At 43.0% G+C, this 230,686-nt stretch carries 193 protein-coding genes, 4 tRNA genes, 1 other RNA gene, 5 pseudogenes and 1 CRISPR repeat array (2 of these 204 cut by a window edge); of the genes and pseudogenes, 103 read left to right on the top strand and 100 right to left on the bottom strand.

Going from position 1 to position 230,686, the window contains the following annotated elements; all coding sequences use genetic code 11:
- The 11 genes from cysD to ATY38_RS14355 all read left to right on the top strand — a co-directional run.
- Window positions 1-809 carry the 3' portion of a sulfate adenylyltransferase subunit CysD gene (gene cysD / locus ATY38_RS14410; protein WP_062559900.1) on the top strand. Its footprint begins 88 nt before the window's first position, so 809 of the gene's 897 nt are visible here — the last part of the coding sequence; its start codon lies off the left edge, out of view; the stop codon is at window positions 807-809.
- On the top strand, window positions 809-2,713 hold the full coding sequence (gene cysN / locus ATY38_RS14405) for a sulfate adenylyltransferase subunit CysN (RefSeq protein ID WP_062559899.1): 1,905 nt from the start codon (window positions 809-811) through the stop codon (window positions 2,711-2,713). The genes cysD and cysN overlap by 1 nt, the downstream gene beginning before the upstream one ends.
- A gap of 81 nt (window positions 2,714-2,794) precedes the next feature.
- Complete coding sequence (locus ATY38_RS14400; RefSeq protein ID WP_062559898.1) at window positions 2,795-3,754, top strand: DHH family phosphoesterase; 960 nt, start codon at window positions 2,795-2,797, stop codon at window positions 3,752-3,754.
- Window positions 3,755-3,833: 79 nt separating this feature from the next.
- Complete coding sequence (gene galE / locus ATY38_RS14395) at window positions 3,834-4,865, top strand: UDP-glucose 4-epimerase GalE (protein WP_062559897.1); 1,032 nt, start codon at window positions 3,834-3,836, stop codon at window positions 4,863-4,865.
- Window positions 4,866-4,922: 57 nt separating this feature from the next.
- The gene (gene galU, locus ATY38_RS14390; protein WP_062559896.1) at window positions 4,923-5,804 is read left to right on the top strand and encodes a UTP--glucose-1-phosphate uridylyltransferase GalU; all 882 of its coding nucleotides are present in this window, start codon (window positions 4,923-4,925) and stop codon (window positions 5,802-5,804) included.
- Between the two features lie 651 nt (window positions 5,805-6,455).
- Complete coding sequence (locus tag ATY38_RS14380; RefSeq protein WP_062559894.1) at window positions 6,456-8,573, top strand: WD40/YVTN/BNR-like repeat-containing protein; 2,118 nt, start codon at window positions 6,456-6,458, stop codon at window positions 8,571-8,573.
- 930 nt (window positions 8,574-9,503) lie between these two features.
- Window positions 9,504-10,388: a hypothetical protein gene (locus ATY38_RS14375; RefSeq protein ID WP_235590320.1), complete on the top strand. Its 885-nt coding sequence runs from the start codon at window positions 9,504-9,506 to the stop codon at window positions 10,386-10,388.
- Window positions 10,389-10,634: 246 nt separating this feature from the next.
- Complete coding sequence (locus ATY38_RS14370) at window positions 10,635-11,657, top strand: ketopantoate reductase family protein (RefSeq protein ID WP_062559892.1); 1,023 nt, start codon at window positions 10,635-10,637, stop codon at window positions 11,655-11,657.
- Entirely contained in the window at window positions 11,654-12,637 is a 984-nt protein-coding gene (locus tag ATY38_RS14365) for an NAD-dependent epimerase/dehydratase family protein (RefSeq protein WP_062559891.1), read from the top strand. Before ATY38_RS14370 ends, ATY38_RS14365 begins: the two co-directional genes overlap by 4 nt.
- Window positions 12,638-12,967: 330 nt before the next feature.
- Window positions 12,968-14,653: an autotransporter assembly complex protein TamA gene (locus ATY38_RS14360; RefSeq protein ID WP_235590319.1), complete on the top strand. Its 1,686-nt coding sequence runs from the start codon at window positions 12,968-12,970 to the stop codon at window positions 14,651-14,653.
- 9 nt (window positions 14,654-14,662) lie between these two features.
- On the top strand, window positions 14,663-18,499 hold the full coding sequence (locus tag ATY38_RS14355) for a translocation/assembly module TamB domain-containing protein (protein ID WP_062559890.1): 3,837 nt from the start codon (window positions 14,663-14,665) through the stop codon (window positions 18,497-18,499).
- A gap of 99 nt (window positions 18,500-18,598) precedes the next feature.
- On the opposite strand, the gene ATY38_RS14350 is transcribed toward ATY38_RS14355, so the two are convergent.
- The 5 genes from ATY38_RS14350 to trbK form a co-directional block, all read right to left on the bottom strand.
- The gene (locus ATY38_RS14350) at window positions 18,599-19,747 is read right to left on the bottom strand and encodes a S1C family serine protease (RefSeq protein ID WP_062559889.1); all 1,149 of its coding nucleotides are present in this window, start codon (window positions 19,745-19,747) and stop codon (window positions 18,599-18,601) included.
- Window positions 19,748-19,779: 32 nt separating this feature from the next.
- Entirely contained in the window at window positions 19,780-20,211 is a 432-nt protein-coding gene (gene trxC / locus ATY38_RS14345; RefSeq protein WP_062559888.1) for a thioredoxin TrxC, read from the bottom strand.
- 44 nt (window positions 20,212-20,255) lie between these two features.
- Window positions 20,256-20,573 (bottom strand): chaperone modulator CbpM, encoded by a 318-nt coding sequence (locus ATY38_RS14340; protein ID WP_062559887.1) that lies wholly within the window; start codon window positions 20,571-20,573, stop codon window positions 20,256-20,258.
- Window positions 20,574-20,576: 3 nt separating this feature from the next.
- On the bottom strand, window positions 20,577-21,518 hold the full coding sequence (locus ATY38_RS14335; RefSeq protein ID WP_062559886.1) for a DnaJ C-terminal domain-containing protein: 942 nt from the start codon (window positions 21,516-21,518) through the stop codon (window positions 20,577-20,579).
- A gap of 638 nt (window positions 21,519-22,156) precedes the next feature.
- The gene (gene trbK, locus ATY38_RS14330) at window positions 22,157-22,348 is read right to left on the bottom strand and encodes an entry exclusion lipoprotein TrbK (protein WP_062559885.1); all 192 of its coding nucleotides are present in this window, start codon (window positions 22,346-22,348) and stop codon (window positions 22,157-22,159) included.
- A gap of 352 nt (window positions 22,349-22,700) precedes the next feature.
- Between trbK and ATY38_RS14325 the strand changes: the two genes are divergently transcribed.
- The 5 genes from ATY38_RS14325 to odhB all read left to right on the top strand — a co-directional run bounded on the left by ATY38_RS14325 (window position 22,701) and on the right by odhB (window position 29,147).
- Window positions 22,701-23,396 (top strand): succinate dehydrogenase iron-sulfur subunit, encoded by a 696-nt coding sequence (locus ATY38_RS14325; protein WP_062559884.1) that lies wholly within the window; start codon window positions 22,701-22,703, stop codon window positions 23,394-23,396.
- Window positions 23,393-23,626: an FAD assembly factor SdhE gene (locus ATY38_RS14320; protein WP_062559883.1), complete on the top strand. Its 234-nt coding sequence runs from the start codon at window positions 23,393-23,395 to the stop codon at window positions 23,624-23,626. Before ATY38_RS14325 ends, ATY38_RS14320 begins: the two co-directional genes overlap by 4 nt.
- A gap of 77 nt (window positions 23,627-23,703) precedes the next feature.
- On the top strand, window positions 23,704-25,005 hold the full coding sequence (gene gltA / locus ATY38_RS14315; RefSeq protein ID WP_062559882.1) for a citrate synthase: 1,302 nt from the start codon (window positions 23,704-23,706) through the stop codon (window positions 25,003-25,005).
- Between the two features lie 26 nt (window positions 25,006-25,031).
- Window positions 25,032-27,863 (top strand): 2-oxoglutarate dehydrogenase E1 component, encoded by a 2,832-nt coding sequence (locus tag ATY38_RS14310; RefSeq protein WP_062559881.1) that lies wholly within the window; start codon window positions 25,032-25,034, stop codon window positions 27,861-27,863.
- A 12-nt stretch (window positions 27,864-27,875) separates the two neighbouring features.
- Window positions 27,876-29,147: a 2-oxoglutarate dehydrogenase complex dihydrolipoyllysine-residue succinyltransferase gene (gene odhB, locus ATY38_RS14305; protein ID WP_062559880.1), complete on the top strand. Its 1,272-nt coding sequence runs from the start codon at window positions 27,876-27,878 to the stop codon at window positions 29,145-29,147.
- Here the strand turns inward: odhB and ATY38_RS14300 are convergent, their stop codons facing one another.
- The gene (locus ATY38_RS14300; RefSeq protein WP_062559879.1) at window positions 29,148-29,669 is read right to left on the bottom strand and encodes a DUF3617 domain-containing protein; all 522 of its coding nucleotides are present in this window, start codon (window positions 29,667-29,669) and stop codon (window positions 29,148-29,150) included. It abuts the gene before it with no gap.
- Window positions 29,670-29,920: 251 nt separating this feature from the next.
- Between ATY38_RS14300 and ATY38_RS14295 the strand changes: the two genes are divergently transcribed.
- The 3 genes and pseudogenes from ATY38_RS14295 to ATY38_RS15645 form a co-directional block, all read left to right on the top strand.
- Window positions 29,921-31,696, top strand: coding sequence for an SLC13 family permease (locus tag ATY38_RS14295; protein ID WP_062559878.1), 1,776 nt, complete (start codon window positions 29,921-29,923; stop codon window positions 31,694-31,696).
- Window positions 31,697-31,816: 120 nt separating this feature from the next.
- Window positions 31,817-32,083 carry a hypothetical protein gene (locus ATY38_RS14290; protein WP_062559877.1) on the top strand — a complete coding sequence of 89 codons (267 nt, stop codon included), beginning with the start codon at window positions 31,817-31,819 and terminating at the stop codon, window positions 32,081-32,083.
- A gap of 136 nt (window positions 32,084-32,219) precedes the next feature.
- Window positions 32,220-33,237: pseudogene (locus ATY38_RS15645) on the top strand (IS3 family transposase); the annotation flags it as partial.
- Between the two features lie 18 nt (window positions 33,238-33,255).
- Here the strand turns inward: ATY38_RS15645 and hslO are convergent.
- Window positions 33,256-34,110: an Hsp33 family molecular chaperone HslO gene (hslO, locus tag ATY38_RS14275; protein WP_082633055.1), complete on the bottom strand. Its 855-nt coding sequence runs from the start codon at window positions 34,108-34,110 to the stop codon at window positions 33,256-33,258.
- Between the two features lie 222 nt (window positions 34,111-34,332).
- On the opposite strand from hslO, the gene ATY38_RS14270 reads away from it, so the two are divergent.
- Entirely contained in the window at window positions 34,333-35,967 is a 1,635-nt protein-coding gene (locus ATY38_RS14270) for an IS5 family transposase (protein WP_235590317.1), read from the top strand.
- A 184-nt stretch (window positions 35,968-36,151) separates the two neighbouring features.
- Here the strand turns inward: ATY38_RS14270 and ATY38_RS16720 are convergent.
- Window positions 36,152-36,628: pseudogene (locus tag ATY38_RS16720) on the bottom strand (transposase); the annotation flags it as partial.
- A gap of 15 nt (window positions 36,629-36,643) precedes the next feature.
- Window positions 36,644-37,228, bottom strand: coding sequence for an IS5/IS1182 family transposase (locus ATY38_RS16715; RefSeq protein ID WP_062559875.1), 585 nt, complete (start codon window positions 37,226-37,228; stop codon window positions 36,644-36,646).
- A gap of 844 nt (window positions 37,229-38,072) precedes the next feature.
- Here ATY38_RS16715 and ATY38_RS14255 point away from each other — a divergent pair.
- From ATY38_RS14255 to ATY38_RS14240, 4 genes are read left to right on the top strand one after another with little or no spacing between them, the layout of a single operon-like run.
- On the top strand, window positions 38,073-39,518 hold the full coding sequence (locus ATY38_RS14255; protein WP_235590316.1) for a sensor histidine kinase: 1,446 nt from the start codon (window positions 38,073-38,075) through the stop codon (window positions 39,516-39,518).
- Window positions 39,519-39,523: 5 nt separating this feature from the next.
- A complete protein-coding gene (locus ATY38_RS14250) occupies window positions 39,524-39,970 on the top strand; it encodes a response regulator (RefSeq protein WP_062559873.1) in 447 nt (148 codons plus the stop codon).
- 6 nt (window positions 39,971-39,976) lie between these two features.
- On the top strand, window positions 39,977-41,431 hold the full coding sequence (locus ATY38_RS14245) for a hybrid sensor histidine kinase/response regulator (protein WP_062559872.1): 1,455 nt from the start codon (window positions 39,977-39,979) through the stop codon (window positions 41,429-41,431).
- On the top strand, window positions 41,424-42,056 hold the full coding sequence (locus ATY38_RS14240) for a response regulator transcription factor (protein WP_074702110.1): 633 nt from the start codon (window positions 41,424-41,426) through the stop codon (window positions 42,054-42,056). The genes ATY38_RS14245 and ATY38_RS14240 overlap by 8 nt, the downstream gene beginning before the upstream one ends.
- 77 nt (window positions 42,057-42,133) lie before the next feature.
- Here ATY38_RS14240 and dinD read toward each other — a convergent pair whose 3' ends face one another.
- Window positions 42,134-43,111 carry a DNA damage-inducible protein D gene (gene dinD / locus ATY38_RS14235; protein ID WP_201011901.1) on the bottom strand — a complete coding sequence of 326 codons (978 nt, stop codon included), beginning with the start codon at window positions 43,109-43,111 and terminating at the stop codon, window positions 42,134-42,136.
- The gene (locus ATY38_RS14230) at window positions 43,108-44,037 is read right to left on the bottom strand and encodes an IS1595 family transposase (protein WP_062559870.1); all 930 of its coding nucleotides are present in this window, start codon (window positions 44,035-44,037) and stop codon (window positions 43,108-43,110) included. The genes dinD and ATY38_RS14230 overlap by 4 nt, the downstream gene beginning before the upstream one ends.
- Window positions 44,038-44,362: 325 nt before the next feature.
- On the opposite strand from ATY38_RS14230, the gene rpmE reads away from it, so the two are divergent.
- Window positions 44,363-44,566, top strand: a complete 204-nt coding sequence (gene rpmE, locus ATY38_RS15635; protein ID WP_074702111.1) for a 50S ribosomal protein L31 — start codon at window positions 44,363-44,365, stop codon at window positions 44,564-44,566.
- Between the two features lie 95 nt (window positions 44,567-44,661).
- Here the strand turns inward: rpmE and ATY38_RS14225 are convergent, their stop codons facing one another.
- Entirely contained in the window at window positions 44,662-44,973 is a 312-nt protein-coding gene (locus ATY38_RS14225; protein WP_062559869.1) for a cupin domain-containing protein, read from the bottom strand.
- 694 nt (window positions 44,974-45,667) lie between these two features.
- On the opposite strand from ATY38_RS14225, the gene ATY38_RS14220 reads away from it, so the two are divergent.
- The 17 genes from ATY38_RS14220 (at window position 45,668) to ATY38_RS14140 (ending at window position 64,520) form a co-directional block, all read left to right on the top strand.
- Window positions 45,668-46,636 (top strand): EpsD family peptidyl-prolyl cis-trans isomerase, encoded by a 969-nt coding sequence (locus tag ATY38_RS14220; RefSeq protein WP_062559868.1) that lies wholly within the window; start codon window positions 45,668-45,670, stop codon window positions 46,634-46,636.
- Window positions 46,637-46,676: 40 nt separating this feature from the next.
- Complete coding sequence (gene epsE, locus ATY38_RS14215; protein ID WP_062559867.1) at window positions 46,677-47,492, top strand: polysaccharide export protein EpsE; 816 nt, start codon at window positions 46,677-46,679, stop codon at window positions 47,490-47,492.
- 78 nt (window positions 47,493-47,570) lie between these two features.
- Window positions 47,571-48,935, top strand: a complete 1,365-nt coding sequence (epsF, locus tag ATY38_RS14210; protein WP_062559866.1) for a chain length determinant protein EpsF — start codon at window positions 47,571-47,573, stop codon at window positions 48,933-48,935.
- A gap of 29 nt (window positions 48,936-48,964) precedes the next feature.
- Window positions 48,965-49,870: a chain length determinant protein tyrosine kinase EpsG gene (gene epsG, locus ATY38_RS14205; RefSeq protein WP_062560231.1), complete on the top strand. Its 906-nt coding sequence runs from the start codon at window positions 48,965-48,967 to the stop codon at window positions 49,868-49,870.
- A 19-nt stretch (window positions 49,871-49,889) separates the two neighbouring features.
- On the top strand, window positions 49,890-50,780 hold the full coding sequence (xrtB, locus tag ATY38_RS14200) for an exosortase B (protein WP_062559865.1): 891 nt from the start codon (window positions 49,890-49,892) through the stop codon (window positions 50,778-50,780).
- A gap of 72 nt (window positions 50,781-50,852) precedes the next feature.
- On the top strand, window positions 50,853-51,539 hold the full coding sequence (gene epsI / locus ATY38_RS14195; RefSeq protein WP_062559864.1) for an exosortase-associated protein EpsI, B-type: 687 nt from the start codon (window positions 50,853-50,855) through the stop codon (window positions 51,537-51,539).
- Between the two features lie 255 nt (window positions 51,540-51,794).
- The gene (locus ATY38_RS14190) at window positions 51,795-53,297 is read left to right on the top strand and encodes a hypothetical protein (RefSeq protein ID WP_062559863.1); all 1,503 of its coding nucleotides are present in this window, start codon (window positions 51,795-51,797) and stop codon (window positions 53,295-53,297) included.
- Window positions 53,298-53,634: 337 nt separating this feature from the next.
- Entirely contained in the window at window positions 53,635-54,354 is a 720-nt protein-coding gene (locus tag ATY38_RS14185) for a sulfotransferase family 2 domain-containing protein (protein ID WP_082633054.1), read from the top strand.
- A 41-nt stretch (window positions 54,355-54,395) separates the two neighbouring features.
- Window positions 54,396-55,283, top strand: a complete 888-nt coding sequence (locus tag ATY38_RS14180) for a sulfotransferase family protein (RefSeq protein WP_062559862.1) — start codon at window positions 54,396-54,398, stop codon at window positions 55,281-55,283.
- A gap of 271 nt (window positions 55,284-55,554) precedes the next feature.
- The gene (locus ATY38_RS14175) at window positions 55,555-56,709 is read left to right on the top strand and encodes a hypothetical protein (RefSeq protein WP_062559861.1); all 1,155 of its coding nucleotides are present in this window, start codon (window positions 55,555-55,557) and stop codon (window positions 56,707-56,709) included.
- Window positions 56,710-56,875: 166 nt separating this feature from the next.
- Window positions 56,876-57,304, top strand: coding sequence for an IS200/IS605 family transposase (tnpA, locus tag ATY38_RS14170; protein WP_062559860.1), 429 nt, complete (start codon window positions 56,876-56,878; stop codon window positions 57,302-57,304).
- Window positions 57,305-57,400: 96 nt separating this feature from the next.
- Entirely contained in the window at window positions 57,401-58,276 is an 876-nt protein-coding gene (locus ATY38_RS14165) for a sulfotransferase domain-containing protein (RefSeq protein ID WP_062559859.1), read from the top strand.
- A 460-nt stretch (window positions 58,277-58,736) separates the two neighbouring features.
- A complete protein-coding gene (locus ATY38_RS14160) occupies window positions 58,737-59,951 on the top strand; it encodes a glycosyltransferase (protein WP_062559858.1) in 1,215 nt (404 codons plus the stop codon).
- Window positions 59,948-61,471, top strand: a complete 1,524-nt coding sequence (locus ATY38_RS14155; protein ID WP_062559857.1) for a lipopolysaccharide biosynthesis protein — start codon at window positions 59,948-59,950, stop codon at window positions 61,469-61,471. Before ATY38_RS14160 ends, ATY38_RS14155 begins: the two co-directional genes overlap by 4 nt.
- Window positions 61,472-61,615: 144 nt before the next feature.
- Window positions 61,616-62,710, top strand: a complete 1,095-nt coding sequence (locus ATY38_RS14150; RefSeq protein ID WP_062559856.1) for a glycosyltransferase — start codon at window positions 61,616-61,618, stop codon at window positions 62,708-62,710.
- 46 nt (window positions 62,711-62,756) lie between these two features.
- A complete protein-coding gene (locus ATY38_RS14145) occupies window positions 62,757-63,533 on the top strand; it encodes a WecB/TagA/CpsF family glycosyltransferase (protein WP_235590314.1) in 777 nt (258 codons plus the stop codon).
- Between the two features lie 39 nt (window positions 63,534-63,572).
- A complete protein-coding gene (locus ATY38_RS14140) occupies window positions 63,573-64,520 on the top strand; it encodes a sulfotransferase domain-containing protein (RefSeq protein ID WP_062559854.1) in 948 nt (315 codons plus the stop codon).
- A gap of 57 nt (window positions 64,521-64,577) precedes the next feature.
- Here the strand turns inward: ATY38_RS14140 and ATY38_RS14135 are convergent, their stop codons facing one another.
- The 6 genes from ATY38_RS14135 to ATY38_RS14110 form a co-directional block, all read right to left on the bottom strand.
- Window positions 64,578-65,168 carry a CBS domain-containing protein gene (locus ATY38_RS14135; RefSeq protein ID WP_062559853.1) on the bottom strand — a complete coding sequence of 197 codons (591 nt, stop codon included), beginning with the start codon at window positions 65,166-65,168 and terminating at the stop codon, window positions 64,578-64,580.
- Between the two features lie 128 nt (window positions 65,169-65,296).
- A complete protein-coding gene (gene dacB, locus ATY38_RS14130; protein WP_062559852.1) occupies window positions 65,297-66,739 on the bottom strand; it encodes a D-alanyl-D-alanine carboxypeptidase/D-alanyl-D-alanine endopeptidase in 1,443 nt (480 codons plus the stop codon).
- A 24-nt stretch (window positions 66,740-66,763) separates the two neighbouring features.
- Window positions 66,764-67,072 carry a hypothetical protein gene (locus ATY38_RS14125; RefSeq protein WP_062559851.1) on the bottom strand — a complete coding sequence of 103 codons (309 nt, stop codon included), beginning with the start codon at window positions 67,070-67,072 and terminating at the stop codon, window positions 66,764-66,766.
- Between the two features lie 34 nt (window positions 67,073-67,106).
- Entirely contained in the window at window positions 67,107-67,982 is an 876-nt protein-coding gene (gene sucD / locus ATY38_RS14120) for a succinate--CoA ligase subunit alpha (protein WP_062559850.1), read from the bottom strand.
- A gap of 46 nt (window positions 67,983-68,028) precedes the next feature.
- On the bottom strand, window positions 68,029-69,189 hold the full coding sequence (gene sucC / locus ATY38_RS14115) for an ADP-forming succinate--CoA ligase subunit beta (RefSeq protein ID WP_062560229.1): 1,161 nt from the start codon (window positions 69,187-69,189) through the stop codon (window positions 68,029-68,031).
- Window positions 69,190-69,372: 183 nt separating this feature from the next.
- Window positions 69,373-70,122: an IS5 family transposase gene (locus ATY38_RS14110; protein ID WP_082632988.1), complete on the bottom strand. Its 750-nt coding sequence runs from the start codon at window positions 70,120-70,122 to the stop codon at window positions 69,373-69,375.
- Window positions 70,123-70,302: 180 nt separating this feature from the next.
- On the opposite strand from ATY38_RS14110, the gene ATY38_RS16145 reads away from it, so the two are divergent.
- The 4 genes from ATY38_RS16145 to ATY38_RS14090 all read left to right on the top strand — a co-directional run bounded on the left by ATY38_RS16145 (window position 70,303) and on the right by ATY38_RS14090 (window position 73,207).
- Entirely contained in the window at window positions 70,303-71,682 is a 1,380-nt protein-coding gene (locus ATY38_RS16145; protein ID WP_062559849.1) for a hypothetical protein, read from the top strand.
- A gap of 207 nt (window positions 71,683-71,889) precedes the next feature.
- Complete coding sequence (locus tag ATY38_RS14100) at window positions 71,890-72,267, top strand: hypothetical protein (RefSeq protein WP_062559848.1); 378 nt, start codon at window positions 71,890-71,892, stop codon at window positions 72,265-72,267.
- A 204-nt stretch (window positions 72,268-72,471) separates the two neighbouring features.
- Complete coding sequence (locus ATY38_RS14095) at window positions 72,472-72,984, top strand: DUF1993 domain-containing protein (RefSeq protein ID WP_062559847.1); 513 nt, start codon at window positions 72,472-72,474, stop codon at window positions 72,982-72,984.
- A 37-nt stretch (window positions 72,985-73,021) separates the two neighbouring features.
- On the top strand, window positions 73,022-73,207 hold the full coding sequence (locus ATY38_RS14090; protein WP_141398077.1) for a hypothetical protein: 186 nt from the start codon (window positions 73,022-73,024) through the stop codon (window positions 73,205-73,207).
- 209 nt (window positions 73,208-73,416) lie between these two features.
- Here ATY38_RS14090 and ATY38_RS14080 read toward each other — a convergent pair whose 3' ends face one another.
- Window positions 73,417-74,106 carry a VIT1/CCC1 transporter family protein gene (locus tag ATY38_RS14080; protein ID WP_062559844.1) on the bottom strand — a complete coding sequence of 230 codons (690 nt, stop codon included), beginning with the start codon at window positions 74,104-74,106 and terminating at the stop codon, window positions 73,417-73,419.
- 230 nt (window positions 74,107-74,336) lie between these two features.
- Here ATY38_RS14080 and ATY38_RS14075 point away from each other — a divergent pair, with 230 nt between their 5' ends.
- Both ATY38_RS14075 and ATY38_RS14070 read left to right on the top strand, forming a co-directional pair.
- On the top strand, window positions 74,337-75,065 hold the full coding sequence (locus tag ATY38_RS14075) for a hypothetical protein (protein WP_235590312.1): 729 nt from the start codon (window positions 74,337-74,339) through the stop codon (window positions 75,063-75,065).
- Window positions 75,066-75,665: 600 nt separating this feature from the next.
- The gene (locus tag ATY38_RS14070; RefSeq protein ID WP_062559843.1) at window positions 75,666-77,330 is read left to right on the top strand and encodes a diguanylate cyclase; all 1,665 of its coding nucleotides are present in this window, start codon (window positions 75,666-75,668) and stop codon (window positions 77,328-77,330) included.
- A gap of 46 nt (window positions 77,331-77,376) precedes the next feature.
- On the opposite strand, the gene ATY38_RS14065 is transcribed toward ATY38_RS14070, so the two are convergent.
- From ATY38_RS14065 to ATY38_RS14040, 6 genes are all read right to left on the bottom strand, one after another.
- Window positions 77,377-78,372 (bottom strand): alpha-L-glutamate ligase-like protein, encoded by a 996-nt coding sequence (locus ATY38_RS14065; protein ID WP_062559842.1) that lies wholly within the window; start codon window positions 78,370-78,372, stop codon window positions 77,377-77,379.
- Window positions 78,353-79,903 carry an inactive transglutaminase family protein gene (locus tag ATY38_RS14060; RefSeq protein ID WP_062559841.1) on the bottom strand — a complete coding sequence of 517 codons (1,551 nt, stop codon included), beginning with the start codon at window positions 79,901-79,903 and terminating at the stop codon, window positions 78,353-78,355. Before ATY38_RS14060 ends, ATY38_RS14065 begins: the two co-directional genes overlap by 20 nt.
- On the bottom strand, window positions 79,903-80,667 hold the full coding sequence (locus ATY38_RS14055) for an ATP-dependent zinc protease family protein (RefSeq protein ID WP_062559840.1): 765 nt from the start codon (window positions 80,665-80,667) through the stop codon (window positions 79,903-79,905). The genes ATY38_RS14060 and ATY38_RS14055 overlap by 1 nt, the downstream gene beginning before the upstream one ends.
- Before the next feature lie 142 nt (window positions 80,668-80,809).
- Window positions 80,810-81,214 carry a hypothetical protein gene (locus ATY38_RS14050; protein WP_062559839.1) on the bottom strand — a complete coding sequence of 135 codons (405 nt, stop codon included), beginning with the start codon at window positions 81,212-81,214 and terminating at the stop codon, window positions 80,810-80,812.
- Between the two features lie 65 nt (window positions 81,215-81,279).
- A complete protein-coding gene (lpdA, locus tag ATY38_RS14045) occupies window positions 81,280-83,037 on the bottom strand; it encodes a dihydrolipoyl dehydrogenase (protein WP_062559838.1) in 1,758 nt (585 codons plus the stop codon).
- Between the two features lie 21 nt (window positions 83,038-83,058).
- Window positions 83,059-84,324, bottom strand: a complete 1,266-nt coding sequence (locus tag ATY38_RS14040) for a glutamate-5-semialdehyde dehydrogenase (protein ID WP_062559837.1) — start codon at window positions 84,322-84,324, stop codon at window positions 83,059-83,061.
- Between the two features lie 254 nt (window positions 84,325-84,578).
- Between ATY38_RS14040 and ATY38_RS14035 the strand changes: the two genes are divergently transcribed.
- Window positions 84,579-85,439, top strand: coding sequence for an HDOD domain-containing protein (locus ATY38_RS14035; protein ID WP_062559836.1), 861 nt, complete (start codon window positions 84,579-84,581; stop codon window positions 85,437-85,439).
- Between the two features lie 597 nt (window positions 85,440-86,036).
- Entirely contained in the window at window positions 86,037-86,567 is a 531-nt protein-coding gene (locus ATY38_RS14030; RefSeq protein ID WP_062559835.1) for an FxDxF family PEP-CTERM protein, read from the top strand.
- A 229-nt stretch (window positions 86,568-86,796) separates the two neighbouring features.
- On the opposite strand, the gene ATY38_RS14025 is transcribed toward ATY38_RS14030, so the two are convergent.
- The 3 genes from ATY38_RS14025 to glk all read right to left on the bottom strand — a co-directional run bounded on the left by ATY38_RS14025 (window position 86,797) and on the right by glk (window position 90,854).
- On the bottom strand, window positions 86,797-87,174 hold the full coding sequence (locus tag ATY38_RS14025; RefSeq protein WP_082633053.1) for a VOC family protein: 378 nt from the start codon (window positions 87,172-87,174) through the stop codon (window positions 86,797-86,799).
- Between the two features lie 46 nt (window positions 87,175-87,220).
- Window positions 87,221-89,773, bottom strand: a complete 2,553-nt coding sequence (gene glgP, locus ATY38_RS14020; RefSeq protein WP_062559833.1) for an alpha-glucan family phosphorylase — start codon at window positions 89,771-89,773, stop codon at window positions 87,221-87,223.
- Between the two features lie 82 nt (window positions 89,774-89,855).
- Window positions 89,856-90,854: a glucokinase gene (gene glk, locus ATY38_RS14015; protein WP_062559832.1), complete on the bottom strand. Its 999-nt coding sequence runs from the start codon at window positions 90,852-90,854 to the stop codon at window positions 89,856-89,858.
- Window positions 90,855-91,039: 185 nt separating this feature from the next.
- On the opposite strand from glk, the gene ATY38_RS14010 reads away from it, so the two are divergent.
- The 7 genes from ATY38_RS14010 to ATY38_RS13980 all read left to right on the top strand — a co-directional run bounded on the left by ATY38_RS14010 (window position 91,040) and on the right by ATY38_RS13980 (window position 98,135).
- Window positions 91,040-92,554: a helicase HerA-like domain-containing protein gene (locus tag ATY38_RS14010; RefSeq protein WP_062559831.1), complete on the top strand. Its 1,515-nt coding sequence runs from the start codon at window positions 91,040-91,042 to the stop codon at window positions 92,552-92,554.
- A gap of 420 nt (window positions 92,555-92,974) precedes the next feature.
- Window positions 92,975-94,060: a D-alanine--D-alanine ligase family protein gene (locus ATY38_RS14005; RefSeq protein ID WP_062559830.1), complete on the top strand. Its 1,086-nt coding sequence runs from the start codon at window positions 92,975-92,977 to the stop codon at window positions 94,058-94,060.
- A 19-nt stretch (window positions 94,061-94,079) separates the two neighbouring features.
- Window positions 94,080-94,550, top strand: coding sequence for a GNAT family N-acetyltransferase (locus ATY38_RS14000; RefSeq protein ID WP_013647291.1), 471 nt, complete (start codon window positions 94,080-94,082; stop codon window positions 94,548-94,550).
- A 28-nt stretch (window positions 94,551-94,578) separates the two neighbouring features.
- Window positions 94,579-95,406: a diaminopimelate epimerase gene (gene dapF, locus ATY38_RS13995; RefSeq protein WP_062559829.1), complete on the top strand. Its 828-nt coding sequence runs from the start codon at window positions 94,579-94,581 to the stop codon at window positions 95,404-95,406.
- 94 nt (window positions 95,407-95,500) lie between these two features.
- A complete protein-coding gene (locus tag ATY38_RS13990; protein WP_062559828.1) occupies window positions 95,501-95,782 on the top strand; it encodes a hypothetical protein in 282 nt (93 codons plus the stop codon).
- A 363-nt stretch (window positions 95,783-96,145) separates the two neighbouring features.
- Window positions 96,146-97,549 carry an AAA family ATPase gene (locus ATY38_RS13985; protein ID WP_062559827.1) on the top strand — a complete coding sequence of 468 codons (1,404 nt, stop codon included), beginning with the start codon at window positions 96,146-96,148 and terminating at the stop codon, window positions 97,547-97,549.
- A complete protein-coding gene (locus tag ATY38_RS13980; protein ID WP_062559826.1) occupies window positions 97,536-98,135 on the top strand; it encodes a hypothetical protein in 600 nt (199 codons plus the stop codon). Before ATY38_RS13985 ends, ATY38_RS13980 begins: the two co-directional genes overlap by 14 nt.
- A 93-nt stretch (window positions 98,136-98,228) precedes the next feature.
- Here ATY38_RS13980 and hflX read toward each other — a convergent pair whose 3' ends face one another.
- On the bottom strand, window positions 98,229-99,578 hold the full coding sequence (gene hflX, locus ATY38_RS13975; protein ID WP_062559825.1) for a GTPase HflX: 1,350 nt from the start codon (window positions 99,576-99,578) through the stop codon (window positions 98,229-98,231).
- 253 nt (window positions 99,579-99,831) lie between these two features.
- Here hflX and ATY38_RS13970 point away from each other — a divergent pair.
- Window positions 99,832-100,929: pseudogene (locus tag ATY38_RS13970) on the top strand (IS4 family transposase); the annotation flags it as partial.
- A 121-nt stretch (window positions 100,930-101,050) separates the two neighbouring features.
- On the opposite strand, the gene ATY38_RS13965 reads toward ATY38_RS13970, so the two are convergent.
- The 11 genes from ATY38_RS13965 to rnr form a co-directional block, all read right to left on the bottom strand.
- Window positions 101,051-102,127, bottom strand: coding sequence for an IS5 family transposase (locus ATY38_RS13965; RefSeq protein WP_062559824.1), 1,077 nt, complete (start codon window positions 102,125-102,127; stop codon window positions 101,051-101,053).
- 369 nt (window positions 102,128-102,496) lie between these two features.
- Window positions 102,497-104,602 carry a RelA/SpoT family protein gene (locus ATY38_RS13960; protein WP_062559823.1) on the bottom strand — a complete coding sequence of 702 codons (2,106 nt, stop codon included), beginning with the start codon at window positions 104,600-104,602 and terminating at the stop codon, window positions 102,497-102,499.
- Window positions 104,603-104,780: 178 nt separating this feature from the next.
- Window positions 104,781-104,987 (bottom strand): DNA-directed RNA polymerase subunit omega, encoded by a 207-nt coding sequence (rpoZ, locus tag ATY38_RS13955; RefSeq protein WP_062559822.1) that lies wholly within the window; start codon window positions 104,985-104,987, stop codon window positions 104,781-104,783.
- Window positions 104,988-105,073: 86 nt separating this feature from the next.
- Window positions 105,074-105,694, bottom strand: coding sequence for a guanylate kinase (gene gmk, locus ATY38_RS13950; protein WP_062559821.1), 621 nt, complete (start codon window positions 105,692-105,694; stop codon window positions 105,074-105,076).
- A gap of 39 nt (window positions 105,695-105,733) precedes the next feature.
- Window positions 105,734-107,356, bottom strand: a complete 1,623-nt coding sequence (locus ATY38_RS13945) for an HDOD domain-containing protein (protein ID WP_062559820.1) — start codon at window positions 107,354-107,356, stop codon at window positions 105,734-105,736.
- A 190-nt stretch (window positions 107,357-107,546) separates the two neighbouring features.
- A complete protein-coding gene (msrA, locus tag ATY38_RS13940) occupies window positions 107,547-108,017 on the bottom strand; it encodes a peptide-methionine (S)-S-oxide reductase MsrA (RefSeq protein WP_062559819.1) in 471 nt (156 codons plus the stop codon).
- Between the two features lie 12 nt (window positions 108,018-108,029).
- Complete coding sequence (locus ATY38_RS13935; RefSeq protein ID WP_062559818.1) at window positions 108,030-108,665, bottom strand: thiol:disulfide interchange protein DsbA/DsbL; 636 nt, start codon at window positions 108,663-108,665, stop codon at window positions 108,030-108,032.
- Between the two features lie 84 nt (window positions 108,666-108,749).
- A complete protein-coding gene (locus ATY38_RS13930; RefSeq protein WP_062559817.1) occupies window positions 108,750-109,559 on the bottom strand; it encodes an SPOR domain-containing protein in 810 nt (269 codons plus the stop codon).
- A 24-nt stretch (window positions 109,560-109,583) separates the two neighbouring features.
- Window positions 109,584-111,344, bottom strand: a complete 1,761-nt coding sequence (argS, locus tag ATY38_RS13925; RefSeq protein WP_062559816.1) for an arginine--tRNA ligase — start codon at window positions 111,342-111,344, stop codon at window positions 109,584-109,586.
- 111 nt (window positions 111,345-111,455) lie between these two features.
- On the bottom strand, window positions 111,456-112,196 hold the full coding sequence (gene rlmB, locus ATY38_RS13920; protein ID WP_062559815.1) for a 23S rRNA (guanosine(2251)-2'-O)-methyltransferase RlmB: 741 nt from the start codon (window positions 112,194-112,196) through the stop codon (window positions 111,456-111,458).
- 122 nt (window positions 112,197-112,318) lie between these two features.
- The gene (gene rnr, locus ATY38_RS13915; RefSeq protein WP_062559814.1) at window positions 112,319-114,544 is read right to left on the bottom strand and encodes a ribonuclease R; all 2,226 of its coding nucleotides are present in this window, start codon (window positions 114,542-114,544) and stop codon (window positions 112,319-112,321) included.
- A 56-nt stretch (window positions 114,545-114,600) separates the two neighbouring features.
- Here rnr and ATY38_RS13910 point away from each other — a divergent pair.
- Window positions 114,601-114,685 (top strand) — tRNA-Leu (locus tag ATY38_RS13910).
- A gap of 358 nt (window positions 114,686-115,043) precedes the next feature.
- The gene (locus tag ATY38_RS13905; protein WP_062559813.1) at window positions 115,044-116,120 is read left to right on the top strand and encodes an IS5 family transposase; all 1,077 of its coding nucleotides are present in this window, start codon (window positions 115,044-115,046) and stop codon (window positions 116,118-116,120) included.
- Here the strand turns inward: ATY38_RS13905 and ATY38_RS13900 are convergent.
- On the bottom strand, window positions 116,113-116,313 hold the full coding sequence (locus tag ATY38_RS13900; protein WP_062559812.1) for a hypothetical protein: 201 nt from the start codon (window positions 116,311-116,313) through the stop codon (window positions 116,113-116,115). The two genes, ATY38_RS13905 and ATY38_RS13900, sit on opposite strands and share 8 nt — an antisense overlap.
- 235 nt (window positions 116,314-116,548) lie before the next feature.
- Here ATY38_RS13900 and dksA point away from each other — a divergent pair, with 235 nt between their 5' ends.
- The gene (gene dksA / locus ATY38_RS13895) at window positions 116,549-116,974 is read left to right on the top strand and encodes an RNA polymerase-binding protein DksA (RefSeq protein ID WP_062559811.1); all 426 of its coding nucleotides are present in this window, start codon (window positions 116,549-116,551) and stop codon (window positions 116,972-116,974) included.
- Between the two features lie 95 nt (window positions 116,975-117,069).
- Here dksA and pnp read toward each other — a convergent pair whose 3' ends face one another.
- The 4 genes from pnp to ygfZ form a co-directional block, all read right to left on the bottom strand.
- A complete protein-coding gene (pnp, locus tag ATY38_RS13890) occupies window positions 117,070-119,202 on the bottom strand; it encodes a polyribonucleotide nucleotidyltransferase (RefSeq protein WP_062559810.1) in 2,133 nt (710 codons plus the stop codon).
- Window positions 119,203-119,334: 132 nt separating this feature from the next.
- Window positions 119,335-119,604, bottom strand: a complete 270-nt coding sequence (gene rpsO, locus ATY38_RS13885) for a 30S ribosomal protein S15 (protein WP_062559809.1) — start codon at window positions 119,602-119,604, stop codon at window positions 119,335-119,337.
- 356 nt (window positions 119,605-119,960) lie between these two features.
- Window positions 119,961-121,172: a P-loop NTPase family protein gene (locus ATY38_RS13880; RefSeq protein WP_235590444.1), complete on the bottom strand. Its 1,212-nt coding sequence runs from the start codon at window positions 121,170-121,172 to the stop codon at window positions 119,961-119,963.
- A 947-nt stretch (window positions 121,173-122,119) separates the two neighbouring features.
- Window positions 122,120-123,100, bottom strand: a complete 981-nt coding sequence (ygfZ, locus tag ATY38_RS13875) for a CAF17-like 4Fe-4S cluster assembly/insertion protein YgfZ (RefSeq protein ID WP_335337899.1) — start codon at window positions 123,098-123,100, stop codon at window positions 122,120-122,122.
- Window positions 123,101-123,268: 168 nt separating this feature from the next.
- On the opposite strand from ygfZ, the gene ATY38_RS13870 reads away from it, so the two are divergent.
- Both ATY38_RS13870 and ATY38_RS13865 read left to right on the top strand, forming a co-directional pair.
- On the top strand, window positions 123,269-123,703 hold the full coding sequence (locus tag ATY38_RS13870) for a protein YgfX (protein WP_062559806.1): 435 nt from the start codon (window positions 123,269-123,271) through the stop codon (window positions 123,701-123,703).
- A gap of 262 nt (window positions 123,704-123,965) precedes the next feature.
- Window positions 123,966-124,415 carry a hypothetical protein gene (locus tag ATY38_RS13865; protein ID WP_062559805.1) on the top strand — a complete coding sequence of 150 codons (450 nt, stop codon included), beginning with the start codon at window positions 123,966-123,968 and terminating at the stop codon, window positions 124,413-124,415.
- Between the two features lie 273 nt (window positions 124,416-124,688).
- On the opposite strand, the gene ATY38_RS13860 is transcribed toward ATY38_RS13865, so the two are convergent.
- Both ATY38_RS13860 and ATY38_RS13855 read right to left on the bottom strand, forming a co-directional pair.
- On the bottom strand, window positions 124,689-125,051 hold the full coding sequence (locus ATY38_RS13860; protein WP_062559804.1) for an exosortase system-associated protein, TIGR04073 family: 363 nt from the start codon (window positions 125,049-125,051) through the stop codon (window positions 124,689-124,691).
- 65 nt (window positions 125,052-125,116) lie between these two features.
- Complete coding sequence (locus ATY38_RS13855; RefSeq protein WP_062559803.1) at window positions 125,117-125,641, bottom strand: hypothetical protein; 525 nt, start codon at window positions 125,639-125,641, stop codon at window positions 125,117-125,119.
- Between the two features lie 794 nt (window positions 125,642-126,435).
- Here ATY38_RS13855 and ATY38_RS13850 point away from each other — a divergent pair.
- Together ATY38_RS13850 and ATY38_RS13845 are read left to right on the top strand one after the other, a co-directional pair.
- A complete protein-coding gene (locus ATY38_RS13850) occupies window positions 126,436-127,305 on the top strand; it encodes a phosphoribulokinase (RefSeq protein ID WP_062559802.1) in 870 nt (289 codons plus the stop codon).
- Window positions 127,306-127,452: 147 nt separating this feature from the next.
- Window positions 127,453-129,645, top strand: a complete 2,193-nt coding sequence (locus ATY38_RS13845; protein ID WP_062559801.1) for a UvrD-helicase domain-containing protein — start codon at window positions 127,453-127,455, stop codon at window positions 129,643-129,645.
- A gap of 101 nt (window positions 129,646-129,746) precedes the next feature.
- Here ATY38_RS13845 and ATY38_RS13840 read toward each other — a convergent pair whose 3' ends face one another.
- The 4 genes from ATY38_RS13840 to ATY38_RS13825 all read right to left on the bottom strand — a co-directional run bounded on the left by ATY38_RS13840 (window position 129,747) and on the right by ATY38_RS13825 (window position 136,620).
- Window positions 129,747-131,888 (bottom strand): WD40/YVTN/BNR-like repeat-containing protein, encoded by a 2,142-nt coding sequence (locus ATY38_RS13840; protein WP_062559800.1) that lies wholly within the window; start codon window positions 131,886-131,888, stop codon window positions 129,747-129,749.
- Between the two features lie 247 nt (window positions 131,889-132,135).
- Entirely contained in the window at window positions 132,136-134,274 is a 2,139-nt protein-coding gene (locus ATY38_RS13835) for a DUF6242 domain-containing protein (protein ID WP_062559799.1), read from the bottom strand.
- 510 nt (window positions 134,275-134,784) lie between these two features.
- The gene (locus tag ATY38_RS13830) at window positions 134,785-135,099 is read right to left on the bottom strand and encodes a BolA family protein (protein ID WP_097106507.1); all 315 of its coding nucleotides are present in this window, start codon (window positions 135,097-135,099) and stop codon (window positions 134,785-134,787) included.
- Between the two features lie 609 nt (window positions 135,100-135,708).
- Entirely contained in the window at window positions 135,709-136,620 is a 912-nt protein-coding gene (locus ATY38_RS13825) for a LysR family transcriptional regulator (protein WP_062559798.1), read from the bottom strand.
- Window positions 136,621-136,943: 323 nt separating this feature from the next.
- Between ATY38_RS13825 and ATY38_RS13820 the strand changes: the two genes are divergently transcribed.
- The gene (locus ATY38_RS13820) at window positions 136,944-137,141 is read left to right on the top strand and encodes a hypothetical protein (protein ID WP_062559797.1); all 198 of its coding nucleotides are present in this window, start codon (window positions 136,944-136,946) and stop codon (window positions 137,139-137,141) included.
- A gap of 442 nt (window positions 137,142-137,583) precedes the next feature.
- Here ATY38_RS13820 and ATY38_RS13815 read toward each other — a convergent pair whose 3' ends face one another.
- Together ATY38_RS13815 and ATY38_RS13810 are read right to left on the bottom strand one after the other, a co-directional pair.
- Complete coding sequence (locus ATY38_RS13815; RefSeq protein ID WP_062559796.1) at window positions 137,584-139,308, bottom strand: dihydroxyacetone kinase family protein; 1,725 nt, start codon at window positions 139,306-139,308, stop codon at window positions 137,584-137,586.
- Window positions 139,309-139,439: 131 nt separating this feature from the next.
- Complete coding sequence (locus ATY38_RS13810) at window positions 139,440-143,150, bottom strand: response regulator (protein WP_062559795.1); 3,711 nt, start codon at window positions 143,148-143,150, stop codon at window positions 139,440-139,442.
- Between the two features lie 432 nt (window positions 143,151-143,582).
- On the opposite strand from ATY38_RS13810, the gene epsL reads away from it, so the two are divergent.
- From epsL to ATY38_RS13765, 9 genes are all read left to right on the top strand, one after another.
- Window positions 143,583-144,935 carry an XrtB/PEP-CTERM-associated polysaccharide biosynthesis outer membrane protein EpsL gene (epsL, locus tag ATY38_RS13805; RefSeq protein ID WP_062559794.1) on the top strand — a complete coding sequence of 451 codons (1,353 nt, stop codon included), beginning with the start codon at window positions 143,583-143,585 and terminating at the stop codon, window positions 144,933-144,935.
- Entirely contained in the window at window positions 144,932-146,377 is a 1,446-nt protein-coding gene (locus tag ATY38_RS13800; RefSeq protein WP_062559793.1) for an undecaprenyl-phosphate glucose phosphotransferase, read from the top strand. The genes epsL and ATY38_RS13800 overlap by 4 nt, the downstream gene beginning before the upstream one ends.
- Before the next feature lie 209 nt (window positions 146,378-146,586).
- Complete coding sequence (fdxA, locus tag ATY38_RS13795) at window positions 146,587-146,910, top strand: ferredoxin FdxA (protein WP_013647328.1); 324 nt, start codon at window positions 146,587-146,589, stop codon at window positions 146,908-146,910.
- A gap of 28 nt (window positions 146,911-146,938) precedes the next feature.
- Window positions 146,939-149,713: a PD-(D/E)XK nuclease family protein gene (locus ATY38_RS13790; RefSeq protein ID WP_062559792.1), complete on the top strand. Its 2,775-nt coding sequence runs from the start codon at window positions 146,939-146,941 to the stop codon at window positions 149,711-149,713.
- Entirely contained in the window at window positions 149,706-153,191 is a 3,486-nt protein-coding gene (locus ATY38_RS13785; RefSeq protein ID WP_062559791.1) for a UvrD-helicase domain-containing protein, read from the top strand. The genes ATY38_RS13790 and ATY38_RS13785 overlap by 8 nt, the downstream gene beginning before the upstream one ends.
- A gap of 334 nt (window positions 153,192-153,525) precedes the next feature.
- Entirely contained in the window at window positions 153,526-154,335 is an 810-nt protein-coding gene (locus ATY38_RS13780; protein WP_062558566.1) for a methane monooxygenase/ammonia monooxygenase subunit C, read from the top strand.
- 174 nt (window positions 154,336-154,509) lie between these two features.
- A complete protein-coding gene (locus tag ATY38_RS13775; protein ID WP_062557705.1) occupies window positions 154,510-155,334 on the top strand; it encodes a methane monooxygenase/ammonia monooxygenase subunit A in 825 nt (274 codons plus the stop codon).
- A complete protein-coding gene (locus tag ATY38_RS13770; protein WP_062557704.1) occupies window positions 155,334-156,596 on the top strand; it encodes a methane monooxygenase/ammonia monooxygenase subunit B in 1,263 nt (420 codons plus the stop codon). The genes ATY38_RS13775 and ATY38_RS13770 overlap by 1 nt, the downstream gene beginning before the upstream one ends.
- Window positions 156,597-156,813: 217 nt before the next feature.
- Window positions 156,814-157,194, top strand: coding sequence for a rhodanese-like domain-containing protein (locus ATY38_RS13765; protein WP_062559790.1), 381 nt, complete (start codon window positions 156,814-156,816; stop codon window positions 157,192-157,194).
- A 75-nt stretch (window positions 157,195-157,269) separates the two neighbouring features.
- Here the strand turns inward: ATY38_RS13765 and ATY38_RS13760 are convergent, their stop codons facing one another.
- The 3 genes from ATY38_RS13760 to ggt all read right to left on the bottom strand — a co-directional run bounded on the left by ATY38_RS13760 (window position 157,270) and on the right by ggt (window position 162,666).
- Window positions 157,270-158,880 carry an APC family permease gene (locus ATY38_RS13760; protein ID WP_062559789.1) on the bottom strand — a complete coding sequence of 537 codons (1,611 nt, stop codon included), beginning with the start codon at window positions 158,878-158,880 and terminating at the stop codon, window positions 157,270-157,272.
- 234 nt (window positions 158,881-159,114) lie between these two features.
- Window positions 159,115-160,530 (bottom strand): dihydrolipoyl dehydrogenase, encoded by a 1,416-nt coding sequence (locus ATY38_RS13755; protein ID WP_062559788.1) that lies wholly within the window; start codon window positions 160,528-160,530, stop codon window positions 159,115-159,117.
- Between the two features lie 387 nt (window positions 160,531-160,917).
- Window positions 160,918-162,666: a gamma-glutamyltransferase gene (ggt, locus tag ATY38_RS13750; RefSeq protein ID WP_062559787.1), complete on the bottom strand. Its 1,749-nt coding sequence runs from the start codon at window positions 162,664-162,666 to the stop codon at window positions 160,918-160,920.
- 240 nt (window positions 162,667-162,906) lie between these two features.
- On the opposite strand from ggt, the gene ATY38_RS13745 reads away from it, so the two are divergent.
- Together ATY38_RS13745 and ATY38_RS13740 are read left to right on the top strand one after the other, a co-directional pair.
- Window positions 162,907-163,380 (top strand): BON domain-containing protein, encoded by a 474-nt coding sequence (locus tag ATY38_RS13745; RefSeq protein ID WP_062559786.1) that lies wholly within the window; start codon window positions 162,907-162,909, stop codon window positions 163,378-163,380.
- 8 nt (window positions 163,381-163,388) lie between these two features.
- The gene (locus ATY38_RS13740; RefSeq protein WP_062559785.1) at window positions 163,389-164,531 is read left to right on the top strand and encodes a DUF1207 domain-containing protein; all 1,143 of its coding nucleotides are present in this window, start codon (window positions 163,389-163,391) and stop codon (window positions 164,529-164,531) included.
- A gap of 257 nt (window positions 164,532-164,788) precedes the next feature.
- On the opposite strand, the gene ATY38_RS13735 is transcribed toward ATY38_RS13740, so the two are convergent.
- Window positions 164,789-165,754, bottom strand: coding sequence for a class I SAM-dependent methyltransferase (locus tag ATY38_RS13735; protein WP_062559784.1), 966 nt, complete (start codon window positions 165,752-165,754; stop codon window positions 164,789-164,791).
- Window positions 165,755-166,368: 614 nt separating this feature from the next.
- Between ATY38_RS13735 and ATY38_RS13730 the strand changes: the two genes are divergently transcribed.
- Window positions 166,369-167,622 (top strand): D-alanyl-D-alanine carboxypeptidase family protein, encoded by a 1,254-nt coding sequence (locus ATY38_RS13730; RefSeq protein WP_062559783.1) that lies wholly within the window; start codon window positions 166,369-166,371, stop codon window positions 167,620-167,622.
- Between the two features lie 101 nt (window positions 167,623-167,723).
- Here ATY38_RS13730 and ATY38_RS13725 read toward each other — a convergent pair whose 3' ends face one another.
- From ATY38_RS13725 to ATY38_RS13675, 12 genes and pseudogenes are all read right to left on the bottom strand, one after another.
- Entirely contained in the window at window positions 167,724-168,401 is a 678-nt protein-coding gene (locus ATY38_RS13725; protein WP_062559782.1) for an ATP-binding cassette domain-containing protein, read from the bottom strand.
- The gene (gene devC, locus ATY38_RS13720; RefSeq protein WP_235590310.1) at window positions 168,401-169,570 is read right to left on the bottom strand and encodes an ABC transporter permease DevC; all 1,170 of its coding nucleotides are present in this window, start codon (window positions 169,568-169,570) and stop codon (window positions 168,401-168,403) included. The genes ATY38_RS13725 and devC overlap by 1 nt, the downstream gene beginning before the upstream one ends.
- On the bottom strand, window positions 169,567-170,466 hold the full coding sequence (locus ATY38_RS13715) for an efflux RND transporter periplasmic adaptor subunit (protein ID WP_062559781.1): 900 nt from the start codon (window positions 170,464-170,466) through the stop codon (window positions 169,567-169,569). The genes devC and ATY38_RS13715 overlap by 4 nt, the downstream gene beginning before the upstream one ends.
- A 228-nt stretch (window positions 170,467-170,694) precedes the next feature.
- Window positions 170,695-171,360, bottom strand: coding sequence for a tRNA (guanosine(46)-N7)-methyltransferase TrmB (trmB, locus tag ATY38_RS13710; RefSeq protein WP_062559780.1), 666 nt, complete (start codon window positions 171,358-171,360; stop codon window positions 170,695-170,697).
- A gap of 32 nt (window positions 171,361-171,392) precedes the next feature.
- Complete coding sequence (locus tag ATY38_RS13705) at window positions 171,393-172,208, bottom strand: thiazole synthase (protein ID WP_062559779.1); 816 nt, start codon at window positions 172,206-172,208, stop codon at window positions 171,393-171,395.
- Window positions 172,209-172,249: 41 nt separating this feature from the next.
- Window positions 172,250-172,453: a sulfur carrier protein ThiS gene (thiS, locus tag ATY38_RS13700; RefSeq protein ID WP_062560225.1), complete on the bottom strand. Its 204-nt coding sequence runs from the start codon at window positions 172,451-172,453 to the stop codon at window positions 172,250-172,252.
- Window positions 172,454-172,675: 222 nt separating this feature from the next.
- Complete coding sequence (locus tag ATY38_RS16885; RefSeq protein WP_062559778.1) at window positions 172,676-174,109, bottom strand: M10 family metallopeptidase; 1,434 nt, start codon at window positions 174,107-174,109, stop codon at window positions 172,676-172,678.
- Between the two features lie 746 nt (window positions 174,110-174,855).
- Window positions 174,856-175,110 carry an integrase core domain-containing protein gene (locus ATY38_RS17120; protein ID WP_418006921.1) on the bottom strand — a complete coding sequence of 85 codons (255 nt, stop codon included), beginning with the start codon at window positions 175,108-175,110 and terminating at the stop codon, window positions 174,856-174,858.
- Between the two features lie 54 nt (window positions 175,111-175,164).
- The gene (locus ATY38_RS17115) at window positions 175,165-175,686 is read right to left on the bottom strand and encodes a DDE-type integrase/transposase/recombinase (protein WP_082633050.1); all 522 of its coding nucleotides are present in this window, start codon (window positions 175,684-175,686) and stop codon (window positions 175,165-175,167) included.
- Between the two features lie 17 nt (window positions 175,687-175,703).
- Window positions 175,704-175,985, bottom strand: a complete 282-nt coding sequence (locus ATY38_RS17110) for an IS3 family transposase (protein ID WP_062559777.1) — start codon at window positions 175,983-175,985, stop codon at window positions 175,704-175,706.
- A gap of 32 nt (window positions 175,986-176,017) precedes the next feature.
- Window positions 176,018-176,539: pseudogene (locus ATY38_RS13680) on the bottom strand (IS30 family transposase); the annotation flags it as partial.
- A 254-nt stretch (window positions 176,540-176,793) separates the two neighbouring features.
- Window positions 176,794-177,267, bottom strand: a complete 474-nt coding sequence (locus tag ATY38_RS13675) for a hypothetical protein (RefSeq protein ID WP_062559775.1) — start codon at window positions 177,265-177,267, stop codon at window positions 176,794-176,796.
- 630 nt (window positions 177,268-177,897) lie between these two features.
- Here ATY38_RS13675 and ATY38_RS13670 point away from each other — a divergent pair.
- Window positions 177,898-179,280, top strand: coding sequence for a mechanosensitive ion channel domain-containing protein (locus ATY38_RS13670; protein ID WP_062559774.1), 1,383 nt, complete (start codon window positions 177,898-177,900; stop codon window positions 179,278-179,280).
- A 518-nt stretch (window positions 179,281-179,798) separates the two neighbouring features.
- Here ATY38_RS13670 and ATY38_RS13665 read toward each other — a convergent pair.
- Entirely contained in the window at window positions 179,799-180,854 is a 1,056-nt protein-coding gene (locus tag ATY38_RS13665; protein WP_062558878.1) for an IS110 family RNA-guided transposase, read from the bottom strand.
- 177 nt (window positions 180,855-181,031) lie between these two features.
- On the opposite strand from ATY38_RS13665, the gene ATY38_RS13660 reads away from it, so the two are divergent.
- From ATY38_RS13660 to ATY38_RS13650, 3 genes are all read left to right on the top strand, one after another.
- Window positions 181,032-182,804 (top strand): hypothetical protein, encoded by a 1,773-nt coding sequence (locus ATY38_RS13660; protein ID WP_062559773.1) that lies wholly within the window; start codon window positions 181,032-181,034, stop codon window positions 182,802-182,804.
- Window positions 182,805-182,933: 129 nt separating this feature from the next.
- The gene (locus tag ATY38_RS13655; RefSeq protein WP_062559772.1) at window positions 182,934-183,224 is read left to right on the top strand and encodes a sll1863 family stress response protein; all 291 of its coding nucleotides are present in this window, start codon (window positions 182,934-182,936) and stop codon (window positions 183,222-183,224) included.
- A gap of 271 nt (window positions 183,225-183,495) precedes the next feature.
- Window positions 183,496-184,098: a DUF4202 domain-containing protein gene (locus ATY38_RS13650; protein ID WP_062559771.1), complete on the top strand. Its 603-nt coding sequence runs from the start codon at window positions 183,496-183,498 to the stop codon at window positions 184,096-184,098.
- A gap of 104 nt (window positions 184,099-184,202) precedes the next feature.
- On the opposite strand, the gene ATY38_RS13645 is transcribed toward ATY38_RS13650, so the two are convergent.
- Together ATY38_RS13645 and ATY38_RS13640 are read right to left on the bottom strand one after the other, a co-directional pair.
- Window positions 184,203-185,891 (bottom strand): multicopper oxidase family protein, encoded by a 1,689-nt coding sequence (locus ATY38_RS13645; protein ID WP_062559770.1) that lies wholly within the window; start codon window positions 185,889-185,891, stop codon window positions 184,203-184,205.
- Between the two features lie 162 nt (window positions 185,892-186,053).
- On the bottom strand, window positions 186,054-187,823 hold the full coding sequence (locus ATY38_RS13640; RefSeq protein ID WP_062559769.1) for a hypothetical protein: 1,770 nt from the start codon (window positions 187,821-187,823) through the stop codon (window positions 186,054-186,056).
- Between the two features lie 484 nt (window positions 187,824-188,307).
- On the opposite strand from ATY38_RS13640, the gene ATY38_RS13635 reads away from it, so the two are divergent.
- The 4 genes from ATY38_RS13635 (at window position 188,308) to ATY38_RS13620 (ending at window position 192,151) form a co-directional block, all read left to right on the top strand.
- Window positions 188,308-189,951, top strand: coding sequence for a P-loop ATPase, Sll1717 family (locus ATY38_RS13635; RefSeq protein WP_062559768.1), 1,644 nt, complete (start codon window positions 188,308-188,310; stop codon window positions 189,949-189,951).
- Between the two features lie 184 nt (window positions 189,952-190,135).
- Complete coding sequence (locus ATY38_RS13630; protein WP_062559767.1) at window positions 190,136-190,654, top strand: hypothetical protein; 519 nt, start codon at window positions 190,136-190,138, stop codon at window positions 190,652-190,654.
- A gap of 170 nt (window positions 190,655-190,824) precedes the next feature.
- The gene (locus ATY38_RS13625; protein WP_062559766.1) at window positions 190,825-191,706 is read left to right on the top strand and encodes a hypothetical protein; all 882 of its coding nucleotides are present in this window, start codon (window positions 190,825-190,827) and stop codon (window positions 191,704-191,706) included.
- A gap of 19 nt (window positions 191,707-191,725) precedes the next feature.
- Window positions 191,726-192,151, top strand: a complete 426-nt coding sequence (locus ATY38_RS13620; RefSeq protein WP_062559765.1) for a hypothetical protein — start codon at window positions 191,726-191,728, stop codon at window positions 192,149-192,151.
- 159 nt (window positions 192,152-192,310) lie between these two features.
- Here ATY38_RS13620 and ATY38_RS13615 read toward each other — a convergent pair whose 3' ends face one another.
- The 10 genes from ATY38_RS13615 to ATY38_RS13570 form a co-directional block, all read right to left on the bottom strand.
- Window positions 192,311-193,393: an Arm DNA-binding domain-containing protein gene (locus tag ATY38_RS13615; protein WP_062559764.1), complete on the bottom strand. Its 1,083-nt coding sequence runs from the start codon at window positions 193,391-193,393 to the stop codon at window positions 192,311-192,313.
- Window positions 193,369-193,563 carry a hypothetical protein gene (locus ATY38_RS13610; protein ID WP_062559763.1) on the bottom strand — a complete coding sequence of 65 codons (195 nt, stop codon included), beginning with the start codon at window positions 193,561-193,563 and terminating at the stop codon, window positions 193,369-193,371. The genes ATY38_RS13615 and ATY38_RS13610 overlap by 25 nt, the downstream gene beginning before the upstream one ends.
- On the bottom strand, window positions 193,560-193,979 hold the full coding sequence (locus ATY38_RS16140) for a hypothetical protein (protein WP_062559762.1): 420 nt from the start codon (window positions 193,977-193,979) through the stop codon (window positions 193,560-193,562). Before ATY38_RS16140 ends, ATY38_RS13610 begins: the two co-directional genes overlap by 4 nt.
- An 80-nt stretch (window positions 193,980-194,059) precedes the next feature.
- Window positions 194,060-194,284, bottom strand: a complete 225-nt coding sequence (locus ATY38_RS13600) for a hypothetical protein (protein ID WP_235590309.1) — start codon at window positions 194,282-194,284, stop codon at window positions 194,060-194,062.
- 22 nt (window positions 194,285-194,306) lie between these two features.
- Window positions 194,307-195,995, bottom strand: a complete 1,689-nt coding sequence (locus tag ATY38_RS13595; RefSeq protein WP_235590308.1) for a replication endonuclease — start codon at window positions 195,993-195,995, stop codon at window positions 194,307-194,309.
- A gap of 137 nt (window positions 195,996-196,132) precedes the next feature.
- Window positions 196,133-196,493: a transfer-messenger RNA gene (ssrA, locus tag ATY38_RS13590) on the bottom strand.
- Window positions 196,494-196,583: 90 nt separating this feature from the next.
- A complete protein-coding gene (locus ATY38_RS13585) occupies window positions 196,584-197,231 on the bottom strand; it encodes an HAD family hydrolase (protein WP_062559760.1) in 648 nt (215 codons plus the stop codon).
- A gap of 29 nt (window positions 197,232-197,260) precedes the next feature.
- Window positions 197,261-197,968, bottom strand: coding sequence for a bifunctional 2-polyprenyl-6-hydroxyphenol methylase/3-demethylubiquinol 3-O-methyltransferase UbiG (ubiG, locus tag ATY38_RS13580; RefSeq protein ID WP_062559759.1), 708 nt, complete (start codon window positions 197,966-197,968; stop codon window positions 197,261-197,263).
- 10 nt (window positions 197,969-197,978) lie between these two features.
- On the bottom strand, window positions 197,979-199,319 hold the full coding sequence (locus ATY38_RS13575) for a TRZ/ATZ family hydrolase (protein ID WP_062559758.1): 1,341 nt from the start codon (window positions 199,317-199,319) through the stop codon (window positions 197,979-197,981).
- A gap of 77 nt (window positions 199,320-199,396) precedes the next feature.
- Window positions 199,397-200,071, bottom strand: a complete 675-nt coding sequence (locus ATY38_RS13570) for an OmpA family protein (RefSeq protein ID WP_062559757.1) — start codon at window positions 200,069-200,071, stop codon at window positions 199,397-199,399.
- Between the two features lie 461 nt (window positions 200,072-200,532).
- On the opposite strand from ATY38_RS13570, the gene ATY38_RS13565 reads away from it, so the two are divergent.
- From ATY38_RS13565 to ATY38_RS13515, 11 genes are all read left to right on the top strand, one after another.
- On the top strand, window positions 200,533-201,264 hold the full coding sequence (locus tag ATY38_RS13565; RefSeq protein ID WP_062559756.1) for an ABC transporter ATP-binding protein: 732 nt from the start codon (window positions 200,533-200,535) through the stop codon (window positions 201,262-201,264).
- Between the two features lie 19 nt (window positions 201,265-201,283).
- Window positions 201,284-202,027, top strand: a complete 744-nt coding sequence (locus ATY38_RS13560; protein ID WP_062559755.1) for an ABC transporter permease — start codon at window positions 201,284-201,286, stop codon at window positions 202,025-202,027.
- A gap of 14 nt (window positions 202,028-202,041) precedes the next feature.
- Window positions 202,042-203,403, top strand: a complete 1,362-nt coding sequence (locus tag ATY38_RS13555; protein ID WP_062559754.1) for a GldG family protein — start codon at window positions 202,042-202,044, stop codon at window positions 203,401-203,403.
- Window positions 203,400-204,257 carry a DUF4340 domain-containing protein gene (locus tag ATY38_RS13550; protein ID WP_062559753.1) on the top strand — a complete coding sequence of 286 codons (858 nt, stop codon included), beginning with the start codon at window positions 203,400-203,402 and terminating at the stop codon, window positions 204,255-204,257. The genes ATY38_RS13555 and ATY38_RS13550 overlap by 4 nt, the downstream gene beginning before the upstream one ends.
- Window positions 204,258-204,271: 14 nt before the next feature.
- Complete coding sequence (gene mutM, locus ATY38_RS13545; RefSeq protein ID WP_062559752.1) at window positions 204,272-205,102, top strand: bifunctional DNA-formamidopyrimidine glycosylase/DNA-(apurinic or apyrimidinic site) lyase; 831 nt, start codon at window positions 204,272-204,274, stop codon at window positions 205,100-205,102.
- A gap of 157 nt (window positions 205,103-205,259) precedes the next feature.
- Window positions 205,260-206,072: a pyrroline-5-carboxylate reductase gene (gene proC / locus ATY38_RS13540; protein ID WP_062560223.1), complete on the top strand. Its 813-nt coding sequence runs from the start codon at window positions 205,260-205,262 to the stop codon at window positions 206,070-206,072.
- A 202-nt stretch (window positions 206,073-206,274) separates the two neighbouring features.
- Window positions 206,275-206,850 (top strand): YggT family protein, encoded by a 576-nt coding sequence (locus ATY38_RS13535; RefSeq protein WP_062559751.1) that lies wholly within the window; start codon window positions 206,275-206,277, stop codon window positions 206,848-206,850.
- An 11-nt stretch (window positions 206,851-206,861) separates the two neighbouring features.
- Window positions 206,862-207,152 (top strand): DUF167 domain-containing protein, encoded by a 291-nt coding sequence (locus ATY38_RS13530; RefSeq protein ID WP_062559750.1) that lies wholly within the window; start codon window positions 206,862-206,864, stop codon window positions 207,150-207,152.
- Window positions 207,153-207,187: 35 nt separating this feature from the next.
- A complete protein-coding gene (locus tag ATY38_RS13525) occupies window positions 207,188-207,640 on the top strand; it encodes a SixA phosphatase family protein (protein WP_062559749.1) in 453 nt (150 codons plus the stop codon).
- Window positions 207,641-207,678: 38 nt separating this feature from the next.
- A complete protein-coding gene (locus tag ATY38_RS13520) occupies window positions 207,679-208,233 on the top strand; it encodes a pseudouridine synthase (RefSeq protein ID WP_062560222.1) in 555 nt (184 codons plus the stop codon).
- Between the two features lie 310 nt (window positions 208,234-208,543).
- Window positions 208,544-209,734, top strand: a complete 1,191-nt coding sequence (locus tag ATY38_RS13515; RefSeq protein ID WP_062559748.1) for a DesA family fatty acid desaturase — start codon at window positions 208,544-208,546, stop codon at window positions 209,732-209,734.
- Window positions 209,735-209,784: 50 nt separating this feature from the next.
- Here ATY38_RS13515 and rpmG read toward each other — a convergent pair whose 3' ends face one another.
- Genes rpmG through radC form a run of 3 tightly spaced genes read right to left on the bottom strand, consistent with a single transcriptional unit; the run spans window position 209,785 to window position 210,948 of the window.
- Window positions 209,785-209,940, bottom strand: coding sequence for a 50S ribosomal protein L33 (gene rpmG / locus ATY38_RS13510; RefSeq protein WP_062559747.1), 156 nt, complete (start codon window positions 209,938-209,940; stop codon window positions 209,785-209,787).
- Window positions 209,941-209,979: 39 nt separating this feature from the next.
- Complete coding sequence (gene rpmB, locus ATY38_RS13505) at window positions 209,980-210,216, bottom strand: 50S ribosomal protein L28 (RefSeq protein ID WP_062559746.1); 237 nt, start codon at window positions 210,214-210,216, stop codon at window positions 209,980-209,982.
- Window positions 210,217-210,273: 57 nt separating this feature from the next.
- Window positions 210,274-210,948, bottom strand: coding sequence for a RadC family protein (gene radC / locus ATY38_RS13500; protein WP_062559745.1), 675 nt, complete (start codon window positions 210,946-210,948; stop codon window positions 210,274-210,276).
- A gap of 199 nt (window positions 210,949-211,147) precedes the next feature.
- On the opposite strand from radC, the gene coaBC reads away from it, so the two are divergent.
- Window positions 211,148-212,374 (top strand): bifunctional phosphopantothenoylcysteine decarboxylase/phosphopantothenate--cysteine ligase CoaBC, encoded by a 1,227-nt coding sequence (gene coaBC / locus ATY38_RS13495; RefSeq protein ID WP_062559744.1) that lies wholly within the window; start codon window positions 211,148-211,150, stop codon window positions 212,372-212,374.
- On the top strand, window positions 212,361-212,810 hold the full coding sequence (dut, locus tag ATY38_RS13490; RefSeq protein ID WP_062559743.1) for a dUTP diphosphatase: 450 nt from the start codon (window positions 212,361-212,363) through the stop codon (window positions 212,808-212,810). Before coaBC ends, dut begins: the two co-directional genes overlap by 14 nt.
- A 184-nt stretch (window positions 212,811-212,994) precedes the next feature.
- On the opposite strand, the pseudogene ATY38_RS13485 reads toward dut, so the two are convergent.
- Both ATY38_RS13485 and ffh read right to left on the bottom strand, forming a co-directional pair.
- Window positions 212,995-213,948: pseudogene (locus ATY38_RS13485) on the bottom strand (transposase family protein).
- 148 nt (window positions 213,949-214,096) lie between these two features.
- A complete protein-coding gene (ffh, locus tag ATY38_RS13480; protein WP_062559742.1) occupies window positions 214,097-215,446 on the bottom strand; it encodes a signal recognition particle protein in 1,350 nt (449 codons plus the stop codon).
- Between the two features lie 251 nt (window positions 215,447-215,697).
- On the opposite strand from ffh, the gene ATY38_RS13475 reads away from it, so the two are divergent.
- Entirely contained in the window at window positions 215,698-216,426 is a 729-nt protein-coding gene (locus ATY38_RS13475; RefSeq protein WP_335337914.1) for a cytochrome C assembly family protein, read from the top strand.
- 414 nt (window positions 216,427-216,840) lie between these two features.
- Window positions 216,841-217,267: direct repeats of the CRISPR family, unit length 32 nt; unit sequence GTTTCAATCCACGCGCCCACGCGGGGCGCGAC.
- Between the two features lie 174 nt (window positions 217,268-217,441).
- Here ATY38_RS13475 and cas2 read toward each other — a convergent pair.
- The 8 genes from cas2 to ATY38_RS13440 form a co-directional block, all read right to left on the bottom strand.
- Window positions 217,442-217,732: a CRISPR-associated endonuclease Cas2 gene (gene cas2, locus ATY38_RS13470; protein ID WP_062559741.1), complete on the bottom strand. Its 291-nt coding sequence runs from the start codon at window positions 217,730-217,732 to the stop codon at window positions 217,442-217,444.
- A gap of 15 nt (window positions 217,733-217,747) precedes the next feature.
- Window positions 217,748-218,782: a type I-C CRISPR-associated endonuclease Cas1c gene (gene cas1c / locus ATY38_RS13465; protein ID WP_062559740.1), complete on the bottom strand. Its 1,035-nt coding sequence runs from the start codon at window positions 218,780-218,782 to the stop codon at window positions 217,748-217,750.
- Window positions 218,783-218,784: 2 nt separating this feature from the next.
- Window positions 218,785-219,420 (bottom strand): CRISPR-associated protein Cas4, encoded by a 636-nt coding sequence (cas4, locus tag ATY38_RS13460; RefSeq protein ID WP_062559739.1) that lies wholly within the window; start codon window positions 219,418-219,420, stop codon window positions 218,785-218,787.
- A 220-nt stretch (window positions 219,421-219,640) separates the two neighbouring features.
- The gene (cas7c, locus tag ATY38_RS13455; RefSeq protein WP_062559738.1) at window positions 219,641-220,627 is read right to left on the bottom strand and encodes a type I-C CRISPR-associated protein Cas7/Csd2; all 987 of its coding nucleotides are present in this window, start codon (window positions 220,625-220,627) and stop codon (window positions 219,641-219,643) included.
- A gap of 11 nt (window positions 220,628-220,638) precedes the next feature.
- Window positions 220,639-222,519 carry a type I-C CRISPR-associated protein Cas8c/Csd1 gene (gene cas8c / locus ATY38_RS13450; protein ID WP_062559737.1) on the bottom strand — a complete coding sequence of 627 codons (1,881 nt, stop codon included), beginning with the start codon at window positions 222,517-222,519 and terminating at the stop codon, window positions 220,639-220,641.
- Window positions 222,516-223,199 (bottom strand): type I-C CRISPR-associated protein Cas5c, encoded by a 684-nt coding sequence (gene cas5c, locus ATY38_RS13445; protein ID WP_062559736.1) that lies wholly within the window; start codon window positions 223,197-223,199, stop codon window positions 222,516-222,518. Before cas5c ends, cas8c begins: the two co-directional genes overlap by 4 nt.
- A 21-nt stretch (window positions 223,200-223,220) precedes the next feature.
- Entirely contained in the window at window positions 223,221-223,982 is a 762-nt protein-coding gene (locus ATY38_RS16700) for a hypothetical protein (protein ID WP_235590307.1), read from the bottom strand.
- Complete coding sequence (locus tag ATY38_RS13440; RefSeq protein ID WP_235590305.1) at window positions 223,982-225,484, bottom strand: CRISPR-associated endonuclease Cas3''; 1,503 nt, start codon at window positions 225,482-225,484, stop codon at window positions 223,982-223,984. The genes ATY38_RS16700 and ATY38_RS13440 overlap by 1 nt, the downstream gene beginning before the upstream one ends.
- Before the next feature lie 585 nt (window positions 225,485-226,069).
- Between ATY38_RS13440 and ATY38_RS13435 the strand changes: the two genes are divergently transcribed.
- From ATY38_RS13435 to tnpA (ATY38_RS13425), 3 genes are all read left to right on the top strand, one after another.
- Window positions 226,070-226,318 carry a type II toxin-antitoxin system ParD family antitoxin gene (locus tag ATY38_RS13435; protein ID WP_062559735.1) on the top strand — a complete coding sequence of 83 codons (249 nt, stop codon included), beginning with the start codon at window positions 226,070-226,072 and terminating at the stop codon, window positions 226,316-226,318.
- Window positions 226,315-226,617 carry a type II toxin-antitoxin system RelE/ParE family toxin gene (locus ATY38_RS13430; RefSeq protein ID WP_062559734.1) on the top strand — a complete coding sequence of 101 codons (303 nt, stop codon included), beginning with the start codon at window positions 226,315-226,317 and terminating at the stop codon, window positions 226,615-226,617. Before ATY38_RS13435 ends, ATY38_RS13430 begins: the two co-directional genes overlap by 4 nt.
- 112 nt (window positions 226,618-226,729) lie before the next feature.
- Window positions 226,730-227,167 (top strand): IS200/IS605 family transposase, encoded by a 438-nt coding sequence (tnpA, locus tag ATY38_RS13425; RefSeq protein WP_062559212.1) that lies wholly within the window; start codon window positions 226,730-226,732, stop codon window positions 227,165-227,167.
- 105 nt (window positions 227,168-227,272) lie between these two features.
- Here the strand turns inward: tnpA (ATY38_RS13425) and ATY38_RS13420 are convergent.
- The 5 genes from ATY38_RS13420 to dnaE form a co-directional block, all read right to left on the bottom strand.
- Window positions 227,273-227,362 (bottom strand) — tRNA-Leu (locus ATY38_RS13420).
- A gap of 26 nt (window positions 227,363-227,388) precedes the next feature.
- Window positions 227,389-227,462, bottom strand: a tRNA-Cys gene (locus ATY38_RS13415).
- 111 nt (window positions 227,463-227,573) lie between these two features.
- Window positions 227,574-227,648: transfer RNA gene (locus tag ATY38_RS13410), tRNA-Gly, on the bottom strand.
- Between the two features lie 114 nt (window positions 227,649-227,762).
- Complete coding sequence (locus ATY38_RS16855) at window positions 227,763-227,894, bottom strand: hypothetical protein (RefSeq protein ID WP_255252001.1); 132 nt, start codon at window positions 227,892-227,894, stop codon at window positions 227,763-227,765.
- A gap of 131 nt (window positions 227,895-228,025) precedes the next feature.
- Window positions 228,026-230,686, bottom strand: partial view of a DNA polymerase III subunit alpha gene (dnaE, locus tag ATY38_RS13405; RefSeq protein WP_062560221.1) — the 3' portion only. The gene runs 843 nt beyond the window's last position; 2,661 of the gene's 3,504 nt are visible here — the last part of the coding sequence; its start codon lies beyond the right edge, outside the window — the gene reads right to left on this strand; it ends in the stop codon at window positions 228,026-228,028.

Genomic DNA, 230,686 nt, shown 5'->3' with positions numbered 1-230,686 from the left:
ATTCTGTCGGCAAGGATAGCGCAGTGATGCTGCATCTGGCAGTAAAGGCATTTTATCCCTCGAAACTGCCTTTTCCATTACTGCATGTCGATACTACCTGGAAATTCAAGGAAATGATTGAATTTCGTGACGTAATGGCAAAAAAATTGGGAGCTGATCTTATTGTTCATATTAATCCTGAGGGTGTTGCAAAAGGAATCAATCCTTTTACACATGGTTCGGCAATTCATACGGATATTTGGAAGACTGAAGGTTTAAAACAGGCGCTGGATAAGCATGGTTTTGATGTCGCTTTCGGTGGGGCACGTCGCGATGAAGAAAAATCACGCGCAAAAGAGCGTATTTTTTCCATTCGATCTGCACAGCATCGTTGGGATCCCAAGTTGCAGCGTCCTGAATTATGGCGGCTATATAATGCGCGCAAAAACCCGGGTGAGAGCATTCGAGTTTTTCCACTTTCCAATTGGACTGAGTTGGATATTTGGCAATACATCCATTTGAATAATATTCCTATTGTCCCACTGTACTATGCTAAGGAACGGCCTGTTGTGGAGCGTGATGGTACTTTAATTATGGTTGATGATGAGCGTTTGCCGTTGAGAGAAGGCGAGTCGCCGATGATGAAGAAAGTCCGTTTTCGTACGTTGGGTTGTTATCCCTTAACCGGTGCAATTGAAAGTGAGGCAAGTTCCCTGGTGGATATTATTCAGGAGATGTTGTTGGCGCGAACATCTGAGCGGCAGGGGCGATTAATCGATCATGATTCCACAGGTTCGATGGAGAAAAAGAAACAGGAGGGTTACTTCTAATGGCACACGTATCTGATTTAATTGCCGAAGATATCGAGTTGTATTTAAAAACGCATGAGAACAAAAGCATGCTTCGGTTCATCACTTGCGGTAGCGTTGATGATGGGAAAAGCACCTTAATTGGACGCATGTTATATGAATCCAAGATGCTATTTGAAGATCAATTGGCTCAATTAGAGGTAGATTCCAAGAAAGTCGGTACCCAGGCCGGTGAGCTGGATTTCGCATTACTGGTCGACGGACTTGCTGCGGAGCGCGAGCAAGGGATAACCATTGATGTCGCTTATCGTTTCTTTTCCACCGACAAGCGCAAGTTTATCGTCGCGGATACGCCGGGTCATGAGCAGTATACCCGCAATATGGTCACAGGAGCCTCAACAGCGGACGTAGCAGTAATTCTTATAGATGCGCGCAAAGGCGTACTGACGCAGACGCGACGCCATAGTTATCTGGTTTCATTAATTGGAATCCAACATGTGGTGCTTGCAATCAACAAGCTGGACATGGTGGGATACTCAGAAGAAATTTTTCATCGAATCAATAGCGAATATCGTGAATTTGCAAAAGAATTGGGGCTGAATAATATTGTAACTATCCCGATGTCAGCCCTCAAAGGCGATAATATTACTGCACTGAGCGAAAACACGCCTTGGTATCACGGTGAAACATTGATGGGATTTCTGGAAAATGTGCAAGTTGATGATACGAATGTGGAATCCGGAGTGTTTCGCATGCCGGTACAATGGGTCAATCGCCCCAATCTGGATTTTCGCGGCTACTCCGGTATGGTTGCACGTGGCAGCGTCAAGCCAGGTGATCTTATTCGTGTTTTACCTTCTGGCAGAGAAAGCCGCGTAACTCGCATTGTGACCAGTGATGGCGATTTAACACAAGCAATTTCGGGGCAATCCATTACATTGACGTTGGCTGATGAAATCGATATTAGCCGGGGGGATATTTTAGCCGCTACCGATTCTTTGCCTGGTGTAGCAGATCAATTTGAAGCTACGATTGTGTGGATGGTTGATGAACCAATGCTTCCCGGTCGACCCTATTTGATGAAAATTGGGACAAAAACTGTTACTGCGAATGTTTCGGTACTGAAATATAAGGTAAATGTCAATACACTCGAACATATCGCTGTTACCAAACTGGAACTTAATGAAATCGGTATTTGCAATCTCAGTACTGATCAGTTGATCGCTTTCGACCCGTATAAAGAAGATCATGATATCGGCGGCTTCATTCTCATTGATCGCCTAACTAATAATACAGTAGGTGCCGGCATGCTGCATTTTGCCTTGCGCCGGTCGCAGAATATTCACTGGCAAGCGATTAATATCAATAAGCAAGCGCATGCTGCCACAAAAAGACAGAAGCCATTTATTCTTTGGTTTACTGGTCTGTCCGGCAGCGGTAAATCAACCATTGCCAATTTGGTCGAGAAAAAACTCTATTCTCTTGGTAAGCATACCTATCTGTTGGATGGAGACAATGTACGCCATGGGCTTAATAAAGACCTTGGTTTTACCGATGCAGACCGGGTTGAAAATATCCGTCGCATCGCTGAGGTTGCTAAATTGATGGTCGATGCAGGGCAGATTGTATTGGTGTCATTCATTTCACCTTTCCATTCTGAACGTAGAATGGCCAGAGAATTGGTAGAGCAAGGTGAATTCTTTGAAGTATTTATTGATACACCCATCCATGTCGCAGAAGAGCGAGATCCCAAAGGATTGTACAAGAAAATGCGCCGGGGTGAATTGAAAAACTTCACCGGAATTGATTCACCTTACGAAGCGCCAGAGAATCCGGAAATTCATATTAATACAACGAAGCTTACTCCTGAACAGGCTGTTGAACACATTGTCAATTATCTGATGCATATAGGTGCATTAAGTTAATACTTTTGTAGTCATTGTCCGTTGAGTAAAAAAATGAGAGTTAATTGTTTTTCATATGTTTTCATATAGGAAGCTATTCAAATGAATCGTTTTTATGTATTTAATGGTGACGCGGATGGCGTATGCGCATTACATCAACTCAGACTTGCGGACCCAGCAGTCGCGAATCTGATAACCGGTGTTAAGCGGGATATCAAGCTGCTGGATCGGGTGGAAGCAAATCGCGGCGATCTTTTAACCGTGCTCGATATTTCTCTGGATAGTAATCGCAAAGGATTGATGCGGTTACTGGACGAGGGGGTTAAGGTTGAATATTTTGATCATCATCATGCGGGAGAAATACCCCAGCACCCTAACTTGACTGCATATATCGATTTGTCCGCTGATGTCTGTACCAGCCTCCTGGTTGATCGGCACCTGAAAGGGAAATTTCATTTGTGGGCGATTACTGCCGCTTTTGGCGATAATCTTGTGCAAAAAGCTCGTCAACTAGGAATTGCCGCACAATTAACAGAAACTGAAATAGATCACCTTGCACACCTGGGTGAATATCTAAACTACAATGGCTACGGGGATAATTTGCCTGATCTGCACTTTCATCCCGCTGCACTTTACGAAGAAATCAAACCTTATATTAGCCCATTTGATTTCATCGCCGAGTCGATTGCTTTTAGGAAGCTTTCTGCAGGATATCAGGATGATACGAGCCGGGCAGATTCATTGCAACCTCTGACAACCGATGAACGATATGCGGCATATTTATTACCCGATGCGCCTTGGGCAAGACGTGTCAGTGGTATTTTTGCCAATAAATTGGCAAACGCGCATCCACAACGTGCACATGCCGTAATAACGCCTAATCATTCAGGTGCTTATACTGTAAGTGTGCGATCCTCCCTCACAAATCCAAATGGTGCCGATGTATTGTGTTTGCAATTTGATACAGGAGGAGGACGAAAAGCCGCAGCAGGTATCAACCACTTACCGACAGGTTCATTGGAAAGTTTTATAGCCAGCTTTAAACAGCACTTTTGCAGTTAATTCCGTGAAGTACGGGGAAATTTAGGCGAATCTCAATCCGACTAAATAAATCTATCATCTCTTGCCGAGGTTTATTGTCATGATTCTTGTCACTGGTGGTGCCGGGTATATCGGAACGCATACATGTGTTGAGCTGCTGAATGCCGGTTTTGATGTAACCGTGTTTGATAATTTTTGTAACAGTAAACCCGAGGCATTGGCGCGTGTAGCACAAATTACCGGTAGAAAACCGGAATTAATTTCTGGCGACTGTCGTGATCGAGTTGCTTTAGTGGCCGCAATCAAGCAAAGCAAAGCTAGTGCAGTTATACATTTTGCTGGTCTTAAAGCTGTTGGGGAATCTGTCGCTCACCCCCTTTCATATTATGATAATAACGTAGTCGGTACATTACGCTTATTGGAAGCAATGCAGGAAAGCAACGTCAAAATCCTGGTCTTTAGTTCTTCTGCGACAGTTTACGGTGATCTGGTTAAGTTACCATTGACGGAAGATCATCCCCTAGCTCCTACCAATCCCTATGGGCGCAGTAAGTTGATGATTGAAGATATATTGCGTGATTATCAGCACAGCGATCACTCATTTCGAATCGGCATATTGCGGTACTTTAATCCAGTGGGTGCGCATCCAAGCGGTTTAATTGGCGAAGACCCGCAGGGAATACCGAATAATTTGATGCCTTTTGTGGCCCAGGTTGCTGTAGGTCGTAGAGATACACTGAGCATATGGGGTAACGATTATCCTACTGTCGATGGTACAGGTGTACGTGATTATATCCATGTCGTTGATTTGGCGCATGGCCATCTCAAAGCATTGGAAGCACTGGGCGTTTCACAAAGTGAACAAAAAAATAATCAATATTCGGACTGTTTAACCGTAAATCTGGGCACCGGTCGAGGATACAGTGTGTTAGAAGTTGTGCGCGCTTATGAACAGGCAAGCGGACGGTCTATTCCTTATCGAATTGCACCGCGACGTTCAGGTGATATTGCTTCTTGTTATGCGAATCCAGATCGTGCTTATGCGTTACTTGGCTGGCAAGCAAAACTTGGATTAGATGAAATGTGCGCTAATAGCTGGCACTGGCAGAACAGTAATCCCCATGGCTATTAAAATTAGACTGAAGCACTTTCCGATTTAATTGACTAAGAAATATTAAGGAGATATTGAATGAAAGCAATCAGAAAACCTGTATTTCCTGTTGCCGGATTAGGAACCCGTTTTTTACCGGCAACCAAAGCGAATCCCAAGGAAATGCTCCCTATCGTTGATAAGCCATTAATTCAGTTTGCCGCAGAAGAAGCGGTTGCTGCAGGTATCGATGTGCTAATTTTCATTATTGGTCGTAACAAGAGTTCAATACCGGATCATTTTGACAAAGCTTTTGAATTAGAAGCTAAGCTGGAAGAAGGCAGAAAGCAGGAAATGCTTAATGTAGTGCGCAACATTCTGCCATCGCGTATTGATTGTGTTTATATCCGCCAAGCAGAAGCATTGGGACTGGGGCACGCTGTTTTATGTGCGCAATCTGTAGTCGGTGATGAACCTTTTGCGGTATTGCTGGCAGATGATTTGATCAATGCGAATGAGCAATGCTGTTTGAGTCAAATGACCGATATCTATAATCAGAATCATTGTTCAATTTTAGGCATTGAACGGGTACCGCACGAAACGGTTAACCGCTACGGCATAATCGATAGCATGCCAATTTCAGATAAATTGTCCAAAGTTAATGCCATTGTTGAGAAACCAGCGGTTGATCAAGCGCCTTCCAATCTTGCAGTTGTCGGACGTTATATTCTGACGCCACGAATTTTTAAACTTCTGGAGCAAACCGAGCGCGGCGCGGGTAATGAAATCCAACTTACGGATGGCATTGCAAAGCTGCTAAAAGAAGAATCTGTACTAGGTTATGAATTTCAAGGCAAGCGCTTTGATTGTGGTAGTAAGTCAGGTTATCTTCAAGCAACGGTAGAGTTCGCATTACAACACCCTGAGCTTAAGGAGGAATTTAAAACATATTTGACTGATTTAACAAAAGAATATTCCTGAGGACTCTTAACTTCATACGATAACTGATATTCCCATACTAAAGTGAGGCAGATCTGCGTAAAACTCTACTGAAGACAGATTTACGCAATCTTTATGCGTTGAGACTTTGCAAAAGGCTTTATTTTTTATGTTTCTATACCACCCTAGTTGAATTTTCTAGGTTCTCAACTAGCAGAAATAATCTATTAGTATAGTAAGATGTTAAGAAACAGTAGATTAAGTGATTCTTATATCAAAAGAATAAACAGCGCCTGCTCCAATCTAGAATCCGACATACCCAGCAGGATCGTCCTGAATATTATCGGCACGTCAAACGACTCCTGTCCTCTATCATTCGATAACTCGCGCTTAAATAAACTCGTAAGCTTCGGATATAACGCTCCTCGGTTCATTAGCGTATCGATTTTCATCAGCACACTGTCTTGTCTTAATCGTTGCAACAGTTCCAGCGCTCTAAATTCATCTGTATTTTTTGCTTTAACTGTCTTTTAACTTGCCCGTTTTAAACTAATAGGGGGAGTCTTTTTATGGCAATAACTTTGGCGAATTAGTAACATTCTAAGGTACTGTAACTCCAAACTTCACTTGTGGCTGGATCAAAAATAAGACGACATGGCTACAACGCGATTAATATGGAAACGAGATGGAGTAATGCAAAATAACATAAGGTGGCAGATTGCCGCAATGATTGCATGTTTCTTAATACTGGGCTTCATGGGTATTGCTACTTATACGCATAGCCCACATGATCAAGTGCGCGGACTCGGTATTTCACCAAATTTTGCGAATGACAAAACACTTTTTATAGCTGCTGAAGGTGAGCAAACTAGCACTAACTACGAGGATATTCTGAGATCAACTGACGGCGGTGCGACTTGGATCAAGCTTCCAAGAGGTATGGATAATCGTTCCGATTTTTCGGCTATTCGCGTCTCACCCAATTTTAGCAACGATAATACCGTATTTGCTACAACCCTTGGCGATGGTGTTTATCAATCACTAAATCGAGGTAATTCCTGGCAGCTTTTTAATACCGGCTTAGCGAATAAGTATATACAGGGTAATTTAGTGATCGCTAAAACGGGGAGCAAAGATTATGAGCTTTTCCTGGTTCCCGGTCACGGTGAGCTTTATCGGCGTTCTAGCAGCGAAACCAGCTGGACTGAATTGCTCAGCTCAGCAGCAGGCGTGAATATCGTCGCAGTATCGCCTGATTTTGCGCTCAACACTACCATAATGACTGCAAGTAGGGATGGAAATCTGCAAATATCCATAGATGGTGGAAATATTTGGATCAACAAAGGAAATCCAGCAGGAGCAACAGCTTACGATATAGCCATTGCCCCAGGGCCTACTAGAGAAATATTTCTGGCTACCAGCAATGGAGTTTTTTACAGTAATAATCTTGGAAGTACATTCATAAACAGATCAACTAATCTACCAGTAGAAACTATCAATAACATAGCTGTTTCACCTAATTATCTTATTGATGGCACAGTATTCTGTACCACTAAAACAAAAGCCGTATATAAATCAACGAACCGTGGAAACAACTGGGTGCTTCATGATTCAGGGGCCGTAATTACCGGTCAAACAAACGCACTAAATGAATTCAGTGAACTGCAGATATCCAACACATTCTCGACTGATCAAACCGTTTTTCTTTCTGCATTTGATGGGTTGTTTATTTCAAAAAATGGAGGCATCACGTGGATTGAAAGGCAAACCCGGGAAAATCTGATCACAAGCTTGGCTTTGTCTCCCCATTTTATGAATGATCAAAGAATTATTGCAGCAGTTTATAACAGTGAAGGTGGTTTTTACACTTCCGGTGATAAGGGTGCCACATGGTCTCTAAGTTCAACAGGTTGGCCAAACTCACTCGGCCTGCCGCTGAGTGGTGTTGATGTCGATTTTGTCCAGAACTATGCAGGCCTCCCACTGGCTGTTGCAACAAATATTGGGAGAAAGATAGGGTTCTCCAGTAATTTCGGAGAAAGCTGGAACGTATTTACTGTGCCAGAATTTCCTCACATAAGCACACTGGTTTATATCAACGTATTCGCGCTATCTCCAGCTTTTGATCAGGATCAGGAAATTTATGCTGGGACAAGACAGCATGGAATTCTCCACACAACTGATGGCGGCATCAACTGGCGTATAGTGCCAGATTTTCCACTTTCACCTCATGTCACAAGCCTGTCTGTCTCACCCAATTATGCCAATGATGAAACAGCTTTTGCAGCTAACCGCTCGGGGCAAGTCTGGCGTACGGACAATGGAGGCGAGAGCTGGTCACGCATCGGATCAGATTCTATTGTAATCAATGGCTCGCAGAGCTACATGTGGATTGCAATTTCTCCTGGTTTTTCCACCGACCGCTTAATACTCGTGGGCACAAACAATGGCATTTATCGCTCAGGTGATGGCGGCAACAGTTGGCAACCATTGCGCCACGCTAAGATCGGGCCATCAAAAGTGATTCACCAAATTGAGTTCTCTCCCTCTTTCAACGAAGACCGAACTGTTTTTGTTACGGTTCGTGGCAAAGGGTTGTATCGTTTGTCGCTGGATAATGTAGGATGGGTAAGATCAGTACAAAACGTTGGAGCTTCGCTTCTTAGCAAAAATATTCAATTTGTTGAATTCCGAATGTCTCCCGATTTTAAACAAGATAGTACACTTATTGGCGCATCAAGAAATAAGCTATATATATCGATAGACGGTGGTTTGATTTGGATGTTAACTGGATCATCACCCGCACCATAATGATAATCTTCCCAAAACCATTAATTCCAATCCTTAAGGAAGCCCTGAACATATGTTATTTCGAGCAGGAGGTATGCTGATTTTCGAGGAATCCTAAATTTCATAAAATGAAGATAAGAAATGAAGGGTGTAGATGAAATTACCGCGAATACGCAGTACAAACCACGCCCTATTACAATAGCGCGCCGCAATTATTGCTATAGGACGATTGTGGATAGACACAGAACTAAAGAGTGTGTTGAAAGCGTTTAACTCAGTGCACACTTAACCTGAAGCACTTCGCTGTGTTAAACGTTATATAGCAAGAGAGGTATATTACACTTTGAGAAAGAGAAATAATTTAATCAATAACGTACAAATTGTCGCTAGATATTTAGAAGGACATCCACGGCAGTTAGTACTGTGTAAATGATTACCAGAAACTATTAAAGAATCGGGTATAGTTGCTTCCATAAGTGGCCAAAACGATTACTACCACAATGCGCCGATAGAAAGTTTCTGGAGAATATTTAAACCGAATTGGTGCACCATCGGAGATCCAAAACACCACAACAAGCAATTCAGGAGATTACCGAATATATCGTCTTCTTTATATAACCAACAGCGCAAGCAAGAAAAACTGGGGTATCTATCGCCAGCACAATTTAGCCAGTAGTTCTATGCAAATCTACTTGCTGCTTAAACCAATGGCTCCATTTTTGACGCCGTATATCAGTTGTGTAGGAGCTTTATAATATAGCCTGACGAAACCAGATCCGTCATAATGTAAGTTATCGCAACATGTTCAAATGCAATAAAACCTTAAAAAAGCTATTTGATGACTATAAGACCGGGAGCAAGATAATTTCTGTCTTGGTCTTGAGTTGCGCTTTTTCCGTGCAGGCCGCAAGCTCTATTCATATCCAAGAATTAATCCAGCAGCTTGGAATTTTGCAGCAAGACCTCGTAAATTTGGAACAAGGGAAAGTTGTTTCCTTTCAGGTTACTGAGAATGACAAGAAGGAATTGGCTGCCGGTGTTGCTATCTATATTTCGTCAGCACCTGTCAAGGTTGTTGAGTTCCTCAGAAATAAAGGCATGATAGCGGTGGATACTGAAATTATTTCTCAATCGCTTATTCCGCCGCAAACGACACTCAGTTCTTTTAAAGAGTTAAATTTTAAATTGGGTGATAAAGATGAAGCGGATCTTCTAACTGCCAAACCTGGCGACACCTTTAATCTGTCCGCTCAAGAATTCAAAACCCTTCAAACCATAAAATCAGAACATGCTGATTCAATAGCAGAAGTTTACAAGAAGATTTTATTCGAACGATGGCAGGGCTATCGCAAAGAGGGTTTGAAGGGAATTGCCACTTATGATCGTGGTGCTGGCAGAGTTTCTGACTCTGGTAAGGAACTACGCACAGCCATATTAAGCAACAAAGTGCTGTTCAATCATTTTCCTGAGCTTTATCAAGCTTGGCTTAATTATCCTGGTGTCATGCCAGCTAATGCTGAAGAACGGTTTTTTTTGATTAATCGTCAGGTTGAGAATCGCTCAACCGCCGTTTTGCTGCATCGCATTATATTGGCTGAGAAAGCGGGCGGGATAATTCTTTCCCGGCAGTTTTATGTGGGACATTCCTATAATTCAAACCAGTTTATTATAGGTTGCTTACCTTATCGCAATGGCTCATTGATTTTCTACACGAATCGGACTTTTACCGATCAAGTGGCAGGTTTTGGCAGTGGTTTGAAACACTCGATCGGACGTGAACAAATGCGCCGTAGAATGGAAAAGCACTTAATTAATATAAAAAATGCCCTAAAATAAAATACGGATAATAGATCGACCCAGAAAATCGTGCGTATTTCTCGGATGCCTTTACAGTGAACGAAATATAAATCGCGGAATTCGAGTTTTTAGATTACTATTTATCGTAATGTTATCTGCATCCGGAGTTATCTGACAGCTGCTCGGATCTCTTCGCGGCAACATGTGAACATCCACTTACAAACGAGCATCTCGAGATTTCCTGCTTGTTATTTTTTAAAAATTATTTTGAGTTCAGGAAGATAAATGCCTAATTTAATCAACAAACCAATTCATATCCTAGGGATTGGCGGTATTGGCGCAGTACTTGGCTGGGTACTGGCACAGCAAGGTTATGTCGTGATTCTGGTGGACAGTGATCGCAGTAAGATAACTGAAGGTGCAAAGCACGGTGTAACGGTGGTTGCATTGGGGACACAAATTGTTCCATTCGTTCTTTTTGATGATTGGGTACCCCCGAAAGAAGGATTTATTTTGCTTTGCACCAAAACCTACGACAATGCCCAAGTACTGGCTCGTTTGTCAAATGATGCTTTTCTGATTCCAGTACAAAATGGTTTTGATCCCGATCTTGATCAACGCAACCATGCGTGTGAAGGTATTGCTTCTTTTGTTTCGGAGTGTCAGCGTGATCGTCCGATAACCAGAATTACCCGGCCGGGTAGCCTGCACATTGGGGCGCGCCGGCCCATTTCTGATGGCGAGCATGTTGAGATCATGTCATTGGCTCTGGTTTTGGGAAAGGCCAAGTTATTTCCTGTGGAACTTGTTAAGGACATACGACCTTATAAGGCAACAAAGCTTATGTACAATGCCGCCATATCACCGCTTGCGGCTGCGGCTGGCGTGGATAATGGAGAATTGTTAAGCGATCAACTGGCTAAACTGCTTTTTTTTACATTACTGCAAGAGAATTATGCGATTCTTCAAAATGCTAAAATACCACTCGCTCGTATTGGTCCTTTTCATCCGGATACCGTGTCTTTAATTTTGCGCACGCCCTGGTTGCCGGCGATGATGGCTGTATTCTTTCGTCCATCACTACGTGGTACCTATTGTTCCATGGCGCCCGATATTCATGTCGATGACGCACGTACTGAAATCGATGCGTATACTGGCCACCTGATCCGGCTTGCCGGAGAGTTTCCTTGTCCCTTGAACCGTTCCGTGTTTGCCCTCATTAATAAGATAACTTCTGAAGGTTTGAAACCAAAGTATCAACATTTGCAGAATTTGGCAGATCATTGGGCCAAAAGGATTGCGTCTTGATTTTAGTCACGGGTGGTGTTGGTTTTCTGGGTACGCATTTAGTCTCTCAATTACTTGATGAGGGTCAATTAGTTCGTGTCCTGGAGCGGCCGGGAGCTGGCGTCGATCATTTGCCGCTGAATCAGATCGAACTGATCAGTGCTGATATTCGTGATGAGCACGCGGTTAAGAAAGCTACGCGTGATTGTGAGTATGTCTATCATTTGGCGGCAGATCCTAATCTCTGGCGCCGTGACCGGCGGGAATTCGATAGTATTAATCGTCTTGGCACGCTTCACGTTATGCGGGCTGCGCTTGAGAATGGCGCCAAACGAATATTGTATACCAGTACCGAAAGCATTTTGACATCCCGTAACCCCAAGGGAGATGCGGTTGAAACACTTCGCCTCAAAGCAGGGGATATGGTTGGTCCGTATTGTCTGAGCAAGTTTCTTGCCGAAGAAGAAGTTTTTAAGATGGTGTCAGAAGGTGCTCCCATTGTTGTGGTCAGCCCCACCTTACCGGTGGGACCCGGAGATCGGCTGAAAACACCACCGACACGATTATCGTTAGCGTTTTGCAGGGGAGAGCTGCCAGCCTTTCTGGATTGCCAATTTAATCTTATTGATGCCAGAGATGTGGCGGCTGGCATGATTGCGGCGATGAAGAAAGGGAGAACGGGAATTCGTTATTTGCTGGGAGCGGAGAATCTCTTGCTTTCAGATTGGTTAAGCATTTTAAGCAAGGAAACGGGTCAACCCTTGCCGCGTTGGCGAGTTCCTTACCTGGTTGCCCTGCTTGCAGCAGGGATCAGTGAAGCATGGGCAGACCATGTCAGCGGAGAAATGCCGCTCGCCACGATAACCGGGGTACGTTTGACTCGCCGCAGTATGTTTTTTGATCCATCTGTCAGCTTGAATGAACTCGGGTTACAACCACGTCCAATAAAAACAGCCGCTCAGGATGCCATAGCCTGGTATCGATTACAGGGCTGGCTCTAGCTGCGATAAAGAATTGTACCGATTAAAGTGTCGAATATGGGTCACGATAGACCCGAGTAATTGGGGCATCATTACAACAATAAACAAGACATTTTCAAACAACTGGCATGGTTTCCTGTCAGATCAACACGATAGTGAAAAAAATTGCAGTATTATTTGCAGTGTTTAATCAATCAAATCAAATTAATAAAATCGAGGATATTTCTAATACTTGATCGAATCGCTAAGCTAAGTTCTCGGTTTTTCGCAGGCCGTTTTTATATCCGAATTTGGATAATTAGCCTGCTGGTATTCGTTCCTCTGAATCCCGGCATTGCTGCAGTGCAGGAGGTGCAGAGCTCGGCCAAAGATTCGGCAGTAATTATCTTATCGGCACCTAGCAGCATTAAAAAATTTCTTGTTAAATACCTTAGGTTTCCATCAGAACCGTTTGCTGATGCTGCTGCTGAAGAAATCTTCTTGTATCGCGCACAAAAAGAAATCCGCGATTTATTGGTCACCGAGGGTTATTTTTCCCCATCGATTTCAGTGTTGCAGCAAGTTCGGGATGATGTTGCCATACCCGAGATCAAAATTGATCCCGGCGTATTGACGCGTGTCGGTAATGTTTTGATTACATTTCAAGGTGAAGTTGCTCGTGAAGATGGCAAATATCAGGGGCGCATCGAACAGCTCCGTGCTACGTGGCCGTTGAAAGCAGGTTTACCCTTTCGCTCTTCCGAATGGGAAAAAGCAAAAGCGGCGTTGTTATCCGATGTAACCCAAGAAGAATTTGCTGCGGCGCATATTGTGAGCAGTAAAGCCACTGTTAATCCTGATAATGCGCGTGCTGATCTTTCTATCATCATTGATTCCGGGCCTGTTTTTTATTTGGGTGAAATACAAATCACCGGATTGGAACGATTTGATTCCGCATTGATCACTAACCTGGCTCCCTTTAAGACGGGTGATGTTTACCGACGGGATGTATTGCATCTTTATCAAATCACGCTGCAGAAAGGTCCGCAATTTAGCTCCGTTTCAGTCAGTGTTACGCCGGATGTCGCGCAGCATCGATCCGTTCCCGTCCAAGTAATGCTGACAGAAGCGCTATCGCAGCGTTTTGCCTTTGGCGCCGGCTACAGTTCAAATAATGGCGCTCGGGGCGAGATCAATTACCGCAATCATGATTTCTTGGATCGCGCCTGGAATTTAACCAGTATGCTGCGCCTGGAACAAAAGCGCCAAACTTTTTTTGCCGGCATTGATACTTTGCCAGATCAGAACAATGTAAATTATTCATTGGGCGCCAGCCTACAAATGACTGATATCGAGAATTTGAAAACGATTGAAGAAAAAGTCGGTATAACACGAAATTACCAAACCCAAAAAATTCAAATGCATTTGGGTCTGAATTGGCATCATGAAAGCAAGAAACCTGCCGGTGCGATTAACCAGATTAATGAGGCACTTGTCCTCGATTGGCGCTGGAGGCGTCAAGTTGTTGATGATCCAATTAATATTCGGCGTGGTGACGTGACAGAGCTGCGTATCGGCGGCGGCAGTCAGATGTTTTTGTCGGATCAGGATTTTCTTCGTACTTATGCGCGACATCAGACTTGGTGGCCCGTCGGCTCTCAGGATGTCTTTTTTTTGCGCGCGGAGATTGGCTATACGTTTGCCGCCTCGCGCTTCGGTATTCCGCAGGAATATCTATTTCGCGCCGGTGGCATTCACTCGCTGCGCGGATATGATTTTAAAGGCATTGGCGTACAAGAGGGCAATGCAGTCGTGGGCGGACTCGTCATGGTAACAGGCACTGCTGAATACACGCATTGGTTAACGCAGCAATGGGGCGTTGCCGCTTTTGCCGATATTGGCGGTGCCGAGGATCGCTGGCAAAGAATTCACCCTTTTTTAGGTTATGGCGCCGGTATCCGCTGGCGCAGTCCGGCGGGACCGATCGCGCTTGACTTGGCCCGGGGGCACGAAACCGGTTCACTACGCGTGCATTTTTCAATGGCTGTGGCATTTTGAGTTGCGTATATGATAAATCCATCCGTTGACAATCAGGTGTCAGAAAATCGCCCACGTTGGTTCAGATGGTTTGCGAGTGTGATATCGATAATGCTGGTTTGCGTTTTACTTGCCGGATATTGGCTTTTGAACAGTCAATCAGGACTGCAATGGACTTTTTCTGTCGTTCATCGATTGAGTTCCGGGGCGATTCATTTTGATGGTGTGCGAGGGGCATTGCACGATCTACGAATTGAGAATATTCATTTCGTCGACGATGAATTTAAGCTTGAGGGACAAAATATCCGTATCGTTTGGAACCCGGGTAAATTGTTTTACAAGCAGATCGCGATTGATCAATTGACAGCGGAAACATTTAAAATTCATCATTGGGCTTCGGAAGAAGATACTCCGCATAGGACATTACCTGAGAGTTTGAATCTTCCCTTGGCGTTGTCGATTCATGCGTTGACTATCGATTCGATGTATATGGCGACGGCAGAAAATAAGAGCGCCGAACTTATCATAACCAACCTTGTGCTGGCACTTGAAAGTGACGGCCATATGCATCACCTGAAATCTCTCAATTTTCATACTCCGTGGGGTTCGGTCAACGCATTGGCGGAATTTAACGGCAGCTCCCCGTTTGATTTATCAGCTCAAATTGACTTATCGGGCGTTGATCCATGGGGTGATGCGCAAATGCTGATCACGGGCAGCCTGGAGCGCATGAAGATTCAAGCCAGCACGGTGCAATCCACGATTACGGGAGATTTGCAGCTGCAATTACATCCTTTTGCAGATAATCCTGTGGTACAACTGGATGCGAATATCGAACAATTGAACCCTGCCAGTTTTATAGCTGCATCACCCCAGGCCAGTCTTTCGCTATCCGCGCATTTTGCGCAAAATGACTCCGGGCAACTGCAAGGCAAGGTGCGAATTGAGAACCATGCGACTGCTCCATACGATGCTGGTGGTCTTCCTTTATCTCTATTCAGCACGCAGGCATGGATTACTTCGGAATCTTTGAAATTGCAGGATATTGACGTGCAAATGGATGGTGATGGATTGCTTCGCGGTGATTTAATTTGGCATTGGGATGAGCAGTTCGGATCAGCCGATATACGGGTCGAACGATTAAATCCATATCATATCGATAGCCGTTTGCAAGCGGCGCAAGTTTCCGGGCAAATCCAATGGTCCGGCAATGTGCAAACACAGTCTGCACGTATTCATCTTCAGGATAAATCGGTCAATTTAGCAGCAGTGATTGCTCGATCCAGAGAGAATGTCACACTTGAACAATTGAATTTGCAGCGTAATCAATCACAATTTACCGGTCGCGGCAAGCTTGCGCTTGGCCATGAGAAATTATTCGAACTGTCAGGCCAGCTGGCAAATTTTAATATTGCGGATTTTGTCCGTACAGTGGATTCAAATCTGAATGCGGTTCTTCATTTATCCGGGCAATTGTCGCCACACGTTTCTGGTGTCTTAAAGTACACGATTCAAAATAGCCGCTTAGCGAAATCTCCAGTAAGCGGTTCTGGTGAAATCGCTTTTAACGGCCTGAATGCGTTTGATGGAAAAGTGGAATTAAAAGCGGGATCCAATCATCTGGTGGCGCAGGGGAGCATGGGTGCGAAAGGGAATGCATTCGATCTGCGTCTTAAAGCGGCGGATTTGGCGCAATTGGGATTCGGATTGGCGGGTGATTTACAAGCGCACGTGAACCTTACCGGTAGCTTTGAAGCACCCGATCTAGATCTGAAACTTACAAGCAAGCGATTGTATCTGCAGGACAATAGAAGTGTGTCAGGAGTTGCTGTCGATGCGAGTCTGCACAATGAGGTCATTTCGCTGGAAGCTTTGATTGAGCATTATGATGCGCATGAGAAAATTGCAATCAAGAAGTTGACAATCGGTACTCAGGGAAAAATTTCGAACCATAACCTATCGATTAAAGCGCAAATCAATGAGAATATTACTTTTCGGTTAGCGGCAGCAGGCGGAGTGGATCCTAAAAAACCTCTGCAATCGTTGCGTTGGACTGGTCAATTTACTGAAATTGCGACCACCGGCAAAATGCCGGTGCGCTTGTTATCACCTGCGGCATTTTCAGTCAGTGCCCAATCGGTTTCTTTGGATCAGGCTAGATTCTCCATATCGGGTGGATTTGCCAGCCTTGATCAATTGCATTGGACATCGAAGGACTGGAAAACTCAGGGCAACTTTTCCGGTATTGCTTTATTTCCTGGTTCGCAGCAAGCATTCAATCAATCCCCCCTGCAATTGGGTGGTCACTGGAATTTTGTTTCTACCCAGCAATTAATGGGCAATTTGAAAATTTTTCAGGAGCAGGGTGATTGGTATCTGCCCGGTGAAGTGCCACAGCCATTGGGTATGGAAAAGTTGCAGTTGATAGTGACCGCCGAGCGCGGAAAATTAATCAGTGAATTCAACTTATTCAGCCAATCTATCGGCTCCATCACAGCTGATTTGACAATGCCGATCAAGCAATCCGCATCCAGTTGGTCCATTTCCCATGAGTCGGCATTGCATGGCAAGGTCAACGTGGATATCAATACCTTTAACTGGTTTAATGCCCTGCTTGACGGCAGCATGAGTGCAGAGGGACAGATTCAGGCTCATGTCGATATTCAAGGTACGTTGCAGCAGCCGGATTTCAGTGGAACAGTTTCCGGTAGTAAATTGAGTGTGGTATTACTGGATCAGGGAATCAATTTACAGCAAGGTACACTGGCGGCAAGATTTCATCAAACGGATTTAAAAATTGATCGGCTTCATTTTATTACACCTCATGAAGTGCCTCCGGATAAGCGCTTGTTTGGTGATTTCGAATCGGAGGATATGCGGGGATCGTTAACTATTACCGGCAATATCGGGCTTGCCGGTAATGAAAGTCGGATGGATTTCACAATTCATCAATTGCCGCTGGTGCATAAAGCTGAATACTGGGTCATTGCGTCCGGTTCCGGAGAAATCCGATTCCAGAATAGTCGATTGAATTTGAAAGGGAATTTATGGGCCGACGCGGGTTTGTTGCTGCAACCGCCAGAAGGCCACCCGGAATTGGCGGAAGACATTGTTTTTGTAAACGCTCCAGAGCAAACCGTGCAAAACTTGTCGCTGCTTTTAAACATGAGCCTCAATTTAGGCGAAAGATTCCATATTCGCGTGGCTGGTCTGGAAGGACGGCTTACCGGTCAATTGCAGGTTCAAAGTGATGAAAACAATAAACTGAAGCTCAACGGCACCATTGCGACGCAGGATACTTCGTTTAAGGCATACGGTCAGAACCTTTCGGTTAAACGTGGAATTGTCAGCTTCCAGGGTCCTTTGGATGATCCGGAATTAAATATTCTGGCGCTTCGGGAAAATCTGGCGGTAGAAGCCGGAGTTGAGATTATGGGCTCGGTGCGTTACCCGCGTGTAAAGCTTATATCGACTCCGGATGTTCCTGATACTGAAAAGCTCTCCTGGATCGTATTGGGAAGAAAACCGGATGCAAGCGGCTTGGATACATCCGTGTTGTTAGCGGCTGCCGGATCGATATTAGGCGGTCAATCAGGAGGGGGTATTACGGAAAAAATCAGTGCTGCCCTGGGGGTTGATGAAATCTCCTTCAGACAGGCCGGTGTCGGCAGTTCATTGACCGGGCAAATTGGTGTGGTTGGAAAGCGTTTATCGTCGCGTGCCTACCTGAGCTATGAACGTGGCCTGACAGCAACGACAATGGGCATCACAAAACTGACCTACAATCTTACGCCAAAAGTGACTATTGTTACTCAAGCAGGTGAAGACAGCGCAGCTGATCTGTTTTATACGATTCAGTTTGATTGAATGGATTATACGAATTATCAATTTTTAACTCATGAATCCTGGTTTTTTGTTACACCCATTAAATATTTGCAGCACAAAAATATTTACATTAATTTTTTGTCATTCACCCGGTTGCAAGGTGACCGATACATCAATAGTCGCGTTTTTTCGCAATACCGTGATCTTGATGGTATCGCCGACTTTATAGTTATCAATGCGGGAAAGTAATTTATCTACTGAATCAATAGGCTTGTCCTCGACAGCCACAATAATATCTTTTGCGATGATGTTACCTTCCGGCGTGATCGTCGCGCCCTGAAGTCCGGCTGTATCTGCAGCGGATCCGGGGCTGATACTCAAAATGACAACTCCGGTAACTTTCAGGTGTTGAGTCAATCGATCATTGAGCTTGGTATCGACCGTGATACCCATTGCCGGGCGAATATATTTGCCGCGGCTGATGATTTGCGGAACAACGCGATTGACGGTATCGACCGGTACAGCAAAACCAATTCCGGCACTGGCGCCGCTGGGACTGTAGATGGCGGTATTAATGCCAATCAGGCGGCCTGCAGAATCCAGCAGAGGTCCACCGGAATTGCCTGGATTGATGGCAGCATCGGTCTGAATTAGATTGTCAATGGTGCGGCCGTCACCGCCCGGGAGCGATCGATCCAATGCCGAAACAATGCCGGTAGTCAATGTCCAATCCAAGCCAAAGGGGTTACCGATGGCGAATACTTTTTGCCCGACTTTGAGGTCATGGCTGGTACCCAAGGGAACCGGGGTCGGTCTTTGGAAGCCGATACCTATTCGTAACACTGCAATATCGTGCGCCGGACTCGCGCCTACTAGCGAAGCCTTATAATCACGCCCATCGGTCAGGCGTACGGTAGCTTCGCTGGCACCCTTGATCACATGGAGATTGGTAATGATGTGGCCGTGGTCATCCCAAATAAAACCTGAACCGGTTCCGCTGGGGACCGAGAAGATATTGCGCGTCCAAGCATCCATAACGCGTTGGCGGGTAGTGATAAATACCACTGAAGCGCGTGAGTTTTCAAATAATTCAATTGTGCTTCTTTCGTCTTCAGCCAGATTGCCGCGTGCTTGGACTACTCGTGGTTCAGCACCTTCAAGTCTATCATCAGAGGAAAAATAGCCCGGCTGAAGCGTATCTGGAAAATAATGGTAAAGAAAGCTATGAAAAAACAGTGCCAGCAATACGACAGCCAATGAAATAGAGATAAAGCGGGGTAGCGTGGGCATGGATAATTGTTCCTGTGGTTTTATTATTTATATCATTGGATTGTGGATTTTGCCCAGCGTATTAAATCCTGTTCACCCATCGCGCCGGATTGGCGGGCAATTTCTCTGCCATTCTTAAATAGCGCCAACGTTGGAATACTGCGAATTTGGTAACGAGCAGCCAGACCTTGTTCTTCTTCGGTATTTACTTTGGCGAGACGCATTCCCGGTTCCAGAGGGGCAGCTGCCTTGGCGAAAGCCGGGGCCATCATACGGCACGGGCCGCACCACGGCGCCCAAAAATCGATTAGCACCGGGATATCATTGTTGGAAATATGCCGGTTAAAGTGATCTTCTGTCAGTTCAACCGGTAATGCGGTAAATAATGCTTGATGACAGGCGCCGCATTTTGGTGCTGCAGTCAGGCGATCTGCCGGTACACGATTGGTCGCATGGCAGTGCGGGCACACGATGTGTAAAGACATGATTGGTTTTCCTTGCTAATTTTTGATAATGGATAAATCAATTGCTAGCTCTGGTTCAGTTCGGATGCCCTCAAACGGGTGCGTAGCGATTCAACTTCTTCGATCAGATCGGCAACCAGGCCGGCCAATTCTGGGTTGCATTCGAAATTCCGTTCAATTGCAACTATCCGCTTAATGCGTAAGAAGCTATGGCTATCAAATATCCATACATTCGGATCCGTATCGATGAGATTTTTATCTGACAACAAACCCCACTGAACATGTTCAACAATCCATTCCCGGCTCACCTGGCAGCTTCGCGCCAAATCATCCAAACTGAGCATAGTGTCTTCGAGTAAGATGGCATCGATTTCTTGCAACATAGTTTAGACTCCAAGATTCTGGCGCGGATTAAACGCGAGTTCATGCGCCATGGTTTGGTAAAATTTTCGTGCTTTTTCTGTCGCAGCGGATGGTAGCACGACCTCCAGCACTAAATATAAATCACCGGGCGTGGCCGCTGGAATACCGCGGCCTTTTAAACGCAGTTTGCGGCCGGATTGGGAATTTTCCGGTACCCGCACGTCGACCAGGCCATCGGGTACCGGTATCTTGACTGTGGCGCCCAGCGCAGCTTCCCACGGAGCAACAGGTAATGCGGCATAAATATCTTTGCTCTCGATCCGATAGCGGGGGTGCGGTTTGAAATGAACTTCCAGAAACAAATCTCCGGAGGCTTCTCCAGCATGACCGAGGCCACCTTGTCCGGCGAGCCGGATCACTTGTCCGGCATGTACTCCCTTGGGAATGCGCACATTTAACGTATGATCCACGAGTATGGTGCGTCCCTGATGGTCCAGTTTGGGCATGCGCAGTGTCAGACTGCGTGTTGTGCCGCCATAGCTGTCTTCCAGATCGAGCATAATTTTTGCGTGATGATCTTCACCACGCATCCGATGAGTGCGCCGGGCATCAGCTCCCATTTGATTTCTAAATAATTGCGAAAAGAAGTCGCTGAAATCCGCTGTCTGTGCATCGCTAAATCCTTGTCCTGTGAATTCAAAACCCGCATCCCAGCCGGGGGGCGGCTGAAAATCACTGCCAGCCTGAAATCCCTGTTGTTCTAATTGATCATAAGCAGCCCGTTTCTCCGGATCGGATAACACCGTATAAGCTTCATTGATTTCTTTCATTTTCTGCTCGGCATTTATCTCTTTGGAAACATCCGGGTGATATTTGCGCGCCAGTCGGCGAAATGCTTTCTTGATTTCATCAGCCGTCGCATCGCGCGCAATGTCAAGCGTTTTATAATAATCCTTAAATTCCAAGTTAATTCTCCTGGCTCAGTGCGTTAGTACATCATGAATATTATGGCCGCTTTGAGCTAAATAAAAAAGTTTTGATTGCGAAAAAATTTATCCCATTGAGTTTACTCGGCAATACGTATGGCACGATTTAAGATCCATCTAATCAATATATTGGTTCTTCTAGCCTAAAGTCTATCTGTTAATTTGCCACAGCAGTAAAGATTGCCGATGGCAGGATGATTAATTACATTACTGTGGTGAAGAAACGGTTGGGTTGATGGTTGTGCTCGCTTCAATAGTCATAATTTTGAAGTGCAGCAACCTGGAGAATTAAGCTGGGACATACTGCCTAAATATAAGACTGGTGAGGATTCATCGATAGCGCACACCATGCTTAACCTCATGCTTGGTTTCGCTACACGCACAAGTGGAAGATCTATTGCGGATTGTCAAACAATCATTCGGTTATGCAAAGCTAGTCATCATGGAACATTCAAAAATGCGCGACAGTTTTGTTGGCTGTTTGTTTTGGTTAATTTCTATTAATCAGATTTTTTAAGATTATGTGCAAAATTTGAATGTCATAAGTTAATAAATAGACAGTAGCTTCAACCTCAGAATCTAGATGCTATTCATGAGGTTGAGCATGGATAGCAATTTTATTTTTTCAGAGCGTCGCATTGATCAAGGAATGCTTGCCGCGCAGCTTCATCGTCCTTCAAATCCGCAAGCGAGGATTCCAACCCCTTCCCGGCGCAATTTACCGCATTCGCTTCGGGTACTCCGCCGCAACCGATCAGAGAAAAACAAAGGACAATCATGCAAGCGACGCTATATTTTTTAAAATTCATCTAAAATCTTCCTCTATAAAATATTTATTAGGGTTTGTGGGTGATACTCGATCTCTCAATCGTTTGACGTCGGTTCGGACACATGAACCTAGCGGCGTATTTTACCTTAATCCATGCTTTTTGTATTTTTACTATATCTGATCCGAGCGGAGTGTACTAAGAATGTGCCGAATTTACTCATAAACTACGGACCCGTTCGTTGCACTCCGTGTATTCGGCTTACGGTTTAATGCGTTCAGCAATCTAAAAAGCCAAACCAAAATATGCTAATCTGGTTTCATATCTGTATACTTCGTAGTATTTTGAAAGATTTCTATCGACTATAAGCAGTATTACTTACTGGAGCCGGCCAATGAAGTTTTCAATTTACCGCTATGATCCCGATAAAGATGAGAAACCATACATGCAGGATTACGACGTTCAGTTGGCTGCGACGGATAAAATGCTATTGGATGCGTTGTTGCGAATCAAGTCGATTGATGATAGCTTGAGTTTACGCCGTTCCTGCCGTGAAGGGGTGTGCGGATCGGACGCGATGAATATCAACGGACGTAATGGATTGGCGTGCATAACGCCGCTTAAAAGTCTGAAAGATCCGGTTGAAATACGTCCGTTACCTGGATTGCCGGTGATTCGTGACTTAATCGTGGATATGACGCAATTTTTCCAGCAATACCATTCGATCAAGCCTTATTTGATCAATAATGATCCGCCGCCTGAAACGGAACGGTTGCAGTCACCGGAAGAAAGAGCTGCTCTGGATGGCGTCTATGAGTGCATTTTATGTGCTTGCTGTACTACAGCTTGTCCTTCCTTCTGGTGGAATCCGGATAAGTTTGTCGGACCGGCGGGATTATTGCAGGCCTATCGTTTTCTCGCTGATAGCCGTGATCAGGCAACCGCCGAGCGCTTAGATAATCTGGAAGATCCTTATCGGTTGTTTCGCTGTCATTCGATCATGAATTGTGTCGATGCGTGCCCTAAAGGCTTGAATCCAACCCAGGCAATCGGCAAAATCAAAGATATGATGGTTAAGAGAATGGTATGAAAGAATTTGAGCGTGCATGCTGGCGTTGTCGGCGTGGTATGCTTGAACTGGATATCGTGCTGCAACGGTTCATGGATCAAAATTACCGGCAGCTTGACGAAGCAGGATTGCTGCAATTTGAACGATTACTGGCATTGCCGGATAATGATTTGTGGGATCTGATCAGCGGAAAGCAAGTCAATTGTGACACGCAGTGGCAACCGGTATTGGAATTGCTGCAAAAGAACTAGATCCGGGTGTTCTCATCAACACCGTTGATCCGTTAACAATGCATACTGTTTAATGTTGCAATTTGTGGAGATGTAATATGGCACAAGAAGGCAAAGCGACTCTGAATTTGAATAATGGTAGCGATCCTATCGAGCTACCGGTTTTATCCGGGACCATGGGTCCGGATGTGATTGATATTCGTAAGTTACATGCACAAAGTGGCTTGTTTACTTATGATCCCGGTTTTTTGTCAACCGCCAGTAATAATTCCGCGATTACTTTTATTGATGGCGACAAAGGAATTTTGTTGTATCGCGGCTATCCGATTGAGCAATTGGCGCTGCATTGTGATTTTATCGATGTGTGTTATTTGCTGCTGCAGGGTGAATTGCCAACGCCCGGGCAAAAGTCGGAATTTGATGGTGAAATCAAAAGCCATTCGATGTTGCATGAGCAGTTGGTACGATTTTATAGCGGGTTTCGTCGCGATGCTCACCCTATGGCGGTGATGGTCGGAGTGGTCGGGGCTCTATCGGCATTTTATCATGACGCTTTGAATATTTCAGATCCGTTGCATCGCGAACAATCCGCATTGCGATTGATTGCAAAATTGCCGACGATTACTGCGATGGCTTATAAGTACAATATTGGACAACCATTTGTTTATCCGCAAAATAAATTGAACTATGCTGAGAATTTCTTGCACATGATGTTTTCTGTTCCGACGGAGAAATACGAAGCAAATCCGGTGATTGTGCGCGCATTGGATCGAATATTGATTTTGCATGCGGATCACGAACAGAACGCTTCCACTTCGACCGTGCGCTTGGCGGGGTCCAGCGGCGCTAACCCATTTGCTTGTGTTTCTGCCGGTATTTCCTGCCTATGGGGACCGGCGCATGGCGGAGCGAACGAAGCTTGCTTGCATATGCTGGAGGAAATCGGTGATGTTTCGCGCATTGACGAATTTATTCAACGCGCAAAAAACAAGGAGGATAACTATCGGCTGATGGGTTTTGGTCATCGCGTCTATAAAAACATGGATCCGCGGGCAAAGCTGATGCGCGAAACTTGCCATGAAGTTTTGAATGAATTGGGTTTACAGAATGATCGTTTGTTCAAACTTGCATTGCAACTCGAAAAAATTGCATTGGAAGACGATTATTTCATTTCTCGCAAGCTCTATCCTAACGTCGATTTTTATTCCGGCATTGTGCAACGCGCATTAGGTATTCCAACCAGTATGTTCACCGCGATTTTTGCGATGGCAAGAACAGTTGGCTGGGTAGCGCAATGGAGCGAGATGGTCTCTGATCCGGATTATAAAATCGGGCGCCCCCGTCAGCTCTATACCGGCGCAGCCATGCGGGATATCGCCAGCTCGTTTTCTCAAAAATAGTCATCCTTGATAAAAGCTGCCATTTTATGAACAAGTCGTTGATGGAAGAAACTCTTTTATCTGGAACTAACGCAAGTTTTATAGAAGCGGTTTATGAGGAATATCTGCATAACCCTAACTCTGTTGCATTGGTTTGGCGTGAATACTTCGATAAACTGGCCAGGCAGCCGGATCCTGTTGCTGCTAAATCTTCAGTGAACAGGGTTGCCATTGTTCCGGTCACAAAATCTTCCGGCTTGGAAATTCAAGCCGCGCTCCCGGAAGTGATGCCGATTGATTCTAATGACAGTAAACAAGTGGCCGTACTGCAACTGATCAACATGTATCGAAGTCTCGGATTGAATCAAGCCAATCTTGATCCTCTCGGACTCAAACAACAATTGACCATCCCCGAATTAAATCCGGCGCATTTCGGATTTGCCGATGCGGATATGGATAAAGTATTTAATACCGGTTCATTAGTCGGGCCTGATCATGCTTCGTTACGTGAAATTTTGCAAATCCTGCGCAAGACCTACTGCGGCTCGATTGGCGCCGAATATATGTATATTTCTTCAGTCGAACAGAAACGCTGGATACAGGCTCGACTGGAAGGACAGCGATCCAATCCGGATTTTTCCATTGAGGCCAAGCATCATATTCTTGAACGACTCACAGCAGCAGAGGGACTGGAGAATTATCTGCATACCCGCTATGTTGGACAGAAACGTTTTTCGGGAGAAGGTAATGAGAGCCTGATTCCACTGTTGGATAGCTTGATTCATCGTGCAGGGAAAGCGGGTATTCAGCAAATTGTAATGGGAATGGCGCATCGTGCACGGCTCAATGTGTTGGTAAATACTCTGGGGAAAATGCCAGCCGATTTGTTTCGCGAATTTGAAGAAAAACAACCGCAGTACTTGCCATCAGGCGATGTGAAATATCACCAGGGTTTTTCATCCGCCATTAAAACATCTGAAGGTATTGTGCGTTTGGCATTGGCTTTTAATCCTTCGCATCTGGAAATTGTTAATCCGGTTGTCGAGGGTTCGGTGCGTGCCCGTCAGCATCTGTTAAACGATAAACTGGGGGATCGCGTATTGCCTGTATTGATTCACGGCGATGCGGCGTTTGCAGGACAGGGCGTAGTGATGGAAACGTTGAATTTGTCTCAGACACGGGGCTATGGTACTGGCGGGACGGTGCACATTATCATTAATAATCAGATCGGATTTACCACTTCAGATCCGCGTGATAGCCGTTCCACGTTGTACTGCACCGATGTCGTCAAAATGATTGAGGCGCCAATTTTTCATGTCAATGGCGATGATCCGGAAGCGGTTGTCATGGTGACTGAGTTGGCGTTTGATTTCCGTATGCGCTTTCATAAGGATGTTGTGATCGATATGGTGTGTTTTCGTCGCCTGGGTCACAATGAGCAGGATGAGCCGATGGTGACGCAACCCAAAATGTACCGGATCATTAACCAGCACACCGGCACTCGCAAGTGCTACGCCGATAAGCTGATTGCCGAGGGCATAATCCAATCGGAAGATGCGGATAATCTTATTAAATCTTATCGTGATGCTATGGATGAAGGTGTCAATCCTAACAAGGCTGTTTGTTATGATTATAAATCTCCATATTCCATCAACTGGGAGCCTTTTTTAAAACCATTTAAATGGAATAAGCGGATTAGGGCTGGCGTTGCAATACAAACGCTGAAACAACTTGCCATAAGGTTGACGGATGTTCCTGAGGGGTTCAAGCTGCATTCGCGCGTGGAAAAGATCATCGCTGATCGGAGTTTGATGGGTAAGGGTGAGTTGCCTCTGGATTGGGGAATGGCGGAGAATCTGGCTTACGCCACCCTGCTGAAGGAAGGTTATCCGGTAAGGTTGTCCGGCCAGGATTCTGGTCGTGGCACATTCTTTCACCGTCATGCTGTATTACATGATCAGGTAGCAGCGGATCAGAACGAACGTATTTATGTGCCATTACGTCATCTTTATCCAGAGCAACCGGATTTTGTCGTGATTGATTCGATGCTATCGGAGGAGGCGGTACTGGGGTTTGAATATGGTTATGCAACGACGCAGCCCAATGAATTGATAATCTGGGAGGCGCAGTTTGGCGATTTCGCCAATGGTGCGCAAGTAGTAATCGATCAGTTTATTGCCTCGGGTGAAGCTAAGTGGGGGCGCGTATGTGGTTTGGTGATGATGTTGCCGCACGGTTATGAAGGACAAGGGCCTGAGCATTCTTCCGCTCGGTTGGAGCGTTTTTTGCAGTTATGCGCGGACTACAATATTCAGGTTTGCATACCTTCAACACCGGCACAAATGTATCATTTGCTTCGCCGGCAAATGATCAGACCGATACGCAAACCGTTGATCATCATGAGTCCCAAGAGCATGTTGCGCCATAAAGGATCGGTGTCGAGTCTGGATGAACTGGCGCATGGATATTTTTACCCGGTTATTTCCGAAACCGACAGCCTGGATCCGAGAACTATCAGGCGGATTATTGTTTGTAGTGGGAAAATATACTATGAATTATTGGCTTACCGTAAGGAACAACGCATCAAGGACATGGCGATTATTCGATTGGAACAATTATATCCATTCCCGCATGAAGAATTTCAAGCTGAGATCGATCGCTTTCGCAAGGCCAAAGAGGTCATTTGGTGCCAGGAAGAGCCAGGCAACCAGGGAGCATGGCATCGCATTCAACATTATCTTCTGCGCCATATGCGGTCCGATCAAGAGTTGGGTTATGCGCTGCGTGCTTCTGCAGCGTCGCCGGCCGTTGGTTATATGGCAAGGCATAAATTTACGCAGAATGAATTAATTGTGGCAGCATTCAGGGATAAAATATAGAAAGAGGGCACCATGTTAGTTGAAGTCAAAGTACCCGTATTATCTGAATCTGTAGCTGATGCTACACTGATTTCCTGGCATAAAAGAACAGGAGACCATGTCAATCGATCGGAAAATTTGATCGATATAGAAACCGACAAGGTCGTGTTGGAATTACCTGCTCCCAGTGCAGGCGTATTGACCAAAGTGCTGAAAAATGATGGTGCTACCGTTACCAGTGGTGAAGTGATTGCCATGATTGAGACCGAAGCTACTGGGGTTACCGACGTTCAACCGCTTCAATCGGATAGTCAACCGGCTGCCGCTACTGAAAAAAAAGCATCAATTGCTACCGAGAAAAATACAGAAAATTCTGATGTTGATGATAGCAATCAAGCAATACCCATGTTGATGCCAGCTGCGCGAAAATTAGCCGAGGAAAACAATTTGAAAGCCACGGAAACTTCTGCAATTAAAGGCAGTGGTTTGGGGGGACGTATAATCAAGGAGGATGTGCAAGCCTATATGGAGCGCAAATCCAACGCCTCCCTGGAAATTGAATCCAAACCTGAGACTATCGTTACTTCCAAGGCAGGGATGCGTACTGAGCGCAGAGTCGCCATGTCACGGCTGCGGCAACGCATTGCAGAGCGTTTAATAGAATCACAATCTACCGCAGCGATTTTGACCACCTTCAATGAAGTTAACATGCAGGCGATCATAGACTTGCGTACACGCTATAGAGCTGAATTTGAGAAGGAATATGGCGTAAAACTGGGTTTTATGTCGTTCTTCATAAAAGCGGTTATTGCTGCGCTTAAGAAATACCCTGTTATCAACGCCTCGGTTGAGGGCAATGAAATTATCTATCACGATTTTTACGATATCGGCATCGCTGTTGGCAGTCCACGGGGGCTGGTGGTGCCGATCATCCGCGATGCAGATCGTTTGACACTGGCGGAAATTGAGTTGCAGATTGCTGATTTTGCCCAGCGTGCCCAGAATGGTAAATTGACCATTGAAGAACTTAGTGGTGGCACTTTTTCAATTACTAATGGTGGTGTGTTTGGCTCCATGCTATCGACGCCTATCATTAATCCGCCGCAAAGCGCCATTCTTGGTATTCATGCCACCAAGGAAAGACCGGTGGTAGAGAATGGACAAATTGTGATCCGTCCAATGAATTACCTTGCGTTGTCCTATGATCATCGAATTATCGACGGTCGGGAAGCGGTATTATCGTTGGTAGCAATGAAAGAGGCGTTGGAATATCCGATGAGCCCATTACTGGAAAAAATAAACTGATTATTGTAATGGATTAATCGCGATACAGCGTTCACCGATCCAGCGGCCTGACGTTTCAGCTGATGCGTGCACCAGATTGCCACCGATAGTGCTGTCGAATTCGGTATTTCCCGTAAAATTTTCCGGACTGGTAAAGCTACCTTGAGCAAAGCCGTTTCCCTGAAAATGCTGATTGAAGCATGCCAGATCGAGCTGATAGCGATTTCCTGTGCGGGTAGCATTTTGCACTGTGCAGCCGGAGCGATCTTCATAAAAATAAGTGGGGATTTCTTGCTTTGCCATTTCCTCGGTAATACAAATTTTTGACTTAGCTGAGCCATTTTCGATTTCAGGTAATTTAAGCCCATAGCGGCGAGCAAGGGTGCTCAGTTGCTGCATTTGTTCTGATGGAATATGCGGCACTAACGCTAAAAGTTCGGAACGAGTGGTAACTTCCCATAGGCCTGGGCGAATGTGCTCATGTGCAAAACTAGGCGCTATGAAGATAAGTGTTAACAAACTTGCAATAAGAGTTATTCGCATGAAATGTCCGCAGTGTGTTTCTTGATATTAAAGTCTAACAAAAGTTTCGTTAAATCGCGCCGATAAATAGCGGGTTTGGCAATGAAAATTGATTTCGGGTTTTTATAACCTCCCAGAGTGAAACAGGAAATCTTAATTTCTTGGCGCGTGGCAGCATATAAGTTGTGATCATATCTTTATAATAATTGATTATTTATATTCACACTATCATCTGCTGTATATTTCAAACTTTCCTTTGAGGTGTAGAACATATGGAATGGCAAGGCTGGTTTACGTTAGGGTTATGTATTGCGGTTCTGGCAACACTCATTTCTACTCGAATTGGTCCTCATTTGATCATGATCGGAGCATTGACGCTATTGAGCGCACTTGGAATTCTAAGCAGCTCCGATGCATTGAGTGGCTTTAGTAATTCTGGTCTGATTACGGTTGCAGGCATGTTTGTGGTAGCGGCCGGCATGCATGCCTCCGGCGCGATTGATCTGCTTGTCAATACGTTATTGGGTAGACCTGCGACTCCGCGTGCAGCGCTAAATCGCATGTTTTGGCCGGTTGCATTTTTGAGCAGCTTTCTTAACAATACGCCAGTGGTAGCTACGATGATTCCGGCAATTTATAGTTGGTCGAGGAAGATCGGAATTTCACCTTCCAAGCTTATGATTCCACTGAGTTATGCGGCAATTTTGGGCGGTACGGTGACGCTGATCGGAACTAGCACCAATCTGATTGTCAATGGACAATATCAGACATTGACCGGTGAGCCTGGATTTTCTTTGTTTTCGATCACTGCAGTTGGAATACCAGTAGCGATAGCTGGTTTTTTATTTATGTGGTTATTTTTCCCTAAGCTGTTGCCGGATCGCACTCAAGGTCAAGCTTTTTCCAATCTGCGGGAATTTACACTGGAAGTTTCTATCGCACCTGATGGCCCTTTGGTTGGAAAAACGATCGAACAAGCCGGACTAAGGCATTTGCAACGCGTGTATTTGATTGAAATTGAGCGCAACGGAATAGTATTGACCGTTGTAACCGCCGATGAAGTGCTTCAAGGTGGGGATCGTCTGGTATTTGCCGGCGATACCGACGCAATTTCTGATTTGTTGCGTATTAAGGGAATTGTGCCATCAGCCGAGGAAGGGCAAGCGCAAACATTTGCCGAACGGCATCCTGAGCGGCGCCTGGTGGAAGCAGTGGTATCACCCCATTGTACTGCGGTGGGATATGCCATCCGCGATGCACGATTCCGTGCTCGCTATGGTGCAGCTGTTCTGGCTGTGGCACGACATGGCGAGCGTATCAAGGGTAATCTCGGCAGCATTATTTTGCAAGCAGGGGATACATTACTGCTGGAAGCCAGACCGGCCTTTGTCACCCGGCAACGCTACAATAAGGATTTTTTGCTGATTAATGACCTGAATACGGAAGCACCGCGTCATGAAAGGGCTTATGTTGCCTGGATGATTTTATTGGGCGTGATTACAGCCGCCAGCTTTGAGGTAATCACTATGCTCAATGCTGCATTGATTGGTGCCGGATTGATGATTATTACCGGCTGTTGTACTGCCAATCAAGCGGAAAGAAGTCTGGATTTAAAGGTCATCATCACGATTGCGGCATCATTTTCGCTGGGCATGGCGCTGGAAAAAACCGGAGTTGCCAAATACCTTGCCGAAAACATCGTTGATCTGAGTGGAGGCACGCCGTGGCTGTTGCTGATTCTGACGTATATAACCATTTCATTGTTAACTGAAGTTATTACTAATAATGCCGCAGCGCTTTTAATGTTGCCGATTGTGTTGGAGATTACAGAAAAAGCCGATTTGAATAATGTTCCTTTTGTATTTGCCATCATGATGGCGGCCTCCGCCAGCTTTGCGACACCTCTAGGATATCAAACCAATATGATGGTGTATGGGCCTGGCGAATATCGTTTCATTGATTTTCTCCAAGCGGGTATTCCAATGAATATCATTGCAGGTGTGGTCACTATCACGGTTTTATTGATTGGATGGCCGTTGACTAAATGATTGGGATGAATCAATTAAAGAATGAAATAAAGCATATATTCTTTTTATTTTCATTGATTCTGATGAATGATTATCTTCTATCATAGTTGCAACTGATTAAGTCACCGGAGAAAACTGTACATGTCATTAAAAAAATCAATTAATGAGTTTGGAGATTATCTAGGTGATAAAGAATCATTGTTGGAAAAGAATTACCCAAGAATTGCAGAAATAATCCAATTACACTGGGGATATAAAGAGATTTATCAATATATCAATAAATTGCTTGTGGTTGATAAGGATAGAAATCGGCAGGGATTCCCAGCGCAGGTATTGCAGGAAATCTATAAATTACAAGAGATACATGAGAAGCTATTTCCTGACTTAAACGTATTACCAAATGGTTGATTGCAATATTGCTCCTTAAGTTGTAAATGAAAATTCAATTTTTTATTTACCTTTCTATTGTGAAGTATGCTGATTTTCAGGGAGTCCAAAGTTTCATAAAATGAAGATATGAAATGGAGGATGGAGATGGAATTACCCCCGCACCCAATATAGTCAGGAATTTAGGGAGCAATCAGTTAAGTTTTTTAAAGAAAGTGGATTGACTCTGGTTGAAGCAGGGAAACGGCTGTTATTACCCACGAAAGGAACATTATAGAATTGGATTTATGCTGATAAACAAGGTGAACTCGCAACGGATAGGTAATCATCAGAAGCTGCTGATCGAACTTGAACAGGGCTATCCAGAGTCAAACGGGAGTTAGTGGAAGTCAAGATGGAGCGTGATTTTATAAAAAATGTGCTGGACGTATTTCGCGAAGCTTAGTTGTTACATTTGGCGGTGAAAGAGGGTTTGATTGAATCGGTGCTACAAATATATTCGGTTACGACTTATGCGTCGAGTACTGGTTGTTTCTGAGATTGGCTTTCATGTCAGGAGAGTACGTTTACCTAGTGAGAAAATGCCAGGTTGGAAATTGAAATACTAGCTGCACACCGACGTAAACGAGAAATCTACAGCGCAAAGCGCTTGCTAGAGGATCACGGTGTACAGACCACGCTATACCATGTTCGGACATTGCGCAAGAAGCTGGGCTTGCGTTGTAAGCAAAGGCTAAAATTCAAGGTAACGCACCGATTCTAGACACAATTTGCCAGTCGCACCTAATATTTTGAACCGGGAATTTGCTGTTGGTGAAGTATGGGTCAGTGCCATCCCGTATATTCCTACGGACGAAGGTGGATTGTATTTGGCTGGAATAAAACAGCTGTTTAATGATGAACTGGTGTGGGCTATGCCATGAATGAGAGAATGATAAAGAGCCTTCCGTGAGTCGTAAAGGAGATTGCTATGAAATGCTTCGATGAAAAGCGTCTGAATGCTTAAAAACGAATTGGTACACCATCGGAGATTCAAAGTACGACAACAAGCCATCCAGGAGATTGGCGAATATATCGAAATCTTTTATAACCGTCAGAGAAAGCAAGAAAGATTGAACTATTTGTCACCGGCAAATTTTACAAAGCGATACTATGCAAATCTACTCGCTGCTTAAACCGTTGAGTCTCATCTTTTAATGAATGGTTGGTCCGCCTTCTCGAAATATTGCATCAACAGCCAGCGCATCTAAGCGATATTCACGATTGCAGATATCGTCGCTAACAATGACTTCGCCAAATTCTTTCAAAATTGAATCAACTTCTTTTCGCCCTAATGATCGAAGCATGGAATAAATCTTGGCCGGATCTTCCTGACAACCGGATTGAACGGATTGAGCATCGAAAATGCGAATGGTTTCTTTATAAAATAAACGTGTCAAGATTTCTTCTGCGGTTAGATCGAATAATTTATGATCCTGGATTGTAGCCGCTAGTGCCTCGCTACGGACCCATCCATCGGGATCTTGTAAGTCAGCATTGGGCAGTTTTTGTAGCAATAAACCAAAAATGGCATTGTGAGCAGTGACCAGAAATAAACGCGATGGCAATTGATCGGATTGCTTGAAGTAATGTTCAAAAATTTCAGTAATCGTTTTGCCATCAAGTGGTACGATGCTTTGATATGATTCCCGCATTGATGGCATATCGAGTGTAAGGATTAAGTGGCCAGGGCCAAGTAAATCGGGAACTGATTGTACTTTGATGGTTTGTTCGCATTTCGCCATGCCACGCAGATGCAGGCTCTCAGTACAATCCATTAGCAGCAAGGAGATAGGGCCGCTGCCAGTTAGTTGAATGATCAGGCGCCCGGTTTGTTTGAGGTTCTCGCCCAGTAGCAAGGTAATTGCGCTCATTTCACCTAACAATTGTGTGACAGGCTGAGGATAGCTGCGTCCGAATAACATTTCCTGCCAGACGGAATCGAGATGTACGATAGCGCCGCGTATATCCAAATCTTCCAGTAGGAAACGTTGTACATAATTGCTCATTATTAAATCTCTAATTGTAATAATTGATTGATACTACGAGCGAGTATTTTGCAATGTCATCCAGGTGTGATCGAATGCAATAGCGCTAGCGCCAGATTATAATTGCCGTGAATAAATAGAGCTTACTCAAAAAGTATAAATATTTGATTATATTGAGTAATGGTATATTTTTGGTAAAATAGTGCACGTAAATATGTGAATTAACACCAAAAGGCGTGCACTATGATTCGTTATGTCAGTCAAAAGCAACTGCCCCTCGAAGGATTTGATACACCGCCAGGCATGATACTTGATCCCACTAATCGCTGGGTAAAACTGAGAGATTGCATACCGTGGGATGAGTTGTCCGAGAGCTACTATAAGACGTTATGTTCAAATCTGGGCCGCCCAGCCAAAGATGCCAGAATTGTGATTGGAGCGGTGATTATTAAACATAAATTATCGGTCTCAGATGAAGAGACTGTTGAACAGATTCGAGAAAATCCGTACCTGCAATATTTTATTGGTCTGAAAGGTTTTCAAGCGCAGGCACCCTTTGCGTCATCATTACTGGTTGAGATACGCAAGCGCATGGGTCAGACAGTATTTGATGAGTTTCATGAGGCGATCATCGAAACGGTTGAACCTCGACGGACAAAGAAGTCATTCAAAGCAAGTGATGATGACAACGACGGCAATGATGTGTCAAATAGCGGTGATACGGGCAGCAATGACGCGGGTACCGCAATGGAGGCAGACCAATCTTTGGCCGATGAGCTTCCGCGCAATCACGGCAAATTAATACTGGATGCGACCGTTGCAGAACAGGCCATACGCTATCCGACAGATCTTGGACTGCTGAACGAAGCGCGTGAATTAAGTGAGCGTATCATTGATGAACTGCATGCCAAAAGTAACCGGGCACAGAAAAAGAAGCCGCGCACTTATCGCGAGATTGCCAGAAAAGCCTACCTCAGCCTGGTCAAGTTAAGACGGCCATCCAGCAGAAAACGCCGTGCCGGTATCAGGCAGCAATTGCAGTTCCTGCAGCGGAATTTAAAGCATATTGAAGAAATGCTGACGGAATATCCACATGGCACGCCCATACCAATACCCAATGGGTTGTTACGCCGCTACTGGGTATTGCCCCATCTATACCAACAACAATATGAGATGTACAAAACCAACACCAGACGTTGTGATGATCGCATCGTCAGTATCAGTCAGCCGTATATTCGACCCATTATCAGGGGAAAGCCCGGCAAGACAGTGGAATTTGGTGCCAAAATAAGCGTGAGCTTGACAGGCAAAGGGTTGGCACATGTCGACAAGCTGCACTGGGACGCACAGCACGAAGGTCATGATCTTGAAGCGCAAGTTGAGGCCTACAAAAAACGTTACGGCTATTATCCCGAAGTCGTCATTGCTGACACGCTATATGGTTCACGTGATAATCGCAGCTATCTGGCACGCAATCATATCCGCTTCGCAGGCAAACCACTGGGACGCCCACCAAAGATCACGCCTGAAAACAAAGATGAATTGCTGCGCCTGAAAGCACAACGTCGACCGGAATATCGCGAGCGCATTCCGATTGAAGGGAAGTTTGGCCAAGGAAAGTATGGATATCGACTCAACAATATCCGAGCCAAGCGGGCTGACACCTCTGTCGCATGGATCAATAGCATCTTCCTGGTCATGAATCTGCTCATCTTGGTGCGGGTTTTTATTTGCCTGAGGAATCTTGCTGCCAAAATAGCATCCTGGGTGACAAAAAAAGCATGCCAAGAGAAATTCCGTTTGCGCGTGCCTGCCAATTCAGCTCAAACCGGAATTCTTACTTGGCAGCGCATATCTGATCGCTATATTTCTGAGTAAGCTCTAAATAGCTGACGGGCTTGGTGAGGTCAATCACTTCACTAAAGTACGCCGTAATAAAGACCTCTGCACAACCGCAAGAATTTTGCTGTAGCGACAGAGAAAATTTTCCAAGTGACACTTGTTGCACGTCACTTTAATAGAAAGTGGAGTTTTTTCCTTTTTTTAGGTGAATTTTTCCCCCTTATGTAATATTTGGACGGATCGCTCCCCTTAATGGTTGGTCTACGAAGATTTTGTTGGCTGCTTTCTTTAGATTCATGCAGATACTTTTCAGTATGACTTGGGCGTTGACTTTCGTCGTACCGAAGTAGCTGGCGCGTTCCATTCTGAATAAGCGTTTGATTGTGCCGAAACACTGTTCGACAATATAGCGTTTTTTACTGATCAATTGATTCGCCAGCTTCTGGCGTGACGAGAGGGGTTTATTCTTGTACGCGCGATGCATGATTGCGCTCTTGATCTTTTGCTTTCTTAGAAATTGCCGATTGGCATTGCTGGCGGATCCCTTGTCGGCATACACCCGATTCGCCTCGATATGCGCACCATCGATAGCGGCTTCGAAATGCATCATTTCGCTCTGGTTGGCAGGGGCGGTGTGAACCCCGCGCACATAGCCGTCTTGTGCGTCCACCACCAGGTAACTGCGGTAGCCAAACTGCGACTTCTTGCCTTGTCAGAGCCAGGTCGCATCCGGATCCGCGCTTTGTTCTTCGATACAGTTGATTCCAGGTTGACTGCCATCTTCAAACTGAACAACCTTACCTTCTTCGGCATCCACCTCCAGTGTGATGGTCTTTTTAGGGCGTGCCGCTGACTCAATCAGCGTGGCATCAATGACCGCTCCTGTCGCACCCTTGATCATCAATCCGTGGGATTGAAGCTGTTCATTAATAGAGGCCAGCAGATCATCTAGCCGATCGTTGGTTATTAGCCGGTTACGGAACCGGCACAAAGTGGTTTCGTCCGGGATCGCATCCGACAAGGACAGTCCGCAAAATTGCATAAAATCAATGCGTACACACAGTGCTTGCTCCAACGCAGCGTCCGATAAACTATGCCACTGACCTAGCAGGATCGCTTTGAACATCAACAACCCATCAAACGGCTCTTGGCCTCCACCATGCGATAACTCGCGCTTGTACAAACCCGTAAGTTTCGGACGTAATTCCTCCCACTCAATTAGGCCTTCAATCTTCACCAGAACATTTTCTCGCTTCAATCGCTCTGCTAATTCCAGTGTTCCAAAACTCATCTGCATCTTTTGCTCCAACTGTCTTTTAACCCCCTCTATTTTAGTTGGTTATTGCACTGCCAGGCGAGGTTGTGCAGGAATCTTTAATATCGTATTGTAAAAACGCCCGATTGAAACTTAATATTTCTTTGCGGCTATTTCAATCTGAATTGTCAATCATTCAATTGATGTTGCGTGAAATAAAGCTGCATAAGGAAAGTTTTATTTCGAATTGCGATTGAATTGCGATTGTTGATTAAAGTTAATAATAATAGAGAAATGGAGAGAAATTCAAATTATTTTTTCTGTAATTCGGTAACCCTTAGCTAGAGGCAAATCTCTCATAGGGAGTTGTGTCAGGTTGACATCGGAAGGCACGTCACGCTATCACGTGGGCAACAGTGCAATGAAACATACGTTATACCCGACCTGTGTGGTAATGAGTGGGACGTCGAACACAGATTCCCGAAACCCAAGCTATCTCGACGAAGAATGGGTCAATTTAGCATATTGAATAAGAAAAAGAACAATCTAAGTCAAATTAATTACTTTTACCATCATTCACATGATCAGTTGAAGGCTAACTTACATGCTATTGCGATGACTTGCAACGTTGCCAGATGGCTGAAACGCTCAAAAATTTTGCCTTGGGAATGCATTTGTAAAATATGGACAAAAGAGCCAGAACGATTTAACGTTGATCTTTTCAGCATATCGGAGGTAATCTAGTAAATTTTGTTGATTCGATATTAATAGATTATGGGGTTCTTACATTAAGTTAATGACTTATAGCTATCAAATTATTTGTCGGAATATTGGATATTGTTTGAGAATTTAAATTTGTAAGGTTATGACTGAAATAGGATCTCAATTGAAATGGATTAAATTGACCTGCTTATATGAAATTTCTCGTGATATGTTAGCAATTCATTGTGTTGATGAATTGTGTCAGAAATTGATAGAGCATATAAAATCGATATGGTATCCATCAGATCAAATTTTTCCCTTCATCAATATTGATGATAAAAGTTATACGGAAGGTAGAATTCCGCACGGGTTAGAGCATAGGTTTTCTATTTCGATAATCACGAATGGCAAAATTCGCGGGCAGATAGGAGTCCATTGTATGGATCAGTCTACGGTATCTTTGATGGAAAAAGAGGATCCAATTTTTCTACAGAACATAGCCGTTGATCTTGGTTCATGGTTGGAACGGAATCAGTATTTGGATAAAAAAGTACTGCTGGATACGGCTAGAGTGATTGAAAGCGTATTTGATAAGCATGCGATCATAGCAATTACGGATAATTTGGGAATAATAAATTATGCCAATGAAAGATTTTGCATTGTCTCAAAATATTCACTTGAAGAATTAATCGGTCAAGATCATCGAATTATTAATTCTGGTCATCATTCCAAAGACTTTTTCCTTAACTTATGGAGCACAATTTCGAAAGGCGAAACATGGAAGGGAGAAATTAAGAATCGCGCTAAGGATGGAACTTATTATTGGGTCGCTACAACAATTGTGCCTTTTCTTGATGATGCCGGATTGCCGTACCAATACGCTTCAATATTGAATGAAGTGACAGAATACAAGCAACTGGAACAAAAAATGGAGAAACAAGTTACGGAATTGGCGCGATCAAATGATGAGTTAGAACAATTTGCATATGTTGTTACTCATGATCTGCAAGAGCCACTTAGGGCTATTAGTAGCTTCGTTCAATTGCTCAAGAAATACTGTTACACACAATTGGATCAGCGTGCGAATAATTTGATTTCGCATGCAGTTGCCGGTACTGAGCGTATGCAGCAGCTTATCGACGATTTGTTGACTTATGCGCAGGCGAATGCAAATCAAGCTTTCGTAGAAATAGATTGTGAACAACTGTTAAATAATGTGGAAGCGGATTTATTTGTTACCATTAGCGAATGTAGCGCAATCATCACGCATGATCATCTTCCCGTTGTTAAAGGAATTCATTTTCAATTTATTCAGCTGTTTACTAATCTAATCAATAATGCGCTTAAATTTCAAAGAGATCAACCACCAAAAATACATGTTGGAGTGGAAGAAAAGCGAGATGAATGGGTTTTTTTGATATCGGATAATGGAATCGGGATTGAGAAACAATACCTAAAGCGGATTTTCCGAGTATTCCAGCGGTTACATAGTCGTAGTGACTATGCGGGTACTGGGATTGGTCTAGCAATATGTAAAAAAGTGGTGGAACATCATGGAGGAAGGATATGGGTTAATTCAGAATTCAATGTGGGCTCATCATTTTATTTCACAATACCAAAAATAGAATAAATACAATGCATCATAAAAATAGTATTGAATCCAATATCATTCTGATGATTGACGATAATCCTACTGATGTTTTGTTGATTAAAGAAGCTTTTGCTTTATGTGATGAGAATTGTGAGGTATATGTGGCTGAGGATGGTGTGTATGCATTAGAGTTTTTAAAACAGCAAGGGCAATATCATCATGTCCCTCGCCCAAATATTATCTTGCTGGATTTGAATATGCCGAGAAAAAGCGGATTAGAAGTGCTGAAAGAACTTAAAGATGATGTTGATTTGAGAAGCATACCTGTCATCATTTATACTTCCTCTACAACTAAAGAAGATGTCAGATCCGCATACCGGAGTTATGCGAATGGTTATATCAAAAAATCGGCTGATTTTGATGGCTGTATAAAAATAGCCAAAGCGATCCAATATTACTGGTTCTCTACCTCTATATTCTATGAGCTTTGATGTGCAATGATCATACCTACGATTCATATCTTACTAATTGAAGATAATGAAGCTGATGCAATACTGGTAGAGAGTGATTTGCAGCAGGCAATGGGTGAACAGATGACGGTCACTCATGTAGAACGATTAAGTTCTGCCATAGAATTAATTCACAAAAAATCTTTTGATTTGATTTTGTCAGATCTCACTTTGCCCGATAGCGACGGAATTACAACGATAAAACAATTACGGGAACATGCGATAAGCACACCTATTGCTGTTTTATCTTTTAGAGATGATGAGAAGCTTGCGATCAAAGCGATAAAAGCCGGTGCCCAAGACTATCTCGTGAAGGGCAGTCTTACTGAAGGTGTGCTTGCACGGGTGATTCGCTATTCAATTGAAAGACAGCGTATCGAGGAAAGTAACAGGAGGGCGCAGAAAAGATTTCAAACCATTTTTGAGAAATCCCCTTTGGGCATTGCGTTGGTTAATTTGCATACCGGAAGATACTATGATGTGAATCCGAAATATGCATCTATTGTAGGTAGGCGCGTTGATGAGCTTATCGATATCAGTCATGCGGATATTATTCATCCAGATGATTTGCAGTCTTATCATGATGATATTGAGAGCTTCTTAAATAGCGGACGGGTTGATTGCAAAATAGAAAAAAGAATTCTGCATCAGGATATTTCAGTTTTCTGGATTAAAATTTCTATTGTGCGGTTTGAAGCAATTGCGAGCAATGAAATATGTTATTTATGTATGATCGAAGACATTACTGAGCGTAAACAGATGATTGAGAATTTACATCAATTGGCTGCCCATTTACAAGACATACGAGAAGAAGAAAGAACCAGGATTGGTCGTGAAATACATGATGTTCTCGGTGGGACTTTAACCGTTCTAAAAATGGATCTGGATTGGCTTTCAAAAAAAATAACCGCAGAGCCCATGCATGAACGAATCAAATTATTATACCAATTAACGGGTGAAGCTATAGAAACCGCACGTCGAGTTTCAGTAAATTTGCGTCCCAATGTACTGGATAATTTAGGACTATTGGGCGCAATTGAGTGGCTCGTGCGCGAATTGGAGCAACGAACAAAAATTGATTGCACACTGGAATCAACAATATCGAATTTATCTTGTCATAACAAAAGCTACGAAACGGCTATTTTTAGAATTATTCAGGAAGTATTTATCAACATTACCCGGCATTCGAATGCAACTGAAGTTGATGTAGAACTTGTTGAGGACGAAGATGATTTTGTTATTACGATTAAGGATAATGGTGTTGGCATTACAAAATTGCAAATATTAAATCCTCAGTCGTTTGGAATTATCAGCATGAATGAAAGAACGCAACAATTTGGTGGTGAGTTTGAAATATCGGGTATAGCGTCACAAGGTAGTGTCGTAATGCTTAGAATACCGCTAGCTTTAGTAACATGTGCTGAGGAAGCAATTGATGGTTAAGGTGCTGATTGCAGATGATCACGCATTGTTTCGTGATGGGCTTAAACGGATTTTCAGTGAAACGGATGATATTGAAGTTATTGCAGAAGCGATTGATGGGAAAGATACTATCAAAAAGGCGAAGGAGTACGATTGGGATATTGCTTTATTGGATATTAACCTTCCTGATATGAATGGATTGGAGGTTTTAAAACGAATTTCATCCGCAAATTTACCGTCATATGTATTGGTTCTAAGCATGTATCCCGAGGAGGAATATGCGATCCGAGCGATTCGTTCCGGAGCATCTGGATATATGACAAAAGATAGCCCGACCGATCAACTTATTAATGTAGTTCGTCGTCTTGCTAATGGTGGTAAATATGTTAATCCCGAGCTGGCAGAAAAACTTTTGTTTACTCCGATCATAAATTCAGAGAAATTGATACATACCACATTCTCAGATCGGGAATTTCATGTTTTTAAACTTATCGTTTCCGGAGAATCTTTAACCTCTATTGCCAATAAACTGTCTCTCAGTGTCAAAACAGTTAGTACTTATCGTTCACGTATTCTGGAAAAGATGCGTATGAAAAATAATGCACAACTGATTCGATACGCAATTCAGCACAGACTAATTGAGTAGAAATAGTATAAATTTAGGTAATTATATACTTATTAGACCCAACGCAGCATTAAAGTACTCTTTTTGAATTACCCTATTTATTTGATCTTTTTCTGGCTGCTCTTAATAGCTTTTTGTATTCTCTTGCCAACCTTTACAATATCCTCTGCTGGCGGTAAATCTTCCGGCATTGTTCCGCCAATATCTTTAATTGCCTGTCTTACTTTTTTACCTACTTCATGGTGCGCATTATTGGCATTCTCTTTGCCTTTGATATTTTCACGTCTCAGCTTCTCTTCGGTCTGAGTAGCCCTGAATAAGTTAGCTGCTAACTCTGTGCTTCCCATGTGATCTAATATTGTATCTTTAGACTTCAATCCTTTTTTACGCGCAATTCCTAATCTATCCAATCCACCATATAACCCTCTGTAGCCGAATGTTTGAAATATGGCGAAATCAATAGGCTCAACAACTCCACCTCCTTTAGCAGCGCTGGCAAGTCGCTTGTTATGCTCCTTGATTTCATCCCTAAGCAAGAATCTTTTCTTATCTTCAGATAGCGGAATGTAATTTGCTTCATCATCATCTCTGATTTCTTGTCGTCTAGTCTGAATAGCAAAGTAAGTTTGAGCAAATGAAATAGGCTTTTTCCTTGGATCTCCATTCTGAGCTATCAAGTAACAGGCATATCTTGTTAACTTAATATCATCTACTTTTTTCTCAGCTCCCGAACCTATTGCTACCATTTTAATGACGTCATTAAAATGGTCTAGCACACTGTTTCCGCTAGATTCGCATGCGCTTTTAGCTTTCTCAATAACATTGGAAAAATTTTGCCAAGAACTTTCATACCCTAATAAAACTTGTAGATCTCTCGCGTACCAGAATTCAACATCATCTTCATCAATATGTGAAGAATCTTCAAATTTCTCAATTAATTGCTCTATTGCGCCATCACTAATGTTCTCTTTATTTATCTCAGATAATTCTTTTGGGTCTGTGTGGGCTAATCTACTCAGCGCATCATCAAAAGCCATACCAGCAAGTTTGTCTGTATCGATTTTCTTTTCACTCATGCTATAAGCTCCTTGTATGTGATGCGTCCATTAGTGCGTGCCAAAAGATTATTAACTCTTTCACCTTCGCCTTGCTTACGAGTGTTGTAGCGGAAACTAAATTCAGTTAAGTATCTGTCTAAGTGCTTTGGGCTAATATGATGTTGTATACCTAGAATGCCGCGCTTAAAGAGTGACCACGCACCTTCTATTGTATTTGTATGAATACTTCCAGACACATACTCACAAAAGCTATGATTAACAGAATTATGAGTATATGCCCTTGGTAACTGTCTATATGCTCTGGCTTCGTCAGTCATTATTTTTGTGTCTGATAATACGTTGGTAACAATGACAGGCATGATTGAAAATGATGCACCGTTCTTAACTTTTACTGCGCGAAGTTCTCCGCCCCTTTCAAGCATCCCTAAAACAGCAGCCTTGGTTTTGGTGGAGCGACCCTGGGTACCTTTAGAACGTTTGTTATTATGCTTATTTCTTTCTTTTCCCCCTATATAAGTCTCATCAATTTCAACAATCTTTCCTTGACCACCTAATGATGGGGTATTGAATGATTTTGTCTGGCTTGCGTGACGCAAGCGATGAAGCATAAACCAAGCTGTTTTCTGTGTAACATCTATGTCTTTAGCTAATTGAATGCTAGAAATACCCTTCTTATGGGATGTGGCAAGATAAACAGCCATAAACCATTTCTGCAAAGGGATTTTTGAATCTTCAAATATGGTGCCAACTCTTATACTAAATTTCTTTCTGCATTGTGCGCACTTGTGAGTTCTGTTATCAGCGAAATGATAAATCTTTTCGCTGCCACAATGAGGGCATTGCTTTTTTTCTGTCCATTTAATAGCTGTAAAATGGTCGATACAGCTTTGCTCGTCTGGAAATGTTTTTAACATTTCGATCAAGCTATTAAATTGTTTAATCATGATAACCCTCCAAATATGAAATTATTATATCATATTATCTGGGTCTAACAAGTATATAATTACCTAAATTTAATCTCTTCCGGGTTTGATTGCTTGCTCCTTCTGATGCAGTTGGCGTGTTTTATTGTAAGAATACATTAAGTTGTGTTTTCGGGGATGTGATCTGCTCAGGATCAGTTTTGTGTTTTGCAATCATGATGGTTATCATATCGAGGTATTTGTTTCTATACGGAGGCAGACTGATAGTTGCACCGATACACACATTAAAGGATAATTACGACTTTTTGGTTTCCCTTTGGGATTGAATAATTTAAGGATATTGGTAATGAAAGCAGATATTCATCCAGACTACCATGAAATAACTGTAACTTGCAGTTGTGGTAATGTTTTTAACACGCGCTCGACTATGAATAAACCTTTAACTATTGAAGTATGTTCACTTTGTCATCCATTTTATACGGGTAAACAGAAAATTGTTGATACTGCTGGTAGAGTTGAGAAATTCCGCCAAAAATACAATAAACAGTGATCTAAATAACTGTTAATGCTTTACGTTAATAAGCTCGCAACTTCAGCTATACTGGCTGAAGAGATTATAATGTTTGGTTTCGGTATAAATTATCATCAATAATGAACGGCGAGCCAGATAGTTTCATTTTCTGGTTCTGACCACGAGACTCTGTGCTTACTATGAGCGGGGATATTGATGAAATCTCCTTCTTTAAGTTGCACAGAAGTCTGATTCTCAAAAGTAAGTATGGCTTCTCCTTTGAGAACTATCACCCATTCATTCTTTTTCTGATCATACCAAGAAGACGATTGTTGACCTTTTGAAATAATTCTTTCTATTGTTACCGTATCATCGTTGATTAAAAGCTCAAAAATTTCACACTTCAAATTTTTAGGAATTTTTGAGAAAATATTTTGTGATTTCATTTTTGTTTGATCAATAAAAAAATGGTTCAAAAAATCGCAATGGTTTGTAGTGCAGTTACCACATAGTAACAGGTGCTGAAATTACGAGCCGATCTAAACATTCCTAGTACTTGTTTTCTTTAAAGGTTTCTTTCAAATTTCCGAAAAAATACTGCTTGCGTTTTCTTTAGCTCATCTGCTGTTCTGGTCATGTATTCTAAATATAAAGAACAAAATAAGGTGTAATAGTTAGAATGTTTATTAATTTAACATTTCTTAAAAGTCTCAGAATAGAGGTATGCACTAACTCATGATGAAATTTGATGTAAGATGCTGTTAGTTAGCCTAGATTAATCTTTGTAGATTCAAATTTACCTTCCTTGCGGTGAAGGATTAAAAGATAAAAAGCACAAATTAATATCCTTGTACTTAGGAGCAGATAGATTAGTTAAATTTTTTGCTTTTCTTTAAATTTATTAATATATATATGATCAATAATAAATATTGATACATTCTGTAAGGGTGTGATTTGGATATTAAAGTTTTAAATTGAATTGTCGTAGGTTGGCTTGAAATAACTTTTTGTCTTTCGAATGTTACAAGTAATTAGTTTAATTCGAATTTTATGTGACCTTGTCACGACATAGTTTGTAATATTTAAGGATATATGGAGCAGTTTGATTGAAATTGTCATCATAATAAAGAGGAAAGCACTATGGTATTAGCACACATAAGAATGATTTCGATAATAGGACTAGTGTTTATTACCGCTCTCACTCTTACTGCTTGCGATAAAGAGCCTAACACAAAAAAATCTGGGCAATCAATAGTGAGCGTTAATGGTTCTGAGATTACTATGCTTCAACTTAACGATGAAATAAGGCGGAGTAATATCCGAGCTGATCAATATGAGAGCGCACGCGAGCAATTATTGGAATCGCTCATTGCTCGTCAATTGATAGTTGACGAGGCTATAAGGAATAAGCTTGATCGTACACCTGAAGTGATGCAGGCGCGCGAGCGTGCGAATGCTCAAGTGATTGCGCAAGCTTATTTACAAGGAATTATCAGTAAGATCGCAAAACCATCTAAAGCTGAGATTGAAGATTATTTTCAGAAAAATCCAGAGTTGTTTGCGCAACGTAAACAATTTGATTTGACTACCGTGCGAATTGCAACTAGAGAAGTCAGCGAGGAGTTAAAGAGAGTAATAGATACAGCAAAATCTATCGAAGAAGTTGTAACTTGGCTTGATAAAAATAACATCCAATATTTTCGTAGCCTAGCAACCCGAAGTAGTGCTGATCTACCTTTGCAATTAGTTTCAACGTTGCGTGAAAAAAGCAAAGATACTATTTTTATCATCAATGAGCAAGAAAAAAGTATTTTGATTTCAGTTAATGCCATTAAAGATAATTCAGTTTCAGAGACTGCTGCGGCCCCACAAATTGAAAGATTTCTGATCAATCAAAAATATAAAGAAGCTACAGATGCTGAAATTGCACGTTTACGTACTTCAGCAAAAATTGAATATCTAAATGCGAAAGCACCAGAACCTAATAATATAGAGAAATCAGAGAGTCAGTTATTCAGAATTTCTCCAGAAAATTTGAGTAATATTGACAATCCATCTGGAACAGTTTCTGAGGGAGTAATTGAGCGGGGTATTTCCGGGCTAAAATAAATTTTAGCTATTGAATATAGAATAAATTAAGGATGAATAAATGGAAAATATTATGAAGAAAGGGCGGCTATTGATTATGTTTTTGGTGCTTCTTTGGATAACTGGGATCGCTAATGCAGCTAACGGAGAGAAGAAAGAAAGTGTATTAGGGCCAGGGGATACATTAAAAATATTTGTATTTGGTCAACCAGATATGACTACTGAGGTGAAAGTAAGTGAGGCTGGGAATATAACTTTTCCCTTATTAGGTGAAATATTTGTTGATGGATTAACACCTTCTGAAATGGAAAGAAAAATAGTCAAGTTGCTAGAGAGTAAAGATATTTTACGTAAGCCACAAGTAAATATCATTACTGCTTCGTTACAAAGTCAAATGGTATCTGTACTTGGTTATGTGCGTAACCAAGGGCGCTATCCAATTGAGGGTAAACGCAGATTGACCGAAATTCTTGCTATGGCAGGAGGGATTATTCCTGATGGGGCAGAACAGATTACTTTAATTCGTTCGAATGGTAGTAAATATGTTAAAGATGTAATCGATGTCTTGGAGATGATTCGCTCTGGCGATTTGAATCGTGATTTGAACATAAGAAGTGATGATCTTGTCTATGTTGAAAGAGCTCCTCGTTTTTATATCTATGGTGAAGTCCAACGTGCTGGAGTATACAAGCTTGAGCGCAATATGACAGTTATGCAAGCGTTGTCGGTGGGCGGTGGATTAACTCAACGAGGTACTGAACGTGGTTTGCGGATTCAGCGTCGCGGTGAAGGAGGGAATCTGCAGATTCTAACTGTTAAATCGAGTGATTTGGTAGAGCCTGACGATGTAATTTATATAAAAGAAAGTCTGTTTTGATATTTGTTTCAGGACTTCTCGATTTGTCCTGTGAAGTAAATAGTGTAGTTTAATGAGGTTTGGAATAGGATTGTACGCATGGATTTTTCTCGATTTTTTCTTATTATCTTAGCCCGCCATAAACTGATACTCTTAACACTTATTGTGACAATGTCGACCACTTTATTGGTTAGCTTGTTAATGTCAAAGAGCTATAAGTCAACGGCGGTAATGGTACTTACCCATAAGGGAGCGGATCCTGTAACGGGATTGATAATGTCACCTCAGCAAATTACAGGTTACATGGCGACGCAATTGGACATTATTAAAAGTTCAAGAACTGCATTAATGGTAGTTGATCAACTACGACTTGATCAGAATGAAGCTGTTGCAAGTCAGCACAAACAAAGCAATTCCTCTTTGGGAATGCGCGAATGGCTGGCCGCTTTACTCCTTAAAAATCTGGAAATTGAAACATCGCGTGATAGTAGTGTGATTCGTATAAGCTTTAAAGGTACCGATCCTGCCTTTACTGCTGTTATTGCTAATGCTTTTGCAAATGCATATCAAGAAATTAGCATACGCCTTACAGTTGAACCTTCACAAAAGGCTGCAACTTACTTTACTGATCAGCTTAATGTATTACGTGATAGATTAGAAACTGCACAAAAGAAACTAACTCAGTACCAACATTCACACGGAATTGTTGATGCAGATTTTCGTCTTGATGTTGAAACTAAGCGATTGAATGATCTTGCTAGCCAATTGGTGGTGGCACAAGCGGATCTGATTGGAGCTGAATCAAAACAAGAAGGCGGCAATCGGATTAGCGAAGCGCATAGTATTGCTAGAAATACGGTAATTAACAATCTTAAAATAAATTTGTCGCAAGCCGAATCCAGGTTCTCTGATATTGCTCAAAAACTAGGTAAAAATCATCCCAGCTATATTGGAGCAAAAGCAGAAGTTGACAAACTGAGATCTGAGCTAAGTAGGCACATAAGCTTTACTGATAGAAGTGCCGTCAATCAGGAAGCTGAGATTCGTAAGGCACTTGAAGAACAAAAAATAAAAGTGCTGGCATTAAACCGTTCAAGAGATGAACTTCAAATTCTTGAAAGGGAAGTGGATGGTGCACAACAGGCGTATAACAGTGCAATGCAACGTTTAAATCAAACTAGTCTTGAAGGGCAATCCAATTTATCGAGTGTTTCTATACTTGACACAGCAAAAACTCCAGATAAGCCAGATAGCCCTAAGATATTGCTTAATTTGACTTTATCAGCATTTTTGGGAACTTTGCTGGGAGTAGGGGCCGGACTGCTTGCAGAAATGATTGATCGACGTGTGCGCTCAGCAGAGGATCTGGTAGATGTTCTACATGCTCCTGTATTGGGTATTATAAAACGCGGAATTCCGAAAGAAAGAGGCTTGCAATTAGTATTGCCTCGTTTGCTACGATGAATGATTTAGAAAGCTTTAAAGGATATAAGATGAGTATTCCAGATTCTTTAGAAACAAAGAGGCTGAACAATTCCGGTTTTATTACTACAAATGCAACTGCTGTACGTAAGTTTAGTATTGGGCACATTTTGCTAGATATGGGGAAAATTACGCCAGTTGAAGCTGAGCGTGTATTACGATTGCAGAAAGAAAGTGGCTTGCGCTTTGGTGATGCAGCAATAAAGTTAGGCTTAATAACCGAGGCGGATATCCAGTTAGTATTAGCACAGCAATTTGATTATCCCTATTTGTTGCCCGGACAAGGGAATCATCCACCGGAATTAGTGGTTGCATATCAGCCATTTGGTACTCAAGTTGAAGTTTTTCGTGCAGTGAGAAGTCAATTAATGCTACGTTGGTTCACTTTTGAACGTAAAGCGCTAGCCATAATTAGTTGTAACCCGAATGAAGGGGCAAGTCTTTTTACTGCAAATCTTGCGGTGGTATTTTCTCAGCTTGGTGAGCGGACATTGTTAATTGATGCTAATTTACGTTGTCCGCAGCAACATGAGATTTTTAATCTGAAAAATAAGCAAGGTTTGTCTGATGTACTCGTTGCTCGTGCTAATGTTTCAGAGGTTATTGCTAAAATAGACTCATTTGTTGATCTTTCGGTGTTGCCTGCAGGTACGTTGCCACCGAATCCTTTGGAGCTTCTTAATCGCTCTTCGTTCGACGAAATAAACAATCAGCTTGCGAGTCAATACGATGTTATTCTCTATGATACTTTAGCATTTTCTAATGGAGTTGATGCGCTTGCTATTGCTGCTCGTACAGATGGCGCACTAATAGTTGCACACAAGAACAATACTCGCTTAACTGATATCAACGCTATGAGTGAACAACTCAAGTATAGTGGCACTGAAGTTATAGGTTCAGTATTAATTGATTTTTAGTAGATAATTTATCTATATCATGCCCTTATATCAATTAAATAGTCCCAAATCTGAGATCTTAGACTGGTGGCCCATCATTCTAGGAGTGCTGGCTTTATATATTCCCACTTTTTATAGTCTGGCAAATGGCATATGGACAAATGAGGAACACGCTCATGGACCGATTATTTTGATACTTTCATTGTGGCTTATATTTCGAAAGTGGAAAATAATGATAAAAAAGAGTGATGGCCAATCAGCCTCAGCTTTCGGATGGGTAATTCTTCTGGTCGCTCTAATTTTTTACATTGTTGGCGGCTCTCAGCAGGTATTAATACTAGAGATTGGCTCTTTTATTCTAGTTTTAGCAGCGATCCTACTTATTAAGCTTGGTTATGTTGCACTCAAAATCATGTGGTTTCCGTTATTTTTCTTATTGTTTATGATTCCGTTGCCAGGTGTAATAGTTAGTTTCTTCACTATGCCAATGAAGATGGCTGTTTCGTATGTGGCAGAGAATATTTTGTTTTGGGCAAATTATCCTATCGCGAGAAACGGCGTGGTTTTGCAAATCGGGCAGTATCAACTTCTTGTGGCTGATGCTTGTGCGGGTCTACAAACATTGCTAACTTTGGAGGCATTAGGTTTATTTTATTTGAATCTAGTACATCATACTTCAATTTTTCGTAATGTAGCATTGGCTATTCTTATAATACCCATTTCTTTTACAGCTAATGTTATTCGCGTTATTGTACTTACTCTAATTACTTATCATTATGGTGACGCAGCAGGACAAGGGTTTCTTCATGGATTTGCGGGTATGGTTTTATTTATTAGTGCATTAATATTGATTCTTGGGGTAGATGGATTGTTACAGTATTTTGCGCGAACACAACATGTCAATGTGATTTTACCAGTAAGAAATATTTAGTTCTTAATATCGTCTTATATTATTTTGTAGCATTGACGGAATTTAAGGTACTAGTAAGTAAGGAGAATATTAATGAAAAAATCTCTGATAGTTAACATTTTAATGGGAGTATTGATGATATCGTCTGGTGCTTTGACACTGGCCTTAACTCCTACCCAGAAGATTGCTGATCAGCAGGAAAGAATTAATCTTGAAACGATGATTCCTGATAGATTTGGAGAGTGGAAAATCGATAAAACAATTGTTCCACTTCAGGTAGATGCCGAAACTCAGGCTAAACTTGACAAAATCTATAACCAAACGTTAGCTAGAACTTATGTTAATTCTCAAGGTGAACGAATTATGCTTTCAGTGGCTTATGGAGGGGATCAGAGTGATAGTTTGTCGATACATAAACCTGAAGTATGTTACTACGCTCAGGGTTTCGAGATAAAAAAGATTTTTCCTGGGGAACTACTTACTCAATATGGAAAATTACCAATTAAGCGTTTACTGGCTATTAAAGGTAATCGGAATGAACCAATTACATATTGGGTTACAGTTGGTAGTAAAGCTGTTCTACCCGGGTTTGATCAAAAGCTGCAACAATTACGTTACGGTTTGACAGGGAGTATTCCAGACGGTATTTTGGTGAGAATTTCTTCAATAGATAACAATAATGACGTAGCCTATCAGCTTCAAGCTATTTTTATTCAAGATTTATTATTAGCTGTTAATGTCAATGAAAGAGCAAGGTTAATAGGTACTTTTCAGACATAATAGCAATTTATCAATGATGTGTGATGCTCTAGAAAAGATATTAAAGCCAAGCAGGTGCCACATTCTATGAATTCATGGTCATTATTAGGGAATACAAGTGCAGAATATAAGAAATTTATTGGCGTTACAGACCTGATGACAGTGAGTGGTTTCTTAATTGAAAAAAATGCACTAAAGCAGGGTGTGCTTATGAAACTGGCCAAGCTCTCATGTTTATAACACAAATTAAGTGAGATCAGGTAAAGTTCTTTTATTATGAAAGCAGAAATATCATCCAGATTATTTAATAATCTAGACTCTAAGGCATTAATTTTTGCCCTGCTGCTACTCAGTGTGCTAGTTTTATCAATTCTTAGTGGCATACTTGCCGCATCTGGTAACTTAATTCTTCTGGTTCCTTTGTTGGTTTTATATGGCGTTTTTTTTATTCTTGCTGCGCCAGTTGCTTGGACAGTTTGGATATTATTTTGGGGAGCATTTCTGGTTACCGGACCCAGTGCTTATTTTATCCGTTTTTCACAGCTTCAATGGTTTACGGTATTGGTAAGTGCAGCACTGTTGTTGCCTTTATTGCTTCATTTGTTACGTGCTAGAACAAGTATAAAGTCGGTCTCATTCTCTGGTGATCTCTTGGGGCCCATTATCTTAGTTTTACTGGTACTTTTTTCTACTGTCATTGACCGACCTTATTTTTCTGAATTTGTAAATGCATCACGGTATTATCTTCTGATGTGGCCATTAATGCTGGTTATTATGTTTGGTTTAATAACAGATAAAATGATAATGCAGTTATGGAAAGCCCTCATGATTGTAGCCGTTCTACAATTCCCAATGGCGATTTATCAATATTTTTTTGTAGTTCCAGGTAGTACGCGAACGTCCCGATGGGATGCTGTAATAGGCACATTTCATGGGGTTATAGAGGGCGGGGGGGATAGTGCCGCAATGGCTATTATGTTGTTGATTGCAATGTTAACTGCAATTGCATTATGGCGTGAAGGAAAACTTAATGGTTTACAAATGGCTTTAGTTGTATTGTTTGGGTTTTTTACACTAGGCTTGGCGGAAGTTAAAGCAGCAGTTATGTTGCTTCCTGTCGTTATAGGTCTGTATTATCGTAGAGAACTATTGAAACGGCCTGTAGAGGCAATTGTCGTCATAATAGGCGCTGTTTTATTGGTCGGAGTTTTATTTACATTTTATGAGAAACTGCACTATGGAGATGTTTCTACGCATACATTTAAGCAGAATCAGGTTACTTCAACATATGATCGAGTGATGCGAGCAATAGATCCCGAGGCTCAGACATATGATGGTCGCGAATTGGGTCGTGTAAATCTTTTACTAAGTTGGTGGAATATTAATATTGGTAGTGGTGATCTACAACACAGCTTATTCGGTTATGGCATGGGTGCAACTTATGAAAGCAGAATTGGGATAGGAGAGTTAGTAGATCGTTTTCCTTACAAGATAAACACATCTTCATCTCTTATATTATTATGGGAGATAGGTATTTTGGGACATTTGGTTTTTCTCTTTATATTGCTATTAGGGGTAAAAGCTTCCGAACGTGCTGCTAATAATGATGTTATCCCAGAAATTCACCGTATTTTTCTAAGGATAGGCACGGTAGGATTGTTATTGTTGGTTTTAACAATGCCTTATAAGAATTTTCATCTGTACTCTAACCCGATCCAGTTTCTTATGATGTTGATGTTAGGCCAGGCTGCTTATTGGTCGAGATTCTTAAATAAATAATTAATCCATATGGGTTATATTAGAAGCTGACAAATATTCGATGGTAAATGCCATTGCCTGATTCTCTAAGCTTAACCTTAAATTAAAAGCATCAAAAGTGAGATTGCTCGATACTGATGCATGTGACATAAGGCATTGTTAACATCACATATCGAAGATATGAAAAAAGGCAAGACTTGGAAAACGATCCATTATCAGTATCTAGGTAAGTGTTTCAAAATTTACGAAACAAGAAGGGTTTTAAATATTGAAAGAACTCTCGATGAGAGTATGAGCGGGCATTAAGTTATGTTTAAAAATAAAATATATTTTTATAATAATTTTTAAGGAAATTTTGATGCAAGGATGGCTCAAAGAAGCGTATGGAAAAATTGTTCCTTTCGGAGTACGCCAAGATATTAAAGGATACACTCGGCGAAGACAATACAAAACACTAAGATCGCAGGTCAGCATCGATGGTTATTCCCTAAAGCCGTACGACGACTTGCATTGTATTTTTATACATATTCCTAAGACTGCCGGGATATCAGTTTGTCAAGCACTCTTCGGTTGTTTAGGCGGAGGGCATCTCACAGCAAGAACTTATCAAGTGATATTTGGGGTTGAATGTTATAAAAATTATTTTAAGTTTGCTTTTGTGCGTAATCCTTGGGATCGATTGGTATCTGCGTATGTTTTTTTAAAGAAAGGAGGCCTAACCGAGCAGGATAAAGCATGGGCACATGAATATCTGGATAAATTTGATAGTTTCCAAGATTTTATTATGCAAGGATTGACATCTGCTGACATTTACCGCATTTTGCATTTTATTCCACAGTGGGAATATGTGGTCGATAAGAACGGCAAAGTCGATGTAGATTTTATTGGCAGGTTCGAAACCTTGGAGAACGATTTTGAGATATTAGGTAACAGATTGGGAGTATCGACTAATTTATTAAAAATAAATCACAGCCGGAAAGGGGATTATCGTAGCTATTACAATGATGCTAGCGCTGAGGTGGTGGCTAAATTGTACTCACGCGATATTGAGTTGTTTGGTTATTCATTTGACCATTAATTAACATATTGATGTCGTCTTATTTCTAGAATAATTAAAATATGAAAATAAATTTTATAGGCGTTGGGGCACAGAAATGTGCATCAACATGGGTACATCGTGTTCTATCAGATCACCCGGAAGTAGGGATATATCAAGGTAAGGAGAGCGATTTTTTTTCAACTTATTACGGTCGTGGTTATCAGTGGTATGAAAAACAAGTGGGGGATACGAGTTCGGTAAGTGCCAAAGGAGAAATTTCACCTTCGTATTTTGCTGATAGCGATACACCTGGTCGCGTTTTTCTATACAATTCGGCAATGCGGATCGTGCTATTGCTGCGAGATCCCATCGAACGTGCCTACTCGAATCATTTACACGTAGTGAGGCAAGGTTATTTTGCGGGCCAGAAATTAAGTTTTGAAGATGGGTTAGCCAATAATCCAATGTATGTAGAACAGTCACGCTACGCCAAGCACCTAGCTCGCTGGTTTGAAGCTTTCCCAGAAAATCAAGTATTAGTAATTTTCCAAGAACATATTCGCGATAACCCTCAGATACAAGCACGTAATTTATACCGTTTCCTAGGAATTAATGAGAATCATCAATCTTGGTTTTTAGAAAAAAAAGTGAATGAAAGCGTGGTTGTTAAAAATGCCAAATTAGATCTATTTATTAAGCAGTTAGGTAAGATTGGTCGATATGTAGGTGGAAAGAGAATTGTCGAAGCGGTTAAGAATAATGATCTAATCCGCAATTTGCGTCGAAATCATAATCAAATTGAATTGCGTCAGGTTGTTCCACCGATGCGTGAAGATACCCGAAGCCATTTACAAGATGTATTGGCAGATGATATGAACGAATTGTTGAGTCAACTTAACCTAGAGAATTTACCTTGGCAGAGTTGGTTGGCGTTGCAAGACAGATCGAGTAAGGATCAATTACAATGACATGAATGAAAGTTTTGTTTAACGGATAAGCGGGTTATTATGTTAAGTAATTTGGTTAAAATCAATAGAATTCAGTTAAATTAGATACTGTTGTGATAGTGTCATTGGACGAAGGCGCTCGAAAAATGTGTAATTATGTCTCGTTGCATATAACTTCTTACAAGGTGCTACCGATATTCTAGAATATGGCATGGCTGTTAACTTATTTTATGTGGCTCTTAATTTGAGGCACCATTGAGATGAAAACTGTATATAAGGTTTTAAATTATCTATGAACATCACGAGTGCCGTAATCAAATTAATTAAATTTAATTCCCCAAGTTCAATTAGACAAAAGCAGCATTCTGTTTGGATGGTATTGTTTTTTACTATAAGTATTTTCTTGTTTAGTCACGACATGATGGCTAACCCAGTAAAATGGCATCCAGGACATTACTGTACAATTTTGGGTCTTGGTAAAAATGACTCCAAATATATGGCGCAAGTATATGAGGAACTCAAAGCAACACCAGCATTACGTGGCATACAAATTCGCTATTTTTGGGCAGAACTGGAAACAGCAAAAGGAGTATATAATTTTTCATCTATTGATCAAAAACTTGCTGAACTTTCCACAATAGGAAAACGTCTTGTAATCCAGGTGCAGACAAAGTCATTTGTTCCCGCAGGAAAACCAACAGGGAAACTTGTTCCAGATTACTTGAAAGCGAGTGAATATGATGGCGGTGAATTTGCTTATAGCAGTCATGGAAGTACGGCACCAAGAGGATACAACATTGCGTTATGGAATTCGCAGGTGCATGATCGATTGGTAGAGCTGTTTAAGGTAATGGGAGAGCGCTACAACTCTCATCCTTATTTTGAGGGTATCGGCATGATAGAAACTGCATATGGAGAGCCGATCATTCCCCAGCCTGCTCATCAGATGTCCAAGTTCTATGATAATTTGCTCAGTGTTCAACAGAAAATGCGGTCATATTTTCCCAACACTATGACGATCCAGGAGGTGAATTATCCGCACTCAATTCTAGAGTCGTTTGTGGGGAAACTAAAAGAAATGGGAACAGCATTGAGTGGTCCCGATGTTTTTAAAGATGAACCGGGGTTGAATCGCAATATGCGAAATGTGCCCAGAGGTATATATCATTTTTATCCAGAGCTTTCAGGGATTATACCTTTGGCTCCTCAAGTGATGCATAAAAATTATATGAATACTCGGAATGATGGTGCTGGCAGTGTGCCAACTGTTTCAGAAATTTTTGCTTTTGCAAGAGATAATCTGAAATCCAATTATATTTTCTGGACGCGTAATCCGAAATATTATTCCAAAGTACTTGAGCTACTAAATGAACCTGATATAGCAAAAGATCCTTTTGGTGGCTTGAGTTCGGTTTGTCCTAGGGTCTATGCTTCTTGTGTTGATTAAAAAAATAGAAAAGTTTTATTGCTTTAGTCGAATGCCCGAATCAGTGGAATTTGGTGATATAACTCAGTGAGGTAAGCCCCCGGCTTTGCAGGAGGATTCACAGTGATTTGACCTATACGACGGTCATTGAGAATTTTCTATCTCGACCAAGAGAAAGAGATTCAAGATGAAAGAGTATCAGAATTTGAACCACACCAGATGGAATTGTAAGTACCATGTGGTATTCATTCCGAAGAAACGTAAGAAGCGGATATTTGGGTTGCTGTGCAAGCATCTGGGTGAGATATTCCACGAACTTGCTGCACACGAGGAAGCGGATATTGTAGAAGGGCACATTATGTCGGATCACGTGCACAGGTGCATCAGCATTCCGCCGAAATATGCGGTATCAAACGTGATGGGGTACATCAAGAGGAAGAGCGCGATTGCAATAGCGTGGCGCTTTCGAAGGGCGTGTAAAGGATTTCACTGGCGAGGTTCTCTGGGCTCGGAGTATTTTTTAGACAGTGGGCTTGATGAGGGGATAATCAGGTCGTATATCCGCAACCAAGAGCATGAGAATGAGCACTCTGCCCAAATGAAATTGGATATTTAGCCGCCTTAGGCGGCTCATGGTTTAGGGCGCGTCCCAATAAGCCTCCGGGTTGGCTGGAGGTAGTTTACTTATAAATTAACTACGTGAGAGCTACTAATGTTACCTGACTTTGTAGTAATTGGCGCATTTAAAGCGGGATCGACTTCATTGCATCATTACTTTGGCCAGCATCCTAGTGTTTTTATGACAAAGGTAAAAGAGCCCAACTTTTTAGCTTTTGATTCAAACAATAAAGCGCATGCTGAAATGAATCGTCAGCAGTTTATGGTAACCAGTCTTGCCGAATATGAATCGCTATTTGATGATGCTAGGGTTGATCAAATTAAGGGAGAAGTTTCTCCTTATTATTTATATAGCTCTGTTGCTTTGCAGAGAATGAAAGAAATAATACCGGCAAGTAAAATGATTGCGTGTTTACGAAATCCGGTGGGAAGAGCTTATTCACATTATCAAATGCGACTTCGCTCAGGGAAAGAAACAAAATCGCCTGAGGAAGCGTTTTCTGAAGACGCATTTTGGGTAAAAGCTAGTTTGTATGCCGATGCAATACAAAGTTATCAGAAAATTTTTGATCACGACCAACTTAAATTTGTATTGTTCGATGATCTTATCAATGACCCACAAACATTGATGTCCGAATTATTTAGCTTTATAGGTGTCGACCCAACTTTTCAAGTGAATACTGATTATAGATTCAATCCCGGTGGTACCCCCAAGTTTCCATGGTTACATCACGGCATGAGTGCATTGAAGCGCATACCCGGCTTACGTCGATATACTCCGCCTTTTATCAGAAACCGCCTTGCGCGAATTAGAGATAAGAATCTTGCGCCTGCAGAAGTATTATCAATGGATGTGCAGCAACAATGGCTGAAATTTTATCAGGATGATATTTTACGTGTACAGGATATTTTGCATCTTGATCTATCAGGATGGTTAAAAATTAAAAATCCTAAGAATCAAGCAATATAGCTGATTGATGAATAAAGGGCGTGATCGATATTCCAATTTTCCAGAAGGGTTATTTGTGCCTGTACATAGATTAATAGTGATTCTATTCAATTGAGCTAGGAAACTGATTTGCTTTTGAAAATAGCGTAGCTTGGCTGCTTGCGTAAAATTAAATCGAAGTAAATTAACAAATACCTAACTTTTTTACCTCAAACTTTCATTTAGAAGAATCATAAGTCGGTGTAATATAATAGCCTGAAGTTGTTATATTAATCATTTGATATAATTGATAATTCTATATTATTGGAATTGTGAATATCAACTCAATCGAAGATGCGGAATTTGCTCGGATTCAAATTGTGCGATCGAAATACCAATTAATAGTGAAATCATTGTAACTCTCTGCTAATAAAATAGAAATAAAGGGTTGGGAACTGAAAGTAAGTATGCTGAATTCTAATCTGTTAATCGATAAAATGTTATGAAAATGCTTTATATCGTAGAGGATCGTTTTCCACCATTCCGTGCAGATGTTGTGGAGTTGTTTGCAAAACAGATGCCGGATCGGGGCCATCAGATTGATTGGTTAATGCAAAGGGGGCCAGATGCGCTCAATTTGCTATCGCCTACAGATTGGTTGGGGAATATTGTGTATCTCACTCCACGGAGCAAGTGGCAGGGATTATTTGGCCGGATACTGAACAACTTGCTTGGCATGCAGGGAGATTTAATGATTTTATTTCTTGCTTTTAAGAACCGCTATGACGTAATTCAAGTACGTGATAAGTTTTTTGCTAGCTTGATTGCTTGGTTGGCAGCCCGTTTGACCGGCGCTCGTTTTACTTACTGGATGTCTTATCCGTTTGCCGAGTCTAAATTATACCAAGCTCATAATAAGCTTGTGCCGCATCACCGACTTGTTTGGCTTAAGGGTCAGCTTATTCGCAATTTGCTTTATAAGATAATTTTGCCAGCAGCAGATCATATTTTTGTGCAAAGTGATCGAATGAAAGAAGATGTTGTACAAGAGGGAATTTCTCCTGACAAGATGACTGCTGTGCCAATGGGTATTCGTGCTGATCAGGTAGGTAAAGCTGAAGATGCTAGGGCTCCAAACATGCATTCACCTCTGTTACTACATCTCGGGATCATCATGCAATTACGTCAATCAGAGATGCTAGTACGTGTACTTCAGCAAGTGCGGTTGCGTTATCCTGACGCTCGTCTGTTATATGTAGGCGATGGCCAACTGCCAAGCGATCGTCAAGCAGTAGAAAAAGAAGCATCTCGAGTGAAACTATCGAAGGCTGTAACAGTAACAGGCTTCATGCCTATGGAAACAGCCTGGGAGCTAGTAGAACAAGCAGATATTTGCTTTTCGCCTTTCTATCCTGTTCCGGTATTACTTTCCACTTCGCCTACAAAACTTGTCGAATATATGGCTATGGCTAAATGTATAGTTGCTAATGAACATCCAGAGCAATGTCAAGTAATGGAAGCGAGTGGAATTGGGCGTTGTGTGCCATGGGGTGAACAATCCTTTGCTGATGAGGTTTGTAAGTTGTTGGATGATCCTGAACGTGCGCGAACGCTGGCATCAAGAGGACCGGATTGGGTACGAAAGTACCGCACTTATGATGTCATTGCCGATCACGTAGAGTCACAATACAAGAAATTACTGGGACTGACAATATGAATAGCTCCGGTCTTTATTCCGGTAACCGTTTTCGTCAAGCGATAGTGCATTATCTATTGGGGAGGACTGCCCAAGCAATTTCTTCTTTCATTTTTATAATTTGGCTAGTGCGCTTATTATCCCCGATTGATTATGGAGCTTACATGGTTTTGTGGGGCATGGTGGAAATGATGGCACCACTGAGCTCCTTAGGTATGCTCGAAGCGGTGCGACGATTTCTGCCGGAATTAGCATTGCGAGGAGCACCCAGTGCTCTTGCATGGTTTGTGCGCTGGATGACTCTAATTCGTTTTGCCATCATGATAATTTGGACAGCACTAATCTCTGCTTTTTGGCTGGATATTTCTGCATGGCTGGGTTTCAGTACGCCGCAGCAAGATGCTACCTTAGTAGCAGTTGGATTGATTATTACCGTCATTGGTTTTCGGTATGCCTCAGAAATGTTGGAATCCCTCCTAGAGCAAAGATGGGCGCAGTTGATTCATTCATTAATGTCAATTGGACGTTTGGCTGGTGTTGCAATATTAGTATTAATTGAGAGTTTGTCGATCGAACAATTGCTGTGGATGGATTTAATCGTTTCACTAGTCTGTTTAATATGGGCGGAATTTCTCTTAATGCGAAAATTACGCAGCATACAAAGTACGGGGGATTTTCATGTAAGTGCATATGAAATATTTAATTTTGCATGGCACATGGCAGGGGTGAATCTTCTTCGGGCCGTTGCTAACCCTGGTGCGCTACGTATGCTGGTAGCCAGAACCTTAGGACTTGAGACCGCGGGAATGTTTGCTTTTTTGCAACAATTATTGTTAATTGCTGGACGTTACCTTCCGGCAAAGTTATTGGCGAATATTATTCGGCCTATGCTGATATCTCGCTATGTGGCGGGAGAGGTTGATGTGGTTAAAGAGGGAATGGCTTTATTGTGGAAGAGTAATTTTTTAATAATTGCGATTTGTATGGCAGCATTAAGTGTTGCAGGCAATGAACTCATTGCTTTGGCAAGTAGCGGGCGTTTCACCGATGCTGGCATGGTTATGGTAATTATGCTGCTTGGTTTGGGTGCAACAAGTCAAGGCCAATTAGTTGTTATGATTATGCAGATTTTTCCGTATACACGCCAATTAAGGTATCTCAGCATATTATCGGCAATAACACCGATAGCGGTAATAGTTGGCTCAAACTGGGGATTGATGGGCGTAGTATGTGGAATCGTGCTGGGTGCATGGCTAATGAATAGTTTAACTTTGCTTTGGTTGAATTATCAAGCTGGTCGTATCCAATTAGATTGGTTGGGAACTATACGTGGTCTTAGCATTGCTATATTTCTGGCCGCTATTGGCTGGGCAATTGAAGACAAATTAGGAGTGTGGTGGACACTGACATTTGTTTTGGTAGCTTATGTGCCTGGTTTAATGCTGGTAAAACCATTAAACCAATTAGATATGGCGTTACTTAACCGAGGATTACGTCACCGTGCCCGGATATTTCTGTATTTTACTTCGAAAAGCTTATAACAGTTAATGGGTATCCTATTTATATTCGTATCATGAGAGGTCAATTGAGCGATTTATATGTGCTATAAAAGCACTTTTTGATTCTTTTCTCTAATCTTCTAAATTGTATCGGATATGTCTAAAAACCACGAGAATATAAGAATTATGCATGTTATCAACGGAGAATTTTTCTCTGGCGCCGAGCGAGTGCAGGATGTATTGGCAATGCGACTACCGGATTATGGTTATGAGATAGGTTTTTGTTGCATAAAGCCAGGAAAATTTTCTGCTTGCCGAAATTCTACTGTGCCAATCTTTGATACCTTTATGAAATCGAAATTTGATCTGGCACCGGCCTTGGAGATTGCAAGAATTGTAAAGCGGGATAATTACTCCTTGTTGCATACACACACTCCTCGCGCTGTATTAGTGGGACGCATAGCGGCGTGGTTATCCGGCGTACCATTAGTGCATCATGTACATAGTCCGACGACACGAGATACAGAAAGTGTGTGGCGTAATCGTTTGAATTCGCTTATAGAACGATTAAGTCTAGTGGGCGTAGCGCAATTAATTCCGGTATCGAAAAGTCTGGAATTTTATTTGAAGAAACAGGGCTGGTCAGAGAAACGAATTACAATGGTTGCCAATGGAGTAGTCACGCCGACTATGCTACCTGTCCGAGATGCACCTGGGCCAGAATGGGTAATTGGGAGTGTGGCATTGTTTCGGCCGCGCAAAGGTACGGAAGTTTTGATACAAGCATTGGCAAGTCTACGTCAGGCGGGCCGTTTAGTAAGATTGCGTGCAGTTGGCCCATTTGAGGCCATGGAATATGAGAAAACTATTAAAGAGATGGCTGATAGACTTGGGATAGGAGATATGATTGATTGGATTGGATTCGCTCAAGATGTCAATGCCGAATTCACTAGAATGGATATTCTTGTTTTGCCGAGTCTCTTTGGAGAAGGTATGCCGATGGTAATTCTGGAAGCAATGGCAACAGGGGTGCCGGTAGTAGCATCTGATGTAGAAGGCATTCCTGAAGTATTAGAGCATGGTAAAACCGGTTTGATAGTGCCAGCGAGTGATATAAAGCAGTTGGCTACTGCCATAGGTGATTTGATCGATAATAAATACGACTGGTATGCCATGCGAGAAGATTCCTACCGATTACAAGTGGCAAGTTTTTCTGATTACAGTATGGCTAAAGGTGTAGCACGTGTTTATGACGCGATTCTGAGTTCTATGCATCGTTAACATCAGGTACAAAATACTCGACCAATCATAAGGAATGAGACAGAGCATGCATCAAATTCCCTTATTCGGACTGAAAATAGAAGATACGACGTTAACTGATGCCAGCGCAAATATTGTCAATGATGCTAAATCAGGTGTGCAGCGTAAAATATATTTCGTCAATGCACACTGCATAAATATTGCTGCGATAAATATTGATTACCTTTCTGTATTACAAGATGAAGCACTGCTATTTGCGGATGGCAGTGGTATGCGCTTAGCTGCGGGATTAGCTGGTTTTTCTCTAAAAGATAATGTCAATGGTACCGATTTATTTCCGCTGATCTGTCATGATGCCGCCGTAGCTGGTGTCAGATTAGCTTTATTGGGTGCTCGCCCAGGAATTGCACAACGCTGTGCTGAGAATATGAAAACTCAATTTCCTGAATTAGATATCGCATGGGTTCATGATGGTTACTTTAAGCAGGATACTGAAGACGATATTATCGATGCTATCAATCGTAGCGGAGCGGAAATCTTGTTTGTAGCGATGGGGGTTCCCATGCAGGAGCTATGGATTGCGCGTCATATGAATAAACTTCGTGTGCCTGTATTATTGGGTGTGGGCGCCTTGTTTGATTTTTATTCAGGGACTATGCCGCGTGCGCCGCATTGGATGCGTCGTTTTGGTCTGGAATGGTTATTCCGGTATGCGATGGAGCCAAGGAGAATGTTTGTGCGATATATCGTAGGTAATCCGGTATTTATTATTCGAATGCTATGGCGGCGTTTAAAAGGTCGGAAGAATCTACAAGAAGCGGTCTTGCTTGATGGCGCGAAGTAAGAAAAAGCGAAACTAAATTCGACTTGATTCAGAATATACTTGAAAAATAATATTGATTTTAAATTTATGAAAGAAATATCTGGCGTTAATCTGGCTAACTTCATCATTGCTGGTACGGAGAAGGCCGGCACAACCTCGATATTTACTTATTTAAGCACCCATCCATCGGTTTGTGGTTCAACTGTTAAGGAAACAGACTTTTTCCGTAATTCATTTACCGGTAATCGCGAGAAAGATATTGTTAGTTACTCAAATTATTTTGAGCGTTGTTCTCCTGAGATCCCCATCGTAATGGAGGCTTCACCGGGATATCTGGGTAGTGGTGCAGAAGTAGCAGCTCGCATTCATACATTGGTGCCGAAAACCAAGCTACTGTTCATATTAAGAAATCCCATCGATCGAATATACTCCTCATTTAATTTTCATGTCGGAAAGCTAAATCTGGATTCTGATTTAAGCTTTGAGAAATATATTGATAAGTGTATTGCGTATGATTCTGGTCAAAGAACGCCCGCTGAGCTGGGTATTAAAGAATGGTATTTAAAGATTATCAGTTTTGGTCGGTATGCCGACTATTTGAAATACTATTATCAACTATTTCCAGAAAATCAAATAAAGATTATGTTTTTTGAGAATATGAGTCAGGATATTGACGGATTCATGTGCGAGCTGTGTCAGTTTCTGGAAATTTCTCCAGACTATTTCAATGGATATGATTTTAGAAGAATTAATGTTACCTACGAAAGCAAGTTGAAATGGTTGCATAAGATCGCGGTCTACTTTAACGCCAAGTCCGAACGCTTTCTGCGGCAACGGCCTGAATTGAAGCAGTTAATGGTGAAATTATACAAGAAAATTAATCAAGCAAGAGAGGGGTATGATGAAATTTCCGATGAAAATCGTGATCGTTTAAAACAGTATTACTTGCCGAGCATTACGGCACTGCAGACGCTTATTGGAACAAAAAATATACCCTGGAATATTTAACCCACCTAGCTAAACAAACCAGCACAAATGAACTACCGACTGGTTTGTTTGTTTTTTCTAGCTTGCAATCAATGTTGATTCGATTTCCGCAAAACTCCTGGCTACATTGTTCTGTGGAATGATTGTACCGAGTTGTTTCTCAATCTGAGTCCAAGAAAAAATGCCACATATTCTGGGCACACCGATGGTGAGATCGTCGATTACTAGCGCATGTAAGCGACCGCTCTCGCGTAAACTTGTGACGATATTTCCTACTCTGGCGTGCATCACTTCCTCCAATGGAATGGCTTCCAGCATATTTAATGGTGTCATCATGTCCATTACTAGGATTTCGCTGTGTTTTATACCTCTTTCTTGGATAAAACGCATAGGCTTCTCACCCAGAATATCGGTCGCAGTGATAATTCCTGCCAAAGAATTGTCATCATTCATAACTAGCAATGTGCGCACACCGCGTTGCATCATGTATGTATTGGCTATTTCCATTGTAATGCTAGGTGATATGACGGCTGCTTGCAATATACGTAAATCGGTCATTACCTCGGAAGCTGGGGAATCATACGTTACTGGATTGGGTAATAGAGGGTTGGAGATGTGTACCGTGCCTGTCAGATACTGCACAGCGAGAGACTTATATTCTTTAATCATTTCGTGCACTCCTCAATCTTGGGTTGAAGGGAATCACCTGATTTCAAGATAGACCATCAATCTTGAATATGGACTTTACGCTCAAAATAATTTTCAATCAATAGTGCTGATTCCATTAAGGGGAATACCTATTTCCGATGATAAGCCCATTGTATCAATCTATCCATGATGGCTTGGGATTGTTCGGCCTGATCATGATTAATAAAAAAAACAATGATAACGCGTCGTCCCATCCCGTCAATCAAATACCCTGCCAATGCGCGTACGTTATTCAATGCCCCGGTTTTCATATGTGCCAATCCCTTCGCCGGAGTATCAGCGAAACGATTTTTCAGTGTTCCATCAACTGCGGCTATCGGCAATGATGCAATGAACTCCGGCATCACCGGACTATTGAAAGCAGCAAGTAGTAGTTTTCCCATATGCCTGGCGCTAATTCGTTCTCTGCGCGATAATCCAGAGCCATTCTCGATTACTAATTCTGTAAAGTTCATTTGTTTGCTGGCTAACCATCGTCTGATGACTGCATCCGATTTAGCCAAAGTAGCTGGTGAGTTATCAATTGACGAATTTCCAGTACCCAATGCAAGATACAATTGACGTGCTGCAATATTATTGCTGAATTTATTAATACCGCGGACGATTTCTGCCAACGGCGGTGATTGATGAATTTTTAATGGAGGCAGGTATTGGGGCGCTTGTCCAAAGATGGCATTACCATTAAAGATACCGCCTTGCTGTGTCCACAATTGCCTGAACAAATCACCGGTATAACTCGTGCTGTCTTGCAGACTTAACATATACGATTGCTTTTCGCAATGCCGGGAAAAGCTTCCATTCAGAACAACTGTAAAGTTATTCTTACTTTCTTTATCCGCAATTGCTTCAATTGTCATGGAATTCTGCCATGCACCGCATTTGTCTTGTGTAAGTTTTAGATTATTTTGTACACGTAAGGATTCTGGAACGGGGTCAATCACGACACGTACAGAATTTTTCTCAGGGTGTGGAAACAAATGGAACGTAGATGCACGATAATTGATTAACAATGCTTCTGGAGGCACGTTATAGGTACGATAGGGTTGTTCGTCAAACCCACCGGGATCTTCACGAGGAATCTGATAATGTGATTGATCCAGAATAAGATTGCCTTTAATTTCACGCAACCCAGTCTGGCGCAGGCGATGGACCAACAGCCAGAAGTTTTCCAGATCCAGCTTGGGGTCACCATAGCCTTTGATAACTAGGTCCCCATATAAAACTTCATCAGTAATTTTTCCATTGGCATAAAGAATGGTCTGCCAAGTATACGCCGGACCCAATAATTCCAGCCCGGCATACGTGGTCAGCAATTTCATCACTGAAGCCGGATTCATGCCGGAGTCGGCGTTGATCGTGAGCACTGGCTGGCTTGAGCCAATTTCATGTACATATAAGCCAATCGCCGTTTCTGGAATGGCAAGTTGAAGTAGTTTTTGTTTAACTACGAAGGGTAATTCATTAGCGAATAGTGGAGTTGCTAATGCAGTCAGTTCAATTAGAAAGCCAAGACATAAACAAACCCTGGTCATTTTAATGGCTGAAGTTCGTAATAGTTACTGTTTATCTTTGCACATGGAAAATCCGTCATCCCATCCCATTCGATATTGCCCATCCTTGTCATAGCGATTCAGATCTTTAAAGGCCCAACTTGTTCTTTTGGCGGTTTCGCAGCCATCGATATAACCCTGCTGAGTACTCACCGGGTAACCGGTCAAGTTGTATTTGGGTTTTACACTCTCAGGTAGAGGGCCTGCCGGTCTCTCGGGTTTTCTGGCAGGAAGCGGTTGCTTGGTGGAGATTCCGCTACAGGCGGAAACAACGAGCATAGTTAGAATAATAAAGAATAATAAACAATAACGCATAGTGGATACCTTCAATAATCATCCAAAAAACAGACTACAAAACCGATTTTAATAACTTACCCATTTCAGCCGGATTGCGCGTGATTTTGATGCCACACGATTCCATCACTTCAAGTTTTTCTTGAGCTGTTCCTTTACCTCCGGAAATAATGGCACCGGCATGTCCCATGCGCTTACCGGGTGGTGCTGTTACACCAGCAATAAATCCGACCACGGGTTTACGCATATGATCTTTTACCCAGCGTGCGCAATCCTCTTCATCCGTACCGCCGATCTCGCCGACCATCAGCACGGCATCGGTTTCATCATCGTCATTGAACAACTGTATTACATCCAAGTGTTTTAAGCCATTTACCGGATCACCACCAATACCGATACAAGTGGATTGTCCCAAGCCAATCTCCATTAGTTGTGCCACTGCTTCATACGTTAATGTGCCCGAGCGCGAAACCACCCCAATCCGGCCTTTTTTATGAATATATCCCGGCATAATTCCGATTTTGATCTCATCCGGCGTAATAATTCCGGGGCAATTTGGACCAATCAGTCGAGTTTTCTTACCTTGCATTTTATAGCGGGTACGGATCATATCGCGTACTGGAATACCTTCAGTGATGCAGATCACCAAATCCAGTTCAGCCTCAACAGCTTCGTCGATTGCTGCAGCAGCAAAAGGAGGGGGGACATAAATTACCGAAACATTGGCGCCGGTTTGTTGTTGGGCTTCTTTGACCGATGCATAAACTGGGATGCCTTCGACATTCTCACCGGGCTTGCGCGGGTTCACGCCTGCAACAAAGCACGCGTGGCCGTTCGCGTAGTCGCGGCACATACGCGTATGAAACTGACCGGTTTTTCCGGTAATGCCTTGCGTTATCACACGACTGTTGCGGTTGATCAAGATAGACATGGCAAAGCGCTCCTTATATTACTGGCATTAAAATTAACATGCTGGCTTATCCGGCTGCACTAACCGCTTTTTGCGCCGCATCAGCCATATTATCCGCAGAAATGATTTTTAACCCGGAATCTGCCAGAATTTTCTTTCCGAGATTGACATTGGTACCTTCCAGCCGCACCACCAATGGCACCATAAGCTGAACATCGCGAGCAGCTGCTACAATACCTTGTGCTATGACATCACATTTCATTATGCCGCCGAAGATATTAACCAGGATTCCCTGCAGTTTCGGGTTGCGAAGCATTAATTTAAATGCTTCCGTGACTTTCTCTGTCGTCGCTCCACCTCCAACATCGAGAAAGTTAGCAGGATTACCGCCGTAAAGTTTGATAATATCCATCGTTGCCATTGCCAAGCCTGCGCCATTTACCAGACAGCCTATATTTCCGTCCAGAGGAATATATGACAATTCATGTTTTGATGCTTCGATCTCGATGGGATCTTCCTCATCCAAATCACGCAACGCGACGATCTCGGGATGGCGAAACAACGCATTATCATCAAAATTCATTTTAGCGTCGAGCGCCATCACCCGATGTCCTGCAGTCAATACCAATGGATTGATTTCCAGTAACGATGCATCGGTTTCATCAAATGCTTGATATAAGCCTTGCAGCAAGGCGACAGCGTCTGACAGGCTGTGTTTAGGAATGCCAATTTTTTGTGCGACTTCTTCAGCCTGTTGTTGACTTAAACCCGTGAGGGGATCAATAAGCACTTTATAAATTTTTTCGGGTGTTTCAGCTGCGACTTTCTCAATTTCCATGCCACCTTCCGAACTTGCCATCAAACAAACACGTTGATGACCGCGGTCTACCACCATGCCTATATAGAATTCTTTTTCTATCTGCACGCCTTGCTCGATAAAAAGTCTATGGACTATCTGTCCTTCCGGGCCGGTCTGATGAGTTATCAAGCGCATGTTCAAAATTTTGCCAGCATATTGGCGTACTTCTTCCAATGACTTAGCCACTTTTACTCCGCCGCCTTTACCACGTCCGCCAGCATAAATCTGAGCTTTTACCGCCCACACCTCGCCACCGAGTTGTTGCGCAGCTTGTACTGCCTCGTTAACACTAAAGCAGGCAATACCCGTTGGCGTGGTCACATTATATTTGCGTAAAATTTCTTTGGCTTGGTACTCGTGGATCTTCATCGGCATGTCCTTATCAGAATGATTTAGAATATCAAGATTCGAAGTATAACTTAATCCGCAATAGTGATTCAGTTTCAGAATCTAACATAAGATAATAGATGCCATTTTATTTCATTTATTATGAGCTTACTGTGTGTGCCGATAATTCCGGGATAGTGAATTACCCTAGGGTCTGTTGACATTTCACATAGGTAGCCACAGATATCCACATGCCATGGCTACCATACTCTCAAAATTTCTCTTCAGTTTGTCGTATCGTGTCGCTACTGCCCGATACTGCTTTAGCCGGGCAAAAGCATTTTCCACCAAATGTCGGTATCCATACAAACCCCAATCCATATCTGCGTTGCCCTTCAACGAGTTGCGCTTTCTCGGTATCACAGCTCGAGCCCCTTTCTTCGTTATCTGTTCTCGTATACATTCGCTGTCATAGCCTTTGTCCGCAACAATCGCTTTCGCGTCAGGCAGTTTGGCAATCAAATCAGGTGCTATAGAACAGTCATTGACTTCTCCACCGGTGATTTCAAAATCGGCTGGTAAACCATAACTATCAACCGCCAGGTGAATCTTTGTGGTATTGCCTGCGCGGCTTTTCCCGATCGCCTGTGGTTCCTTGTCCGCTGCGCCTGCACTATGCTGGTGCGCTTTAACATAGCTGCCATCAATAAATTCCCATTCACAATCCGGATCAATAGACAACGCCTTGAAAATCCTTAACCATTTGCTGCTTAATGACCACGCATTGAATCTTTTGTAGATGGAATTCCAGCTTCCAAATGCCTCAGGCAAGTCTCGCCACGGGCAGCCAACCCGCATTCGATACAGCATACCTTCTACTGTCATGCGCAGATTGCGCTTGTTATATATCGCTTCTTGAAGCAGAATCTTCTCCAGCTTCGACCAGAACTCATCACTGAGCATCAATCGGGGCATCGCAAACTCGTTTTGTTGGTGGTATGGGAACCCCAATATTACGAGTTTGTTTCTATCTATTAAATACTTATCTCAAAACGTCAACAGACCCTAGTAGAAAAACTAATTATTTATTCAGTATCTATTCAGACTCTCACCCTTAATATATCAATAACTGTGAAATCAATGGACGGGGGTTATATGAAAAAATTTAAAATGACATGCATGGCAATTGCGCTATGCAGCGTCTTTGCATTCAATCCCGCAGGAGCCGAAGACGGCGGAGGCTCTGACGGGGGTGGGTTTGATGGGGGTGGATTTGACGGTGGAGGTTATGACGGTGGCGGATTTGACGGTGGCGGATTTGACGGCGGCTATGATGGAGGAGGTTTTGATGGCGGCTACTACGAGGGAGGGGGTTATGACGAAGGTGGTTACGACAGCTACGATAATGGCGGTTATGACAATAATTATGATGGTGGAGGGTTTGATTCCGGGGGTTATTATGACCAGAGTAGCGGGTTCGAAGAGGGTTATGATCAGGGTGATTTCGGACAAGACGATGCATTTTATCCTGATAATGCCTCAGATCAACAGGAAAACATCGATTTTGCCGATGATATAAACTCAGAGAGTAATTTTGATCAGACAGGCGAATTTAATCAACCGGATGATTTTGGAGTTAATAATGACTCTGATTCAAATGCCGGCACCGCCCAAAGTAACGAAATTTCACCTGAATCTTTCCAAGAAAACGTGGCAGCTCCCGCTAATGAATCGAGTGAAACCGGGACATCCGTTCAAAACGATGGTGTTAGTCAAGCCGATTCAGCTGCTCAGAACGTAAATAGTGAAATTAATCCCGAGGCTAAGCAGATTTCATCAGGCCAGGAAGAGTTAGCCGCGCCCGGTACTTCATCCAATGGAGCAGATTCATCGGTTCAAGATAGTGTTACTTCACCAAATGCTGAGGCTCAAGATAATCAAATCACTGAAAATAATGATTCAACCGGAACAGATCAGTCGACCCAAGCCGATGGAACAAATCAAGATGGATCAAATACTCAAAACGTGAATGTTCAAAACAATGTGCAGACGGATCAAAATAATGCAAACAGTGATAATTCTGCCCACCACCATGATCATCATCACGGACATCACCATCATCTGGATGGATTTGGTTTGGGATTTGGCCTGGGGCTGGGGCTGGGCTGGGGATTTGGTCCAAGTTGGGGTTGGGGCTGGGGGCCTGGTTGGGGATTTGGTTATGCTGGTTTTGCACCTTTCAATAGCTTTGGTTTTTACAGCAATTGGAGAGGCGGTGGGTTTTATAATAACTATGCGTTTGGGCCATATCGGCGATTTGAAAGTCATTATCCATTAGGAGGTTATCCTGTTGGCGTTGTTACCACACCTATAATGCAAAGACCAACGTATATTCAACAAAATACTGTACCTCGGCCAGCTGCTGTGCAAAGAAATAATTATTGGTATTATTGTCGTAATCCGGAGGGATATTATCCGTATGTCAAGCAATGCTCTGGAGAATGGATAAAAGTACCTCCTCAACCAGCATCCTGAGAATAAATATGAAATTTAATGAAATCAGGCTATTGGAAAAATCTAGTTGAATCAATTATTTTAACAATAAAGGTCATAGATGAAGATGGACTATGATAGAGAATTGCTCGATGGTAAACCAAATATGGCGGTAAAAGATTTAACCTGGGTCTTAGCCTGAAGTTTAAATTAATGCTGGGGTTAAAAGAATAAAGACGAGATAATGATATGAGTGAAGAACAAAAAGACGCAGGAGTTACAACGGATGAATCACATAGTATACGATTACGGGCTGTTATAAGCTGGGTTGTTGTAATTATCCTGATTTGCTTTGGAGCATTCATGCTGTATAAATTGACCAATTTTCATAATACACCTGGTGACTATTGGAAAATCATGGTTAAAGAGCAATTCCCGGTTTTAGTTGGGTTGCCTATGGCTGGTCTCGGATCACTTTTCGTTACTCTTATTTTGCGCATATCCACAGGGCCCATAGAATTCGAAATCGGTGGCCTTAAATTCAAGGGTGGCGCGGCTCCAATTGTATTTTGGATTATTTGTTTTATGGTCATTGTTTTGTCTATTAATTTGCTTTGGCAAAATTAATCAGGTTCAGAAGATTGACGCAGCTAAATAGGAAGATGATAGACTTTGTAGGTAGTGATCTACGATTGGATGATTAAACTGTGCTAATGAATTTAGTTAACTATATATATCGCGAGAGTGACCGCGCTTATCCGCATTTATCCATTAGGCACCCCATTTCAATATTCAAAAATTGACGTCTCAATTAATTAACCGGGAAAACTTATGACCATTCCTTACATGTACAAAACATCCATACCCATTTTCAAACAACTATTAAACAGTTTGAGTGCTATTCTCACCAAAGCTGAAACTTACGCAGCCGAGAAAAAGTTTGAACCGATAGTGTTGCTGAATGCTCGGTTATATCCTGATATGTTTTCCTTGCTGCGTCAGGTGCAAGTTGCTACCGACTTTGCCAAGAGTGTATCAGCGCGGCTGGCAGGGGTTGAAGTACCGGTATATGAAGATAACGAGCAGACTTTTTCTGATTTACAGGTTCGAATTAATAAGACTCTGAAGTTTATTGAAAGCCTTGTGCCTACTCAGTTTGAAGGCAGTGAGACGCGTGAAATCGTGTTGCGCCCGGGCACACCAAAAGAGAAAAAACTATCCGGACACAACTACTTAAATAATTATGGCTTGCCGCAATTTTTCTTCCATGTGACTACCGCCTATGCGATTTTGAGGCACAATGGGTTGGCAGTGGGCAAAGGTGATTTTATGGGTAATTTTTAGCTGCTGCTGTGATGAATTGTCTTTATTGATCAATAAAATGCCAATAATCTCCATCACCGCGGAACATGCCGCAGAATTGATCTTAGCGCTTCTCAAAGCAAATTCATGGCTTAATACGCCTGGAGTCATGACGCAAGATGATTTCCATGCGAAGGGTGAAGCTATTTTGTTTTTGCAGCAAATGGCAATTCATGGTGCAAGCAACTTTGGTGATACCAATTAACCTGCATAAGCGGATAATCAGCGGATTTTTATTGGGCTTAATAAGCAAATTGATGCTTCCTGAGCATCCTCTAAACCGGAAGAGCTGGCAAGTTGATGACTCAAAGCTGATGCCTGAACAGGCATTGCAGGTTATTGCAGCGGAAATCGTCGGAGACCATCCCCGCTTATAAAGCCTGCACTAATCTTCAATGATGCGTGGTTTATAAATCATACAGTTACACCCAATAATCTACCGACTGTCGCAGTCAGGCCCATTGCAAGCGCCCCCCAGAATGTAACTCTGATCGCACCCACAGACATTGCTGCACCGCCTGCGTGTGCGGCAAGACTGCCCAAGATTGCCAAAAATGCAAGTGATGATACTGCGACGATGGGTATGAGTTGAGTTCCTGGCATATTCCATGCCACCAATAATGGTAATACAGCACCCAGAGTAAATGCGCCCGCGGAGAACAATGCAGCTTGAATGGGGCGAGCTCTCGCATTTTCCGCCAAACCTAATTCATCTCTTGCATGCGCACCTAATGCATCATGTGCCATTAACTGCTTTGCTACCTGTAAGGCTAGATCTGATTCCAACCCTCTTTTTTCATAAATATTGGCCAGTTCATTCAATTCAAATTCAAAGTCATTTTTTAAAGAATCTTTTTCAAGCTCGAGATCCGCTTGTTCTGTATCTGATTGAGAGCTGACCGATACGTATTCACCGGCAGCCATGGACATAGCACCCGCAACCAAGCCGGCAACACCCGCAATGAGAATATCCGCATGCATTGCTTGAGCCGATGCTACACCGATAATAAGACTTGCTGTTGAAACAATACCGTCATTGGCGCCGAGAACAGCGGCACGTAACCATCCCGTGCGGTGTGATCGATGTATCTTATAGCGGCTCATATATTTCCCGACGTGTGTTTTTGGGTGTTTTTGAACAAACTGTTTTAATTTTTATTGTGGATTTCTCAGTCTATTCAGTTTTTATTTATCTTTATTTGTATAGATTAGCATCGATAGGAATAGGCTTGTATCAACTAATTGTATTGAAAAACTCATTGAAAGCTTGTTTAAGGGTATATTGGACTTGTGCAATAAAAACTCGACTTAAACCACGAGAATGCGTAACAATCATGACTAAATTATTTAAGTATTTCAGTATCAATGTAATGTTTCTATTGCTTATGTTGATCTCTGCTCCGAAATGGGTTGCTGCTGGACCGCTACTGCATACCACGGAAGGCTACGCCTCCGGTCAATTAAGTAGAATAAGTCGTGATAATAATGTAACCAGAGCTTATGTTGGGGAAATTTCGCTCGGGCATGAAAGTATGACTTTTATCAGTCTTGGAAATCAACCTCCTAACCTGGTTTCCAATCCATGGCAGTTTTGTTTTGAAAAAGATCGATACGAGGAGCTTGAGAATCTCATTGGTAATGACGTCGTGTTGGAATTTAAAACACCTAAAAATAATTCATTGTTATCTTGCGCTTCTGTAAACGAATTAGTGGAGGTTTATCCGGTTATTCAGGATCAGCCACTGGAACAAAAACATTTTGTTGGTAACATTTATACTATGGATCGGGAGATTTCCCACGGCGTTGAGTTCGGAAGAATAACAAATTTGATTAAAAACAAGGGTACTAATAGAAGCTACTTCATGACGATACAAGTGGGTACCGGCGGGAGCAAATTCCGCCATTTCGTCATAGATGATCATGATTTATATGATTATGCTATTACAGCATTAAAAAATGGTGCCATTGTTAAAGTGCACTATAGCGATCGGCTTGCTTTTTTCACCAATTTTTATGGATTGGGATCCAGATCGGTTGTTTCAGAAATCGAGGCTGTTGATTAGATTTCAAGTAATAAAGTAATTCTTAAGATCGTGCGATCGGAGCGGATGATTCTTAATATGATATTAATATTAAAAGATAATTACGGATTCCATCTGTTGGCAAAGTAAACCGGATCAATCTGAGTGACTCGCGAGGCTATTTTAGATACGACAAAAGCCAGGGTGTTGTTAGCGATTTATCAATTGCAACGCATTCTCCAGCAAGATTTCAGGTAATCACATAACACCTTGTTCTTTATTAGAAGATATATCTGAGCTGCTAAAGTGTGACAGCATGAATGGTATTTACAAAATAACTTGATCAAGGCATCAGCTCTTGGAATGTAGTGATTTTATCTTTTAATAACAGAGATTTCTATGTAACTTTGTTTGTTGAATTTGTAAGCTTGTATATGATGATGAGAAAGTTTGGAATTAATTTAATTTAGTAATTGATTTTTATATGTTAGATTTGAATATTAAATTTTCTTGCTTAAGGTAAATTAAGTAAGTGGGGGAGTGAATCTAGGTAACTTTGTTTTGACAACAACAGGCAGGATTGGGAAATTCCATCCACAGTAATTGATAGCTGAAATCTCATATCATTAGGTAGACAAAACTATGAACACGACAGAACACAGAGAATTCCGGGAGAGAATGCGCTTGTTATTGGCATTATTTGCACACGAGCTTCCGGATAGAATGGATGAAATTGAAGCCCTCTGGGATAAGTTACAAATCGAATGGGATATCAAAGTGCTTCAAGAGCTGCATCGTTCTGTGCACAATCTGGTCAGCAACGGCAAAACATTTGGCTATCCCGAGCTGAGCATAGAGGCAAGGGCATTGGAGCAAGTTCTCAAGAGCCTGATGCAGAAAGATATATCGGCCGATACTTTGCAAGCATCACGAATTTTGCAGCAAATTCTTGAATTGAAAAAAATTGCGACTGAAAAAGAATCCATATTAACCATTGAAGTTATTTCAAAAGCAGCTGATGAACATGTGCTTGTTCCGGATATTCCTGCATCTAATCTGATTTTTGTGGTGGAAGATGATTTCGAGGCAGCGCAAGAACTTGCTTTGCAATTACGTTATTATGGTTATGAAGTGGAGGTTTACAATCATCTCGATAAGTTCCGTGCCGCTGTTGAACAAAACCCTCATGCGATTATCCTGATGGATATTGAATTTCCCGAGAATGAAATGGGCGGGATTCAAATCATGGAACAAATTCAGAAAGGGCGCACTCAACCCATTCGGGTGATATTTATTTCAGCTCATGATGATATGGCGTACCGGCTAGGTGCAGTACGCGCCGGCAGTGTCGCATATTTCACAAAACCCATTAACTCCAATGAATTAATTGATCAACTGGATTTGATCACTGCATCGCAAATTCAGGAACCGTTTCGCGTATTAATTGTGGATGATAGCCCAACGCTGCTTGCTTACCATGCTGCTATATTGGAGCAAGCTGAAATGCATGTAAAAACGGTATCCGAGCCAATGCAGTTATTGGAAAAGCTGAATGATTTTAATCCAGATATTATTCTGATGGATTTGTATATGCCAGGATGCAATGGCTTGGAATTGGCAAGAATTATCCGGCAGATAGATGGTTTTCTGAGTACGCCTATCGTCTACCTTTCTTCTGAGAACGATTTCAACACGCAACCGGAAGCTATGAGTCTGAGTGGGGATGACTTTTTGGTTAAGCCCATCGATCCTGCATATTTAATTTCAGCCGTCACAACTCGCGTAACTCGATCGCGGTTTTTAAGGTCTTTAATGATCCATGACGGATTGACCGGCTTATTGAATCATACCGCTATTAAGGAAGAATTGGCACGTGAAGTAATACGCTCCAGTCGACTGAAATCTTCGTTATCATTTGCGATGGTGGATATTGATTTCTTCAAGAAAATCAATGACAGTTATGGTCATGCAGCGGGAGATCGCGTAATCAAAAGCTTAGCGCGATTGTTGAAGCAACGCTTGCGAGAAACGGATATTGTCGGGCGTTACGGCGGCGAAGAATTTGCAATTATTATGAATGATACTGATGCAACCTCGGCAGCAAAAGTGATTGACGAGATACGGAATGTTTTCTCACGGCTATTGCATTTGAGTCATGATGAAGAATTCTCGGTAAATTTTAGTTGTGGTATAGCGGATCTTGCGCATTTTCCCGATGCTGCAAGCTTGAGCGAAGCAGCTGATGCTGCGCTTTATCAAGCAAAACAAAGAGGGCGGAACAAAGTCATTGTCAATAAAAACGATTAGAATGCGTATTGGCGCTAAGTCTAATTTTACATGAGGTCTCTTGAAGTCAAGGATCATCGCTGCGTGTGCGAAGGTGACGAAGAGGGTGAGCATCTGCATCAACGGCGAAGTGAATTTTGCTGAAGGCAGCGCGTAATTGTGGATCGGGATCAATGATTTTAAGTGCCTCGATTACGGCAACTCGTGGCGCCAAGCCGGCGAAATTGGCTACCTGTATCGCCAGTCCGGGGCGCGCATTGAGTTCAATAATCATGAGGCCTCGATCCCTGTCCAATACCAGATCAGCACCCAAATACCCCAAGCCGGTCATTTCATAACAAGCAGCGGCAAGCTGCAATAGTTTATCCCAATGAGGAACAGTTAATTCTGAAAATGTCTTGCGAGTGTCCGGGTGATGTGAAATGGTATTACCATATTGCACGGCATGCAGCGCTTTGCCTGAACCTACATCGATCCCGACACCTACTGCACCTTGATGCAAATTGGCTTTGCCGTCCGAAACATGTGTTGTCAGCCGTAGCATTGCCATAATGGGATAACCCCGAAATACAATAATACGAATATCCGGAATACCTTCGTAACTATAGTCGGAAAAAACCGGATCCAGCTGTATCAATGATTCAATCATGACGGTATCGGGCTTGCCACCCAGGCTATGTAAGCCACTTAGAATATTTGATACATGTCTTTCTATATCCACTAACTGAATCGAGTCACCGCTGGGTTTAAAATAGAGATTATGATCATGCTCGATAATGACCAAAATGCCTTTGCCGCCACTTCCTTTAACGGGTTTGATAACAAACTGATCATGTGGGCACAGTAATTCTTTCAGTAATTTGACATCATGCTGATATTGAACAGTGCCAAGTAGTTTGGGCACTGTAATGCCGGCTTTTTGCGCTAATAGCTTGGTCTTGAGCTTATCGTCAACGAGTGGATATAAATGGCGGGGATTGTAGCGGGAGATCAAACCGAAGTTTCTTTGATTCATCCCGATAATGCCCAAGCTTCTGAGTTTTCTAGCGCTTGCCAGAAACATTGCGTCTTTCCAATGAATGAAAACGATACAACTCGGATAAACGATAACCGGTATATTGTCCCAGAACCAGAATGAGAGCCAAATTAACCAGCATCAATTCGGGAAAATTAAAAGACAGATATTCAACGGTCCGGTTAGTCATAAATAAATAGGCGATCACCGCTGTCAACAAGCTTCCGCTTCCCTGAATAAATACTTCCCGGGGACCATCTTCCTCCCATAACACCGACATACGCTCAATGGTCCATGACAAAATGATCATCGGGAAGAAAGTGACCGTCATAGCCTGATCAAGTCCGATTTTGTTGCTTATAATGCTGATACTGGCGATGATTGCGATCACTACAATGATTACAGCTGAAATGCGCGCAACAAACAGAAGATTCAGGCGCGATAAATATGATCTTATCAGTAGTCCAATTCCCACAACTGTCAGAAAAATGATGATTCCGGTTAGCAAAGTTGTTTGTATCAAAGCTAATGCGATCAGGATAGGCATAAAGGTACCGGAAGTCCTTATACCTATCAATAAGCGCATGATAACGACGATTAAAGCGCCAATGGGTAATAATAAAATCATTTTGAACGCATTTTGCTGCTCAATGGGCAGGCTGTAGATGGAGAAATCCACCAAGCCGGCTTGCTTGTTCATGCCATCTCTAACCACTAGATTGCGGGTTGAATGAACATTCTTAATAATTGCGAAAGATATTTGTGAATTCTTGCCACCCACTACATCAAGCAAAGATTGATCACCACGTTGCCAGATCAGAAAATTTTCCGGTTTTCCATGTACTCCGGAATTCTGATTAAACAGGAGCCATTGCCCCCCAATATAAACTTCCACGAAGTTGATCAGTGATTGCCTGCGTCGGCCATCTTCCAGGTATAACCCTCGAACGATGCGCGCGCTGATTCCTTCCATCGCCAATAGATTGATAATCAAATACGTCTTATAATCTTCACCGGATTTTTCATTCAGTAGCAGGCTCTGATTCTGACTGGGCGTTTTGGAATTTAATGTGGCAATCAATTCACGAGTGAAAATTTCAGTATTGGCAGATCTGCCATGTACTTGTTCCAACAGGGTGATAGCCGCTGTTTTGATCACTTCATCAAATTCAGGTTTTTCAGGTTCTGGTGGAAGATCGTCCGTTATTTGAGCTGAAACAATTTGCTCAGTTTCATACAGGCTGAGCCTGTAATAAGCTGTTTGCGGGCCGTTTGCGGTTCTTTTGCTCCACTCGGCACGACGTCCAGTAGGTGAAATGACTTCACTGAACCCATAATCTGGGGAGGCGAAATCTTCTTTCATGAAAACAATATCCGGAGTCTGCGGGGGCAATGCAAAAGATACGACCACAGGGTCGCCTCGTGCGACAAAATTTATCCGGGCTTCAATAGTCCAGACTGATTTCTTGTCATCCGGCAATAAGGGAAATCCTAAAGCAAAGTGTTTGTACAAAATCAGACCAATTCCAAATCCCATGATCAGGATAACTAGAATATAGAGTCTTAGTCTTGTATGCATTATTTGATCTCGCTCGCTGTATCCGAATTTTCGATTTTTGGAGTCGCAACGTTTTTCTTGCTGACATCGACAATAGCCAGATCCTGCAGTAAATTGCGTCCGATCAGTACTTGATGTTTGAAGCGGCTACGATCTTCCAGCGTGAAATTGATCTGCTCATCGATATCGGCAAGCATTACACGAATCCTGACCACCGGACGGCGATGTGACTCCCTGCCACCACGCCCTTTAATACGTACGTATCGCCGTAGCCGCCGGGTCAATTCCAGTTTATCTCCAGTTAATGGATGAATTAAACTGAATTTTACAAAAGGTTTCCCATCTCTTTCAAACTCAATAATATCAAGCGCATTCAATGATGATGTTTGGGCTCCGGTGTCGATTCTCGCACTAAATTCCATACCGGGGGGATCAAGAAAAGCATTCTCTATACCGCCCAATAATGTTTTAGTTTTAGTCTCAGCGATATCCGACGGCTCTTTTACGGGTGCTTCATCAAGGTTTGAATCGCAAGAACAAGTTTTTTCCGTTGAGTTCTTCATGGTATCGGGAAGATCTTTGGAATCATTTTTTTCTAACAATTTTTTTTGTTCGGTCATTTCGGCAAACAGGGTAACTAGCTCTGATTCTCTAGCACTAATCATCGCTTCACGCTCTGCCAGCTGATTCTCACGTGTGTTGCAGGCTAATAAAACGAATACTGCAAGCATTAACAGGAAATAACGACAACAAGTTTTTGCGTAAGACCAATGAGCAATTCTCATAACTTTCTTATTCTTAATTATTTATTTAAACAGAGCATTGCTGTTGCACGAATAATATCAGCTAATCTGTCCATTTATCGGGTGCAATTTGAAATATCCCTATGTTGTGATGCTCGATATAGCTTTGCACTATCAAATAGTGTCAGGGATTGCTTAGCTGAATGGATAGTGTTTGATTTTTATAAGTACAAGCGTATCGATGAATTTCCAGACAATGCGATGTAACGGTGAATTGATAAGAACCAGGGAGTTCGTTTTTAGTATCAAATTTGAATTCAAAATGACCTTTCTGATTACTGGGATAGGATTGATTCGCCACTAGAGACCCATCAGAACGGATCAGCTTGAAATTAAGTAAAACATCGGGCGCAGGCTGTGCATTGTATTCCACCCATCCGCTCAGAACCACGGTGTCGCCCACAGTAAAATGGGTTTTAGGGTCGATCAGGACGGGTTGTGAAATATGTGTCGCGAACGAATTTTTTATACTACCGCATATAATGAGCAGGATGACGAATGAAATAAGATAATTTTTTTTAGCGGTCATTATAGAAATTAAAGTAGTGATGAAGATTGCCCAATTGACAATAACCTATTGGTTTATTGATAGAGTTATTTCTTAGGTATAAAAAGATCAGTGATGGTTCCTTCTGCCATTTCAGCAGCAAATAAAACTGTTTCTGAGAGCGTGGGATGCGGATGGATTGTCAAGCTGATATCTTGCATGTCAGCACCCATTTCCAATGCCAGTACGGTTTCAGCAATCAACTCACCGGCATTAACGCCTGTAATGCCGGCGCCAAGGATGCGACGTGTATTTTTATCCAAGAGCAATTGTGTCAATCCTTCTTCACGGGCCATCGAGATTGCTCTGCCGCTGGCGGCCCAAGGGAAACTGGTTTTCTCGTAATCAATACCCAGTTGAATGGCTTCTTTCTCGGTCAGGCCCATCCACGCGATCTCAGGATCAGTATACGCCACTGAAGGAATGGTGCGGGCATCAAAGATAACCTTGTGTCCGGCAATTATCTCGGCTGCCAGTTTGCCTTCATAGGTTGCTTTATGAGCTAGCATTGGTTCACTGGCAATATCCCCGATTGCCAGGATATGCGGAAGATTGGTACGCATGTGTTGATCCACGGAAATGAAACCGCGTTCATTGATTTTGATGCCAATTTTCTCAGCATCGATCTCCTGCCCGTTAGGGCTGCGACCGACCGCCATCAGAATGCGATCATAAGTTTGGGGTTCCGGAGCATTCTTGCCCTCAAAAGTTACCGTCAGTCCGGCTTTCCCAGTTTCAATCCGGGTTACCTTGGTTTCAAGGTAAATCGCTTCGTAGCGTTTCTTGATGCGACGGTACAATGGTTTCACCAGATCGGTATCAGCACCTGGAATCAATTGATTCATCCATTCCACTACACTGATTTTGCTTCCCAATGCGTCATAGACTGTTGCCATCTCCAAGCCGATAATGCCGCCACCTATAATCAGCATTCGTTGAGGTATATCGCTCAGTTGAAGAGCATCGGTGGAATCCATCAGACGTGGGTCATCATAAGGAAAACCGGGAATACGGGTCACGCTGGAACCTACCGCAATAATGCAGTTGTCAAATGATATCGTTTTTACACCTTCACCGGTTTCAACTTGTATCAGATGCGGTGCGGCAAATTTTCCGGTACCGTGAATGATTGTAACTTTGCGTTGCTTTGCCAGTGCTTTCAGGCCTTTGGTTAGCTTGTTGATCACTGATTCCTTCCAGGTGCGCAGCTTGTTAATATCGACTTGAGGCTTACCAAATACGATTCCCTGTGCTTGTGCTTCTTCCGCTTCGGTAATGATTTTGGCGGTATGCAGCAGAGCTTTGGATGGAATGCAGCCAACATTTAAACATACTCCGCCGAGTGCGGCATGGCGCTCGATCAAAACCACTTTTTTCCCTAAATCAGCTGCGCGGAAAGCGGCAGTATACCCTCCAGGACCAGCACCAAGCACCACCACTTCGGCGTGGATATCGCTTTGTGAACTGGATTGGGTTGATGTTGTTACAGGGGCGGGGATCTTGGCCGGTATTTCCTGGTTGATTTCGGTTTCTTTTTTTTGATCCTCTGTGCCTTTGGATGGTTCGTTTACCGCCAAGGTGAGGATAACCGAACCTTCGGATACTTTGTCGCCAACTTTGACTTTGATTTCCTTAATCACCCCGGCGTGGGGTGAAGGTACTTCCATTGAGGCCTTATCAGTTTCCAGCGTAATGAGAGAGGTTTCTTTCTCAACGGATACGCCGGGCGCAACGAACACTTCAATAACCGGAACATCTTTAAAATCACCGATATCAGGAACTTTTACTTCAACAATTCGCGTCATAATACCCTTTTATTGATGAATTTATTGCCTTATCTGACCGTCACCCAGCACGATAAATTTCTGGCTGGTCAATCCTTCCAAGCCGACCGGGCCGCGTGCATGGATTTTGTCGGTAGAAATGCCAATCTCCGCACCCAGGCCGTATTCAAATCCATCCGCGAAACGCGGGGTAGTGTTGACCATCACCGAGCTGGAATCGACTTCGCGCAGAAAGCGGCGTGCACGGGTATAGTTTTCGGTAACAATCGCATCGGTATGCTGCGAGCCATATTTCGTAATGTGATCAATCGCTTGCTCTAATCCCGCTACAATGCGTATGCTCAGTATTGGTGCCAGGTATTCTTCATACCAATCCTGCTCAGTCGCTGCTTTAATTTGTGGAATAATGTCGCATGCTGTTTCATCGCCGCGTAGTTCGACACCTTTATCGATATAAATTTTGTTCAGCACGGGCAATATTCTCGGCGCTATCTCTGCGTGGATCAGTAGCGTTTCCATCGTGTTGCAAGTGCCGTAACGTTGGGTTTTTGCGTTATCCGCTATGCGCACCGCTTTATCAAAGTCTGCTTCATCGTCTATGTACACGTGACAAACACCATCCAGATGCTTAATCACCGGGACGCGTGCTTCTTTTGTAATGCGCTCGATCAGGCCTTTGCCGCCACGAGGTACAATCACGTCAACAAAATTTTCCATGGTGATCAGTTCGCCAACAGCAGCGCGATCGATGGTTTCAATCACTTGTACTGCTGTTTCCGGCAAACCGGCCAGGCGTAACCCTTCTTTTACACACGCAGCAATTGCCTGATTACTATTAATGGCTTCCGACCCGCCACGTAAAATTGCCGCATTACCCGCTTTCAAGCACAAACCTGCAGCGTCAGCCGTCACATTTGGGCGCGCTTCATAAATAATGCCGATCACTCCCAGAGGCACGCGCATTTTCCCCACCTGAATGCCGGATGGACGGTAATTCAATCCACTGATTTCTCCTACCGGATCAGCCAACGCAGCAATCTGCATCAAACCTTCCGTCATTGCGGCCACGCCTTTGGCCGACAAAGCCAAGCGGTCGATCATTGAAGCTTCGAGATCTTTCGCACGCGCATTCTCCAGATCTTTGGCATTGGCCGCTAATAATAATGATTCATCACGACGGATGGCGTTGGCCATAGCAATTAATGCTTGATTTTTAGTTGCAGTATCGGCCTTTGCAATCAAACGAGAGGCTGCACGTGCTTCCTGGCCGACGAAATACATATAACTTTTGATGTCTGTGGTGTCCATAGATTAAGTTTTAATCAAAATCTGAATCTGTAAATAGTTAGGAATTATAGTACAAGATAAGGGTTCTATTATAAGCTGCCACAGGCGCAGTCGGTTGCAAAACTATTTATTATTCAGTCATCACACACCGAATGTACGAGAAATAGCTTCTATTAATTGCTTTTTTTGTTAATTTATTTTCTAACATCGTAGTGTAATTTGAAAGCCGGTCAAAATAACTCATACGTTGCTTGGTACAGTGGACAGAGGTATTTATGGAAAAAAGTGCAATATTAGGTGTATTAGCAGCCGAAGTGGAACAAGGGCGATTGATTTTTCCGACCTCCGCTACTGCGGCGATCAAGATCAAAGAAAAATTAGAAGATCCCGATTGTAGTATGGATTCTGTAGCGCGATTGATTCAAGCTGAGCCGCTGCTATCGGCAAAAGTAGTTGCAATAGCCAATTCTCCTGTGTTTAATCGCTCCAGCAGGAAAATTACCGACGTACGCTCAGCAGTTACATTAATCGGTATGCGAACGGTGCGAAATTTGGCAACAGTAGTGGTGGTACAGCAGCTGGTAGGGTCGCTGGCCAGAAGCGAGCAGGTTGCTCAATTATGGAAACACTCCGCTTATGTGGCTGCGCTGGCACAAGTTATCGCGCGCCGGGTCACCCGGCAAGATCCCGAAACAGCCATGTTCGCCGGAATAATTCACGAAATTAGCTGGTTTTACTTATTGGCTCGGGAGAAGTATTATCCGGGATTAATTGATGAAAGCATGGCGAGTTCATGGAGCAGTGACGAAGAGTTGGAAGAGGATGGTGAACTCAATTGTGAAATTATCATCGGTACTGCCGTCTTAAAAGCACTTTCAGTTCCGGATCCGGTATTGGAAAATATTATTTATCTGTGGCATGGGTATTTAACATTTCCACCCAGCTCGCTCGGCGATACACTGCTAATAGCCAATCAGTTGGCTCCGGTCAAATCCCCTTTCACTTTACCCTCAGATCAGAGATATAGCGATGCCCCTGTTAACGTTAATTTGTTAATCGATGATACAACACTGGGCGAAATATTAAAGGATTCGGAGGAGGAAGTGCGATTATTGACAGAGGCCTTATGTGCATGATCTGGTCTCGATGTACATAAAATCCGTTGCTTAAACTGACCTTGTGATGGATGCACAGGAAATTATCATCACGTATGAAGTCATTGGATATCTTTATTCAATTGATTCGGATGAAATCTGACAACGTATCCGATAGAGAGACAATTTCCCGCTCTACAAAACCATTATTAATTGAAAAAATATTAAAAGCTGCAATGATTGTCCGTTTGCCAGCTCATTGAAACAACGTAGCATCCGAACCATCAATGGTAATCTTTGATTACTGTATAACCTGGCATCAAAATATACTCTATACAAAGTGAAGGTTGTCGAACAGCAGATTTAGTATTTAAAAAGATTATCAGCTGTTTTTCGATATCAACTATCAATTAGAAGGGCGATTATATATATCACTGATTACATTGATATAGTCTTGTAAAGTCGGTACGAATGTACTATGCGGGGTTGTGCAGGCATAGTAAGAAATGAGTAGGAATTTCCTATAGATACAATCAAATAATGAACCTAGAATGCCACCTGTATTGAATTAAAACCCAAGTAAGTCCAAGGCGGTTGGTTTTTTAATATTTTTCTTTATTTACTCTATTGGAGATTCAAATGAGAAACAGTTTTAAACTGAAACTATTAGCAGCTGCAATTCTGATGACCAGTAGTGTTACTCACGCAGCACCGACTGTTATGGGCAATTGGGGTGTTCACGATGATCCTGTTGAGCATGCGAGTGTATTGCTAGGAGTTGGTGCTGGATCGTTTGATCATGTATTTACATTTAACTTAGCTAATTGGAATGGCCTCGTGTCTATCGCGGTTACCAATGATTTCGGAAAATTTAATATTAATGGCTCCTCTTTGCAGTTATGGAAAGAAACCAGTGCTGATGGCAACTACACTAATGACACCTCTTTAGGTTCATTTGCATTTGATTCTTCATCGGTGGGCATGGATTTTGGCAATCTGGGACCCGGTAATTACTATTATGAAATTACAGGCACTGTACTAGGCCTGAAAGGGGGGAGCTATACTGTAGATTCTTACATCTCTCCAGTTCCTGAACCGGAAACCTATGCAATGTTATTGGCTGGATTAGGGATGATTGGTTTTTCTGTGCGTCGCCGTCGACCAATTTAGAAAATTTAGAACAGTATAATAATAATTAGATTCTGAGTAATGATCTTAAGCCACAGGAATATTCTCCTGTGGTTTTTTATTGATTTGGAGAGTATGTAGCATTTGTCGCATGCAACTAGCAATTGCCAAAGCACTAGAACGTAATCATGGAGGCGCTTGTAATAAGTAGCAAACTCTTTTTGACTTCGCTCTCATTCATGAAGCGTAGTTTTTCTTTTTATGAATGAAGCTACTGCATCGAATGTAAGCCGATCATATTGCCTTCAGTGTCACGAACCAGAGCAATAAAGCCGTATTTTCCAATGGACATTTTCTCGCGTACAAGGTATCCACCCATAGCGGTTGCGCGATTGGCTTCAACAGCACAGTCCATGCATGTAAAATAGACGAGCACGCCGTTACCCCCTCCCGGGCCATTTTCCATTTTGACCAATGCGCCGGATGCGCCTGACTGATCACTGTTCATTGGAAAACTCCATAACTCAATTTCCATTTTTGCAAGAGCGTTTAAACGTTCCAGCTTTACTTGAAATACGGATTCATAAAAATATCTGGCCCGATCCATATCCTGCACATAAATTTCAAACCAACCAACAGGATTCTTCATCTTCATTTCTCCTGAAGTAAATTAAAGCTCCGGGATTTAACCCTTCTTACAGCCATACCATCAGACCCATTTCCAAAGGATGAGAGAGTAATGAATGGTAAGGATAAATGCGGATGAAATACTCCTGCTTGCCGCACAATTCCGGAATCAGTTTAAGTTCGAACGAATGCTCGTGCGAATCCTGAGTGCCGGTGAATTCAAATTTGAAGTGCTTGAAATTACATAGCTTGGTGGTTTTAAACTGACGGCATATCAACAGCTCAATGACGACGTCTTCCGGGGATAGGCCGTTCAGATTTGCGGCCACCTTGAAATTCAGTGCTTCATTAAAATGAATTCGTTCACAGGGTGTGTCCAATCGGCGTAATGTAATCCCTTGCCACGCATGCTTTATTTTTGTTTTCCATACGGCTACATTCTTTGCCGCAGCAAAGTCGTTCGCTGCATATAACATTCCTTTCCTGCTGGCCGGGCGATAGAATTTTGTCACATATTCATCGACCATGCGGGTTGCATTGTAACGCGGTAGTAGGGATATCATTGAGTGCTTGGCCATTTTTACCCAATTGGGCGAATAGCCAAGTTTGCCATAGTCGTAATACAATGGAATGACCTGATCCTGCAAGATTTCATACAGTGCACGGCCTTCTTCTTGATCACGCAACGTTCCTTCCATATCCTCTGGACCGGGTTTGATCGCCCAGCCATTTTTACCGTCGTAGCCTTCTCCCCACCAGCCATCCAGTACACTTAGATTGATTGCGCCATTGATACCGGCTTTCATGCCAGAGGTGCCACTTGCTTCCAGAGGGTAGATCGGATTATTAAGCCAGACATCGACACCCGCAACTAAGCGTCGGGCAAGCCGTAAATCATAACCTTCGATTAATAAAAGCCGCCCTTCAAATTCAGGAAGGCTTGCAATTTGACTGATGCGCCGGATCAAATCTTGTCCTGGAACATCAGCAGGGTGAGCTTTGCCGGCGAAAAGAAGCAATACGGGGCGATCCTGATCGAAAATAATATTCCGTAACCAATCGAGATTATCAAATAACAATGCAGCGCGCTTATAAGTAGCGAAACGACGCGCGAAGCCCAATGTAAGAATGTTCGGGTTGATGGGGTCAACAAATTTCAGCAGCCGGTCGAGATGCGCTTCAGAGCCGCGATTCCTGCTATTCTGTTCACTGATGCGAGAACGAATACCATAAAACATTTGCGATTTTAATGATTGCCGCACACTCCAGAACAAATGATCCGGTATCGCATCGATGCTTGACCAATAATCGGTATCGCACATTTTGTTGCGCCATTCATGACCCAAGTATCGATCAAACAAATCGGACCATTCCTGCGCCAGGAAGGTGGGAACATGAACGCCATTGGTGATATAGGAAATCGGGTTTTCTTCCGGTTCGATTTGTGGCCACAAATCCCGGCAAATATTCGCGGAAACATCGCCGTGTATCTTGCTGACGCCGTTATGGGTGCGCGAGCCGTGGATTGCCAGCGCGGTCATGTTAAAATCCGGGCTTCCTGGCGCATGTCCAAGCGCCATGAATTCTTCGCGTGTAATATTCAGGTGACGATAAAAGCTGTCAAAATAGGTTTGAATGAGATTCGCATCGAAATGATCATGTCCTGCGGGAACAGCGGTATGTGTCGTGAAAACCGTATTGACCGCCACACTTTCCAAGGCGCTTGCAAAATCGAGTCCCTGCTGTACTAAAGCGTAAATGCGCTCCAGAATCATAAAGGCCGCGTGACCTTCATTGATATGCCATATGGTGGGCTTGATGCCGAGGGCTTGCAAGACACGTACTCCGCCCATACCCAGAATGATTTCTTGTTCTATGCGCATGACTTTGTCGCCACCATAGAGATTGTGAGTGATGTAACGGTCCTGTGGAGAATTTTCCAGCAAATCGGTATCCAGCAGAAATAATGTGACATGACCGATTTTTGCTTGCCATACTTTTATGGTGATATCCCGCTGCGAGAGGGGAACTGTAATTTGCAAACTTGAGCCGTCCTCGCGTAGCACCGGCGTAACAGGCAAATCATCAAAGTCCGAAATGGTATAAGCAACTTGTTGATTACCTAGGCTATCGATGGTTTGTGAAAAATATCCCTGGCGATAAAGTAAACCAATCGCCACAAAGGGAAGGTGCAAGTCGCTGGCCGCCTTACAATGGTCGCCTGCCAGGATGCCCAGGCCACCCGAATAAATGGGCAAGCTTTCGTGAAAGCCAAATTCAAAACAGAAATAGGCAATCTGGTCTTGCAAATCCAATTCTTCGTTAATCGGGACAGCGGAAGCGTCGTGATAGGAATCGTATGTGGACAGGATGCTGTTATAAGTGGCAAGAAAAACACGATCTTTCGTGGCTTTTATCAGTACCGATTCATCCACACGTTTTAGAAATGCTTTAGGATTATGTCCGACCGCTTCCCATAAGTGGGGGTCAAGGCGGGAAAATAGTGTGCGTGTAGCGCGATCCCAGCTGTACCAAAGATTGTTGGCCAATTCTTCCAGTCTTTTAAGGCGGTGCGGTATTTTAGGATTGACGGTAATGGTAAAAGCTGTACGCGTAAACATTCGTATTCTCCTTAATAAGAATTATCTTGGTATTGATTCGAAGAGTAAGGCAATCAGGATTAAACCTGAAATAGTCAAATTTTCAACTTTGACTATTAAGCAAATGATGTGCCTCCTGTTTTGCACCGAGCAAGCTGACCTCAGGATTAGTAATTATATACACAGGAAATTCGTGCATTAATTCAGAAAATCTTCCTTTGGCATGAAACGCACGCATAAAGCCGCCAAGCTTTAGAATATTGAGAATCCTAGGCGCGATGCCGCCAGCAATATATACACCACCCCGTGTAAGTCCTGTCAAAGCCAGATTGCCCGCATAGGCGCCATAAATATCGGCGAATATATTGATGGATTTTATCGCGATTGGATGTTGGTGAGTAAGCGCAAGTGCCGTAATAGTGGCACCGCTATCTTCTTCCAGATGGATAGGCGCAAGGTTTGAGGCTGTTGCGGAATTCATTTGCAGGAATTTAAAAATATTGGTTAATCCGGATCCTGAAAGTAATCGCTCTACGGACACATGGCCGAATTTATTATGGAGTGCTTCAAGTAACTGAATTTGTAACGTACTGGTTGGAGCAAAATCCATATGACCTGCTTCGGTAGGCACTGCAAAATAGCGACCTTCGTGCCAAGTGAGCCAGGCGACACCCATACCGGTACCCGCACCCAGTACTACGCGCATCGAATGTGCCAGTGATTTCCCAGTCTGCAATATTGCCACATCGTCAGGTGACAAGCTTTCAATGCCCAAAGCAGCTGCTTCAAAATCATTAATCAATTTGACTGCAGGAATTGAAAACTCGGTAGAAATAGTGCTACTGTTGATTTGCCAAGGTAAGTTGGTTAGTTTTGCCTGTTGCGTGACAACGGGGCCTGCGACCGCAAAGCATGCCGCAAGCGGGAGATCGGTCCCTCGGGTTCGGTTCAGAAAATCTTGGAAAATTTCGGAGAAGGTTGCAAAATCATGATTGTCATAACGATGTGTGAGTAACGTTCGCACCTTACCATTACTTATTTCTGCTGATTGCAGAATGGTTTTGGTGCCGCCGATATCTCCACAGACGAATTGCTTGTTCAAGTGTTGTTTATATAGAAATTAATCAGAAATATTATTTTGAGACTGATAAAAGACTTTAACAAAACCAATGAGTAGTATACATCGAACGGGTAGTATACATTGATCTACATGTTTTCATTGCCTTTCCTGTTAATTGACATACAATGGAACATTCAATGATTATTACTGCTATTGCATAATTCAAAATGACTGAGCCATTGATTATTGCCAAAACCGGCAGTACTGAGTTAGAGCTTTTGCCTGAAATGTCCACTCGGCACGGTTGTATCACGGGTGCGACGGGGACGGGCAAGACGGTGACTTTGCAGAGATTGGCAGAAAGTTTTTCGGGTATCGGTGTGCCGGTATTTATGGCTGATGTTAAAGGCGATTTAACAGGCATCAGCAAGCCTGGTTCGCTGACAGATAAAATAAAAAACCGTTTGAGCATGATGCGGGTGGATGTTTCTGAATGGAAAGGTTTCCCGGTTACTTTGTGGGATGTGCTGCAGAAAAACGGACATCCGCTACGTGCAACCATTTCCGACATGGGGCCATTGCTGCTGGCTCGTCTGCTGAACCTGAATGAAACGCAAGAAGGTGTGATAACGCTGGTTTTCAAGGTAGCGGATGATTATGGGTTATTACTGCTCGATCTCAAAGACTTGCGTGCATTGCTCCAATTTGTCGGTGATAACGCTGATCGATTTAAAACTCAATACGGCAGTGTTTCCTCGGCATCGATTGGTGCTATCCAGCGCGGTTTGTTACAGATAGAAGAGCAAGGCGGGGACCATTTTTTCGGTGAACCCATGTTGAATATTGAGGATTTGCTGCAGACTATCGATGGCAAAGGTGTCATTAATATTCTGGCTGCAGATAAGCTATTAAACTTCCCGCGATTGTATAGTACCTTTTTGCTGTGGATGCTATCCGAGTTATACGAGAATTTGCCGGAAATCGGGGATCGTGATAAACCTAAATTGGTATTCTTTTTTGATGAAGCGCATTTGCTGTTCAGCACAGCATCTCCCGCCTTACTGGAAAAAATCGAACAGGTTGTCAGGCTGATACGTTCCAAAGGTGTCGGGGTTTACTTTGTAACACAAAATCCATTTGATATTCCGCAGAAGGTATTGGCTCAGTTGGGCAACCGGATTCAGCATGCATTACGCGCATTTACGCCGCGTGATCAAAAAGCTGTGAATTCTGTTGCTGAAACTATGCGCCCCAATCCGGAACTGAATATCAAGCAGGCTATCCTTGAGCTTTCCGTGGGTGAAGCACTGATTTCTTTTCTTGAGCGCGACGGCTCTCCAGGCATTACCGAACGTGCGTATATTCTTCCTCCGGTCAGCCAGATCGGGCCCATTACACTGGAAGAACGGCAGCGGTTGCTGCAATCTTCTATTGTAACGGGTGTGTATGAGCAGGAAATTGACCGTGAGAGTGCCTTTGAACTATTATTGGCGCGGACGGGTAAAAACAGGTTGGATAGTGCTTCGCAGGCTCCTGGCGATAAGAACCTGAGGAAACCTTCGGAAGAAGGGATTTTGAAAGATCTAGGTGATTTATTCTCAAAGCCTTCGGGAAGACGAGGAGGGCAGCGCGAGGGGGTTATTGATGTTATGGCAAAAAGCGCAGCGCGTTCAATAGGATCGTCAATTGCCCGCGAAATCACTCGTGGTCTGCTCGGATCGTTATTAGGTAGGCGGCGTTAGCAGGCCAGCACTTAAAAAACATACCGGATCATTACCCACCTTCTCCATCGGATTGCTCAACTTCTTGCAATTCTGAATAAATCAATATCAGCAACGCGCACACCATTAAACCCTCTCTACGCAAGTAACTGTTAATAGAATCCTAAAACGTGGCAATGCCGAGATGAACTGTAGGATCATCTGCCGGATTCAAATCCAAAAACCGCATGATTGAAACTTCGCATTAGCCATTGATTCAACCGATTTATTATTGAGACTGCGTAATCAAGTGGTTCTCTGATTCTGCTTGTTCATCCGTAAAAATTACTCAGCACTTGTAAACCGAAGCATTGGATTGGCGTTAATGGGCATGGTTTTGCTTAATTTATATTTCTTAGTGCATCGATTGATTAGATTTTCAGGATTTCTATAAAAACGGCCATGCAAAAATTCAATATTGCTTATACCTGCAATATTCGCCATCCGGGCATGGAGGATGAGCGCTACGGCGAATTTGAAAGCCCGACGACCATTGCGGCAGTAGCAACAGCGCTTGAACGTATAGGCGCGGATGTTGAAGTGATTGATGTGGGTAAAGATATTTACCATCAGCTCGAGAAACGCAAACATCAAATCGATTTGGTGTTCAATAACGCAGAGGGTCTGGAGCAGAAGGAGCTGCGCGAAGCCATTGTTCCCTTCTTTTGTGAGCACTTGGGTATTCCGTATACCGGCAGCAGCCCCAAGACTTTTATCAACAAAATGGATAAGGCAACGGCAAAAAGAATCGTTGCCTATGAAGGAGTGCCAACAGCGAAATTTCAACTCATGGTGCCGGGTGACCAACTCAAGGATCTGGCTTTTCCCTTGATGGTTAAACCCTACAGCGAGGGAACCAGTATCGGTATCAGCCAGAAAAGCAAAGTGCATAATGAAGCAGAGCTTAATGCCGCCATTGCAGCGGTTTATTCTCAGTGTGAGCAAGCTGCGTTGGTGGAAGAATTTCTGCCTGGAACCGAATACACGATCGGTTTGATTGGAAACTATGTGTTACCGATACTGGAAATTAATTTTGCCAACATTCCGGGGCATCCACAACTGCGCGATCCACACGTAAAAAGTATTGAGAACCCGTATATTTCTCATCTGGCCTGGACAGATCAAGCCAGAAACTTTGCGAAGCTGGCGATAACGGCGCATGAAGCACTAGAGGCGCGTGATTATAACCGCATGGATTTTCGCGTGCGTGAGGGTCAGCTGTATTTCCTCGAGGCGAATGTCATACCCGGTATCCACCCGACAGATGCGGATCTCACCAACATGTGCCGACACGTTGGTATCGCGCACCAGGATATGGTCGCACTTATCGTTGATAAAGCGGTGAAGCGGCTGGCATTGCGCTATCCCGAAAGATTCCATGACAAAACCCAATTGCTCGAAGACATAGCGGATTCAACTATCAACAAGGTGGCGAAAGCTGGTTTTCTTACTCATCAGGGGCGGATGTATACCCTGCTCGGAAAATAACTCATCTATAAATGAAATCATGATTGTACCCATTTCTAAAGACTTGTTTCCTGATCTTGTGAAAATTGCATTGCAAGATTTCAGCTCCTTATATCAAACCGAAGTTCATGCTGAACTGGAAGACATTGTGCATGGCCGCTGTTTCGGGCTGTGTGCCGTGAATGACGGTCGCCCGATTGGGTATGTGATCGCAAAAAGAACGGTTGATACTTATCATTTGCTGACGATCGCGGTGGATGAGAACCATCGGGGTAAAGGATATGGTTCGCGCTTATTGGATGGCATTTTTGCCGAAGTCGCGCAGCAAGGGGGAAGAATACTCAATGTCATTACCGATGCTGATGCCAGCGAAAGTCTGCGTTTTTATCTTAAAAACGGATTTTTCCTCACGGGCATCGTGCAGGATGAATTTATCTCAGGTGTGGCCCAAGTGCATCTAACCCGAAGGATGGGCTCAAGCTTGAAACAAATCAATTTTACAACCGCTTAACGTTGGAAAGGGCAAAGCAATGAGAATTATGGCAACAAAAATGGACGGTTGCGGCAACTCATTCCTGTTGGTTGATGAGATGAAGAACCCTGTGCCCGGATTCGATCGCGCGCGAATCTCACATGCCTTGGCAACACAACATGATACTGATGGGATTCTTTATGTGGATCAACAGCAGGGGATGCCCACGATGAAAATTTTTGATCGCGATGGAACCGAAGAAACCATGTGCGGCAATGGGCTGCGTTGTGCAACGCGTTATTTCCGCGATACTTATGTGCGCAGTAATGTGTTCAACATCATTACCGGCGATGGTCTGAAGGAAGTGTTCGTCGATAACGACTGCGTTGAGGTCAATTTGGGTGCCGCGCGGGATTACCGGCAAATCGATCAGAATTGCCATTATGTGTATACCGGCGTGCCGCATGTCGTGGTTATCGGTTCCGAGATCAGCCTGAAAACCGCAAGGGCACAGGGGCAATCGTTGCGCAACGATAAATCCCTGTGCGAGTTGCTCGGTCACCCGGAAGGCGTGAATGTCAATTTCATTTGGCGCACTACAGATAGCATTACTCTGCGTACCTTTGAGGTTGGCGTGGAAGATGTCACGCAAAGCTGCGGGACCGGCAGTGCGGCAAGTGCTTATGTTGCAGCCAAGGTGTTTGGAATCGATTTGCCCATCCTGACGCATTCTCTAGGTGGTAGCCTACGCATCAGAAACGATGATGGTGGGTTGTCGATCAGCGGTCCGACGCGCTATCAAGGAAAAGTGATCGGGTTTGCCCATGCAAACTTTGCCAGATCCGTCGAACCGGTCGATTTCTGGCAGCGCAATTATGCCTGGCAGGGGATGTAGATCGTTTGCTCATTCGTTTGGTGTTGAAAGATCGGCACGGCTTTTATTACTGCGGCATTGTTAAAGCCGGAAAATTTTTTCATAAGGCAGGAATATGGAATTCTCATTCGTTACTTTCTTTCTCATCATGGTTGCAATGGCGGTGGCGGATGTTTGCTGGACGCTGTATTTTATCGATGTGGATGAAAGAAGAGCCCATGCTGCCGCGTTCTGGTCGGCAATGATCATACTGGTTACCGCATTTACCGTCACCAATTATGTCGAGAACAAGATTTATATCGCAGCCGCTTTCCTCGGGGCGTATTTGGGCACCTATGGCACGATTGAATGGAAGAAAAAAATGGAAGCTAAATCAAAGCCTGAATTGATCGATTGAATTTTCCCAACACTTGCTTCGCATCAGCTGCGGTATCTGATGCTGTTCCATCTTTGGATGGGCGAGTCTTAAACGCGTCATAATCATTGCTGCAAATTTCCAGAGTTTGCCTTGCGGATGCAGCAGACGCTATGCTGAATTCTTTTCTTTCTCCCTTCTCTTCAGTGTTTCGTGAAAATCGTCGTGTTCCTTTTCTAGCCTCGAGTGTAGCTGGATAATATCTAAGCTCTAAGGGGAAAGTGCGCTAATATGTTAAAGATGTTGTTGCCTATAGATTAGAATCTTGCATTTAAAAATTACGATGTAAGTCAAGCTTATCTTGTAATTAATTTAGTGTAATAAGATTAAGGAGTTCTAAAAGAAATGAAATTAATATTCGAAAATCTCGGTCCACTAGAATATGGCAAAATAGAGCTTGCTGATCTTACAATAATTTGTGGCGAGAATAATACCGGTAAGACTTATGTAACTTATTTAATTTATTGCCTCCTGACAAGTTGGAAACACTTGATCGATATAAATCTCAAGAAGGAGTTCCATGAACTGAAAGTTAATGGTGTAACCAAAATTGATCTTCAAAAAAAGATTGCTGATTCATGGGATAAAATCTGTGAAGAAACGGTTGCGAAATTTATAAAACATTTTCCCGAAATGCTTGCATCTAAAAGTGAGCTTCTTGCCAAATTATCGATAAAAGTCGATATACCGCTTGGTGTATTATGGAAACATCGAGAATACAAAAACGAGTTGCGTAGTGCAAAAGGCAATTTACTGGTTACTATGACAAAGCTCGCTCATTCTTCTGAATTGGAGCTTGCTGCACCTCAATCCAGTGAGTTGCAATCAATTATTTCGTTAGAAAATTTTATAGAAGAGCGTTTATTTGGATTACTGCTTGAGGAAACCATTCCTACCGTTTTCATAGCAAGTACTGAACGAACAGGAGCAACTACATTCAAGAAGCAACTTAACCTTGCAATTAGTAACTTAGTCGATCTACTCGGTCAAGCACACAAGGATGGTGCTGATAGTATTACACCTCAGAAACTATTTGACACAATTTATGGGCGCCCCGAATATGCTCTGCCTGTTAGACATAATGTTCAGTTCATTAATCAATTACCAAATAGTAGCGCTGAAGATGGTGAGATATATAGATCATTTCCAGATTTACTGAGAAGATTTGAGACAATTGTTGGTGGTACCTATGTTACGAATAAAGAAGGAATAACTTATTTCCAACCTAAAGGATCAAATTTAAAACTTGGCTTGGGTGAAGTTTCGAGCTCTGTTCGATCTTTATTGATTGTTTGGTACTGGCTAAAGCATTTTGCCAAAAAAGGCGACATGCTGATGTTGGATGAGCCGGAATTAAATCTCCATCCAGCTAATCAGCGAAGGTTGGCGCGCTTTATTGTTGCTCTTGTGAATCACGGAATAAAAATATTCATAACAACACACAGCGATTATATAGTCAAAGAATTCAATACATTGATTATGCTGAATCAAGAATCACCAAAACTTCAATCTATTCGTGAAAAACTTGCGGACTATCTTTTAGAGGATAAATTAGATCCCAAACGTGTATCACTTTATATGGCACGCGATGACAGTATATTACGTCCTGGATATAAAAGAAAAAGTAAAGCAAAAACATTAATCAAAGCAGAAATAAATACAACTTTAGGTATTGAAGCAATGAGCTTTGATGAAACAATAGATGATATGAATGCTATTCAGGAAGCAATTTATTATGGCCTTAATTGATGATGGCATAGAAGCTTTGAAAGCTCTATTGAGTTGTGTGCATTCCGATGGCTATTTTGAAGCACATGCTTACATTGAAGAAAAAAATGAAGCAAAGTTAAAAAAATTATGTTTATCCGAACTGACTCCAGGAATGTTATTGCTAGCAACTGATAAAGGTCGTAACTTTGATAATGAGGGTCGTAAACTTGGTAGATACGCTTGTATGTCCCCCTTATTCAAGCAAGATGGTAAATTTGATCAAAATCGTGCTTGTGATGCAGTATTAATTAGAAAAGTTTCAGCTGGTTGTGAGTTATTCTATATTGAGCTTAAATCAGATAATCCATCAGGATTTGCAGGGCAATTTAAGAGCACTCAAGCTTTTATGGGCTATGTTTTATATTTAGTAGATTTATTCTGTAATATAAAACTAGAGATTAAAAGAGAACGGTATATTGTATTTCATACTGATTCAAAAAATGCAACACACAGAGGAAAGAAACAAAAAACACGATTTTCTCCTAAAGATGCAAATACTGCGGAGTCCCCCATGAAATTTTGTGTACGCAATAATGACACAATTCGGTGTACAGAATTTTTCTGATTATAGGCAATAAAATAAAGCAAGAAACCATCAAAAATTAGAAGGCTCTAGAACAAGAAATTCGTTATTTTGATTGCTACATCACCTGACGTGTCATCGCACTTGTTCGAATCGTTCGCGCAAACTTTTCACAATGTCGGATTCGCCGAGAATCCGGAAGAAAGCGCCTTCACCATCTGCACGTTCTTCCAGCACTTTACAGTTGGCGTAGATTTGGCTACGCAATTGCTGCGCTGTCCAAGGCAAGAAAAGCTCGTCTTCCACGAGATCTTGTTGGAAGAATGCGACGATTTGCTGGTGTAAGTTAGCGACATCGTCAGGGCGGCGTGCGCTCATCACGATGCAAGCCGGGTACAGGGTTTTGAGCACGGCTTCACATTCAGCTTGTGCTGCGGCATCGCCGACATGATCGATCTTGTTAAAAATACGGATGCGCGGGATATCCTGTGCAGCAATTTCTTCAAGCACTTTGTTGGTGACTTCAAGTTGACGTTCATAGCCGGGGTCGCTTGCATCAATGACGTGAAGCAACAGTGATGCATCCAGCGCCTCGTCGAGCGTTGATTTGAACGATGCGACGAGGCCGTGCGGCAGATTCTTGATGAATCCGACCGTATCGCTGACGAGCACGCGCGGCACGCTCTCGGGGTGAAGGGTGCGCACGGTGGTATCGAGCGTGGCGAAAAGTTTATTGGCCACCAGTACTTCGCTGCCGGTGAGTGCGCGCATCAAGGTGGATTTTCCAGCATTGGTGTAGCCGACGAGCGCTATGCTGGCGTTTCCCCGTCGTTCCAGCCGACGTGCGCGCTGGATCTGGCGTTCAGCATCCATCGCGACGATTTCCAATTGCAATTCTGCAATGCGATCGCGAATCTTGCGTCGATCCAATTCAGTGTGCGATTCTCCGGCACCTCGTCCGCCGGTGCCGCTGCGTTGCCGACCTTGTGGTCCCGCGAGCTTGGCCATTTCGCGCAGACGCGGCGCCATGTAGCTGAGGCGGGCGATTTCCACCTGGGCACGTGCAGCGGGGGAACGTGCATTGCGATGAAAAATCTCCAGGATGACCATCGTACGATCCATCACCTCGCAACCGGTTTCTTTTTCCAGATTGCGTGCTTGTGACGGCGAAATCTCGTGGTCGACCAGAATAACGTCAATAGCCTTCGCATCAGGTTTGGCATTTTGCGGTGCTTCCTGCCCATCGCCATCAAGCTCGTTGTTTACAAACTCGCGAATTTCCTGACGTTTCCCGGCTCCTAAATATGCTGCTGCGTCAAAACCGGAGCGTTTCTGCATAAATCTATGCACGACTTTAAACCCCAGTGTTTTTGCCAGTTCGCATAATTCGGTCAGCGAGGCTTCGAACTCCGCGTCGGTCACGCTGGAGAGCTGTACAGCCGCTACAACCGCGCACCTGGATTTTTCTTGGGATTCGTTTTGCATGTGCTGATAGCCTTTGATGGGAAAATTAAGCCGGGGTGACCATTATCGTTGATAAAGATCACACGCAGAAAAAATATGCATTTTGAAAATATTCTGCATTAACAATTAGAGCGCATCAGTAGTGTCCGGCAATTTACCCAAGATGATTGTATAACAGATTGATCTGTAGAATGAAATGGTATGTTTGGGGGTGTCACCGATTTGAAAGTGAATTTTTTGCGAAACTGGAGGTTTCCCTACGTGGCTTCTTATCATGCATTCAGGCAAATTGGTATTCGCACAACTCATGGATTACTTGCCCCTTCACACATTCCGCCGCTGTGTACAGCGTTACCCTTCCAAATATCCCACCAAGACTCTTTCGCATCTCGATCAATTTCTTTGCATGGCTTTCGCGCAGCTGACTTACCGCGAGAGTCTGCGCGACATCGAAACCTGTCTGCGCGCTCACCAAGCTAAGCTTTATCACTTGGGCATACGAGGCAACATCGCCAAGAGTACGTTGGCCGATGCCAACGAGCAGCGCGATTGTCGCATCTACATGGATTTCGCGATGAGCTTGATCCAGATCGCCAGAAAGCTTTACTCCAGCGATAGCTTAGCGGTGGAGTTGGAACAGACAGTCTATGCACTCGATACCACGACCATCGATCTGTGTTTGAGCGTCTTTCCATGGGCGCGCTTTCGTCAGACCAAAGCTGCCGTCAAGATGCATACACTGCTTGATCTACGCGGCAACATTCCAACGTTCATCCATATCAGCGACGGCAAGATGCACGAAGTCAATGTGCTCGATTTCCTGATCCCCGAAGCTGGCAGCTTTTACATCATGGATCGGGGCTTTACCGACTTTGCTCGCTGGTTCACTATGCATCAAGCACAAGCATTTTTTGTAACGCGCGCTAAATCCAGTCTCCTTTTTCGCCGTGTCTACTCTCACTCAGTGGACAAATCCACGGGACTGCGATGCGATCAGACCATTGCATTGACCGCTACGAAGGCCAGCAAGGATTACCCGCAGCACCTACGACGTATTAAGTTCTATGATGCCGAACACGACAAGCATCTGGTATTTCTAACCAACAACTTCGATTTACCTGCACTGACCATCGCTCAGCTTTATCGTTGTCGCTGGCAGATCGAACTATTCTTCAAGTGGATCAAACAACATCTTCGTATCAAGCAATTCTACGGAACCACTGAAAACGCAGTCAAGACACAGATATGGATTGCCATCTCGGTTTATGTCTTGGTTGCCATCGTAAAAAAGCGACTCAATACCGAGACTTCACTTTACACAATCCTACAAATCCTGAGCCTAACTCTTTTCGAGAAAACTAACCTAGAAAGACCTCTGCACAACCGCAAGAATTTTGCTGTAGCGACAGAGAAAATTTTCCAAGTGACACTTGTTGCACGTCATTTTAATAGAAAGTGGAGTTTTTTCCTTTTTTTAGGTGAATTTTTCCCCCTTATGTAATATTTGGACGGATCGCTCCCCTTAATGGTTGGTCTACGAAGATTTTGTTGGCTGCTTTCTTTAGATTCATGCAGATACTTTTCAGTATGACTTGGGCGTTGACTTTTGTCGTACCGAAGTAGCTGGCGCGTCCCATTCTGAATAAGCGTTTGATTGTGCCGAAACACTGTTCGACAATATAGCGTTTTTTACTGATCAATTGATTCGCCAGCTTCTGGCGTGACGAGAGGGGTTTATTCTTGTACGCACGATGCATGATTGCGCTCTTGATCTTTTGCTTTCTTAGAAATTGCCGATTGGCATTGCTGGCGGATCCCTTGTCGGCATACACCCGATTCGCCTCGATATGCGCACCATCGATAGCGGCTTCGAAATGCATCATTTCGCTCTGGTTGGCAGGGGCGGTGTGAACCCCGCGCACATAGCCGTCTTGTGCGTCCACCACCAGGTAACTGCGGTAGCCAAACTGTGACTTCTTGCCTTTCTTTAGCCAGGTCGCATCCGGATCCGCGCTTTGTTCTTCGATACAGTTGATTCCAGGTTGACTGCCATCTTCAAACTGAACAACCTTACCTTCTTCGGCATCCACTTCCAGTGTGATGGTCTTTTTAGGGCGTGCCGCTGACTCAATCAGCGTGGCATCAATGACCGCTCCTGTCGCACCCTTGATCATCAATCCGTGGGATTGAAGCTGTTCATTAATAGTGGCCAGCAGATCATCTAGCCGGTCGTTGGTTATTAGCCGGTTACGAAACCGGCACAAAGTGGTTTCATCCGGTATCGCATCCGACAAGGACAGTCCGCAAAATTGCAGAAAATCAATGCGTACACACAGTGCTTGCTCCAACGCAGCGTCCGATAAACTATGCCACTGACCTAGCAGGATCGCTTTGAACATCAACAACCCATCAAACGGCTCTTGGCCTCCACCATGCGATAACTCGCGCTTGTATAAACCCGTAAGTTTCGGACGTAATTCCTCCCACTCAATTAGGCCTTCAATCTTCAACAGAACATTATCTCGATTCAATCGCTCTGCTAATTCCAGTGTTCCAAAACTCATCTGCATCTTTTGCTCCAGCTGTCTTTTAACTCCCTCTATTTTAGTTGGTTATTGCACTGCCAGGCGAGGTTGTGCAGGAATCTTCTAGATCAATTACTTAAAAATACTGAGATGCAAATGATCACTCACCATAACAACAACCAACTGAATCTATTCAACTAAATTGCCGGACACTACTGAGAGCGCATAAATTGAAAATTATCGTTTGCGGTCTGGGACTCATTTTTTCATTCGGATTTGATTAATTTTGTGCGGGTGAAGTTGAGAAGATTGATGCGTTGTATCAATCCGGAAAAAAGGCGGATGTGTAAACCCGCTTCATTTATGTGCTGATTCAGTAGGATGCGACTGGGTATCAAGGGTTAAGAAGCGATCTTAATCTTCTATGCGGCTAATGGTGGAAATTTCGCGAAGGTGTCTGAGGCCGCGAATAACTTGTGAGAGATGAAGTCTATTGTTAACTTGCAGAACGAAGCGCATGTGCATGTAATTACTTTCACTTTCCATGACAATATCGTCAATATTTGAATCGGCTTTGGCTATTTCAGCGGCAACCCGCGCTAATACGCCTTGTTTATTGACCGCGACGATTTTAATCGCGGCTTCAAAAGTGCGAGTGATATCTTTTCCCCAGGTGACGTTCAGACAATTTTCCTGACTTTTGGCGCTGTGTGAGATATTACCGCAATTCAGCATGTGAATAATCAGGCCGGAATCTTTTTTGATGAGGCCGACGATGGCGTCTCCCGGTATCGGGCGGCAACATTTGGCAAATTGGACCGCCAGACCTTCAGTTCCCATGATGGTAATAGGAGTAGCCGCTTTTTCATGGGAAACGGATTCTGCCGGCGTTGTCAGCCGCTTCGCTACAATAGCCGGAAGCTGTTTGCCCAGAGCCATTTCCGTAAATAATTCTTCCCTGGATTTGACACCGCTATCGCGCACTAACTTATCCCACTGTATCGCGGTAATAGAATCCGGATCGATATTAAATGAAGTTAGCGCCTGATTTAACATGCGCTCACCTAATTTAATCGATTCATCGTATTGAATTGTCTTGAGAAAATGGCGAATATGGGAACGTGCTCTACCGGTTGCGACATAGCCGAGCCAGGATGGGTTGGGCTTGGCATACGGCGCTGTAACGATTTCTATGCGATCTCCACTTTTTAGTTTTGTGCGTAATGGCGCATTTTCACCATTAATTTTGGCGGCAACGCAGCAATTTCCGACATCGGAATGAACCGCATAGGCAAAGTCGACGGCGGTTGATCCCCGTGGTAGCGTCAATATCTTACCTTGTGGAGTGAAAACAAAGACATCGCTAGGGAATAAATCGATTTTAAGATGTTCCAGAAACTCGGATGAATCCGTTGAGCTGCTCAATGTTTCCATTAAATTTTGCAGCCACTGGCTGGTTTTTAAATGTAGTTCATCAAAATTTCCATCCAGATTTTTATAGAGCCAATGGGAAGCTACCCCATTTTCAGCAATTCGATGCATTTCAGCCGTGCGAATTTGTATTTCGATGGGGATGCCGAATGGACCCAGTAATGTGCTATGCAAGGATTGGTAATCGTTATTTTTGGGAATCGCTATATAGTCTTTGAATTTTCCTGGAATTGGCTTGTACAGGCTGTGCAGCATTCCTAACGCAATATAACATGAGGGAATGTCTTTGACGATTACACGGAAACCGTAGATATCAAGTACTTCAGAGAATGATAAATGTTTCTCTACCATCTTGTTATAAATGCTGTACAGATGTTTCTCGCGTCCGGTCACTTCGGTTTCCAAATGCGCTTCTTTTAGTTTTAGCGAAATGGTTTCCAGAATTTTTCCAACAACTTCACGGCGATTGCCACGCGCTGCTTTGGTCGCTTTTACCAGTACTTTATAGCGCATGGGGTAGGAATATTTAAAACCCAGTTCCTGTAGTTCCTGGTAGATATTGTTAAGCCCTAACCGGTGGGCGATAGGCGCATAAATTTCCAGTGTTTCACGGGCGATGCTGCGTTGCTTTGCCGGGAGCATGACTTCCAGCGTCTGCATATTGTGCAAGCGGTCTGCCAGCTTTATCAGAATGACACGGACATCCCGCGCCATAGCCAGCAGCATTTTGCGAAAATTTTCAGCCTGAGCTTCTTCTTGTGTTTGGAATTGAATTTTTGCAAGTTTGGAAACACCGTCAACCAGTTCCGCAACTGGTTCACCGAATCTTTCGCTGATTTCCGCTTTGGAGATATCGGTATCTTCTACAACATCATGCAATAGGGCCGCTGTCAGCGTAGGGGCGTCGAGATGTAACTTGCTTAAAATTCTCGCGACGGCTACAGGATGAGAAATGTAAGGTTCCCCGGACTTGCGGAATTGTCCTGAGTGAGCACCTAAACCGAATGAATAAGCATTTTTGAGTTGAATAATATCTTCTGGTTTAAGATACTTCGATGTTTCTGAGAAAAGAAAATCCGCTTCTGGCATTGAATTTAACTCATTGAGTATGCGTCATCAAATTACATAATATTTAAGTACTGGATTCTAAGTTTAAATCAAAAATTGATACTTTTTGGCTTTGGGCCTGGTATCCGACAGATTGATGAGAAGTAGCCAGGCCTAAAAAATTACCAGGGTTTATGGGACTTGTATTATTGAAGTTGATTTACATATTTCTTGGGTTAAGAATCTCCAGCCCCACTTTGCCATGCGCAACTTCACGCAGCGCTACGACCGTAGGTTTGTCGCGCCCTGCTTCAACCAAAGGAGCAGAGCCAATTGCCAATTGTCTTGCGCGCGCTGTTGCAACAAGAGTCATATCAAATCGATTGGGTATTCTTTTTAAACAATCATCAACAGTAATTCGCGCCATTTCATTCACCTAAATTATGATAATAAGATGTAAATTTTACAGTAAAAAAAATGAAATGATGGTGTTTATTCATTTATCAATAACACCTATGACGATAGTTGGGCAACCAAAGTTCGGTGTTTCATTATTTGCCGTTCCGTCTTCAAGCGTTCAGCTTTGACAATGCAAATCAGATCTTTGAGCGCTTCATCTAGGTTGTTGTTAACAATGATGTAATTAAACTCTGCGATATGATTGATTTCTTCACGAGCCGCCATAAGTCGTTTTTTGATGACCTCGGAATTATCCTGTGCGCGAGTTTTTAGCCGGGTTGCCAGTACTTCGACTGAGGGTGGGAGAATAAAAATGCCGATAGAATGAGGAAAAATTTGCTGTATTTGCTTTGCTCCCTGGCAATCTATTTCAAGCAAAATATCCTGCCCGGATGTCATGGCGTCATTGAGCCAGTGTTGCGAGGTACCGTAAAGATTGCCATAAACTTCTGCGCTTTCTACAAATTCGCCATTGAATAGCATTTGTTTGAATTTTTCTTCATTCACAAAGTGATAGTCGCGGCCATTGATTTCTCCAGTGCGGGGGGGGCGAGTGGTGTGTGAGATGGATAAACTTAGATTCAAACCCGATTGCAGTAATTCCCGGACCAGACTGGTTTTTCCGGCCCCTGATGGTGCACTGATAATAAATAAACAACCTGGCGTTTTAATCATGGTACTTGTACCCAATCAACTTTATACGTCAATAATTTCTTATTTTGAGTTAAGAGCGATCAGTATCTGCCCTTTCAGAATTCTAACAAGCTTCGCTTCATCGTGGGTTATTCCTTCAAGCGATTCTGTTTCACGATCTGCATAAATTAAACCAATTGGTTTTTTATTAACTATTAGGGGAAGTACAAGGATGCTGCACGCATCAGGTAATAAAGTTGTATGCCACAGGGGCATAAGTTTACGTATTCTGGGTATAAAAGCATTTGCAATGACGATATCTATATTTCTTTGCATTGCAAGATGAAATAAATCATTGGTCGGTATAGTAGAAAAATTGAAACCTTTCTGATATTCCAAATTCTTTTTTCCTAATGAGCTGCGTGCACGAAATGAATTCATTTTAGAATCTTTTAAGCATAAGGTAATAAAACGAAATCCAAGTGCGGAGTAAAGAGAATCCAAACCCAGGTTGATAAGATTTTCCAGTCTATAATCACCCGATGCCATCATCTCCGTTGTTTTTTGAATACCATTTAATAGTAATGGGGATGCATTATAGGGTTTGTTGCATGCATAGCGCTCGGTAATTTGCAAATTATGAGGTTCATCGTTATTGATTGTCAGTTCATTGATTAAATTTTCTTCCGCAGCAATATCGAATTCGCAATGCGTTGAATCCTGACTGATTTTATTATTCTTATCCAAAGATTCCAAATCTGCGCTGACGAGAAGTTCACGCGTTTCCAAAGTAGCTTTACTGATTAATTCATTCAGTATGGGTATAGTCAGACTAAACACTTTGCCAAAACGATTAAGCAATTTTTCTTTTAGTTCGATTTCCTCGGCAATTAAGTTAGTACCTAAAACAAGTGGTGCGGCTTTTTCACAAAATTCTGCAGCTATCTGCATCCATTCTTGTTTATTCTTAGGTGTGATCAAGGCACCGGATGGTTTTGCGCTGAGGGCCTGAATCACGTTGACAGGCACATTCCATTCTTCTAACAAAGCTTCCGTCAAAGTATCAAGGCTGAAGCCAAGTACCAGCATGGATGCCTGTGGGGGCGTGTGCTGACCTTGAGTGACAAGAGCCATCATTGAGTGATAAAGATCGGGCTCATAAGTAGCTAGCAAAATACGCCCAAGATTTTTGAATAAAGCAGCAATAGAAACTTCTTCGATATCTTTGGTAAATGGAGTTAGCGCAGCCAATTTACGACTAATTACGCTTGCTGCCAGCGCATGAATTAATTCGATACGTACATGTGAGGCATGTTTTGCTGGCATTCCATCGACTAACAATATAGCCAATGCACTGGTTTTGACAGAATCAAATCCTAGTAGGAATATTGCTTTATTAATGCTGGAAATTTCCTTATTCGTAATCGCTTTAAACGCGGCCGAATTAGATAAACGCAGGATTTTTTGGGTTAATGAAACATCGGATAAAACATAATAAGATAACTGTTGTATCGACTGATCATCCGATGAGGACAGCTTTACAATGCGCGCGATGGAACTGCCAAGCGCCGGAAGATTGGGATCATCGGTGACGGCATCGATCAGACGGTCTTTTAAGGTTTTGGTGCCGCTTTTTATTTTTGTCGTAAAAACTAAGGAATTTGATGAGTCTTGAGAGAAATAAGGTTTTTGTATAGAGCCCATTGTAATGTTATTTTCTATAAGATATTGATGTATATAATATAATGGGTTGTTTGGCTATTCATATCAGATACTTTATTTGAATGCTAAAGGAATGAAGTTTTTCTGTTTTTAAGTTATCGACACGAATAGGAATTGATTGATATTAAAGTTAATCTCTAGCAGGTTTAATTGCCCCCAGGGGGTGAGCTGTTCACTTAAACACCCCGCCACGCTTGGCGAAATAATTCTGATGATATTCTTCTGCGTCATAAAATTGGCTGGCAGGTAAAATTTGCGTTACGATCGGATCTCGCCAGCGTCTGCTTATCTCGAGTTTATCCTTGGATTCCCTTGCGGATCTTTCTTGCTCTGGTGTGAAATAAAAGATGACAGAACGGTACTGTTCTCCAATATCAAAACCTTGTCGATCTTGCGTCGTCGGGTCATGGCAGTTCCAGAATTCGTTTAGCAGGGCTTCAAAAGAGATTTCATCGTCATCGTATTCCACTAATACTACTTCAATATGGCCGGTAGTGCCGGAGCAGACCTCAGCATAAGTCGGATGGACGGTGTGTCCGCCGGAATAACCGCAGGTGACGTTTGTAACCCCTTTATTGCGCCGGAAAGCTGCTTCGACTCCCCAGAAACACCCCGCTCCAAAAATGATTTTGTTGGTACTCATTAATATTTCTCATTATTCCGTGCGTGCTTTTTCTATCAGTCTTTCAAGGGTTTTAATGGTATCCTGTGGTGTTGCACCCATACTCCCACTGGTGAGAAATTTTCCATTAATAACCAAAGCGGGAACACCATTAAGCTGATATTGACGGGTCATTTGTGTCGACTTTGCTACCTGATTTTGTACGGTAAATGAATTGTAAGCACTTTCAAATTTTTCTCTGTCGATACCCTGTTTTTCGATCCAGTCAAATAAAACAGATTCATTATGCAAATCAATTTTGTCGCGATGAATGGCATCATATATCTTATCGTTCAGCGTATCGGCTTGTGCCATGGCTTCTATAGCATAATAGATTTTGGCGGCGGTCGCCCAGTTCGCGCGAAGAATAGCGGGTACGTAACGGAAGCTAACATCACCCGGGATATTCATCAGCCAGGTTTTAAGATGTGGATGCAAACTATAACAATGCGGGCATCCGTACCAGAAGAACTCCAGAACTTCGATGTTGGCGCTATCCTCAGTAGGTTGGGATTTGGCCAGAACAATATAATCCTTACCTTCAACAATATCGGTTTGCGCACTGGCTATATTGATAAAACCAAAAGTCGACACTAAGAACAAAACTGCAAGGAACTGATAGCGATTCATTTTAATCCCCTCATAAAAAAAGTGCTTCATTGATACCGGATTCTGTGTGCAGGTAAGCTCGATTAAGCGAAGCTTAAACCTATTTTATTGTATTCTGATAAGGTGAGTGTCTATGCCGTTTTCTTTCAGAGAATTACTGGTTTCATCGCTATCTGATTTGTTTGTAAAAGGACCGATCCGTACTCTATACCAGATTCCTTTCTCGGCTAAATCGATCGATTGTACGGATGCAAACACACCGATCAGGGCGAGCCGTGCTTTAAGGTTCTCTGCCTCATCATTTTTTCTGAATGCACCAGCCTGTAAAAAGATTTTTTCTTTCACAGCTGGAAGAGAGTTAACTTGAGGCGAAATAAGCTGTTGCGCTTGTGGAATGGGTTGTTTGAGTTCAGCGGGAAGCATGCGTGATGGAATAGTGGCGATCTGTTGAGGGGATGTTTCGGACGTGCTGCCAGAGCCCGGTAAAGTTGGTTGCGATGAGAATTCCGTTGGCCTGTTGCGGATATCCGGTGTTCGGGCAGGCACTTGCGGTTGCGCGGGCAGCTCAGCGATTTTTCGATACTCATGATCGATCTCGGGTTCATCAATACCTGGCAATATCTTGTAAAAATCAAACCGGGGTTTTTCTTCCACCAATTTTGTCGGTTCTTCCTGTAAAGGTATTGCAGGTGTTTTAAGTGTTGCGGTAGTTAGCTGAGTTGGATTCTTTTCAGATGTGCTGACTGTTTTTTCAGTAGGTAAGAACGGGCTGGGCGCATAGGTAAGATATAACCATATGCCAATTGCGCTTGCAAGACCTAAAGCATAACCGACAAATCCACCCAAGAATGCTGAGCCTCCCTTTTCATTTGCGGATTTGGTTGAAGATTTGCGAGTTTTATAATCTCGACTCATGAGTGTCCTTAATTAATGATTAGGTTACATTTTATCAGGTGCACTCACACCCAGTAACGTTAAACCGTTATGCAATACCTGACGAACCGATGCGATCAGCGCCAACCTGGCATGTTGCAGTGGAATTTCAGGCACCAGAAAACGCGTTGAATTATAGTAACTATGGAATTCGCTGGCTAGTTCTCTGAGATAAAATGCGATGAGATGTGGCGAAGATTCTTTGGCAGCTATTTCGATAGTATCGGGAAAGTCGATTAGTTTCTGCAGCAGAGCCAACTCAGCCGGAGTGGACAATGCGTCTACGTTAACTTCTTGCAGATCGTCGATATTACCCTCCCATTGCGTTAATACGCTGCATATACGAGCGTGAGCATATTGGACGTAATAAACCGGATTTTCGTTGCTTTGCGATTTGGCCAGATCCATGTCAAAGTCTAAATGCTGATCGCTTTTCCGCATCACGTAAAAAAATCGCGCGGCATCCTTGCCGACTTCCTGGCGTAATTCACGTAATGTGACGAATTCACCGGAGCGGGTAGACATTGGGGCTTTTTTGCCATCGCGGTAAAGTACGGCAAATTGTACCAAAGCGATTTGTAATCTTTCGGCATCCAATTCCAGTGCCTGCAGCGCGCCTTTTACTCGCGGGATATAACCATGGTGATCTGCGCCCCAGATATTGATCACCTGCTCAAAGCCGCGCTCGAATTTATTCAGATGATAAGCAATATCGGAGGCGAAATAGGTAAATTGACCGTTTTCCCGCTGCACAACGCGATCTTTCTCATCGCCAAAATCTGTAGAGCGAAACCAGGTTGCGCCGTCTTGTTGATATAAATGATGTTTCTTTGCCAATAAATCAATTGTGTGTGATACCAAGCCATTGTCATATAGTGATTGTTCTGAAAACCAAGTATCAAATTCAACACCAAACTCCATCAAATCATTGCGACAATCGCCTAATTGCTCAGTGAGCACAAAATTATGTATATACGTATAATCCTGACCCAGTATTTTCTTTGTATTGACAATCAGTTTGTCCAGTTGCTCATCGGTATTTACTGCGGTTGCTCGTACAGCCTCCGGCAAACTATCCAGCAAGAGCTCGGGTTGGTGGACATAACGTTGTGCATGCGCTTGAAAAATTAGTTGCGCCATGGTTCTAACGTATTCCCCTTGATATGCATTTTGCGGAAAAGGAACATGGATGTGATTGAGTTCGAGATAACGCAGCCACGTTGATAGTGTCAAGATATCCATTTGTCGCCCCGCGTCATTAACGTAGAATTCCCGGGATACATCAAATCCTGCTGCAGCCAGGATGTTGGATAAGCTCGCTCCAATCGCTGCGCCACGGCCATGACCAACATGCAGCGGTCCTGTCGGGTTGGCTGAGACAAATTCCACCTGGATTTTTTTTCCTTGGCCAAAGGTACTATTCCCAAATGCATTTTTGCTACGTAATATTAGATGTAGAAATTGTTTTTTGGCGGAATCTTTCAGATACAGATTGATAAATCCCGCACCCGCCACTTCCACTTTCTCCAGATAGGGTGACGATGGCAGTGCATTAATCAATAATTGCGCAATTTCCCGCGGGTTTTTATGTAACGGCTTGGCTAAATGCATGGCCAAATTGCAGGAATAATCGCCATGACTGGCTTGTTTGGTGCGTGTCAGTTCAACACTTATAGCTATGGTTTCAAGAGATGTAATTGCGCTGGATGCTTTCTCGATAAGCGTAATAAAGTGCGTTTTGAAGTTGGGGAAATCAAATGATGTCATAGTTGAGGGCAAACAGTAATATTAGTTTATGGCGCTGAATAAAAACGTATTGCATACAGATTTATATTTGGATCGTTTGAATGTCAGATAAATTTTATCAGCTGGGCGGCTTCAACCCAAAGATTGCTGACGATGTGTCTCAAAGAGGCAGATTCCTGCGCTAACGGCAACATTCAAGCTTTCGATATTACCCTGCATCGGGATTCGAACCAACTGATCGCAATTTTCCCGCGTCAATCGCCGCAACCCTTTTTCTTCAGAACCGAATACCCAGGCAACTGAACCGCTAATTCGGAAATGAGTTAAATCGTGCTCGGCGTCTTCGGCGGTACCAATAATCCAAATTCCTTGTTCTTTTAATTGTTTTAAAGTGCGTGCCAGATTGGTGACAGATATATATGGCACGGTATCAGCCGCCCCGCTGGAAACCTTGTACACAGTGGGCGTTAATCCAACAGCCCGGTCTTTAGGGGCAATTATTGCATGTACGCCAAAAGCATCGGCGACGCGTAGACACGCACCCAGATTGTGTGGATCTTGGATTCCATCCAACACCAGCAATCGTGCAGGCTCGGTTAATTCATCGAGGATGTCATCAATACCGACATAATTGCTTATACTGTCGATATTGGCCACAATGCCCTGGTGGCGATCGTTGCCCGACATGCTGTTGAGTTTTGATCCAGTGCAGGAAATTACATGGATCTTTTTGTTCTCTGCCAGTTTGATTAATTCCTGCGCGCGTAGATCTGTGCGCGTGGCATCGATAAAAATCTCTTTGATACTATTCGGGTTTTGTCGTAATCGACTGGTAACCGCATGAAAACCAAATATAAAGCGGGTGCTGGGCACGTTTTAATTAAACCTGAAATAATAATAGGACATCACTTACCGCAAAGCGTGTAAGAATAGAAATAGGGCAGGGTGCACAATAGCGCTTTGTGTATATAGGTATTGTAAAGCAATTTCAAATACTAAAGAGGTTTCTTGTTTTTGACTGAACCCTTTATGTTGGACTGCCTTGTTTTCTTTTCCGATTCAGCTATAACAAAATCTATTTTACTGGTTTCCAAATCAACTCGAACCAGCTTGACGTGTATCCGGTCGCCAAGACGATATTGTTTACCGCTGCGTTCTCCAAGTAAAACATGCTTGGTTGCATCAAAATGAAAATAATCACTCGGCAACTCGGAAATATGCACTAGTCCCTCTACGTAAATGTTGTTTAGTGCGACAAACAAGCCAAATCCGGTTACGCTGCTGATCACTCCGTCGAAACATTCTCCGATTTTATCCTGCATATAAAAACATTTTAGCCAGGATTCAACATCACGCGTGGCATCGTCAGCACGCCGCTCGGTCATTGAACAGTGTTGCCCAAACTCCCGCCAATCGCCAGGCTGATAAATTTCTTCTTTTAATACCGCTTTAATCGCACGGTGTACCAAAAGATCGGGGTAGCGTCGGATTGGCGAGGTAAAGTGCGTATAAGCATCGTATGCAAGCCCGAAATGACCGGTTAGGTCAGGACTGTAGATAGCTTGTTGCAGCGATCTCAGCATTACGGTTTGAAGCAACTGGGCGTCCGGTCTGTCTTTTATTTTGAGTAAGGTCTGCGCGTAATCCTGCGCACTGGGTTTATTTTTTCCTCCTAGTTGAATGCCGAATTCTTTCAGGAAGTTGCGTAACGTATCAATCTTTTCCGGGGTAGGGCTTTCATGAATGCGATAGAGTGTGATCTGGCCGTGTTTCTGCAGAAAATCCGCCGCACAGACATTGGCAGCCAGCATGCATTCCTCAATCAAGCGATGTGCTTCGGTGCGTTGCACTGGCAAAATCTTTTCGATTTTCCCTTGATCGTTGAAGAACATTTGCGTTTCGGTAGTTTCAAAGTCGATTGCGCCGCGCTTCTTGCGTGCTTTTAGTAAGGATTTAAAAAGTTTATAGATTAATTGCAAATGAGGTAATAATTCTGCATATTCCTGTGCTTCGGAGCTTTTTGCGTCATCCAGCATTGCGGCAACTTGGGTATAGGTTAAGCGCGCATGTGAAAGCATTACAGCTGGATAAAAAGAATAATTCAATATATCGCCATTGGCTTGAAATTGTATTTCGCACACCATGCACAGACGTTTTTTGTCGGGGTTGAGTGAGCATAATCCGTTAGATAAAACTTCTGGCAGCATTGGAATGACACGGCGTGGGAAATAAACCGAATTTCCTCGATTGAAGGCTTCTCGGTCAATCAGGTCGTGCGGTTTGACATAATGACTGACATCTGCGATAGCAACATATAATCGATATCCTTTGCCGTCATTTGTGCAGAAAACGGCGTCGTCAAAATCCTTTGCAGTCTCGCCGTCAATGGTTATCAGCGGTAAATGGCATAGATCCTTGCGTCCTGATAGTTCTTTTTTTAATACATTTTTGGGAAATTTGATTGAGAGCTTCTGAATATCAGGCGAAAACTCGTAGGGTAAATCGTGTTTGCGCAACGCGATTTCAATTTCCATTCCAGGGGCAGTATAGTTACCGAGAATTTCAATAATTTTACCGATGGGCTGTGTGTGCTTGCCGGGTTGCTGAATGATTTCCACCATGACAACTTGACCAGCTTGAGCCTTTAGCGAGTGTTCCTGGGCGATTAGTATATCCTGACTGATGCGCTTATTCTCCGCCACCACCGATAGAATTCCGTGATCAATGTATAACCGGCCTACTAATTGCTTATTGCAAGATTCTAATACCTCCACAATCGCGGCTTCTCTGCGTCCTCGTCGATCCATGCCAATTTCGCGTACTATAACATGGTCGCCGTGCAATGCTTTTTGCATTTCCTTTGCGCTTAGATACAAGTCTGCACTACCATCATCCGGGATCAGAAAACCGAATCTATCGGCATGACCCTGAATTCTTCCTTTGATCAAATCCAGTTTCTCCAGTACGCAAATATCGCTCTTGCGATTACGGAAAATCTGGCCTTCGCGCATCATCGCCGACAAGCGGCGATTAAACAGATCTTCTTCTTTTTTTGTAATGGATAGCAATTTTTGTAATAGGCGCTCAGCCACCGGAATACCTTGCTGCTTTAGAATCTGCAAAATATATTCCCGGCTAGGTAACGGGTGTCCGTAGCGTTTCTTTTCGCGTTCATAATGCGGATCCAAGCTCCGCAGATTTTGTTTCTTCTTATTTGACAAAGTAGTGATTTCCTATAGAATTACGCGTTCTTTGGCAGCCTATTCGGCTGTTCTTTGCCCAGATGGCGGAATTGGTAGACGCGCATGGTTCAGGTCCATGTGCCTTCGGGTGTGGAGGTTCGAGTCCTCTTCTGGGCACCATCAATCCCAACTAGCTTGTTGAATAAAAAAATTATTGCTTGGTATAAATTGAGTGTCTAAATAGTTTTTCTGGTTATTTTTTAGGCAGCAAATTATGCCAATCGTACTTATTTTGATTTTATATCATATCTCTCATGTAATATCCCAAAATAAGGTAAATTCAACACCGCTACTCAAAAATTCCTGCGCAAAAAAATCTGATGAACTAAACGATCTATAAACTGTAACCTGTAAACCTTAGGGGGTAAATTATTTTTTGTTCTATTTCTTCTTCATTGATAAGATTCCTGCACAACCTTGCCTGGCAGTGCAATAACCAACTAAAATAGAGGGGGTTAAAAGACAGCTGGAGCAAAAGATGCAGATGAGTTTTGGAACACTGGAATTAGCAGAGCGATTGAATCGAGATAATGTTCTGTTGAAGATTGAAGCCCTAATTGAGTGGGAGGACTTACGTCCGAAACTTACGGGTTTATACAAGCGCGAGTTATCGCATGGTGGAGGCCAAGAGCCGTTTGATGGGTTGTTGATGTTCAAAGCGATCCTGCTAGGTCAGTGGCATAGTTTATCGGACGCTGCGTTGGAGCAAGCACTGTGTGTACGCATTGATTTTCTGCAATTTTGCGGACTGTCCTTGTCGGATGCGATACCGGACGAAACCACTTTGTGCCGGTTCCGTAACCGGCTAATAACCAACGACCGGCTAGATGATCTGCTGGCCTCTATTAATGAACAGCTTCAATGCCACGGATTGATGATCAAGGGTGCGACAGGAGCGGTCATTGATGCCACGCTGATTGAGTCAGCGGCACGCCCTAAAAAGACCATCACACTGGAGGTGGATGTCGAAGAAGGTAAGGTTGTTCAGTTTGAAGATGGCAGTCAACCTGGAATCAACTGTATCGAAGAACAAAGCGCGGATCCGGATGCGACCTGGCTAAAGAAAGGCAGGAAGTCGCAGTTTGGCTACCGCAGTTACCTGGTGGTGGACGCACAAGACGGCTATGTGCGCGGGGTTTACACCGCCCCTGCCAACCAGAGCGAAATGATGCATTTCGAAGCCGCTATCGATGGTGCGCATATCGAGGCGAATCGGGTGTATGCCGACAAGGGATCCGCCAGCAATGCCAATCGGCAATTTCTAAGAAAGCAAAAGATCAAGAGCGCAATCATGCATCGCGCGTACAAGAATAAACCCCTCTCGTCACGCCAGAAGCTGGCGAATCAATTGATCAGTAAAAAACGCTATATTGTCGAACAGTGTTTCGGCACAATCAAACGCTTATTCAGAATGGAACGCGCCAGCTACTTCGGTACGACGAAAGTCAACGCCCAAGTCATACTGAAAAGTATCTGCATGAATCTAAAGAAAGCAGCCAACAAAATCTTCGTAGACCAACCATTAAGGGGAGCGATCCGTCCAAATATTACATAAGGGGGAAAAATTCACCTAAAAAAAGGAAAAAACTCCACTTTCTATTAAAGTGACGTGCAACAAGTGTCACTTGGAAAATTTTCTCTGTCGCTACAGCAAAATTCTTGCGGTTGTGCAGAGGTCTTTTGATTTTTATCTTCCCCAACTTTTCCAGACAAACCAACTCTTGACTGCCGTTTGATCCTTGTATCATCTCTCATCTATTCGCGATAAATTAACCAATAAATGTGAAACAATTTTATAATCAATGCCCTTGTGAGCATATATGATGGTGTTGATTTTCTGTCATGTGTGTCCGGGGTTTTTCACAGATGAAATGTGATTTGTAAAGAACAGAGATAAATGACTTGTTATATAATGTGTTTTCTGATATTAGTACAAAATTTTTATACACTACCAACTACTGGAAGCGATAGGAGCCTTAAAAGATGTCAAAAGAGCTACAAGGTAAACAAGTGACTCCCTATGAACCAAAATCGGGTGAGGAATATATGAGTCCTGACCAGCTGTTGCATTTTCGCAAGATACTGGAAGGTATGAAAATTGAGCTTAGTCAAGAAATTGATCGTGCTGTTCATACGATGCAGGATGAAGCAACGGTTTTTGCTGATCCTAATGATCGTGCAAGTCAAGAATCTGATATGACGCTTGAGTTACGTAATCGTGATCGTGAACGCAAGCTCATTAGAAAGATTGATGAAATTATTGGTAAGATTGATTCTGAGGAGTATGGCTATTGCGAGAGCTGCGGGGTGGAGATTGGATTAAAAAGGCTTGAAGCGAGGCCGACCGCAACGCTTTGTATTGATTGCAAGACATTAGATGAAATGCGCGAGAAACAGATAGCGAAATAGTGGTGAAAATATAAAATAAACCATTATAACACAATGAAAAACCCTGTGAAAATACAGGGTTATCAGGTATATTATTTTAAGTGACAGATTTTATCTCACGATTCTTCCGTAGCCATAGAATCAGAATCAGGTGGATTATTTTCGTCAGAAGATACAGCTTTCATACTTAACCTTAGCCTTCCTTTATCGTCAGCTTCAAGAACTTTGACACGTACCTGTTGACCTTCATTAAGGTGATCAGAAACATTATTGACTCGCTCATTGGCAATTTGAGAAATATGAAGCAATCCATCTTTACCAGGAAGGACACTTACTATCGCTCCGAAGTCAAGCAGTTTCAGAACTACACCATCATAGATTTTTCCAACTTCAACTTCTGCAGTAATATCTTCAATACGTTTTTTGGCAAGCTCGCCACCTTCGGCATTGACACATGCGATTGTTACCTGACCGTCATCGGTGATATCAATCGTAGTGCCTGTTTCTTCCGTAAGCGCACGAATGACAGCACCGCCTTTACCGATTACGTCACGAATCTTTTCTGGATTAATTTTGAGTTTAATAATACGCGGTGCATGCACCGAGATATCTTCGCGAGTTGATGGCAGGGCCTGTTTCATAATTTGCAGAATATGCATCCGTCCTTCATGAGCTTGTATCAATGCTGCGTGCATGATTTCTTTGGTTATGCCTTGTATCTTGATATCCATTTGTAGTGCGGTAATACCTTTTTCCGTGCCGGCGACTTTAAAATCCATATCACCTAGATGATCTTCGTCGCCGAGGATATCCGTAAGGACTGCAAAGCGGTTTCCATCCTTGATTAATCCCATGGCGATACCCGCAACATGAGCTTTTAATGGCACTCCGGCATCCATTAGCGCAAGACAGCCGCTGCAAACCGATGCCATTGAGCTAGAGCCGTTGGATTCAGTAATTTCAGATACAACTCGCAAAGAATAGCCAAACTCTTCAGGCGGAGGAAGAACAGCAACAAGAGCACGCTTTGCCAAACGTCCATGCCCGATTTCACGGCGTTTGGGGGTGCCAACACGGCCTATTTCTCCTGTGGCATAAGGGGGCATATTATAGTGCAGTATAAATCGCTCATTATAATCGCCTTGTAGTGAATCAATTTTCTGCTCGTCACGAGCGGTGCCTAAAGTAGCAACTGCAAGTGCTTGTGTTTCGCCGCGAGTAAAGAGTGCTGAGCCATGAGTGCGAGGTAATACCCCATTACGGACCGTTATAGCTCTAACTGTGCGAGTGCCTCTACCATCGATCCGAGGTTCTCCATCCAATATTTGGTTGCGGACGATTTTTGATTCCAGTGAAAAGAATGCCTCCATAAAAGCTTGTAATTCCGGTCCGTTCTCTGTGCCGACCCCAAGTTCATTCGATATACGTTCTCTAGTTGTTTTTATTGCTTCAGAACGCGTTTGTTTTTGTTTTATCTTGTATGCTTGTCGTAAATCAGCTTCTGCCATACTGGCAATTTTTTCTTCAAATGCGCTATCTTTTGCGGGCGGTATCCAATCCCATGCAGTTACCCCTGCTTCATCAGCAAACTCATTGATTGCATTAATGACAATCTGCATTTGCTCATGGCCATATGTTACGGCGCCAAGCATAACTTCCTCTGATAACTCTATTGCCTCGGATTCGACCATCAAAACTGCATGTTGTGTTCCTGCGACGACCAGATTTAATTGTGTACTCTTAAGTTCTGAGGTGGTTGGGTTTAAGACATACTCATTGTTGATGTAGCCAACGCGAGCTGCACCGAGGGGACCATCAAAAGGAATTCCAGAGAGAGTCAATGCTGCGGATGTGCCAATAATCGATGGAATGTCAGGATCTACTTCATTGTCAGCTGACATGACAGTAGCGACTATTTGAACCTCGTTATAGAAACCTTCGGGGAAAAGTGGGCGAATCGGGCGATCGATTAATCGCGAAGTTAATGTTTCTTTCTCGGATGGACGGCCTTCGCGCTTAAAGAAACTGCCTGGTATTCTACCAGCCGCGTAAGATCTTTCCTGGTAGTCGACAGTAAGTGGGAAAAAATCCTGACCAGGCTTTATGTTTTTTGCACCCACTACAGTAACAAGTACCACCGTATCATCCATTGTAACCACTACGGCACCATGTGCCTGCCTTGCTATTTCACCTGTTTCCAGTGTAAGTTGATGTCGTCCGTAGGTAATGCTTTTCTTTATAGATTTCAATTAATAACCCTTTTTCTTCTGAATAAATTTTTCCAAATTTTGGATTACCTGCAAGCCAACGTATTGATTGCATGACAACTTGAATGGAGTATGATTTATGTGATAGCTGCCAATTCAGTAAAAGAGACACATTTATTTACGCAAGCCAAGACGTTCGATCAATGTCTGATAAGTGTCTATGTTACGTTGTTTTAAATAATCAAGTAGCTTGCGGCGGCGACCAACCATACGTAGCAAACCGCGACGGGAATGATGATCTTTAACGTGAATCTTGAAATGTCCTATCAAGTCATTGATTCTAGCTGTTAAAAGTGCAACTTGAACTTCTGGAGAACCAGTATCTCCTTCTGCTCTTTGATAGTCGCGTACTACCTGTGCTTTTTGGTCGATTGTGACTGACATAAGTTTCTCCGATTAAATTACCCTATTATTATAAAAGCCCGAAATTTTACTCTTTAATATTGCGCTTGTCCAAACTGGATCAAGGTATGTCGTCGTCTAAGTTCCGAGGCGATAATTGACGGTGGCGATTGTAAGAGTGAATACAGACATGATAAGCGACAAATCGTGATAATTCTTAACTAACTTTAATTAACATGCGGTGTGCCTTAAAAAAATTCTAATTCTGAATAATTAATGGTATTTAACACTTGTATACGTGAATAACATTTTTTGTTTGTTAGCCGAATAAATTAAGCAAGAACATTAGCATGCCGATAAGCTGCCTTTGGTTTTTCCGTGCGCCTGAATCTGAATCTTCATACTTGTGAGTTTTTGCCCCCATTACCTGAGGGATTGGTGAATTGATCATTCAGGGCTTGGATGTAATCGTTAGCTTCGTTAATAATTTCATCAATCATCTGCTGCGTAGTTTCATTCCAGCCTACAGGATCCTTTAACAACATCGGACGATATGCTGCCGTACTCTTGTTAAAAGCATGCAAGTATTGTTTAAATGTTTCATGGTCATTTCCCAGTTCTCTATCTAGTTTTCTCAGCAATCCATTGGCAACAGTACGGCGGATAGAGAAATGTACATAAATGATACTAATCAAAGCAAATACCGCAATAACAACCGACGAGGTTTCGCCTTGCATAAGCTGAGTCGCAAATGTTTTTAGAAGATCCCAGGATTCGGTCATAGTAAAAGCCGTACCTGCCAATATTGCCAGAGTGAAAAATACCAATCCATCAATAAGGATAACTTTATTTTTCCATTTTTTTAACATTTCAGAAAGCTTATTAACCTTTTTATTTTTAATGTCTTTTGCGGTTTGCTCAAGTTTTCCGACGATTCGATATGAGCGCTCCACTTCGATCTGATGCATCCGTGCATTGATATCCGCCATATCTTCTTCACGTTTTTTCTCAAAACGTTCTCGAACATGGGGATTAGCAATTGGAACAGCCGCACTTGGATTATAAATACGATAAAATCGCCCACTGATTAACCCTACTTCTGCAAGAGAGCGTTGCCATGCTGATACAACTTCTTCAGGGTTATCTTCTTGTGCGGTAACATCAATTTGATTGAGAATATATAAAAATTTATTAGCATCGGCCCGATTTACACTAGCCGATACCAGATAAGCTAATGTATCCTGCATGGCTTTGGGTTCTGGATGGCGTGCATCAAAGAAAACCAATACAAGATCCGATAAATTGATGATGTGTTGAGTTAGGCGCAATGTAGATGCACGCTGATTGTCAGCATCAAAACCTGGGGAATCAATCATAATTTTCCCGCGAATGTTTTCAGATGGACAGGTTTTTAATTGCAAATAAGCATCGATACGTTCTTGCCCAGCTTCGGAGATCTCATCAATACTGCGGCTGATTTGAAAAAATGGAAATCGCGGATCTGCATCAAGAGCGATACCAGGAAGAGTTTTTGCTTCATTGTGGCGACTAAAGCAGATCACTGTAAATTTATCATCAACAGCCTGATTGCCAGTTCGTTGCAGTGGCATATCCAAATAAGAATTAATATAGGTTGATTTGCCAGCAGAAAATGTGCCCAATACTGCAATCATGGGCCACCATGTTACACATGTCGCATAAGACTCATCTTTATTGATTAGCCCCATGCTATGACCCACGTAATCCATTTTTCTGAAACTTTTGACAGCATTGGCCAAAGTTGGATTATCCGGATGCTCATCTACAAGATGTTTTTGTAGGCTTTTTAAATATTTATTAATTTGAGTCGAGTTGTGTGACATAACAATCCCTTTTCATTCTTATAAAAAGTGTGTTCCGTGCATGAAATGAGCGATACATTTTAGTAAATTCATTCCACTTTTCCATAATTAATATTTTTCTAATGAATTATTTGGTCTTCGACAAGCGGAATGTAAGCTCATCAGATTTTCTGTACGTATACGAGATATCGCATTGCAATGAATTATAGTGCATTAAATACAGGCTTAATATTAATCGAGAATGGTTGACTTGGGATTCTATCAAGAACAATGATAGCTTGTCAGCAAATCATATTCCTAATATTTATACTTAATTTCTGAAAATTGACATTATCTCATGGTTCAATATGTGGTTCCGATTGAATTTTAACTATCTATGTACATCCCATAATGAAAGACTAAGGATAGTTTGTCCTTCATCAATGGATGATTTTGAGGTATGAAAACAGAAAACGATTGTTAGCGAGTGAAGTTCGCGCGGCACGCCTACCTACGCCGTAGAGATAGGAATAAGAAATGACGGTTGCATTTTGCATCTAATCTGTATCCGACTAGGTTAAAGTCTTGCCGATGGGGGCATGATGACAGCTTGACAACGGGAGAAGGTATTACTTTTGATGTTGCGGGGTAGTGCGGAATAATTGTATTAAAAAAATCAATGAGATGATTATGAAATATCGTATTGAATCATATAAATATTAAGGTGCTCTCTTTCTTTATACAGGCAATGTATAAGGTAGTGATTTTATTTTCAATGTCGGACCTTGCAGCGACTGCCAATGAATATTGCAGGTATTTACACTACTTTGCTGGATGACTGCCAGTGCATCATATCCTCCGCAGGGCGATGGTGCGATATTAACAATATTGCCACAGGATTGGTCAACCATATCTGCACTATAAAGCGCATCACCAGCCTTAATTGTTTCCGTAGTGGTTAAGTGCACTAGAAACATGCGACGTTTAAGCTTACCGAGATACTGTGTTCGCGCCACAATTTCTTGCCCGGGATAACAACCCTTCTTAAAACTCACTCCACCGATTGCATCCAGATTAATCATTTGCGGCAAGAAAGCTTCTTGGGTTTCTGGCAAAATAATCGGAATACCTGACTGAATATCTAGCCAATCCCAACAAGCTGCACCAACAGGGTTAGCATTTTGCTTAAGACGTTCCCAAACAGCAGGCGCATTTTCAATCGACGTGATCACTTCCATACGGTTATTCGCTACATGTAGCATACTAATTTCTTTATCAATTACGGGATTTGAATTGTTTGCGGATTTGCAAAATTCGGCTGTTAATACAGAGATATTGGGTCCTGCAACACCAATTCGAATCCAGGCATTGCTGATATCGGTCAGTTGGACTTTAGAGCGCAATATATACAATGATAGACGTTTTATTGTGGAAGCGACCAAGCTGGCAGGTAATTGCATAATCACGCCCTGATTCTTTTGCCACAGTAAGAAACTTGCCAGAATTCGTCCTTTGGAAGTGCAATATCCTCCATATTGCGCTATTTCCGAACTGATTTCCCGGATATCACAACTAAGCTGGCTTTGTAAAAAATTCTTTGCGTCATCTCCGGAGAATTGAATTAATCCGCGATGTGAGAGATCTGTCATAATGGTTTTGTTTTGCGTGTCGCTAAGTTCTGCAGAAATATCACCAAAATGTAATACGCAATTATTCAAAATGACAGCATGTTGATTACATAAATAGGTTTGCCAATCAGAATTCATATTAATATATAGTTCGAGAGTCAATATGGGCGTGATTATACGATATCGTGCCTGGGTAAAATCAAGAAACGGTGAATGGAAATCGCTATTATTCGTCAATTATTGAGAGCTATATAATTTATGGCGGCTTTATCTATCCACCGTAAGCCTTCATTTTGTCTTGCTATGATATTGAGTTCAGCGCATATTGCAACAGCAATTCTATTGTGGCCGTTGCCATTTCCCATGGAAGTCAAAATGTTAATCGCTATCCTGCTAGTAAGTAGCCTGATTTATTACTTGGGTCGTGATGCTTTGCTTTATGCAAATAAAGCTGTGATTTCTTTTACACTCTCGGAAAAGATGCAATGTACAGCGATTACTCGGTCCGGTAAAACGACTATTTGTAAGGTATTGGGGAGTACGTTCGTTGCGCCTTATTTAGTGGTATTAAACCTTAAGCCCGAAGGCGAATTTTTTCCTTGCAGTATTGTAATATTACACGACGGTATTGATATCGATATGCATAGACAATTAAGAGTTTGGCTTCGCTGGAAATGGCAAGACTATAAATAAGCTAATGATATACCTAAAATTCTGTGTGCTACACAGCAATGGATAATCCATCAAAAACGGTATTCAAAGTAATTGTGTTGTGAATTTCGTTATACTCAATAAAAGAGGTTATTGATAGTTTCGCCATGTCGGTTTACACCAATAAATCCCTTGAATGCTCTACACAAAAAACTATAGAAAACCTTCTATATCCGAGCGGATGATTGCGAAAATTACTAACAATGTTACGCAATTAGTTATTTAATTTAAAGTTTTTGCATTAATGAGACGATTCTTTTTAATATTTCTAACGATTAGTTTACTTGGGTGTAGCGCTATCACAGCAGTAAATCAACGTTCATATATCGATGTCAAATTGATTGGGGTATGGGAAGGTGAATATGTGGAAGAAAGCGGAACTGTAAAAAGATGGACACAAATACGAAATGCTGATGGTACGTATACGATTGATTTCAGCTTTACCGGACTGAATGGTACCGTCAGGAATTTTACCGAATCAGGCAAGTGGTGGATAAAGGGAAGTCTTTTTTATGAAGTTGCTTTGCCACAAGAGGGGCGTCCGGATAAATATCAGTATTCTTTTAAAAAGAAGGAATGTGTAAGTTTTGTTCTAGTCGAGAGCGATGAATTAGCTGAAGGATCAGGTAATTATGAATTCAGTGAATGTCTTGTTACAGATTCGCCCCCTGCAACTATTGGCGGATCGATTTGAATTTTTGCGCGCTTACCGTTTGTTATTGTTACTGAGACAAAAAATATAATTTGATGGTGCTACTTTGATTTTGCCATTTTTGAAATTATTGATAATGCAACGCAGTATGGTCCTGCAATTTTATTACAGCATACTTGCAAGATTCAGTAATCATAATTGTTAACCAAATTTGGATTTAGCTGTAATAAAACTGCTTCGGCTGTTGAGTGACAAGTATTCCATCATGGCATGTCGTTGCGTTAATTGGCCATGAATAGGTAACAAAAAGCTTGATTAACGCATTTGTGCTTCAACGAAAGTCGTTTTCCGGCTAAAGTCATCCCAAATATATGCGGGCTTAACAAAAGGTGTGGTAGGGATCAGGAATGTTGCAATATCAAACGCGCCACTTAGAGAGCGCCCAACTGCATTGGCAATACCCGTGATAAACCCGACCGTCATACCGTGGATGACACCATCTTGATTGCCAACAATATTAATGGTTTTGGGTATTTCGGCTACGCCTGTCACAGCATTTGCAAGACCTGTTCCCAATTTTTCAACTACTTTGTCTGGGTATTGTTCAGCAAATGCAGGATTAATAGCAACCAGGAATATTGCAAATGTGATTATCAGCATCTGAATTGTTTTTTCCATAATTGTGATTCCTTAAATAATTGATTTTAATATGTAACGGTGATTGTATAGAAATGAAAATTTTTTTATTTGAGGTTTTCTATTTTGGTTGACTGTCTCAGAACGTTTGTGATTTTCTCAACTTCGCGTTCAATTTGATGTTCCGGATAGTCGCGGTTCTGTAGTTCGGTTCTGATTCTATAAGCTATTTCCAGAATCAGAATATCCATCGTACTTTTATCATTTCGCTGCGATGCTTCCTGATATTCTGTCTGAAAACGGGTGATGGCTTTCAATATGGCGTCTTCATTAAGATTCAAGCTGAATAAAATGGACTCCAATTCAAATTTCAAATTACCGGATAATGCAGGCTGCATTGCTTTCTGGTCTTGCGCTGGTTCGTAGGTTATGTATTTAGGCAGCATTACCGATAACATAATCAAGGCCACACCGGAACCCACTGTAGCAAAGACAAAATGCCAGCGTTGATATTCTTTTCCGCGAAGCTTTATACGATTAATGCGTCGAAAACCAAGCCAGGTTTGAACCACTATTCCTACAAAAAACAGAATGACACCAAGTGCCATGGTAATAGGTACGATCGGGTGCACAGTTAAACTCCTAGGTTCTTATCTTAATGTGTTTGTTTAATGTATATCTTTTGTAAAAAATAATTTCAGTCGCCTTGCGCCAAATTGTTAATGAAAGACGATTCAATGATTCTGTTTGATCGCATATTCTAGCTCAAAATGATGCTGAGTTATTATTCGTTTGATAATTCAGTTAATTGCTCGAGTGATTTCTTCATGTCAGAAAGAATGTATAAAAGCTACCATTATATATTCCTGTTTTATATTATTTTAATTAAATTATGTGGTGATAAAAATAAGTGTGAGAGAGTGGCGGCGGGTTTCCAGTCGGGGGGAAGTTTAGGAGCAGAATTAGAAGCCTGAGGTGGTATTTGTATCGCTTGCCTATGCTTGTTAGCGGTTAGGATGAGGTTGTAGGTCGATTGATGCGATTATGATCCGGTTATCGTGATAATCATATCTTTTGTTAGCCTTTATTATTTCTTCGTTTTTTATTCGATGCAAAATTATTGACGCTTCATTCATGGAATAAAATTATAATCAGTGACCGTTTTATACTTTGCTTATTTTTCTGATATAAACTATCCGTAGATAACGATTAAAATGTACTCTTGATATACAATATGTTTGCGATTAAGGCAGTTAATTTAACATGATAAAAGCCCCAGCAGTTTGAGCGAGTTACTTTGAATTGAGGGTGACATGAAATGATTCATTGCTGTCAGGTCAGATGAGAAAGAAGTATCATATCGAGTAAATAGGATTACCTTGTACCTTATACTGGGTACGATGAATATATTTTTTAGGAGAATCGAATGTCGCAAAAACACCCGGTTATTGCCGTTACCGGATCTTCAGGTGCAGGTACCTCAACGGTAAAGACAAGTTTTGAACATATATTTCGTCGTGAAAAACTAAAGGCGGTTATTGTAGAAGGTGATAGTTTTCATCGCTATGATCGCGAAGCGATGAAGCAAGCTGTGGCAGAATCGGAAAAAAACAATGGGCGCCCGATCAGTCATTTTGGCCCGGAAGCGAATGAATTTGAAAAACTGGAAGCGTTATTTAAGGAATATAGCAGTAGCGGCAGTGGACAGACACGTTTATATCTGCATAATGATGAGGAAGCCAGTCCGTGGCAGCAAAAAGCGGGTACATTTACACCATGGTCGCCGATCCCGGCTGGTTCTGATTTATTATTTTATGAAGGCTTGCACGGCGGTGCAAAGAGTGATACAGCCGATGTTGCCAGGTATGTGGATTTGCTGGTTGGCGTGGTTCCGATCGTTAATCTCGAGTGGATTCAGAAAATATTTCGTGATACCAATGCTCGGGGTTATTCAACAGAAGCGGTAACACACACTATCTTGCGTCGTATGCATGATTACGTGCATTACATCACGCCGCAGTTTTCCCGTACACATATCAACTTCCAGCGCGTGCCCACGGTCGATACATCCAATCCATTTATTGCGCGTGAAATTCCATCCTTGGATGAGAGTCTTGTGGTAATTCGCTTTAGAAATCCTGAAATGGCGGATTTTCCTTTCTTGTTGAGAATGATTCATGATTCATTCATGTCGCGCCCTAATACCATTGTTGTTCCTGGCGGAAAAATGGGTATGGCGATTGAACTCATATTGACGCCAGTGATTCTGGATATTGTTGCTAAAAGTAGAGTCTAGCAATTTTTGATCGGCTTCGATTAATTCATGGATCGCGATAATATGCGAATGCTGATTTATCGGATTCTGGATTAATCAAAATGCCAGAAATCCAATTCATGCAGTTGGTCTCAAATATGCCCAGACTGCATTAGTCTCTATCCGCTCATGACTTCTTTATTATCCGATCTGAATCCGCAGCAACTGGAAGCGATTACCTTGCCACACCAATCTGTGTTGGTTTTGGCTGGTGCCGGTAGCGGTAAGACACGCGTATTGACGACGCGCATTGCATATCTGATTCAATCGGGGCAAGTAAGTCCGAGCGGTATTCTGGCTGTTACATTTACCAACAAAGCAGCTAAAGAGATGCTGACGCGGATTACCGCTATGCTGCCGATTAATCCGCGCGGAATGTGGATTGGGACATTTCATGGATTGTGTCACCGCATGTTGCGCTCACATTATCAAGATGCGGGTTTGCCACAAGCGTTTCAGATCTTGGATTCTGCCGATCAACTGGCTTTAATTAAGCGCATCCTGAAAGATTTATCCGCTGACGACAAGAAATTCCCGCCGCGCCAAGTGCAATGGTTTATCAACAATGCCAAGGAATCTGGATTACGTGCCGCCTATGTTACGATCGATGATGTTTTCTCGCGCCATATGCTCGAATTTTATCAAGCATATGAGCTGCAATGTCATAAAGTGAGTGCAGTGGATTTTGCCGAATTGTTGTTACGCAGTTATGAACTGCTGAGCCGCAATGAAATCTTATGCCAGCATTATCGGGAGCGTTTTAATCATATTCTGGTGGATGAGTTTCAGGATACCAATCCATTGCAATACAAATGGCTTAAATTGCTGTCGGGTACAGGAACGAAGGAAGCGGCGGCGGTTTTTGCGGTCGGTGATGACGATCAAAGCATTTATGCGTTCCGTGGTGCATACAGCGGCAACATGAAAGACTTTGAGCGTGACTTTGGCATCACGAAAATCATCAAGCTGGAGCAGAATTATCGATCGCATGGCAATATTCTGGATGCAGCTAATGCATTAATTGAAAATAATAGTGAGCGTTTGGGGAAAAATCTTTGGACTGCTGAGGGAAGGGGCGAGCCTCTACGTGTTTACAACGCGCCAAATGATTTCGATGAAGCTGCATTTATTGTTGAAGAAGTTAAAACCTTGCATGCGGAGGGCATCGCCTTATCAGAAATAGCATTGCTATATCGCTCCAATGCACAATCACGCGTGTTTGAACACAGCTTGTTCAATGCTGCAATACCTTATCGTGTCTATGGGGGTATGCGGTTCTTTGATCGTCAGGAAATCAAGCATGCATTGGCCTATTTACGCTTAATTGCCAATCTGGATGATGATGGCGCTTTACTGCGTGTCATCAACTTTCCGACACGTGGCATAGGTGCTCGCAGCGTGGAACAATTACAAGAAGATGCCAAAGTTCAAGGTGGCAGCCTGTGGGCGGCAGCATTGCTGAAATGTGACGGTGAAGTGTCATTGCCGCAAGAATCGCACAAATCCTTAAAAGGCGTTGCCAAGTTTGTATTTCTAATCATGACGATGCGTCAATCCTGTGGCGAGTTAGCATTGCCTCAAATTGTGGAATGCATGCTGATTCATAGTGAGTTATTGACGCATTATGCCAAAGAGCGCGAAAGTTCGGAAAGGCTCGAAAATTTGAATGAATTAATTAATGCTGCGACCAGTTTTGTGCATGAAGCCGGAAATGACAGTCTGGCCGAGTTTCTGGCGCATGCTTCGCTGGAAGCTGGCGAGCATCAGGTCGGCAGTGACCGGGATGCGCTACAACTGATGACAGTTCATGCAGCTAAAGGATTGGAATTTCACACTGTGTTTCTGAGTGGATTGGAAGAAGGGCTTTTTCCACATGAGAACAGCCTGAATGAGAGCAATGGCATCGCTGAGGAAAGGCGCCTGATGTACGTGGCCATGACACGTGCTCGCCGCCGGTTATATCTTAGTTTTACGCAAAGTCGTATGCTACATGGCCAAACTCGGTATAACATTGCATCGCGCTTTCTCGATGAAATTCCGCAAACCTGCTTAAAATGGATGCAGGCAGCACCGAGGACCTCCTTCCGCTACTCGAATTCGACTAATCCAATCTCTACGAGTGCATCAAGTATCCAATTGAGATCTTCTAATAGTAGTAGGGGTGGATGGAAAATCGGACAGAGCGTGATGCATGCCAAATTCGGTACCGGTGTCATTATTAATTGTGAAGGTTGTGGCAGCGATGCGAGAGTTCAGGTAAATTTTGATCAAGCTGGAATGAAATGGCTGTCGCTTGAATATGCAAAGTTGTCGACAGTTTAAACAGAGAGTTCGTTGTGCAGGTACAGTTTAAGCAAATTCGGTTACTGACAACCCAATCCGGACAAAGCCGGATGGATTAAATTTTATGATCTTCAATCTAATTAATTGTCGGGAAATCCTGCAACTGCCCAAGTTAAACCGCCGTTTGTTGATTTGTAGATATTCTTTCTCGCAGCGCCTAAAATCGTAGAGTCTACCGCGTAGGTGGGTGATATCTGGAATTCAGTGAATTGAATATTTTCATTTTCAAGCAGCGATAAGGTTATATTTTGGGAAGCAGTGACTGCGCCGCCCCCATTCAGATTTGCACGAAACAGCCCTTTGCCGCGAACATTGATAAAGATGTTCCGGTCAGTACCAAAGTTTGGTGAAAATTCCACTTGCTGGACAACAGCATTTGACCCCACTGAAGCATGAGTTTCTTTGGTCCAAGTAGTGCCTCCATCGGTCGAGCGGTAAATGCCATTGTTTGTGCCAGCGATTACCAGATTATCGGTGGCAAATTGCGGAGATACCGCAACCCACGTATATCTTTGTCCACCCCAACCGATCGATATGATCGAGCTAGCTCCCACGCGTAAGAAGGTATCTCCGCCATCCTGGGTGCGCCATATCTGTCCTGCTCGGTTAGCAGCAAATGCAGTGCGGTCATTGGCATAGTCAGGCGATACAGCTATACTTGTGACCGGATGATTCAGAGGAACGCCGCGCTGCAGTCGCCAGGTTTTTCCAAAGTCTTTTGTATGCAGTACACCATGAAATCTCGATCCGAGATAAATTTCCTTGTCGTTAGTAAAGTTTGGCGATGCTGCCAGGGTTGTGAAAGTGACGAGATCCGGATTTATGGCAGTAAATCGAGGCACAAACTTGACGCTCCAACTATCCCCGAAATCGGTTGAATTCCCCACGAATCCATTTCTTGCCGAGATTACTGTTTGTGTACCGTTAGGATTTTGCACAATATCCGAATCAAAGAAATTCAACTTGTGTCCCTTTGGATTGGGCCAACCACTGGTAGACCATGTGCTGCCACCATCGGCAGAAATGGCTATGCCTCTGCCGACATACGTTGTGGCAATCATCTTTTGATCGCTGTTGAAATTCGATGATGCGGCAAGTCCCGTCATTAGGCCTCTTCGGGTTTGTCTTTGTTTCCACGTTGTGCCGCCGTTACTCGAGAAAAATAGCCCATCGAATACCGGTAAAAAGATTGTCTTGTCCGTGGCATAGGTTCGAGATACTTGCAGGTCTGTCATTTCATTGAGTAATGCAGTTTGTTTGGTGACTTGGGCACCTGAATCAAACAGCACCCAGTTATCACCTTTATCCGTTGATTTAAATACCGATTGTTTCAAGCTGGTGCAAAACACCGTGCGGTCAGTCGCATAATTTGGTGAAACCGCTATATTGTTGATCGCTTCGTTAGGTAAATTGTTTCCCTTGTTGATAAAGGTGCTTCCTCCGTCACTGCTATAAAAAATCCCAAAGCTCGGGGTTGCCAGAAATATTTCCGCAGCTCCTCCTGGCGCGATGGCCATATCGTAAATGATGGTTCCTGTTGGATTTCCTAATTCGGTCCAATCATTACCGTTGTTGGTGGATTTTTGTAAGTAACCCGAGTCGCTTGCAATCACTAAGGTGTTATCGGTAGCGTAGTCGGGTGAAATTGCAATGACGGTTACTTTATTGGTTTTATCGAGTACCTGGATCCAGTTGGCATCTGTGCTGGAGCGACGAAATAGAGCTCCGTTGGCATCGGTGAAAAAAAGCACATAACCCGTGCTGGATTCAGCAACTTCCATTTTTCTTACAATCAAATTTGAAGCGGCGAGCCCTGTATTATACGATTCCCAAAAGTCACCACGGCTGGTTGATCGATAAATGCCGCCTTTGCCTTTGAGGCCCGCGAAAACAGTTTGGTCGGTATTAAATTTGGGGGAAACGCGAAGAACGCTATATTCGTAGGGATGGTTCATTCCGTTCGGAATATCGACCCAGTTAAGTCCTCCGTCGGTTGAACGCAGAATCTCATTGTAACGCCAACCAGTATATGCACCATCGGTTACTAGAAACATCGTTTTATCACTGGCATAATTGGGCGATGCGGCAAAGGCGTATACCATGTCATGAGGCGTGTGCGCGTGCGCACTCATAGCGGTTGTGCCAATTGACAAGAAAAACGCAGTAATTAAGGCGATTCGCCGAATACAGCTAATCTGGATTTTATTTAATTTGACTAACATATTTAACTCCTTCAAGCTTGAACTACTCCTTCATCATTGATTCGATCGCATGGAGTTTCTAGGTACGAACGAATTAATTAATTGCAGTACTCTGTAGTTGATTGATTACATAAACTGAGATAAGGTTAATAAAAAATATCTTTTTATGCCAATGGTTAGTGTGATTCTTTTCTGATACATTACCCTAAGCTCTAGATTAGCTTATTGTTTCAGCTAGCCTAGAGCAATTTACAGCTGCGTATCCCGGTTAATTGTCGGGGAATCCTGCCACTGCCCAGGTTAATCCGCCGTTTGTTGATTTATAAATATTTTTTCTTGCAGCACCTACAATCGTAGAATCTACCGCATATGTAGGTGATATCTGAAATTCAGTGAATTGAATATTTTCATTTTCAAGCAGCGATAAGGTTATATTTTGGGAAGCAGTGACTGCACCAGCTCCATTCAGATTTGCACGGAATAGTCCTTTGCCGCGAACATTGACAAAGATGTTCCGGTCAGTATCAAAGTTTGGTGAGAATTCCACTTGCTGGACAACAGCATTTGATCCCACTGAAGCATGAGTTTCTTTGGTCCAAGTAGTGCCCCCATCGGTCGAGCGGTAAATGCCATTGTTTGTGCCCACGATCACAAGATTATCAGTAGCAAATTGCGGAGATACCGCAACCCACGAATAACTTTGTCCAACCCATCCAATTGATACGATCGAGCTAGCCCCTACGCGTAAGAAAGTATCTCCGCCATCCTGGGTGCGCCATACCTGTCCTGCGCGAGTAGCGACAAATGCAGTGCGGTCGTTAATATAATTCGGCGACACCGCTATGCTTGTAACCGGATGATCCAGTGGAACGCCGCGTTGCAGTCGCCAGGTTTTTCCAAAGTCTTTTGTATGCAGTACACCATGAAATCTCGATCCGAGATAAATTTCCTTGTCGTTAGTAAAGTTTGGCGATGCTCTCAGGGTTGTGAAAGTAACAAGATCCGGATCTATGGCAAGGAATCGAGGAACAAACTTGACTGTCCAGGTCCCTCCGAAATCGTTGGAGCTTCCAATGTAGCTATTTGTTGCAGAAACCACTGTTTGACTACCATTGGGGTTTTTCACGACCTGTGAATCGAAGAAATTCATTTTCCGCCCTGTCGGATTGGGCCAGCCACTGGTAGACCAAGTTGTGCCACCATTAGCAGAAATGGCTATGCCTCTTCCAACATAAGTTGTGGCAATCATATCTTGATCACTGTTGAAGCTAGTGGATAGCGCAAGTCCTGTCATCAGTCCCATTCGTGTTTGTCTTTGTAGCCATGTGGTGCCGCCATTCCTTGAAATAAAAAGCCCGTCGAATACCGGTAAAAAGATTGTCTTGTCGGTGGCATAGGTTCGGGATATTTGTAAATCGGACATTTCGTTGAGTAATGTTGTTTGCAGAGTGACCTTAGCCCCTGAATTAAACAGTGCCCAGTTATCGCCTTTATCCGTCGATTTAAATACCGATTGTCTTAAGCTGGTGCAGAATACAGTGCGGTCGATCGCGTAGTTCGGTGAAACTGCTATATTATTGATCGCTTCATTGGGTAGATTATTTCCTTTATTGATAAAAGTACTTCCGCCATCACTGCTATAAAAAATCCCAGGGGGGGTTGCAAGGAATATTTCTGCGCCTCCTGGAGCGATGGCCATATCATGGATGATGGTTCCTCCTGTTGGATTTCCTAATTCGGCCCAATCATTACCGCCATTGGTGGATTTGCGCAAATCTCCAGTATTGTTGGCAATCACTAAGGTGTTATCGGTAGCGTAGTCGGGTGAAATGGCAATGACGGTTACTTTATTGGTTTTATCGAGTACTTGAACCCAGTTTGCATTGGTGTTGGAACGACGAAATAGGGCTCCGTTGGCATCGGTGAAAAAAAGCACATAACCCGTGCTGGATTCAGCAACCTCCATTTTTCTTACAATCAAATTTGAAGCGGCGAGCCCCGTATTATACGATTCCCAAGAGTCACCACGGCTGGTTGATCGATAAATGCCGCCTTTGCCTTTGAGGCCCGCAAAAACAGTTTGATCAGTACTAAATTTTGGGGAAACGCGAAGAACGCTATATTCGTAGGGATGGTTCATTCCGTTCGGAATGTTGACCCAGTTAAGTCCCCCATCAGTTGACCGCAGAATTTCATCGTAACGCCAGCCAGTATAGGCGCCGTCAGTCACTAGAAACATCGTTTTATCACTGGCATAATTGGGCGATGCGGCAAATGCAAGCACCATGTCATGGGGCGTGTGCGCATATGTATTTGTAGCGCTGATGCCAATGGACAAGAAAAACGCAGTAATTATGGCAATTCGCCGAATACTGCTCATCCGAATTTTATTTAATTTGACTAGCATGCTTAATCCCTCAAGTTTTGTCGTTCATTAATAATTAGCTTTATAGAATCAAATTATTTATATAAGCTATTGATAAATATTCAGTTCTGTGTAATTATTTTTTTTATAAACTGAAGGTTAAGATTAGTGGAAATATCCTGTGACACAATAGGTCATTATTACTTTTTTTTCTAGTACATATGTACTAGAAAGTTTTTGCTCAATTTGAAAGCTTCGCTACGATAATAAAGAAGAAATCCCTATAACACGCTAACTGCCTATCTTTATAAAAAATTTGAACTTAACTCGTTCTGTGTACAAAGGTAAAATGATATTTTTTAGGCTCTAGGCTCGCAGATCGTGTCTGCGAGCCTAGAGCTTAATAATTATCACTTTTTTTCATATAGTTATGTTTCAACTTGGAAACTATCCATTAGTGATTTCAGATATTCGACAGAGATACACTAATAGCTTGGGCAACTGATTTCAATTAATTAACAGCTGTAAGAAGAAAATATTAATGTTATCAGGCTATTTAATTTTTGAGCCTCCAAGGCACGGGGGAGATTCGTCAGATTTTCCATTCTTTTCAAACCATTCCTCTATGGTCATGGTATGCATGACAAGCGCATGAATTGAATGAAGTTCATCCGCCAGAATGTTATTGACCATTCGGTGTCGAGTTAACAGCATTTTTCCGTTAAATTCATCAGAAACAATGGTCACTTTGAAATGGGACTCGGATCCTTCCGATACATTATGCTTGTGACTTTCATTGATTACCTCTAGAAATTGCGGTTGCAATGATAGGAGTTTGAGCTCGATTGAATTCTTTATATTTATCATATGACTGATATGTGTATTTAGAAATGGAGTACATGGTTACGACTCGATTTTGCATCGTATCGTCGCGTAAATTATGCTGGGGAAAGATAACGCCTGCATTTACTGTCGATTATAGAAGGTTTTTATATACTCAATAATCTTCTGAGTGATTTGTTGCTATGCTTTGAATTCTTTGTGATAAGCATAATTCATTTTTGGGTACTCTCCAAAATCTTTCTGTGAAAGTATTATCATTGCAGTTGCTTTTATGATTGATTGAAGAAGCTTATAAATAGAATTGTTTTAATCTCTTCCGGATTTAATTCCTCGCCCCTCGGGGCGAAGGCTGGTTGAAAACCAGCAGTCTGAAGAGCACTTTTAATACCTCGTTGCTTGCGGCGGGGTGCTTTATTCGCTTCAGTTGAGCTGTATACTGTGTTGGACACCCCGATAAGCGCATGCTAACCCCCTCTTTGCCAAAGGTGTAAACAGGAGATTTTTGTTTCGGAGATTGATGTACGGGGTAATTCCATGTTTGCCCTGCATTCAAGGCTGAATTTTATGAAACTCTGGGTTTCTTAAAATTCAGCGTATTTTTGGCATGAAGCTGGATTCTGATTGAAACTAAGTCTATTTTAAAGACTGATCCCAGTAAGGTATATCGCCGACATATTCTGCGAGAAAATTTATAAATGTACGTATTTTTATAGGCAAATGCCTGCTTGGAAGATAACACGCATAAATATGGCGCTCTATCGATAGATATTCCGGCAGCGCCATCTGGAGTCGTCCTTTTTGTAGTTCCATGCCAATAGTATAAGTAGGTAGCAAAGCGATTCCAAATCCATGAAGAGTTGCCTGTGCAAGTGCATCATTATCATTAATGCGTAAGGTTCCTGAAATTGGAACCTTGATTTTACCCGCCGGTCCGTTGAAACACCAATAGCCTTGCTCGGCAGAGAGAGCGCAATCGAGACAGTTATGTTTCTCTAGATCCTCTGGTATTTTTGGCATGCCCCATTGCTGGAAATACTGAGGCGTTGCGCACAATATGCGGCGCACAGGCGCAATCCTGCGTGCCACTAGATTAAGATCAGGCTCATTTGTCACACGAATTTGTACATCATATCCCTCTTCAATCAAATCACCCGGATGATCGGTAATAGTCAGGTCAATTCTGATCTTAGGATAACGAGTAAGAAAGCATGGAAGAGCCGGAGCGATGTGGCGTGTTCCAAAAGAGCTCGATACACTTACTTTTAGTATTCCGCGCGGTTCAGCATGGAGGCTATTGACTGCCCGTTCGGCATGCTCAGATTCTTCCAGGATGCGAGTTGCATGCTCTGAGAGTGCGGTGCCTGTCTCGGTCAAACTAAGATGCCGAGTGCTTCGGAGAAATAATCGAGTGCTGAGATCTTTCTCCAGTTTAGCAACGGCTTTACTTACTGCTGCACGGGAGATATTCATACGACGCGCCGCTTCTGCAAAGCTCCCGGCTTCGGCAACTCGAGCAAAAATTATCAGGAGATTAAGATCTTGCATAATACTATTGTATCTAATTAAGATACAAAATGTTTCATTTTATGATACTTCTCTCCGGTATTCTTAATCTATATTATCTATTTTAAGGTGAGATATCTACACATGTATCCATGTAACAGTTTTTATTGTCATTATAATTAAACTGCTAATAACGTATCCGCCTTAACCAGCTTGCTCTTGATCACTAAAAGTGATGTGTTTCTGGTTAGTCAATTAGTATTTATATTGTCAACCTATGAGAGCGTATTGTTAATAGGGTTATTTCTGCAGATCAACTGAACTTGCATATATAACCGATAAATGTATTAAAAGGAGTAAAGTCAATGGAAACTAGAGAGTTAATACAAGCACCTCAGTTATTTGTAGTTTATGCAATTACTATTCTCTATACAATTACATTTTCCTTAGCAGCGGTTGTGACCCAGCCCACTGATACTGTGGTGGGCGGCTCACAAAGTATGCACCAGGCTGCTAGGGCAGAAATACAACTTAGCGCAGTGCGAAATAGCCGCTCAGGTTAAATTTAAGATGTATTGTATCCCCCTTGTTAAATAAATTATTGTAGTAAGATGCAAAAATATAAACGGGAGAAATAAATAGCTCCGTGGCAAGACCACGGAGTTGTTTATTTCAATCAGTCAATGGCGGCACGTACAAAACGATTTTCAGGATTCCTATTTTGAAAAACAACTTCGTGAAAATTATCTCCACTGCAAAGTGTGCATTGTTGCATTTTCATTATCCGATGGATTGCACACGATCATGTTGATTATAAGAATCTATTTTAGGGGCACAATACCGTCATCGGACTTTCCGATCACTATAATGTAGGTAGTTTATGGCAGTATGTTAATGATTCGTAAGCTAATTTATCTCCGCATATCTGGAAAAAATGATTTTGCTTGTGGCGGATTCTCGTCTTTCCTCGCAGACCTGTGCTGTGCCCCGAATTCCTTCAATATTTCAGAGGTGATTAAGTGTTTTTTCAATTGCGCGGATGATCAATGCCAGTGAAATAGCGCCCGGATCGGGTGTGCCGAGACTTTGCTCCGCATGCGGGCGTGCGCGACCAATTCTGGGGCGCAAATTCTTGGTGGCTTGAGCTGCTTCATTTGCTATATCAGTTGCAATAGCCCAGGAATCTACAATCGAAAGACCTTGTGATGCCGTCGTCGTAAGTGCCGCTGAGAATGGATGCAGAACATCAACAAGAGTCTTGTCGCCCAACTGTGCTTTCCCGCGATTGATTACATCACGAAGCGCCGAGGCAATACCGACAGCAACTGCTGATGCATCAGGCGTGATTTTGTCACCCAGAGCATCGCCTAAATTGTGGAGGATAATACCCCATAAAGCACCCGATGTGCCGCCAGCCCGATCCGACCAAGCATCGCCAGCAGCTTTAAGTAGTGTTCCAACACCGGTTCTGGCAACTCGCGCTTCTTTTGCCGCTGCAACCGCTGCGGTGATTCCACGCTGCATACCGATGCCGTGGTCGCCATCACCTGCAATAGCATCCAATCGGCCAAGCTCCTCGCTCATTTCATTAATCACTTTGCTGGCGGCCTTAAGAGCTAAAAATACTATTGCTGCAGCTGATTGTGAGTTGGGAGAGCCAGTTTCTAATGAGCGTTTGTTTCTATATGAACTTGCTTCTAATGTGCCAATGTTGGAATAGGCAATATTGCTCCTATAAAAAGCTGGAGTGTCTGCTGCCGCAATCCAGGTTTGCTCAAGTTCATCGTTGATCCAGAATAACGTCAGGGAGAGACCTGCCATATCGAAACTTGTGATTAATTCACCCACTACGGGCTGGACAATGGTCAATCCGCGCTCGAATAGCAATCGATCAACCTGACGATAGACGACAAATAATTCTTCATATTTTACAGTGCCAAGGCCGTTCAGTATTACACCGATACGCGCAGCATCAGGATTGAGGATGGCTGAAGGAATTTCAGCGAGTAACTTGTTGACCAGCATTTCTGCCAGGCCATCGGCAGTTGGTGCATTGATGCGATAGAGGCCAGGTTCACCATGAATTCCCATTCCAACTTCCATCATTCCGGTTGCAACTTCGAACAGTGGTTTATTGGCACCCGGCAGAGTACAGCCGGAGAATGCGACACCGAGTGTCCGCACGCGATCATTGGCATCAGTTGCAATGCGGAAAACCTCATCAAGTGATTTTTCTGTATCTGCAGCTACAGCCGCTGCCTTGAAAACCGGTAAAGTTCCGGCAATACCACGGCGTTTATTTTTTTCAATCAAGGTTGCAGAAGCGATGTCATCAGTTATAACCACCGTTCGAACATCAATGCCCATCGCGCGAAGTCGTTCTTGTGCTTGATTGAAATTGAGTACATCACCGGCATAATTGCCATAACAAAACAAGATGCCGCCACCTGCATCCACGGCCTGCGCTACATTGCAAATCTGTTGCGCTGATGGTGCTGCAAAGACGTTCCCTAGGGCGGCGCCGTGTGCCAGACCTTGCCCAACGAATCCACCAAACGCCGGGTAATGCCCGGAACCGCCACCAATAACAAGTACGACTTGGCCTGGTTTAGCTTTGTGACTGCGAATTACGCCGCCTTCAACCAAGCGTAATTGGTTGCGGTGTGCCGCAACATATCCTTCAATCAGTTCGTCTGCAAATTTTGTTGGGTTATTGAATAAATAGGTCATCGTTTGAGTCGTATTTATTATCGCTTCTCAATTTGTTTCGAGAAACATGCGTGATTTTTATTACTTACAACGTGTAATTTGCGATTCCCCGCGATCTTGCCACCGGGACAGGTGCGGGGTGCGGAGCAAATTTATTCATCCTTTGCATATAAAGTATTTAGATAAGTTTGGATACTTATCATTAGCATATCGAATGTTGTGAAAAATTCAGCCAGAGCTTTTGCATCATTGTCTTTACCTGCTTGCTCCATCTGCGCGCATACTTCACCTAATGCAAGCGCGCCTACTGAACGTGCAGATGATTTGAGTTTATGAGCCAATGAACCTACTGTTGTCAATTGATTTTCTTGATATGCCATGTGGAGTTCTGCTGCAATTTTTTCCGCACTGGTGTAAAAATCCAGCAGCATTTCTTTAATCATTTCCGGATCATTACCAACCAGCTGTTCGAGAACATGAATATCGAGCGGTGTTCCGGTTGATTCGGTTTTGCTGTCAGGTAAGGCTGGTTGAGAGTCAGATAGAGTAGCCTCAATTAGTTTCCGATTGGGTAGGTATCTTTCAAGCATTAAGCGTAAATCTTCAAGCTGTACCGGTTTGCTCAGATAGTCATCCATTCCGGTTTGCAGACAGCGTTCCTTCTCTCCTTTTAGCGCATTCGCTGTTAAGGCAACAATTGGAATATGTTTTTGATTGGTCTCGATTGCTCGAATTTCTCTTGTCAATTCAAACCCATCCATTTCTGGCATGTGTAAATCAGTCAATAACAAATCATAATCTCCCGTTTGCCAACGTTTCAATGCTTCTTTTCCATCGCTAGCAATATCTGCTGCATATCCCAACAGGTTGAGCTGTTGGCGGATTACTTTCTGATTAATATCGTTGTCTTCCGCTACCAAAATTAGTATGCGTTGCCTCAAGGCTTCTTCACGTGTAATGGGTTTAGGCGCTGATGTAATTACGCTCTTCAGGGAAGGGGTCTCTTCTGTTTCTGCTTCTATTCTTCCAGCAGCAATCTCCATCGCGCGAAATAAAGATTGACGATACATAACATCGCCATCCAACGTAATGATGTCGATATCTTCGATACGCGCTTGCCGGCGACGGCCACGCTTAATCACAATAAACCGAGGTTCAATAAAGGGATGCGATTGATATAATCCCGTTTCTGCGGCGTTCTTTATAATTTCAGAGCGAGCGTTAAACGCAGCACGTAATTCCTCAATGGAAGGCACTTGCTCTCCGGCATCGATAACGACGAGCCACAATCCGGGAGCAAGCTTCTGAACAATTTGCTCAACATTGTTGAGATGAGGCGCCTGTTCAACCACGGCACCTGCACTTCTTAAATAAACAGCCAAGTCATTACTCAACCCATCATTCTCACCCAATATCAAGCAATTCATGCCTGCGAGATCATCGATCTTGTGGTCGGCATATGAGATCTTGGTGAGAGGTTTAAAAGGCATTTGTATAATAAAAGTGGAGCCATGTTGAGGCTCGCTTTGTACAGTGATTTCTGCATCCATCAATTCTGCCAGATGATGCGAAATTGCCAAACCAAGTCCAGTTCCACCAAATCGCCGTGTAGTAGAAGGGTCACCTTGCGAAAAGGATTTAAACAATTTCTCCTGAGTTTCTTTATTCATACCGATACCATTGTCGGTAATCTGGAAAGTAACAACTACTTGATCAGGATTGGATTCGGTTAATAATACTCGCACCGATACTTTGCCTTGCTTTTCTTGCTTGCTGGAAAATTTAATTGCGTTATTAATAATATTTACCAATATTTGGCGAAGCCGCAAAGGATCGCCCAGCATATTTTCCGGAATTTCTGGATCAATAAATAAGGTTAATTCCACTTTTTTACTAAGTGCAACATGTGCCAGCATACCGCAAGCGTTTTCGACAATATTGGCTAATGACATTGGAATTTTTTCAATTTCCAGTTTGCCAGCTTCGATTTTCGAGAAATCAAGAATATCTTCAATTATGGAAAGCAGCGAATAAGCAGAATCGCGTATCAAGTTAGCCATTTCCATTTGATAGCCGGTCAGGCTAGTTTGCCTAAGTACGTCAATCATGCCAATCACGCCATTCATCGGCGTGCGAATTTCATGACTCATGGCGGCCAGAAAAGCCGATTTAGCTTTATTAGCTTGCTCTGCCTCAATCCGAGCTTGTTGTAAATCATTCATAATGCGGACATGTTCGCGGATGTCCCGCATTACTCCGGTAAAGTGCCGTTCTTCGCCCACATAATACTCACTGACCGCTAAATATAGCTCGATTCGTTCGCCATTCTTGCGAATGCCTTCCACTTCACGCCCGCGACCAATGCCATGCGACCCGGATAAATAAGGGCGACCGACATATTCCTGGCCATGGCCAGTACGGCAGTAATTTTCCATATAACTGATATGTTTACTACGATCCGGTTCGGGTACGATGATCGATACATTTTGCCCGATCATTTCATCGTGACTATAGCCAAACAGTTTTTCCATTACCGGATTGACGGAAAGAATCTTGCCTATTTCATCAGTGGTAACTACACAATCTACCATGTGCTCAACAACAGAACGCATTTCTTCTTCTTTAATCGCCAAAGCGGAATTTGCCCGTTGCAAGTCGGCTGTACGAGCGGCAACTCTATTTTCCAACTCCATATTGCTGGCATTTAGCCGCTCCACCATAAGATTAAATGTCTGCGCAAGTTGTCCCATTTCATTCCAACCTTCAATCGCGGCACGCAGGTGCAAATTACCTGCCGAAATCTCTAATGCGCTTTGGTTCAAGTGTTTCAAAGGGTCGACAACGCGGCGATTAAATAAAAAAGCTCCGAATAAAGCAGCGAGAAAGGTCAGAATTACAATTACCACACCCACAAAATGAACATGATATACAGAAGCAAAAGCCTCATCGGCATTGATCTGCACTACCATGCCCCACTTCAAGCGCGGCAGATAACGCCATGCTGCTACCACTTCTTTGCCCCGGTAATTGACCGTTAATGCACCCCCTGAATCACCATTCAGTGCATATTGGATTGCCGTGGAGAATGGTGGGTTATCAAGAGGAATTTTTCGTTTTAATGCAGCATCAAGATCATACTTAAGCGGAGCCATTACCAAGGCAGTTTGATCATCTTCAAGTCTGGCTACTATGGTTTCTCCGCTATTGCTAAGCCCCACGTTATTTGAAATTACTGAAAACACAAGGTGGCTGTATATTTGCAGCGCTAGTACCCCTTGAATTTCTCCATCAATCATAATTGGCGTTGCAACGAATGCGGCTATAGCACCTTTGGATGGTTCGTAATATTCAAAGTCAGAAATACTGCTTTCCAAATTATCCAACGCATGGCGGGTAACTTTACCCAAGCCGGTATCACGGTAGCGATCAGTTCGTAAATTAGTTGCAAAATCAGATTCATGGGCTTGAGAATAAACTATTGTTCCTTGAGTTGAAATCAAGAATAGATCATAGTACCTAGCATAGTCCAGAAAGCGTTTGAAGCTTTCACGATAATTCGCATCTAATTGGCGATATTCATCGGAGTCGACTCCATGTTGTTCAAAGGCTGCGGTGAGTTTAACCATAGCTTCATGGGTTGTATTCATACCGCTTACTAAATAAACGTCAGACAAGCGTTCCAGAAGATAGCTGTCAATTTGCTCGACTTTTTTGTCAGCGATGGCGGAGACTTTTTGAATGGCAGCTTCTTTTATTTCTGTTTCGAAGGTGTGCAGTAAACTATTGCCAATAAATAATATTGGTAATAAAGAAACTAATGTGAACCAGACAGCAAAACGCTGTGTAAGTGACGTGAATTTCACCAGTTTCTCCTAGCGATTATTGCTAATGGGACTGTCGAATTAATTTTCTAACGCAAGAAAGGTGTCTCAATAGCCAATCTACAAGATTCAAATTGAACTCTTCCCTTCTTCGTTATCATTATTATATCTAGCGCTTTGCTTAAATAGTAAAAGACATTTATTCTTTCCGATTTAATGTTATTACGGATTGTGTCGTAATTTGATTGCTTCAAATTTCTGTAACCCGTAACACATATGAAAGCATTTTGTATTATTAATTTAAACCTAATTGCTAAAAATAGCGACACTTAGGAAGGAATGGATCAAAAAGGTGATTTTTCTTATAGAAAAAGTGTTGTTAAAAATAATTTTATGAGAATATGTTAAAGGAAAGGCAATTCTGTCAAATATCTGTGATATTTAACTAATGCGAGCTCTGAGAATTTGAAGTTGATGAAATATCTGTTTAATGAAGCTAAAGGTGGGTACATTTTCCAGTGTCATATGTTCAACGTGATCTGCTTATTACGACTCATTTGGTTGGGATTTCTGGTTTCAGGATGCATGTTGCTGGTTTTTCTCATTCCATTTACTGTTCATGCTCAGACGTTTGGTAAAGTAATACAGCCCTACGGAAGTTATATTTTTACCGCGGATGATAATTTATTGCGTTTCAGGGACAATCAGAGAAGCGACAATATTTCTGATGAAACTATTCGTAATGCGATTATTAGAAAAGACCTTTTTGATATGTCGCATCGATTTACCGGTGGGGTTATCCTTCAGAAGGAAATCAGCCGGCAGCGGTTAAGTGCTAATTTTAACTATAGTCGCGTTCAGTTTGAAAGATTCGGTGTAATGGACAACAATCTGAAAAACTTCAGCGGCAACTGGAACTGGTTCCTAGGAAAGCAACTGGAAGGTAATATGGGAGCTAGTTATACACAATCTCTGGCACCCTTCCTGTTTCAGCCGGGTATTAAGTCCATCCGTACCGAATTGACAGAATATATTAATGCGGCTTGGCGGTTTCATCCAAGATGGCGATTGAATGGTGAGTTTACGCATTATGATCTGGGTATCAAGGCGCCTCCTGATGTTCCTCGTTTAAGATTCCTTGAACGTACTGAAAACCAGTTTGAAGGAGGAATTGACTATGTTTCCTCGCGAGGTACTGCTGGCAGAAATACAATCGGAGTGCTTTTTCGCCACATAGATGGCAATTTTCCGTTTGAACCTACCTCAGCATTTGTTAATAATGATTACAAGCAAAACGAAGTCATGGCTAAGATTAACTGGGATATCACGAGTAAATCCACCTTCCAGGTACGGGGTGGATGGGTGGATCGTCAGAATGCCAGTTTTGCACAGCGCGATTTCAGTGGATTCAATGCACGTGGTTTTTTACAATGGCGGCCAACAGATAAAACTGGATTGACTGTTAGTGGGTGGCGCGAAACTTCAGCCAGACAAAATCTGACTGCAAGCTATAGCCTTAACACTGGCGTAAGCTTAATACCTTATTGGAATATTACAGAAAAAGTACGAATGGAGGGAGACTTCTCGTATGAAACACGCAACTTTGGTGACCGCATAACAAATCTTACTGATCCAGAATTATCAAATGCTTTAGGTGTGCACAATAGAATTCGCAACGCTACTGTCAGATTTGTATATAACCCTTATCTTGGTCTAGAACTTAGTGCCTCAGCCTATCATGCCGATTTAAAATCAGATTCCGTTTTTGGCGGCTTTAACGCCAATGGTGCCAATGTCAACCTACAATATACTTACGGACAACGATGACAGTTAATGATTTGCCCATAGTAGCTTTTTTCAAGCACTTGCTTGATCCATTCATTATATGGAGCATGCTGATATTGACAACCTGGCTCTATCAGGAAGATTTCACCAGTTACTATTTGATACTAGTCATTATCACTTTCTTTATTTCCTCATATATTTTTGAACGTATTCTAGTTTACCGTAACTGGCGCAAGGGGCGTTTGCTTGCTTATATGCGCGATACTGTGATGGGTTGGCTAATCATTGTAGTTATCCTGATATTTTTGGGTTATGCCACTAAGTTTCATAGTCAATTTTCAGGAGAAGTTCTGCTGACTTGGTTCATTGTTACGCCCTTGATGTTGATCGCAAGTCATCTTACAGTCCATAGCATTGTTGCTAATCTGTACCACAAAGGCAAATTGCGTTCGGCGATAATCATTGGCATCAACGAGAACAGTTTGCACTTTATCAAGCATATTGCTGATCATCCATTTTTTCTGATCAATTTCCAAGGTTTTTTCGATGAACGTAGTAGCACAAGAATTGCTGGTAGGTTTAGATCTGATGCGACCAATTCATCTGATGAACCTGAGATTGATCCGGTTTCTCCGTCGATCAATTTTGGTTCACGCTTGGGAGGATTGGAAGGTGTCGTGTCCTATGTTCAGAAGCATAGTATTGATATGGTTTTTATCAGTTTGCCAATGTCGTCTCAGCCTCGAATTCAAAAATTAATGGATGAATTACCTGATACTACAACTTCTATTTATTTTCTTCCGGATATTTATATCTTCGATTTGATGCAGGCGCGATTTGAGTATATTGGTGATATTCCGGTAGTCGCCATGAATGAATCACCCTTTACCGGTATTGATGGTGTGGTCAAATCCATCAGTGATTTTATGCTCGCGTTGGTTATCATCATTTTGTTGTCTCCTGTAATGGCATGTATTGCATTGGCAGTAAAGTTTACTTCTCCGGGGCCCATCATTTTTAAACAGCGTCGATATGGTCTTAACGGTGAAGAAATCACTGTTTATAAGTTCCGCTCTATGACAGTCATTGAAGATGGCGCAGATATCCAGCAGGCACAAGAAAACGACCAAAGATTCACCAGAATCGGTGGCTTTCTCCGGCGAACATCACTGGATGAGTTACCGCAATTCTTCAATGTATTGCAAGGACGAATGAGCATCGTTGGTCCGCGACCTCATGCAGTTGCGCATAATGAGCTTTATCGTAAATTGATCAAAGGTTATATGTTACGGCATAAAGCTAAGCCTGGTATTACCGGCTGGGCTCAGGTTAATGGCTGGCGTGGCGAAACTGAGGTGCTGGAAAAAATGCAGGCTCGCATAGAGCACGATTTGTATTACCTCAAACACTGGTCCATCTGGCTCGACCTTTGGATCATTCTTAAAACTGTTTTGATCGTCTTGCGTAAAGATAATGCATATTGATTACGTGGGTTGAGTACGAAAGCAGCAGTTAATAGTGATCAAGAAGCCAATTGAAGTGACATCGTAGTTTCTTGATCGATCAAACAAAAGATCAATGAGCGCATTGTCACTAAAATATATGGTTTTGGTAGTTTTGGTGATGGTGTTACTTATTGGAATTCTGCTAAAATGCAATATTCTATAAAAGTGTTAAGCAAGGAAAAGTTGTCATGGCTTATGTTGTAACTGAAAATTGTATTAAATGTAAATATACGGATTGTGTAGATGTATGTCCGGTTGATTGCTTTCGTGAAGGACCTAATTTTCTAGTGATAGATCCCGATGAATGTATTGATTGTACATTATGTGTTGCAGAATGTCCGGTAGAGGCTATTTATGCAGAGGATGATGTGCCTGATGAACAGACGCACTTTATTTCGTTGAATGCTGAACTATCCAAAGAATGGCGTCCAATTATTGAAAAGAAAGATGCGCTGCCTGATGCAGATGACTGGGCTAGCGTTAAAGACAAACTGGACCAATTGCAACGCTAAGTGGGAATGGCGGTAATTCAGATGCCGCATGTTTGATTCTTCACAATTCCCACAGATTCCTTTTGATGAAATCTCTAAGCGCATAAATGCTGACAGCGTGGTTGTTACACCTAATAGCAGGCTTGCATTAGCGCTTAATGAGAAATTTAATCAAGATCAAATTAAACAGAAAAAGTCTGCATGGTACTCAGCAGACATTCTGCCATTTTCTTCGCTAACCGAGCGAATTTATCTCGAATCATCATATGTCAAGCCGATAGCTACATTACCTTTGTTACTGTCTGTGCATCAGGAGCAAGTACTTTGGGAATCAATTATTCTATCTTCAGAAGTTGGAAAAGCATTATTAAGAATTCCACAGACAGCTCGTTTAGTCAGTGAAGCATGGTATCTCGCACATGCTTGGCGGTTGATTCATCGTCTAGGTGATGTTGTACCGAACGAAGATGTTAGAGAGTTTCTAGGTTGGGCAGAAACTTATCAAAATATAACGACACAAACCCGGCGCACGGATCAAGCCCGTATTTGTGATCTGATTACAGAACAATATGAATTTCTGGATATTAAAAAACCATCTCTAATAATCTGTTATGGTTTTGATGTTATTACGCCACAGCAAATTGTTTTCTTAAAGAAGCTGAGTGATTGCGGGTGTGAAGTCGTGGTCGCTAATCCAACCATTCAATGGCCGCAATCAGTAGCAACTATTCAACGATGCGAATATACGAATAGTCAGGAAGAAATTTATCAAGCTGCAATATGGGCACGCTCCAAAATTGAAACAGTAAGCAATAGTGTGAATGGCGTGCGCGTAGGTATCGTGGTGCCGGCATTGGTGAAATATCGGAATACATTGATTCGTATTTTTAAGAAGGTAATGCATCCGGATATTCGATTTGCATTGCCGGGAACAACGCGAAATATTGCTCCGTTTAATGTTTCGCTGGGTTTGGAACTAATAAGTTATCCATTGATTGATATAGCTTTTATAGGCCTGGCATTACTAAATCAAAAAGTGGAATTTAACCGTATTAGTTACTGGTTGCGCTCACCATTTCTTGCAGGGAGCGAAAGTGAAATGAGTCAACGTGTGCTGCTTGATGCACAAATACGTCGTTTTTCTGAACCTGAGATTTCTTTGGAGCGGTTATTTATACTCGTATCGCGAGCAAGTGGAGGGAAGGAATGCCCAATTTTACTGCATTGTTTGTCCGTATTAAGGATATTTGGTCAAACTAGGCTTCCAGAGTCAGCCAGCCATACTGTATTCGCGAGAGTTATTGCCGAAGTGTTGCAAATTTTGGGTTTTCCCGGAGAGCGTGGTTTGGATTCCAGTGAGTTTCAAGCCCTTAAAAAGTGGCAGCTGCTTATCGCAAATTTCGCAGCGCTTGATCAAGTCAACGTAAAAACCAGCTACCATGAAGCTGTCAGCCGACTTAGACAGATGGCAAGCGATACCTTGTTTCAGCCCGAAACACCTAATGTGCCTGTGCAGATTATCGATGTATTTGATGCGATCGGGATGGAGTTTGATCATCTGTGGGTTATGGGATTATCCGATGAACAGTGGCCCTTGAAGTCCCATCCAAATCCTTTTTTGCCATTAGAGTTGCAACGCAAAGCAAAATTGCCCTGGGGATCAACGTTGGAGTCATATGCATACTGTCAACGACTAACACGGAATTGGCTATGCAGCGCTAAAGATATCATATTAACCTATCCCAGATATAGTAACGATCGCGATGGACATGAATTGAAATGCAGCCCATTGATTCGATTGATGCCACTCAGCGGACCGGTGGTTCGTGATATGGAACAGCATCATGATCGGATTATCCAGTCGTGCGAAATGGAATATATCGTAGATTGTGAATCACCACCGTTGGATAAAGAAATCGTTAAACAAGGAATCAGAGGCGGTACATCGATAATTAAGGATTATGCCGCATGCCCATTTCGTGCTTGGGCCAAGCATCGATTATCTATTTCAGGCTTGGATGCGCCGCACACAGGTCTGAATGCAGCGGAAAGAGGCTTGTTGGTGCATCAGGTATTAGCACAGCTATGGCAACAATTGAAAACCAAAGAAGCGCTTGATGATATTAGTGATTACAACCTTGAGCGTATGCTGAAAGATATTACAAACAGTGCTATTTTACAGATGGAGCAATATAGGCCTATTGCACTTTCCGGACGTTTTGCACAAATTGAACAACGGCGTTTGTTTCGCTTGGCGCTTGAATGGTTGGATGAAGAAAAAAAGCGTAGTTCCTTTAAGGTAATCGCTGTGGAAGAAAAATGCGTTATTCAAATAGGTGATTTGATTTTGAGCACCCGCTTGGATCGAATTGATGAGTTGGAGAATGGGCAATGGATCGTAATTGATTATAAAACAAGCAGAAAATCCATTCAATCAATGATCGGAGAACGTCCGGACGAGCCGCAGCTTCCTTTATATCTGATGATGGAAGGAATGAAGCAACAAGCTGCTGGTGCTGCATTTGCGGTTTTAAAACGAGGGGAAATGGGGTTTACGGCAATAGTGCGAGAAGCGAATCTATTGCCAGGTATAAAAGCTTTCTCGCAATTAGAAAAATGCGCACGGTTTAACACATGGGAGGATCTGATTGCAGCTTGGCAGCAATATCTGACAAATCTGGCAACGGGTTTTTGTAGTGGTGATGCGAGAGTAAATCCCAAGAATTTTCCGGCAACGTGTAAGTATTGTGATATGCAATTGTTTTGTCGGATTCGTGAGCGGATCGATGACAGTGTGACTGAGTTGAGCAAGGAAAGTGGCTAATTCTAAAATAATCCCTGATGCGGATGAGCGCCGTCAAGCACTTGATCCATCTCAATCATTTATTGTTCAAGCGCCGGCCGGGTCGGGAAAAACAGCGTTGCTTATCCAACGTTATCTCAAATTACTGACTTGTGTCGACGCACCTGAAGAAGTGGTGGCCATTACCTTCACGCGCAAAGCTGCGGCAGAAATGCGTACTCGGGTTCTAGCCGAACTAGAAATTGAACACAATCCAGATGAAGCTGAAACTACTCATGAAAAATTAAACCAGGAATTGGCAGCGGCTGTTTTGCTGCGCGATCAACAAGCAGGCTGGTATCTTATTGAGCACCCCGAACGATTGCGAATACAGACGATTGATTCATTATGCGCTTCATTGACAAGACAAATGCCTATGCTGTCAAAGTTTGGAGCGCAACCCGAAACTATTGAGGACGCTACCGATTTTTATTTGGAGGCGGTGCGAGTTACGCTTGAATTGATGCAGCAAGACCACGCAATTGCCCATGATGTAGAACAGTTGCTTGAGCATCTGGATAATGACATGGCGCGCGTCGAAACTTTACTGATTGAAATGTTAGCGCAGCGTGACCACTGGTTGCGTCATATCCATGCTAAAACCCGGCAAGAGCTGGAAGAATCCTTACAAAATTTGCGTTATCATGCATTGCAATATGTTTTGCTGCAATTTCCCAAGGTGTTAGAAAATGAGTTGCTAGCATTGCTGCGTTATGCCGCCATAAATCTGACTGCTGATGGCAAGAAGTCATCCATTCTGTTTCCCAATCAAATATATAGCCTATCTTCAGCTAATGTTGAGCATTGGTATGGGATTGCAGAATTGTTACTTACACGGGAAGGTTCTTGGAGAAAAAAAATCTCTATCAACGAGGGTTTTCCGTCTGGTAACAGCAAAATTGAGAAGGATGAAGCAAAGAAATGGAAAAATCGATGGGGTGCCTTGGTCGCTGCGCTTAGCTCAGAGGAAGTTTTTCGACAAGCATTACATGATATGCGTCTATTGCCACCCCCTTATTATACGGACAGGCAATGGAAAATTCTTGGTGCAATAACAAGATTATTACCGAATGCTGTCGCACAACTTAAGATCATTTTTCAAACCAGTGGTTTTGTAGATTTTTCGGAGGTTACGCAACGTGCGTTGCTTGCATTGGGGGAATCCGAATTCCCTACAGATCTGGCGTTAGCGTTGGATTATCGCATCCAACATTTGTTGATTGATGAGTTTCAGGATACTTCGATCAGTCAGTATAAGTTAATTGAAAAACTTATTGCTGGCTGGGAAATGGGGGATGGGCGCAGCTTATTCGCCGTGGGAGATCCGATGCAATCCATCTACCGGTTTCGGGAAGCGGAAGTAGGACTTTTTTTGCAAGCTCGAAATACCGGCATTGGCCATCTGGTCTTACAGCCAATTACGCTTAGTTCTAATTTCCGCTCACAGCGAGGGATCATTGATTGGGTTAATGAAACTTTTACACAAATTATGCCTATTCGTGAAGAGATTGAATCGGGTGCGGTGCCTTATACGCCTTCAACTGCAATACACTCTAGGTTCACAGAGATCGCAGTGAAAGTATATCCATTATTTGATAAAAATCAGATTGCTGAGGCCAACCAAGTTGTTGAAATAATACAGCAAAATCGCCGTGATTATCCCACAAATACAATCGCAATTTTGGTGCGTAACCGTAGTCATTTACAGACAATTGTACAAAAACTAAAAGAATCCGGTTTACGGTTTCGTGCCATTGATATTGAGTTATTGCATTACAGGCCTGTAGTTCAGGATCTGCTGGTTCTTACCAGAGCATTGATAAATTTAGCGGATAAAGTGGCTTGGTTTGCATTATTACGTGCGCCTTGGTGTGGATTTTTGCTTAAAGATATTGATGCTTTGCTTAAGACCAGTAATGAACATAAAGAAAAAGATTGTGATACAACTATCAATGAAACAGTTCTGTGGCAGTTAATTGATGATCCAAATCATTGGTGCTATCTTTCAGATGATGCAAAGGCACGAATAGAAAGGTTACGTGACGCTTTGGCACCTTGCATAATGCATCGGGAGCGTCAGTCTCTGCGCATGACGGTTGAGGCAGTGTGGCAAGCTTTAGGTGGGCCGGGGTGCATTAATCCCATTATAAAAAAAAATAGTAATTATATTTCGACAACTTGGAGTGATGCCATGATCTTCCTGGATTATCTAGAAATGCAGGAAGAAGTTGGTACGATTCGAGATCTGATTGGTTTTGAGAAAGGATTGAATGCGCTCTACGCATCCCAAGATCTGGTCGCAGATGATTCTTTGCAGATAATGACGATTCATAAGGCAAAGGGACTTGAATTTGATACAGTTATTGTGCCTGGGATGGGTCGAGAGCAGCGTAGAAACGATAAACAATTGTTAAAGTGGATGGAACAACCGCATGATCGAATTAAAGTTGAAACCAAGTTGGTTAGCCCGGAGTTATTACTTGCGCCCATCCAGGAAACGGGATTAGATTCTGATCCGATTTATAGGTGGATGGAAAAAATTGATTGTAAGAAAGAGCAGAATGAAGCGGATCGCTTGTTATATGTGGCTGCGACACGGGCTAGGAAGTTTTTACATTTGCTAGGGCATGTAAACTTGGTTGAGAGTGAGGAAGGAAAATACATACCTAAAAAGCCAGCGGTGGGTTCATTGCTCCATAGATTATGGCCTGTTATGCAATTAATTTATTTTGATGCTGTTGAAAAAAATACTATGGATAAAAATCTTAAGCTAGAAAACAAAGATTGTGAAGTAATTATCAGTGATATAAACAATCAAGGTATATATAGGCTAAAAGAAGGATGGACATTGCCCGATGCGCCAAAATCAGTTGCTTGGAAAGAGATATACGAAACTAAACAAATTCAGGAAGATATTGAATTCTCATGGGCGGGCGAAATGGCTCGTCATGTGGGTAATGTAGTGCATCGTTGGTTAAAAAAAATTGCTGACGATGAGTTACGTGCCTGGGATACTGAGCGCATACGAATGATGCACGACTGCTTTAAACAGAATTTACTTGCTGATGGCATGAGCGGGAACGATAAGGAAGTGGAGAATGCGATTGATCGAATCATTTTAGCATTGATTAATGCGATCAGTGATGAGCGAGGGCGGTGGATTTTGGGCAGCCATCGACATGCAAAAAATGAATTGAGAGTTGTTGGAATTGTTGATAACAAGCTTATGAATTGCGTGATTGATAGAACTTTCACTGATTCTAGAGGGGTTCGATGGATAATTGATTACAAAACAGGTAGTCATGAAGGTGCGGATGTGGACAATTTTCTGAATCGTGAACAAATTCGTTATTATGAGCAATTGAATTATTATGCAAAACTCATGCGGCAAATTGATTCGCAGCCAATTAAATTAGGAATTTATTTTCCACTTATTAAAGGTTGGCGTGAGTGGGAATAATAGGATGAAGTTAAAAAATATTTCTGCTGATATTGGAGTGATGATGCTTATCCCTTTAGTCATTGTGAGTAAAGGGGAAAGGGGCGAAAGAAGGAGGAGATGCCTTGGTTTTGGAAGGTAATTTTATGACAAATGACTTGACTTTGAACCCCAAGGTCGACTAGCCTGAGAGGTGTAGCTAAAAGCGGGATAGAATACTATAAGTTATATGAAGGTTTTGGCTACCGAATTTAGGAGTACTAATTAATTAGTATTAAGTAAGTAAGAAGTATAAGAGTAGTAGTATTAGAGAAGAACGAGAAGTAGTTTTGATTAACAGTTAGGAGGTAGAAACATGGCAACAACCTATGGCACAACTAGCGGCGCTGCGAGCGCCAACTATGACATGTCGCTGTGGTACGACTCGAAATATTACAAGATAGGCATGTTAACGATGCTTTTGGTAGCGATATTTTGGATCTGGTACCAAAGGACATTTGCGTATTCACATGGCATGGACTCGATGGAGCCGGAATTTGACAAGGTATGGATGGGACTGTGGCGCGTCCACATGACACTGATGCCATTGTTTGCGTTGGTAACCTGGGGCTGGATACTGAAGACCCGCGATACCAAGGAACAACTGGACAATCTGGACACCAAGCTTGAAATCAAACGTTATTTTTACTGGATGATGTGGCTGGGTGTATATTTGTTTGGTGTTTACTGGGGCGGCAGCTTCTTTACCGAACAAGATGCCAGCTGGCACCAGGTGATTATACGAGACACGAGCTTTACACCGAGTCACGTAGTGGTGTTTTATGGCTCATTCCCGATGTACATTGTATGCGGAGTAGCGGCATACCTGTACGCGATGACACGTCTGCCATTGTATAGCCGCGGTACATCTTTCCCGTTGGTAATGGCGATTGCAGGCCCATTGATGATTCTGCCGAACGTAGGGTTGAACGAATGGGGACATGCATTCTGGTTCATGGAAGAGCTGTTTAGCGCGCCGTTGCACTGGGGCTTTGTGATTCTGGGCTGGGCGGGATTATTCTCAGGTGGTATAGCGGCACAGATTATCACCCGTTACTCTAACCTGACCGATGTAACCTGGAACAACGCAAACAGAGAAATTCTGAACAATCGTATCGTTCCTTAATTTGGATGGAACTTACCTTCCTCTGCCAGGAAAAGGACGAGGGAGGTAAGGAATATCTCGACTAAGTTTTTGTACTAATGGGAACAAGCCTATAGGCTGACGATAAAGAGAAGTAAGGGAAGCGTATCGTCATGTTTTCATATTTAATATCACATGAAATGAAGGGAGGGTCTAGTGAGTAGAACAGACGAAATTATAGCGGCAGCGAAGATGCCGCCGGAAGCGGTCAAGATGTCCAGATATATAGATGCGGTTTATTTTCCAATTCTCTGTATTCTTCTGGTAGGAACGTATCACATGCACTTCATGCTACTGGCAGGGGACTGGGATTTCTGGCTTGACTGGAAAGATCGTCAATGGTGGCCTGTAGTAACACCGATTGTAGGTGTCATGTACTGTGCGGCGCTGATGTATTACCTGTGGGTAAACTATCGCCTGCCATTTGGCGCGACACTTTGTATTGTATGCCTGTTAGTAGGTGAATGGCTGACCCGTTACTGGGGTTTTTACTGGTGGTCGCATTATCCGATCAATTTTGTACTGCCATCGACCATGATTCCTGGTGCACTGATGCTGGATACGATTTTATTATTGACGGGTAACTGGCTGGTAACCGCACTGTTAGGCGGTGGATTCTGGGGTTTATTTTTCTATCCGGGCAACTGGCCTATTTTTGGTCCAACCCACTTGCCGCTGGTTGTAGAAGGTGTATTACTGTCAGTAGCCGACTACACAGGTTTTCTGTATGTACGTACAGGTACACCGGAATATGTTCGCCTGATTGAGCAAGGATCGCTGCGTACCTTTGGTGGTCACACCACGGTGATTGCTGCGTTTTTCTCAGCCTTTGTATCTATGCTGATGTTCTGCGTATGGTGGTACTTTGGCAAACTATACTGTACCGCTTTCTACTATGTTAAAGGAGAAAGAGGACGTATATCGATGAAGCACGACGTAACGGCATTTGGTGAAAAAGGCTTTGCACAGGGGATTAAATAATGAATATAAAAAGCATTTTTAAACTGGGCGTATTAGGCCTGTATGGAGCGGCGATAGGGGCGGCCTCACTGGCGCTGACGCTGACGGTAGATGTTAATACAGCGGCGGCACACGGTGAACGTTCACAAGAACCGTTTCTGCGTATGCGTAGTATTCAATGGTATGACCTGAAATGGCAACCTAAAGTCACCAAAGTAAATGACATTGCAACCATGACAGGGAAATTTCACCTGGCAGAAGATTGGCCACGTGCGGTAGGTAAGCCTGATCGTGCATTCTTTAACGTAGGTAGCCCAAGTCCGGTGTTTGTACGTTTGAGCACCAAGCTGAATGGCGAACCGACATTCATATCAGGGCCATTGATCATTGGTCGTGACTATGAGTTTGAAGTTAAACTGAAAGCGCGTATTCCAGGCCGTCATCACATGCATGCAATGGTGAACGTAAAAGATGCGGGCCCTATTGCAGGACCAGCGGCGTGGATGAACATTTCAGGTAGCTGGGATGACTTTACCAACCCTGTAACCACATTGACAGGAAAAACGATTGATCTGGAGACGTTTAACTTCAGCAATGGTATATTCTGGCACGTTTTATGGACAGGCTTAGGGGTATTCTGGATTGGTTATTTTGTAGCGAAACCGATGTTTTTGCCGCGCAGTCGTGTATTGCTGGCGTATGGTGACGAACTACTGACATCACCGACAGACAGGAAATTTGGTATGGCGATAGCGATACTGACCTGCGCGCTGGTATGGGGAGGCTATCGTTATACTGAAAGCGTACACCCTTATACCATACCGATCCAAGCGGGTGAATCCAAGGTAGAACCAATGCCGATTGCACCGAATCCGGTAGCGATCAAGGTAACGCATGCTAACTATGACGTTCCTGGACGTGCATTACGCGTGACGATGGAAATCACCAACAACGGAGACTCAGCGGTTAACATCGGAGAGTTTACGACGGCGGGTGTTCGTTTTGTAAATCCATTGGGTCAGAAACATCTGGATCCTGATTATCCAAAAGAACTGGTAGCTACTGGTTTGACAATGGATGACGACAGAGGGATTGAACCTGGAGAAACCCGTGAAGTTAAGATGGAAGCCAAAGACGCGTTGTGGGAAGTACAACGTTTGATGGCTCTGTTGGGTGATCCGGAAAGTCGCTTTGGTGGTTTGCTGATGACATGGGATGATGACGGCAATCGTTATATTAACAGTATTGCTGGTGCGGTAATTCCAGTCTTTACCAAGTTATAATCTGGTATAGCTTCAATACACCGGTACACCACTGTCGGAAGACAGCCGGTGTACCGGTTTTTTATTGCTGTATTTTTGTTTTGGTAAATAAGCGGTAATTAAGCTGGTAGCTAAAAAGGGCCTAGAAATCTAGGCCAGGAAAAGATTAATTACATTTTCTTGGTTGTAATAAATAAGGCATTGTAGTTTTTGAAATAATATATGTAAGAAAAGAATAATGCAGCATAATCCAGGATTTTTGAAATTAGTAGAGGAAGTAAAAAAACGTATAAAGGAATGTACAGTGGGAGATGTGCACGCCAAACTGATACAAGGAATACAATTTCATTTTATTGACGTGCGGGAAGATCACGAATTTTTGATAGATCACGCTGCAGGTGCGCGCCATCTTGGCAAAGGTATTATTGAGCGTGACATTGAAACAGTAATACCTGAGAAAAATACATTGATTATATTATATTGTGGCGGGGGTTATCGATCGGCCCTGGTGGCAGATACGTTGCAGTTAATGGGTTATAAAAATGTATTGTCGTTGGTTGGCGGAATCAAAGCATTGCGTGATGCAGGGTTTCCATTAAAGAGAAATGAATCAATCTAGAAAAATAACTATTCTTACTGCATGTAGCGGCATCATTTACTGAAGTTAATCATCAAACTGCAATGATGGGATGCTTTATGGATTCCTCTCATCCTTAATCGATAACTCGATTTGTTCGGCTGGGTGCGATAAACTACTATCGCTGATATGGCAAGGGATAACGGTATTGCTTGTATTGTGACTATTGCTGTCGGATACTATATGAGCTCTTTCAAGTGGCAATGTTTCACCATGAAAAAACCTAGGATCCCGAAAATAACACCACATCATTAAAGGGATTCCTAAGAATAACGCAACAACTCCGATTAAAAATACTGCGCCCATGCCAGCAATTGATCCGCTTGATCCATAATCCGGATCCATCATATTCCAAGCTTGAAAAATTCCTACAGCAATTAGTACAACGGCAGCCATAATAGGCAGCAATACCTGAGATACAGCTGTACGCCAGTGATTAAGGGCCGTACGATGGAAATATAACGCACAAGATAATGCCGCAACAGAGTAATAAGTGCAGATCGCAATACTGACACTATGAATCGTATCTTTAATAATTGATTCGCTAATTAAACTAAGCGTACTGTAAATGATCAGCGTCATTAAGCCGATAGACCAAGTGGCAAATTTTGGAGTTTGTGTTGCTTCATTAACTGAAGAAAATCTTTTTGGGATTGCCCGGTATGTCGCCATTGCCAAGGCAGCGCGTGCAGCAGGCATAATCGTGGACATTGTGGCGGAGAAAGCAGAAACTCCGATAATCAATGCGGCAATCAACGCTCCCTGGGTGCCGATGATATCAGTTGCAAGAACAGTTATGCTGGAGTCAATATTATCCTTAAACGTCAAGCTTGATTGATGATGGGAATCTATACCGGCATATGCCAATGCAGTGGTGGAAAAAACAACATAAGTGATAACTGTAATGATCATTGAAATAATACCGCTCCTTCCAGCTTGTTCAGCACTGCCTTCTGTTTCTTCCGACATTGCCAAAGATGCATCAAATCCCCAGAATATAAAGAGAGCGATAAGAAAGCCATCCAGAAAAGCGGTAAATGAGTCGATCGCAAATGGATTAAACCACTCGAGCGAGAATGTTTCGGCGGTACTGACAGCGCCTCCTTGCATGACACGTAATAATAGGAATGCAGCAAGTGCGATAAGGATGCCGTACTGAGCAATTGTCAGAATCATAGTGGTACGAGAGGATTCTTTAGCACCAAGCGCGGTGAGATAAGTTGTACTGAAGATGAAAAGGCCCGCTACTCCAATATGAAACCATTTTGGAATATTTGTCAGGTGAAAAATAACAGCCGCCGCGTTTACCATAATCTGAGTAGCGGCAACACCTGCCAAAACACTTGCTAGTAGAAGCGCCCAGCCCCCAAACCAACCAAACTTTGGCCCTACAGCTTTTGTACCCCAGGTGAAAATAGTACCGGCATCCGGAGCAGAAGTAGTTAAATGCTTGTAAGATAAGGCAACAAAGAACATTGGAATCACCGAAAGTATGAATACAATTGGTAATTGATAGCCGCTTCCAGCTGCGCCATAACCGAGCGCTCCTGTCAAAGAATACGCCGGGGCGGTTGCTGCGAGACCAATTGTCACTGCGGCCCATTTGGATACGGAGCCCTTTTTTAAGCCTTTGGCTTTTAAATCATGCATCACTGTTTCTTCATGCATCTTATACCTCTTGGTTCTATAGGGTGTGGGCAAATAGAATATCCCTCTCTTACGTTGCGCTGAAAAGTAGCAAAGATTGAGAATGAAGTCAAAAATCACAGGCGTTTTTCTAAGAGCAGCAGAAAATCATTTCTTGATACCCGATGCAATGTACCACCCTGCTATATAGTAATGTATTACTATGAAAAATTAGTGCACAGTCGGTCATCTATCCAGATGACAAATCGCCGCGTATCAATCCAGGGCTTCCGTATTAAAGGTGCCACACATGGACAGATCGAATTCATTTACTACAGGAAGTTGTGCTGCTAGAGCGCGCAATGCTGTACGCATGCCTTCCTCCAGAACCGGATGATAAAATGGCAGGCGTAATAGCTGCTGCACCGTTAGTGAGCGATCGATAGCCAATGCCAGTAGATGTGCCATATGGTCGCCAGCAGGCGCGCACATTTCTGCGCCTAATAGTCGACCACTTTCCGCGTCAGCATAAAGACGCTGAATACCTTTGTTTCGCTGGCTAACGCGCGCGCGTCCTTGTCGGTCAAAATGAACTTCTCCAATTAAGGTTTTTGCAGAGTCGAGCGTTTGAAAGCGGCTGCCTACGATTGCTATGTTCGGGTCAGTAAAAATGATGGTCAGAGGTGTTCGGCGTGTAAAACAAAGTGGATCGGAGCGCATGGCATTGAGTCCGGCAATGTATCCTTCATCAGCAGCTTCATGCAGCAGTGGTGCTTGGTCATTAGCGTCGCCTGCTAAAAATACCGGTAGATTTGCTATCTGCATGGTATTCCGGTTTACCGGCGGCATACCGTGTTGGTCGAGCGATACGCCGAGTGTTTCTAATCCCAGATGGTCGATATTGGGGCGGCGTCCTAAAGCAGCAAGAACACAATCGACTACTATTTCCACACTTCCTGCACGTACTTGTATGCCCTCGTGCACGAGGTTCAAGTTAGCTTTCTCTCCCAGATGCAGAGGAAATTCTTTTCCTAACAGATCTGTCGCTGTTGCAATCACTTGCGGATCTGTCAGTCCAGCGAATTGATTTCCACCAAATGCCGTTACCTTAATACCAAACCGGGAGAGTGCCTGCGCCATCTCGACACCAATAAAGCCCATTCCTATCACCGCCACATGAGTGGGCAGAGTTTCCTGCTCAAACAAAGTATCGGTTGTGAGCAGTCGGTCGCGCAATGAATTACTCCACGATGTGGGTATAATCGGATGCGATCCGGTGGCAATAATAATTTTGTGCGCACGCAACTCTTTACCATTAACTTCCAATCTATCTGGAGCAAGGAGCCGCGCACGCCCGGAAATGGCACGTTTACCCAATTCTTCGGTTGTTTTGACCGTGCTAGCAACAAAATCATCGCGCAATTTCCGCACGCGTTGCAACGCAGCAGGAATATCAAGCGTGAGTTGATCAGAACCACGAATACCAAACTCTTCAAAGGTATTGCGACGATGAAAAGCATTGGCTGCTTCGATCAGTGCTTTAGATGGCATGCAACCAACTCGGGCACAAATAGTGCCCCAAGGTCCGTCATTAATAATTACGAAACGGTCAGTGTGCTTTCGCACTTCCCGCAGTGCGGATAAGCCGGCGCTGCCTCCTCCTACGATAATCACATCCAGTATTTCATTCATAACAATTTTCTCCGATGATAGGTGCAGAATAACATCCGAGCAATGAAGTCAAACTCGATTGGTATTCTTTTTTAGCATTCCAGATTACTTGCCCCTTTTGCGTGGCTTGAGTTGGGCTTGTTCGTGCCAGCTTTTTAATCAGCTGAAAACTTCGCATTTTCTAGTATTCATGCTTGATTAATTACAATCTTGCTTCTCTCAATCATCCTATCAGGGACTTGATATTCAAACAACACGCTATAGACTGTTTGGTGCTTCATACCTAAAGTCACACAGATTTAGATTTGCAAAATCAAGCTATGCTTGATCTTTCCGATTTGCTTGCTCATGATAAAGGGCAGCTTATTTTATAAAGTAATCAAGTTGGATTTTTTGATTGTAGGGTAATCAGAAACCGCTAATTTCACCTTCGCGGCGAGGATCTGCACCGCCTTCAAGGCCGGCTTTTTCATCGATACGAATTACGTGCAAGCCACTGGTTTGATCTCTTAGCACAATATTGTGGCCCCGTTCGCGTAGCCGTATCAGTGTTGATTCATCAACACGACCGCTTTCCAGTTCCACACCGTATCCCATGGCAATAATATGTCCGTCGGCAATAGCCTCGGCTAAGGGTAATTGCTTGGCTAATATACGATAAAGACTGCCGGCAACGTAGTTGATGATCCTGGTACCGCCGGGGCTGCCAATCACCAGTAGAGCCCTGCCGTCTTTAAAAACAATAGTTGGTGACATTGATGAACGCGGACGCTTGCCTGACTGAACGCGATTGGCGACCGGCATGCCATCGGCAGTTCTTGGCATAAAGGAGAAATCAGTAAGTTGATTGTTCAGTAAAAATCCGCCGATCATGATTCGAGAACCAAAAGCGGTTTCAATACTGCTGGTCATACTGACTACATTACCTTCGGCATCGACAATACTCAGGTGCGTGGTGGAAGGAAACTCCGGTAAATTGCTGCTAAGACGGGGCTCAGCACCTGGCGGTAAACCAGCATTTACGTTACTAAGCACAGAATTGTTGCGGATCAGCATCGCGCGCTGATGAAGATAATCCCGATCGATCATGCCTTGGGTAGGCACACTGACAAAAGCCGGATCTCCCACATAAGCATTCCGATCCGCAAATGCCAACTTGGAGGCCTCGATAAAGCTGTGGTGCCAATCAGCGTGCTCTCCATAACGGCTTTCGTAAGCCTCCAACAGACCAAGAATCGCTAGTACCGTAGTGCCGCCGGAAGATGGCGGGGGAACGCCGCAAATCCGATATATTCGAAACTGACCGCAAAGGGCTTCGCGCTTTTTGGGTTGATACGCTTTCATATCGGGAAGACTAAGGCGGCCTGGTCGATTGGGATCATTGTTTACTGCCTGGACGATCTGCTTGGCCAGCTCGCCCTGATAAAAATCTGTGACACCGAGAGCAGCAAGTCGTCGCAGCGTTTGCGCGTAGGCAAGGTTCTGCAGCACACTACCTTCAGTCTTGGGCTGCCAGCCTGTTTCACTGCGGTGAAAAAAATACTCGCGAATCTGTGGATTCACCGCTACTCTAGGCATGCGGCTTAGTAGAATATGCAATCGCTCAGAGATGGCAAAACCTTGTTCGGCCAGAATAATGGCAGGCTTAAATAAGTTCGCCCATGGCAGCTTACCGTGTTCCTTGTGACTGGCCTCCAGCATTGCCAAAACGCCCGGCACGCCAACCGAGTGGCCGCCAATGACTGCACTAAAAAAATCCATAGGTTGGCCATCGGTATTTATATAGTAAGCTTCTGATACCGATGCGGGTGCCGTCTCCCGACCATCCCAGACGACCAGTTCGCCGCTTCTTGCCTGCCAATGAAGCATAAATGCGCCACCGCCAATTCCCGACGATTGAGGTTCGACAAGACCAAGAACCAATTGCGCGGCAATGGCTGCATCAACAGCGGAGCCGCCCTGGCGTAAAATCTTGACAGCGGCGCGGCTGGCATGTGGATTGGCTGTGACTGCCATCGCTTTGCTGTAATTGGCCGATTTGATCGCACTAAAGCCGCTGGCGACCTCGGGCACGATAATGGGGTTACTGGCGTGAGCTAACAAGCTGCCGATACATAGAACAGAAAAAAATAGCGGTTTTATACCCAACCAGGACATCCCATTTCTCCACAAAGACCAAATGTGTAGAGTGCCATGTCCGGCAAGGGGAAGTAAAGTTAGATAAACTGGATCAGAAAATCTCAAGAGAACAAATTTGATTGGCAGTTTTACTCGTGAGCTTATGTGAGATAGCGAACAGAGCGTCTCTGATTCGTTCGGTAGAATTCAAGCTAAACCTCCCTAATTTCAATAGAATATAAACCGGATAGATTGAAAATAAAAAACCAAGGAGAATTTATGAGAACTACAGATAAAGACATACAAGGTATTCTAATTAAGAGAGTTATCGTGATTGTCGGCTTGTTCGCCATTTTTGGCTTGGCAAGTTGCCAGCAGGAGGGACCAGCAGAAAAGATAGGAGAAAAAATAGATCGCTCCGTCGAGAATGTAGAACAAAAGATGGAACAAATTACAGAGCAAGTAGGTAAAGAAATTAATGAAGCACGAAAAACAATTACCAATGAATCCGAAGAAAGTAATCAGTATCTTGATGATTCAGTTATTACTGTAAACGTGCAGACAGCAATTGTAAATGATCCTTTACTTGAAGTATCCGATATTAAAGTAACCACAGTGAATGGCACGGTGCAATTGAGCGGCATGGTTGATTCTCAGGAACTTATAGATAGAGCAGCAGAAGTGGCTTATGCCCAGAAAGACGTAAAATCTGTGGAAAATAATTTGATTGTTAAAGTTGTTTTGCCTGAGTAAGACCACTGATGATTAATTTGCGATTTATCGCTTTGTCTGGGGTTATGCTTTTTAATTCAGCTGCAGCTCAGGTAACCCTTCCGAGCGATGCTTATATTGCTGGCTATGCAACCAGCATGTTGCGGTATAGATTGAACCTGGATATTCCATCGCTCATTGTGCAGAATGGCATCATCCTTTTACCGAAAGGTAGTTTGAATATTTCTGATCAATCCCATGTGGTACAGGTGTTGTCGGAAATCCCGGGAGTTAATGAGGTTAAGATAGCAGAAGTAACTACCGAGGTCCCCGTAGCTACTGCTCCTTCACAACCCATCCAGCAATCCGCAGAACAAACGGTCGCGATAACGAATACTGATCCTACGCTATTACCAACAGGGTTATTGCCGAGTGGTCATTTATTTAAACCATTATTGGCGGATCCCCGCTGGGCTCATTTTTCGGCTTCTTATCGTCATTTCGTAAACGATAATTTTGAGGGAAGAAACATCGGTGCAGTAAGTTTTGGTGAAACAATACCGTTTTACCGCGGGAATTTCGGACGTTCGCTTGCTCAGTGGGAGGCAGGGCTTCAAGCCGGTGTTTTTAGCGATTTTAATTTGGGTGCGCCCTCTGCAGATCTCATCAATACGGACTTTATCGCATCGGCATATTCGAGCATACGTGCCAAGCAATTTTCAGCGTTTGGTCGCATTTATCATCAAAGCTCGCATTTGGGAGATGAATTTTTGCTGCGCAGAGTAAATTCCACATTCGAGCGTATAAACCTGAGTTATGAAGGTGCGGATCTCAGGTTATCGTATGAATTTCCTTATGGGATACGTTTATATGGTGGAGGTGGTGGTTTATTCCACAAAGAACCATCTTCGCTTAAAGTATGGATGACACAGTATGGCGTTGAGTTTCGGAGTCCTTGGCGCCTGGATTTTGCACCTGTACGCCCTATCCTTGCAGCCGACTTCAAGAATTTTCAAGAAAACAACTGGAGCACTGATGTTTCAGCCAGAGCCGGGGTTGAGTTCGATAATTTACAAGTACTTGGAAGAAAACTTCAGATACTCCTGGAATACTTTAACGGAAATTCCCCCAGCGGACAGTTTCTAAGAAACAACGTGGAATATATTGGAGTGGGAGCCCACTATCATTTCTGATTCGAGTAAAAAATAAAATTCTTCCCACAGTTTCTTATTATCGCTTGCACCATAATTTTGATTATCTTTCAGAAAATCGTAATTGATGCCAAACCTCATTTAACTTCCTACCTGTTTGATTATGCTACGTTTCAGCGCGTATGAAATTAATCTCGCAGCTGGGTGAAACAGACCGCGAGATTCAGTAAAATTTAATAATAAAATAAGAGTAGCATGCAAAAGTATGCGCGCTTTTGCGTCTAGGATGCGTCTGTTGATTATATGCCACCAGCCTGGCTGGGAGTTATTGATTGATAATCCGATGAATAGCTTAAAGTCTCGAGCGCTAGCTGAAAGATCGGTACTTGCTTACTTATTTGGTAAATTTCCAGTGAGTCTGATAGCGCATTCAGAGGGGCTCCGCCCTGATACTTAAAACGCAGTGAAATCTGATCGCCAGCGCAAACTGTAAATGGTGTGGATAAAGGGAAAATAATGTATTGGGTATGCCAATCAATAGTGCTGCATGTAAGCATATTAATTGCCAAAATGTTTTTGGTTATAACTCGTAATGCATTAAATTGACCATCTTTCGCAATGGTAATTTCTCCGTCCCAGTGACAGGTCTGATCAAATGGCTCAGCATACGACAGCAATTGAAACACCTCCGGGTCTGCGAGATTCTTACTTCTTTCCTGTATTACACAGGGGTCTTGAAATAAGATTGTGGGGGCATAGAAACCTTCAAACTGAAAATTTTGTTCTAACGGTTGAATAGCCTGAATACTGGCTTCCGGTATGAAAATAGGCAATGGACCACCAAATTTTTCCAGATAGCGCTTTTTAAATGAATCAATCACAGGTATTTGCTTTTCACGTAACAAACCGGTGTGCAGCATTTCACAAATAACTACATCGACGGGTTCCGGCGGTAAGTAATACAACGCATCAGCCTGGATGACTTCAACTTTATCGCCGTTAATATTTTGCGCCAGAAAACTGCGCGCAGCACTTACGAGCTCAGGGTTGCGCTCTACGCAAAATACCTTCTGCGCTTTTTGAGCAGCAAAAAAGGATTGTACGCCTGTCCCGCCGCCCAATTCCAGAACCTTGGCTCCAGGTTTAACTACTAAATTAATCGCCTCTTTAAAGCCTTTCATTCGGATAGTGTCGTTCAACATATTGTGATGATAATGCAGCGGAATGAATTGACCGAGTTCCAAGCTCTCAAATTTATTTTGCATAGGGATTCCTGAATGTTTAGCGTTATCGATTGATAATGAATTGCTGTGAACAGATAGCAATGATCATGCCAATTTAATGCAAAGCATATACTGACTGCGTTTAATCAGATTTTTCATAGTAACCGGAAGGTAAGGTCGGCAAATATTGCCGCTTGCGAGTTTTTTGTTTCCCAAAGAAGAAACGGGAATAGGCCGGATGAATTGCAATTATTTGAGAATTTTGATAGTTCGATAAACTCTCCGAAAATAAAAGATAAAGCATGTAGTCGAGGGGTTTTTTATTTTATTGGAGATGAGTTGTTAAAATGCTTTGTAGATAAGGGGGAAATATGCTATTTATTACTCATTTCGAGAGGAAAAAATGATTCTAAAATACAAAGACCTTAAATAACGTAAGCGGTAAGCGCTAACCTATTTTCTCTGACTCATAAATGAACATTGACCATTGCCAAGGTTCCGTCGTCACACAGAGCAAAAATATTTTCTCTGACTCATAAATGAACATTGACCATTGCTATAAGCTACAAAAATGATAAAAAAACAGATTAAAAATACAAAAACGGAAGAAAATTTCATGAAGCGTTTGTTCTCATCAATTCAAGAAGGGTGATGGTATGTTGATTCCGGAACGCGATATCACTATTGGGATGTATGTTTTTGCTATATTTTTACTGCTGTTAATTTTGTCAAATTCAGCATTGGCAAATCCCCGTTACTCATCCATCGTAATTGATGCCGATACGGGAGCGGTGCTCCATGAATCCAGCGCCGACGCGAGCCGTTATCCCGCTTCTTTGACAAAAATGATGACGTTGTACATGCTGTTTGAAGCTATGGAACAACGTAAAATGACAGTGGATACTCGCATGCCGGTTTCAACCCATGCTGCGGCAATGCCACAAACCAATATAGGGCTTCGAGCAGGGGACAGCATTAGCGTACGTGATGCGATTCCCGCGTTGATAGTGCGTTCAGCCAACGATGTGGCGGCGGTGGTGGCGGAGGCGCTGGGTAGAAGTGAAGCCAATTTTGGCCGTATGATGACCGATAAAGCGCGCCAGTTGGGTATGCGTTCAACCACGTTCCGCAATGCTTCCGGTTTGCCCAATCTTGAGCAAAAAACTACCGCACGCGATATGGTAATCCTATCCACACGATTAATGAAAGACTTTCCTAAGTATTACCATTATTTTTCTACCCAATCATTCAGTTATAAAGGCATCACGTATAACAGTCACAATCGCATGGTGCGAAACACCTCAGGCGTGGATGGTTTGAAAACGGGTTTTATTCGCGCTTCCGGATTTAATGTGGCTACTTCCGCCAAACGAGGCAATCGTCGTGTGGTCGCCGTGGTTATGGGCGGGAACACCGCAGCTGCACGCGATCAGCATATGGCACAGCTGATTGATCGCAGTTTTAATCAAGGGAATCGTTCAATCCAGGTGGCAAGCAATAGTCAGAATGCTCGTGCGGTGGCGGTTACAGTAGTAAAAGTGAATGCGCCGACTCCAGCACTGAAACCGTACCCAGAACAACCGAAAGCATCTGAATCTATCGTTACTCAACAATATGTTGTTCCGCCGGTAAGCGCGCAACCGGTGCAATTGCAGAAAGTTGCATTACAATTACAGACAAATGACGATTGGGCAGTGCAGATCGGTTCTTATCATGAGCCCAGTCGAGCTTATGCAAATGCACAGGCGGCGGCTCGTTGGATTCCGGGCGAGATAGTCGTAACGGAAGTGGAAATCAGTAATCGCAGGCTATATCGGGCAAGATTGGTGGGGTTGCAGGAAAATCAGGCGCGTAGTGCTTGTCAAAGTTTAACGCGGCAAGGAATCGAATGTTTGGTGGTGCGATCCTGATTGATATCGATAGTAAAAATGGAAAGCTTTTAACCAAATATTCGAAGTAATAAACCCGAACGAGCGAGTGATTGCTACCGAGAATTTATTCTAATGGCAATTTATTCCTGCTTAATCATTCCATCCTCTAATTCAACCACTCGATCAGCAATATCCAGAATACGGTAATCGTGTGTTACCAGTAAAATGGTGGTATGCGATTCTTTGGCCAAGCGTTTCAGGAGGCTGACGGCTTCGTGGCCGCTTTGCTTATCCAATGAAGCGGTCGGTTCATCAGCCAGGATGATTTTAGGTTGCCCCACCAGTGCCCTGGCAATGGAAACGCGCTGTCGCTGCCCGCCGGAAAGCTGATCAGGCTTGTAATCAAGGCGGTCACCGAGCCCTACGGCGATCAGCATTTCTGCAGCCCGACTGGATCTCTGCTGTTCAGTGGTCACAGCGTTAATTTCCAAAGTCATGCAGACGTTCTGTAGAGCGGTAAGGGATTTGAGAAGGTTATGCTGCTGGAAAATATAGCCAATCTGCTGGCGAGTTTTTACTTTGATTTGCTCATTACTGTTAACAAACTGGTGTCCCAGTACTTTTACGCTGCCGTGGAAGGCCTGGCGCAAGCCGCCGATAATGGTGAGGAAGGTAGTTTTACCCGAACCGGAAGGTCCGGTTATCAGAACTATTTCACCTTCTTCGATCGAAATTGTCACATTCTTCAGTACCGGTTGCGTTAAAGCGCCGCTACCGAAACTGAAATTCAGATGATCGACTTCAATGACGCTTGGCATTAGAACATATCAGCTGGATTGGCGTCTTTTAGCTTGCGTATTGCGAGTAACCCAGCCATAAAACACATGGAAAGGATAAACATAAAAACGGTGATGATTTTACTGATAAGCATGGGCATCGGCATGTACATTTGTGATTCTGCCAAATTATATAACCCCAGAGAAAGCAGATAGCCCGGAATGAACCCCAAGACTGCCAGAAAGAATGACGAAGCAAATACAACACGGACAAAATAACCGTGCTTATATCCCATAGCTTTCAATGTGGCGAATTCATTGCGGTGATTGGCAATATCAGTAAAAAGAATCTGATAGACAATAACTAAACCCACAACCCATCCCATCACGGTGCCAAAGCCAAAAATGAATCCTATGGGCGCCGTATTGGCCCAGTAATCCTTTTCATAGTGCAACAACTCCTCATACGTAAACACATTGACAAACTCATTGAGATGGTTTTTAAGCTCGGCTTGCACGCTTTTAACCGATGCGCCAGAGTTTAATCTAATCACTCCCATATCGATGTCATCGAGATTTCTTCTGGGGAAGATACGCATGAAATTCAAGTCACTGGTTATCACGTTGCCATCTGCGGCAAAAGATACGCCCAGCTGAAACAATCCGACAATGATAATTTTATAATCATTGATTTCTGTTACATTTTCGCCCGCATCCAGCAATTGACGTACAGGCCCGAATTCAGGACGCGAATATTCATCGAATAGTACCGTATCCTTCAGCCTTAACTCGGCATGCTTATTTCTGACTGCATCGACATTGAACATCTGGGAATCGGGATCAAAACCGTAGACCATTAAGGTTCGTTTGGTTTGTGTTTGGATATTTTTGAACGGCGCGAGCCCCAAGTACAATGGATAAGCTTCCGCCACTGCAGGATTTCCCAGTGCCCGCATCAGTTCACTGCGTTTAAATTGAACCGGACGCCACATGGCTTCACTTTGCTTGTGCATTAAAAACAAATCGCCATCCAGCTTTACCGGAGCGGAAGCTGCGCTGGCATATAATGAATCCTTGAATCCCAACTGCATGAACACTAATACGCAAGCGAATAGTACACCGCAAGTTGCAGCTACCAATTTGGTTCGATCAAAAACAAGCTGTCGCCAAGCCAAGCGTGCGGGAAAGTACCACCAGCCAATCCATTTCACGGAATTATTCGTACCTTAACTTGACGAAAAATTTGGTGCCGTAAATCGGTAGCCGCTTCCCGTTCCAAGGTGAGGCGCACTTCGATAATGCGATTATCCCGATCAGCCAGAGGATCCGTATCATTCAGATCGTTTTTCCTGACCTGAAAACCCAGTTCCCTGACCTGAGCGTTGTAACTTCGTTTGAAACCGCTAGCCGTAATACACCCTTGCTGGCCTATTTTTATTTGCGGCAGCTCTGACTCGTAGACTTCTGCAACCACATCAATATTAGATAAATCAGCAAGTTGCAATAATCCATTGTCTCCGATGCGCTCGCCGGGCCGGGCGAATATTTTTACAATCGTTCCGGTAATCGGTGCATAGATCAAAGTATTTTCCAACTCGGCTTCGGCGATTTTTTGTTCAGATTTTGCATGAGCAATTTGGGCTGACAAACGTTTAAGGTTCGCCGCAGATTGTTCAAATGCCAGTTGCTTGGCATCCGCAAGAGAGATACTGACAGCGGAACCGGATTCAAGCGATTGATGTCGCGCATGCTCTCTTTGGTTAAAAGCTAACGTAGTCTGTTCTACCACGCGTTCCGCTTCAAGTACTTTGACCCGCATTTTAGCCGTTTCAACTTCCGCCTTTCTTTTGAAGTATTCTGAAAGTATTGCTAATTTATCGCCAGCCTTAACCGAGTCTGCTTCCTGAAATAACAATTGTTCCACACGTGCGCCTTCAGGTCCTGCATTATGAGAGACTTTTATCACCCGTGAACGCGGTTCTATGCGGCCCAGTGCGCCAATTCCCTGTTGCGTATCCAATCGGCAAGATGTTCCGGCAAATACGCTGGAACACAAGACAGCAAGTATGCTCATGCCGAAGAGTGAGCGTAGAATCCTTAAAAGCATGATATTTCTCAGATAATAAATATGCGGTGTACAACCGTTTTCGGTCATATCATAGCAATGAATATCCTTGGATTGAATAATGATTTGGATTGATTTTAGCGTGCCGCGATGTGATCGCTATCGTTTATTCGTGCGCGGTATTGATTCCGCCGCTGTCACAGCGGGTGGTTTCGACGCCTTGATATTGCCATAAGTTATAGTTATACGGCGCTGGTCAGAATAGGGGATTCAGTTTCTCAGAAATATTAAATCCCACACGTCATGTCCAAGCTTGAGCCCTCTTTGCTCGAATTTAGTCAGTGGCCGGTATTCCGGGCGCGGAGCATAATTCACAGCAGTATTGCTGAGCTGGGATTCCTGCCTCAGAACGTGCAGAATTTGTACGGCATAATCTTCCCAATCAGTGGCTACATGCATGTAACCGCCCGATTTCAAGTGCGTGCAAAGACGGGTGACCAGAGCAGGTTGGATCAATCTACGTTTGTGGTGCCGGACTTTAGGCCAAGGATCGGGAAAAAAGATGTGAATGCCATCCAGGCATCCGGCGGGTAGCATATGGTGCAGCACGGTTACTGCATCATGCTGAATGATGCGCAAATTGGTTAATCCGAGTTGCTCGATCTGATTCAGTAAACTACCCACCCCCGGCGCATGTACTTCAATTCCAAGATAATCATTTTGCGGATGAGTCTTCGCGATCGTCGCGGTGCTTTCCCCCATACCGAATCCGATTTCCAGAATTTTTGGCGCCTGGCGGCCAAAAATATGGTTCAAATCCAGTAAGCTCTCGCTGAATGGAATACCATGCCGCGGCAGTAATGTCTCACAGGCGCGGCGTTGCGCATTGGATAGGCGTCCTTGACGAAGGACAAAGCTGCGAATGGTTTGTTGCATGGGGGTGATGAGCGGGCAGTATGAATGCAGGATTAGCTGTTTGCCGGTTTCTTGGTGATTTTATCCGCTTGCGCGATAACACCTTCCGTGGGTGAGCTGGGACTGGCGCTGTAGAGTTTTTTCGCCATGCGTCCGGCGAGATAAGCTTCGCGTCCGGCTTCCACAGCTTTGCGCATGGCGGATGCCATCAATACCGGATTTTTGGCTGCGGCAATGGCCGTGTTCATTAGTACGCCATCGCAACCCAATTCCATCGCGATCGTGGCATCGGATGCGGTGCCGACACCGGCATCAACCAGCACGGGGATTTTGGCATTGTCGATGATAATCTGCAGATTCCACGGATTCAGAATCCCCATGCCGGAACCAATTAACGAAGCCAGTGGCATCACGGCGACACAACCCATATCTTCCAGTTGCTTGGCTATGATTGGGTCATCCGAGGTGTACACCATCACCTGGAAATCTTCCTTGATCAGGATTTCTGCGGCTTTGAGCGTTTCCACCATGTTGGGATATAAGGTGTTAGGATCACCCAACACTTCCAGCTTGACCAAGCTGTGACCATCCAGCAACTCGCGTGCCAGACGCAACGTGCGTACTGCATCGTCTAGCGTGTAACAACCGGCTGTATTGGGTAATAAGGTGTAGCGCGAGGGTGGTAAAACTTCCAGCAGATTGGGTTCATCCGCATTCTGCCCGATATTTGTGCGTCGGATCGCGACCGTGATGATTTCTGCGCCACTGGCTTCGACGGCTGCGCGGGTTTCGCTAAAATCCTTGTATTTGCCAGTACCGACCAGTAAACGGGATGTATATGTTTTTCCGGAAATTATTAAGTTATCCATAAAGCTTTTTTAATATCAGAGGCTATTTGCAAATGACGAAATTAACCGCCGCCCACGGCGATGACAACTTCCAGGTGATCTCCATGAACCAGCATTTGTTCCGAGAATTGGCTGCGCGGGATGATCTCGCCATTGCGCTCGATAGCGATTCGCTTACCTTGCAATGCAAGGTGGTCCACCAGTTGAGTCACGTTAATAGGCGACTCGAACTGTTGCGGTTGTCCATTAATGGTGAGTTGTATCATGAGCGATAAAGCCTGGATTGTAACCGGGTAGGCAATCAAAAATTGAGTTGAATTTTATCATGCAGGGATTGCATCATTGAAATAATTTAACAGAACCGGCAGTCAATATTGTTATATTCATGGTAGTCAACATATAAAATGTTGCCTAAGTTTGGGACGAAGGCAGTTTAAAACCATGTGATCTTCAATCTGCACTTTGTCCGGTTTGAAATATCATTTCACTTACAAAATAAAATCACCCGCATCCAAAGTAATCAGACCGGTCAAACGGATTGTCATGTCAGCACTTTTATTGCCATCAATGTCAAAAAGCACGTTGGTAACATTATTAGTTGCATTTTTTACAAATCGTACTTCCGCGCCTGCCCCGGTGAAAGCTGCATTTCCGCGAAAAACGAATGCGGGGTTGCCAGCATCGGCACCATTCGCATCAATTGCAGCGACGTCAATATCATCCAGCGCATGCACAAAATCCTTAATAATGTCAGGTTGTCCGCGACTATCGTTTACAGCAACATAGGTAAAATCATCGGCACCACCACCACCCGCCAACATGTCGGCGCCTGTACCACCGATGATCTTATCCGCTCCGCCCAAACCATTGATCCGGTCGTTTCCGGCATTACCCGTCAATGTATTTGCCGCCCAATTACCAATCATGGTATCAGCACCGTTTCCGCCGATCGCATTTTCCAGGTTAACACCCTTGGCAATTGTAAAGCCTCCATTGATACCATCAACGCTGGATAAATACCCACCGCCACCGGTTGCATGCAAAAGCGTCGCGGCACGCAAATCTATTGTTGAATCTATGGCCGATGGGTTACGAATGGTATCGATGCCCTTTGTATCCCAAATGGCGGAATAAAATGTTCCTGGGGCGTTAGTCGAACCGAGGGTATAAACATTATTGCCTGTCTGAAAATTCGTGTTGCTACCGTAGAGAAATTGCAGTGCGGCGATGTCGAAGGCCATGGGCGTTCCCTCATATCCATAGCCGGAAATACTGGCAGGATCCAGCGGACCATCAGGACCCGCTGGCCAACCATCGTTATATGACATCATCGTATAAAGACCTTGATTGAGATTGAAATCCCCGTAGTCACCAAACGGCGCCGTAACACCCGGAAAGTTCGGTCGGTCGCCACCCCCGGCGTCGTGCGTATGTTTCAATCCAACAGCATGACCAAACTCATGGATGAAAGTGGTGAAATCATATCCTCCCGGCTGCAAACTGGAGTAATCCGTTGAATAGTAGGCATCTCGATTGAGAATCACGGCACCTTGACGGTTAACGACCGGGCCAATATCTTCACCGGGAGGAACTGAGGTGCCAAGAGCACCGCCTGCATCGGAATTGCCGACAACGCCGACAATAATGTCCGCATCTGCCTGACTATTTGCCATCATAAAATCAATATTGCAAATATTTTCAATAAATTGCATTGATTCCAGGAATGCTGTAACTTCCTGAGGAACGGTATGTGCCGTGACGGCCGTACCACCAAAATCAAAAACTTCATTCTCTCCCTGGCCCGCTATGTATACTTTTAATCGCGTCCCCGCAATGGGATCATTCCAGTGGCTCCCCCATAGCAGGCCGTTAATGTAGGTGTTGCTAGCTAATGGGCTAGTGATCGGATCGGAAAATGCCATAGGTTGAGTTCCTCCAGTTATTGTGAATTGTATGAGCAGTTTACGTATATTTCCGTCATATGACACATTGCCATAGTCTCCGGTTCTCGAATCAACGCTTGTAATGACACTATCGAGTAAAAACCATAGAGAAGAAAGCGCAGTGCTTTTTATTGACTGAAGAATATGAGTAAACCATCAAGATAAATACAGACTGTGATGAATCCAGAACAGTTGCAGCTAATGGTTATACTTATAGAAAAACAAAAGTTCCCCTCATATACAACATAGTATTGATTAAGCTAGGATGCTCACATGCTGTTCCGGTTGAAGTCAGTATACTTATGTCGACCCAGAAAAGCTTTTAATGTGTCCTTTTTTGTGAGATAGCGATGGATTATTTCAGAAACGATATCGAACTGCCTTATTGTGGCACAAAATACTTGTGAAAATTTTTGTGATCATATCATTGATTATGTCGAGCTTGGCCGGTTGCGCGACCCATGGCTTTTCTTATCAGCCGTCACAAAATGACGGATGTGCTTTAGCAGGTAGGGCATTCATGTACTCCTGCATCAATCGAAGATAATCCCTGATATCCGATTAGATAAATAAAAACACCGCCCTTTGGATGGTGTTGGAGGTTATTCGGGGCATTATTGCTAAAGCTATCAAGAGTGTCATCACAAATAATCATGTGAAGTGGCCTCCCACAACTGTACAACCTGAGGGTAGAATTAAGCTCTGCCATGGGTAGTTAATCAAGCTCAGGCAGCCTGATGAATTGCTTGAAATTGATAATAAACCTCATTGGGAGTTTGGTTGTCAAGACCTTGGTGAAAACGTTCCTGATTGTACCAGTCAAACCACTGAATCAAACTTTTCCTTACCTCCTTTAAGTCACTAAATGCCCTGGTGTATAAGAGCTCATACTTCACTGTGCGCCATAGCCGTTCAACAAAAATATTATCACGATAACAACCTTTTCCGTCCATGCTAATCTGGATATCGTGATTCTTCAAAACAGCTAGCCATGCTGTGCTGGTAAATTGAGCACCCTGATCGGTATTGAAGATCTAGGGACAGCCGTGGTCTTGAATGGCAGTCTCCAATGCCTGAACGCAAAAATCGGCATCCATCGTATTGGATAAACGCCAGCTCAGCACTTTACGGGAATGCCAATCCATGATGGCGACCAAATAACCAAAGCCTTTCTCCATCGGCACATAGGTAATATCAGCGGCCCAGACTTGATTGGGTCGATTGATTGCCTTACCTTTGAGCAGGTAAGGGTATATTTTGTATTGTTTGGCTGGAATACTGGTTCTGGGTTTTGGCGCGGTGCTGATAATGCCCAGAGTCTTCATCATGGAAGCTGCTTTCTTGCGACCAATCAGTATTCCCTGGCGCAAAAACCACGTGGCGTAGCTGCGTGAACCATATTGTGGTGTTTTTAGGTATTGCTCGTCCATTTTTCGTAGCAAAGTCAGTTCCGCGTCAGTAGCTGGTTGCGGCTGATAATAATAAGTCGAGCGCGCCAAATCTAGTAAGTGGCATTGGCGAACGCGACTTGGTTTGTCGTTAAGCTCAATCATCATCTTGCGTTCCGCCGCACTTAATGATCGAGCTTTCTGGCTAAAAAATCGCGTTCTACCGTCAGTTGCCCTATGACTCGGTGTAAATCGTCTGTGGTTTGTCCGCTCTCTTTGCCAGCACTACTGTTCCTGGAAAACAACTCAGCCGCTTGTTCTATGAGTTGCCGTTTCCAGCTATTGATCTGCGTGGGATGTATCCCATAACGTGCTGCCAGTTGCGGAATGGTTTCATCTCCCCGTATCGCCACCAGCGCTACTTTCGCCTTGAATTCACTGGAATATTGTGTGCGTTTCTTGCTCATGATTATGATCCTCTGATTGTCCATAGCAGAGCTTAACAACCTGTCCAGTTTTGCGGTACCACTTCAGCCTGCCGGTGGTTCTTGCCGATGATGGTATCTGCCTCCCAGTCGCCGATACGACTTCTAGCATCGACGATAGCCGGACGTTGCTCAATGGATTGGCGGTTGGGGATGATGCCGCGCCGATCTGTCTTGCCATAACGCTTCCGGCGCTGCTTCTGACAGCGCAGATTCTTCCAAAGAATGCCACCGTTTCGTTTGTCGGCATAAACCCTCTGGTACACCGTCTCAATGCTGATGTCCGCATAATTGCTGATCTGGTCTGGGCTCCATTGCAGCATGAGTTTCTCTTGCCTAAACTGCCAGGTTGCATCGTCTATCGCCCGCGCATTGATGGCTTTCCGCTCGACTGCTTCGTTATGCGCCTGTTTGGGGCGATAACCACGCGCCCCGCGGTTACGGGACAACTCTCGGCTGATAGTTGATACGCTTCGGTCGATGACGGTGGCGATCTCGCTTTGTGAATGTCCCGCTTTCTTCAAGGCGTATATCTGGTATCGTTCTTCTCGAGTTCATCTTTGCAATTTCGACTGGCTGGTCAAAAAGGCTCAGATGCTACCGCATCCAACCCCCATGATCTGCGTTATTCAAAATTGCACTTCAAACTTGAATCCGTCTAATAAAAACGGGAGCAAAGGTTCCCGTTTTTTATTTATTAAGTGCAGCTGAGTATCTATCACGCTTAGTACTAACGGGGAATTTTTCTGACGAAGTAAACGATTGGCAGTAGGGAGTATATTGCAGAAGGCTACTCTGGATTGGAATGCTCTTGTTCTTGAATAGAATTTCTTCTAATTTCCTCAGTGATTTGTTCTACAAATTTATTCAAATTTTCATCAATTACATTTTTATTAGTCTCTTCTTTAAGTTCACTTGCAAGTTTATCTAAAGAAGCATTAAGTTGATTTATGAATTCTTGATTATTTGACTTTAATGTATCTAAAGTAGGATTTATATTCTCAATAGAGAGTTGATGTTTATTAATCAAATGAATAGCTTCATTGAGTTTTGCTAAACTTTTTATAACGTTATTGTCGATTGTTCTTAAATAATTTGAAGTATCAGTTTCGGCTGGAATTGTTTGCTGTAGTTTGTCAATATCTGATTTGACATCTTTATAAAAATACAAACTTAACGTTCCTAGAACAAAGATTAAGAAAATTATTATCGTAAGAAGTATTTCATTATCTTTTTTAATTTTTTGATCAGGTATAGAAGTCATTATTTCCTCAAGAATTAAAGATAGAGTGAATAATTAAAAACTTTAATGAATATTCATTCTTTCATCTGTTCGGTAACGTACATGTAATAAGCAAAATAATTGATATTCAATTGTTATGCTTTTAGGGATTAATTACTGGCTGATTTCTTCAAGCAGCTGCTTTTGTTGCTTGAATAATTCCCGCATTTCCTTCTGTAGCCTGCTTAATCCATGCTTATACGCATTCCGGCTGGATGTTGCTTTACCTGCTGGTGTCCTTGGCTCCCGTGGATTGTTTCCAGGGTTGCCAGGTCTTGATTAACTCCGCTTGTTTCAATCGTTCCTCGGGTGTCCAATGTCGCATTGTTGTCCTCAGTTAATAGTTCGTTTAAAGAATTAATATTTTTCCCTGTGTGCGTAGGGATACTTAATGAAATAATGCTACAACAATAATATAAATAATTGCTTGCTTACGACTAACTTGAAAGATTCAATATTTTTTTATTTGTCTTTATTTTCCAATTACTTACGCTTTTTCACGTAATTTTTCCATTGAACAAAACTCAATCATTGCTCTCACACTTAAATAAGCTATTAATCAATTGGGATAAGCTTAGGGAAAATAAATAACAAAATTAAAGGATATAATATATGCATAAGCCCTTGTCAACTTTAGCATTTTTATTATTACTCATCTCTACTTCTACTCATGCTGATCAAATAACCGATCTGCTAAACGGTAAATCCCCTCCCAAAAAACCAGTTGAAAATGAAAAAATCATTGAAGTTGAGACTACTGTAGAGGATGACAAAAATATTCAAAAACGCCTTAAAAAAATATTTACAGAGCTAGAAGATTTTCACAATATAAAGATTAAGGTTAGTAATGGAATTGTTACATTACAAGGGGAAGTTAGTTCCTCATCAACGAAAAATAAAGCATTACAGCTCACACAACAAGTCGAAGGTGTGATTGAAGTAGAAGATGAATTAAAAATCACTCAAGATGTAGAAGTACGCCTTAAAAATACATGGAAGAAATTTTTGTCCAATGCCTATGAAGTAATTGGTAATTTACCACTTTTTCTATTAGCACTTGTTGCTTTCATTGTTTTTTGGATGATAGGTCGGTGGTTATCAGGGCGTCATAAATTTTTTCAGCGAATTGTTTCAAACGCTTTCATTGCAGAATTATTAGGTCAAGTTACACATCTCTTATTCATACTGCTTGGCCTTCTTATTGCATTGTCTATACTTGATCTCACAGCCATATTGGGAACTCTGCTGGGTGCAGCTGGTATCGTAGGTCTTGCTGTTGGTTTTGCAGTTCGAGATACAGTCGAAAATTATCTAGCTAGTATTTTATTAAGCTTGCGCAATCCTTTTGAAATTAACGATTTTGTTAATATTGATGGGAAAGAAGGAAATGTATTGCGCCTAACCACCAGAGCAACGATTTTGATTTCACCAGATGGAAATCATATCCGCATTCCTAATTTTATTGTATTTAAAGCAGTAATTATTAATTTCAGTAGGAATGCCGAGAGAAGATTTCAATTTGATATAGAAATTAATGGCAAGCAGGATTTACTTCAAACACAAGCTTTAGCTTTACAAACTTTAAGTACAGTCAGTGGAGTATTGAGTCAACCTGAGTCACTGATAACTATAGAAGAAATTCGAGACTCTATAATTAAATTAAGGATTTATGGTTGGATTGATCAAACTAAATCAAGTTTGCCAAAAGTACGCAGTGAAGCTATTCGCCAAATAAAACAAGCGTTTGAAAAAGCAAATATTGTCATGCCTGAGTCATTTTTTCAGGTCAAATTATTGAAAAATGTAGAAAATAAATTTACCTTAGAAAATAAAAACGAAAAGATGAAATTACAGCATGAAGCTCAACCTACCAATCTATCTACTCAGAAAGTTACCGATACTAGCTCAGACGATACAATAGAAAAACAGGTAGAAGAAGAACATGCACAGACCGATACCGAGAATTTACTCAACAAAAAATCTTCTCTTGAATGATGGGGCGGATTCAAGTTTAAAGTGCAATTTTGAATAACGCAGGTCATGGGGGTTGGCTGCGGTAGCATCTGAGCCTTTTTACCAGCAAGTCGAAATTGCACTTCAACTTGAATCCGCCATCTTCTATAAACGGCAGACAAAACAGAAAAGGCTGGGCTATTTGTCACCAGCACAATTTACGCAGCAATACTATGCAAATTTGCTTGTTGCTTAAACCAATGGACTCCATTCTTGACAGCACATACATGGACGCCCACTTTCTGCCAAGCTTTCAGTCAATGATTTTGAGCAGGTAAAGATTGCTGCCATACATCCGGACTTTGTATGAGGCGCATTGCCCCTGCCCCTGATGGAATTTGCTGAGTAGCGCCTTATCACCTCAGCGTGCTCTATGCACTGTGTGCTGTTTAGGTTTAGCTACTCACGGTCTGACCAGTTTCGCCATCATTGTCATGATTGCCCGTGCAATCGGTTGAAATTTTTCTCCTTAAATCTGCTGCAGTGCTATCAATAAATTTCTATGCAACACCATAATCATGCTCGGCAGCAACTGATGTCGTAGCGCGATTATGGTGGAATGTTGTGCCTTGGGCGAGCAACGCCCAGATAATACGAGCATTTTTATTCGCTAGTGCAACAGCAGCGATATTCTTGTTGCGTCGAGCTATCAGTTTACGCAACCAGCTTTCTGGTTCTTCCTTATTTTCAGCAAAACGGATGACTGCTCTTGCTCCGTGAATCAGCAAAGTGCGCAGATAAGTGTCGCCACGTTTACTGATGCCGAGTAATATCTGCTTGCCACCACTGGAGCACTGTTTTGGCACCAATCCAAACCATGCCGAAAGTTGCTTGCCGTTCTTGAACTCTGTGGCATTTCCAACTGTTGCAACAATGGCGCTCGCCGTAATCGGGCCAATACCGGGAATAGCTTCCAATCTTTGACTGGCTTCGTTCTCCTTGTGCCACAGCTTGATCTGCAATTCCAACTCTTCTATTTGTCGACTTAGTTGTTTGAGATGATCATTCAACTGTTTCAGTAAATGACGCATTGATCCTGGTAAATCGTTTCCAGCATCTTCCAGAATATCCGGCACCCGATTGATAATCGAACGGATCCCTTGTGGGATAACAATACCAAATTCAGAAAGCAGGCCGCGTATCTGATTTGCCTGTGCGGTTCTGGCTTTGACGAAACCTTGCCTGGCACGATGCACTGACAAAATGGCTTGTTGCTCAATATTCTTGATCGATACAAAACGCATGTTGGGTCGGCTTACCGCTTCGCAGATCGCTTCCGCATCTGCCATATCATGCTTGTTGGTCTTGACGTAGGGTTTGACAAATTGGGGTGACATGAGCTTGACGGTGTGCCCAAATTCGCACAGCTTTCTCGCCCAATGGTGTGAACTACCGCAGGCTTCCATCCCAATCAGGCAAGGCTCCAGATTGGCAAAAAACTTTGACATCTCGCTACGGCGCAACTGCTTGCGCAGCAACGCCTTACCATACATATCCACGCCATGAATCTGAAATACTTCTTTTGCCAAATCAATGCCTATCGTTGTAATCTTCATGTCGGACGCTCCTCTCTTATTTAGTGGGCTTTATTGCACCACTACTTTGGCACTTCGATGCCGTTTAGGGTAGTGGGCGTCCATTCCATTACATCATAACAATTGCGCAACACGGAGTACAATTTCCTACATAAGCGCATTGATCGTTTCCGAGCCATAACCTTACCGAGGTCATCAATGAATTTTTTGCGACTAAATTTTTGGATGATATGTCTATGGGCGTGGTTTCACATACCGTTGGTATCGGCCAACGATATCGCATGCGAGCAAACCGGTGCGGTACGTATCTGGATTTCGCCGTTGTCTCCTCAAGCCGGTCAACCGGTCAAAATCATGGCTGTGTCAACTGACGGCCCGCTATCGGAATTGATTCTGATGGATTCACGGGACCAGCCAACTCCGTTGCAAATCCGGCAGCGGGGCGGGCCGCCCTGGAGTTTAATCGCAAACTTGGAAAACCTGGATAGCGGCCTCTATCGCATCACCGCAACCCGGAATAGCCAACAAGCTGGATGCCGTTCGATGGTCATTGGCGAAGCCGCCGTCCAGGAAAAACCGGAGACATGGAATCTGGCCACCGAAGCCTTTTATTCTGCCTGGATCGAGGAATTATTCGGCGCGCCACCAGAGGAAAATTTCAGTTTCAATTCTCTGGAACCGGTATTGCGCAACAATGATCGCAATTTTCTTCATAATTATCTGGGGCTTAATGAAGACAACAACCTGCCGCTGACGCCGGACTGCGCAGATCTGCCTTACACGTTGCGCGCTTATTTCGCCTGGAAAATCGGTCTGCCGATGGCTTTTCGCGCGTGTGGGCGCGGCTCGGCCAAAGCACCGCCGAGTTGCGGCACGCCCACCTTCGTCAGCGAATTCACTCGTGGCGTGCAGTCGCAAACCAATTTCCGCAAGCGCTACCGGCAACTGGCCGATACCGTGCATTCCGGTTCGTTGCGAACCGGTCTCACCGCTGATAATACCGACTGGTACCCGATTCCACTCAGCCGCGAAACGTTATGGCCGGGTACCGTGTATGCCGATCCCTATGGCCATATTTTGGTATTGGCCGAATGGGTGCCACAAACAGCCGATCGACCCGGCATGCTGCTGGCGGTCGACGCCCAACCGGATAACTCGGTAGCACGTAAGCGCGTATGGGAAGGAACGATGTTATTTGCCAACACGGAGAATGCCGGGCCCGGTTTTAAAGCATTCCGCCCGATCGTGCTGCCCGCATCGGGCGCAGGGCGCATGCTATCGAATCAGGAATTGAATGATCACCCCGATTTTATGCCCTTTTCTTTGGAACAGGACTATCTCACCCCCGATGATTTCTACGCCCGGCTAACACAGTTGATCAATCCGCAGGGATTGGATCCTCTACAAGCGTACGAAGCCATGCTGACGGCGCTGGTCGAGCAAGTGGAAACCCGCATCAATTCAGTGCAAAACGGTGAAATATATTTCTATAAAAATCCGCGCAACACAATCGCGATGCCCAACGGCGCAGCAATTTTTCAAACGATCGGTCCTTGGGAAGATTATTCGACACCATCGCGCGATATGCGCTTGATCATTGCGATTAATGTGTTGAGCGGACTTCCGGAAAAAATCGTGCGCCATCCGGAATTATTCGTGCTGAACGGTCAAAGCCCGGAACAAGCCAAGACCATGATCGAACGGCATCACGCCAAGCGCGCCCAGGAACGCAGCATCCGTTATATCCGTTCGGATGGCAGCGAATGGGAATTGACCATCGCTGAGGTACTGGCGCGCAGGCCCGATTTCGAAATCGCTTACAATCCCAACGACTGCGCCGAGATACGCTGGGGTGCGCAACCGGATACCGAAGAGTATGCGACTTGCCGCCGCCAAGCACCTGCGGAACAACGCGCCCGGATGGCGCAATACCGCGTGTGGTTCCGGGAAACGAGCAGACCAGTACCTTGAAAACAGCCGCACTCCGGATTGCAAGTCATTATCGCATTCCTTTGATCAGCAACAATACATGCAGTAATTTTGCTGATACTATGGCCATAGTGAAAGACGTTCAAATTTTATCAACAAGGAGATATTAAAATGACTGACAAATCCATTCCCCAGAGATTACAAGAGGAGCTTACCAATCTGCAATCGGTCGTTGACGAAGTTAAGTTGCAAATGCATCTCGGGACTAAGGAACTACAAGATAAACTACAGCCGCATCTGGAAGAACTCGAGCAGGAATTAAGCCAGGCCAAAGAAAAATGGGAGGCTTTTGAAAGCAGCTCGGAAAGCGCGTGGGAGGATATTCAAACCGGCTTGAGAAAATCGTTCAAATCAATGGAGCAAGCGTTTGAAAGAGCGAAAAAGCACTTTCCACCAAAATGAAATTTTTCAAACAAGAGCAGTAACAAAGCCTGTTCGGCCAGATCATCATAAATGCATTGACTCACCTGGCGAAGACGGCATGATTTATCGGGCTGAAATCGAAACTGCTAAGATGAATCTTCTTCTTTATGTTTCAATTATGTTTATTTAAAACAGAAGCGCTTTAACTTCAATTGCTAATACTTATGCTTCGAGTGCTTTTTAGCGGCCTGTCAGGAAATATGTTTTAATCCTGCATCGTTCAACAAATACCAGATTAACCGGCAATCATATGACCAGGCAATGCTTCGACAAAGCAAAAGCGCTAATCGACGCAGCGAATTGTGAAGATCCGAACCGCGAAATCAGCGAAGGGAAGGATTGGCCGAAAGAATTGCTTTATTCGCGCCGCATGTCTGACATGCTCGAACGCTATGCGCCCGATGCCGATGATGCCATAAAACTGGCGGTGAGTGCTCAGCACATCCAGCGCTGGAAATCGCCACGCAGTGATTATCCGATGGATCGAAAGGGGTATCATCAATGGCGTGCCGAGTTAAACAAATTTCATGCCGACACCGTTGCCGATTTGCTCGCTAAAGCTGGATATGAAAACACATTCATTGCACGCGTAACCCAGGCCGTTGGCAAGAAATCGCTTAAAACCAATCCGGATACACAGTTATTGGAGGATGTTGCCGGACTGGTTTTCTTGGAACATTACCTGCTCGACTTTGCTGGCGAGCACCCTGAATACGACGAACAGAAGTGGCTCGATATCATTCGTAGAATTTGGAATAAGATGTCCGCTCAGGCTCATCAATTCGTACTCGCAGGACACATCAGATTACCGGATTCACTGGCGGCGCTGATCAAGCAAGCGGTATCCGAATAAATCACGATTCTGTAATAATGGACAGAAAAGTTGTTTGATGTAGCTCAGACAGCCTGTTGAAAAACCCCTGATACAGTCGGCGGCATCGCAAGTTCTTCTGATGGTTAATGACTATGTGCAACCGGTGTATTGATCACTTCTTCGATTTCCATCATGCCTAAGTCTTCGTGATCGAGAATGTGGCAATGCATGACAAATTTTCCGGTGTAGGCCTGATATTGCGTATACACATTGGTCACCGCCGGACCTTGCACCAATAGCGTATCTTTCCAAACCATTTGCGGTTTACCGTCCGGACCGATTCGCTGCCACTGGAATGGATTGACATGAATATGAAATACATGCGGTAACGGCGGAATAGCACCCGGTACTGCAGCCGGGTCACCCACGGTCGTGAGCGACCACATATCGACAGCGCCTAACTCCAATTGACGTACATGGTCGGGATTAAAAGCGCGGTAATTGACTTGGAAGTAATTTTTTTTGCCTGCCATGTCCTGACCGAGCTTGAACGCAACTTCCTGCACGCCTACAGCTTGTTTGCTCAAATCGAGATTGCCAAAGGGCGCCAGCGCAGCCATTTCCTCGTTGGTTGGCAAAGCCATGTCGTTGGTTTCGTCAACGACTTTCAGAATGGCCAGTAAATTTTCCGGTTCATCAGCTTGCCGTAGCGATTTCAAACTAGAAGTCGGCTGATCGATGATGCGATATTCTCCAGGCTTCATGCTGGCTTTAATCAAGATGTCGCTACGGTAGCCTGGCTGCAGATCGATCGGCGTTCCTGCTTTCCAGGTATCAATGCGCCCTAGGTAATTGCCGTCCAAAGCAATTTCATGTAAATCATGCTTCTCAACCGCGAATGCGATGGATTCACGAAAAGCGGTATCGATCAAACGCCAGCGTTGTACTTCGCCGCGTTTCATAGTGATGATCGGAACGATCTGGCCATTGATAGTGATACGCCGGTGCGAGCAAGGCCATGTGTCCTTGTTGGTGGCAGTGCTGCAATCTTTCGGATTGGGTGTGGATGGGCCAGGGAACAGGCTGGTGATATTGTTCAGTTCGCCTTTCTGATTGTATAAAATCGTTTGTAGTACGAAGATTTTTTCGTTGGCATTGGCGGCCAACAGCGCTTTCGGCGTGGTACTGGGATTATCCTCGATTACAATGGCGCCTGCCATGCCGCTGCCGACCTGAATCGATGTCGAGCCATGAGCGTGGGCATGATACCAATAGGAGCCGATCGGATGGTCTTTCGGCAACGTCACTTCATAAGGGAAATTACTTTGCGGCGAAATGGCGAGCAGTACATTGTCGCTGTTACCGGTGGGCGATACGTGTAAGCCGTGGAAGTGTACATTGGTGGTATTGAAAGACGCCGGAATGGTATCCAGATAAGCGTTTTGGTTCTCCTGATCGAATTGTGCCTGAATTTCATCGGGTGATTCTTTCGGTAACCGGTTTTTCAACAGCAAATTGACGATATCACCTTGCTTGACACGCAATGTCGGCCCCACCAGCTTTCCTTCATAGGTGCGCAGTTTCACGCCACAGCCTGCGATACTGGTGGTTTTTGGGTCGGTATATTGTACGGAAAGTACAGTTTCGAGCCTACCATTTTGTGCGTGCCGATCGGGTGGATTCTGGAACGGTTGCTTGCCGTATTTTTCAATATCGATTGGTTCGTAGGCACAAGAGGGGTGATTTTTTCCCGCCGAAGCAAAAGAACTGCCAAGCAGTAAAGTGGATACGATCAATAAATTCTGTAGGCATTTTTTTGACAAAATTTGCATAGCTTTTCCTTTACTTGAAAATTCTACTGTATTGCACCTTAATATTGGGAAGGATTACCTTGGGAGCAACATAGCTGTTTGTAAAACGTTGCATAATAGTAATGTGCATCGTTTCAACCTGCGCAACTTGGTTACACAGGTTGAAACAGCATGAGGTTGCTTTTATGGTTTACTAGTCGCGATAGGGCTGGCGTTGAGAAAACCCCAAATGAAGTCTGTTTGCATTATCATCATGTTCGGACGACTGTTGTTATCGTTGTAGAACCAGAACGGATTAGGGATACCGTGATGGCTGCGTGCATAGCCAAAGTCGGTCAAATTGCGCTCAAACACTGATAATGCAAGAAAATTAGCTGAGCCATCGCCATTCAGTGCCGCACCTGCTCTTGCGTGACAACTAATACAACTCGAACCATCCATAAAACCAGCTTCGGTTACCGAATTACCCAATAGCGTCGATTGACCAATTGAGTTAACAAACTCCACTTGCGAACCTTTGAGGCGGAAGTTACGCCACGCAATATCCTCCGGATCAGGTTCAATCTGACTCGTGCTGCTGCCGTCGGCAATATTTAATTGAGTTAGCAGCTTGTCCCATTCCGGGCGAATCTTTTCCAACGGATAACTTTTGTCAGAATTGAAAACGATACTGGGAGAGTTCAATTGATCGCTATGTTGATTGGGTTTGATGTAATTATCCGCAGTGCCAGCTGGGCGATTGTTATCGCTGCTTGCATAACCGTAAGCATCATTGCAGCCGGTGATATCACAACGACCTGGCAGGCTAATATGCTCGAAGGTGGTCCATACCCAGTTGGGAATATCTTTAGAAGAAATATGGAATGCCACTAGGTGATGAATACCTTCCAAATTGCAAGTGAGGGATGATTTGCTGATACCAAGCGCTTGAAGATCAATCTGTGTCTGTAATAATTTGCTAATGTACTGCTTGGGGTCCTCCGGCAATCCAAGTGCAACAGCAAGATCGTGATGCAGCCAGTTACTCTTGATCATGATGGCATCTGGCGGTAAGTCTATGCGCGACAACGCACCGGGCTTCCCGTCCTGAGACGAATGATTGGTTAAATGATAGGGTGCTTCTGTTTGCAGATTTTTCTGATTAATCTTAAATACATCTATTACGCCGTTGGCATTATATAAATTATTGGTGAAAAGGTAATCATGAAATACCTTATTGCGAATGGTCAGCTCAGCATTTGTCTGACGAATGACGCGACCTGTGCTTTCTGCATCGGATGGATTAAATTTCTTTATGATATCCGGTACCAGATCCTTAGTTTTACTATCGACAGATACCGCAGAGCAGGAAGATATCTGTGCATCTGTTGCTTTCTTCATTGACTTCAATTTAACCATACGAACGAGAGGATTAAGTACGTCATGGAATGGTAGACGGGTATCGCGCTGTAAAGCAGGATCGCGCGCCTGCACTTGCGCTTCCTCTGTCAAAGCATCAGTCAGACTTTTGAGTTTAGCGGCGTGCTGAACCTCTGGATAAACTGGACAATGATCGAGATCGTTGTTTGTTGATCCAGGTTGACAACAATGATCTTTACCAGGTGTTTGTCCGGACTGACAGAGTGCATAGGGCTGTGCTGGCCAATTGTCGTTCTCATCAGCCCAGTTTGACCAGAATTTAGCCTGAACTGCTTCGGCAAATAGTTTCCAGGAAAACATATCCGGACAAGTCATGGCAGCATTGCTTAGTATCTTGCCTGTATTGCTATTAATGGTAAGCAATTCACCATCTTTAACAATCATTGAACAGTATTCAGCATCCTTAATACCGGCCTGAAAATACAAGATTGAATCTACACTTGTAGGTTTATAGCCATCCGCATGGACAGATTGAATGCTACTCAAGGTAATGCCAATCAGAATAATAAACAATAAATGAGAGCGCAGGATCATAGTGTTTTTTCCAATTAATAAATAGGGATAAAAAGTTACTGAAGGATCGTAAAAGAAAATCTGTATCGATATCTCTCAGAAAAAAGCGCTTTAAACGACCTTAATCGCTCCTCTCCTCATCTAAAAATGTGCTATAAGGTGTCAAAAAATCAATATGCAATAAAAAACCCGCTCTTACGCGGGTTTTAGGATTGTGTTAGATGTTCTCGGATGTTTAAATGGTACGGCGGGAATCGAACCTTGGTCTACGTCTAATATATCAATCATTTATTAGTAACCTCTGCTATTTTCGTGTCATTTCATTGTATTTCATGAGCTCAAGAAAAAAACTATATATACAAAAGTGTATGCTTATTTGCTTAGTCTATCAATAGCAATGTTGTATTTAATTCAATGTTTATTTGTTGTAAAAGCATCAATCTTGGTAGTATATGTATGAGTAGCCCCGTATTACTTAAATGGGTAATAATATATCGAATTTATAATGAGTAAAAAAGACAAATTAGCTGGTATTAATTTTCGAATTCGTAAAGGTGCTTCGATTGGAGAACCTGATGCAGAAAGTGATGTGCGTTTTCTTTCTCCTTGCTTTACTGAAACAGGAGACCTTCAAACACTTCTTGATTGTAGTAATTCTCATAGAATACTAGTTGGCCGCACTGGAACAGGGAAAAGTGCATTAGTTTATAAAATCAGCCAAGAGGAAAATGTAATTGAAATTAAACCTGAGTCTTTATCTCTTAATTATTTGGCTAATTCAGACATAATTCCCGTTTTAGTGAATGCAGGCATAAAACTCGATATTTTTTATACATTATTGTGGCGTCACGTATTTACAGTTGAGCTACTAAAGAAGAAATTTAAGCTTACAAATGAAGACAATACCAGAAGCTGGATTGCCAGCTTCCTCTCATTATTAAAAACTAGGGATAAAACAAAAGAAAGAGCTCTTTCCTATCTCAGAGATTGGGGAGAAAAGTTTTGGCAAGAAACTGAATACAGAATAAAAGAGATTACACATACTTTAGAAGAACGTTTAAGTACAGATACAGGACTTACTTCAACGGAACTTAGCTTAGCTTTAAAAGCTGAATCTAAAATCGGTACAGAGAATAAAATTGAAGTTGTACACAAGGTTCAGAAAGTAATCAATAATCTGCAAATAAAAGAGCTGTCAGATGTACTTACTTTTTTATCTGAAGAAGTATTCACGGATTCTCAACAAAAGTATTACATTATTATCGATAAGCTTGATGAAAATTGGGTGGATGACAATTTGCGCCTCAGATTAATTAGAGCTTTAATCGAAACTATCAAATCATTTCGATGCATAACAAATGTGAAAATTATCATCGCCCTGAGATTAGATTTAATTCAAAGTGTATTTGAGAAAACTAGGGATGCTGGCTTTCAAGAAGAAAAATATCAATCACTTCTCTTACATCTTAGATGGAACAAAGCTAATCTTATAGAATTGCTAAACAAGCGTATAGAGTTATTAGTTAGTGAACAATACACTTCAAAAACTATAAAACTTGCGCAGCTTTTTCCTGATTCAATTAACAAAGTCGATTTTATAGATTATTTATTAACACGCACGCTTTACAGACCACGTGACGCTATAGCCTTTATTAACGAGTGTTTGAGACGATCTGAAGGAAAAGGGTCTGTTACTGTTCAATCTATTAGAGAAGCTGAAATAGAATATTCCGCACAACGAATTGAATATCTTACTTTTGAATGGCTTAATCATTATCCGAAGTTAAACGAATATTTAACGATCATTGAACGAATGAAATCAAAATTCAAACTTTCTATGATTACTAAAGAAAAAATTGATAACTTTGCATTAAATTATGCAATGAACGGAGAGCATAGTCCAGACCCTGTAATTCGAGCAGCTTACACTTATATAAACGAGAATATGTCCCCTCATAGTTTCATAATAACTCTGACTAAGGCATTATACACAATTGGAATTCTTGGTATAAAGGCTGACGGATTTAGTCCCACGCTATGGTCATACTCTGATACACGTCCCCCAACTGATGGTCAAATAAAACCTACATCTACGGTATATATCCATTCTATGGTTTGGAGTCGTCTCGGTATTATTGTTGAAAATTGAAAAACTTAAAGTTACTAATGGTAATTAGACTATTATGACAATAAATTACCGCGTACTTTTGCTATTACTGCTATTAAATTATAAATTCAGAAAATTATAATAATGTATCTCAGCTACCAGAATGAGAATTGGCATCACAAGAATCAACATTATCTAGTACTGCAAATACAAATTGAGGCTCTTTATGATTGAGTCAATTTTAATCGGAATTTTTTCAAGTCTATCAGCTTCTGGATTATTTTTAATAGTGCTTTTTAAATTAAGACCGATAATAGAAATCAGCCCAGAAATTGCAGATCAATCAAATAATGATGGTCCTTGTTATGCGTTTAAGTTCATAAATCGAAGTAAGTATCAAGCATTCGATATATCGATAGAAACTATTCTAATTACACCTATCCAAGTACCAGGAGGACCGGTAAATCACGTAAAGGAAGTCATTCTCAGAAAATCGCATTTCCATGAGTTGGGCGGTTTTAGCCCGAAAGATAAGGAAGCGCATTATGCATTTAGGGTTGCAACATTTGATGATTTGCGTTCTCTCTGGATTTCAGATACTCAATATCTTCGCATCAACGTGGTTGCTTCTCATGCTCTATCAGGTTTTTCTAGCGTACAGACAATGGTATTTAATACTAAATCTCAAATAAAGAAAGGGAAACATAGATTCGGAAATAATTTAAACGTTGAGCCCTTAGAATAAATCTTATAAATTAATTCTAATTCGATTGTAACATCTGATAGAAATCCTAAAAAACCATTTTTTAATTTTGTGAGCCATATACACGAATAAAAAAACATGTATGATTAAAACTAGATAATCTAAATGTTTTTTGTATTGAAATTACTTACTTATAATTCGAGGGATGAGGGATGAAGCTTAAAGATTTATTTTTGTTATTGCTTTTAATTTTTGTCAGCACAGCATGTTCAAATTTAAAAGAAATTGGAAATTTTGCAGGTGAATCTGCTAAGTTTGCTTCTTATACAGAACTAACAACTCGTTATCGTGACACTTATTCTAGGGAAGAGCCTTACCTTTTTGAGATTTGTACTAACGCGAAATGTGATAATGAAGATCGTGATAAGTTTATAAAAGTTGCAAAATATGAGGATGTTCGTCGTCACGAAGCTTATGCAGATTTATTAAAAGTCCATGAAACTGTGTCTACATATATGCAAACCCTTGCTATTTTAGCAAAATCAGAATCTTTTGATATTTCTAAGGAAGTTAGTTCAATGTCCGGTTCAATCAAAAAATACCCGCATTTAGGAATTGAAGAGAAGCATGTTGAAGCTATTTCGAATCTTGCTCTGTTAATTACTAAATGGATAACTTCTGCATATCAAAATTATGCAGTTAAGTCCATGATTATGGAAGGAGATATGCATATTCAAACAGCTTTAGACGGAATGAAAAATATTGTCATTGCTTATAAGGGTGTCCATGAAAATGAAAAAATGGAGGTTTTAGGTTCATATGTAATTGAGGATAAGTTTATCGATAATAGTAAGGACAGACAACTTATGATTTTAGCTAGGGAGCAATTTAAAGCTAAAAAGAATGAATATGAAAATATGGATCAGAAATACGAAATTGCATTAAATGGTATTAAAAGAATTGCAGAAGGCCACACTAAACTTCATGAAAATACCCAAAAGCTGACAAGCGATGAGGTTAGAGAAATTATTTCAAAATTTGCTAAAGATATAAAAATTATAAAAGATAATCTTCAAACTTTGCGCGATAATTAACATTAATTAAGAGGAAATTATGGCTCTTACGAATCCACAAGAAATAATAGAATTTGCTTCCGCTATCTCACGCTGTGCTGATTCAATTCATGCGCGATTATTGAGTGCGATTAACAACAAAGAAGTTGATCAAAATCAAGCCCAAACAATTTTTCAATATGAAATAGGTTTACGTCAATATGCTAATAGTTTGTACACAAATGCTTTGAAACTCATAGTAGGAGGGTTACAAGTCTCTCAAAACGAATTAATTGAACTGGTTGAAACAGCTAATAATCAAATTCAAACAATAGAACAAATTGCTGTGTTTGTAGATTTGGTTGCAGACTTAGTTATGTTGGCTGTAGCAGCTTATTCTACTAAACCCGATATGATAATAGCAGCCGTTTTTGAGGTGGGAAAAGATGTAAAATCAATATATGATTCTAATGTAACAGGCACCTAGTTTTATATTTATGTGATTAATCAGGTGGTTAGAGATATTAACTTCTTGCCGTAATATATTAAATAGTTTGGTTATATTAGATATAAATTTGAATATATTTATTTAAAAAGTAAATTTCCAAAAAAATAAAACTCAGTTCATGAAGGTTATGAACATATCCTATATTTGAGGAATCCATCTTCCATAAACTTTGATGATCATACTCCAATCTTTGTGCCCCATTTGTTGGGCTACCCAGAGAGGTTTTTCACCTCTTGAAAGTAATGTTGAAGCGAAAGTGTGGCGGGTTTGGTAAGGGTTGCGGTATTTTATACCGGCTCTTTTCAGTGCCGGAATCCAAACATTTTTCCGGATTGGTTGATCGTTTTTCCATGGTTCGTTTGTTTGTGGATCGTGGAAAACAATTTCGTTGTGCTTTTTCGTAAATATTTGCTGATTAAATAAGGCTTCTTTGGCTTGCGGTTGTAGTATTACTTCACGTTTTCCTGATTTTGTTTTGGTGACTTTCAGTTGACCGCGTACATGAGCTTGTTTGATAAATATGCGGTTTTGCTCAATCTCAACATCTTGCCAGCGTAAAGCGATGAGTTCTGAAGTTCTCAATCCTGAGTAGAATGCAAACTGAATCAGGTTTTTTTCCTGGCCTGTCAGTTCGTTTAAAATTTTGGTGATTTCTTCTTGCGTGAAAGGTTCGGGTTCACGGGTTTTGTTGGGGAGGTTTTTAACTCTTGAAAGTGGGTTCTTGTCGATTATTTCATCAAGATAGAGCTCTTCAAACATTTGACGAAGCGGGGTCAGAATGTTGCTTTTGCGTTTGTTGGAGCAGGGGAGTTCAGATAACCATTCCTTTATTTTGCTGGCAGTCAGTTCGGAGATAGTCAGGTTGCCAAAGGTTGGTATCAAATGGTGATAGATGGCGCTGTTATAGTCTTGCAGTGTGCTTAGTTGCAGTTTTGCTTGATTGCGTTGCAGCCAGCTTATCAGGGCTTCTTTAATCGTGTAGAGATCAGGGCGGTTTTTCCTGAATTCTTTTGCTTTCTTGCTGTACGGAAAATGTCGGTTGTAATCGAAAGTGCCGGTCTTGATTTCGTACTTGATGGATTGCAGCTTAAGCGCCAGTTCTTTTTGCGCGGTTTTGGTTGGCGGTATGGGTATTGATTCGCGGCAGCGTACACCTTGATAGGTGAACGATATCTGGGCGCTAGTGCCGCGGATCGTTATGCCTCTTTGCCTTGCATCCATAGGTTTGTAGCCTTCATGCTTATGAAAATTCTGCCATTCGCAGATTTAAACCAGTGAATCCCGAGTATCCAATGTCCTTTTTTCAGATATTGACGAATGGCATTCTCAGTTAAGCCGGTCAGTTCAGCACATTTTTTGACAGTTACCAGTAATCGTTCGGAGTGGTTCATTTTTTCACCTCCTCAGCATTATCGGCGATATGCTTGGTTACGTGCTTTTCGACTTCCCCTTGATTCTCGATTAAGCCTTTATCCTCCACTTTGCGCTTGCCCATCACTACAGCCCAGAAACTGCCTATTTTTTGCGTGATGGCATACCCCACGCTTTTGGTTTCGCTGTATCCGGTTGTTTCCGGGCAGACATCTTGGAAATTAAGGCCTAAGATTTTTTCATAGCGGCGATAGGTCAAGGGATTGTGAAGTATTTTAAGAACGCGCCAGCCGAAGTATTGCCCCATAATCAAAGCGCCTAATGCGCTTTCCAATGTCGTGCCAACGCCTCGGAATTCTTTAATGTTCTTGAAAATAATTTGCTCTTGTTCCTCGCTGAGGTTTAGATCAAACAGTTTTCTTTGATTGGTTTCCATAATAAATAGTGACTATGAGAGTAAATAGTGATTCTTATAGTACGCTATTTATTTTCAAAGTAAATAGTATAAATGTCCTGTCAATCCAAAATTGTTACTTGGTTTTGAAATTCCTCTTTCGTGAATTGCCGCATCTCATCATGAAACTTAATAACAATCTCGATTTGATCGTTAAGCGTCAATACGCCGCAAATGTGGCCGATTTGCGTGATGCTGTATTTTTTTCCGGGTTCAGGGGCATCCTGTTTTAGTACTGCAAGCCGGTAGATTAAAGAAACCGCTTCTTCAAGATTAAATGTATTCATAATATTTATATTTTTAATTTTTTTAGTGTTGAGTTGGGTTTTCATGTTTAACCTTTTGAGGATGAAAAGGGATTGGTACAGTTATTGATACAAGTCCAAGAGAAACAGCTCCGGCGTGACATTGCGTGCGCTCGGCTTGCGCCTCGCTCCTTAATGTCACGTCCTCGCTGTCTACTTTGAAAAGCATCCAAACATGTTTGCGTGTGCTATAGCTCGATCCTTTCCAAAGTATTCCGGATACGCGCAATGGAGCTGAATCGCCATAACGTCCGGTTGCCGGGGAAAATACTTCACCATTAAATGGATTTAATCGCTTGCTCTCATCGTAGAATGGTTTTATAGCATGTGATCGATGCGCAGCTTCAGGATTTCCCATAGCCAGCATGAAAGCTGCCCAATCGCTGGCAGTTGCAGATTGACGGATGGATTCAAGCTCCGGATCGTCGGATTTGTCGAGTTTTCTTAATTGACGCCATACGGTCACGCTCGGGCCGCCGATTTGCTGAAACTGGCGAATGCCCCAAGTATTGGCCCATGCAGTAATGCGCTCGGCTGCTTTTGCAGCATCATTGCCATACAAATCTTGATCCAATGCAAAGCCGTCGATATTCTTGGAGATGTACTTGGCAATGTAACCTACTGCCGTGCCTTTGGCTGGATCAATCGCTTCCGCTTTGAAACGGCGATCTTGCGCTCCTGGTTCGTTGCCATTATCGAGAAGGGCGTAATGACGCATGACTTTCCTCACAGCTTCGCGGTGTTTCTCCGGCATGAATAATAGTAAGTGCCAATGCGGGGTGCCATCGTGATGCGGTTCGACTACGCGGAAGCCATAGGGTTGAATACCCTGACGATGCAATTCAGCGCGGATCAATGACCAAATATGGGTGAGGTATTCGTGCGCTTGCAAAACGCTGGTGCCGTCATAGCGTGGATTGGTTACACCATGATGCAAACAGGCATGCATGCGCGAAGGGGTGGTGACAGTATAGAATTCTCCAACATGACCCAGATGGTCGGCCACCATTTCAAAACCTCTGATACGTGTCATCAATTCAGCGCGGCGAATTGCTGGATTGGATACCGAACGATCAGCTAGGTTCTGCAGGGAAAAAATATCGCCGTTCTGGTTACTTACAAAATTCGTGGCCAGATACAAACGATTTCTTTCCTTTTGTTTGCGCTTAGCATGAATCGTGAAATCGCTAGCATACGTGCCACGAAGGCGGCTGACCAACTCAATATTTCTGGCTATGGTTTCAATCTTGCGTAGTCGCAATATTTTGATTCTGCGAAACCACCAGTGATGACAGCACATGCGGTTCAGAGCCGGTTCCAAATTATCGCCTTTGATTGATGGCCGCTTCACTTGATAGTGATCGACTATGCGCAAACAGGATTGATAGGCATCAGAAGGGGATTTTGCGCGGTTGCGCGCCAGATAACATTTTTCTGCATAACGCTTGGCGGCATTGAGCAATTCTTCATGATCAGCGCATAGATTCAGATCTTCAATGCGCAGCTGATTATAAATATCTTGCAGTTCATGGTTTGCTTGCTCAAAGGTGGAACGTTCAGCCGTTTTGATGTAGTGAGCCGCCAAGTCTCCAGCAATCGGGGGAAGCTCACTGAAAATATGGCGCCGCATGCGACGGCAATTTTCTGTTCCATAGGATGCGGTGTGATTATCGGCAAAAACGACTTGTGCCAATTTTGTGTCATTTTTGTGCCACAACCGAGGCCTTTGGAGACCAACCGGGACTAAAGGGGAATTTGTGAGACTTGAACTAAGACCCTGTTTTATATGAGTCTTAGTTGGTCTTGAGTGGTCTGGATTAGACCGTTTTTTGGTGGAGACGGCGGGAATCGAACCCGCGTCCGCAAGCCCTCTACAGACAGTTCTACATACTTAGCCATGTTATTTAGTTTGACCTGGCAACCGCCAACTGGCAGGCTGATGACAGGCGAGTCACCTTGCGTTTAACGTTTTATAAAGTAACCCTATAGAACGCGATCCTCGTTAGTAACTCTGCTGTCTGTTGCCAGACCCGGCGTTGAGGCCCATCGGTGCAGAGGCTAGCCGAATTAAGCGGCTAAAGCGTAGTTTTCGTCGTTTGCGACTATTGTTTTCAGATGGATTTACGAGGTAATCTGATCCTCGGTATGCCCTGCGCTGCTTTGCAACCCACGTCGAAACCAGATCGTCCCCGGTATTCGTTTTGGTAGTGCTTAGGATGGTGATGAAATCCAAAAGTTCAAGCTCTGCGTTGATATTCTAACAGAATTAATAGGTATTTCTTTACAGATGGGCTAGCAATTCTTCGGGATGATCGATCAGGTGATGTGCGCCCCAGGTTTCAGGGGCTTGATCAATGCCCAAATAGCCATAGCGTGCAACGATGGATTGCATGCCGGCTGCCAGACTTGCTTGAACATCGCGAATGTCGTCTCCCAGATAAATGCAGTGAGCAGGAGAGATGGTCATTTTGTTGCTGGCTGCCAGGAGTGGTGCAGGGTGTGGCTTGGTATGAGTGGTTTCGTCGCCACATATGACACAGGCAACGCGCTGTCCTAACCCAAGTGTTTGGATGAGTGGATGTGCAAAACGGGCAGGTTTGTTGGTGACAATGCCCCACGGTATACTCATCGTTTCCATTTGATTCAACAACGCTTCTACGCCCGGAAACAAACAAGTGTCGTGACACAGATACTGGGTGTAAAAATCCAGGAATTCATCGCGCATGAATTCATAGTTCTCATCACCTGGTTTGATATTAAAGCCGAGTCCTAGCAATCCTCGCGACCCAGCGGATGCCAACGGACGGATCTGTTCAATGGGGAGTTCGGTGAGGCCTCGTGCAGTGCGCTGTCGGTTTAGGGCATGACCAAGATCAGGTGCGGTGTCGGCTAAGGTTCCGTCAAAATCAAAGAGAACAGCTTCAACCATTAAAGTACGCTTGTTGAGATTGATGGAAGTTAGCTGCGGTAAGCCATGATGTAGTTGACATCGGTATCCTCTTCCAGTGCATAAATTTTAGTGAAGGGGTTGTACGTCATGCCGATCAGTTTTTCATCGGTCAGGCTGGCATTACGCGCCATGCGAGCAAGCTCGGAAGGTTTGATGAATTTTGCATACTCATGCGTACCGCGCGGTAATAGATTTAAAACATATTCCGCGCCAATAATTGCAAATAGGTAGGACTTCGGGTTGCGATTGATGGTTGAGAAAAATATCCAGCCATTTGGTTTGGCTAATTGCGCGCACGCGCGAATAACGCTCATTGGATCGGGCACATGCTCGAGCATTTCCATACAAGTGACAATATCGTAATGCTGTGGTTTTTCTTGCGCCAACGACTCTACGGTAATTTTGCGGTAATCAACGTCATAGCCGCTTTCCAACAGGTGCAGCTTGGCAACCTTGAGCGCTTTATCACTGAGATCAATGCCGGTGACATGTGCGCCCATTGATGCCATGCCTTCGGATAGAATACCACCGCCACAGCCGACATCCAGTATGGTCTTTCCCATTAATCCATTTGTCAGATCATTAATGTAGTTAAGGCGTAATGGATTGATTTCATGCAAGGGTTTAAATTCACTGTGCGGATCCCACCAGCGGTGAGCGAGTTGGCTGAATTTTTCAAGCTCCAGCGGATCAGCATTGATACCGTCATTTTCCATACGTGCTCCTTTAAAACAATTGTTGTGACGTTGCTGTGATACGTTCCTGCCACATGGCTGCGCGATAGTGCAGTTCAGCTTCGTTCAGTGTCGTCAATTCTTTATCTTCAAGCAGTATTCTACCATTTACCCACACATGGCTCACGTGTTCGCGGCTTGCAGCGTAGATTAAATGTGAAACGGGATCATAGCAAGGAGTAAGATTAAGATGAGAGAAATCAATGGCTGCTATATCGGCTGCTTTGCCAACGGTTAATGAACCAGTGGATTCACCTAATCCTAGAGCATTTGCGCCGTTCAGAGTGGCCATGCGTAGCACTTGATGGGCGGGGAGGGCGTCAGCCCGGCCACTGTTTGCTTTAGCCAACAATGCCGCGAGGCGCATTTCTTCAAACATATCCAAACGGTTATTGCTGGCTGCTCCGTCTGTACCCAAGCCGACATTAACGCCTTGATTGACTAATGATGAAATAGGCGCAAATCCACTGGCCAATTTCATGTTAGAGGAAGGGCAGTGAGCAATGCTGCAATTATATTGATGTAGTAATTTAATTTCATGATCGGTCAGGTGCACCATATGCACGGCAATTAAATTGGGACTGAGCAATCCTAATTGCTGCATGCGCTCTATGGGTCTTACGCCGCTGGATTCCATACTGATTCGAATTTCATCCTGGGTTTCATGCAAATGGATATGAATCGCCGCATCGAGTTGTTCTGCGTAAGTCAGAATGCTGTTGAAGGTTTTGTCGCTGACGGTATAAGGTGCGTGAGGTGCAAAGCAGAAGGATAGCAGCGGATTATGTTGATACTTGTCGCGCAATTCCAATCCCTTGGCCAGATAATCATCCGCATCGCTGGCATAAGTTGTCGGGAAATCAATGACAATCATACCGATAGCAGCGCGCATTCCTGAACTTGCCGCAGCTTGTGCACAGGATTCGGGGAAAAAATACATGTCATTAAAGCAAGTAATGCCTCCTTTGATCATCTCGGCACAGGCAAGCCGGGTGCCATCCAGTACAAATTGCGCGTTAACATACTGATTTTCTGCCGGCCAGATATGTTTATTGAGCCATTCCATCAGAGGTAGATCATCAGCAAGTCCTCGCAAGAGAGTCATGGCGGCATGAGTGTGCAAATTGACTAATCCCGGAATCAGTGCATGATCGTTTAAAGTGAACGTTTGTTGTGGTTGGTAGCGCTGGCTGGCTTCGGCAATCGGAAGGATATTTTTGATGATGCCATGATCAATTGCAATGGCATGTTGATTTAATACAATTTCAGCGGGCTCAACAGGAATAATCCATTTCGCTTCAATTAGTGTATCAATTTCTTCCCGATTACTCATGGACTGGTAATAAGAAAAAAGCCCTGCGGAATGTGCAGGGCTTTTTTAATGAGGGTAATAAATTAATTTGGCTTCTCTTATCGGGTGCCTGCTACTTCAATTTCAACCCGGCGATCAGGTGCTAAACACTCAATCAACGCTTTAGATTTTCTTTCGCCGGCGCAACTGTTACCTGTTACCGGATTGGCTTCGCCTTTGCCATCAACAAAGATGAGGCTTGGGTCTATGCCTCTTGATACCAGATGCGATTTTACCGATTCGGCTCGGCGGAGCGAGAGCGCTTTATTGTATTCATCTGATCCAATGCGATCAGCATAGCCTACAGCAATGATGAGGTCATATTTTACACCCTCTATGCCCGTAACAAATTCATTAAGCGATTGGATGCCATTGGGTTTTAATTTCGAGCTATCAAAATCAAATAACGCATCGGCAGAAAATGTGATTTTCTCAGGTGCTGTTTTAACAGGTGCCGGTGCAGGCGCTTCTGCAACTACTTCTGGCTTCTTGACCAGATCCGGATCACATTCATGAATAGCCATGGCCGGTGTCCAATAGCTGGTGCGCCAGCATAATCCTGTTGAGTTTCTTGCAACCTCACCACGGCCATCAATACCGTAAGCTTGCGGTTTAGTTGTTGCGGTATCTGCCGATTGATCAGTATTTGCTTCTTGTGCCAAGACAGCACCAGAAAACATTGCTGGCATAAGCACCATTCCAATAAGAGTATTTTTGGCTGATATTTTTTTCATGATGTTGTCCTTTTAATGAAAACTATGTTTCTGAGAATTCTATCGGCAATGCAAATAAATGCTTTACCATTACAATTGAAAGTCTTTACTATTCTACTACTTCGAGCTAATTAGTGTTCTATTATCAGTTTGTTTGTATATTATCGCAAATTAATGTGTTGTTTAATTGCAACAAAGCTGTGCTGTGCATTAAAGTGAAATGAATGGGTTAATATGCGTAAGTAATAGAAATTATATGGTTTTAATATTAATAATCTAATCCGCGTTTCACTGAAAAGAGAAATATTCCTTTGTTTCATTTGTTATTGTAGCAATTAAACCAAAACTCAAAACTGGCGAATTCCAGAGTTATTCGAAATATACTATTCAATCCGGCAGTTCAAACTGCGCGATCTTGCGATTAGTTCATTAGTTGAGTGATTTATTATGCGATTATTAGGCGATTATAGGAACTTACTGGTATGGTCGATGTGACGGAGTTGGTAACTTTGTCCACACAAAATCTGCATCGTAATTTTGGACCTCATGTTGCGGTATGTGATGTTAACTTGCAATTAAAGCGAGGGGAAGTATTGGGGTTGTTAGGACCTAATGGCGCGGGTAAAAGCACCACCATGCGCATGTTGACGGGAAATCTTGCGCCAAGCAGTGGCAGCATAGAAATCTGTGGTATTGACTTATTGGATAAGCCGTTAGAAGCCAAGTTGCATTTAGGTTATCTGCCTGAGATTCCACCGCTTTATTTTGATATGACGGTCAATGAATATTTATTGCTGGTCGCTCGATTACATCGCGTTAACAAACAAATTATGCAGATTGTATTGAAAAATGTAAAGCAACGCTGTGGTTTAAGAGATCAGGGGAAGTATTTGATTGGAACGTTATCCAAGGGTTTTCAGCAGCGAGTTGGTATTGCGCAAGCAATTATACATAACCCGGACGTGATTATATTGGATGAACCTACGGTTGGTCTTGATCCTAATCAAATACAAGAAATAAGACTATTAATTAGAGAATTAGGTGCAACGAGCAGCGTTATTTTATCAACACATATTTTGCCTGAGATTGAAAATGTTTGTGACAGAGTGCAAATCATGCACAAAGGAGCGGTAGTTTTTGATAAAACCATGATCGAGCTGCGACAACAGGATGCGAATTTGGAAGACATATTTACGCAGCTTACGCGATCATGAATAAACAGAGGTATTTGCCATGCTAGAAACTATTATCCGTAAGGAACTAAGTATGCTGTTTATTTCTCCTTTAGCATGGATATTGCTTGCACTGATCCAGTTTTTGTTTGCGGGTTTCTTTCTGATGCGATTGGATGCTTTCCTTGAAATACAATCACAATTACTGCAGATGATCAATTCCCCGGGAATTACGGAGGTTGTTATTTCTTCAAGCTTTGCATTAGCAGCAATTATTTTGTTGATGATAACACCCATATTATCGATGCGATTACTGGCTGAAGAACGCCGTAACCATACCCTGACCTTACTTATTTCTTCACCTGTTGCCATCATCGATATCGTACTAGGTAAGTTTCTCAGCATAATGATTTTTTTTGTGTTCGTGATTATGCTGATAATTGCATTATCCATATCATTACGGATAGGAGGTACGTTGGACTTGGGCTTGTTACTCAGCAATGCAATAGGATTACTTTTGCTGTCTGCGTGCTTTTCTGCGCTAGGTCTTTATATTTCAAGCTTAACGGCACAACCGGTGATTGCTGCGATTGGTTCTCTGGGAATGTTATTAGGATTGTGGATGATTGATCTGATTGCAAATGAGACCAGTGGTTGGATGCACTATATCTCTTTGCTGAAGCATTTCAGATATTTTAATCAGGGCTTGATTGATAGCTTAAGTATCGCCTATTTCATATTGTTTATCGTGACTTTCCTTGTGCTTACAATTCGTCACTTGGATGGAGAACGTTTACATGGGTAGGGGGGCGATACGTGATGATCATGCTGAATAAAAAATTACGGCGGCACTATCGGATACAAAATGGCGTATTTGTTATCTTATTATTATTATTGGTCATAATACTTGGTTTTGTCGCAGTGCAATATCGTTTCCAATGGGATATCAGCCAGAATGGACGTAATAGTCTGAGTGAAACCAGTATTGAAATCCTACAAAAACTGCAAGCTCCGATCCGAGTTACGGCTTATGCAACTGAACAACATGCACAGTTAGGTGATATACGAAAAATTATTACTGATTTTGTTGCGCTTTATCAGAGGGTGAAACCGGATCTTTCTCTAACATTTGTTGATCCGGTCGAACAGCCTGTACTGACACAACAAGCTGATGTGAAGGTTAATGGTGAATTGGTTATCAAATATAACAAAAGGACTGAGCATCTTACTACTATTAATGAACAGGCATTCTCCAATGCTTTGATGCGCCTGGCACGAGCAGAAGATAAATTGATCGTTACACTGAGCGGTCATGGAGAGCGTCGATTGGAGGGGGATGCTAATTACGATTTAGGTGATTTTGGCAAATACCTTAGTACCAATGGCTTTAGTAATCAAACAACAAATCTTACGATTGAGCAGGATATTCCCAGGAATGCAAGCCTACTGTTGATTGCTTCACCTCAAACTGATTTGTTGCCGGGAGAGGTCGATAAGCTCCTGAATTATATTGACCAAGGTGGCAATTTGTTATGGCTGGTTGACCAGGAATCATTACGGGGATTATTGCCGTTAACGGAAAAATTACACTTAACGCTTACGCCCGGCGTTGTGATTGATCCACAAGCCGGACAACTTAAAGCACCAATTACATTTTCCATGGGTGCAATTTATGGGCGGCATGCAATAACGAATAATTTTAATTATATTACGGTATTTCCCTATGCGCGTCAGATTACAATAAATGAAAATGAAGATTGGAGCAGTGTTGCATTGGTTGAAGTAGCTCAACAAGGATGGATCGAAACCGGTGATCTGAATGGCAGCATTACGTTTGATCAAGCGACTGATGTGCCTGGTCCGGTTACTATAGCGGTTGCATTGACACGTAATATCAGGGATCGTGAACAACGCATTGTCGTTGTTGGCAGCGGGCACTTTCTAGCCAATACGTATTTGGGAAATGGCAGCAATCTGGATTTTGGCGTTAATCTGGTTAATTGGTTGACCGATGATGAAGAATTAATGGTGATACAGCCACGTGCAACGATAGATAGCAGCTTGATTTTGAGTGAATCTGAACTTACTTGGATTGCCATGGGGTTTCTCGTATTACTACCAACCTTTTTCTTGGCATGTGGTTTTTTTATTTGGTGGCATCGCAGAAGAATAACAAAATGACGCACCACTCCCGTTTAAATCTGATTATGCTTGTCACTATCGGCGGCTTAGCGATATTTCTCTACCTTAGACCACAACCTGCTGCGATTCAGCAATATTCAATTTCTACCACTACTGCTGATGCGATACAGAGCTTACGCATCCTGAATAAGCACCAAGAAATTGTTCTCAAGCAATCGAATAATCAATGGCATTTGATAGAGCCAGTACAAGTACGTGCTGATGAGGAAAAAATCGGAAAAATTCTGGAAATTTTAACGGCAAGTAGTTATCAGCGTCTTGCACTGGAAAATCTGGAGCGTTTTGGTCTGGATCAACCTTATCTTCAGTTGTATGTAGATAATGAATATTTTGGTTTTGGCGGGTTTTCACCGACAACCCATCAGCAATATCTTGCGACCAATGATTTTGCTTACTTGATTTCACCGCGTTATGCGCTAGCACTTCCGGTAGCTGCCATTGATCTGATTAATCCCGGATTGCTAGTGTCCGACGAAATTCCTGTCAGGTTTGAAATGGAGCGATGGACGGCAGAATTTCAAAATGACGGATGGCGTATGACCAAACATTATTCTGATGATGGGTTTGGCGATGAAATACTGACAAAATGGATTCAATTGTGGCAAACTGCCCGCGCTGAAGCACTGAAATTAGAGGATGAGCTTGATTCTGATTGGATCGAAGCGGGTGTTATTCGAATCAGCCTGCAAAGTGGAAAAGTAATAGGGTTTAAGATTCTACAAAATAAATATTCACTCGTGCTGTTGCGTATGGCAGAAGGGATTGGTTATCAGTTTCCGACTAAATTGGGACAGCGGTTGATTAACCCTCGTGCTATAGTGCTAAACCAATAAATTTCTGAACACTGATGCCGGAATTACCAGAAGTTGAGACAACAGGTCGGGGTATTGCTCCGCATTTGACTGGTCAAGTGATTGCAAACGTAATTATTCGTAATTCGAAGCTACGTTGGCCAATACCGGAAAATTTACCTGTATTATTGCCGGGGTTGACGATTCAAACAGTGATGCGTCGAGCTAAATATTTACTGCTGGACTGCGGTAAAGGAGTGCTGATTCTTCATTTGGGTATGTCAGGCAGTTTACGCGTTTTACTGCCGGAATTAATGCAATTTCCGGAATCCCCACGCAAGCATGATCATTTTGATTTAATTCTTAATAATCAAGCTGTACTCAGGCTGCATGATCCACGTCGCTTTGGTGCCGTGCTATGGCATGTAGGGAATATTGCGCAGCACCCGCTTTTGATGAACTTGGGTCCGGAACCGCTGACAGCGGATTTTAATGCGCAATATTTATTTAGAGAGACCAGGGGATTGCGAGCGTGTATCAAACAAACTCTGATGAATAGTCGTGTAGTAGTGGGTATTGGTAATATTTACGCAAATGAAGCTTTGTATTTGGCCGGAATCAATCCTAAAGTAATCGCTGGCAGAATCGGAATAGGGCGTTATGAAAAATTGGTTCAAGCGATCAAGCATACTTTGCGGTTGGCAATAGAAGCTGGAGGTAGCAGTTTGCGTGATTTTGTGCACAGTGACGGAACCCGAGGGTATTTTCAACAGCAATATTGGGTTTATGGACGTAGTGGTAAAGGATGCAAACAATGTTCAAATGTAATCAAGCAGATTAAGCAAGGCCAGCGTTCCAGTTTTTATTGTTCAGGTTGTCAACATTAAAGAAGATTACAACTCGAGTCGGGTTGTAAATCTTTTGCGAGAGTTATTTAACCAAATAAATTTCGGAAGCTTGCTTCCATCTTATTGGATTGAAGGAATTTTTTAATATGCAAGCTCTTTCGTTTTATTGATGAATCAATCAACTAATTACGATGTTATGAATATTACATTCATTGGTGGCGGTAATATGGCCTCTGCATTAATCAGTGGATTGTTGCAACAAGGTTTTGCAGCACAGCAATTGTATGTAGTCGAAATTAATGTAGAAAACTGCGAAAAGCTAAAGCTCGAATTTGGTATTCTGGCTACGAATGATCTTGCTGAGGGCGTCGCCAAGAGTGATGTTGTTTTATTATCTGTGAAACCTCAGCAATTACATGATTTGACTCAAGATCTTATGCCCTTGTTGAAGGATCAATTGTTAATATCGATTGCAGCCGGTATTCGTGTATCAGATATTATGCGTTGGCTGGGTGGTTATGAGAGAGTGGTGCGTGCCATGCCGAATACGCCCTCACTGGTGCGTTCAGGTGTTACTGGCCTTTATGCTGCTTCAAGTGTGAATGAATTGGATAGAAAAAATGCCGAATCGATTTTAGCTGCAGTGGGTTCGACACTGTGGGTGGTAGAAGAAGAAATGTTACATGCAGTGACTGCAATTTCCGGGAGTGGCCCCGCTTATATTTTTTATTTTATTGAATCCTTGCAGCAAGCAGGGATAGAATTAGGGCTAACACCGGTTCAAGCTAGGCAGCTCAGTTTGCAGACTTTCTTGGGTGCTGGTAAGTTAGCTAGTTTAAGTGAGGAAGATGTGATTACGTTGCGCGCTCGAGTAACTTCAAAAGGTGGCACTACCGAACGGGCGATTCAAGCTATGGAAAAAAGTGATATTAAGCATAAGATCATAGCCGCCATTCGTGCTGCAAGTGATCGCTCCCATGAAATGAGCGATGAGTTCGGTAGAAGATAAGGTTTAAGAAACCAATTGGCAATTGTTTAACAAGTCATTGAGAAGCGCTGTCTTTTTCTTTCCAAAAGATCGATATAAAGCAAAAGCAGGCGATAAGAAATAGTTTGTTTATTATTACTCTTCCTTATCTGTAGTGTCGTAACGCAACACAGATAGCTTTTCAAAGGTTTTGTTAATTATTATCGTTTTCTAGGAAATATCTATGTCAAATCAGATTCTGATTTTTCTTCTTGATACCATTTTTGGATTGTTTTCTTTAGCATTATTGCTGCGTTTTTATTTTCAATTATTGCGTGTTCCTTACTACAATCCGGTATCTCAGTTTTTGATCGCTGTGACTGATTTTATTGTAAGACCCGCACGTCGTTTTATTCCCGGCTGGGCAGGGATTGATTTATCTACACTGATGCTTGCCTGGTTACTGGAATGTATCGTCGTGACCATCATGTATGTGATGCAAGGTTATGACTTTGAAGCTAACATTATTACTTCATCGGGGGTAATTGGATTACTGGGTATTGTTGAGATTATCAAAACAACCCTTTATATTGTATTGTTGATGGTCATCGTGCAAGCTGTTCTGTCCTGGGTTAATCCTCACAGTCCGCTGGCGCCGTTGTTGGACAGTTTTACGCGCCCATTCCTCAGTGTTTTTCGTAACCATATTCCGCCTATTGCTAATGTAGATTTGTCGCCATTATTTGTGCTGATTTTAATTCAAGTGCTTTTAATGTTGATTGCGGGGGTACATATGGAAATTGCTGCAATGCTGTCATAGAAATGCCGTAAATGAGTTGGTATCGATATGATGGAACAAACAATCTTGTTCTGACACTGCATATTCAGACTGGCGCGAAAATTACTGAAGCAGTAGGCTTACTCAGAGGTGCTCTTAAAATAAGACTTGCAGCTGCGCCTGTGGAAGGTAAAGCAAACTCGACATTGATTAAATTTCTTGCAGTGCAGTTCGATGTGCCGATCGGACAAGTAAGATTGAAGCAGGGTGGCAAATCACGCCATAAAGTAATCGTGATCCATCGATCTGTGCATGATCCAAGAGTATTGTTTAATATAGGATAGGGATTATTAATGAATAACTCATCTGATAAAATACGATGGATTTGATTTTATGGCGTCACGCGGAAGCTGAGGAAGGTTTTCCCGATGCGGCTCGTAAGTTGACCACGGAAGGATTAAATCAGGCGAAGTGTATGTCGGATTGGCTTAAGTCTAAATTGCCGAAAGATACTAAAGTGATAGTAAGTCCAACGCAGCGTACACAGCAAACAGCAATGGCGCTATGCTCCGATTTTATAACGGAAGCTGCAATTGGCCCAGGTGCAAATGTACACGATACTCTTGCTGTGGCTGGCTGGCCTAATTTCCAGGGAGCAGTTGTAATTGTCGGTCATCAACCAACATTGAGGAATGTGGCCAGTTATCTGATTCCAACTATTCCTGCAGAGTTGCGTGTGAAAAAAGGGTCTGTTTGGTGGATTCGATATCAGAAAAATAAGAGTGGATTTGAACCAGTTCTGCATACTGTGATCTACCCTGAGATGTTATGAATAAATTGAAGTTAATATCGTACTTATTGACACTGTATATGCCTAGGATAATTCTGTTCAATAAACCCTACGGTGTGATTTGCCAATTCACACCAACAGATGGACATCGATCGCTGCAGGATTTCATTCCTTTCTCGGATTTTTATCCGGCGGGTAGATTGGATGCCGATAGCGAAGGTCTAGTGTTATTAACCGATAATGGCAAACTGCAGAATAAAATTTGCAGTCCAAAGTTTAAACTTCCTAAAACTTACTGGGTTCAAGTCGAAGGTAAACCAGATGATGTCGCACTCAATGCAATACGCCGCGGTATAGTTCTCAATGACTTTAAGACAAAATCTGCGCAGGTAAGCGTGATCGATGAACCCGGTTTTCTCTGGGCCAGAAAGCCGCCCATTCGTTTTCGCAAGAATATTCCGACTACTTGGTTGTCTCTGATTCTCAAGGAAGGAAAGAATCGTCAGGTAAGGCGAATGACTGCGGCGGTATTTTTTCCTACATTGCGATTAATTCGTTATGCAATTGGGTTGTATACACTGAGGGGTATGGCGTCAGGAGAATGGCGTATGCTTGCTGATTCTGATATAAGATAAGATGAGCGTTGCCAAATCTTTCTCTGAAATTTTTATGAAAATGAATTTCTGCTAAGAATCAGAGTGTAATGTCTTATTTGATTAGATTTGCTTGTGAATAGCAAGCTGAAAGGATTGATATTTTCTTTCAGATAAGTGATAGTGTAATATTTAAGCTGAGTGGCGATATGTGCGGAATAAAAAATAGGATATACAGTGGTTTTTTGATGTCAATGAATCGATTGAATTAAATATTGATGTATAGAGTGTAGTTTTTTATTGAATAGGCCTATGTTATGTTGTATCGGGTCTTTAACAGGATGATAACCATATGATTTATGATTTTCTTAATTTAATTTCTGGTGTGGTGGATATGCCGTGGTGGGGGTATATTGTTATTACCTTGATTTTTACGCATATTACAATCGCTGCTATTACAATTTACTTACATCGTCATTCGGCGCACAGAGCTTTGGAGTTGCATGCCATACCGAGTCATTTTTTTCGTTTTTGGCTCTGGTTGACGAGTGGAATGGTTACGAAGGAATGGACAGCAATTCATCGCAAACATCATGCAAAGTGTGAAACCAAGGATGATCCGCATAGTCCGGTTATTTTCGGTATCGAAAAAGTATTAGCGGAAGGTTCGGAGCTCTATAGAGCAGAAGCTAAAAATGCAGAGACTCTGAAGAGATATGGCTATGGTACTCCTGATGATTGGATGGAGCGTAATGTGTATAGTCGACATAGCGCCAAAGGTGTTGCGCTTATGCTGATTATTAATGTGGTTTTATTTGGTCCGATTGGGATTACTATATGGGCCGTTCAAATGCTGTGGGCTCCAGTTTTTGCTGCAGGTGTCATAAATGGTGTTGGTCATTACTGGGGATATCGCAATTTTCAAGCAGAAGACGCCAGCAAAAATATTGTTCCCTGGGGCATTTTGATTGGTGGGGAAGAGTTACATAATAATCATCATGCATATGCGACATCTGCACGCTTATCTAATAAGTGGTATGAGTTCGATATCGGTTGGATGTATATTCGAATTTTGGAAATGTTGGGGCTTGCAAAAGTCAAAAAGATTGCCCCTAAATTACGTATTGATCAAGCGAAAACTCAATGTGACTCAGATACCTTGCAAGCTGTTATTTCTCATCGGTATGAAGTTCTTGCAAAGTATACGAAATCATTAAAAGCAATTTTTGCAAAGGAAATGATCCATTTGAAAGAAGCAGCCGCTCACTATGGAGTGGATAGCTCTACTTTAAAGCGCTGGGTTCTGGCCGATTCTAAAACCTTGCAAGATCATGAGCGCGAGAAACTGACCCAAGTGCTTAGTAATGCTAAAACTCTCGATAAAGTCTATACTATGAGGGAGGAGTTAGCTCAGATATGGCAACGATCTACTGCAACAACGGAAGAATTGGTTAAGCAATTGGAAGATTGGTGCCGACGTGCAGAGGAGAGTGGCATTGAAGTATTGAGAGTATTCTCTCAGCGATTACGGTGTTATGCTTAATGTCTTGAATAATAATAAAAAAAGCCCGCATATGCGGGCTTTTTTTATTATTATTTGAGCTTTGTTTCTTTATATAAGACGTGCTTACGTACAACAGGATCAAATTTCATAAATTCCATTTTCTCTGGCTTAGCCCGCTTATTTTTAGTAGTTGTATAAAAATGTCCCGTTCCAGCTGTGGATTCAAGTTTTACTTTCTCACGCATAACGATGATAACTCCTTGGTTAATCTTATTGGCAGATTTCTAAATGTTTTTTCCTTCTGATCGCATTTTAGCCAATACTGCATCAATACCATTCTTATCGATAGTACGCAGTGCTGCATTAGTTAATCGCAGCTTAATCCAGCGACTCTCACTCTCAACCCAGAATTTTCGGTGTTGCAGATTAGGTAAAAAACGTCTTTTAGTTTTATTGTTTGCGTGAGAAACATTGTGACCAGACATTGGCTTTTTGCCCGTTACTTCACATACTCGTGCCATATAGCGCACTCCAGAATTCTTGAAAAGTGGGATTATATCCTGATTTGGGGTATTTGCTCAAATTAAATCATGCTCGGCAAATGAAAGAGCAGTACCGTTACCTATAATAAAGTGATCTAACACTTTAACATCTACTAGAGACAATGCTTGCTTTAAAGATTGGGTTAATACTTTATCGGCATGACTAGGTTCGGCAATTCCCGAAGGATGATTATGCGCAAAGATAATCGCAGCTGCATTATGATATAAGGCGCGCTTGATAATTTCCCTGGGATAAACGCTTGCTTGTGTCAATGTTCCACTAAATAACTCTTCTGTAGCGATGGCATGATTCTTTGCGTCAAGGAAAATACCAATAAATACTTCGTGTTGTTTATTTGCCAAGCTCAGTCGTAGAAAATCTCGAACCAGTTTAGGTGAATTCATGGCATTACCGCACCTTAGCTCTTCATCTAAGGTGCGGCGAGCCATTTCTAATACCGCTTGCAATTGTGCATATTTAGCAATACCCATTCCGGGAAGTTGACAAAAATTTGACTGACTGGCTGCAAATACATTGGTTAAGCTACCAAAATGTAAAAGTAATTCTCTTGCAAGATCTACAGCACTTTTACCGCTAATGCCGGTACGTAAGAATATAGCCAATAGTTCTGTATCGGAAAGTGTTGAAGCACCTTTCTGTAACAGTTTTTCACGTGGTCGTTCAGATATCGGCCAATTTGTAATTGCCATAAGCTATGATGTGGTACACAGTGATGTAAAATAAGACTAGTGGTTGTTACTGGCGTTGATTAGTGAAGCTAGCGTGATTAATCATTATTAAGAGAATACGGCATTAGTGAGATCAAATTGAGCCGAAGGAATGTTTAAGTATGTATTTTAGGTAAGTTATCGTATTACAAAATTAAATTTATTCGAGATATCATTTGTAATGAAAATAGGAGCATCGACTGTATCAAAGAAGCGTTTGCTGTTGGGGGTAACCGGCGGTGTGGCCGCTTACAAAATAGCGGAATTGGCGCGCCTTTTAACTCAGCATGGAATTGATGTACAGACAATAATGACCGAAGCAGCATGTCGTTTTATGGGCCCGGCAACTTTCCAGTCATTGACTGGAAATTCTGTTTACACTGATTTGTGGAAAACCAATGCTGCGCATAATATGGCGCATATTGATCTATCCCGCAGCGCCGACATGATTTTAGTGGCTCCAGCCAGCGCAAATTTTATAGGTAAGCTTGCCAATGGATTGGCAGATGATCTGCTATCGGTATTATGCATAGCACGTGATTGTCCGCTCATGATAGCACCGGCAATGAATCGTCAAATGTGGGAGAGTCCTGCAACACGGCGTAATTTGTCATTGTTACGCCAGGATGAGGTGAAAATAATTGGTCCAGCCTGTGGCGAACAAGCTTGTGGTGAAATAGGGATGGGGCGCATGGCAGAAGTAAGTGTGCTGGTAGAAGCGGTGCAAATTGCTTTCCAAGCTGGTACATTATTACAGGGTAAAAATATTTTGGTGACAGCCGGACCGACTTATGAAGCGATTGATGCTGTCCGAGGAATTACCAACAATAGTTCCGGAAAAATGGGATATGCTGTTGCTAAAGCTGCATTAGAAATGGGCGCAAAAATTACTCTGATTTCCGGGCCAACATGTTTATCACCGCCTACAGTTGACAAGTTTATTTCAGTAGTAAGTGCGGAAGAAATGTTGCATGCGGTGCAAGCAGAAGTATCGCAAGCTGATATTTTTATCAGTGTCGCTGCTGTCGCTGATTACCGTGCCGCAAGCATCAAGGAACAAAAACTAAAAAAATTACCTGCCAATCTGTTGATTGAATTAACCCCTAATCCGGATATTCTGATGACAGTATCTACATTACCCAATCCGCCTTTTTGTGTTGGTTTTGCAGCGGAAACAGAAAATCTCGAGAAGAATGCAGCAGCGAAAAGAAATAAGAAAAAATTACCTTTGCTAGTTGCCAATCTGGCTCAGGATGCGATTGGTTCCGATGAGAATGAGCTAATTTTGCTGGATGACGAAGGCAAACATGTTCTTCCCAAAGCAGCAAAAATTGAACAAGCGCGGCATCTGATGATGCATATTCACTCACTGTATAGCAAACTTAAGAAAAATGATGAAAAGAATTGATATCAAAATTCTCGATGATCGTTTAAATGAACAATTTCCAGCATATGCGACGCCGGGTTCAGCCGGTTTGGATTTGCGTGCGTGTATTGAACACCCAATGACGATCAATCCAGGGGAAACTAGCCTCATTCCAGCCGGTATTGCAATACATTTAGCGGATACTGGATTGGCGGCGTTGATACTGCCACGCTCAGGATTAGGCCATAAGCATGGGATTGTATTAGGAAATTTAGTAGGTTTGATTGATTCAGACTTTCAAGGGCAAATTTTGGTTTCTTGCTGGAATCGTAGCCCAGCAGCTTTCTACCTTAATCCATTAGAGCGAATTGCTCAACTTGTTGTGGTTCCTGTGATTCAAGTAGCGTTTAACCGAGTAGAAAGTTTTGACTACAGCCACCGTGGTGAAGATGGGTTTGGCAGTACAGGGAAGCATTGATAAACTATTTTTGATCTTATCGAAACATACAATTATGTAGTTTTTTCTGAAAATTGGTTACATATGGCACAAAATAATATTTGTGATTGCACAGAATAGAAAAAGCTCGTTAACTGGTTAAGTGTAGTAGTCGCGACTCGATCTGACAATTACCCGATTTGACGATGTGCCTGTTAGATCAAGTTCAGTTATTCAATGCAGTGATTTTATCGTCCCATACCTCCTTTGCGTCAATTAAAGTTTGCATTGGCGTGCGCCCACAGTACATCTTGCCCTGATGAGTACGCGCGCTGTTGTAATACACTACCCATTCATCCAGATCATATTGTAACTCCTCAATGGACTGGCCTTGCGCCGGAATGCCACCTGGTAGAACTCCTTTCAGTGCCAGATAGAGCCGGTAATCGTGATTCTCCGGCTTGCCACAATATTCGGTACCGCGGTCAGTCAGGATGCGGATGCCCCCATGCCATGCTCGGCGAAGAACGGTAGCCACCCGGTCATTTAGCAAATCAGCCGCTGTGATCGGTGTCTTGGTGGTATACAGCTTGGTGGCAGCCAACTTGGAATAGGTGTCGACGAAAGTCTGCTGATAAATCCGCCCCACGCTCTTGATAGTACCGACGTAGAAGATATCCTGACTACCGAGATACCCGGGATGAGCGGTCTCGATTTCACCATGGGCAACATCATCTTCTTGTTTCTTCTTCAGCGCCTGCACCTGCGCCTCGGTCAGTACCACCCCAGTCTCGGCGATATGCTTTTCCAATGCGGATAGAGGCTTTTTGAACGACTCCAAATTCTGGCGCAGCCACACCGAACGGACACCGAATGGAGAAACGAAGATTCCGTGTTTGCACAGTTCGTGGGAAACCCGAACTTGACTAAAAGCAGGCTGCTCCAGGGCAAAAGCTGTAACAGCTGCCTCTCCGTCGCCTCTTCGACGCGGTTCTTGATGTTGGGGGCTTGCGTCGGTTAGCATCAACCAGGGCATCAACGCCACCTATTTCCACGGCAGCCTGCCTGCTAGGGATAGAAAGTACACGAGAAAAAACCATATCACCTTGCAAGTACGCGATACATTGCCAAGCTCGGCTGCCAGATTAAGCAAACCAATCTTGTATTTGATGACTTTCAATGACTTTCTGTTGAACACTACTCATGGGATTACTCCTTTGGGCTTTCGCGCTGGGTTGATAAAGTTTCGCATCTCTATACCGGGTAATCCCACCTTTTGGCAAGACTCTGCTGTCAAATCAAGTCTGAACTACTACAGGTTAAGAATCTTAATGAAAGCGCGGTAGCATTCCCCTGATTCCACGCATCATTTTTGCCATCCCCCCTTTATTCATCATTTTCATCATTTTCCTGGCTTGTTCAAATTGTGCTAGCAAGCGATTAACCTCTTGCACGGATACGCCTGCACCTGCGGCTATTCGGCGTTTTCTTGAGGCTTTCAGAATTTCCGGTTTCGCACGTTCTTGTTTGGTCATGGAATTAATAATGCCTTCTGTCCGGTTAATTATTTTATCGTCCACTTTTACGTTTTGCGCCGCCTGACTAAATTGAGCTGGTAATTTATCCATCAAGGCACTCATTCCACCCATATTGCGCATCTGCTGAAACTGTGCTTTGAAATCATCTAGGTCAAATGCTTTACCCGATTTCATTTTCTTTATCAATTTCTCAGCTTCTTGCTGATCGGCGCTACGCTGAGCCTCCTCGATCAAACCGAGCACGTCACCCATACCTAGAATGCGGGATGCCATTCGATCAGGATGAAAGGCTTCCAGGCCCGTCAATTTTTCTGCAATGCCGGCAAATTTGATCGGTTTTCCCGTAATATGTTTGACAGACAATGCAGCCCCGCCACGTGCATCACCGTCAAGCTTGGTGAGAATGACGCCGGTTAATGGCAATGCGTCAGAAAATGCTTTGGCAGTATTCACCGCATCCTGCCCCTGCATTGCATCAACAACAAACAAGGTTTCAATGGGCCGCAAAAGTGCTTCAAGTTCGCTGATTTCCTGCATCATGGCTTCATCAATACCTAACCGGCCCGCGGTATCAACAATCATAACTTCATGATGATGCCTGCGTGCATAATCCAATGCAGCGGCGCCAATTTCACCGGGTTTCTGTCCTTCTTCAACAGGAAAAAAATCAGCACCGACTTGATTGGCTAGAAGTTCCAGTTGATGAATTGCAGCTGGACGATAAATATCACAGGAAACCAGCAATACTTTCTTCTTTTTGTTTTCCATCAGCCACTTGGCCAGTTTCCCGCTGCTAGTAGTCTTGCCGGCACCTTGCAATCCTGCCATGAGAATAACTGCAGGCGGGACTGTGGCAAGATTAAGATCAGCCTTTTCTCCACCTATGATGGCAATTAATTCTTGATGAACCACTCCAACTAGAGCCTGTCCTGGAGTGAGGCTAGTCATCACTTCATGACCAATAGCTTTTTCTTTGACGCGTGCGATGAAATCTTTGACTACTGGTAAAGCCACATCCGCTTCCAGTAATGCTAAGCGAACTTCTCGCAAAGCATCCTGGATATTATTCTCAGACAGTCTTGTTTCACCGCGTAATGTCTTAATAACTCCGCTGAGTCGATGAGTCAGATTGTCAAACATATTTAAGCCTCATAAATCAATAATTAGAGAACAAAATAATAATCCATCTTAATAAATATCAGGATCAGGTCTTTGAATTTGCTAAAGTGCCATGTAGACTAAACAATTATTTCGGCATATCAAATTTGAACTATCAATGATCAGCATTTTAACTTATCTCGCGGCTTTTTTGCTTTATATACTGATTGGTTGGTTTTTTTTGGCGAAGTACATGGGGTCAAACTGCATCCAGAACGAACGATCATGTATTGGTGAAAGTTACATGGGGGCATTATGCGATGATTGTTCCGTTGCTACTGCATGCCCAAATACTTTATCAATCCATGTTTGTTGGTTCAGGACTTAGTTTTGGCTTGAGCAATGCAATCTCATCCATTGTTTGGTTGACGGCTTTCATTTATTGGTTCTCAGGATTTTTTAAACGCTTACAAGGATTGCAGACTTTAGTTGCGCCAGTAGCAGGAGCTGCGGCGATAGCGGTATTGCTGCCATTGTTTTTCCCATCTTTGCGTCCGCTTGAGAATACTGAATTGCCTGCCTTCAAAGCGCACTTGCTGGTTGCAATGATGGCTTATAGTTTGTTGACAATAGCGGCGTTACACGCATTGTTAATGACAGTAGTCGAACGCCAATTACACCATCCCGCATCACGTTCAGTATTTCCCAATTTGCCACCGTTGCTGGCAATGGAAAAATTGCTGTTTCATATTATCTGGGTTGGGTTTATCTTACTCACGTTGACACTTATGAGCGGTATCGTATTTTCGCAGGAAGTGTTTGGCCAATCGCTGACGTTTTCTCATAAAACCCTATTTGGCTTTATCTCCTGGGGAGTTTTTGCAGCATTATTGATAGGTAGACAGTTCTATGGGTGGCGAGGGCGTATTGCAATTCGCTGGACATTAATCGGATTCATTATATTATTACTAGCCTATATCGGCAGTAAATTTGTGCTGGAAATCATATTGAATCGCTACTAGGTTAGGGTTAGTTAAATTACTTCTATCTTTGGAAAAATCCGAGAAACTTAGCTTTGCAGTCTGATATGACATGAAATTTCAACCAAGGCCGGAATCTAAAACATCGACAGACATAGAATATTTATTGTTTTTAAAAGAGTTACTGTAAATATTACTGCATTGTATATTCTCTTGATCTCTGTATTCTTGGATTTGCTGTAATACGCTAAACTTTCAGAATACATCTAATCCAATTTGCCGTTGAATTGCTTTAGACGGCTTCTTTGAGCGGATGGGAAAAGTGATGAAACATCGAGCTATAACGAAGTAGGTATGAATAGCTGCGGAAGCCAAAGCAAAGAGTAATTCTTTACCTTTTGTGTCATGTCGTACACCACTGTGCTGGCAGTTGATATGGTCGAATTAATAACGGGTGTTTCAATCCACGCGCCCACGCGGGGCGCGACCCAAAGTGCGACCCCATTTCACTCATAGATGTATTGTTTCAATCCACGCGCCCACGCGGGGCGCGACGAATAACCTTCATCTCATCAAATTTTAGGTGTGTTTCAATCCACGCGCCCACGCGGGGCGCGACCATTGAGCTATAAAATGAGCGATACGAAGAGGTGTTTCAATCCACGCGCCCACGCGGGGCGCGACTCATACCCACCCCTTGAACCCAAGTTAACAGCAGTTTCAATCCACGCGCCCACGCGGGGCGCGACGAACCAGCAGGACTCAACCAAGGATCGCCAATGTTTCAATCCACGCGCCCACGCGGGGCGCGACTCGCGGTAAGTCAGCTGCGCGAAAGCCATGCAAAGTTAGTTTCAATCCACGCGCCCACGCGGGGCGCGACAGCGTATGCTTAATTGATTGAAATCATTGGCTAAAAAACCAATAAATTGCGAATCAATGAAAGCATTTGCGAAAAGTATTATAAATTATTTACTGCTGAAATAAAAAATAAGAAAAATCATTATCTTAATGGATGCAAAAATATTGATGCTTTTATGCTCGCTTAGGATTCGCATTACAGTAATATCAAGCCATTTAAATCTAATACTGTTTTAGCGCCAATATGTTCAACACGCCGTTCCCAGTTATTTCCCAGGTAGTAAAATCTTAAGCTATCGAATTCTTCATCAATAGCATCGATTAGTTCATTTTTTAGCTTTGTCCATTGTGCCATATCAACCTCTATTTCGAATACTGAATACTGTACTCGTTGGCCGTAGTTTAGGCATAATTTTGCAATCCTTCGTAAACGTTTTGGCCCGGTATCGGTTTTAAAGCTGACATCGTAAGTCACTAAAATCATCATCTGAGAACCTCTAAATTATTTCCACAGAAAAGGCACATAGCTGTCACAGTCGCCCCGCAAGAAACGCGCTAAAATTTGAGCTTGTAACCAAGGCAATAAGCCGATCGGAACCGTTTCTTCAAACCACGGATGAAATAAATTATCTTGCTTACGGTCTTGCCAAGCCGCCAACAATGTCTTTCGAGGTTCATCTTTTAGTGTCATCGATCCGTTGGGCCAAGTTTCAAAATCCTTAGACACCACCTGCCGCTTGTTAATTAGTGAGAGCACAAACCGATCAACCATAGGCCTAAATTCTTCTGCCATATCTAAAGCTAATGACGGTCTGCCGCTACGTAGTTGATGCAAAAATCCACTAGCCGGATCTAATCCGGTCGTTTCCAGGGCAGAACGACAATCATGGGTGAGCAAGGTGTAGAAAAACGACAGTAAAGCATTCACGGGATCAGTTGGCGGTCGGCGTCGGCGGGAGTCAAACTCGAAATCAGCTTGTCGTATTAAATGGTTAAACACGCCAAAATACACCTGCGCCGCCTCACCTTCCCGCCCCATCAGGGTATCGATAGTTTTACAATCGGTAAGTTGTGTTAAACAGCGGGTCAAGCGTTTCTCAGCGACTTGTAAATCAATAAGTATTTTTTCATCGTTAATTTTTTCACTGTGATCACGCAAATATCTTCTAATCACATAGCGCTGGTTATACAATTTCCCGGTTAGCATGGTTTGGGCAATAGCAACACTCTTTTCCACATTGTGCCCGGTAATGTGCTGTGTTCGGCGTAACAGCACATTACCGCTTGCGGGGCCTTCAACGCGAGCTAGATATTTTCCGAACATATTTAAAAAAGTAATGGTTATGCCATTTTCTGCACAATGTGCCATCAAGTAAGGCGAAATAGTTACTTGCCCAAAACACACTAAACCCTGTAATTTATGAATAGGTACACGTGCTTTGGTTTCCTTATCCACTTTTAAAACCAAATTTTCATTATCTTTATGCAACCAGGCGTTTTGTGTTTGAACATAAATAACGTTTCGTAATGGGCGCATGTTTAATCCTTTTTTAGCTGTGCTGCTAACCAGGCAGATGCCGATTTGCCAAAATCTTTGGGATGGCATTGATCGATTAGCGAGCAACCGTTACATTTTCTTGCTTGGTAGATTGCATGAGGAGTAATGTTGGTTTGTACGATGTCTCGGCAGGCTATGATGGTTTGTAGCGTTAAATTGCGTAGTTCAGCATCAAAAATTACCGGGTGCCGCCGACGTACTTCGCCATAAAACAATGCGCCTTCCGGTATTGCAACACCGTGCATTTCTTCCAAACAAAGTGCTTGTGCGCACAATTGCACCTCATCGGCGCGATGCGCTTTGGGTTTGCCACGTTTGTATTCGATGGGGAAGGGGATTTCTGTACCGTCTGCTTGTTGATGGTATTCCACCACATCGGCTACGCCTTCGATGCGTAGTTCTGCGTTAGCCAAGCGCAACGCTCGCGCGGTACGCACCGCACCGCGTTTTTGCTGATCAGCCTGATTTACGCGTTGATGCAATACCTGACCTTCTGCCGTAAATTGGTTTTCTATCCAGATATTTTCCAGTTCAATTAAAGCGAATTGACGCGAGCAATATAGATAATGCTGCAAGCGTGATAGGTAGATGGGTTCTAGTGCCACCTGCTTAATCATGCCGTAGTAGCTCGAACACAATACCTTCTATTTTAGGTATATTCATCATAAAGGTTCTGAATGAAATCAGCTTGGCCCAGTTGCTGCTGACTTGCGGGCACCACAGGATTTACGAATTTATTAGCATGCTTTTTGTTGAAGAAACTCATAGAAATCGAGCAGCGCCTGCTGGACGCTGGCGGGTAGCGTGGATAAATCAAGCGTCGGCATAATATCTCTCTCAAAATTTTTCGTCTATGGTGACATCTGTAAGATTGGCTTTGTCAACGCTGATTTTATAATCACTAAAACTCGACGCGGGCGTATCGGTGTCACCATGAATACGTTCAACTTTTACGCGGTCGAATAATACATGCGCCGGAACATTACCCAAAGCATCATTATGTTTAAAGACGACCAATTTACGCGCCGCCATTTCGCCACGAGCGGCAGAGCGGTCATGTTCAAACATTAAACTCAGGGCTTGCCAGAGTTTTTCCAGATCGGTTTCCGAAAAGCCGGTTTTTTCCGCCAGCTTAGCGGAAATAAAACCATGCACACGATACAAGCCATAAGGCACAATGTGCTTGCGCCCCATCGTTCGGTTTCCGCCCGACTGCTCCTCAGATTCCTTTTCAGTAGTTACCGCCATGCGGGTGATGGATATTTCCAACGGGATGATCGGGTCTATCGATTTGGCGAATGCCAGTTGGATCGGGCCGCGAACTTGGCCAGCCCGTTTAACAATTTTGCTCTTTTTTTCGCCATCTTCATCTTCTGAATCTGAGCTTGACCCTGTGCTCATAACCGCCCCAAACGTTCGGACATCATAAAAGTTTTCACACATCCAATCTTGGGCAATATCTTCATAATGTCTGTCAGGTTGAGGCGTTTTTTCCTCAGCTTTTTTCTTTTTGTCCTTTTTATCTTTTTGATACTGATCCCACAATTCAAGGTTTTTACGAACCGACTCGCTTTCCCTATAAGCCCGTTCAATTTGATGGTTTAAGATTGCTTTTTCTTGTATGAATAGCTGATAACCCGGTTCGTTTGAATGCGTAAGCTCAATGAAATTGCGTATTTTTCGCTTTAAGCAGACATCGGTAACCAAGCCCTTACTTGATTCGGGGTCTAATCGCGGCATGTTGCCCGCATCGGGATCACCATTGGGATTGCCGTTGCTTACGTCAAATAAATAAACAAATTCGTAGCGGTTTTGAATAGTCATTATGGTTGTCCTTAATTGTTTGTTGATTCATTAGATTCATCGGCGACGGCATCGGTCTTTTTGCTGCTTTCAAAATAGCTTTGCTTTTGGTGGTAATAACCAATAGCAAAGCGCCCTTGTTCTTCGACAGATAAATGCCGTGGAAAGCTGTTTTCTATACCGGCAATAATTTCAGCTAAATCCTTTTTCAGGTTGACCGCATAGCCAGGTTTGTCCTTGCGCAACTTCGTCAGGTGATTCTGACTGCCTGACAACAAGCGAGGAAATACCGAAAAAGGTACGGTCGAAGCCGTGCCGTAATATTTATCGGTTACCGTGCTATTCAAGTCGCGTCCTAATGCCGCTTCCTGAATTCGTTCTATGGCGGCAAAAAGCCTTCCCAAACGGTAGGCGATATGAGTGATGTTTAAATCTAAACTCATTGGTACTTCCTCCTGTATTAATCCTTTACGAAAATCACGTTGAATAATGGCTTTTATCATCGCTACCCGAATACCGCTAATATCGCCATCCGAGCGGATTCTTTGAATCAGTTGCGCCAACAACATACGCGGATAGGACTGCCCGGTAATAATGGCGCGCATTAATTCGCCTGCTAACTGGGGCGGCACGTGCTTATATTCTGGTTTCTTAATACTGCCGTCGGCATTTTTTCTATGAGCTACTGTTTGTATTAGTAAACGCCAAATAGAGGGCGGCTCACGCCAGGGTAGTGGATTTATGAGTAAATCATGATAATGCTCGCAAATGTTGTTTGCCAGATAACCAAATGTAGTGTCTAACCAATAACGTATTGAGAGCCTTGCAACATTGGGTGTTAAACCCAAAACAAAAAATCGGGTTTCAGGGTTAATGTTAGGGGCAAATTCATTTAATGGTCTTCCTTGGGCTATCTTGATTAGTAATGGTGCAATTTGTGTCGTTTCTTGACCGTCATCAACAGATGGTGGAATCAGCAAATTTGCAAACACTAATTCTTCTTCATGCGCAATATCTCCATCACTGGCTACCGCCCAAAAAACGGTGCTGCTGTCTCCAACAGATAAGCAATTACCTTGGCTATGATCCTTATCGATTTTTCGACGTAATAAATAATTCAATGCAGTTGTGTAAGCAAAAGTAGCCCATTCTGAAACAGGTGCATTTCCACCTTTCTCTTTACCAAACGATGTAAATGATTCCTTGTTGAAAGAAACTATAGAACAACCACCAGATTGACCACCGTAGTCTGTTAAATAACCACCTTTAATCGATGGATGCAAACGCGCAATTGGAAGACTCTCCCCTGTTAGCAAACATTGTCCGTTAACGGCAATCTCTTCAGGAGCTACCATTCTTGCCCATAGATTTTTTGCAGCAGTTCCTTGATGTAAAAACTGAGTTTCGCCATCCAGTTTAAAAACCAAATTGGTATCGATCATCTCAGTTGAGCATGGTGGTTGGTTAAAATGTTCAGGGTGCCAATTTTGCAAAAAAACTTTTAAGGCTTTTAGCCCGGCATCGTCGACATCCCCCAGTGCAGCAAGATGCAGTTGCTTGAAAGCATCGAAATTTTTTTCTGCAACAATCCAGGGATTCTGTTGAGCTGTGGCCTTATCTTTATTACCTTCAACCCCTAGAACATAAGCTGTTTTATCCCATAAAAAATTCGATTTGATGCCAAAAGTTCTTTTTTCAGGGCGAGGGACACTGACCAGTTTGGGCTGCGGCTTTTTCCCACTGGTATCCATATGATTTTGTACATCAAGCAATTGACCGTCACGCGACAACACCAATACGTAACTGATTTTTTCATCGCTAAACCCGTAAGACGGCACACGCGCCAAACCGGTAATAGCATCAGGCATATCCGCCAGCCGTTGGTAATATTGCGCTAGGGAACTCAATATCATGCTTTTACCTCATCGCTATAAAAGTCTGGTACGGTGATTACGCCGCTTTTAAGTTCGGCTTTGAAAAAACGCGGCATCATTTCGTTGGCGAAATCAATATCGTGCAGCATCCAACCCAAATCACGGTTAAGTTGTTCCGGCGTCAACTCCGACTCCGGCAAAGATTCTTCCGGTTCTATCAACGAAAAATAAGCCGGGAACTCGCGAACGCCCATGCAAGGCTGTTGGAAACATTGGCCTTTCCGCGCACGGCGATTGAATATATCCAGATGCTTGCCTTTGTTATCTTCTTCGCTAGCTAAGTCAGTCAATTCAAAATGAGCTTCGATAATGTAAGCGACATTGCGCAATACCGTTGAAGCGCGTTGCTGGCGTTCTTTGGAATCGTCCGCGACAAGATATAAATCCTGGGTGCTTTGATTCCGCATGGCGGTTTTGATTTTATTCGCAGAAATTTTACTGCCGACTTCGTTGCGCCGGATCGACTCAAAACGCACCGGTCTCAAAACGTGAATTTTGTCGATAACCCAGCGAATCGCCGGTTTCCAGTGAATTGCGTCAAGAATACCTCGTGCCGCCGAGGGCGTGATGACATCGTAAGATACACGCTCCACCTTCATTTCAGGCCGGGTAAAACACGCGTAATCGCCCCAGATATGCAATTTTATGCCGTAAGCCATGATGATTAACCTTACTCCGATTTAAATTATTGTTTTCTCAGCTTCCATGAAAACTGGGTTGTCCCAACTAAGACCGGCCCCTTCATCGTAAAGATCGAGATCTGTTAAACGCCAAAACTGATCGCCGAACTTCTCAGGTTTTATGGGTTTGATAGCGCCAGCTTTTAACAGCTCTTTAAAACCATGTTCTGGCATTTGCACCAAATAAACCTGCAACTGGCGGGCGATGCTGCTTGCATTTTCAGCAAACTCCAAATCCCGCAACAGTCTTTCCGCTTTGTCGTCAAATTCAATGATTACTGGCTTGAGCATGGTTTCTATCATGCGGAAGTCGCGGGCGATATTCTGAAAAGGAAAACTCAATTGCCGACAGTGATTGTTATGCGTCTCCAGAATTTTCTTCTTGTCCAACTCATCGCCTTTAGACCAGTACACAGCATTAAAATAGCTTGTTAAAGCACCGGGTGATAGCAAGCTCCTGTTATGGTTACGCATTACTTCTCGCATATTGCCGGCCAGTTGCTCCAGTTCTGGTGGCGCACGCCAATCAGGGCTTTGAAATATCAAGACTTTACTGTCTTTACGCTCGCGCTTGCCTTCACGGTTACAACGTCCTGCGGCTTGGGCAATGGAGTCCAACCCGGCCTCGGCGCGAAGTACACACGGAAAATCAACATCAACGCCCGCCTCAATCAGAGAAGTTGAAACCAAACGACAGGGTTTTCCCTGTAACAAGTCTTCCCGCACTTTTTCCAAAATTTGTGAGCGATGTTTGGCGCACATCAGGGTCGTAAGATGAGCGCCCCCTCCAGCTCCAATTTTTTCATGCTGTCATACAAACTACGGGCATGGCGGCGATTGTTGACGATGATGAGTACCTGTTCTTTTTCCTGTAAATGGGTCAGCAGTTGCTCGTCAGTTTGCTCTCCGATGTTTTTTACCGTTACTCGTTCAAGTTCGGTAAATAAAGCGAGCGGATCAGGTGAAATTTCATGGACATCTTCAAAACCATTGATGAAACCCTCTGCTTTTTTTAACGCAGGTTGCGTCGCGGTACATAAAACAATGCTGCATTGGTAATTCAATGCCAGTTCATCGATCGCCGCCATGATTGGCCGCAGCAATTTAAGTGGCAAGGTTTGGGCTTCATCGAGAATAATCACGCTACCGGCAATATTGTGCAGCTTGCGGCATTGCGAGGGCCGGTCGCCAAACAGGGATTCAAAGAATTGCACGGCGGTAGTAACAATAACAGGCGCATTCCAACTTTCCATTGCTAGTTTCAAGGTGTCTCGGGCATCGTTATTTGGCAGTTTGGTATCGTCAAAAGCGCTGTGATGCTCTACGACCGCATCGGCCAAGTCGTCAAACGCTTCGCGGAAGACTTTGGCGTTTTGCTCAATAATGCTGGTAAACGGAATGACGTAAATTATCCGCCGCAATTGATGGGCAATGGCATGGTCCAATGCAAAGGCCATCGATGTATAAGTTTTTCCGCCTCCGGTTGGTACGGTGAGAGAAAACAGACCAAGACGTAATTCCGCTTGTTTGCGGCTGTGGTCAAGTATGCGTTGCCGGAGTTGATTAATGCTTTTCGGCGGCTGGGTTGCCAAGTTCTGCTGAATTTTTTCTAATTTTGTATTGAACCGCTCGCGCAAAGCCGACAGTGGCGGATAGTTTGATTCAGCATTTCCTTTTCCTTCTAGTCTACGGTAATAGTTGTTGGTGTCCTTTCTGTCAGCATCAACCAAGCATGAAAAAATCATGCGCGTAAAAAAAACCAATTGAAAACCGGGCCAAATTTTATGGTATGTTAATTCCGGCATTGTTAATTGCTCCGGCAGTTTTATTTCCTGCTGCCATATCGGATCAAGATGGGGAATGTCTTTGCCGGGCTCAAGCTTTAAACGAACATCCAGATTTGAACGTTGTTCTCCCTCATCAATCCCATTTGCCAAACCGGCATGATGTCCTGCGATGCAATAAGCAAGCAATTTACCCATTAACTGCCAACGTGCTGCTGCTACCTGTGCACCAGCAGTGGCGTGATCCACTCTGATTTTCCCTCCTTGCAATCGCCGCTGAAACTCAGGGCAATATTTGCCAAGATCATGAAGTAAACCAGCATATTTAGCTAATTCTTTAGCTCCAAACCAATGAGCGTTCTGCTCAGCCATTTCGCTTACTTTGCTTAAATGAGCAAGTAAGGTTTGGCCATCTGATAAATCTTCAAGTTTACCTGAGTGGGCATAATAAACAGTTTGATTCGATTGCTGTGTTGACATTATATGTATTGGTTTAATCCACTAACAGATTGAATGTAGTTTTGAAAAAAGGTACTGTATTTACCAAAATCGTGTAACAGTCCTATCGATTCGTCTGCTTTGGCAACAATAATTTTACGATGTCGACATAGGTTTTGTGGTTTTGATTGCCAGGTCAGCTTTGATTGTGTGTCGGGCCATTACAGTAACTCCCAAGTGAAAAGAAGTGCTTCACAAAAGCAAAACAGTAACAAGATGAGTTACTGCATATTTGACTGGATTGTAAAGGATATTACTGAAATCTATCGCACATAAAAAACACGTAAATCGTTTGCTTATTCGTGTTTAGTGAGCTTGTCGGACTATATGAGTTTGGTAGGCTTGTGTTACTGTATAAAACCATCTGTGGTGCAGAAAATCGGAAGTTCTTCGAACTAACTTTTTAATATTTTAGAAGAATGGGAGTCCGTTTTACGAGGGTTTAGTGGAGATACCTTTATGGATATGCCTAAGCTCTGAATCTTTCAAAAATTTATTTCATTTATTGCATTCTTTTGATATATTCATATTTGTTATATATGAATATATTGGGAGTTTTAATCAAAAATGGCAACGACAAGTTTGAGTTTAGGCGAGCATTGGGAAATATTTATTAAAAATGAGATCGCAAGCGGACGGTATGGCTCGGCGAGTGAAGTCGTTCGCGAGGCATTACGTGGAATGGAAGAGCGCAAAAGCAAGCTGGAAGCTCTTCGCATATATTTAAAAGAAGGTGTGGAACAAGCTGAGCGTGGTGAATTCGTAAAAGATTATTCTATTGATAAGATTATTGAGGAGTTGGATGCAAAGGAATGACATTCACCATCAAAATTACTCCACGTGCACAACAAGACCTCAAAAATATTGGGCGTTATACGTTACAAAAATGGGGTAAAAAGAAACGAGATAGCTATTTGCGCGATCTTGACCGATGTTTCAGGTGGCTAGCTGGAAATCCTAAAATAGGTAAACACAGGATTGATATCGAAGAAGGCTACTACTGTTATTTGCAAGGATCACATTTGATATTCTACACAATTGGTGAGAGCTGTATTCACATCATCGGCATACCGCACCAAGCTATGGGTGTATTAAACTACTTTGATCCAGATTAGCTTTTCATATAAAAATAGCCTGCGAGAACCGAACCAATAATTTCATTATTTTTCAACTTGCGATTCCCCGTGGTCTTGCCACGGGGATCTAATTAGGCTTTAGAATGATGGGATGCGAGATGTCGTAGAGAAGGCGAGCCACTGTGGGTGGCAGATACATTATCACATTGTATTTCCTGTGAAATACAGACGGGGACTGTTAGATGACGCAGTTGTAAAAATCATTATGATGACTGCGAAAGCGATAGAAGATCGATACGACATTGAGTTTGAGCAGATAGGTTGCGACGAAGACCACGTACATATACTTTGTACGGCACATCCGAAAATTGCACCGGGTCAGATTGTTAGGGTGTTCAAAAGCATAACAGCGCGGGAATTGTTTAAGTGGAAGCCGGATTTGAAACGAGATCTGTGGGGTGGTGAGTTTTGGACGGATGGCTATTATGTTGCAACTGTAGGGGAAAGAGCGGATTGGGGTGTGGTTGAGCGGTATGTAAAGAATCAAGGCAAACCAAAAGAAGAACTGCGTCAACTTGAGCTTTTCTAATACCCCGTGGTCTTGCCACGGGGTCGTTTATTATGTTGCCTAAAACGGTTCTTCTTTCCCAAAAATATTAAGAAAATAATCGAATTGGAACAATAGCTTAATGGATGGTGCCCGGGGCCGGAATCGAACCGGCACGGGCGTTTTAGGCCCGAGGGATTTTAAGTCCCTTGTGTCTACCAATTTCACCACCCGGGCGATAGAATTTTTAGATCGATTTTTTGTGGAGGCGGGGGTCGGAATCGAACCGGCGTAGACGGCTTTGCAGGCCGCTGCATGACCACTCTGCCACCCCGCCATTATTACATGATTTTCAGCATGATGTGAGTCTTACGGGAAAAACCTGCATCACAGGTTATTCGATTTCCGGCAATAAAAACACCTTACATGTACCATTCTCATTAGATAATGGAGCGGGAAACGAGGCTCGAACTCGCGACCCCAACCTTGGCAAGGTTGTGCTCTACCACTGAGCTATTCCCGCATTTTGAAGCTACTGTATGATTTGAATCACTTCAGAAACAAAGGGTGGATTATAGAGATGCTGCGCGTTTTGTCAAGAAAATGCAGGCGATCGGAATGGACAATCAATTGTTTATTATTTGTCAATAATACCAAGCCTGGTGCCTGTGTAGAATTGATAGACCGGTATTTGTTCATTAAGATGCTGTTTTTCGTGATTAGAGGCACCGGAATTTTTACCGGGCAATACAAGAAGTTCAGTAGGCATGATACTGTGGCAGACTCCAGGAGCTTACTTTCCGCTAAGAAATCATAATCGCAAGAATTTATTTTTTGCTGGATGTGGATTCCGAAACAGAAATAATGTTTATTGATGAAGCATTTATTATTTATTATTTATTATTTATTGTTTTTTGAATAAACAATCTCCACGTTCTCAGTTTTAAAATGCGTATTTAATGACTGCAGCAGATCATCATGCAAATGTACCCGCCAGTCATTTCCCAAGTCCAGTTCACCGCTGGCTATGTCATTGCGATAGATGACAGTAATCGGGCAAAAATCTGCAATAGATTTTTGCGTTTGAGTGCAAAACGGTATTAACAATTTTTTAAGGCCGGATATTTGGTCGAGGGTGAGGAGACTGCAGTAAATCTTGATTTGTTTTGCGAAACGCGAGCGGATCCCGGCGAGATTATACAGCCGCTCGGCGGTAATTCTCAATCCATCTTCTTCGTCTCCGTTGTATCCGCGCATGCCTATTTTCGCTTCTGCGATTAAAAGTTGATCCTCTTTTAGCCAAGTACGATTCGCATCAAAGAGTTCGCTAAAAATAACCAATTCTATTCGTGCTTTTCCATCGTCCAGACTGATGACTCCCATTTTTCCGCGGCGCGTCATTTGTATGCGAATCGAGTGAATGATGCCAGCGAGCAGTTGCGGCTCACGTTGCGGGTTTAGCCGGTCAAGTCGGGTACCAATAAAGTGTCTCAGTTCTGAAGCATAGGTGTTAAAAGGATGACCGCTGAAATAATAGCCTAGGCCGATTTTCTCCTGATGCAGTTTTTCTCGATCGTGCCATGATTCCGCCTTAATCAATTGTGGTTGCATCTGTGAATCGTTGCTTGTTTCACCAAATAAATTAATTTGATTGGAAGATCGGCTTGCCTGTTCGGCGGATTCTATGGCTAAACCGACTGAAGCCATTAAGCTGGCGCGGTTGGGATTGATGATATCAAACGCACCCACACGGATTAGCGATTCCATCACACGGCGATTGGCGATCCGTCGGTCGACACGACTGCAGAAATCAAATAAATCGGTGAATGGCCCAGTTTGCCTGCGTACTGCGATGATGGAATTGACTGCGGATTCTCCGGTACCTTTAACTGCGCCAAGACCGAAGCGGATGTTTTTGCTATCCACCGGAATGAAACGGTAGTCGGAAAGGTTAATATCGGGTGGCAGAATTATTATTCCATTGGCAATGCTGTCTTCAACGAAAATATGTACTTTATCCGTGTCATCCATATCGGCGGACAAACAAGCGGCCATGAATTCTGCCGGATAATGCGCTTTCAGGTAAGCAGTTTGGAACGCAATGAGCGCATAAGCAGCGGCATGCGATTTATTGAAGCCATAGCCGGCAAATTTTTCCATTAAACCGAACAATTCAGTAGCTTTATCCTCACTCAAACCGTTATTGATTGCACCGGAGACAAAAATGTCACGCTGTTGCGCCATTTCCTCGACCTTCTTCTTGCCCATCGCGCGGCGCAGTAAATCGGCGCTGCCAAGACTGTAGCCGCCAATGACTTGCGCGATCTGCATGACTTGCTCCTGATAAATCATGATGCCATAAGTCGACCCCAGAATCGGCTCCAGGCGCGGATCGAGGTATTCAATCTGTTTTCTACCATGTTTGCGATCGATAAATTCAGGAATCAGATCCATCGGGCCAGGGCGGTATAATGCAACCAGCGCGATAATATCTTCAAAGCGATCCGGTTTTGCCTTCTGTAGCAGATCGATCATGCCACGCGACTCGAATTGAAAGATGCCTACCGCATTACCTTTACGCATTAATGCATAAGTTGCATCATCATCCAATGGTAAGGTTTCCAGTGAAAAAGGCCGGGATTCGTGAGAGTCGATATTTGGATGTAATTGGCGGATATACCCGACCGCACGATCCAGGATTGTCAATGTGCGTAATCCAAGAAAATCAAATTTCACCAGACCGATTTTTTCAACATCATCCTTATCCAGCTGGCTGACGATGGAATCACCGGATTCGGTGCAGTAGATCGGGCAAAAATCGGTGATTTCGCTTGAGGCGATAAGCACCCCTCCGGCATGCATACCGACATTGCGTGTGATGCCTTCGAGGCTTTCCGCTAATTCCAGGAGGTTGCGGACATCTTCCTCCTCCTCGGCACGTTGGTTGAGCTGTGGTTCGAGTTGGCGTGCTTTTTTTAAAGTCATACCGATCTCGAACGGTATCAGCTTAGCGAGCTGATCGACAAAGTTGTACGGTAAATCCATAACCCGGCCGATATCACGGATTACGGCTTTGGCAGCCATCGTACCAAATGTGGCGATTTGAGAGACTTTCCCCATTCCGTAACGCTGCTTGACATATTCGATAACCAGCTCGCGCCGGTCCTGGCAAAAGTCAATGTCAAAATCGGGCATCGAGATACGTTCGGGATTCAGAAAACGCTCAAATAACAAGTCATACCGTAACGGATCAAGATCAGTAATTCCAAGTGAATAAGCTACCAATGAGCCTGCTCCGGAACCGCGCCCGGGTCCTACCGGAACATTGTTATGCTTGGCCCAGTTGATAAAATCAGCGACGATCAGAAAATAACCGGCAAACCCCATCTGGATAATGGTATTGACCTCAAATTCGAGGCGGGATTGATACTGGACGATTCTGGCATTACGCACTTCTGTATCGGGAAACAAGTTTGTCATGCGTTTTATCAAGCCAATTTCAGCCTGGCTTCGCAGGTACTGATCCAAGCCCTCGTTATTAGGCGTAGGAAATAGCGGAAG

Origin of the sequence: Nitrosomonas ureae (genome assembly GCF_001455205.1) — a bacterium.
Lineage (GTDB): Bacteria > Pseudomonadota > Gammaproteobacteria > Burkholderiales > Nitrosomonadaceae > Nitrosomonas > Nitrosomonas ureae.
The sequence above is the reverse complement of the archived record's forward strand: the minus strand, read 5'-3'. Positions and strand labels throughout refer to the sequence as shown.

Bases quoted from the DNA above. Each gene is read 5' to 3' on its own strand.
- cysN (WP_062559899.1), top strand. From the start codon at position 809: ATGGCACACGTATCTGATTTAATTGCCGAAGATATCGAGTTGTATTTA.
- ATY38_RS14400 (WP_062559898.1), top strand. From the start codon at position 2,795: ATGAATCGTTTTTATGTATTTAATGGTGACGCGGATGGCGTATGCGCA.
- galE (WP_062559897.1), top strand. From the start codon at position 3,834: ATGATTCTTGTCACTGGTGGTGCCGGGTATATCGGAACGCATACATGT.
- galU (WP_062559896.1), top strand. From the start codon at position 4,923: ATGAAAGCAATCAGAAAACCTGTATTTCCTGTTGCCGGATTAGGAACC.
- ATY38_RS14380 (WP_062559894.1), top strand. From the start codon at position 6,456: ATGCAAAATAACATAAGGTGGCAGATTGCCGCAATGATTGCATGTTTC.
- ATY38_RS14370 (WP_062559892.1), top strand. From the start codon at position 10,635: ATGCCTAATTTAATCAACAAACCAATTCATATCCTAGGGATTGGCGGT.
- ATY38_RS14355 (WP_062559890.1), top strand. From the start codon at position 14,663: ATGATAAATCCATCCGTTGACAATCAGGTGTCAGAAAATCGCCCACGT.
- ATY38_RS14350 (WP_062559889.1), bottom strand. From the start codon at position 19,747: ATGCCCACGCTACCCCGCTTTATCTCTATTTCATTGGCTGTCGTATTG.
- trxC (WP_062559888.1), bottom strand. From the start codon at position 20,211: ATGTCTTTACACATCGTGTGCCCGCACTGCCATGCGACCAATCGTGTA.
- ATY38_RS14340 (WP_062559887.1), bottom strand. From the start codon at position 20,573: ATGTTGCAAGAAATCGATGCCATCTTACTCGAAGACACTATGCTCAGT.
- trbK (WP_062559885.1), bottom strand. From the start codon at position 22,348: ATGAATTTTAAAAAATATAGCGTCGCTTGCATGATTGTCCTTTGTTTT.
- ATY38_RS14325 (WP_062559884.1), top strand. From the start codon at position 22,701: ATGAAGTTTTCAATTTACCGCTATGATCCCGATAAAGATGAGAAACCA.
- ATY38_RS14320 (WP_062559883.1), top strand. From the start codon at position 23,393: ATGAAAGAATTTGAGCGTGCATGCTGGCGTTGTCGGCGTGGTATGCTT.
- gltA (WP_062559882.1), top strand. From the start codon at position 23,704: ATGGCACAAGAAGGCAAAGCGACTCTGAATTTGAATAATGGTAGCGAT.
- ATY38_RS14310 (WP_062559881.1), top strand. From the start codon at position 25,032: ATGAACAAGTCGTTGATGGAAGAAACTCTTTTATCTGGAACTAACGCA.
- odhB (WP_062559880.1), top strand. From the start codon at position 27,876: ATGTTAGTTGAAGTCAAAGTACCCGTATTATCTGAATCTGTAGCTGAT.
- ATY38_RS14300 (WP_062559879.1), bottom strand. From the start codon at position 29,669: ATGCGAATAACTCTTATTGCAAGTTTGTTAACACTTATCTTCATAGCG.
- ATY38_RS14295 (WP_062559878.1), top strand. From the start codon at position 29,921: ATGGAATGGCAAGGCTGGTTTACGTTAGGGTTATGTATTGCGGTTCTG.
- ATY38_RS14290 (WP_062559877.1), top strand. From the start codon at position 31,817: ATGTCATTAAAAAAATCAATTAATGAGTTTGGAGATTATCTAGGTGAT.
- hslO (WP_082633055.1), bottom strand. From the start codon at position 34,110: ATGAGCAATTATGTACAACGTTTCCTACTGGAAGATTTGGATATACGC.
- ATY38_RS14270 (WP_235590317.1), top strand. From the start codon at position 34,333: ATGATTCGTTATGTCAGTCAAAAGCAACTGCCCCTCGAAGGATTTGAT.
- ATY38_RS16715 (WP_062559875.1), bottom strand. From the start codon at position 37,228: ATGCAGATGAGTTTTGGAACACTGGAATTAGCAGAGCGATTGAAGCGA.
- ATY38_RS14250 (WP_062559873.1), top strand. From the start codon at position 39,524: ATGCATCATAAAAATAGTATTGAATCCAATATCATTCTGATGATTGAC.
- ATY38_RS14245 (WP_062559872.1), top strand. From the start codon at position 39,977: ATGATCATACCTACGATTCATATCTTACTAATTGAAGATAATGAAGCT.
- ATY38_RS14240 (WP_074702110.1), top strand. From the start codon at position 41,424: ATGGTTAAGGTGCTGATTGCAGATGATCACGCATTGTTTCGTGATGGG.
- dinD (WP_201011901.1), bottom strand. From the start codon at position 43,111: ATGAGTGAAAAGAAAATCGATACAGACAAACTTGCTGGTATGGCTTTT.
- ATY38_RS14230 (WP_062559870.1), bottom strand. From the start codon at position 44,037: ATGATTAAACAATTTAATAGCTTGATCGAAATGTTAAAAACATTTCCA.
- rpmE (WP_074702111.1), top strand. From the start codon at position 44,363: ATGAAAGCAGATATTCATCCAGACTACCATGAAATAACTGTAACTTGC.
- ATY38_RS14225 (WP_062559869.1), bottom strand. From the start codon at position 44,973: ATGAAATCACAAAATATTTTCTCAAAAATTCCTAAAAATTTGAAGTGT.
- ATY38_RS14220 (WP_062559868.1), top strand. From the start codon at position 45,668: ATGGTATTAGCACACATAAGAATGATTTCGATAATAGGACTAGTGTTT.
- epsE (WP_062559867.1), top strand. From the start codon at position 46,677: ATGGAAAATATTATGAAGAAAGGGCGGCTATTGATTATGTTTTTGGTG.
- epsF (WP_062559866.1), top strand. From the start codon at position 47,571: ATGGATTTTTCTCGATTTTTTCTTATTATCTTAGCCCGCCATAAACTG.
- epsG (WP_062560231.1), top strand. From the start codon at position 48,965: ATGAGTATTCCAGATTCTTTAGAAACAAAGAGGCTGAACAATTCCGGT.
- xrtB (WP_062559865.1), top strand. From the start codon at position 49,890: ATGCCCTTATATCAATTAAATAGTCCCAAATCTGAGATCTTAGACTGG.
- epsI (WP_062559864.1), top strand. From the start codon at position 50,853: ATGAAAAAATCTCTGATAGTTAACATTTTAATGGGAGTATTGATGATA.
- ATY38_RS14190 (WP_062559863.1), top strand. From the start codon at position 51,795: ATGAAAGCAGAAATATCATCCAGATTATTTAATAATCTAGACTCTAAG.
- ATY38_RS14185 (WP_082633054.1), top strand. From the start codon at position 53,635: ATGCAAGGATGGCTCAAAGAAGCGTATGGAAAAATTGTTCCTTTCGGA.
- ATY38_RS14180 (WP_062559862.1), top strand. From the start codon at position 54,396: ATGAAAATAAATTTTATAGGCGTTGGGGCACAGAAATGTGCATCAACA.
- ATY38_RS14175 (WP_062559861.1), top strand. From the start codon at position 55,555: ATGAACATCACGAGTGCCGTAATCAAATTAATTAAATTTAATTCCCCA.
- tnpA (WP_062559860.1), top strand. From the start codon at position 56,876: ATGAAAGAGTATCAGAATTTGAACCACACCAGATGGAATTGTAAGTAC.
- ATY38_RS14165 (WP_062559859.1), top strand. From the start codon at position 57,401: ATGTTACCTGACTTTGTAGTAATTGGCGCATTTAAAGCGGGATCGACT.
- ATY38_RS14160 (WP_062559858.1), top strand. From the start codon at position 58,737: ATGAAAATGCTTTATATCGTAGAGGATCGTTTTCCACCATTCCGTGCA.
- ATY38_RS14155 (WP_062559857.1), top strand. From the start codon at position 59,948: ATGAATAGCTCCGGTCTTTATTCCGGTAACCGTTTTCGTCAAGCGATA.
- ATY38_RS14150 (WP_062559856.1), top strand. From the start codon at position 61,616: ATGCATGTTATCAACGGAGAATTTTTCTCTGGCGCCGAGCGAGTGCAG.
- ATY38_RS14145 (WP_235590314.1), top strand. From the start codon at position 62,757: ATGCATCAAATTCCCTTATTCGGACTGAAAATAGAAGATACGACGTTA.
- ATY38_RS14135 (WP_062559853.1), bottom strand. From the start codon at position 65,168: ATGATTAAAGAATATAAGTCTCTCGCTGTGCAGTATCTGACAGGCACG.
- dacB (WP_062559852.1), bottom strand. From the start codon at position 66,739: ATGACCAGGGTTTGTTTATGTCTTGGCTTTCTAATTGAACTGACTGCA.
- ATY38_RS14125 (WP_062559851.1), bottom strand. From the start codon at position 67,072: ATGCGTTATTGTTTATTATTCTTTATTATTCTAACTATGCTCGTTGTT.
- sucD (WP_062559850.1), bottom strand. From the start codon at position 67,982: ATGTCTATCTTGATCAACCGCAACAGTCGTGTGATAACGCAAGGCATT.
- sucC (WP_062560229.1), bottom strand. From the start codon at position 69,189: ATGAAGATCCACGAGTACCAAGCCAAAGAAATTTTACGCAAATATAAT.
- ATY38_RS14110 (WP_082632988.1), bottom strand. From the start codon at position 70,122: ATGCCCCGATTGATGCTCAGTGATGAGTTCTGGTCGAAGCTGGAGAAG.
- ATY38_RS16145 (WP_062559849.1), top strand. From the start codon at position 70,303: ATGAAAAAATTTAAAATGACATGCATGGCAATTGCGCTATGCAGCGTC.
- ATY38_RS14100 (WP_062559848.1), top strand. From the start codon at position 71,890: ATGAGTGAAGAACAAAAAGACGCAGGAGTTACAACGGATGAATCACAT.
- ATY38_RS14095 (WP_062559847.1), top strand. From the start codon at position 72,472: ATGACCATTCCTTACATGTACAAAACATCCATACCCATTTTCAAACAA.
- ATY38_RS14090 (WP_141398077.1), top strand. From the start codon at position 73,022: ATGCCAATAATCTCCATCACCGCGGAACATGCCGCAGAATTGATCTTA.
- ATY38_RS14080 (WP_062559844.1), bottom strand. From the start codon at position 74,106: ATGAGCCGCTATAAGATACATCGATCACACCGCACGGGATGGTTACGT.
- ATY38_RS14075 (WP_235590312.1), top strand. From the start codon at position 74,337: ATGACTAAATTATTTAAGTATTTCAGTATCAATGTAATGTTTCTATTG.
- ATY38_RS14070 (WP_062559843.1), top strand. From the start codon at position 75,666: ATGAACACGACAGAACACAGAGAATTCCGGGAGAGAATGCGCTTGTTA.
- ATY38_RS14065 (WP_062559842.1), bottom strand. From the start codon at position 78,372: ATGTTTCTGGCAAGCGCTAGAAAACTCAGAAGCTTGGGCATTATCGGG.
- ATY38_RS14060 (WP_062559841.1), bottom strand. From the start codon at position 79,903: ATGCATACAAGACTAAGACTCTATATTCTAGTTATCCTGATCATGGGA.
- ATY38_RS14055 (WP_062559840.1), bottom strand. From the start codon at position 80,667: ATGAGAATTGCTCATTGGTCTTACGCAAAAACTTGTTGTCGTTATTTC.
- ATY38_RS14050 (WP_062559839.1), bottom strand. From the start codon at position 81,214: ATGACCGCTAAAAAAAATTATCTTATTTCATTCGTCATCCTGCTCATT.
- lpdA (WP_062559838.1), bottom strand. From the start codon at position 83,037: ATGACGCGAATTGTTGAAGTAAAAGTTCCTGATATCGGTGATTTTAAA.
- ATY38_RS14040 (WP_062559837.1), bottom strand. From the start codon at position 84,324: ATGGACACCACAGACATCAAAAGTTATATGTATTTCGTCGGCCAGGAA.
- ATY38_RS14035 (WP_062559836.1), top strand. From the start codon at position 84,579: ATGGAAAAAAGTGCAATATTAGGTGTATTAGCAGCCGAAGTGGAACAA.
- ATY38_RS14030 (WP_062559835.1), top strand. From the start codon at position 86,037: ATGAGAAACAGTTTTAAACTGAAACTATTAGCAGCTGCAATTCTGATG.
- ATY38_RS14025 (WP_082633053.1), bottom strand. From the start codon at position 87,174: ATGAAGAATCCTGTTGGTTGGTTTGAAATTTATGTGCAGGATATGGAT.
- glgP (WP_062559833.1), bottom strand. From the start codon at position 89,773: ATGTTTACGCGTACAGCTTTTACCATTACCGTCAATCCTAAAATACCG.
- ATY38_RS14010 (WP_062559831.1), top strand. From the start codon at position 91,040: ATGACTGAGCCATTGATTATTGCCAAAACCGGCAGTACTGAGTTAGAG.
- ATY38_RS14005 (WP_062559830.1), top strand. From the start codon at position 92,975: ATGCAAAAATTCAATATTGCTTATACCTGCAATATTCGCCATCCGGGC.
- ATY38_RS14000 (WP_013647291.1), top strand. From the start codon at position 94,080: ATGATTGTACCCATTTCTAAAGACTTGTTTCCTGATCTTGTGAAAATT.
- dapF (WP_062559829.1), top strand. From the start codon at position 94,579: ATGGCAACAAAAATGGACGGTTGCGGCAACTCATTCCTGTTGGTTGAT.
- ATY38_RS13990 (WP_062559828.1), top strand. From the start codon at position 95,501: ATGGAATTCTCATTCGTTACTTTCTTTCTCATCATGGTTGCAATGGCG.
- ATY38_RS13985 (WP_062559827.1), top strand. From the start codon at position 96,146: ATGAAATTAATATTCGAAAATCTCGGTCCACTAGAATATGGCAAAATA.
- ATY38_RS13980 (WP_062559826.1), top strand. From the start codon at position 97,536: ATGGCCTTAATTGATGATGGCATAGAAGCTTTGAAAGCTCTATTGAGT.
- hflX (WP_062559825.1), bottom strand. From the start codon at position 99,578: ATGCAAAACGAATCCCAAGAAAAATCCAGGTGCGCGGTTGTAGCGGCT.
- ATY38_RS13965 (WP_062559824.1), bottom strand. From the start codon at position 102,127: ATGCAGATGAGTTTTGGAACACTGGAATTAGCAGAGCGATTGAATCGA.
- ATY38_RS13960 (WP_062559823.1), bottom strand. From the start codon at position 104,602: ATGCCAGAAGCGGATTTTCTTTTCTCAGAAACATCGAAGTATCTTAAA.
- rpoZ (WP_062559822.1), bottom strand. From the start codon at position 104,987: ATGGCGCGAATTACTGTTGATGATTGTTTAAAAAGAATACCCAATCGA.
- gmk (WP_062559821.1), bottom strand. From the start codon at position 105,694: ATGATTAAAACGCCAGGTTGTTTATTTATTATCAGTGCACCATCAGGG.
- ATY38_RS13945 (WP_062559820.1), bottom strand. From the start codon at position 107,356: ATGGGCTCTATACAAAAACCTTATTTCTCTCAAGACTCATCAAATTCC.
- msrA (WP_062559819.1), bottom strand. From the start codon at position 108,017: ATGAGTACCAACAAAATCATTTTTGGAGCGGGGTGTTTCTGGGGAGTC.
- ATY38_RS13935 (WP_062559818.1), bottom strand. From the start codon at position 108,665: ATGAATCGCTATCAGTTCCTTGCAGTTTTGTTCTTAGTGTCGACTTTT.
- ATY38_RS13930 (WP_062559817.1), bottom strand. From the start codon at position 109,559: ATGAGTCGAGATTATAAAACTCGCAAATCTTCAACCAAATCCGCAAAT.
- argS (WP_062559816.1), bottom strand. From the start codon at position 111,344: ATGACATCATTTGATTTCCCCAACTTCAAAACGCACTTTATTACGCTT.
- ATY38_RS13905 (WP_062559813.1), top strand. From the start codon at position 115,044: ATGCAGATGAGTTTTGGAACACTGGAATTAGCAGAGCGATTGAATCGA.
- ATY38_RS13900 (WP_062559812.1), bottom strand. From the start codon at position 116,313: ATGATACAAGGATCAAACGGCAGTCAAGAGTTGGTTTGTCTGGAAAAG.
- dksA (WP_062559811.1), top strand. From the start codon at position 116,549: ATGTCAAAAGAGCTACAAGGTAAACAAGTGACTCCCTATGAACCAAAA.
- rpsO (WP_062559809.1), bottom strand. From the start codon at position 119,604: ATGTCAGTCACAATCGACCAAAAAGCACAGGTAGTACGCGACTATCAA.
- ATY38_RS13880 (WP_235590444.1), bottom strand. From the start codon at position 121,172: ATGCCACTGCAACGAACTGGCAATCAGGCTGTTGATGATAAATTTACA.
- ATY38_RS13870 (WP_062559806.1), top strand. From the start codon at position 123,269: ATGGCGGCTTTATCTATCCACCGTAAGCCTTCATTTTGTCTTGCTATG.
- ATY38_RS13865 (WP_062559805.1), top strand. From the start codon at position 123,966: ATGAGACGATTCTTTTTAATATTTCTAACGATTAGTTTACTTGGGTGT.
- ATY38_RS13860 (WP_062559804.1), bottom strand. From the start codon at position 125,051: ATGGAAAAAACAATTCAGATGCTGATAATCACATTTGCAATATTCCTG.
- ATY38_RS13850 (WP_062559802.1), top strand. From the start codon at position 126,436: ATGTCGCAAAAACACCCGGTTATTGCCGTTACCGGATCTTCAGGTGCA.
- ATY38_RS13845 (WP_062559801.1), top strand. From the start codon at position 127,453: ATGACTTCTTTATTATCCGATCTGAATCCGCAGCAACTGGAAGCGATT.
- ATY38_RS13840 (WP_062559800.1), bottom strand. From the start codon at position 131,888: ATGTTAGTCAAATTAAATAAAATCCAGATTAGCTGTATTCGGCGAATC.
- ATY38_RS13835 (WP_062559799.1), bottom strand. From the start codon at position 134,274: ATGCTAGTCAAATTAAATAAAATTCGGATGAGCAGTATTCGGCGAATT.
- ATY38_RS13830 (WP_097106507.1), bottom strand. From the start codon at position 135,099: ATGATAAATATAAAGAATTCAATCGAGCTCAAACTCCTATCATTGCAA.
- ATY38_RS13825 (WP_062559798.1), bottom strand. From the start codon at position 136,620: ATGCAAGATCTTAATCTCCTGATAATTTTTGCTCGAGTTGCCGAAGCC.
- ATY38_RS13820 (WP_062559797.1), top strand. From the start codon at position 136,944: ATGGAAACTAGAGAGTTAATACAAGCACCTCAGTTATTTGTAGTTTAT.
- ATY38_RS13815 (WP_062559796.1), bottom strand. From the start codon at position 139,308: ATGACCTATTTATTCAATAACCCAACAAAATTTGCAGACGAACTGATT.
- epsL (WP_062559794.1), top strand. From the start codon at position 143,583: ATGAAATATCTGTTTAATGAAGCTAAAGGTGGGTACATTTTCCAGTGT.
- ATY38_RS13800 (WP_062559793.1), top strand. From the start codon at position 144,932: ATGACAGTTAATGATTTGCCCATAGTAGCTTTTTTCAAGCACTTGCTT.
- fdxA (WP_013647328.1), top strand. From the start codon at position 146,587: ATGGCTTATGTTGTAACTGAAAATTGTATTAAATGTAAATATACGGAT.
- ATY38_RS13790 (WP_062559792.1), top strand. From the start codon at position 146,939: ATGTTTGATTCTTCACAATTCCCACAGATTCCTTTTGATGAAATCTCT.
- ATY38_RS13780 (WP_062558566.1), top strand. From the start codon at position 153,526: ATGGCAACAACCTATGGCACAACTAGCGGCGCTGCGAGCGCCAACTAT.
- ATY38_RS13770 (WP_062557704.1), top strand. From the start codon at position 155,334: ATGAATATAAAAAGCATTTTTAAACTGGGCGTATTAGGCCTGTATGGA.
- ATY38_RS13765 (WP_062559790.1), top strand. From the start codon at position 156,814: ATGCAGCATAATCCAGGATTTTTGAAATTAGTAGAGGAAGTAAAAAAA.
- ATY38_RS13760 (WP_062559789.1), bottom strand. From the start codon at position 158,880: ATGCATGAAGAAACAGTGATGCATGATTTAAAAGCCAAAGGCTTAAAA.
- ATY38_RS13755 (WP_062559788.1), bottom strand. From the start codon at position 160,530: ATGAATGAAATACTGGATGTGATTATCGTAGGAGGAGGCAGCGCCGGC.
- ggt (WP_062559787.1), bottom strand. From the start codon at position 162,666: ATGTCCTGGTTGGGTATAAAACCGCTATTTTTTTCTGTTCTATGTATC.
- ATY38_RS13745 (WP_062559786.1), top strand. From the start codon at position 162,907: ATGAGAACTACAGATAAAGACATACAAGGTATTCTAATTAAGAGAGTT.
- ATY38_RS13740 (WP_062559785.1), top strand. From the start codon at position 163,389: ATGATTAATTTGCGATTTATCGCTTTGTCTGGGGTTATGCTTTTTAAT.
- ATY38_RS13735 (WP_062559784.1), bottom strand. From the start codon at position 165,754: ATGCAAAATAAATTTGAGAGCTTGGAACTCGGTCAATTCATTCCGCTG.
- ATY38_RS13730 (WP_062559783.1), top strand. From the start codon at position 166,369: ATGTTGATTCCGGAACGCGATATCACTATTGGGATGTATGTTTTTGCT.
- ATY38_RS13725 (WP_062559782.1), bottom strand. From the start codon at position 168,401: ATGCCAAGCGTCATTGAAGTCGATCATCTGAATTTCAGTTTCGGTAGC.
- ATY38_RS13715 (WP_062559781.1), bottom strand. From the start codon at position 170,466: ATGCTTTTAAGGATTCTACGCTCACTCTTCGGCATGAGCATACTTGCT.
- trmB (WP_062559780.1), bottom strand. From the start codon at position 171,360: ATGCAACAAACCATTCGCAGCTTTGTCCTTCGTCAAGGACGCCTATCC.
- ATY38_RS13705 (WP_062559779.1), bottom strand. From the start codon at position 172,208: ATGGATAACTTAATAATTTCCGGAAAAACATATACATCCCGTTTACTG.
- thiS (WP_062560225.1), bottom strand. From the start codon at position 172,453: ATGATACAACTCACCATTAATGGACAACCGCAACAGTTCGAGTCGCCT.
- ATY38_RS16885 (WP_062559778.1), bottom strand. From the start codon at position 174,109: ATGGCATTTTCCGATCCGATCACTAGCCCATTAGCTAGCAACACCTAC.
- ATY38_RS17115 (WP_082633050.1), bottom strand. From the start codon at position 175,686: ATGATGATTGAGCTTAACGACAAACCAAGTCGCGTTCGCCAATGCCAC.
- ATY38_RS17110 (WP_062559777.1), bottom strand. From the start codon at position 175,985: ATGAGCAAGAAACGCACACAATATTCCAGTGAATTCAAGGCGAAAGTA.
- ATY38_RS13675 (WP_062559775.1), bottom strand. From the start codon at position 177,267: ATGACTTCTATACCTGATCAAAAAATTAAAAAAGATAATGAAATACTT.
- ATY38_RS13670 (WP_062559774.1), top strand. From the start codon at position 177,898: ATGCATAAGCCCTTGTCAACTTTAGCATTTTTATTATTACTCATCTCT.
- ATY38_RS13665 (WP_062558878.1), bottom strand. From the start codon at position 180,854: ATGAAGATTACAACGATAGGCATTGATTTGGCAAAAGAAGTATTTCAG.
- ATY38_RS13660 (WP_062559773.1), top strand. From the start codon at position 181,032: ATGAATTTTTTGCGACTAAATTTTTGGATGATATGTCTATGGGCGTGG.
- ATY38_RS13655 (WP_062559772.1), top strand. From the start codon at position 182,934: ATGACTGACAAATCCATTCCCCAGAGATTACAAGAGGAGCTTACCAAT.
- ATY38_RS13650 (WP_062559771.1), top strand. From the start codon at position 183,496: ATGACCAGGCAATGCTTCGACAAAGCAAAAGCGCTAATCGACGCAGCG.
- ATY38_RS13645 (WP_062559770.1), bottom strand. From the start codon at position 185,891: ATGCAAATTTTGTCAAAAAAATGCCTACAGAATTTATTGATCGTATCC.
- ATY38_RS13640 (WP_062559769.1), bottom strand. From the start codon at position 187,823: ATGATCCTGCGCTCTCATTTATTGTTTATTATTCTGATTGGCATTACC.
- ATY38_RS13635 (WP_062559768.1), top strand. From the start codon at position 188,308: ATGAGTAAAAAAGACAAATTAGCTGGTATTAATTTTCGAATTCGTAAA.
- ATY38_RS13630 (WP_062559767.1), top strand. From the start codon at position 190,136: ATGATTGAGTCAATTTTAATCGGAATTTTTTCAAGTCTATCAGCTTCT.
- ATY38_RS13625 (WP_062559766.1), top strand. From the start codon at position 190,825: ATGAAGCTTAAAGATTTATTTTTGTTATTGCTTTTAATTTTTGTCAGC.
- ATY38_RS13620 (WP_062559765.1), top strand. From the start codon at position 191,726: ATGGCTCTTACGAATCCACAAGAAATAATAGAATTTGCTTCCGCTATC.
- ATY38_RS13615 (WP_062559764.1), bottom strand. From the start codon at position 193,393: ATGGATGCAAGGCAAAGAGGCATAACGATCCGCGGCACTAGCGCCCAG.
- ATY38_RS13610 (WP_062559763.1), bottom strand. From the start codon at position 193,563: ATGAACCACTCCGAACGATTACTGGTAACTGTCAAAAAATGTGCTGAA.
- ATY38_RS16140 (WP_062559762.1), bottom strand. From the start codon at position 193,979: ATGGAAACCAATCAAAGAAAACTGTTTGATCTAAACCTCAGCGAGGAA.
- ATY38_RS13600 (WP_235590309.1), bottom strand. From the start codon at position 194,284: ATGAATACATTTAATCTTGAAGAAGCGGTTTCTTTAATCTACCGGCTT.
- ATY38_RS13585 (WP_062559760.1), bottom strand. From the start codon at position 197,231: ATGGTTGAAGCTGTTCTCTTTGATTTTGACGGAACCTTAGCCGACACC.
- ubiG (WP_062559759.1), bottom strand. From the start codon at position 197,968: ATGGAAAATGACGGTATCAATGCTGATCCGCTGGAGCTTGAAAAATTC.
- ATY38_RS13575 (WP_062559758.1), bottom strand. From the start codon at position 199,319: ATGAGTAATCGGGAAGAAATTGATACACTAATTGAAGCGAAATGGATT.
- ATY38_RS13570 (WP_062559757.1), bottom strand. From the start codon at position 200,071: ATGAAAAAAATATCAGCCAAAAATACTCTTATTGGAATGGTGCTTATG.
- ATY38_RS13565 (WP_062559756.1), top strand. From the start codon at position 200,533: ATGGTCGATGTGACGGAGTTGGTAACTTTGTCCACACAAAATCTGCAT.
- ATY38_RS13560 (WP_062559755.1), top strand. From the start codon at position 201,284: ATGCTAGAAACTATTATCCGTAAGGAACTAAGTATGCTGTTTATTTCT.
- ATY38_RS13555 (WP_062559754.1), top strand. From the start codon at position 202,042: ATGATCATGCTGAATAAAAAATTACGGCGGCACTATCGGATACAAAAT.
- ATY38_RS13550 (WP_062559753.1), top strand. From the start codon at position 203,400: ATGACGCACCACTCCCGTTTAAATCTGATTATGCTTGTCACTATCGGC.
- mutM (WP_062559752.1), top strand. From the start codon at position 204,272: ATGCCGGAATTACCAGAAGTTGAGACAACAGGTCGGGGTATTGCTCCG.
- proC (WP_062560223.1), top strand. From the start codon at position 205,260: ATGAATATTACATTCATTGGTGGCGGTAATATGGCCTCTGCATTAATC.
- ATY38_RS13535 (WP_062559751.1), top strand. From the start codon at position 206,275: ATGTCAAATCAGATTCTGATTTTTCTTCTTGATACCATTTTTGGATTG.
- ATY38_RS13530 (WP_062559750.1), top strand. From the start codon at position 206,862: ATGAGTTGGTATCGATATGATGGAACAAACAATCTTGTTCTGACACTG.
- ATY38_RS13525 (WP_062559749.1), top strand. From the start codon at position 207,188: ATGGATTTGATTTTATGGCGTCACGCGGAAGCTGAGGAAGGTTTTCCC.
- ATY38_RS13520 (WP_062560222.1), top strand. From the start codon at position 207,679: ATGCCTAGGATAATTCTGTTCAATAAACCCTACGGTGTGATTTGCCAA.
- ATY38_RS13515 (WP_062559748.1), top strand. From the start codon at position 208,544: ATGATTTATGATTTTCTTAATTTAATTTCTGGTGTGGTGGATATGCCG.
- rpmG (WP_062559747.1), bottom strand. From the start codon at position 209,940: ATGCGTGAGAAAGTAAAACTTGAATCCACAGCTGGAACGGGACATTTT.
- rpmB (WP_062559746.1), bottom strand. From the start codon at position 210,216: ATGGCACGAGTATGTGAAGTAACGGGCAAAAAGCCAATGTCTGGTCAC.
- radC (WP_062559745.1), bottom strand. From the start codon at position 210,948: ATGGCAATTACAAATTGGCCGATATCTGAACGACCACGTGAAAAACTG.
- coaBC (WP_062559744.1), top strand. From the start codon at position 211,148: ATGAAAATAGGAGCATCGACTGTATCAAAGAAGCGTTTGCTGTTGGGG.
- dut (WP_062559743.1), top strand. From the start codon at position 212,361: ATGAAAAGAATTGATATCAAAATTCTCGATGATCGTTTAAATGAACAA.
- ffh (WP_062559742.1), bottom strand. From the start codon at position 215,446: ATGTTTGACAATCTGACTCATCGACTCAGCGGAGTTATTAAGACATTA.
- cas2 (WP_062559741.1), bottom strand. From the start codon at position 217,732: ATGATGATTTTAGTGACTTACGATGTCAGCTTTAAAACCGATACCGGG.
- cas1c (WP_062559740.1), bottom strand. From the start codon at position 218,782: ATGCGCCCATTACGAAACGTTATTTATGTTCAAACACAAAACGCCTGG.
- cas4 (WP_062559739.1), bottom strand. From the start codon at position 219,420: ATGATTAAGCAGGTGGCACTAGAACCCATCTACCTATCACGCTTGCAG.
- cas7c (WP_062559738.1), bottom strand. From the start codon at position 220,627: ATGACTATTCAAAACCGCTACGAATTTGTTTATTTATTTGACGTAAGC.
- cas8c (WP_062559737.1), bottom strand. From the start codon at position 222,519: ATGATATTGAGTTCCCTAGCGCAATATTACCAACGGCTGGCGGATATG.
- cas5c (WP_062559736.1), bottom strand. From the start codon at position 223,199: ATGGCTTACGGCATAAAATTGCATATCTGGGGCGATTACGCGTGTTTT.
- ATY38_RS16700 (WP_235590307.1), bottom strand. From the start codon at position 223,982: ATGTGCGCCAAACATCGCTCACAAATTTTGGAAAAAGTGCGGGAAGAC.
- ATY38_RS13440 (WP_235590305.1), bottom strand. From the start codon at position 225,484: ATGTCAACACAGCAATCGAATCAAACTGTTTATTATGCCCACTCAGGT.
- ATY38_RS13435 (WP_062559735.1), top strand. From the start codon at position 226,070: ATGGCAACGACAAGTTTGAGTTTAGGCGAGCATTGGGAAATATTTATT.
- ATY38_RS13430 (WP_062559734.1), top strand. From the start codon at position 226,315: ATGACATTCACCATCAAAATTACTCCACGTGCACAACAAGACCTCAAA.
- tnpA (WP_062559212.1), top strand. From the start codon at position 226,730: ATGCGAGATGTCGTAGAGAAGGCGAGCCACTGTGGGTGGCAGATACAT.
- ATY38_RS16855 (WP_255252001.1), bottom strand. From the start codon at position 227,894: ATGCCTACTGAACTTCTTGTATTGCCCGGTAAAAATTCCGGTGCCTCT.